This window comes from Pseudomonas sp. PHC1 (genome assembly GCF_046487845.1).
GTDB lineage: Bacteria > Pseudomonadota > Gammaproteobacteria > Pseudomonadales > Pseudomonadaceae > Aquipseudomonas > Aquipseudomonas sputi.
Genome location: NZ_JBJXHJ010000007.1, coordinates 1 through 223,415, shown reverse-complemented (window position 1 = coordinate 223,415; position 223,415 = coordinate 1). Strand labels below are relative to the sequence as shown.

At 59.7% G+C, this 223,415-nt stretch carries 219 protein-coding genes, 2 tRNA genes, 1 pseudogene and 1 riboswitch (1 of these 223 running past the window's edge); of the genes and pseudogenes, 125 read left to right on the top strand and 97 right to left on the bottom strand.

Annotated elements, in window-relative coordinates; all coding sequences use genetic code 11:
- The 10 genes from ACKJSM_RS13040 to pcaC form a co-directional block, all read left to right on the top strand.
- A protein-coding gene (locus tag ACKJSM_RS13040) for an MFS transporter (RefSeq protein ID WP_236181034.1) crosses the window boundary here: on the top strand, window positions 1-773 show its 3' portion. The gene continues 574 nt to the left of window position 1, outside the view; only the last 773 of its 1,347 coding nucleotides appear in the window; its start codon lies off the left edge, out of view; the stop codon is at window positions 771-773.
- Between the two features lie 283 nt (window positions 774-1,056).
- A complete protein-coding gene (locus ACKJSM_RS13035) occupies window positions 1,057-1,914 on the top strand; it encodes a CoA transferase subunit A (protein ID WP_003222404.1) in 858 nt (285 codons plus the stop codon).
- The gene (locus ACKJSM_RS13030) at window positions 1,914-2,693 is read left to right on the top strand and encodes a CoA-transferase subunit beta (RefSeq protein WP_039771422.1); all 780 of its coding nucleotides are present in this window, start codon (window positions 1,914-1,916) and stop codon (window positions 2,691-2,693) included. Before ACKJSM_RS13035 ends, ACKJSM_RS13030 begins: the two co-directional genes overlap by 1 nt.
- On the top strand, window positions 2,690-3,895 hold the full coding sequence (gene pcaF / locus ACKJSM_RS13025; RefSeq protein WP_410237734.1) for a 3-oxoadipyl-CoA thiolase: 1,206 nt from the start codon (window positions 2,690-2,692) through the stop codon (window positions 3,893-3,895). The genes ACKJSM_RS13030 and pcaF overlap by 4 nt, the downstream gene beginning before the upstream one ends.
- 36 nt (window positions 3,896-3,931) lie before the next feature.
- Window positions 3,932-4,636 (top strand): protocatechuate 3,4-dioxygenase subunit beta, encoded by a 705-nt coding sequence (pcaH, locus tag ACKJSM_RS13020; RefSeq protein ID WP_410237732.1) that lies wholly within the window; start codon window positions 3,932-3,934, stop codon window positions 4,634-4,636.
- Window position 4,637: 1 nt separating this feature from the next.
- Window positions 4,638-5,204, top strand: coding sequence for a protocatechuate 3,4-dioxygenase subunit alpha (gene pcaG / locus ACKJSM_RS13015; protein ID WP_410237730.1), 567 nt, complete (start codon window positions 4,638-4,640; stop codon window positions 5,202-5,204).
- 144 nt (window positions 5,205-5,348) lie between these two features.
- The gene (locus ACKJSM_RS13010) at window positions 5,349-6,644 is read left to right on the top strand and encodes an MFS family transporter (RefSeq protein ID WP_410237728.1); all 1,296 of its coding nucleotides are present in this window, start codon (window positions 5,349-5,351) and stop codon (window positions 6,642-6,644) included.
- A 46-nt stretch (window positions 6,645-6,690) separates the two neighbouring features.
- Entirely contained in the window at window positions 6,691-8,055 is a 1,365-nt protein-coding gene (locus tag ACKJSM_RS13005; protein ID WP_410237726.1) for a 3-carboxy-cis,cis-muconate cycloisomerase, read from the top strand.
- Between the two features lie 12 nt (window positions 8,056-8,067).
- Window positions 8,068-8,859 carry a 3-oxoadipate enol-lactonase gene (pcaD, locus tag ACKJSM_RS13000; RefSeq protein WP_410237724.1) on the top strand — a complete coding sequence of 264 codons (792 nt, stop codon included), beginning with the start codon at window positions 8,068-8,070 and terminating at the stop codon, window positions 8,857-8,859.
- Window positions 8,860-8,870: 11 nt separating this feature from the next.
- Window positions 8,871-9,263 (top strand): 4-carboxymuconolactone decarboxylase, encoded by a 393-nt coding sequence (pcaC, locus tag ACKJSM_RS12995; protein ID WP_011332825.1) that lies wholly within the window; start codon window positions 8,871-8,873, stop codon window positions 9,261-9,263.
- 51 nt (window positions 9,264-9,314) lie between these two features.
- On the opposite strand, the gene ACKJSM_RS12990 is transcribed toward pcaC, so the two are convergent.
- From ACKJSM_RS12990 to emhA, 5 genes are all read right to left on the bottom strand, one after another.
- Window positions 9,315-10,121 carry a methyltransferase domain-containing protein gene (locus ACKJSM_RS12990; protein WP_236181022.1) on the bottom strand — a complete coding sequence of 269 codons (807 nt, stop codon included), beginning with the start codon at window positions 10,119-10,121 and terminating at the stop codon, window positions 9,315-9,317.
- A gap of 186 nt (window positions 10,122-10,307) precedes the next feature.
- The gene (locus tag ACKJSM_RS12985; protein WP_339485443.1) at window positions 10,308-11,567 is read right to left on the bottom strand and encodes an OprD family porin; all 1,260 of its coding nucleotides are present in this window, start codon (window positions 11,565-11,567) and stop codon (window positions 10,308-10,310) included.
- Between the two features lie 290 nt (window positions 11,568-11,857).
- Window positions 11,858-13,318 carry an efflux RND transporter outer membrane subunit EmhC gene (gene emhC, locus ACKJSM_RS12980; protein ID WP_410237721.1) on the bottom strand — a complete coding sequence of 487 codons (1,461 nt, stop codon included), beginning with the start codon at window positions 13,316-13,318 and terminating at the stop codon, window positions 11,858-11,860.
- A complete protein-coding gene (gene emhB / locus ACKJSM_RS12975) occupies window positions 13,315-16,479 on the bottom strand; it encodes an efflux RND transporter permease subunit EmhB (protein WP_410237719.1) in 3,165 nt (1,054 codons plus the stop codon). The genes emhC and emhB overlap by 4 nt, the downstream gene beginning before the upstream one ends.
- A 3-nt stretch (window positions 16,480-16,482) precedes the next feature.
- Window positions 16,483-17,640 carry an efflux RND transporter periplasmic adaptor subunit EmhA gene (gene emhA, locus ACKJSM_RS12970; protein WP_236181013.1) on the bottom strand — a complete coding sequence of 386 codons (1,158 nt, stop codon included), beginning with the start codon at window positions 17,638-17,640 and terminating at the stop codon, window positions 16,483-16,485.
- Window positions 17,641-17,907: 267 nt separating this feature from the next.
- Between emhA and ACKJSM_RS12965 the strand changes: the two genes are divergently transcribed.
- Complete coding sequence (locus ACKJSM_RS12965; protein ID WP_236181011.1) at window positions 17,908-18,540, top strand: TetR family transcriptional regulator; 633 nt, start codon at window positions 17,908-17,910, stop codon at window positions 18,538-18,540.
- 249 nt (window positions 18,541-18,789) lie between these two features.
- Here ACKJSM_RS12965 and ACKJSM_RS12960 read toward each other — a convergent pair whose 3' ends face one another.
- The 3 genes from ACKJSM_RS12960 to ACKJSM_RS12950 are packed head-to-tail and all read right to left on the bottom strand — an operon-like array spanning window position 18,790 to window position 21,371.
- Window positions 18,790-19,839 (bottom strand): alkene reductase, encoded by a 1,050-nt coding sequence (locus ACKJSM_RS12960; RefSeq protein ID WP_236181009.1) that lies wholly within the window; start codon window positions 19,837-19,839, stop codon window positions 18,790-18,792.
- A gap of 32 nt (window positions 19,840-19,871) precedes the next feature.
- Window positions 19,872-21,035 carry an MFS transporter gene (locus ACKJSM_RS12955; protein WP_011332833.1) on the bottom strand — a complete coding sequence of 388 codons (1,164 nt, stop codon included), beginning with the start codon at window positions 21,033-21,035 and terminating at the stop codon, window positions 19,872-19,874.
- A 33-nt stretch (window positions 21,036-21,068) separates the two neighbouring features.
- A complete protein-coding gene (locus ACKJSM_RS12950) occupies window positions 21,069-21,371 on the bottom strand; it encodes an ArsR/SmtB family transcription factor (protein WP_007957866.1) in 303 nt (100 codons plus the stop codon).
- A gap of 171 nt (window positions 21,372-21,542) precedes the next feature.
- Here ACKJSM_RS12950 and ACKJSM_RS12945 point away from each other — a divergent pair, with 171 nt between their 5' ends.
- Window positions 21,543-22,115, top strand: a complete 573-nt coding sequence (locus tag ACKJSM_RS12945; RefSeq protein WP_410237716.1) for an ACP phosphodiesterase — start codon at window positions 21,543-21,545, stop codon at window positions 22,113-22,115.
- Window positions 22,116-22,129: 14 nt separating this feature from the next.
- Here the strand turns inward: ACKJSM_RS12945 and ACKJSM_RS12940 are convergent, their stop codons facing one another.
- Window positions 22,130-22,924: a lysophospholipid acyltransferase family protein gene (locus ACKJSM_RS12940; RefSeq protein ID WP_410237714.1), complete on the bottom strand. Its 795-nt coding sequence runs from the start codon at window positions 22,922-22,924 to the stop codon at window positions 22,130-22,132.
- A complete protein-coding gene (olsB, locus tag ACKJSM_RS12935; RefSeq protein ID WP_236181002.1) occupies window positions 22,924-23,679 on the bottom strand; it encodes an L-ornithine N(alpha)-acyltransferase in 756 nt (251 codons plus the stop codon). The genes ACKJSM_RS12940 and olsB overlap by 1 nt, the downstream gene beginning before the upstream one ends.
- Before the next feature lie 153 nt (window positions 23,680-23,832).
- On the opposite strand from olsB, the gene ACKJSM_RS12930 reads away from it, so the two are divergent.
- From ACKJSM_RS12930 to ACKJSM_RS12890, 9 genes are all read left to right on the top strand, one after another.
- The gene (locus ACKJSM_RS12930; protein ID WP_410237712.1) at window positions 23,833-24,738 is read left to right on the top strand and encodes an acyl-CoA dehydrogenase; all 906 of its coding nucleotides are present in this window, start codon (window positions 23,833-23,835) and stop codon (window positions 24,736-24,738) included.
- Window positions 24,739-24,769: 31 nt separating this feature from the next.
- On the top strand, window positions 24,770-25,846 hold the full coding sequence (locus ACKJSM_RS12925; protein WP_410237710.1) for a serine hydrolase domain-containing protein: 1,077 nt from the start codon (window positions 24,770-24,772) through the stop codon (window positions 25,844-25,846).
- The gene (locus tag ACKJSM_RS12920) at window positions 25,843-26,145 is read left to right on the top strand and encodes an amidase (protein ID WP_410237709.1); all 303 of its coding nucleotides are present in this window, start codon (window positions 25,843-25,845) and stop codon (window positions 26,143-26,145) included. Before ACKJSM_RS12925 ends, ACKJSM_RS12920 begins: the two co-directional genes overlap by 4 nt.
- Before the next feature lie 143 nt (window positions 26,146-26,288).
- Window positions 26,289-27,464 (top strand): M20 aminoacylase family protein, encoded by a 1,176-nt coding sequence (locus tag ACKJSM_RS12915; RefSeq protein WP_236180995.1) that lies wholly within the window; start codon window positions 26,289-26,291, stop codon window positions 27,462-27,464.
- A 79-nt stretch (window positions 27,465-27,543) separates the two neighbouring features.
- On the top strand, window positions 27,544-28,854 hold the full coding sequence (locus ACKJSM_RS12910; RefSeq protein WP_236180993.1) for a citrate-proton symporter: 1,311 nt from the start codon (window positions 27,544-27,546) through the stop codon (window positions 28,852-28,854).
- Window positions 28,851-30,308 carry an amidase gene (locus tag ACKJSM_RS12905; RefSeq protein WP_236180991.1) on the top strand — a complete coding sequence of 486 codons (1,458 nt, stop codon included), beginning with the start codon at window positions 28,851-28,853 and terminating at the stop codon, window positions 30,306-30,308. Before ACKJSM_RS12910 ends, ACKJSM_RS12905 begins: the two co-directional genes overlap by 4 nt.
- A gap of 59 nt (window positions 30,309-30,367) precedes the next feature.
- The gene (locus tag ACKJSM_RS12900; RefSeq protein WP_410237707.1) at window positions 30,368-31,138 is read left to right on the top strand and encodes an IclR family transcriptional regulator; all 771 of its coding nucleotides are present in this window, start codon (window positions 30,368-30,370) and stop codon (window positions 31,136-31,138) included.
- 81 nt (window positions 31,139-31,219) lie between these two features.
- Window positions 31,220-31,810, top strand: a complete 591-nt coding sequence (locus tag ACKJSM_RS12895) for a YceI family protein (RefSeq protein WP_410237705.1) — start codon at window positions 31,220-31,222, stop codon at window positions 31,808-31,810.
- A gap of 1 nt (window position 31,811) precedes the next feature.
- Window positions 31,812-32,969: a phospholipase D-like domain-containing protein gene (locus ACKJSM_RS12890; RefSeq protein ID WP_410237704.1), complete on the top strand. Its 1,158-nt coding sequence runs from the start codon at window positions 31,812-31,814 to the stop codon at window positions 32,967-32,969.
- 66 nt (window positions 32,970-33,035) lie between these two features.
- Here ACKJSM_RS12890 and bglX read toward each other — a convergent pair whose 3' ends face one another.
- A complete protein-coding gene (bglX, locus tag ACKJSM_RS12885) occupies window positions 33,036-35,327 on the bottom strand; it encodes a beta-glucosidase BglX (protein ID WP_410237702.1) in 2,292 nt (763 codons plus the stop codon).
- A 260-nt stretch (window positions 35,328-35,587) separates the two neighbouring features.
- On the opposite strand from bglX, the gene ACKJSM_RS12880 reads away from it, so the two are divergent.
- The 4 genes from ACKJSM_RS12880 (at window position 35,588) to ACKJSM_RS12865 (ending at window position 38,931) form a co-directional block, all read left to right on the top strand.
- Window positions 35,588-36,196, top strand: coding sequence for a LemA family protein (locus ACKJSM_RS12880; protein WP_039771481.1), 609 nt, complete (start codon window positions 35,588-35,590; stop codon window positions 36,194-36,196).
- 13 nt (window positions 36,197-36,209) lie between these two features.
- Entirely contained in the window at window positions 36,210-36,962 is a 753-nt protein-coding gene (locus ACKJSM_RS12875; protein ID WP_039771483.1) for a TPM domain-containing protein, read from the top strand.
- A gap of 28 nt (window positions 36,963-36,990) precedes the next feature.
- The gene (locus ACKJSM_RS12870) at window positions 36,991-37,608 is read left to right on the top strand and encodes a TPM domain-containing protein (RefSeq protein ID WP_410237700.1); all 618 of its coding nucleotides are present in this window, start codon (window positions 36,991-36,993) and stop codon (window positions 37,606-37,608) included.
- Window positions 37,609-37,698: 90 nt separating this feature from the next.
- Window positions 37,699-38,931: a class I SAM-dependent methyltransferase gene (locus tag ACKJSM_RS12865; RefSeq protein WP_410237698.1), complete on the top strand. Its 1,233-nt coding sequence runs from the start codon at window positions 37,699-37,701 to the stop codon at window positions 38,929-38,931.
- Here the strand turns inward: ACKJSM_RS12865 and ACKJSM_RS12860 are convergent.
- On the bottom strand, window positions 38,921-39,835 hold the full coding sequence (locus ACKJSM_RS12860) for a DMT family transporter (protein WP_410237696.1): 915 nt from the start codon (window positions 39,833-39,835) through the stop codon (window positions 38,921-38,923). The two genes, ACKJSM_RS12865 and ACKJSM_RS12860, sit on opposite strands and share 11 nt — an antisense overlap.
- A gap of 169 nt (window positions 39,836-40,004) precedes the next feature.
- Here ACKJSM_RS12860 and ACKJSM_RS12855 point away from each other — a divergent pair, with 169 nt between their 5' ends.
- Together ACKJSM_RS12855 and ACKJSM_RS12850 are read left to right on the top strand one after the other, a co-directional pair.
- Window positions 40,005-40,586, top strand: a complete 582-nt coding sequence (locus tag ACKJSM_RS12855) for a DJ-1/PfpI family protein (RefSeq protein ID WP_339485406.1) — start codon at window positions 40,005-40,007, stop codon at window positions 40,584-40,586.
- 22 nt (window positions 40,587-40,608) lie between these two features.
- Entirely contained in the window at window positions 40,609-40,953 is a 345-nt protein-coding gene (locus tag ACKJSM_RS12850) for a YegP family protein (RefSeq protein ID WP_236180973.1), read from the top strand.
- A 72-nt stretch (window positions 40,954-41,025) separates the two neighbouring features.
- Here the strand turns inward: ACKJSM_RS12850 and ACKJSM_RS12845 are convergent, their stop codons facing one another.
- Both ACKJSM_RS12845 and ACKJSM_RS12840 read right to left on the bottom strand, forming a co-directional pair.
- A complete protein-coding gene (locus ACKJSM_RS12845; protein ID WP_236180971.1) occupies window positions 41,026-41,907 on the bottom strand; it encodes a dihydrodipicolinate synthase family protein in 882 nt (293 codons plus the stop codon).
- A gap of 26 nt (window positions 41,908-41,933) precedes the next feature.
- Window positions 41,934-42,716, bottom strand: a complete 783-nt coding sequence (locus tag ACKJSM_RS12840; RefSeq protein WP_410237694.1) for an aldolase — start codon at window positions 42,714-42,716, stop codon at window positions 41,934-41,936.
- A 109-nt stretch (window positions 42,717-42,825) separates the two neighbouring features.
- On the opposite strand from ACKJSM_RS12840, the gene ACKJSM_RS12835 reads away from it, so the two are divergent.
- Entirely contained in the window at window positions 42,826-43,368 is a 543-nt protein-coding gene (locus ACKJSM_RS12835) for an XRE family transcriptional regulator (protein WP_339485400.1), read from the top strand.
- Here the strand turns inward: ACKJSM_RS12835 and ACKJSM_RS12830 are convergent, their stop codons facing one another.
- Complete coding sequence (locus tag ACKJSM_RS12830) at window positions 43,369-44,388, bottom strand: DUF4917 family protein (RefSeq protein ID WP_410237692.1); 1,020 nt, start codon at window positions 44,386-44,388, stop codon at window positions 43,369-43,371.
- A 156-nt stretch (window positions 44,389-44,544) separates the two neighbouring features.
- Here ACKJSM_RS12830 and yiaY point away from each other — a divergent pair, with 156 nt between their 5' ends.
- Complete coding sequence (gene yiaY / locus ACKJSM_RS12825) at window positions 44,545-45,693, top strand: L-threonine dehydrogenase (protein WP_236180962.1); 1,149 nt, start codon at window positions 44,545-44,547, stop codon at window positions 45,691-45,693.
- On the opposite strand, the gene ACKJSM_RS12820 is transcribed toward yiaY, so the two are convergent.
- The 3 genes from ACKJSM_RS12820 to ACKJSM_RS12810 all read right to left on the bottom strand — a co-directional run bounded on the left by ACKJSM_RS12820 (window position 45,690) and on the right by ACKJSM_RS12810 (window position 48,807).
- Window positions 45,690-46,856 (bottom strand): MFS transporter, encoded by a 1,167-nt coding sequence (locus ACKJSM_RS12820; protein ID WP_410237691.1) that lies wholly within the window; start codon window positions 46,854-46,856, stop codon window positions 45,690-45,692. The genes yiaY and ACKJSM_RS12820 overlap by 4 nt on opposite strands.
- A gap of 17 nt (window positions 46,857-46,873) precedes the next feature.
- A complete protein-coding gene (locus ACKJSM_RS12815) occupies window positions 46,874-48,109 on the bottom strand; it encodes an aminotransferase class I/II-fold pyridoxal phosphate-dependent enzyme (RefSeq protein ID WP_410237690.1) in 1,236 nt (411 codons plus the stop codon).
- 209 nt (window positions 48,110-48,318) lie between these two features.
- Entirely contained in the window at window positions 48,319-48,807 is a 489-nt protein-coding gene (locus ACKJSM_RS12810; protein ID WP_236180956.1) for a DMT family transporter, read from the bottom strand.
- Between the two features lie 78 nt (window positions 48,808-48,885).
- On the opposite strand from ACKJSM_RS12810, the gene ACKJSM_RS12805 reads away from it, so the two are divergent.
- From ACKJSM_RS12805 to ACKJSM_RS12770, 8 genes are all read left to right on the top strand, one after another.
- Window positions 48,886-49,797: a LysR family transcriptional regulator gene (locus ACKJSM_RS12805; RefSeq protein ID WP_410237689.1), complete on the top strand. Its 912-nt coding sequence runs from the start codon at window positions 48,886-48,888 to the stop codon at window positions 49,795-49,797.
- A gap of 20 nt (window positions 49,798-49,817) precedes the next feature.
- A complete protein-coding gene (locus ACKJSM_RS12800) occupies window positions 49,818-50,555 on the top strand; it encodes a hypothetical protein (protein ID WP_410237688.1) in 738 nt (245 codons plus the stop codon).
- 35 nt (window positions 50,556-50,590) lie between these two features.
- On the top strand, window positions 50,591-51,307 hold the full coding sequence (locus ACKJSM_RS12795) for a hypothetical protein (RefSeq protein WP_410237687.1): 717 nt from the start codon (window positions 50,591-50,593) through the stop codon (window positions 51,305-51,307).
- A 3-nt stretch (window positions 51,308-51,310) separates the two neighbouring features.
- Window positions 51,311-51,727, top strand: coding sequence for a fosfomycin resistance glutathione transferase (gene fos / locus ACKJSM_RS12790; RefSeq protein WP_410237685.1), 417 nt, complete (start codon window positions 51,311-51,313; stop codon window positions 51,725-51,727).
- 60 nt (window positions 51,728-51,787) lie between these two features.
- Window positions 51,788-52,426, top strand: coding sequence for a LysE family translocator (locus ACKJSM_RS12785; protein WP_236180946.1), 639 nt, complete (start codon window positions 51,788-51,790; stop codon window positions 52,424-52,426).
- 77 nt (window positions 52,427-52,503) lie between these two features.
- The gene (locus ACKJSM_RS12780) at window positions 52,504-53,853 is read left to right on the top strand and encodes a diguanylate cyclase domain-containing protein (RefSeq protein ID WP_410237683.1); all 1,350 of its coding nucleotides are present in this window, start codon (window positions 52,504-52,506) and stop codon (window positions 53,851-53,853) included.
- 118 nt (window positions 53,854-53,971) lie between these two features.
- The gene (locus tag ACKJSM_RS12775; RefSeq protein WP_077045875.1) at window positions 53,972-54,127 is read left to right on the top strand and encodes a KGG domain-containing protein; all 156 of its coding nucleotides are present in this window, start codon (window positions 53,972-53,974) and stop codon (window positions 54,125-54,127) included.
- A gap of 75 nt (window positions 54,128-54,202) precedes the next feature.
- On the top strand, window positions 54,203-54,706 hold the full coding sequence (locus tag ACKJSM_RS12770) for a DUF4142 domain-containing protein (RefSeq protein ID WP_064594055.1): 504 nt from the start codon (window positions 54,203-54,205) through the stop codon (window positions 54,704-54,706).
- Window positions 54,707-54,755: 49 nt separating this feature from the next.
- Here ACKJSM_RS12770 and ACKJSM_RS12765 read toward each other — a convergent pair whose 3' ends face one another.
- A complete protein-coding gene (locus ACKJSM_RS12765; RefSeq protein ID WP_410237681.1) occupies window positions 54,756-55,166 on the bottom strand; it encodes a low affinity iron permease family protein in 411 nt (136 codons plus the stop codon).
- Window positions 55,167-55,378: 212 nt separating this feature from the next.
- Here ACKJSM_RS12765 and tam point away from each other — a divergent pair, with 212 nt between their 5' ends.
- A complete protein-coding gene (tam, locus tag ACKJSM_RS12760; RefSeq protein WP_410237679.1) occupies window positions 55,379-56,149 on the top strand; it encodes a trans-aconitate 2-methyltransferase in 771 nt (256 codons plus the stop codon).
- Between the two features lie 40 nt (window positions 56,150-56,189).
- Here tam and ACKJSM_RS12755 read toward each other — a convergent pair whose 3' ends face one another.
- The gene (locus ACKJSM_RS12755; protein WP_339485380.1) at window positions 56,190-56,918 is read right to left on the bottom strand and encodes a class I SAM-dependent methyltransferase; all 729 of its coding nucleotides are present in this window, start codon (window positions 56,916-56,918) and stop codon (window positions 56,190-56,192) included.
- Window positions 56,919-57,447: 529 nt separating this feature from the next.
- Here ACKJSM_RS12755 and ACKJSM_RS12750 point away from each other — a divergent pair.
- Window positions 57,448-57,816, top strand: coding sequence for a DUF6124 family protein (locus ACKJSM_RS12750; protein WP_410237677.1), 369 nt, complete (start codon window positions 57,448-57,450; stop codon window positions 57,814-57,816).
- Window positions 57,817-57,896: 80 nt separating this feature from the next.
- Here ACKJSM_RS12750 and ACKJSM_RS12745 read toward each other — a convergent pair whose 3' ends face one another.
- From ACKJSM_RS12745 to ACKJSM_RS12655, 19 genes are all read right to left on the bottom strand, one after another.
- A complete protein-coding gene (locus ACKJSM_RS12745) occupies window positions 57,897-58,256 on the bottom strand; it encodes a type II toxin-antitoxin system HigA family antitoxin (protein WP_085683210.1) in 360 nt (119 codons plus the stop codon).
- Window positions 58,256-58,558, bottom strand: a complete 303-nt coding sequence (locus tag ACKJSM_RS12740) for a type II toxin-antitoxin system HigB family toxin (protein WP_085683209.1) — start codon at window positions 58,556-58,558, stop codon at window positions 58,256-58,258. The genes ACKJSM_RS12745 and ACKJSM_RS12740 overlap by 1 nt, the downstream gene beginning before the upstream one ends.
- Before the next feature lie 218 nt (window positions 58,559-58,776).
- A complete protein-coding gene (locus ACKJSM_RS12735) occupies window positions 58,777-59,184 on the bottom strand; it encodes a type II toxin-antitoxin system HicB family antitoxin (RefSeq protein WP_007957951.1) in 408 nt (135 codons plus the stop codon).
- Between the two features lie 36 nt (window positions 59,185-59,220).
- A complete protein-coding gene (locus ACKJSM_RS12730) occupies window positions 59,221-59,400 on the bottom strand; it encodes a type II toxin-antitoxin system HicA family toxin (RefSeq protein WP_007957952.1) in 180 nt (59 codons plus the stop codon).
- A 221-nt stretch (window positions 59,401-59,621) separates the two neighbouring features.
- Window positions 59,622-60,032 carry a PaaI family thioesterase gene (locus tag ACKJSM_RS12725; protein WP_039772722.1) on the bottom strand — a complete coding sequence of 137 codons (411 nt, stop codon included), beginning with the start codon at window positions 60,030-60,032 and terminating at the stop codon, window positions 59,622-59,624.
- A 348-nt stretch (window positions 60,033-60,380) separates the two neighbouring features.
- On the bottom strand, window positions 60,381-60,548 hold the full coding sequence (locus tag ACKJSM_RS12720) for a hypothetical protein (protein WP_236180920.1): 168 nt from the start codon (window positions 60,546-60,548) through the stop codon (window positions 60,381-60,383).
- Complete coding sequence (locus tag ACKJSM_RS12715; RefSeq protein ID WP_236181087.1) at window positions 60,536-61,270, bottom strand: zeta toxin family protein; 735 nt, start codon at window positions 61,268-61,270, stop codon at window positions 60,536-60,538. The genes ACKJSM_RS12720 and ACKJSM_RS12715 overlap by 13 nt, the downstream gene beginning before the upstream one ends.
- A 350-nt stretch (window positions 61,271-61,620) precedes the next feature.
- Window positions 61,621-61,694 (bottom strand) — tRNA-Gly (locus ACKJSM_RS12710).
- Window positions 61,695-61,864: 170 nt separating this feature from the next.
- Window positions 61,865-62,749 carry an alpha/beta fold hydrolase gene (locus ACKJSM_RS12705; protein WP_236180918.1) on the bottom strand — a complete coding sequence of 295 codons (885 nt, stop codon included), beginning with the start codon at window positions 62,747-62,749 and terminating at the stop codon, window positions 61,865-61,867.
- A gap of 316 nt (window positions 62,750-63,065) precedes the next feature.
- On the bottom strand, window positions 63,066-63,758 hold the full coding sequence (locus ACKJSM_RS12700; protein ID WP_410237674.1) for a pseudouridine synthase: 693 nt from the start codon (window positions 63,756-63,758) through the stop codon (window positions 63,066-63,068).
- Window positions 63,759-63,791: 33 nt separating this feature from the next.
- Window positions 63,792-64,022, bottom strand: coding sequence for a cysteine-rich CWC family protein (locus ACKJSM_RS12695; RefSeq protein WP_236180914.1), 231 nt, complete (start codon window positions 64,020-64,022; stop codon window positions 63,792-63,794).
- Complete coding sequence (locus ACKJSM_RS12690) at window positions 64,015-65,502, bottom strand: diguanylate cyclase domain-containing protein (protein ID WP_236180913.1); 1,488 nt, start codon at window positions 65,500-65,502, stop codon at window positions 64,015-64,017. Before ACKJSM_RS12690 ends, ACKJSM_RS12695 begins: the two co-directional genes overlap by 8 nt.
- A 168-nt stretch (window positions 65,503-65,670) precedes the next feature.
- Window positions 65,671-67,443: an allophanate hydrolase gene (gene atzF / locus ACKJSM_RS12685; RefSeq protein ID WP_410237672.1), complete on the bottom strand. Its 1,773-nt coding sequence runs from the start codon at window positions 67,441-67,443 to the stop codon at window positions 65,671-65,673.
- A 24-nt stretch (window positions 67,444-67,467) separates the two neighbouring features.
- On the bottom strand, window positions 67,468-71,082 hold the full coding sequence (gene uca, locus ACKJSM_RS12680; RefSeq protein WP_410237670.1) for an urea carboxylase: 3,615 nt from the start codon (window positions 71,080-71,082) through the stop codon (window positions 67,468-67,470).
- 175 nt (window positions 71,083-71,257) lie between these two features.
- A complete protein-coding gene (locus tag ACKJSM_RS12675) occupies window positions 71,258-71,899 on the bottom strand; it encodes an urea amidolyase associated protein UAAP2 (RefSeq protein WP_236180902.1) in 642 nt (213 codons plus the stop codon).
- Between the two features lie 11 nt (window positions 71,900-71,910).
- Window positions 71,911-72,636 (bottom strand): urea amidolyase associated protein UAAP1, encoded by a 726-nt coding sequence (locus ACKJSM_RS12670; RefSeq protein WP_236180899.1) that lies wholly within the window; start codon window positions 72,634-72,636, stop codon window positions 71,911-71,913.
- Between the two features lie 13 nt (window positions 72,637-72,649).
- Window positions 72,650-73,438 carry an ABC transporter ATP-binding protein gene (locus tag ACKJSM_RS12665; RefSeq protein WP_236180898.1) on the bottom strand — a complete coding sequence of 263 codons (789 nt, stop codon included), beginning with the start codon at window positions 73,436-73,438 and terminating at the stop codon, window positions 72,650-72,652.
- On the bottom strand, window positions 73,435-74,250 hold the full coding sequence (locus ACKJSM_RS12660) for an ABC transporter permease (RefSeq protein ID WP_410237667.1): 816 nt from the start codon (window positions 74,248-74,250) through the stop codon (window positions 73,435-73,437). The genes ACKJSM_RS12665 and ACKJSM_RS12660 overlap by 4 nt, the downstream gene beginning before the upstream one ends.
- A gap of 18 nt (window positions 74,251-74,268) precedes the next feature.
- On the bottom strand, window positions 74,269-75,336 hold the full coding sequence (locus ACKJSM_RS12655; RefSeq protein WP_410237665.1) for a putative urea ABC transporter substrate-binding protein: 1,068 nt from the start codon (window positions 75,334-75,336) through the stop codon (window positions 74,269-74,271).
- 63 nt (window positions 75,337-75,399) lie between these two features.
- A riboswitch (guanidine-I (ykkC/yxkD leader) is annotated at window positions 75,400-75,500 on the bottom strand.
- Between the two features lie 283 nt (window positions 75,501-75,783).
- On the opposite strand from ACKJSM_RS12655, the gene ACKJSM_RS12650 reads away from it, so the two are divergent.
- The 5 genes from ACKJSM_RS12650 (at window position 75,784) to ACKJSM_RS12630 (ending at window position 84,498) form a co-directional block, all read left to right on the top strand.
- Entirely contained in the window at window positions 75,784-76,047 is a 264-nt protein-coding gene (locus ACKJSM_RS12650) for a hypothetical protein (RefSeq protein ID WP_410237807.1), read from the top strand.
- A gap of 178 nt (window positions 76,048-76,225) precedes the next feature.
- Window positions 76,226-76,627, top strand: a complete 402-nt coding sequence (locus ACKJSM_RS12645; protein WP_236180890.1) for a hypothetical protein — start codon at window positions 76,226-76,228, stop codon at window positions 76,625-76,627.
- Between the two features lie 203 nt (window positions 76,628-76,830).
- Window positions 76,831-78,030 carry a glycosyltransferase family 4 protein gene (locus ACKJSM_RS12640; RefSeq protein WP_410237663.1) on the top strand — a complete coding sequence of 400 codons (1,200 nt, stop codon included), beginning with the start codon at window positions 76,831-76,833 and terminating at the stop codon, window positions 78,028-78,030.
- Window positions 78,031-78,076: 46 nt separating this feature from the next.
- Complete coding sequence (locus tag ACKJSM_RS12635) at window positions 78,077-78,937, top strand: hypothetical protein (protein WP_410237661.1); 861 nt, start codon at window positions 78,077-78,079, stop codon at window positions 78,935-78,937.
- Window positions 78,938-78,939: 2 nt separating this feature from the next.
- Complete coding sequence (locus ACKJSM_RS12630) at window positions 78,940-84,498, top strand: calcium-binding protein (RefSeq protein WP_410237660.1); 5,559 nt, start codon at window positions 78,940-78,942, stop codon at window positions 84,496-84,498.
- 77 nt (window positions 84,499-84,575) lie between these two features.
- Here the strand turns inward: ACKJSM_RS12630 and ACKJSM_RS12625 are convergent, their stop codons facing one another.
- Complete coding sequence (locus ACKJSM_RS12625) at window positions 84,576-85,688, bottom strand: enoyl-CoA hydratase/isomerase family protein (protein WP_410237658.1); 1,113 nt, start codon at window positions 85,686-85,688, stop codon at window positions 84,576-84,578.
- Between the two features lie 132 nt (window positions 85,689-85,820).
- On the opposite strand from ACKJSM_RS12625, the gene ung reads away from it, so the two are divergent.
- Window positions 85,821-86,516, top strand: a complete 696-nt coding sequence (ung, locus tag ACKJSM_RS12620; protein WP_064384152.1) for a uracil-DNA glycosylase — start codon at window positions 85,821-85,823, stop codon at window positions 86,514-86,516.
- Between the two features lie 68 nt (window positions 86,517-86,584).
- Here the strand turns inward: ung and ACKJSM_RS12615 are convergent, their stop codons facing one another.
- Genes ACKJSM_RS12615 through ACKJSM_RS12600 form a run of 4 tightly spaced genes read right to left on the bottom strand, consistent with a single transcriptional unit; the run spans window position 86,585 to window position 90,623 of the window.
- Complete coding sequence (locus ACKJSM_RS12615; protein ID WP_410237656.1) at window positions 86,585-87,622, bottom strand: AbrB family transcriptional regulator; 1,038 nt, start codon at window positions 87,620-87,622, stop codon at window positions 86,585-86,587.
- A complete protein-coding gene (locus ACKJSM_RS12610; protein ID WP_236180877.1) occupies window positions 87,615-89,129 on the bottom strand; it encodes a tripartite tricarboxylate transporter permease in 1,515 nt (504 codons plus the stop codon). Before ACKJSM_RS12610 ends, ACKJSM_RS12615 begins: the two co-directional genes overlap by 8 nt.
- Before the next feature lies 1 nt (window position 89,130).
- Window positions 89,131-89,589 (bottom strand): tripartite tricarboxylate transporter TctB family protein, encoded by a 459-nt coding sequence (locus tag ACKJSM_RS12605; RefSeq protein WP_236180875.1) that lies wholly within the window; start codon window positions 89,587-89,589, stop codon window positions 89,131-89,133.
- Window positions 89,590-89,645: 56 nt separating this feature from the next.
- On the bottom strand, window positions 89,646-90,623 hold the full coding sequence (locus tag ACKJSM_RS12600; RefSeq protein WP_236180873.1) for a Bug family tripartite tricarboxylate transporter substrate binding protein: 978 nt from the start codon (window positions 90,621-90,623) through the stop codon (window positions 89,646-89,648).
- On the opposite strand from ACKJSM_RS12600, the gene ACKJSM_RS12595 reads away from it, so the two are divergent.
- The 3 genes from ACKJSM_RS12595 (at window position 90,622) to ACKJSM_RS12585 (ending at window position 93,122) form a co-directional block, all read left to right on the top strand.
- Window positions 90,622-90,879, top strand: a complete 258-nt coding sequence (locus tag ACKJSM_RS12595; protein WP_236180870.1) for a hypothetical protein — start codon at window positions 90,622-90,624, stop codon at window positions 90,877-90,879. The genes ACKJSM_RS12600 and ACKJSM_RS12595 overlap by 2 nt on opposite strands.
- A gap of 193 nt (window positions 90,880-91,072) precedes the next feature.
- Window positions 91,073-91,744, top strand: a complete 672-nt coding sequence (locus ACKJSM_RS12590; protein WP_085683189.1) for a response regulator — start codon at window positions 91,073-91,075, stop codon at window positions 91,742-91,744.
- A complete protein-coding gene (locus ACKJSM_RS12585) occupies window positions 91,737-93,122 on the top strand; it encodes a sensor histidine kinase (protein ID WP_410237653.1) in 1,386 nt (461 codons plus the stop codon). Before ACKJSM_RS12590 ends, ACKJSM_RS12585 begins: the two co-directional genes overlap by 8 nt.
- Here ACKJSM_RS12585 and ACKJSM_RS12580 read toward each other — a convergent pair whose 3' ends face one another.
- Window positions 93,123-93,944 (bottom strand): HDOD domain-containing protein, encoded by an 822-nt coding sequence (locus ACKJSM_RS12580; RefSeq protein WP_236180861.1) that lies wholly within the window; start codon window positions 93,942-93,944, stop codon window positions 93,123-93,125.
- A gap of 35 nt (window positions 93,945-93,979) precedes the next feature.
- Window positions 93,980-94,921 carry a YgfZ/GcvT domain-containing protein gene (locus ACKJSM_RS12575; protein WP_236180859.1) on the bottom strand — a complete coding sequence of 314 codons (942 nt, stop codon included), beginning with the start codon at window positions 94,919-94,921 and terminating at the stop codon, window positions 93,980-93,982.
- Between the two features lie 149 nt (window positions 94,922-95,070).
- On the opposite strand from ACKJSM_RS12575, the gene ACKJSM_RS12570 reads away from it, so the two are divergent.
- The gene (locus ACKJSM_RS12570; RefSeq protein WP_007957989.1) at window positions 95,071-95,325 is read left to right on the top strand and encodes a succinate dehydrogenase assembly factor 2; all 255 of its coding nucleotides are present in this window, start codon (window positions 95,071-95,073) and stop codon (window positions 95,323-95,325) included.
- Window positions 95,309-95,761, top strand: a complete 453-nt coding sequence (locus ACKJSM_RS12565; RefSeq protein ID WP_236180857.1) for a protein YgfX — start codon at window positions 95,309-95,311, stop codon at window positions 95,759-95,761. The genes ACKJSM_RS12570 and ACKJSM_RS12565 overlap by 17 nt, the downstream gene beginning before the upstream one ends.
- Here the strand turns inward: ACKJSM_RS12565 and nadB are convergent.
- Window positions 95,730-97,346: an L-aspartate oxidase gene (nadB, locus tag ACKJSM_RS12560; protein ID WP_236180855.1), complete on the bottom strand. Its 1,617-nt coding sequence runs from the start codon at window positions 97,344-97,346 to the stop codon at window positions 95,730-95,732. The two genes, ACKJSM_RS12565 and nadB, sit on opposite strands and share 32 nt — an antisense overlap.
- Window positions 97,347-97,903: 557 nt before the next feature.
- Between nadB and rpoE the strand changes: the two genes are divergently transcribed.
- The 4 genes from rpoE (at window position 97,904) to ACKJSM_RS12540 (ending at window position 101,730) form a co-directional block, all read left to right on the top strand.
- Window positions 97,904-98,485, top strand: coding sequence for an RNA polymerase sigma factor RpoE (rpoE, locus tag ACKJSM_RS12555; RefSeq protein ID WP_003172477.1), 582 nt, complete (start codon window positions 97,904-97,906; stop codon window positions 98,483-98,485).
- Window positions 98,486-98,516: 31 nt separating this feature from the next.
- Window positions 98,517-99,104, top strand: coding sequence for a sigma-E factor negative regulatory protein (locus ACKJSM_RS12550; protein WP_236180853.1), 588 nt, complete (start codon window positions 98,517-98,519; stop codon window positions 99,102-99,104).
- A gap of 8 nt (window positions 99,105-99,112) precedes the next feature.
- The gene (locus ACKJSM_RS12545; RefSeq protein ID WP_339485350.1) at window positions 99,113-100,075 is read left to right on the top strand and encodes a MucB/RseB C-terminal domain-containing protein; all 963 of its coding nucleotides are present in this window, start codon (window positions 99,113-99,115) and stop codon (window positions 100,073-100,075) included.
- Between the two features lie 284 nt (window positions 100,076-100,359).
- Window positions 100,360-101,730 carry a DegQ family serine endoprotease gene (locus ACKJSM_RS12540; RefSeq protein ID WP_236181085.1) on the top strand — a complete coding sequence of 457 codons (1,371 nt, stop codon included), beginning with the start codon at window positions 100,360-100,362 and terminating at the stop codon, window positions 101,728-101,730.
- Window positions 101,731-101,808: 78 nt separating this feature from the next.
- Here the strand turns inward: ACKJSM_RS12540 and ACKJSM_RS12535 are convergent, their stop codons facing one another.
- Complete coding sequence (locus tag ACKJSM_RS12535; protein ID WP_339485348.1) at window positions 101,809-103,242, bottom strand: M48 family metalloprotease; 1,434 nt, start codon at window positions 103,240-103,242, stop codon at window positions 101,809-101,811.
- 97 nt (window positions 103,243-103,339) lie between these two features.
- Here ACKJSM_RS12535 and ACKJSM_RS12530 point away from each other — a divergent pair, with 97 nt between their 5' ends.
- Window positions 103,340-103,579 (top strand): sulfurtransferase TusA family protein, encoded by a 240-nt coding sequence (locus ACKJSM_RS12530; RefSeq protein ID WP_236180848.1) that lies wholly within the window; start codon window positions 103,340-103,342, stop codon window positions 103,577-103,579.
- Between the two features lie 32 nt (window positions 103,580-103,611).
- The gene (locus ACKJSM_RS12525) at window positions 103,612-104,682 is read left to right on the top strand and encodes an AI-2E family transporter (protein WP_039772670.1); all 1,071 of its coding nucleotides are present in this window, start codon (window positions 103,612-103,614) and stop codon (window positions 104,680-104,682) included.
- 34 nt (window positions 104,683-104,716) lie between these two features.
- Here the strand turns inward: ACKJSM_RS12525 and ACKJSM_RS12520 are convergent, their stop codons facing one another.
- Entirely contained in the window at window positions 104,717-105,190 is a 474-nt protein-coding gene (locus ACKJSM_RS12520) for a peroxiredoxin (RefSeq protein WP_236180846.1), read from the bottom strand.
- 10 nt (window positions 105,191-105,200) lie between these two features.
- A complete protein-coding gene (locus tag ACKJSM_RS12515) occupies window positions 105,201-105,761 on the bottom strand; it encodes a glycine cleavage system protein R (protein ID WP_007958014.1) in 561 nt (186 codons plus the stop codon).
- Window positions 105,762-106,074: 313 nt separating this feature from the next.
- Here ACKJSM_RS12515 and dapA point away from each other — a divergent pair, with 313 nt between their 5' ends.
- The 11 genes from dapA to ACKJSM_RS12460 all read left to right on the top strand — a co-directional run bounded on the left by dapA (window position 106,075) and on the right by ACKJSM_RS12460 (window position 115,820).
- Window positions 106,075-106,953 carry a 4-hydroxy-tetrahydrodipicolinate synthase gene (gene dapA / locus ACKJSM_RS12510; protein ID WP_007958015.1) on the top strand — a complete coding sequence of 293 codons (879 nt, stop codon included), beginning with the start codon at window positions 106,075-106,077 and terminating at the stop codon, window positions 106,951-106,953.
- 17 nt (window positions 106,954-106,970) lie between these two features.
- Entirely contained in the window at window positions 106,971-108,086 is a 1,116-nt protein-coding gene (gene bamC / locus ACKJSM_RS12505) for an outer membrane protein assembly factor BamC (RefSeq protein ID WP_011332910.1), read from the top strand.
- A gap of 4 nt (window positions 108,087-108,090) precedes the next feature.
- A complete protein-coding gene (locus tag ACKJSM_RS12500; RefSeq protein ID WP_410237640.1) occupies window positions 108,091-108,852 on the top strand; it encodes an MBL fold metallo-hydrolase in 762 nt (253 codons plus the stop codon).
- 28 nt (window positions 108,853-108,880) lie between these two features.
- Entirely contained in the window at window positions 108,881-109,594 is a 714-nt protein-coding gene (gene purC / locus ACKJSM_RS12495) for a phosphoribosylaminoimidazolesuccinocarboxamide synthase (RefSeq protein WP_007958019.1), read from the top strand.
- Window positions 109,595-109,678: 84 nt separating this feature from the next.
- A tRNA-Ser gene (locus ACKJSM_RS12490) sits at window positions 109,679-109,768 on the top strand.
- Between the two features lie 1,359 nt (window positions 109,769-111,127).
- Window positions 111,128-111,634, top strand: a complete 507-nt coding sequence (locus ACKJSM_RS12485; protein ID WP_410237639.1) for a hypothetical protein — start codon at window positions 111,128-111,130, stop codon at window positions 111,632-111,634.
- Window positions 111,631-111,894 carry a hypothetical protein gene (locus tag ACKJSM_RS12480; RefSeq protein WP_410237638.1) on the top strand — a complete coding sequence of 88 codons (264 nt, stop codon included), beginning with the start codon at window positions 111,631-111,633 and terminating at the stop codon, window positions 111,892-111,894. The genes ACKJSM_RS12485 and ACKJSM_RS12480 overlap by 4 nt, the downstream gene beginning before the upstream one ends.
- The gene (locus ACKJSM_RS12475; protein WP_410237636.1) at window positions 111,891-112,265 is read left to right on the top strand and encodes a hypothetical protein; all 375 of its coding nucleotides are present in this window, start codon (window positions 111,891-111,893) and stop codon (window positions 112,263-112,265) included. Before ACKJSM_RS12480 ends, ACKJSM_RS12475 begins: the two co-directional genes overlap by 4 nt.
- Window positions 112,262-114,529, top strand: coding sequence for a tape measure protein (locus ACKJSM_RS12470; protein ID WP_410237634.1), 2,268 nt, complete (start codon window positions 112,262-112,264; stop codon window positions 114,527-114,529). The genes ACKJSM_RS12475 and ACKJSM_RS12470 overlap by 4 nt, the downstream gene beginning before the upstream one ends.
- Window positions 114,529-114,771, top strand: a complete 243-nt coding sequence (locus tag ACKJSM_RS12465; protein WP_410237633.1) for a hypothetical protein — start codon at window positions 114,529-114,531, stop codon at window positions 114,769-114,771. The genes ACKJSM_RS12470 and ACKJSM_RS12465 overlap by 1 nt, the downstream gene beginning before the upstream one ends.
- A gap of 383 nt (window positions 114,772-115,154) precedes the next feature.
- Window positions 115,155-115,820, top strand: coding sequence for a hypothetical protein (locus ACKJSM_RS12460; RefSeq protein ID WP_410237631.1), 666 nt, complete (start codon window positions 115,155-115,157; stop codon window positions 115,818-115,820).
- 431 nt (window positions 115,821-116,251) lie between these two features.
- Here the strand turns inward: ACKJSM_RS12460 and ACKJSM_RS12455 are convergent, their stop codons facing one another.
- On the bottom strand, window positions 116,252-117,196 hold the full coding sequence (locus ACKJSM_RS12455; protein WP_410237629.1) for an AbiJ-NTD4 domain-containing protein: 945 nt from the start codon (window positions 117,194-117,196) through the stop codon (window positions 116,252-116,254).
- Between the two features lie 288 nt (window positions 117,197-117,484).
- Between ACKJSM_RS12455 and ACKJSM_RS12450 the strand changes: the two genes are divergently transcribed.
- From ACKJSM_RS12450 to ACKJSM_RS12440, 3 genes are all read left to right on the top strand, one after another.
- The gene (locus ACKJSM_RS12450; RefSeq protein ID WP_410237627.1) at window positions 117,485-117,709 is read left to right on the top strand and encodes a hypothetical protein; all 225 of its coding nucleotides are present in this window, start codon (window positions 117,485-117,487) and stop codon (window positions 117,707-117,709) included.
- Between the two features lie 153 nt (window positions 117,710-117,862).
- On the top strand, window positions 117,863-118,423 hold the full coding sequence (locus ACKJSM_RS12445) for a recombinase family protein (RefSeq protein ID WP_410237625.1): 561 nt from the start codon (window positions 117,863-117,865) through the stop codon (window positions 118,421-118,423).
- 1,114 nt (window positions 118,424-119,537) lie between these two features.
- Window positions 119,538-120,209, top strand: a complete 672-nt coding sequence (locus tag ACKJSM_RS12440) for a hypothetical protein (RefSeq protein WP_320414009.1) — start codon at window positions 119,538-119,540, stop codon at window positions 120,207-120,209.
- Here the strand turns inward: ACKJSM_RS12440 and ACKJSM_RS12435 are convergent.
- The 3 genes from ACKJSM_RS12435 to ACKJSM_RS12425 all read right to left on the bottom strand — a co-directional run bounded on the left by ACKJSM_RS12435 (window position 120,180) and on the right by ACKJSM_RS12425 (window position 123,030).
- Entirely contained in the window at window positions 120,180-121,661 is a 1,482-nt protein-coding gene (locus ACKJSM_RS12435) for a tyrosine-type recombinase/integrase (RefSeq protein WP_410237623.1), read from the bottom strand. The two genes, ACKJSM_RS12440 and ACKJSM_RS12435, sit on opposite strands and share 30 nt — an antisense overlap.
- Window positions 121,662-121,854: 193 nt before the next feature.
- Window positions 121,855-122,448 (bottom strand): hypothetical protein, encoded by a 594-nt coding sequence (locus ACKJSM_RS12430; RefSeq protein ID WP_410237621.1) that lies wholly within the window; start codon window positions 122,446-122,448, stop codon window positions 121,855-121,857.
- 291 nt (window positions 122,449-122,739) lie between these two features.
- Window positions 122,740-123,030, bottom strand: coding sequence for a DUF3077 domain-containing protein (locus tag ACKJSM_RS12425; RefSeq protein WP_410237619.1), 291 nt, complete (start codon window positions 123,028-123,030; stop codon window positions 122,740-122,742).
- Between the two features lie 401 nt (window positions 123,031-123,431).
- On the opposite strand from ACKJSM_RS12425, the pseudogene ACKJSM_RS12420 reads away from it, so the two are divergent.
- Window positions 123,432-123,620 (top strand): annotated as a pseudogene (locus ACKJSM_RS12420) (type II toxin-antitoxin system HicB family antitoxin); the annotation flags it as partial.
- Between the two features lie 73 nt (window positions 123,621-123,693).
- Here the strand turns inward: ACKJSM_RS12420 and ACKJSM_RS12415 are convergent.
- Both ACKJSM_RS12415 and ACKJSM_RS12410 read right to left on the bottom strand, forming a co-directional pair.
- On the bottom strand, window positions 123,694-124,590 hold the full coding sequence (locus ACKJSM_RS12415) for a DUF2950 domain-containing protein (protein ID WP_410237617.1): 897 nt from the start codon (window positions 124,588-124,590) through the stop codon (window positions 123,694-123,696).
- On the bottom strand, window positions 124,587-125,987 hold the full coding sequence (locus ACKJSM_RS12410) for a DUF3300 domain-containing protein (protein WP_410237616.1): 1,401 nt from the start codon (window positions 125,985-125,987) through the stop codon (window positions 124,587-124,589). Before ACKJSM_RS12410 ends, ACKJSM_RS12415 begins: the two co-directional genes overlap by 4 nt.
- 257 nt (window positions 125,988-126,244) lie before the next feature.
- Between ACKJSM_RS12410 and ppk2 the strand changes: the two genes are divergently transcribed.
- Window positions 126,245-127,069 carry a polyphosphate kinase 2 gene (ppk2, locus tag ACKJSM_RS12405; protein ID WP_410237614.1) on the top strand — a complete coding sequence of 275 codons (825 nt, stop codon included), beginning with the start codon at window positions 126,245-126,247 and terminating at the stop codon, window positions 127,067-127,069.
- Between the two features lie 60 nt (window positions 127,070-127,129).
- Here ppk2 and ACKJSM_RS12400 read toward each other — a convergent pair whose 3' ends face one another.
- Window positions 127,130-127,321, bottom strand: a complete 192-nt coding sequence (locus tag ACKJSM_RS12400) for a YegP family protein (RefSeq protein WP_064383113.1) — start codon at window positions 127,319-127,321, stop codon at window positions 127,130-127,132.
- A 276-nt stretch (window positions 127,322-127,597) separates the two neighbouring features.
- Here ACKJSM_RS12400 and ACKJSM_RS12395 point away from each other — a divergent pair, with 276 nt between their 5' ends.
- The 6 genes from ACKJSM_RS12395 to ACKJSM_RS12370 all read left to right on the top strand — a co-directional run bounded on the left by ACKJSM_RS12395 (window position 127,598) and on the right by ACKJSM_RS12370 (window position 133,178).
- The gene (locus ACKJSM_RS12395) at window positions 127,598-128,566 is read left to right on the top strand and encodes a glycosyltransferase family 2 protein (protein WP_236180832.1); all 969 of its coding nucleotides are present in this window, start codon (window positions 127,598-127,600) and stop codon (window positions 128,564-128,566) included.
- 3 nt (window positions 128,567-128,569) lie between these two features.
- Complete coding sequence (locus ACKJSM_RS12390) at window positions 128,570-129,280, top strand: class I SAM-dependent methyltransferase (RefSeq protein ID WP_236180830.1); 711 nt, start codon at window positions 128,570-128,572, stop codon at window positions 129,278-129,280.
- Window positions 129,277-129,663 carry a GtrA family protein gene (locus tag ACKJSM_RS12385; RefSeq protein ID WP_236180829.1) on the top strand — a complete coding sequence of 129 codons (387 nt, stop codon included), beginning with the start codon at window positions 129,277-129,279 and terminating at the stop codon, window positions 129,661-129,663. The genes ACKJSM_RS12390 and ACKJSM_RS12385 overlap by 4 nt, the downstream gene beginning before the upstream one ends.
- Window positions 129,660-131,756, top strand: a complete 2,097-nt coding sequence (locus ACKJSM_RS12380) for a DUF6311 domain-containing protein (protein ID WP_410237612.1) — start codon at window positions 129,660-129,662, stop codon at window positions 131,754-131,756. Before ACKJSM_RS12385 ends, ACKJSM_RS12380 begins: the two co-directional genes overlap by 4 nt.
- Before the next feature lie 72 nt (window positions 131,757-131,828).
- Entirely contained in the window at window positions 131,829-132,755 is a 927-nt protein-coding gene (locus ACKJSM_RS12375) for a LysR substrate-binding domain-containing protein (RefSeq protein ID WP_236180826.1), read from the top strand.
- Between the two features lie 57 nt (window positions 132,756-132,812).
- Window positions 132,813-133,178: a 5-carboxymethyl-2-hydroxymuconate Delta-isomerase gene (locus ACKJSM_RS12370; protein ID WP_236180824.1), complete on the top strand. Its 366-nt coding sequence runs from the start codon at window positions 132,813-132,815 to the stop codon at window positions 133,176-133,178.
- A gap of 3 nt (window positions 133,179-133,181) precedes the next feature.
- Here the strand turns inward: ACKJSM_RS12370 and ACKJSM_RS12365 are convergent, their stop codons facing one another.
- Together ACKJSM_RS12365 and ACKJSM_RS12360 are read right to left on the bottom strand one after the other, a co-directional pair.
- A complete protein-coding gene (locus ACKJSM_RS12365; protein WP_236180822.1) occupies window positions 133,182-134,117 on the bottom strand; it encodes a LysR family transcriptional regulator in 936 nt (311 codons plus the stop codon).
- Between the two features lie 198 nt (window positions 134,118-134,315).
- A complete protein-coding gene (locus ACKJSM_RS12360) occupies window positions 134,316-135,500 on the bottom strand; it encodes a cyanate transporter (protein ID WP_410237610.1) in 1,185 nt (394 codons plus the stop codon).
- A 297-nt stretch (window positions 135,501-135,797) separates the two neighbouring features.
- Here ACKJSM_RS12360 and ACKJSM_RS12355 point away from each other — a divergent pair, with 297 nt between their 5' ends.
- The 4 genes from ACKJSM_RS12355 to ACKJSM_RS12340 all read left to right on the top strand — a co-directional run bounded on the left by ACKJSM_RS12355 (window position 135,798) and on the right by ACKJSM_RS12340 (window position 140,040).
- On the top strand, window positions 135,798-137,447 hold the full coding sequence (locus tag ACKJSM_RS12355; protein WP_410237609.1) for a phosphoethanolamine transferase: 1,650 nt from the start codon (window positions 135,798-135,800) through the stop codon (window positions 137,445-137,447).
- Between the two features lie 130 nt (window positions 137,448-137,577).
- Window positions 137,578-138,711: a ribonuclease D gene (gene rnd / locus ACKJSM_RS12350; RefSeq protein ID WP_007958043.1), complete on the top strand. Its 1,134-nt coding sequence runs from the start codon at window positions 137,578-137,580 to the stop codon at window positions 138,709-138,711.
- Entirely contained in the window at window positions 138,708-139,001 is a 294-nt protein-coding gene (locus ACKJSM_RS12345) for a YcgL domain-containing protein (protein WP_007958052.1), read from the top strand. The genes rnd and ACKJSM_RS12345 overlap by 4 nt, the downstream gene beginning before the upstream one ends.
- A 106-nt stretch (window positions 139,002-139,107) precedes the next feature.
- Entirely contained in the window at window positions 139,108-140,040 is a 933-nt protein-coding gene (locus ACKJSM_RS12340) for a D-2-hydroxyacid dehydrogenase (RefSeq protein ID WP_236180811.1), read from the top strand.
- A 50-nt stretch (window positions 140,041-140,090) separates the two neighbouring features.
- On the opposite strand, the gene ACKJSM_RS12335 is transcribed toward ACKJSM_RS12340, so the two are convergent.
- Window positions 140,091-140,684, bottom strand: coding sequence for a nitroreductase family protein (locus tag ACKJSM_RS12335; RefSeq protein ID WP_410237607.1), 594 nt, complete (start codon window positions 140,682-140,684; stop codon window positions 140,091-140,093).
- Between the two features lie 279 nt (window positions 140,685-140,963).
- On the opposite strand from ACKJSM_RS12335, the gene ACKJSM_RS12330 reads away from it, so the two are divergent.
- Window positions 140,964-141,413, top strand: a complete 450-nt coding sequence (locus ACKJSM_RS12330) for a YcgN family cysteine cluster protein (protein WP_085611599.1) — start codon at window positions 140,964-140,966, stop codon at window positions 141,411-141,413.
- 20 nt (window positions 141,414-141,433) lie between these two features.
- Complete coding sequence (locus ACKJSM_RS12325) at window positions 141,434-142,663, top strand: hypothetical protein (protein WP_410237605.1); 1,230 nt, start codon at window positions 141,434-141,436, stop codon at window positions 142,661-142,663.
- A 3-nt stretch (window positions 142,664-142,666) separates the two neighbouring features.
- On the opposite strand, the gene ACKJSM_RS12320 is transcribed toward ACKJSM_RS12325, so the two are convergent.
- From ACKJSM_RS12320 to ACKJSM_RS12305, 4 genes are all read right to left on the bottom strand, one after another.
- On the bottom strand, window positions 142,667-143,044 hold the full coding sequence (locus ACKJSM_RS12320; RefSeq protein WP_134022975.1) for a DUF2892 domain-containing protein: 378 nt from the start codon (window positions 143,042-143,044) through the stop codon (window positions 142,667-142,669).
- 81 nt (window positions 143,045-143,125) lie between these two features.
- A complete protein-coding gene (locus ACKJSM_RS12315; RefSeq protein ID WP_007958066.1) occupies window positions 143,126-143,596 on the bottom strand; it encodes an RNA methyltransferase in 471 nt (156 codons plus the stop codon).
- A 113-nt stretch (window positions 143,597-143,709) separates the two neighbouring features.
- Window positions 143,710-144,081, bottom strand: a complete 372-nt coding sequence (locus ACKJSM_RS12310) for a YajD family HNH nuclease (RefSeq protein WP_007944009.1) — start codon at window positions 144,079-144,081, stop codon at window positions 143,710-143,712.
- Window positions 144,082-144,130: 49 nt separating this feature from the next.
- On the bottom strand, window positions 144,131-144,817 hold the full coding sequence (locus ACKJSM_RS12305; RefSeq protein WP_085648590.1) for a hypothetical protein: 687 nt from the start codon (window positions 144,815-144,817) through the stop codon (window positions 144,131-144,133).
- Between the two features lie 79 nt (window positions 144,818-144,896).
- Here ACKJSM_RS12305 and ACKJSM_RS12300 point away from each other — a divergent pair, with 79 nt between their 5' ends.
- Window positions 144,897-145,181 carry a hypothetical protein gene (locus ACKJSM_RS12300; RefSeq protein ID WP_085700621.1) on the top strand — a complete coding sequence of 95 codons (285 nt, stop codon included), beginning with the start codon at window positions 144,897-144,899 and terminating at the stop codon, window positions 145,179-145,181.
- Here ACKJSM_RS12300 and ACKJSM_RS12295 read toward each other — a convergent pair.
- Window positions 145,178-145,651, bottom strand: coding sequence for a cyclic nucleotide-binding domain-containing protein (locus ACKJSM_RS12295; protein WP_236182085.1), 474 nt, complete (start codon window positions 145,649-145,651; stop codon window positions 145,178-145,180). The genes ACKJSM_RS12300 and ACKJSM_RS12295 overlap by 4 nt on opposite strands.
- A 107-nt stretch (window positions 145,652-145,758) precedes the next feature.
- Window positions 145,759-147,813, bottom strand: coding sequence for a S9 family peptidase (locus ACKJSM_RS12290; RefSeq protein WP_410237602.1), 2,055 nt, complete (start codon window positions 147,811-147,813; stop codon window positions 145,759-145,761).
- Window positions 147,814-147,912: 99 nt separating this feature from the next.
- On the opposite strand from ACKJSM_RS12290, the gene ACKJSM_RS12285 reads away from it, so the two are divergent.
- Genes ACKJSM_RS12285 through ACKJSM_RS12275 form a run of 3 tightly spaced genes read left to right on the top strand, consistent with a single transcriptional unit; the run spans window position 147,913 to window position 149,761 of the window.
- Complete coding sequence (locus tag ACKJSM_RS12285; protein WP_410237601.1) at window positions 147,913-148,413, top strand: MFS transporter; 501 nt, start codon at window positions 147,913-147,915, stop codon at window positions 148,411-148,413.
- Window positions 148,414-148,429: 16 nt separating this feature from the next.
- Complete coding sequence (locus tag ACKJSM_RS12280) at window positions 148,430-149,206, top strand: class II glutamine amidotransferase (protein WP_236182088.1); 777 nt, start codon at window positions 148,430-148,432, stop codon at window positions 149,204-149,206.
- A 12-nt stretch (window positions 149,207-149,218) separates the two neighbouring features.
- The gene (locus ACKJSM_RS12275; protein WP_007956487.1) at window positions 149,219-149,761 is read left to right on the top strand and encodes a DUF2937 family protein; all 543 of its coding nucleotides are present in this window, start codon (window positions 149,219-149,221) and stop codon (window positions 149,759-149,761) included.
- A 54-nt stretch (window positions 149,762-149,815) separates the two neighbouring features.
- Here the strand turns inward: ACKJSM_RS12275 and ACKJSM_RS12270 are convergent, their stop codons facing one another.
- Entirely contained in the window at window positions 149,816-150,727 is a 912-nt protein-coding gene (locus ACKJSM_RS12270) for a LysR family transcriptional regulator (protein WP_410237600.1), read from the bottom strand.
- Window positions 150,728-150,873: 146 nt separating this feature from the next.
- On the opposite strand from ACKJSM_RS12270, the gene ACKJSM_RS12265 reads away from it, so the two are divergent.
- From ACKJSM_RS12265 to ACKJSM_RS12250, 4 genes are all read left to right on the top strand, one after another.
- A complete protein-coding gene (locus ACKJSM_RS12265; RefSeq protein ID WP_410237599.1) occupies window positions 150,874-152,160 on the top strand; it encodes an MFS transporter in 1,287 nt (428 codons plus the stop codon).
- Window positions 152,161-152,226: 66 nt separating this feature from the next.
- Window positions 152,227-152,979 (top strand): 5-oxoprolinase subunit PxpA, encoded by a 753-nt coding sequence (locus tag ACKJSM_RS12260; RefSeq protein WP_236182091.1) that lies wholly within the window; start codon window positions 152,227-152,229, stop codon window positions 152,977-152,979.
- Window positions 152,976-153,680 carry a 5-oxoprolinase subunit B family protein gene (locus ACKJSM_RS12255; protein WP_410237598.1) on the top strand — a complete coding sequence of 235 codons (705 nt, stop codon included), beginning with the start codon at window positions 152,976-152,978 and terminating at the stop codon, window positions 153,678-153,680. The genes ACKJSM_RS12260 and ACKJSM_RS12255 overlap by 4 nt, the downstream gene beginning before the upstream one ends.
- A complete protein-coding gene (locus ACKJSM_RS12250; protein ID WP_236182093.1) occupies window positions 153,677-154,594 on the top strand; it encodes a biotin-dependent carboxyltransferase family protein in 918 nt (305 codons plus the stop codon). The genes ACKJSM_RS12255 and ACKJSM_RS12250 overlap by 4 nt, the downstream gene beginning before the upstream one ends.
- Window positions 154,595-154,705: 111 nt before the next feature.
- Here ACKJSM_RS12250 and ACKJSM_RS12245 read toward each other — a convergent pair whose 3' ends face one another.
- Together ACKJSM_RS12245 and ACKJSM_RS12240 are read right to left on the bottom strand one after the other, a co-directional pair.
- Entirely contained in the window at window positions 154,706-155,884 is a 1,179-nt protein-coding gene (locus ACKJSM_RS12245; RefSeq protein WP_016771218.1) for a vWA domain-containing protein, read from the bottom strand.
- A gap of 12 nt (window positions 155,885-155,896) precedes the next feature.
- A complete protein-coding gene (locus ACKJSM_RS12240; RefSeq protein ID WP_007911294.1) occupies window positions 155,897-156,742 on the bottom strand; it encodes an AAA family ATPase in 846 nt (281 codons plus the stop codon).
- A 201-nt stretch (window positions 156,743-156,943) separates the two neighbouring features.
- On the opposite strand from ACKJSM_RS12240, the gene ACKJSM_RS12235 reads away from it, so the two are divergent.
- Together ACKJSM_RS12235 and ACKJSM_RS12230 are read left to right on the top strand one after the other, a co-directional pair.
- On the top strand, window positions 156,944-157,174 hold the full coding sequence (locus ACKJSM_RS12235) for a DUF4160 domain-containing protein (protein WP_236182094.1): 231 nt from the start codon (window positions 156,944-156,946) through the stop codon (window positions 157,172-157,174).
- Window positions 157,162-157,662 carry a helix-turn-helix domain-containing protein gene (locus ACKJSM_RS12230; protein WP_410237595.1) on the top strand — a complete coding sequence of 167 codons (501 nt, stop codon included), beginning with the start codon at window positions 157,162-157,164 and terminating at the stop codon, window positions 157,660-157,662. Before ACKJSM_RS12235 ends, ACKJSM_RS12230 begins: the two co-directional genes overlap by 13 nt.
- On the opposite strand, the gene ACKJSM_RS12225 is transcribed toward ACKJSM_RS12230, so the two are convergent.
- Entirely contained in the window at window positions 157,659-158,735 is a 1,077-nt protein-coding gene (locus tag ACKJSM_RS12225; protein WP_410237593.1) for a DUF748 domain-containing protein, read from the bottom strand. The two genes, ACKJSM_RS12230 and ACKJSM_RS12225, sit on opposite strands and share 4 nt — an antisense overlap.
- 128 nt (window positions 158,736-158,863) lie before the next feature.
- Here ACKJSM_RS12225 and cysK point away from each other — a divergent pair, with 128 nt between their 5' ends.
- The 3 genes from cysK to ACKJSM_RS12210 all read left to right on the top strand — a co-directional run bounded on the left by cysK (window position 158,864) and on the right by ACKJSM_RS12210 (window position 162,237).
- Complete coding sequence (gene cysK, locus ACKJSM_RS12220) at window positions 158,864-159,838, top strand: cysteine synthase A (RefSeq protein ID WP_085605613.1); 975 nt, start codon at window positions 158,864-158,866, stop codon at window positions 159,836-159,838.
- 187 nt (window positions 159,839-160,025) lie between these two features.
- Entirely contained in the window at window positions 160,026-160,964 is a 939-nt protein-coding gene (locus ACKJSM_RS12215; RefSeq protein WP_236182097.1) for an aspartyl/asparaginyl beta-hydroxylase domain-containing protein, read from the top strand.
- 409 nt (window positions 160,965-161,373) lie between these two features.
- The gene (locus tag ACKJSM_RS12210; RefSeq protein WP_236182098.1) at window positions 161,374-162,237 is read left to right on the top strand and encodes a DMT family transporter; all 864 of its coding nucleotides are present in this window, start codon (window positions 161,374-161,376) and stop codon (window positions 162,235-162,237) included.
- A gap of 57 nt (window positions 162,238-162,294) precedes the next feature.
- Here ACKJSM_RS12210 and ACKJSM_RS12205 read toward each other — a convergent pair whose 3' ends face one another.
- Entirely contained in the window at window positions 162,295-163,203 is a 909-nt protein-coding gene (locus ACKJSM_RS12205) for a DMT family transporter (protein WP_410237591.1), read from the bottom strand.
- An 84-nt stretch (window positions 163,204-163,287) separates the two neighbouring features.
- A complete protein-coding gene (locus ACKJSM_RS12200; RefSeq protein ID WP_410237589.1) occupies window positions 163,288-164,913 on the bottom strand; it encodes a methyl-accepting chemotaxis protein in 1,626 nt (541 codons plus the stop codon).
- Between the two features lie 420 nt (window positions 164,914-165,333).
- Between ACKJSM_RS12200 and aceK the strand changes: the two genes are divergently transcribed.
- The 5 genes from aceK to ACKJSM_RS12175 all read left to right on the top strand — a co-directional run bounded on the left by aceK (window position 165,334) and on the right by ACKJSM_RS12175 (window position 173,560).
- Window positions 165,334-167,055 (top strand): bifunctional isocitrate dehydrogenase kinase/phosphatase, encoded by a 1,722-nt coding sequence (gene aceK / locus ACKJSM_RS12195; protein ID WP_236182101.1) that lies wholly within the window; start codon window positions 165,334-165,336, stop codon window positions 167,053-167,055.
- Window positions 167,056-167,228: 173 nt separating this feature from the next.
- A complete protein-coding gene (hrpA, locus tag ACKJSM_RS12190) occupies window positions 167,229-171,140 on the top strand; it encodes an ATP-dependent RNA helicase HrpA (RefSeq protein ID WP_410237587.1) in 3,912 nt (1,303 codons plus the stop codon).
- Between the two features lie 319 nt (window positions 171,141-171,459).
- Window positions 171,460-172,581: a beta-ketoacyl-ACP synthase III gene (locus ACKJSM_RS12185; protein ID WP_236182103.1), complete on the top strand. Its 1,122-nt coding sequence runs from the start codon at window positions 171,460-171,462 to the stop codon at window positions 172,579-172,581.
- A gap of 137 nt (window positions 172,582-172,718) precedes the next feature.
- Window positions 172,719-173,330 (top strand): RNA polymerase sigma factor, encoded by a 612-nt coding sequence (locus ACKJSM_RS12180; RefSeq protein ID WP_236182104.1) that lies wholly within the window; start codon window positions 172,719-172,721, stop codon window positions 173,328-173,330.
- A complete protein-coding gene (locus ACKJSM_RS12175) occupies window positions 173,324-173,560 on the top strand; it encodes a zf-HC2 domain-containing protein (protein WP_339485329.1) in 237 nt (78 codons plus the stop codon). The genes ACKJSM_RS12180 and ACKJSM_RS12175 overlap by 7 nt, the downstream gene beginning before the upstream one ends.
- Before the next feature lie 152 nt (window positions 173,561-173,712).
- Here ACKJSM_RS12175 and ACKJSM_RS12170 read toward each other — a convergent pair whose 3' ends face one another.
- The gene (locus tag ACKJSM_RS12170; protein WP_410237586.1) at window positions 173,713-175,035 is read right to left on the bottom strand and encodes a putative porin; all 1,323 of its coding nucleotides are present in this window, start codon (window positions 175,033-175,035) and stop codon (window positions 173,713-173,715) included.
- A gap of 283 nt (window positions 175,036-175,318) precedes the next feature.
- Here ACKJSM_RS12170 and ACKJSM_RS12165 point away from each other — a divergent pair, with 283 nt between their 5' ends.
- The gene (locus ACKJSM_RS12165) at window positions 175,319-176,443 is read left to right on the top strand and encodes a GNAT family N-acetyltransferase (RefSeq protein WP_236182107.1); all 1,125 of its coding nucleotides are present in this window, start codon (window positions 175,319-175,321) and stop codon (window positions 176,441-176,443) included.
- A 15-nt stretch (window positions 176,444-176,458) separates the two neighbouring features.
- On the opposite strand, the gene aqpZ is transcribed toward ACKJSM_RS12165, so the two are convergent.
- From aqpZ to ACKJSM_RS12140, 5 genes are all read right to left on the bottom strand, one after another.
- The gene (gene aqpZ / locus ACKJSM_RS12160; protein WP_236182108.1) at window positions 176,459-177,154 is read right to left on the bottom strand and encodes an aquaporin Z; all 696 of its coding nucleotides are present in this window, start codon (window positions 177,152-177,154) and stop codon (window positions 176,459-176,461) included.
- 226 nt (window positions 177,155-177,380) lie between these two features.
- A complete protein-coding gene (locus ACKJSM_RS12155; protein WP_410237585.1) occupies window positions 177,381-179,213 on the bottom strand; it encodes an ABC transporter ATP-binding protein in 1,833 nt (610 codons plus the stop codon).
- A gap of 88 nt (window positions 179,214-179,301) precedes the next feature.
- On the bottom strand, window positions 179,302-179,865 hold the full coding sequence (locus ACKJSM_RS12150; protein ID WP_102685996.1) for a peptidylprolyl isomerase: 564 nt from the start codon (window positions 179,863-179,865) through the stop codon (window positions 179,302-179,304).
- Between the two features lie 3 nt (window positions 179,866-179,868).
- Window positions 179,869-180,672 carry an alpha/beta fold hydrolase gene (locus tag ACKJSM_RS12145; protein WP_236182110.1) on the bottom strand — a complete coding sequence of 268 codons (804 nt, stop codon included), beginning with the start codon at window positions 180,670-180,672 and terminating at the stop codon, window positions 179,869-179,871.
- A gap of 14 nt (window positions 180,673-180,686) precedes the next feature.
- Window positions 180,687-181,610: a LysR family transcriptional regulator gene (locus tag ACKJSM_RS12140; RefSeq protein WP_236182111.1), complete on the bottom strand. Its 924-nt coding sequence runs from the start codon at window positions 181,608-181,610 to the stop codon at window positions 180,687-180,689.
- A 49-nt stretch (window positions 181,611-181,659) separates the two neighbouring features.
- Here ACKJSM_RS12140 and ACKJSM_RS12135 point away from each other — a divergent pair, with 49 nt between their 5' ends.
- The 3 genes from ACKJSM_RS12135 (at window position 181,660) to ACKJSM_RS12125 (ending at window position 183,827) form a co-directional block, all read left to right on the top strand.
- Window positions 181,660-181,974: a 3-phosphoglycerate kinase gene (locus ACKJSM_RS12135; protein WP_236182112.1), complete on the top strand. Its 315-nt coding sequence runs from the start codon at window positions 181,660-181,662 to the stop codon at window positions 181,972-181,974.
- Between the two features lie 159 nt (window positions 181,975-182,133).
- The gene (locus ACKJSM_RS12130; RefSeq protein ID WP_236182113.1) at window positions 182,134-182,733 is read left to right on the top strand and encodes an FMN-dependent NADH-azoreductase; all 600 of its coding nucleotides are present in this window, start codon (window positions 182,134-182,136) and stop codon (window positions 182,731-182,733) included.
- A gap of 212 nt (window positions 182,734-182,945) precedes the next feature.
- Complete coding sequence (locus tag ACKJSM_RS12125; protein WP_039772587.1) at window positions 182,946-183,827, top strand: carboxylate/amino acid/amine transporter; 882 nt, start codon at window positions 182,946-182,948, stop codon at window positions 183,825-183,827.
- Here the strand turns inward: ACKJSM_RS12125 and ACKJSM_RS12120 are convergent.
- Complete coding sequence (locus ACKJSM_RS12120; protein WP_108560096.1) at window positions 183,772-184,677, bottom strand: LysR family transcriptional regulator; 906 nt, start codon at window positions 184,675-184,677, stop codon at window positions 183,772-183,774. The two genes, ACKJSM_RS12125 and ACKJSM_RS12120, sit on opposite strands and share 56 nt — an antisense overlap.
- Before the next feature lie 169 nt (window positions 184,678-184,846).
- Between ACKJSM_RS12120 and ACKJSM_RS12115 the strand changes: the two genes are divergently transcribed.
- The 9 genes from ACKJSM_RS12115 to ACKJSM_RS12075 all read left to right on the top strand — a co-directional run bounded on the left by ACKJSM_RS12115 (window position 184,847) and on the right by ACKJSM_RS12075 (window position 195,698).
- Window positions 184,847-185,491, top strand: a complete 645-nt coding sequence (locus ACKJSM_RS12115) for a hydrolase (protein ID WP_179692324.1) — start codon at window positions 184,847-184,849, stop codon at window positions 185,489-185,491.
- Window positions 185,492-185,743: 252 nt separating this feature from the next.
- Window positions 185,744-186,490, top strand: a complete 747-nt coding sequence (locus ACKJSM_RS12110) for a GIN domain-containing protein (RefSeq protein ID WP_410237584.1) — start codon at window positions 185,744-185,746, stop codon at window positions 186,488-186,490.
- Between the two features lie 451 nt (window positions 186,491-186,941).
- Window positions 186,942-187,163, top strand: a complete 222-nt coding sequence (locus ACKJSM_RS12105) for a hypothetical protein (protein WP_410237583.1) — start codon at window positions 186,942-186,944, stop codon at window positions 187,161-187,163.
- 68 nt (window positions 187,164-187,231) lie between these two features.
- On the top strand, window positions 187,232-188,227 hold the full coding sequence (locus ACKJSM_RS12100) for a radical SAM protein (RefSeq protein WP_410237581.1): 996 nt from the start codon (window positions 187,232-187,234) through the stop codon (window positions 188,225-188,227).
- A 36-nt stretch (window positions 188,228-188,263) separates the two neighbouring features.
- Complete coding sequence (locus ACKJSM_RS12095; RefSeq protein ID WP_410237579.1) at window positions 188,264-189,412, top strand: JmjC domain-containing protein; 1,149 nt, start codon at window positions 188,264-188,266, stop codon at window positions 189,410-189,412.
- 18 nt (window positions 189,413-189,430) lie between these two features.
- Entirely contained in the window at window positions 189,431-190,681 is a 1,251-nt protein-coding gene (locus tag ACKJSM_RS12090) for an HlyD family secretion protein (RefSeq protein ID WP_410237578.1), read from the top strand.
- Window positions 190,682-190,693: 12 nt separating this feature from the next.
- Window positions 190,694-192,784 carry a peptidase domain-containing ABC transporter gene (locus ACKJSM_RS12085; RefSeq protein ID WP_410237577.1) on the top strand — a complete coding sequence of 697 codons (2,091 nt, stop codon included), beginning with the start codon at window positions 190,694-190,696 and terminating at the stop codon, window positions 192,782-192,784.
- 1 nt (window position 192,785) lies between these two features.
- The gene (locus ACKJSM_RS12080) at window positions 192,786-194,189 is read left to right on the top strand and encodes a TolC family protein (protein ID WP_410237576.1); all 1,404 of its coding nucleotides are present in this window, start codon (window positions 192,786-192,788) and stop codon (window positions 194,187-194,189) included.
- Between the two features lie 30 nt (window positions 194,190-194,219).
- Entirely contained in the window at window positions 194,220-195,698 is a 1,479-nt protein-coding gene (locus ACKJSM_RS12075) for a S41 family peptidase (RefSeq protein ID WP_410237575.1), read from the top strand.
- A gap of 67 nt (window positions 195,699-195,765) precedes the next feature.
- Here the strand turns inward: ACKJSM_RS12075 and ACKJSM_RS12070 are convergent, their stop codons facing one another.
- A complete protein-coding gene (locus tag ACKJSM_RS12070) occupies window positions 195,766-197,064 on the bottom strand; it encodes a mechanosensitive ion channel family protein (RefSeq protein ID WP_410237573.1) in 1,299 nt (432 codons plus the stop codon).
- A gap of 191 nt (window positions 197,065-197,255) precedes the next feature.
- On the opposite strand from ACKJSM_RS12070, the gene ACKJSM_RS12065 reads away from it, so the two are divergent.
- Window positions 197,256-198,596 (top strand): DEAD/DEAH box helicase, encoded by a 1,341-nt coding sequence (locus tag ACKJSM_RS12065; RefSeq protein ID WP_011332966.1) that lies wholly within the window; start codon window positions 197,256-197,258, stop codon window positions 198,594-198,596.
- Window positions 198,597-198,658: 62 nt separating this feature from the next.
- Here the strand turns inward: ACKJSM_RS12065 and ACKJSM_RS12060 are convergent, their stop codons facing one another.
- From ACKJSM_RS12060 to ACKJSM_RS12045, 4 genes are all read right to left on the bottom strand, one after another.
- Window positions 198,659-199,258, bottom strand: coding sequence for a hypothetical protein (locus ACKJSM_RS12060; RefSeq protein WP_410237571.1), 600 nt, complete (start codon window positions 199,256-199,258; stop codon window positions 198,659-198,661).
- Window positions 199,255-199,854, bottom strand: coding sequence for a papain-like cysteine protease family protein (locus ACKJSM_RS12055; protein WP_339485324.1), 600 nt, complete (start codon window positions 199,852-199,854; stop codon window positions 199,255-199,257). The genes ACKJSM_RS12060 and ACKJSM_RS12055 overlap by 4 nt, the downstream gene beginning before the upstream one ends.
- Before the next feature lie 249 nt (window positions 199,855-200,103).
- Window positions 200,104-200,379 carry a hypothetical protein gene (locus ACKJSM_RS12050; protein ID WP_410237569.1) on the bottom strand — a complete coding sequence of 92 codons (276 nt, stop codon included), beginning with the start codon at window positions 200,377-200,379 and terminating at the stop codon, window positions 200,104-200,106.
- A gap of 80 nt (window positions 200,380-200,459) precedes the next feature.
- Window positions 200,460-201,194 (bottom strand): DUF899 domain-containing protein, encoded by a 735-nt coding sequence (locus ACKJSM_RS12045; RefSeq protein ID WP_410237567.1) that lies wholly within the window; start codon window positions 201,192-201,194, stop codon window positions 200,460-200,462.
- A gap of 177 nt (window positions 201,195-201,371) precedes the next feature.
- Between ACKJSM_RS12045 and ACKJSM_RS12040 the strand changes: the two genes are divergently transcribed.
- Window positions 201,372-201,764, top strand: coding sequence for a transcriptional regulator (locus ACKJSM_RS12040; RefSeq protein WP_236182118.1), 393 nt, complete (start codon window positions 201,372-201,374; stop codon window positions 201,762-201,764).
- 60 nt (window positions 201,765-201,824) lie between these two features.
- Here the strand turns inward: ACKJSM_RS12040 and ACKJSM_RS12035 are convergent, their stop codons facing one another.
- The 3 genes from ACKJSM_RS12035 to ACKJSM_RS12025 all read right to left on the bottom strand — a co-directional run bounded on the left by ACKJSM_RS12035 (window position 201,825) and on the right by ACKJSM_RS12025 (window position 203,893).
- Entirely contained in the window at window positions 201,825-202,694 is an 870-nt protein-coding gene (locus tag ACKJSM_RS12035) for a DUF6279 family lipoprotein (protein ID WP_410237565.1), read from the bottom strand.
- 77 nt (window positions 202,695-202,771) lie between these two features.
- On the bottom strand, window positions 202,772-203,488 hold the full coding sequence (locus ACKJSM_RS12030; protein ID WP_236182120.1) for a TorF family putative porin: 717 nt from the start codon (window positions 203,486-203,488) through the stop codon (window positions 202,772-202,774).
- 216 nt (window positions 203,489-203,704) lie between these two features.
- Entirely contained in the window at window positions 203,705-203,893 is a 189-nt protein-coding gene (locus ACKJSM_RS12025; protein ID WP_016985943.1) for a hypothetical protein, read from the bottom strand.
- Window positions 203,894-204,243: 350 nt separating this feature from the next.
- Between ACKJSM_RS12025 and ACKJSM_RS12020 the strand changes: the two genes are divergently transcribed.
- The 3 genes from ACKJSM_RS12020 to ACKJSM_RS12010 all read left to right on the top strand — a co-directional run bounded on the left by ACKJSM_RS12020 (window position 204,244) and on the right by ACKJSM_RS12010 (window position 206,611).
- Window positions 204,244-205,080 carry a S1 RNA-binding domain-containing protein gene (locus ACKJSM_RS12020; RefSeq protein WP_064383204.1) on the top strand — a complete coding sequence of 279 codons (837 nt, stop codon included), beginning with the start codon at window positions 204,244-204,246 and terminating at the stop codon, window positions 205,078-205,080.
- A 45-nt stretch (window positions 205,081-205,125) separates the two neighbouring features.
- Window positions 205,126-205,515, top strand: a complete 390-nt coding sequence (locus ACKJSM_RS12015) for a DUF2177 family protein (RefSeq protein ID WP_236182121.1) — start codon at window positions 205,126-205,128, stop codon at window positions 205,513-205,515.
- Between the two features lie 163 nt (window positions 205,516-205,678).
- Window positions 205,679-206,611, top strand: a complete 933-nt coding sequence (locus tag ACKJSM_RS12010) for a DMT family transporter (RefSeq protein WP_074691142.1) — start codon at window positions 205,679-205,681, stop codon at window positions 206,609-206,611.
- Here ACKJSM_RS12010 and ACKJSM_RS12005 read toward each other — a convergent pair.
- Window positions 206,556-207,737: an MFS transporter gene (locus ACKJSM_RS12005; RefSeq protein ID WP_410237561.1), complete on the bottom strand. Its 1,182-nt coding sequence runs from the start codon at window positions 207,735-207,737 to the stop codon at window positions 206,556-206,558. The two genes, ACKJSM_RS12010 and ACKJSM_RS12005, sit on opposite strands and share 56 nt — an antisense overlap.
- Window positions 207,738-207,842: 105 nt before the next feature.
- Between ACKJSM_RS12005 and ptrR the strand changes: the two genes are divergently transcribed.
- On the top strand, window positions 207,843-208,736 hold the full coding sequence (gene ptrR / locus ACKJSM_RS12000) for a putrescine utilization regulator PtrR (RefSeq protein ID WP_410237559.1): 894 nt from the start codon (window positions 207,843-207,845) through the stop codon (window positions 208,734-208,736).
- Window positions 208,737-208,878: 142 nt separating this feature from the next.
- The gene (locus ACKJSM_RS11995) at window positions 208,879-209,007 is read left to right on the top strand and encodes a PA1414 family protein (RefSeq protein ID WP_003184145.1); all 129 of its coding nucleotides are present in this window, start codon (window positions 208,879-208,881) and stop codon (window positions 209,005-209,007) included.
- Window positions 209,008-209,100: 93 nt separating this feature from the next.
- Here the strand turns inward: ACKJSM_RS11995 and ACKJSM_RS11990 are convergent, their stop codons facing one another.
- The 6 genes from ACKJSM_RS11990 to speB all read right to left on the bottom strand — a co-directional run bounded on the left by ACKJSM_RS11990 (window position 209,101) and on the right by speB (window position 214,611).
- Window positions 209,101-209,349 (bottom strand): acyl carrier protein, encoded by a 249-nt coding sequence (locus ACKJSM_RS11990; RefSeq protein WP_236182125.1) that lies wholly within the window; start codon window positions 209,347-209,349, stop codon window positions 209,101-209,103.
- A gap of 44 nt (window positions 209,350-209,393) precedes the next feature.
- Window positions 209,394-210,119: an MBL fold metallo-hydrolase gene (locus ACKJSM_RS11985; protein WP_410237557.1), complete on the bottom strand. Its 726-nt coding sequence runs from the start codon at window positions 210,117-210,119 to the stop codon at window positions 209,394-209,396.
- An 82-nt stretch (window positions 210,120-210,201) separates the two neighbouring features.
- Window positions 210,202-211,581, bottom strand: a complete 1,380-nt coding sequence (locus tag ACKJSM_RS11980; RefSeq protein ID WP_410237555.1) for a sodium:solute symporter — start codon at window positions 211,579-211,581, stop codon at window positions 210,202-210,204.
- A 79-nt stretch (window positions 211,582-211,660) separates the two neighbouring features.
- On the bottom strand, window positions 211,661-213,172 hold the full coding sequence (locus ACKJSM_RS11975) for a purine-cytosine permease family protein (RefSeq protein ID WP_236182128.1): 1,512 nt from the start codon (window positions 213,170-213,172) through the stop codon (window positions 211,661-211,663).
- Window positions 213,173-213,227: 55 nt separating this feature from the next.
- Window positions 213,228-213,650, bottom strand: a complete 423-nt coding sequence (locus tag ACKJSM_RS11970) for a YybH family protein (protein WP_236182129.1) — start codon at window positions 213,648-213,650, stop codon at window positions 213,228-213,230.
- A gap of 10 nt (window positions 213,651-213,660) precedes the next feature.
- The gene (gene speB, locus ACKJSM_RS11965; RefSeq protein ID WP_236182130.1) at window positions 213,661-214,611 is read right to left on the bottom strand and encodes an agmatinase; all 951 of its coding nucleotides are present in this window, start codon (window positions 214,609-214,611) and stop codon (window positions 213,661-213,663) included.
- Window positions 214,612-214,843: 232 nt separating this feature from the next.
- On the opposite strand from speB, the gene ACKJSM_RS11960 reads away from it, so the two are divergent.
- Window positions 214,844-215,737, top strand: coding sequence for a LysR family transcriptional regulator (locus tag ACKJSM_RS11960; RefSeq protein ID WP_039772530.1), 894 nt, complete (start codon window positions 214,844-214,846; stop codon window positions 215,735-215,737).
- 4 nt (window positions 215,738-215,741) lie between these two features.
- Window positions 215,742-216,335, top strand: coding sequence for a tRNA-uridine aminocarboxypropyltransferase (locus ACKJSM_RS11955; protein ID WP_410237552.1), 594 nt, complete (start codon window positions 215,742-215,744; stop codon window positions 216,333-216,335).
- A gap of 59 nt (window positions 216,336-216,394) precedes the next feature.
- Here the strand turns inward: ACKJSM_RS11955 and ACKJSM_RS11950 are convergent, their stop codons facing one another.
- The 3 genes from ACKJSM_RS11950 to ACKJSM_RS11940 form a co-directional block, all read right to left on the bottom strand.
- Window positions 216,395-217,756 carry an HlyD family type I secretion periplasmic adaptor subunit gene (locus ACKJSM_RS11950; protein ID WP_236182132.1) on the bottom strand — a complete coding sequence of 454 codons (1,362 nt, stop codon included), beginning with the start codon at window positions 217,754-217,756 and terminating at the stop codon, window positions 216,395-216,397.
- Between the two features lie 10 nt (window positions 217,757-217,766).
- A complete protein-coding gene (locus ACKJSM_RS11945) occupies window positions 217,767-219,929 on the bottom strand; it encodes a type I secretion system permease/ATPase (protein ID WP_410237551.1) in 2,163 nt (720 codons plus the stop codon).
- A gap of 171 nt (window positions 219,930-220,100) precedes the next feature.
- Window positions 220,101-221,459, bottom strand: coding sequence for a TolC family outer membrane protein (locus tag ACKJSM_RS11940; RefSeq protein ID WP_236182134.1), 1,359 nt, complete (start codon window positions 221,457-221,459; stop codon window positions 220,101-220,103).
- 532 nt (window positions 221,460-221,991) lie between these two features.
- Between ACKJSM_RS11940 and ACKJSM_RS11935 the strand changes: the two genes are divergently transcribed.
- On the top strand, window positions 221,992-223,415 hold a 1,424-nt coding region (locus tag ACKJSM_RS11935; protein ID WP_410237549.1), incomplete at its 3' end, for a retention module-containing protein.

Below are 223,415 nucleotides of genomic sequence, written 5' to 3'. Positions count from 1 at the left end.
TGCCGCTGATCCTCGCCGTGGTGCTGCTGCGCTGGCTGCCGGAATCGGCGCGTTATCTGGTGGTGCGCAATCGCGGCACCGACAAAGTGCGCAAGACTCTCGCACCCATTGACCCTGCCACCGTTGCTCAGGCCGCGAGTTTCAGCGTGCCGGAGCAGAGCACCGTAAAAGCGCGCAACGTGTTTGCGGTGATTTTCTCCGGCACCTACAGCGTCGGCACGTTGCTGCTGTGGCTGACCTACTTCATGGGCCTGGTGATCGTTTACTTGCTGACCAGCTGGCTGCCGACCCTGATGCGCGACAGCGGCGCGAGTATGGAGCAGGCGGCCTTCATCGGCGCGCTGTTCCAGTTCGGCGGGGTGTTGAGTGCGGTCGGCGTAGGCTGGGCGATGGATCGGTTCAATCCGCACAAGGTGATTGGCATTTTCTACCTGCTGGCCGGGGTGTTTGCCTACGCGGTCGGGCAGAGTCTGGGCAACATCACACTGCTGGCGACACTGGTGCTGGTGGCGGGCATGTGCGTCAACGGCGCGCAATCGGCGATGCCGTCGCTGGCGGCGCGGTTTTATCCGACTCAGGGCCGGGCGACCGGTGTGTCGTGGATGCTCGGGATCGGCCGCTTCGGCGCGATTCTCGGAGCCTGGATGGGCGCGACCCTGCTGGGGCTGGGCTGGAATTTCGAGCAAGTGCTGACGGCGCTGGTGATTCCGGCGGGCCTGGCCACGGCAGCGGTGGTGATCAAGGGCCTGGTCAGTCACGCGGACGCGACCTGAGCTTGACTGCTTGCCTCAACGGATGCTCCGCGTTCTTTTCCCAGAACGGACGCGGAGCGTCCCGGGCTGCATTCCCACGCAGAGCGTGGGAACGATCAGCGCTTCTCCCGCACGCAGTGCGGGAGTAATCATTAGGCAGATAACAATCTGTTCGATAAACGAACACTCAGTCGATTATCGGATTGTTTGGCGAAAATCAGCGGCTTAATCTTCAGTGACTCCGGCGCAGAACCTCGCGCCTTTTTATCACTGGCGATCCACTACAAAAACGGGAGCCCGCTCCATGGCTGAGATCCTTTCGCTGCACGACGCGGTGAAGCAATTCGTCAACGACGGCGACACCGTCGCGCTCGAAGGCTTCACTCACCTGATCCCTACGGCGGCGGGTCATGAAATCATTCGTCAGGGCAAGAAAGATCTGACCCTGGTGCGGATGACACCTGACCTGATCTACGACCAACTGATCGGCGCCGGCTGTGCACGCAAGCTGATCTTCTCCTGGGGTGGCAACCCTGGCGTGGGTTCGCTGCACCGTCTGCGCGACGCGGTCGAGAAACAATGGCCGCATGCATTGGAAATCGAAGAGCACAGCCACGCCGACCTGGCCAACGCCTACGTCGCCGGCGCCTCCGGCCTGCCGTTTGCGGTACTGCGGGCCTACGCCGGTTCCGACCTGCCGAAGGTCAACCCGCTGATCAAATCCGTGACTTGCCCGTTCACCGGCGAAGTGCTGGCGGCGGTGCCGTCGGTGCGTCCGGACGTGACCGTGATCCACGCCCAGAAAGCCGACCGTCAGGGCAACGTGCTGCTGTGGGGTATTCTCGGTGTGCAGAAAGAAGCCGCACTGGCCGCCAAGCGTTGCATCGTCACTGTCGAAGAAATCGTCGATAACCTCAACGCGCCGATGAACGCCTGCGTGCTGCCGACCTGGGCCTTGAGCGCCGTCTGCCATGTGCCCGGTGGCGCGCATCCGTCCTACGCCCACGGTTACACCGAGCGTGACAACCGTTTCTATCAGGCGTGGGATCCGATCGCCCGCGACCGTGAGACGTTTACCGCGTGGATCAACGAATACATCCATGGCTGCGCTGACTTCAGCGAGTTTCAGGCCAAGTTGGCCGCTGCTTCGGAGGCCAAGTAATGACTTACACCACCAATGAAATGATGACCGTTGCCGCGGCCCGTCGCCTGAAGAACGGCTCGGTGTGCTTCGTCGGCATCGGCCTGCCGTCGAAAGCTGCCAACCTGGCGCGCCTGACCTCGTCGCCGGACGTGGTGCTGATCTACGAATCCGGTCCGATTGGGGCCAAACCCAGCGTATTGCCCCTGTCGATCGGTGACGGCGAACTGGCGGAAACCGCTGACACCGTCGTGCCGACCGGTGAGATTTTTCGCTACTGGCTGCAGGGCGGGCGCATCGACGTTGGCTTCCTCGGCGCAGCCCAGGTCGACCGTTTCGGCAACATCAACACCACGGTGGTCGGTGATTATCACCAGCCGAAAGTACGTCTGCCGGGTGCCGGTGGCGCGCCGGAAATTGCCGGTTCCGCCAAAAGCGTCCTGATCATCCTTAAACAGTCGGCGCGTTCGTTTGTCGACAAGCTCGATTTCATTACCTCGGTCGGCCATGGCGAGGGCGGTGATTCGCGCAAACGCCTGGGCCTGCCGGGCGCCGGTCCGGTCGGGATCATCACTGACCTGTGCATCATGGAGCCGGAAGAGGGCACCCACGAATTCGTAGTCACCGCACTGCATCCGGGCGTGACCCGCGAACAAGTGGTCGCCGCCACCGGTTGGCCGATCCGTTTTGCCGACAGCGTGGCTACCACTGCTGAGCCGACCGAGGTCGAGCTGACTGCTCTGCGCGATCTCGAAGCCCGCACCGCAGCGGCCCACGGCCAGGCACCGGGAGAAGCATGATGCGCGACGTTTATATCTGCGATGCGATCCGTACCCCCATCGGCCGTTTCGGTGGCGGTCTGGCGGCAGTTCGCGCCGACGACCTGGCCGCCGTGCCGATCAAGGCCCTGATGGAGCGCAACCCGTCGTTGGACTGGAGCGCCATCGACGAAGTATTTCTCGGCTGCGCCAACCAGGCTGGCGAAGACAACCGCAACGTGGCACGCATGGCGTTGCTGCTGGCCGGTCTGCCGGACAGCGTTCCGGGGGTCACCCTCAATCGCCTTTGCGCGTCGGGCATGGACGCTATCGGCACGGCGTTCCGCGCCATCGCCAGCGGTGAAATGGAGCTGGCGATTGCCGGCGGTGTCGAGTCGATGTCCCGCGCGCCGTTCGTGATGGGCAAGGCCGACGCGGCGTTTTCGCGCAACATGAAACTGGAAGACACCACCATCGGCTGGCGTTTCATCAACCCGTTGATGAAGGCGCAGTACGGCGTCGATGCGATGCCGCAGACCGCCGACAACGTCGCCGACGATTACGAAGTTTCCCGCGAGGATCAGGACGCTTTCGCCCTGCGCAGTCAGCAACGTACGGCTGCCGCCCAGGCTGCCGGCTACTTCGCCGAGGAAATCGTCGAAGTGCGGATTGCCCACAAGAAGGGCGAAACCGTGGTCAGCCAGGACGAGCATCCTCGCGCCGACACCACGCTAGAAGCGCTGAGTAAACTGAAACCGGTCAATGGCCCGGACAAGACCGTCACCGCCGGCAACGCTTCAGGCGTGAATGACGGTGCCGCCGCGCTGATTCTGGCCTCGGCCGAGGCGGTGAAAAAACACGGCCTGACCGCTCGCGCCAAGGTACTCGGCATGGCCAGTGCCGGTGTTGCGCCACGGGTGATGGGCATCGGCCCGGTGCCGGCGGTGCGCAAACTCACCGAACGCCTCGGCGTGGCCGTCAGCGATTTCGATGTGATCGAACTCAACGAAGCGTTTGCCAGCCAGGGTCTGGCGGTGCTGCGCGAGCTGGGACTGGCGGACGACGCGGCTCAGGTCAACCCGAACGGCGGCGCGATTGCCTTGGGTCATCCGTTGGGCATGAGCGGCGCGCGTCTGGTGCTGACGGCGCTGCATCAGCTGGAAAAGACTGGTGGCAAGAAAGGTCTGGCGACCATGTGCGTCGGTGTCGGCCAGGGTCTGGCCCTGGCCATCGAACGCGTCTGACGCAAGCCGTGACGAAAAAGAACAGAGGAAAGCGAAATGACTGACAAGCCTGGTTACCGCCGCCCGCAGGAAGGCACCCAGCCGCCGTACCTGCACCCGACCTATCAATCCACCAATATGCGCTCGCCGTCCAAGCCGTTGGTGTTTTTGCCGCATTCGCTGTCGGAAATCACCGGCCCGACCATCGGTGCCGAGCGTGTGGCCGATAATGACAACGATCTGACCGCCCAGCATCAGGGTGAACCGCTCGGTGAGCGGATCATCATTCATGGGCGTGTGCTCGACGAAGACGGTCTGCCGGTGCCGGGGATTCTGGTGGAGATCTGGCAGGCCAACGCCGCCGGTCGCTACAACCATGCCCGTGACCTGCACGACGCGCCGCTGGACCCGAATTTCACCGGCACCGGCCGCACCGTGACCGACGCCGACGGCTCGTATCAGTTCCAGACCATCAAGCCCGGCGCCTATCCGTGGGGCAATCACCACAACGCCTGGCGTCCGGCGCATGTGCATTTCTCGCTGTTTGGGCCGAGCATCCTGACCCGTCTGGTTACGCAGATGTATTTCCCGGGCGATCCGCTGCTGGCCTACGACCCGATCTACAACTGTGTGCCGGACACCTCGGCCAAGGAACGCCTGATCGCCGCTTTCGATCTGGAAAAAACCATTCCGTCCTACGCCCTCGCTTATCGCTGGGACATCGTGCTGCGCGGCCGCGAAGCCACGCCGATGGAGAAATGAGATGACCCTGACTGCGACCACCTCCCACACCGTCGGGCCGTATTACCACATCGGCCTGACCTGGCTGAACCGTGAAAACCTCGCCAACGAACTGACCCTCGGCCAGCGCGTGGCGATCACCGGGCAAGTGGTGGACGGCAATGGCGATGTCGTCAATGACGCCATGCTCGAAGTCTGGCAGGCCAACGCCGCCGGCAAATACGACCACCCGGAAGACGAGCAGGCCAAACCGCTCGACCCGAACTTCGAAGGTTTCGGCCGGGTGCCGGTGGACGCCGAAGGACGTTTCCGTTTCACCACGATCAAGCCGGGTACGGTCGAAGGCCTGAAGGGCTCGACCCAGGCGCCGCATCTGGTGGTGCTGGTGTTTGCGCGCGGTCTGGTGAAGCACTTGCTGACGCGGATTTACTTCGAAGGCGATCCGGCGAATGCCAATGATCCGCTGCTCGAGTGCGTACCGGCCGAGCGCCGCGATACGTTGCTGGCAAAGCCCGATGCGGCGGGTGTGTATCAGTGGAATGTGATCCTGCAGGGCACTGATGCGGAAACCGTGTTCTTCGATTACTGAGACTGATCGTTCCCACGCAGAGCGTGGGAACGATCAACGTGGAGGCGCCGAATGCGTTTGCGTGGGAACGATCAGTACAGGATGTGGAACGGGACTGTTGCAAAGTGTGTCTAGACTCTCTCTGTCCCTATCGAGTGAAAAACAATGACAACCCTCACCTCCCATTACACCGGTGAAGAGCGCAGCAAGCGCATCTTTGCCATTGTCGGGGCGTCGTCCGGCAACCTCGTTGAATGGTTCGACTTCTACGTCTACGCCTTCTGTGCGATCTATTTCGCCCCGGCGTTTTTCCCCTCCGACAACCCCACGGTGCAGCTGGTCAACACGGCAGGCGTATTCGCCGCCGGGTTCCTGATGCGACCGATCGGCGGCTGGATTTTCGGCCGGGTGGCGGACAAGCACGGGCGCAAGAACTCGATGCTGATCTCGATCCTGATGATGTGCTTTGGCTCGTTGCTGATCGCCTGCCTGCCGACCTACAACGATATCGGCGTCTGGGCGCCGCTGCTGCTGTTGTTCGCGCGTCTGCTGCAAGGCCTGTCGGTGGGCGGCGAGTACGGCACCACCGCGACCTACATGAGCGAAGTTGCGCTCAGGGGCCAGCGCGGGTTTTTCGCCTCGTTCCAGTACGTGACGCTGATCGGCGGGCAACTGCTGGCGGTGCTGCTGGTGGTGATTCTGCAGCAGTTCCTTTCTGAAGAAGAATTGCGTGCCTACGGCTGGCGGATTCCGTTCGTGGTCGGTGCCGGCGCCGCGCTGATTTCGCTGTTCCTGCGCCGCTCGCTGAAAGAAACCACCAGCAAGCAAATGCGCGAGAACAAGGACGCCGGCAGCATCCGCGCCTTGTTCCGCGACCACAAGGCTGCGTTCATCACAGTGCTCGGCTACACCGCCGGCGGCTCGTTGATTTTCTACACCTTCACCACGTACATGCAGAAGTACCTGGTGAACACCGCCGGCATGCACGCCAAGACCGCCAGCTACATCATGACCGGCGCATTGTTCCTGTACATGTGCATGCAGCCGCTGTTCGGCATGCTCGCCGACAAGATCGGCCGGCGTAACTCGATGCTCTGGTTCGGCGGTCTCGGCACGTTGTTCACGGTGCCGATCCTGCTCAGCCTGAAAAGTGTCGGCAGCCCGTTCCTGGCTTTCGTGCTGATCACCGTGGCGCTGGCGATCGTCAGTTTCTACACCTCGATCAGCGGTCTGGTGAAGGCCGAGATGTTTCCACCGGAAGTCCGCGCCCTCGGCGTCGGCCTGGCCTATGCGGTGGCGAATGCGATCTTTGGTGGTTCAGCAGAATACGTTGCTCTGAGCCTCAAGGCCGGCGGGATGGAAAACGCGTTCTACTGGTATGTCACGATCATGATGGCCGTGGCGTTCCTGTTCAGCCTGCGCCTGCCCAAAGAAGCGAAGTATTTGCACCACGACCTTTAAACCGATGCGCGCGGGCCACCACGGCCCGCGCCGGCAAGGACTGTTTATGACTCAGCGACTGGGCAATCAATTGTTCGATGCCTACTTTACTGCCCGCGACATGCGCGAAGTGTTCTGCGATCAGGGCCGGGTGCAGGCGATGCTCGACTTCGAAGCGGCGCTGGCCCGGGCCGAGGCGCGGGTCGGGTTGATTCCGGCGGATGCTGTCGCGGCCATCGAAAACGCCTGCCGCGCCGGGCTGTTTGATTTCGCAGCGCTGGGCGAGGCGATTGCCACGGCCGGCAATTCGGCGATTCCACTGGTCAAGGCATTGGGCAAACAGATTGCCGCGACCGATGCCGAAGCCGAGCGCTATGTGCATCTGGGCGCCACCAGCCAGGACGTGATGGATTCCGGGCTGGTGCTGCAAATGCGTCAGGCGCTGGAGTTGATCGAAGGGGCGTTGGCGCAATTGGCCGACGCCCTCGCCATTCAGGCGCTGCGCCACGCCGCGACGCCGCTGGCCGGACGTACCTGGCTGCAACATGCGACGCCGGTGACACTCGGGATGAAGATCGCCGGTTGGCTCGGCGCAATCACCCGCAGCCGTCAGCGTCTGCGCGAGCTCAAACCTCGGCTGCTGGTGCTGCAATTCGGCGGTGCATCCGGCACCCTCGCGGCGCTCGGCGAACAGGCGTTGCCGATCGCCCAGGCGCTGGCCGAAGAACTGCAACTGAGCTTGCCGGAACAACCGTGGCACACCCAGCGTGATCGCATCGTCGAGTTCGGCGCGGTGCTCGGCCTGATCGCCGGCAGCCTCGGCAAATTCGGCCGCGACATCAGTCTGTTGATGCAGACCGAAGCGGCGGAAGTGTTCGAGCCGTCGGCGCCGGGCAAGGGCGGTTCCTCGACCATGCCGCACAAACGCAATCCGGTGGGCGCCGCGGTCCTGATCGGTGCGGCGACCCGTGTGCCGGGGCTGGTCTCGACGCTGTTCAGCGCCATGCCGCAGGAACACGAACGCAGTCTCGGTTTGTGGCACGCCGAATGGGAAACCCTGCCGGACATCTGCTGCCTGGTGTCGGGCGCGCTGCAACAGGCCCGGCTGCTGGCCGACGGTCTGGAGGTCGATGCCGCGCGCATGGCCCGCAACCTGGAATTGACCCAAGGCCTGGTGCTGGCTGAAGCGGTAAGCATCGTGCTGGCGCAACGGGTCGGTCGCGATACCGCGCATCATCTGCTCGAACAGTGCTGCAAACGGGCGGTGGCCGAACAGCGTCACCTGCGAGCGGTACTCGGTGACGAACCGCAGGTGACCGCCGAGCTGAGCGCAACCGAACTGGATCATCTGCTCGATCCCGCCCGTTACCTCGGTCAGGCGCAGGTCTGGGTCGAGCGGGCAGTGGCCGAACACAACGCATTGTCTGACTGAAAGGAGAGGGCTGTGGCTTTCGTTCAACTCGCCGACGGCGAACTGCATTACTCATTGGAAGGCCCGGTCGATGCGCCGGTACTGGTGCTGTCGAACTCGCTGGGCACCGACCTGCACATGTGGGACGTGCAGATGCCGGCCTTCACCCAGCATTTTCGCGTGCTGCGTTTCGATACGCGCGGGCACGGCCAGTCGCTGGTGACGCCGGGCCCTTACAGCATCGAGCAACTGGGCCGCGACGTGCTGGCGCTGCTGGATGCGCTGCACATCGAACGCGCGCATTTCTGCGGCCTGTCGATGGGCGGCCTGATCGGTCAGTGGCTGGGGATCAATGCCGGCCAGCGGCTGAACAAACTGGTCGTCTGCAACACGGCGGCGAAAATCGGCGACCCGTCGGTGTGGAATCCGCGCATCGAAACCGTGCTGCGCGACGGCCCGGCGGCGATGGTTGCGTTGCGTGATGCGTCGATTGCCCGTTGGTTTACTCCGGACTTTTCTGCCGCTAATCCTGCCGCAGCGAAGCAGATCACCGACATGCTGGCCGCGACCCATCCTGAAGGTTACGCCGCCAACTGCGCGGCGGTGCGTGATGCGGACTTCCGCGAGCAGTTGTCGTCGATCAAGGTGCCGCTGCTGGTAATCGCCGGTATCGAGGATGCGGTGACACCACCGTCCGGCGGCCATTTCATTCAGGAGCATGTGAGCGGCGCCGAGTACGCCGAGTTTTATGCGGCGCATCTTTCCAACGTTCAGGCCGGCGACGCGTTCAGCGACCGTGTGCTGACATTCCTGCTGGCTGACTGAAGGGGATTTCCGTGGACGAGAAACAACGTTACGACGACGGCATGCAAGTGCGCCGCGCAGTGCTCGGCGACGCTCACGTCGATCGCAGCCTGACCACGCTGACCGAGTTCAACTCGGAGTTCCAGGAGATGATTACCCGTCACGCCTGGGGCGACATCTGGACCCGCCCGGGCCTGCCACGCCACACCCGCAGCCTGATCACCATCGCCATGCTGATCGGCATGAACCGCGAAGGTGAACTCAAGTTGCACCTGCGGGCGGCGGCCAACAACGGTGTGAGCCGGGGCGAGATCAAGGAAGTGATCATGCAGAGCGCGATCTACTGCGGGATTCCGGCGGCGAATGCGACGTTTCACCTGGCCGAATCGGTGTGGGATGAGCTGGGTACCGAATCACGCGAGTGATCGTTGAATTCAAGGGATCGCAGCCTTCAACTGGCTGCGATCCTTTGAAACTCACACCTTGGCAACAATGAAAATCCGCTTGAACGCAAACAACGTATGGCCGTTTTCCTCCTGCGGATAATGCGCGTGCACCCGCATCAGGTAGTGATAAATGAAGCGCGCCTGTTCCTCTGACGTCAGTCCCTGCATCACCGGCCGCAGCGCCGAGACTTTCACCCAGTCATAAACCGGCGACTTGCCGTCTACCACCTGCAACTGCTCGGTTTCCCAAATATCCAGCGACTCGGTCAGCGGGGCCAGCAACCGGTAGTAATCCTCCAGCGACAACAACGGCCGCGCGGCCATGCGCTGGCGCAATTGTGCAGTGCCAATGGGGCGACCGCAGGGGCCGGCATCGTCGAGGGTGTCGAGCATCAGCTGATACCACAGTGCATCGCGCCAGTCCGGCATATGCGCGGCCAGGCACCCGCCGGGGTTGAGGTGGCGGAGCAACCCGGGCAACAGCGTTCGATGGTCATCGATGAAATGCAGCACGGCGGCGGCGAACAACAGATCGGCCCGTTTGCGGGGCTTCCAGTGTTGCAGTTCGGCGTGTTGCCAGCGTGCCTTGATCGGCAGGCAACGGGCGACCTGGAGCATGTCTTTCGAACTGTCGATGCCCTTGAGGTCTGCCTGGGGCCAGCGATCTGCCAGAGCCTTCGTGGCGATGCCGGTGCCGCAGCCGAGGTCGTAAATGCGTTTCGGATCGTTCAGTTCGACGCGGCCGAGCAATTCATCGACCGGGCGTTGCCTGAGACGGGAAAACTGCTGGTATGCCCTGGCGTCCCAGTCGGGTGTGGTGTTGAGGCGAGTGAGCATGAGGTGGTCCTCCGGTGATCAGCAGTGTCTTCCGATGACAGCCTGGCTCGAGTCTTGGGACCAACATCAACAGATAACGGAAGCGGGAAGGGTGGGGCGCCTGAGTCCTTCAGGTTTTTCCACTTTAATTGATGCCCGCTGAAGTGCCACACATCCTGACCGGTGGCACCTCAGCGGGATTGATGCCTACAGCAAACTGATCGGATAGCTGACAATCAGGCGGTTCTCGTCGAACTCGTTGTTGCTGAAGTCGCGGCGCATGGTCGAGTTGCGCCATCTGACGTTCAGGTTCTTGAGCGCGCCGCTCTGCACGGTGTAGCCCAGTTCCGATTCGCGCCCCCATTCCTTGCCGTCGGTGATGGTGCCGGTGTGCACGTTGTCGCCGCTGATGTAACGGTTCATCAGGGTCAGGCCGGGGATGCCCAGGGCAACGAAGTTGTAGTCGTGGCGGACCTGCCAGGAGCGTTCCTGCGCGTTGTCGTAGCTGGCGTTGTAGCTGTCGTTGGCCAGGGTGCCGCCGCTGGTGCCGTTGACGCGCATCCAGGCGCTGTCGCCGGTGAGTTTCTGCAGGCCGACGTAGAAGGTGTGGCCACCGTATTTTGCCGAGAACAGGCCTGACCAGGTCTTGTTGTCGAGCTCGCCGGCGCGGGCGCTGCCGTCGTCCTTGCCATAGAAAAAACCGAGGTTGGCGCCGAGGGTCCAGTCGCCGACTGGCTGGCTGTGAATCAGGTTGACGTATTGCTGGCTGTAGATGTCCTTGAGCTCGGCGTTCCACAGGCCGATCTGGGTGCGCTTGTCATTGAATACGTATTCGCCGCCCTGGAAGTTGAAGCGGTCGGAGGTGAACGCGGCTTTGCCGGTCATCGACATGTCGCTCATGCTGCTGTCGTCACGCGGGCTGTTGGCGCGGAACTGACCGCCGTAAAGGGTCAGGCCGTCGATTTCCTTCGAGGTGATCTGGCCGCCGCGAAAGGTTTGCGGCAGCGAGCGCCCGTCGTCGGAGCGCAGGATCGGCAGCACCGGCATCCACTCGCCGACCTTCACTTCGGTCTGCGACAGCTTCGCCTTGAACGCCACGTTGGTGCGGCCGAAGTTGTCCGCCGGGCGACCGTCATGATCCAGCGGCAGCAGTTGCGTGCCGCCGGTGCCTTTACCGCCATCGAGCTTCACCGAGTACAACCCCAGCACATCCATGCCGAACCCGACGGTGCCTTGGGTGAAGCCGGATTTGGCGTCGAGGATGAAGTTCTGCGTCCATTCTTCAGCCTTGCCCTGAGCCTTGGTCGGGTTGGTGAAGTTGCGGTTGATGTAGAAGTTGCGCAGGTTCAGGTTGACCTTGGCCCCGTCGATAAAACCGGTTTCTTCTGCCGCAGCGGGCAGCGCGATGCCGGCCAGGGCGAGGGCGATCAGACCGGGAAGTGCGTAGGGCGCAGGGGAGGTTGTCATGGGCTCGGGTCTCTCTTGTTTTTTTGGGGCAAACGGGGGCGCTGCGGCCGTTTTTTGAGGCGCAGAAATGCGATGGAGTCAGAAGGCGAAACGGCGGCGATCAGCCGGGTGGAGCAGGGCGCGGGAGCATGGTGTCGAACCTGTTGTTATTGGTTTTGTGGCTCGAATGGTGCGGGGCGCGGGTGAGGCGATTCAATCGGTGAAAGTGGAATTGGGGCGATTACCGAACGCAAGATTCGCACGCAACAAAAAGCCCGCCAATCGGCGGGCTCCTTGTGTTCACCGAATGATCAGAACAACTTCATCTTCGGCGCTTCTTCTTTGAGCGGCTCGTTCTGCGCGGTCTGCGCATTCCAGCCGCCGCCCAGGGCCTTGTACAGGTTGACCGCACTGGTCAGCTGCGCGAGGCGGTCGGTGATCAGCGATTGTTGCGCGCTGAACAGCTGACGCTGGGCATCAAGGAAGGTCAGGTTGCTGTCGACGCCAATGCGATAGCGACGCTCGGCCAGGCGGTAGTAGTCCTGGTTGGCCTGAACGAAGTCACGCTGGGCCTGCAACTGCTCGGTGTAGGTCTGGCGGGCGGCCAGGCCGTCGGCGACTTCCTGGAAGGCCGTTTGAATGGACTTCTCGTAGTTCGCCACGCCAATGTCCTTCTGGATCTTGGCGTAGTCGAGGCTGGCGCGCAGGCTGCCGGCGTTGAAGATCGGCAGGTTGATCTGCGGCTGGAACAGCCAGGTGCCCGAGCCGCCCTTGAACAGGCCGGACAGATCCGGGCTCAGGCTGCCCGCGTTGGCGGTCAGGCTGATGCTCGGGAAGAACGCCGCACGGGCCGCGCCGATGTTGGCGTTGGCGGCCTTCAGGTTGTACTCGGCCTGCAGGATGTCCGGACGGCGTTGCAGCAGATCCGACGGCAGACCGGCCGGCACGTCGGCCAGCAGGTCATCCGACAGCGGCTTGGCCGCTTGCAGGTTGGCCGGGATGCCGGTGCCGAGCAGCAGGGTCAGGCTGTTTTCGTCCTGAGCGACCTGGCGGGTGTAACGCGCCAGTTGCGCCCGGGCGTTCTCAACCGAAGTGCGCGACTGCGCCAGGTCCAGCGCCGAAGCCACACCGACTTCGTTGCTGCGGCTGGTCAGCTTGTAGCTTTCCTCGAAGGCACCGAGGGTGTCCTGCGTCAGCTTGAGCAGTTCCTTGTCGGCCTGCCAGGTCAGGTAGGCGTTGGCCACGCTGGCCACCAGGCTGATCTGGGTGCTGCGGCGCGCTTCTTCGGTGGCGAAGTATTGTTGCAACGCTTGTTCGCTCAGGCTGCGAACCCGACCGAACAGGTCGAGTTCGTAGGCGCTGATGCCGACGGTGGCGGAGTAGGAACTGCTGATGGCCGCTTCACCGGTCTGCGACGCACGGGCCGGAACCCGCTGACGACTGCCGCTGGCATTGGCCGACACGGCCGGGAACAGGTCGGCGCGCTGGATGCGGTATTGAGCCGCGTAGGCATCGATGTTCAACGCCGCGACACGCAGGTCGCGGTTGTTTTCCAGGGCGACCTGGATCAGCTGTTGCAGGGCCGGGTCATGGAAAAACTGCTTCCAGCCCTGCTCGGCAGCGGCCTGCGCCGGTGCCTGGGCCGGCGAGTACGCCGGGCCCTGCGGGTATTGGCCTGCCACCGGTGCTTCCGGCTGCTGATAATCCGGTATCAGCGAGCAACCGCTCAGCACGAAGGCGGCGACTGCGAGGGAGAGTAGCGACTTGCTCATTGGCCAGCCTCTTTAGGAGTTTCTATGGCGTCATCCTTGCCGGCGTTTTTGCGCTGACCCATGGACGACACAGTGACGAAGAACAGTGGGACCCAGAAGATCGCCAGGATTGTTGCGGTGAGCATACCGCCAATCACGCCGGTACCGATCGCGTGTTGACTGCCCGAGCCTGCGCCGGTGGAGATAGCCAGCGGTACAACACCGAGGACGAAGGCCAGCGACGTCATGATGATCGGTCGCAGACGCATGCGGCAGGCTTCGATGGCCGCATCGCGCAGGCTGCGTCCCTGCTCGTGCAATTCCTTGGCGAACTCGACGATCAGAATGGCGTTTTTAGCCGCCAGACCGATGGTCGTCAACAGACCCACCTGGAAGTACACGTCGTTCGACAGACCGCGCAGGCTGGTGGCCATCAGCGCACCGATGATCCCCAGCGGTACCACCAGCATGACCGCGATCGGAATCGACCAGCTTTCATACAGCGCCGCCAGACACAGGAACACCATCAGCAGCGACAGCGCGTACAGCGCCGGAGCCTGCGAACCGGACAGTCGTTCTTCGTACGACAGACCGGTCCACGAGATACCCACACCGGCCGGCAGCTTCTTGGCAATCGCTTCGACTTCGGCCATCGCCTCACCAGTGGAGTAACCCGGAGCCGGAGCGCCGAGGATCTCGACCGCTTCAACGCCGTTGTAACGCGCCAGCTTCGGCGAACCGTAGATCCACTCGCCCTTGGCGAATGCGGAGAACGGAACCATGGTGCCGCTGGCGTTGCGTACGTACCACTTCTTCAGGTCTTCCGGGCTCATGCGCGAGTCTGGCCGGCCCTGTACGTACACCTTCTTCACCCGACCGCGGTCGATGAAGTCGTTGACGTAGCTACTGCCCAAGGCAATCGACAGGGTGTTGTTGATGTCGGAGATGGTGATGCCCAGGGCACTGGCCTTCTCGTCGTCGATTTCCAGCTGGAACTGTGGTTCGTCGTTCAGACCGTTCGGACGAACCTGAGTCAGCACTTTGCTTTGTGCGGCCATGCCCAGGAACTGGTTGCGCGCCGCCATCAGTTTTTCGTGACCGATACCGGCGCGGTCCTGCAGGAACACGTCGAAACCGGTGGCGTTACCCAACTCCAGTACGGCCGGCGGGGCGAAGGCGAACACCATCGCATCGCGGAAGCTGAAGAAGTGCTGCTGGGCGCGGGCGGCGAGCTTGAACACGCTGTTGTCGGCGTTACGTTCGTCCCACGGCTTGAGCATGATGAACGCCATCCCCGAACTCTGGCCACGGCCGGCGAAGTTGAAGCCGGTCACGGTGAACACCGAGGCTACGGCGTCGCCTTCACCGCCGTCCTTGGTCGGACGCAGCAGGAATTCACGCATCTCATCCACCACCACCTGAGTGCGCTGGGCACTGGAGCCGGCTGGCGTCTGCACCTGGGCAAACAGAACGCCCTGGTCTTCTTCCGGCAGGAACGCGGTCGGAATGCGGGTGAACAACCAGATCATGCCGACCACGATCAGCAGGTAGGCCAGCAGGTAAGGGGCCTTGCGCTGCAGGATGTTGCCGACACCGCGCTCGTAGCCACGAACGCCACGGTCGAAGTTGCGGTTGAACCAGCCGAAGAAGCCTTTTTTCGGCGCGCCGTGCTCACCGTGCGGGATCGCCTTGAGCATGGTGGCGCACAGCGCCGGTGTGAAGATCAGCGCGACCAGTACCGACAACGCCATGGCCGACACGATGGTGATCGAGAACTGCTTGTAGATCACACCGGTAGAGCCGCTGAAGAACGCCATCGGCAGCAGTACCGCCGACAGTACCAGGGCAATACCGACCAGGGCGCCCTGGATCTGGCCCATGGATTTCTTGGTCGCTTCCTTGGGTGACAAGCCTTCTTCGCTCATCACCCGCTCGACGTTTTCCACCACGACGATGGCGTCGTCCACCAGCAGGCCGATGGCGAGCACCATACCGAACATGGTCAGGGTGTTGATGCTGAAACCGGCCGCCGCGAGGATGCCGAACGTACCGAGCAATACCACCGGCACGGTCATGGTGGTGATGACGGTGGCGCGGAAGTTCTGCAGGAACAGGAACATCACCAGGAATACCAGCACGATCGCTTCGACCAGGGTTTCAACCACACCCTTGATCGACTCGGTCACCACCGGGGTGGTGTCGTACGGGAACACCACTTCCATGCCTTGCGGGAAGAACGGCTTGAGGTCGTCAATCGTCTTGCGCAGAGCCTTGGCGGTGTCGAGGGCGTTGGCGCCGTTGGCCAGTTTCACCGCCAGACCGGACGCCGGGCTGCCGTTGAACTGGGCGCTGATCGCATAGTTCTCGCCACCCAGGCCGACGTCGGCCACGTCTTTGAGGCGAACCTGCGAGCCGTCTTTGTTGACCTTGAGCAGAATCTCCTTGAACTGCTCGGCAGTCTGCAGACGGGTCTTGCCGATGATCGTGGCGTTCAGTTGCTGGCCCTGCACGGCAGGCAAGCCACCGAGCTGACCGGACGAAACCTGGACGTTCTGCGCCGCAATCGCGGTTTTCACATCGACCGGGGTCAGGTTGAAGTTGTTCAGCTTGGCCGGGTCGAGCCAGATGCGCATCGCGTACTGGGCACCGAAGACCTGGAAGTCACCGACACCGGCGGTCCGCGAGATCGGGTCCTGCATGTTCGACACGATGTAGTTGGACAGGTCGTCCTTGGTCATGCTGCCGTCACGCGAGACCACGCCGATCACCAGCAGGAAGTTCTTCACTGCCTTGGTCACGCGGATACCCTGTTGCTGCACTTCCTGCGGCAGCAGCGGGGTGGCTAGGTTCAGCTTGTTCTGGACCTGGACCTGCGCGGTGTCGGAGTTGGTGCCTTGCTCGAAGGTTGCGGTGATGGTCATGCTGCCGTCGGAGTTACTTTCCGAGGACACATAACGCAGGTTGTCGATACCGTTGAGCTGCTGCTCGATCACCTGGACCACGGTGTCCTGAACCGTTTGTGCCGAAGCACCCGGGTAGGTCACGGAGATCGCAATGGCCGGTGGCGCAATGCTCGGGTACTGGTTGATCGGCAACTTCAGGATCGAAAGTGCCCCGACCAGCATGATCACCAGGGCAATTACCCAGGCGAAAATCGGACGGTCGATGAAAAATTTTGACATGGATTACTCCCCTTTGCCGCCGGCGGCTTTGTCAGCTGCCTGAGCGGGGGCCGGGTTTTTGTTGCCGACGTTGGTGGCTTCGGTCGGTTTGACCTCAACACCCGGTTTGACGAATTGCAGCCCTTCGGTGATCAGACGATCGCCGGCCTTCAGGCCGTCTTCGATCAGCCACTGGCTGCCGACAGTGCGGCTGGCCTTGAGCTGACGCAGTTCGACCTTGTTATCCGGGCCGACGACCAGTGCGGTCGGGGTGCCTTTGAGGTCGCGGGTCACGCCTTGCTGCGGTGCGAGGATCGCAGCGCTGTTCACGCCGGCCTGCAACTGGGCGTGGACGAACATGCCCGGCAACAGGGTGTGATCCGGGTTCGGGAACACGGCGCGCAGGGTCACGGAACCGGTGGTCTGATCAACCGACACTTCGGAGAATTCCAGCTTACCGTCGAGCTTGTACTGGCTGCCGTCTTCAAGGGTCAGCTTGACCGCAGCGGCGTTGTCGCCGGCCTTCTGCAGACGACCGCTTTCCAGTTCGCGACGCAGTTCCAGCAACTCGACCGAGGACTGGGTGACGTCGACGTAGATCGGGTCCAGTTGCTGGATCACGGCCATCGCGTCGGTCTGGCCGTTGCTGACCAGTGCGCCTTCGGTCACCGAAGAGCGGCCGATACGGCCGGAAATCGGTGCATAGACCTTGGTGTAGCGCACGTTGATCTGTGCGCTCTGCAACGACGCTTCCGACTGCAGGCGGTTGGCCACGGCAGTGTCGTATTCCTGACGGCTGACGGCCTGCTCGTCGACCAGTTGCTTGTAGCGGTCGGAGATCGACTTGGTCGAACGCAGGTTGGCTTCGGCGCTTTTCAGGGTCGCTTCATAGACCGACGGATCGATCTGATACAGCTGCTGGCCGGCTTTGACATCGCCGCCTTCCTTGAACAGACGCTTGAGAATGATGCCGTTGACCTGCGGACGAACCTCGGCAATGCGGAACGCACTGGTGCGCCCCGGCAGTTCGGAAGTCAGGGTAAAGGCTTGTGGTTGCAGGGTGACGACGCCGACCTGAGGAGGTGGTGCGGCGGGAGCCGCCTCTTCCTTTTTACATCCGCTGAGCAGCGATGCCAGGGCGACGGCAGTGACCAGAGCGGTAACAGCTGGCTTGAATTGCATGAAGATCCTCGGGTCAGGCGCGCGAAAAGCGCACAAGAAGTGTGGAAGGGTAAAAAAGGGTTATCGGGTGGATAAGTAGCTTGCTAAGGAATATACTTACGTTCATGGTTGTTTGTAAACACCTTGGCGTCGTATCCACCCTGTTACAAAAAATCGTCGCAAGGTCTGAAATTGTAGGCCGGGGAGCCGATCCGCGAGAGATCAACCCTTTTTTATTCAGCGGATATTCAGCCATCCCTGAAACATCCTGTTTGAGGTTTTACTGCCATGGTCCGTCGTACCAAAGAGGAAGCTCAGGAAACGCGCAACCAGATTCTCGAAGCGGCCGAGAAAGCCTTCTATGAGCGGGGCGTGGCCCGCACGACGCTGTCGGACATTGCGACCCTGGCCGGAGTGACGCGCGGTGCCATCTACTGGCACTTCAGCAACAAGGCCGATCTGTTGCAAGCCATGCTCGATACCCTGCATGAGCCGCTGGACGAACTGGCCAAGGCCAGCGAAAGCGAGGACGAACCCGATCCGCTGGGTTGCATGCGCCAATTGCTGATTCATTTGTTTCATCAGGTTGCGCTGGACCCGAAGACCCGGCGTATCAACGAAATTCTGTTTCATAAGTGCGAGTTCACCGATGAAATGTGCGATCTGCGCCAGCAGCGCCGGACCGCCAGCCTCGATTGCAATGTGCGGATCGCGCTGACATTGGGTAACGCGGTCAATCGTGGGCAGTTGCCGGCGGACCTCGACACCGCCCGGGCTGCCATCAGCATTCACGCCTATATCGACGGCCTTCTTTATGGATGGCTCCTGGCGCCGGACAGCTTCGATCTGTACGCCGAGGCGGAGCGTTGGGTCGATACCGGGCTGGACATGCTGCGCTGGAGCCCCAGCCTGCGCAAATGAAACAAAATGGGTTATTGGATCAGTTTGTGTCAATGACGGAGGAGGGTGAAGATCCCTGTTCATTCGCCCCCGCTGCAATGGGATGCTTTTATATACCGCTGCGGCGCGGGTTGATATGTAGCGAGCTACGTATTTTGTAGGGATTTTGTGTCGAGCCTGTGAACGAATGTGAACGGTTCAGCCACCGGCGACCAATAAAAAGCCCCCGACTCTCGCGAGTCGGGGGCTTTTGTGTTTCTGCGGTGTGGCTTATAGCGTCGGGTAGTCGAGGTAGCCGACTGCGCCTTTGCCGTAGAAGGTTTCCGGGTGCGGTTCGTTCAGCGGCGCATCGGCCTTCAAACGGGCCGGGAGGTCCGGGTTGGCAATGAACGGGATGCCGAATGCCACCGCGTCAGCCTTGCCTTCGGCCAGCCAGGCGTTGGCGCTGTCCTTGGTGAAGCGCTCGTTGGCGATGTAGGCGCCGCCGAAGGCTTCCTTCAGTTGTGGGCCGAGGCTGTCGGCACCTTCTTTCTCGCGGGAGCAGATGAAGGCGATGCCACGCTTGCCCAGTTCGCGAGCGACGTAGGTGAAGGTTTCGGCCAGGTTGTCGTCGCCCATGTCATGGGAGTCGGCGCGCGGTGCCAAGTGTACGCCGACACGACCGGCGCCCCAGACTTCGATCGCCGCGTCAGTGACTTCCAGCAGCAGGCGGGCACGGTTTTCCAGGGAGCCGCCGTAGTGGTCGGTGCGCTGGTTGGTGCTGCTTTGCAGGAACTGGTCGAGCAGGTAGCCGTTGGCGCCGTGGATTTCCACGCCGTCGAAACCTGCGGCCTTGGCGTTTTCTGCACCGACGCGGTAGGCGTCGACGATGTCGGCGATTTCAGCGGTTTCCAGGGCACGCGGGGTTGGATAATCGGCCAGCGGGCGAACCAGACTGACATGGCCTTTAGGCTGGATGGCGCTCGGTGCAACCGGTGTTTCGCCGTTCAGGTACGACGGGTGGGAGATCCGGCCGACGTGCCACAGTTGCAGGACGATCTTGCCGCCGGCGGCGTGAACGGCCTTGGTCACGTTGGTCCAGCCGCGCACCTGGTCGTTGGACCAGATACCCGGCGTGTCCGGGTAGCCGACGCCCATCGGGGTGACCGACGTGGCTTCGCTGAGGATCAGGCCGGCCGAGGCGCGTTGTACGTAGTACTCGGCCATCAGTGCGTTCGGCACGCGGCCCTCGTCGGCGCGGCAGCGGGTCAGCGGCGCCATGATGATGCGGTTGGACAGCTCGAGGTCGCCCAGTTTGATCGGATCGAAAATTGTTGCCATGAGATACAACCCTCGTGAGGTAAGTGAGTGAATCAGTTAGCGGTGGCCAGCTCGGGATTGCCGTTCTGGCGGAATGTGATCAGGGTCACCAGCAGGGCCAGGACCGCGAGTGCCGCAGCGGCGAGAGGCACGCTGGTCAGGCCGTAGCCGTGGGCGATGACGCTGCCGCCGACCCAGGCGCCCAAGGCGTTGCCGACGTTGAAGGCGCCGATGTTCAGGGTCGACACCAGGTTCGGTGCTGCCTGGCCGTAGGTCACGACGTTCACTTGCAGGGCCGGCACGGCGGCGAAACACGCGGTAGCCCAGAGGAACAGGGTGATTTCGGTGGGGATCAGCGCGATGCTGGTCCAGGTCAGGACAGTGGAGGTCACGGCCATGGCGATGAACACGCCGATCAGCGTCGCGGCCAGGCCTTTGTCGGCCAGTTTGCCGCCAATGATGTTGCCGACGGTCAGCCCCAGGCCGATGAGCATCAGGGTCCAGGTCACGCCACGGGGCGAGACACCGGTGACATCGCCCAGCAGCGGTGCGACGTAGGTGAACAACGTGAACACCGAGGCGGCGAACAGCGCGGTCATGCTCAGCGACAGCCAGATACCGGCGCCCTTGAGCGCGGCCAGTTCGGCGCGCATGTCGAGTTTTTCTTCGTCACGTTTGGCCGGCAGGAAGCGGATCAGGCCGATCAGTGCAATCACACCGATCACGGTCACGGCCCAGAAGGTCGAGCGCCAGCCGGCTTCCTGACCGAGGGCGGTGCCCAGCGGCACGCCGAGCACGTTGGCCAGGGTCAGGCCGGTGAACATCAGGGCCACCGCCGAGGCGCGTTTGTTTGGCGCCACCAGATTCGCCGCGACCACCGAACCGATGCCGAAGAACGCTCCGTGGCAGAGGGCGGTAACCACTCGGGCGAACATCAGCACGTTGTAATCAGTGGCGATGGCGCAGAGCAGGTTGCCGATAATGAAGATGCCCATCAGCGTTACCAGTGCAGCTTTGCGCGGCAGTTTTGCAGTGGCCATTGCCATGAACGGTGCACCAATCGCCACGCCCAGGGCGTAGCCGGTCACCAGCCAGCCAGCGCCCGGGATCGACACACCGAGGTCAGCCGCGACATTGGGCAGCAGGCCCATGATGACGAACTCGGTGGTGCCGATGGCGAAGGCGCTCAAGGCGAGTATGAGAAGCGAGAGGGGCATTGTCTGGTCCTTTTGGCTGGCTGACGTTAAGGGTCAGAGCTCTTTGCTGAGGGTGCTGAGGAACGCCTGGATCACGTCCTCGTTGCGTTTGAAAAAGTGCCACTGGCCGGCCTTCTGGCTGCTGATCAGCCCGGCCCGTTGCAGGGTGGCCAGGTGGGCGGAAACGGTTGATTGCGACAGGCCGCAGCGTTGATCGATCTGCCCGGCGCAGATGCCGTATTCGTGGTTGTGGATCTGTTCCGGAAACTGGGCCTTCGGGTCTTTCAGCCAGTTGAGGATGTCTCGCCGTACTGGATGTGCCAGGGCTTTTATTATTTCGTCGAGGTCAATGTTCATGGCTGGGTGCTCGTGATGTGTGTAGCGCTATATCGCGATGAGGCGAACTTTATATCGGTACTTCGCGATACACCAATATGAATTTGATCTGACGACCGCATAAATCGGTATATCGGGTTATAACGATATGTGAGGTGTAAACAAACGCGGGCGCGGTGCTAAGCTGCGCCCATGAACTATCTCGCACATTTACACCTGGGTGGCCAGCGCCCCGGTCAACTGCTCGGCAGTCTGTATGGCGATTTCGTCAAAGGGCGGCTGCAAGGGCAGTTCGATCCGGAGATCGAAGCGGCGATTGCCCTGCATCGGCAAATCGACGTGTTCACCGATCGCCATCCGCTGGTGGATGCCTCGCTGGCGCGCTTTTCCACGACCCGCCGCCGTTATGCGGGCATCGTCCTCGACGTGTTTTTCGACCATTGCCTGGCCCGGGACTGGACGCAGTACGCCGACCGACCGCTGGGCCAATTCACCACCGACGTTTATCGCGTGCTGTCCAGCGAGCGGCAATTGCCCGAGCGCCTGGCAACGATCGCTCCGCACATGGTCGCCAATGACTGGTTGGGTTCGTATCAGCAATTCGAAGTGCTGGAGCAGGTGTTGCGCGGGATCTCCCGGCGCCTGACCCGGCCCGAAGAACTGGCGGGGGCGATGGAGGAATTGCGCCGGTTGTATGAGCCGTTGAGCGAGGACTTTCGTTTGTTCTACCCACAGCTGCAGGACTTTGCTGGCCGGCAGCTGTAGGCAGACGCCGTCGATCAGGCCGCGATCAGATCGCGGGCGTGTTGCGCTTCGACCGGTTTGAGCACATCGCCGAACAAGGCTTTCTGCACCGCTTGCTGGGCCTCGTATGCCAGTGCCGCGCGCTCCCGACCCTGGCAGGCGATCGGCTTGAGCAGATGGATTTCGACATCGCCGCAGTCGTTGCTGAACAGGCGCATCAGGTGCGACAGCAGATCATCGTCACCAATGAATGGCGCCAGCGAATCGATCTTGCCCTCGCGCAGATAACGGATCGCCACCGGTTGCAGCTTCACCTCGGAATCGATTGCCGCCGACAGCAGGCGACCATGAAAGGTACGCAGCGAACGGCCATCGGTCGTGGTGCCTTCCGGGAACATCAGCAGCGGATGATCGGTTTGCAGGTGACGGGTCATCTGTTTGCGGATCAACTGGCTGTCGCCCGAACCGCGACGGATGAACAGACTGCCGGCCTTCGCCGCCAGCCAGCCGGCCACCGGCCAGGTGCGCACTTCAGCCTTGGACAGAAACGACAACGGCGCCAGCATGCCCAGCAGCGGAATGTCGGTCCACGACACATGGTTGCTGACCCACAGCATCGGCTGTTTCGGCAGCTCACCGTGAACGGTCACGCGAAAGGGCAGGGCATTGCTCAGGCGCGCCATGAAGAACCGCGACCAGCGCTGCCGGCGCACCATCGAATGGGCCAGGCCCAGGCGCTCGAAAACCCCGAAGACACCGGCCATGCTCAGGCCCAGCGTCACCACCAGCAGCACTCGCGCGATTCGCGCGTACACCCGCAGCCGGCTCATCACACGGCCGCCTTGAAGTGCTTGGCGTAGCGCGGGCAGAGTTCTTCGCGCTTGAGCAGGATGAACACGTCGGCGACCTGGAAGTCTTCGTCCCAGCACGGCTCGCCGCAGATCTTCGCGCCCAGGCGCATGTAGGCCTTGAGCAGCGGTGGCATTTCGGCGATCACGTTCGACGGAATGTCGAGGCTCGGCAGCGGATTCTTCGGCTCGGCGCGCAGGTGTTCGGTGCACAGATAGCGTTCGCGCAGGCGCTGCATGATCGCGTGGGCCTGTACGCCGCCGTCCTGCATCGGGATGCTCGCGCAGCCCATCAGGTAGCTGTAGCCGCCCTGGTTCAGGACTTCGGCCAGTTCGCCCCAGAGCACGGCGATGGTGCCGCCATTGCGGTAGGCCGGGTCGACGCAGGTGCGGCCGATTTCCAGGATCGGGCCTTGCAGATGCGCGAGGCCATGCAGGCTGAATTCTTCTTCGCTGTAGAACTTGCCCAGGCTGCTGGCGGCGGTGTGATCGAGCAGACGAGTGGTCGCCACCAGACGACCGGTGTTCAGGTCACGCACGCCGATGTGGCTGCAGTGAACATCATAGTCATCCATGTCCAGGCCCAGCTCCGCGCCGTTCAGCTTGGCGTTGAACTCGCCGCTGAACACGTTGAAGCGCAAGGCCTGGGCTTGCTGCAGGGCCTCGGCGCCGATCAGGCGTTCGGCTTGCAGGCGGCGTTCATTGCCGGTGTCGCTGATGCGGGCGATCTGAGTCATGTGAATCTCCGTACGGGCCTTGAACCCGTCATGGGTTGCAGCCGATCGACTTTCTTTATGCAGCCGTGTTGTGCAAAGTCAGGCTATGTAGCCCCGGTGTCATCGCCATGAATGTTTGGTGATGCTTATATGACAGCCCACGAGGAGCCTCTGATGACCTGGTCGACCCTGCTTGAATGCCGCGAACGCCTGCCCGCCGCTGCCGACCTGGCGGAGGGGTTCGCCACGTTGCTGCATCCACTGGGCAGCGTCACGCCGTTCGAACTGGCGGTGGCCGGCGGGCGGCGGATGGCGACGCCGGGGCTGGCGTTTCTGGTGGGGTATCAGGCGGCGCTGCGCATGCTCTGGCCGAGCGCGCCGCCGAGCCTCGGCGCGCTGTGTGCGACCGAGCAGCGCAGCCTGCGCCCGGCGGACATGCAGACCCGGCTCACGGATCTGCGCCTCACCGGGCAAAAGGATTTCGTCACCGCCGGCGATGCGGCGGACTGGCTGCTGATCGCCGCGCGCAGTGAACAACCCGGCGAATCACCGCGCCTGAGTCTGGCGGTGGTGTATCCCGGCGAACCCGGCGTGCGGGTGGAAAAACTCCCGGCGCTGCCGCTGATGCCGGACATCAGTCATGGCCGGCTGCATCTTGATGATGCGTTGTGTGAGCTGCTCGCCGGGGATGGTTGGGATGCCTACGTCAAACCGTTCCGCACCCTTGAAGACGTTTACGTGTTGAGCGCAATGACTGCATGGCTGTACGGCATCGGTCAGGACAGCGGCTGGCCGCAGCCGCTGCAATTGCGCTTGCTGGCGCTGTTGGCCGGTTGTGCGGAAGTCAGTCGCCAGCCGCCGAACAATCCTGCCGGGCATGTGTTGCTCGGCGGATTGTTTGCGCAGTTCGACGGGCTCAAAGCGGAAGTCGATCAGGCCTTGCGTGATGGCAATCCTGAGTGGGCGACGATGTGGCAGCGCGATCAGTCGGTCATGCAACTGGCGGCGGGTGCGCGGGCCAAACGACTGGCCAAGGCCTTGGCGGCTAGCCAAAACACATCTGTCATGAACCCCGGCTAGTCTTGTCAGGTTCATCCCCAGAGCCCTCACCATGTGCAAAGGCCTGTCCCTGTTTCTGCTGCTCAGCTTCACGGTTCAGGCCGGACAATGGCCGGGCGAGCAATGGCCGACCGGCGTGAAAATCACCGGTCCCGCCGTCGAGGCACTGGCGGCCTATGCCTTCCCGGCCCGCGATGACAGCACCCGCAAAGGCATCCGCACCGACGCCTTGCTGGTGATCCGTGACGGTCAGGTCATCTACGAACGCTACGCCGGCGCGACCACCGCCGACACGCCGCACCTGACCTGGTCGATCAGCAAAAGCCTCATGGCCACGGTGCTCGGCGTGGCGTACGGCGAAGGCCTGTTCAAGCTCGATGACCCGGTCGCGAAATATTACCCGACGCTGGAAAAACACCCGGCCATCACGATCAAGGATCTGCTGCACTGGGCCTCGGGCATCGACTGGCAGGAAGACTACGAATACGCCCCGCTGAAATCCTCAGTGGTGGCGATGCTCTACACCCGTGGTCACCGCGACATGGCTGGATTCACCGCCGATCACGACAGTTACGCGCCAGCGGGCCAGGCGTTCCGCTATTCCAGCGGCGACAGCAACCTGCTGGCGGCGGCGCTGAAAACCATCGTCGGCCCGCAACGTTATCCGGACTATCCGTGGACAGCGCTTTTCGATCCCTTGGGCATCCGCCATGCCACCTGGGAAACCGACGCCACAGGCACTTTCGTCGCGTCTTCTTACGCTTATATGAGCGCCCGGGATCTGGCGCGAATCGGCCTGCTGATGGAACGGGACGGACGCTGGAACGACCGGCAATTGCTGCCCAAGGATTGGGTCGTCTTCAACCGCCAACCCTTCGCCGGCTACAAGGCCCGCCAGGACGAAGCCGTGCCCGGCGGCCACTGGTGGCTCAATCGCCCGGCAGACGGCGCACCCTCGCCATGGCCTGACGCACCGCCCGACACCTTCGCTGCCCTCGGTCACTGGGGCCAGGCGCTGTACGTGATCCCGAGCGAAAAACTGGTGATCGTGCGCTACGCCGATGACCGCGACGGCCGCTATCGCCACAACGAATTGCTCAAGCGCGTACTCGGGGCGGTGCGGCCATGAAACTGTTCAAACGCATCCTGCTGGTGCTGCTGGCCATGCTGCTGGGCTGGGGCTGGCACGAGCGCGAAAACCTATGGGCCTTCCCGGACATCATCAGCGCCTACACCGCCAAGGAATATTGTTCGTGCCGCTACGTGATGAACAACGACGCCGAATATTGCCGGGGCTACGTGAAGCAGTGGCTGCCCAGTGAACTGACCGATGACCGCACACAAAAAATCGTCACCGCCAGCGGCCTGGGACGCAGCAACAGCGCCCAGTGGCAGGGCGAACGGCAGGGCTGTCGCCTGCAACCCTGATCCGGTTCCACCCTGTGGAACCACATTCGATTGTCCTCTCGCGTGTCTCGCGTTTATCTGGCGGTGAGCACGACCTGCCGTTCACGTGTCGTGAAACAACACCGAACAACAAGACCGGGAACACCCGCGCGAGGAGATCCGTCATGCCCCGACATCAGCACATTCTGGCCTGGCTCAACGACGTGGCCGGCGACCTGCACGCCACCCGACAGGACATTCACGCCCACCCTGAACTCGGTTTCGAGGAAAACCGCACCTCGGCGCTGGTCGCCCGTTCGCTCGAAGAGTGGGGCTATGAAGTCCACACCGGCATCGGCAAGACCGGCGTGGTCGGCGTGCTGCGCAATGGCAGCAGCACGCGCAGACTCGGGCTGCGGGCCGACATGGATGCGCTGCCGATCATCGAGAACACCGGCGTCGCTTACAGCAGTCGTCATGAAGGCTGCATGCACGCTTGCGGGCATGACGGGCACACCGCGATGCTGCTCGGCGCGGCGCGTTATCTGGCGGCGACCCGCCAGTTCGACGGCATTCTGACGCTGATTTTCCAGCCCGCTGAAGAGGGCCAGGGCGGCGCCGAGGCGATGCTCGCCGATGGCCTGCTCGAACGCTTCCCGTGTGATGCGCTGTTTGGCATGCACAACATGCCGGGCCTGCCGGCGGGGCATCTGGGCTTTCGCGAAGGGCCGATGATGGCTTCGCAGGACTTGCTCACGGTGACCCTCGAAGGCGTCGGCGGTCACGGCTCGATGCCGCATCTGGCGGTGGATCCGCTGGTCGCCGCAGCCAGTGTGGTGATGGCTTTGCAAACCGTGGTCGCCCGCAACATTGATGCGCAGCAGGCGGCGGTGGTGACAGTCGGTGCGTTGCAGGCCGGCGAGGCGGCGAACGTGATTCCGCAACAGGCGATCCTGCGCCTGAGCCTGCGTGCACTGAACGCCGAGGTCCGCGTTCAGACATTGGACCGCGTGCGCTCGATCATCGAGTCCCAGGCCGAAAGCTTCGGCTGCACCTCGACCATCGAACACCGTCCGGCCTATCCGGTGCTGGTCAACCACGCCGCCGAAACTGAGTTCGCCCGTCAGGTTGGCGTCGAACTGGTCGGCGCCGATGCCGTCGATGGCAACACTGCGAAACTGATGGGCAGCGAAGACTTCGCCTGGATGCTCCAGCGCTGCCCCGGCGCGTACCTGTTCATTGGTAACGGCGTGGCACAGCCGATGGTGCATAACCCGGCCTACGATTTTAACGATGACATTCTGCTGACCGGCGCGGCGTATTGGGGCGCGCTCACCGAGAGCTGGCTCGAGCCGGCCTGATTTCTTCACTTTTTGCTGCCGCTGGAACGCAGGTGCGCATGTGCCTGCGTGGTCAACCCACAGCTTCTGGAGAATCCCCATGCAGACTTCGAACGCAGGCGTTTCGCGCACCCGGCAAGTGGTTGCCGCCGTCATCGGCAACGCCCTGGAATGGTACGACTTCATCGTTTACGGCTTTCTGGCGAGCATCATCGCCCGGCAGTTTTTCCCGTCCGACGACGACTATGCCTCGCTGCTGATGGCGCTGGCGACCTTTGGCGTCGGCTTTTTCATGCGCCCGGTGGGCGGCATCCTGCTCGGTATCTACTCCGACCGCAAAGGGCGCAAGGCGGCGATGCAGATGATCATCCGCCTGATGACCGTGTCCATCGCCCTGATCGCGTTCGCGCCGAACTACGCCGCCATCGGCATGGGCGCGCCGTTGCTGATCGTGGTAGCGCGGATGCTTCAGGGTTTTGCCACGGGCGGTGAATACGCCAGCGCCACGGCGTTTCTGGTGGAGAGCGCGCCGGCCCATCGCAAGGGCCTGTACGGTTCGTGGCAACTGGTCGGTCAGTGCCTGGCGGTGTTCAGCGGCGCGGCGATGGTGGCGCTGGTCACGCACCTGTTTTCCCCCGAGGCGCTGGACAGTTGGGGCTGGCGGATTCCGTTCGTGCTCGGCCTGTTGATCGGCCCGGTGGGCTTGTGGATTCGCAAGCACATGGAAGAACCGGAAGAATTTCTCGAAGCGCGCAAGAAAGCCAAAGGCGCAGCACCGGGCTTGTGGCAGGTGCTGCGCGAACATCGCCGCAGCCTGTTGGTGTCGATGGGCCTGGCGTGCGGGGCGACGGTGTCGTTCTACGTGGTGCTGGTGAACATGCCGACCTTCGCCCACAAGAACCTCGGCCTGCCGCTGGATCAAGTGCTGCTGGTGCAGATGCTTGCGGTGGGGCTGATGACCGTGGTGATTCCATTGTCCGGCGCGCTGTCGGATCGCCTCGGTCGGCGGCCGGTGCTGATGGCCTTCACCCTGGCGTTTTTTGTCATGGTTTATCCGTTGTATGTGTGGGTCGCGGCAGCGCCTTCGATCGAGCGCTTGCTGGTGATGCAACTGCTGCTGTGCGCGGCGATTGGCGGGTTCTTCGGCCCGGCGCCGACGGCGCTGGCCGAGCAGTTCCCGATTGAGGTGCGCTCTACCGGTGTGTCGGTGGCCTACAACGTGGCGGTGATGGTGTTCGGTGGTTTCGCGCCGCTGATCGTCACCTGGCTGAGCAAAGTTCTGAACACCCCGGTGGCACCGTCGTTCTATGTGTTGTTCGCTTGCCTGCTGACCCTGCTCGGTACTTACTGTTTGCAGGAGGCACCGTGTGCGAAGAAATCCGTTGCGCTCAACCTGGGAGTGAAACCGTGAGTCCGTTGGCCATTGATCCGATTGTCGCCCTCGACGCCGATGCGCTGTCCCGGGTGATCCATGCCCGCAAGGTATCGTGCCGTGAGGTGATGCAGGCCTACCTGACGCACATCGATCGCTTCAATCCGGCGGTCAATGCACTGGTTTCGCTGCGCCCGCAAGACGTGCTGCTGCGCGAGGCCGATGAATGCGACCGGCAACTGGATCGCGGTGAGTCCCGGGGCTGGATGCACGGCATGCCCCAGGCGATCAAAGACCTGGCGGCCACTGCCGGGTTGCGCACGACCTTGGGTTCGCCGCTGTTCGCCGAGCAAGTGCCGCAGCACGATGCGATCAGTGTGGCGCGGGTTCGCGACGGCGGCGCGATCATCATCGGCAAGAGCAACGTCCCGGAGTTCGGCCTCGGTTCGCAGACCTACAACAGCGTGTTCGGCACCACCACCAACGCCTACGATCCGAGCCTGATCGCCGGCGGCAGCAGCGGCGGGGCAGCGGTGGCACTGGCCCTGCGCCTGCTGCCGGTGGCCGACGGCAGTGACATGATGGGCTCGCTGCGCAACCCGGCGGCGTTCAACAACGTGTTCGGCTTCCGCCCGTCCCAGGGGCGCGTGCCTCACGGCCCGATGCCGGAAGTGTTCGTCCAGCAACTGGCCACCGAAGGGCCGATGGGGCGCACGGTCACCGACGTCGCGCGGTTGCTCTCGACCCAGGCCGGCTACGATCCGCGGGTGCCGCTATCACTGGCCGATGAACCACGGGACTTCGGCCTGGATCTGCAACAGGACTGCAGTGGCCTGCGCCTCGGCTGGCTTGGCGATTACAACGGCTATCTGCCGATGGACGACGGTGTGTTGAGTCTGTGCGAAGCGGCACTGGCAGATTTCAGTGCGCTGGGCTGTCACGTTGAGGCCTGTCAGCCGGACTTTTCCATGGAACGCCTGTGGCAGACCTGGCTCACGCACCGGCATTTCCTCGTTCAGGGCAGCCTCGGCGCCGCGTATGCCGACCCGCAAAAACGCGCGCTGCTCAAACCCGAAGCGCAATGGGAAGTCGAGGGCGGTTTGCGTCTGACCGCTGCCGAGGTCTATCAGGCGTCGGTCGCGCGCAGCGAGTGGTATCGCGCGTTGAGCGAGTTGTTCGAGCGTTACGATTTCCTGCTGCTGCCCACCGCCCAGGTGTTCCCTTTTGATGCACAGCAAGCGTGGCCGCGAGTCGTCGGCGGGCAAACCATGGACACCTATCACCGCTGGATGGAAGTGGTGATCGGCCCGACCCTGGCGGGGTTGCCGAGCATCAGCGTGCCGGTCGGTTTCAACCCGGCCGGGCTGCCGATGGGCCTGCAAATCATCGGGCCGGCGCAGGCGGATCGGGCGGTGCTGCAACTGGCCTACGCCCATGAACAGCTGACCCGCTGGGTCGAACGGCGACCGCCGGCATGCCTGCAATCAGCCTGAGCGGCCCGCATCTTGCTGCACGAAGTGATCTTTCATCCGTATCCATGGAGGTCGAACACATGGGCAGCAAGGCAGACACCGGTAGCGTGCGCTCGGTCGAACGGGCGCTGGCCATCGTCGAGTTGCTCGGCGAGCATCAGGCGTTGGGGCTGGAAGAGCTGCACTACCTGACGACTCTGCCCAAAGCCACGGTGTCGCGGATGCTCGCGACCTTGCAGGAGCAGGGCTGGATCTATCGCGGCCTCAGCGACCGCCGCTACCGGTTGTGCGCCAAGCGACTGTTCGGTGATCGTCAGCAACGCTTCAAACGCCACCTGGTGGAAAGCGCCGCGCCGATGCTGCTGGAGCTGAGCGAGCGTACCGGGCTGGTGGCGGATCTGTCGTGCTTCGACGGCGAACGGGTTGAAGTGATGGAAAGTGCGATTCCGCAGGTCTTGCGCAAACGCTATCCGAACAACTGTCAGATCGTTGGCCATCACGCCAGCCTGTTTCATTCGGCGATGGGCCGCGCGTGCCTTGGCGAACTCGACAGCCAGGACGTGAAACGTCTGGCCGAGCGCGAACAGCTGGCGGATGACGGTGTATGGCAGGCCACCGAGCAAGCCTTGCATCAGGGTTTCGGCCAGCGCACCGAAGGTTATTGGGAATACCCGGTGCGCCTGCCGTTCCTGATTCGCGCGGTGGCGTTGCCGATTCGTGCGCAAGGGCGACTGGTCGGCAGCATGGCGCTGCACTGGCCGATGGATCAGGCGCCGGTGGAACGGGTGCTGAGCCTGCACCTCAACAGACTCGCATCGACCATCGGCGAGGTGCAGCAGGCATTGGCCTGAGTGTTTGCACAGACTGACAGTTTGCAATAACGCCACGGCCAGTTAAGGTTCGTGCAGGTTTATCGGCCCCACGAGTCTTCAATGTTCAACCGTTCTCTGTGCAACGCCTTCGCCGGCCTGCTGCTGGGCGCCGCTGCGCTGCCGGCCCAGGCCAACTGGTATCTGGACGGCGAGTCGTCGCGGCTGTCGTTCGTCAGTACAAAAAACGCCAATGTTTCTGAAGTGCAGCGCTTTCTGGTGCTGCACGGCAAGGTCGATCCCGATGGCCGCGCCGTGGTCGAAGTCGAGCTGGACTCGATCAACAGCGGCATCCCGCTGCGCGACGAGCGCATGCGCAAGGAGTTGTTCCAGATCGAGCAATTCCCCGAAGCGACCATCACCACGCAAATCGACCTGCGCCCGATCAACGATCTGGCCCCCGGCGCGCAGCTTGAGTTGCGCCTGCCGCTGACCGTCAACCTGCACGGCAAGCAGCACGAATACCCCGCCGAACTGCTCGCCACGCGCCTCGATGACCGACGCTTTCAAGTGGTGACGCTGGAGCCGCTGGTGATCAGTGCCGAGGATTTCGATCTGTTGCCGGGGCTGGAAACCCTGCGCAACCTGGCCGGCCTGTCGGCCATCAGTCTGTCGGTGCCGGTGGGTGCGGTGCTGATCTTCACGGCGCGCTGACATGCGCGGCGCGGTGTTTCCGTGGCGTGATGGCAATCGCTTTGAGCTGTTGATCGACGGCCCGCAATTCTTCCCGCGCATGCTCGACGAGATCGCCCGCGCCCGCGAGCAGATCGAACTGGAGCTGTATCTGGTGGAGGCCGGCGCCTGTGCCGAAACCATCGTGCAGGCGCTGGTGCTGGCGGCGGAGCGGGGCGTGCGGGTGCGTTGCCTGTTCGACGATTACGGCAGCCTCGCGTTCACCCTCACGCTGCGCCGGCGCCTGACCGGTGCCGGGGTCGAGCTGCGTTTTTACAATCGGCTGAACTGGCGACGCTGGGTCGCCAATTTCTATCGCGATCATCGCAAGCTGTTGCTGGTCGATCAGCGTCTGGCGGTGGTCGGCGGCACCGGGGTCACTGATGAATTCTGGACGCCGGGCCACGATACCAGCGAATGGCACGAGGTCATGGTGCAAATCACCGGCCCGCTGGTGCTCGACTGGCAATTGCTGTTCGACCGCCAATGGATCGCCAACCGCCATCGCCGGGCCTGGCGGCCCAACGCGCATTTCGGCCTGCCACGCTTGCCCCGCGTGCCGGACACGGGTGAGGGCATGGGCCGCGTAGCCTACGCCGACGCCCGCCAGCATCGCGACATTCTGCAATCGTTGTTCCGCGCCTTGAACAGTGGCCAGAAGCGTATCTGGCTGGCCACGCCGTACTTCCTGCCGACCTGGAAAATCCGCCGCTCCCTGCGCAAGGCCGCCGCCCGTGGCCTCGACGTGCGCCTGCTGCTGACCGGGCCGCGCACCGATCATCCGTCGGTGCGTTACGCCGGGCACCGTTACTACCCGCGCCTGCTCAAGGCCGGGGTAAAAATTTACGAATACCAGCCGTGTTTCCTGCACCTGAAAATGGTGCTGGTGGACGATTGGGTCAGCATCGGTTCGTGCAATTTCGATCACTGGAACCTGCGCTTCAACCTTGAGGCGAATCTGGAAGCGCTGGACCCGTCATTGACGGCCGCGGTGGCGGCGAGTTTCGAGAAGGACTTCGGCCTGAGTCAGCAGGTGAGCCTGGAGCAATGGCAGCGCCGACCGTTGTGGCGGCGGGTGAAGCAGCGGATCTGGGGCTGGGTGGATCGGGTGGTGGTCAACTTGCTCGACAGACGCGGCTAAGCGCAGTTGATCGTTCCCACGCAGACGGTTCGACGCCTCGACGTGGGAACGATCAGGGTGCAGGGATTACAGCAATTCAAAGCTCTGCTGCGTCACGTCCTGGGAATCCAGGCCGATCTGCACATTGAACTTGCCAGGCTCGGCCGCGTACTTGAGCTGGGCGTTGTAGAACTTCAGGTCATCTTCGGTGATGGTGAAGTGCACGACCTTCTGCTCGCCGGCCTTGAGCATGATTTTCTGGAAGTTCTTCAGTTCCTTGACCGGGCGGATCATTGAGCCGGTGACGTCCTGGATATACAGCTGCACCACGGTTTCGCCGTCACGCTTGCCGGTGTTCTTGACCATGACACTGGCGTCAAGCTTGCCGGTGGCGTTCAGGGTGGTCGAGGACAGCGCCATGTCGCTCAGGCTGAAATCGGTGTAGCTCAGGCCGTAACCGAACGGGAACAGGGGACCGGTGATGTCATCGAAATACTGCGAGGTGTAGTTGCCCGGTTTGCCCGGCGTGAACGGCCGGCCAATGCTCAGGTGGTTGTAGTAGGTCGGGATCTGGCCCACGGAGCGCGGGAAGGTCACCGGCAGTTTGCCCGACGGGTTGTAGTCGCCGAACAGTACGTCGGCGATGGCGTTGCCGCCCTCGGTGCCGCTGAACCAGGTTTCCAGAATCGCGTCGGCCTGTTCTTTCTCTTCGAGGAGCGTCAGCGGACGGCCGTTCATCAGCACCAGCACCAACGGCTTGCCGGTGGCTTTCAGGGCACGGATCAGCTCACGCTGGTTTTCCGGGATGTTCAGGTCGGTGCGGCTCGACGATTCGTGGGACATGCCACGGGATTCGCCCACCGCTGCAACCACGACGTCTGCATCCTTGGCGGCTTTCACCGCTTCGTCGATCAACACGTTGGCCGGGCGTGGGTCATCGACCACTTCCGGCGCGTCGAAGTTGAGGAAGTTCAGGTAATCGAGAACCTTCTTGTCGCTGGTGATGTTGGCGCCACGGGCGTAGATCAGGTTCGCCTTGTCGCCGATCACATGGCTCATGCCGTCGAACAGGGTCACCGATTGCGCCGGACGGCCGGCGGCGGCCCAACTGCCCATCATGTCGATCGGGGCCTTGGCCAGCGGGCCGACCAGCGCGACTTTGGCGGTTTTCTTCAGTGGCAGGGTTTCGTTCTGGTTTTTCAGCAGCACCAGGCTGCGGCGGGCCACTTCACGGGCGTCGGCGCGGTGCAGGCGGCTTTCGGCGTAGGTGTCGGCCGGATCGTCTTCGGCCTTGCCGATGCGCAGGTACGGGTCCTTGAACAGGCCCATGTCGTACTTGGCCGCGAGGACTTCACGCACCGCGTTGTCGATGTCTTTCTGTTCGATCTCGCCGGATTTGAGCAGCCCCGGCAGTTCTTTGCCGTACAAGGTGTCGTTCATGCTCATGTCGATGCCGGCCTTGATCGCCAGCTTCGCCGCTTCACGACCGTCGCGGGCCACGCCGTGCTTGATCAGTTCGAAGATCGCGCCGTGGTCGCTGACCGCCAGGCCCTTGAAGCCCCAGTCCTTGCGCAGCAGGTCGTTCATCAGCCAGGTGTTGGCGGTGGCCGGGATGCCGTTGATCGAGTTCAACGCCACCATCACGCCGCCGGCGCCAGCGTCGATGGCTGCGCGGTACGGTGGCAGGTAGTCCTGGTACATCTTCACCGGGCTCATGTCGACGGTGTTGTAGTCGCGACCGCCCTCGACCGCGCCGTACAGGGCGAAGTGCTTGACGCTGGCCATGATGCTGTCGGCCGCGCTCGGGGTCTCGCCCTGATAGGCCTTGACCATGACTTTGGCGATGCGCGAGGTCAGGTAGGTGTCTTCACCGAACCCTTCGGAGCTGCGGCCCCAGCGCGGGTCGCGGGAGATATCGACCATTGGCGCAAAGGTGATGTCGAGGCTGTCGGCAGCCGCTTCCTTGGCGGCAACGCGACCGGAGCGGCCAATGGCGTCCATGTCCCAGCTCGACGCCAGGGCCAGGGGAATCGGGAAAATCGTACGGTGACCGTGGATCACGTCGTACGCAAAAAACATCGGGATCTTCAGCCGGCTGCGCATGGCCGCGTCCTGCATCGGACGGTTTTCCGGGCGGGTGATCGAGTTGAACGTGCCGCCGATGTGGCCGGCGGCAATCTCCTTGCGGATCAGCTCGCGGGGCATTTCCGGGCCGATGCTGATCAGGCGCAACTGGCCGATCTTCTCGTCGAGGGTCATTTGCTTCATCAGGTGGCTGATGAACGCGTCCTTGTTTTCCAGGGGTACCGGGGTCGTGGCGGCCAGTACTTGATGACTGGCCAGGCTGACGAACAGGCCCAGCAAACACAGCTTCTTCATGAATAGTTTTCTCAAGGGCCTAAACGGCGTTACAACACCGGCCAGCCAAAATGTAGGGAGCGACTATTGTTGTTCGGGTGCTGATTCAGAAAACGACAGCCGAATGTACGTCGAACGTTTCGGCGACGTGATCGCGCAGGGCCTCTTTTTAGCCCATCGGCCCGCCGCAATCCAGTGGCGCGGGCGATTATGCCCCAACCGTCGGCCGAGAATGTTTCGCGATTCATTATTCATGAAATGTGCAAGGGAGCACCCGTCCGATGAATGTCAGTCCTGTCTACCGCTCGCGTTTGCAGGTGGCCACCCTGCTGGTGCTGGCCACGTTGTTGACCGCTTGCGGCATCAACAATATTCCGACCCTCGACGAGCAGGCCAAGGCTGCCTGGGGCCAGGTGCAGAACCAGTACCAGCGCCGCGCCGACCTGATCCCCAATCTGGTGGAAACCGTCAAGGGCTATGCCAAACACGAGGAAGCAACCCTGACGGCGGTTATCGAGGCGCGGGCCAAGGCGACGTCGATCCAGGTCGATGCCAGCACCCTCGACAACCCGGAAAAGCTCAAGCAGTTCCAGCAGGCCCAGGATCAACTGACCGGTGCCTTGAGCCGGTTGATGGTGGTGTCCGAACGCTATCCGGACCTGAAGGCCAACCAGAACTTCCTCGCCCTGCAATCGCAACTCGAGGGCACGGAAAACCGCATCGCCGTGGCCCGTCGCGATTTCATTCTGGCGGTGCAGAAATACAACACCGAGATCCGCACCTTCCCCGGTCGCTTGTGGCACAGCGTGATGTACAGCAATTTGCCGATCCGCGAGACCTTCGAAGCCACCAGCCCCGGCGCGGACAAGGCCCCGGAAGTGAAGTTCTGAGCCGGGGATGCCCATGCGTGTGTTGAAGATGGGTCTGGTGCTGATGCTGTGGCTGTTCGCCGTCAGCGCCCGGGCCGAATTGACCTTCCCGGCGCTGACCGGGCGGGTAGTGGACGAGGCGCAGATGATCGAGCCGTCGGTGCGCACGCAACTGAGCCAGCAATTGCAGGCCCACGAGCAGGCGACCGGCGAACAGTTGGTGGTGGTGACGTTGCCGAATCTGCAAGGCGCGACCATCGAGGACTATGGCGTCGAGCTCGGCCGGCACTGGGGCATCGGCCAGAAGGACAAGAACAACGGCGCCCTGTTGATCGTCGCCCGGGACGAGCGCAAGTTACGCATCGAGGTCGGCTACGGGCTGGAGGATCGCCTGACCGACGCCCAGAGTTCGGTGATCATCCATCAGGTGATCACGCCGTCATTCAAGGCCGGCAATTTCAGCAAGGGCATCAGCGACGGTGTCGCGGCCATGCTGGTGGTGCTGGGCGGCAATCCGCTGGACGAGCCGTCCACGGTGTATGAATCGGCCGGCGATCCTGCGGATGATTTCGTCTCGCGGCACCCGGCGTTGTTCGTATTTCTGGTGATGTTGTTCATCCTGACTGTTTTTGTCTGCCAGATGCTCGGTATCCTTCCCGCCGGCCGGGGCGGCTCCGGAGGAGGGGGCGGCTTTGGCGGTGGTGGATTTGGCGGCGGCGGAGGCGGCGGAGGCTTCAGCGGCGGCGGTGGCAGTTTCGGCGGGGGCGGGTCTTCCGGCGGCTGGTGATAACAATAATGAGCAGGCACTTCACGACATGGCACTACTGACTGAACACGAACAACGCAAGGTCGCCGAGGCCATCGCCCGGGTCGAGCGTGACACCGACGCCGAACTGGTGACGGTGCTCGTGGCACGCGCCGACGACTACGCGTACATCCCGTTGCTGTGGGCCAGCCTGCTGGCGCTGGTGGTGCCGGGGATCGTGCATTACCTGACCGGCTGGCTGACCATGCACAGCCTGTTGCTGGTGCAGTGGGGCATTTTCATCGTGCTGTGTCTGTTGTTTCGCCTGCCGAAGATCACTACCCATCTAGTGCCGCGCCGTGTCCGGCACTGGCGCGCCTCGAACCTGGCGCGGCGGCAGTTTCTCGAGCAGAACCTGCATCACACGGTGGGCAGCACCGGTGTGCTGATTTTTGTCTGTGAGGCCGAGCGGTACGTGGAGATTCTGGTGGACGAAGGGATTTCCAGAAAACTGGATAACAAGAGCTGGGATTCGATTGTCGCGACGTTTACCGAGCAGGTGCGGCGGGGGCAGACGTTGCAGGGCTTTGTCACTTGCATCGAGGCGTGCGGGGAGTTGCTCAAGGTGCATGTGCCGGTGACCCAGGTGCGCAATGAGTTGCCCAATCGTCTGGTGGTTCTGGGATAAGCCGTTCGGGAAATTAGCCGTGCCCTCGAACGCCATCCCCCCTAAACTAGCGGCCATTCCCGATTTGCCCGTCCGAGGCCGCTTTTTCCCATGTCCGTTACCGCTCCCTCCGCATCTGCCAAACCGGCGCCCGATCACCACGCCCGGTTCATCGAGCTGCTGCAAACCAGCCTCGAACAGAACGGCTTCATCAAACTGGTGCTGGCCAAGTACGTCGGCGAAGAAGCGGACCTGCAGCGGATCATCATCAAACCGGTGACGGTCAAGGCGCAGCCGTGCCTGTCCTTTGTATATCGCTACAAGACCCGCGACATCACCAAGAACCTGCCGCTGGACGAAGCGGTGGCGACGATTGCCGGGCTGCTGCCGGCGGCGTTCAAGAATGCGCATTTGCTGGCACTGACGGACGAAGCCCAGCTCGAATACAGCAAAAAGGGCAAGAGCTCACTGTTCATGAGCAAACCCCAGCAATTGCGCGAAGTGCCGTCCGCCGGGCATAACCGCGAGAAAAACCGCTTCCTCGATCTGAACCGGCCGTTCCTCAAGGACTTGGGCGTGACCAACGCCCAGCACGAGCTGATCCCGGCGATGTCGCGCAAATGGAAGCAGATCAACAAGTTCATCGAAGTCTTCAGCCACGCGCTGACCTCGTCGCCGCTGGCCCTGGACAAACCGGTGCGGGTGGCGGATTTCGGATCGGGCAAGGGTTACCTGACGTTCGCCATCCATGACTATTTGCGCAACACCTTGAAGGCCGAGGGCGAAGTCACTGGCGTCGAATTGCGCGAAGAAATGGTCAACCTGTGCAACGCCGCCGCCGCGAAGCTGGAACACCCGGGGCTGGTGTTCAAATGCGGTGATGTGCGCAGCGTTGCGCCGAGCGAACTGGACGTGATGATCGCCCTGCATGCCTGCGACATCGCCACCGACTACGCGATCCACACCGGCATCCGCTCCGGCGCGTCGATCATCATGTGCTCGCCGTGCTGCCACAAACAGATCCGCTTGCAGATCCAGAGCCCGGCGCTGCTCAAGCCGATGCTGCAATACGGTTTGCACCTGGGCCAGCAGGCGGAAATGGTCACCGACAGCCTGCGTGCGCTGTTCCTTGAAGCCTGCGGTTACGAGACCAAGGTGTTCGAGTTCATCTCCCTGGACCACACCAACAAGAACAAGATGATCCTCGCCGTGAAACGCGCCGAGCCCGGGGACCCGACTCAGTTGCTGATGAAAATTCAGGAATTGAAAGCGTTCTACCAGATCAGCGAGCACTGCCTCGAAACCCTGCTGCTCGCTGACGGCCTTCTGAAGCTCAAGGCTTGAGCTGAACGCCCGCCGGTAACGTGCCCGGTTGAGCCGGGCGCACGGTGGTCTTGCGCCCGAGCATCACCGTCGCGATCACCCCGCAGGCGAACAGCCAGGTGATTGGCTCCACGTGTTCGCCGAAGAACAGCGCGGAAAACGCGATGGTGAAGAAAATCTGCAACAACTGAATCTGACTGACCCGGGCAATGCCACCCATGGCCAGCCCGGCGTACCAGGCGAAGAAACCCAGGAACTGCGAAAACAGCGCGACGTAACCGAACGCCCACCAGGTTTTCGCCGATACCGCGCCCTGATGCTGCCACGCCAGGTACAGCACCGGGCCGATCAGCAGCGGCGTCGACAGCACCAGTGCCCAGCAGATCACCTGCCAGCCACCCATCTCCCGGGCCAGCCGCCCGCCCTCGGCGTAACCCAGACCGCCTACCGCAATCGCACCCAACATCAGCAGATCCCCGGCCTGAATGCTGCCGGCGCCGGTGTACAACGCGTATCCCAGCACCAGCGCACTGCCCAATGCGGCGCAGGTCCAGAAAGCTTTCGACGGCCGTTCATGGGACAGCCACGCGGCGTAAAGCGCCACGCACAGCGGCTGCAAACCGTTGACCAGCGCGCCATGGGACGCCGGCAAAGTCTGCATGGCCCACGCCGACAGTACCGGGAAACCGAGGATCACCCCGGCAATCACCAGGCTCAGGCCTTTGACCTGCTTCCAGGTCGGCCACGTTTCCCGACGCCACAACAACAGCGCTGCTGCCGGAATCGCCGCGAACAGCGCACGGCCCAGGCCGTTGAGCAGTGGGTGCAGTTCCTGCACCACGATGCGGGTGAAGGGCAGGGTGAGGCTGAAAATCACCACGCCAAGCAGGCCGAGGGCCATGCCGGTGTTTTCGCGCGAAGACATGAGGGCAACTCGATTCGAAGGTGACAGGAAGGTGCCTTCATCTAGCCACAAACCACGGCAATCGGGCTGTTACAGCTGGGCGCAGAGTTATCCATACAGTTTGCGAACGCGATCGCGGTCCTTGGGCTACTGTGAATATTCCTGCGCATTCACCAGAGGAGCCCTGCCCATGGCCGCGAAAAAGATTCTGATGCTGGTCGGCGATTACGTCGAAGACTACGAAGTGATGGTGCCGTTCCAGGCCCTGCAGATGGTGGGCCACACCGTCCACGCCGTTTGCCCGGACAAGGCCGCCGGCCAGACTGTGCGTACCGCGATCCATGACTTTGAAGGCGATCAGACCTACAGCGAGAAACCCGGTCATCAGTTTGCCCTGAACTTCGATTTCGCCAAGGTCGATGCCAAGGATTACGACGCCTTGCTGGTGCCCGGTGGGCGTGCGCCGGAATACCTGCGGCTGAACGAAAAAGTCCTTGAACTGGTGCGCGCCTTCGACAAGGCCGGCAAGCCGATTGCCGCTGTCTGCCATGGCGCGCAACTGCTGGCAGCGGCGGGGATTCTCGAAGGCCGTGAATGCAGCGCCTATCCGGCCTGTGCCCCGGAAGTGCGGCTGGCCGGCGGCACCTACATCGACATCCCGGTCACGGACGGCCATGTCCAGGGCAACCTGGCCACCGCGCCCGCCTGGCCGGCGCACCCGAACTGGCTGGCCGGTTTCCTGGGGTTGCTTGGAACCAAAATCACCCTGTGACACATCGATAAGGAGACACACCATGTCCGGATGGTATGAGTTGAGCAAAAGCAGCAACGGCCAGTACAAGTTCGTGCTGAAAGCGGCGAATGCCGAAACCATTCTGACCAGCGAGCTGTACACCACCCGCACGGCCGCCGAAAACGGCATCGCCTCGGTGCAGGCGAACAGCCCGCTGGACGAGCGCTACGAGAAGAAGTCGACGAAGGACGGTCACCCCTATTTCAACCTCAAGGCGGCCAATCACCAGATCATCGGCAGCAGCGAATCCTATTCATCCGACGCGGCATGTGCCAAAGGCATCGCCAGCGTCAAGGCCAACGGGCCCTCCAAGGTGATCAAGGACAAAACCCTGCCGGTGCTTTGAATCCACCTTCAGCCCAAAACCCCGTGGGTCCGACAGTGCGTCGATCCCACAGGGTTTTTGCCGTGGCTGAAATCAGCTCAGTGTGTTGAGAATGGCCTGCAACTGGTTACGCCCGGCCTCGCTCAGCGGGGACACCGGCAAACGCGGATCGCCGACTTCCAGATCGGTCAGGCGCAGACCGGCCTTGATCGTCGCCGGCAAGCCGCCCTTGAGAATGAAGTCCAGCAGCGGCAACTGGCGATAGAACAGTGCTCGCGCCTTGTCGAGATCTCCGGCCAGCGTGGCTTCGTACAAATCCAGGTTGAGTTGCGGGATCAGGTTCGGCGCCGCCGTGCACCAGCCCTTGGCTCCGGCGGCGAACGCTTCGAGCGCCAGCGGATTGCAGCCGTTGTAGAACGGCACCCGGCCTTCGCCCAGCAGTTGCAGCTTGTGCATGCGTTGGATGTCGCCGGTGCTCTCCTTGACCATGGTCACGTTTTCCACGCCGTTGACGATGCGCAGGATCAGCTCCACCGACAGGTCGGTGCCGCTGGTGGCCGGGTTGTTGTAGAGCATGATCGGCACGCCGATGCTGTCGCCGATGGCGCGGTAATGGGCGAGGATTTCCGCCTCGGTGAGTTTCCAGTAGGAGGTCGGCAGCACCATCACCACGTCGGCGCCATGGGCTTCGGCAAAGCGTGCGCGGCGCACCGCTTTGGCGGTGGTCAGGTCGGACACGCTGACCACGGTCGGTACACGTTTGGCGACGTGCTTGATGCTGAACTCGGCGACCTGATCCCACTCCGCATCGCTCAGATAGGCGCCTTCGCCGGTGCTGCCCAGTGGCGCGATGGCGTGGACGCCGCCGGCGATCAGGCGGTCGATGGAGCGGCCGAGGGCCGGCAGGTCAACGCCTTCGCCGTTGGCGCCGAACGGGGTGATGGTGTAGCCGATGATGCCGTGAATATTGGACATGAGAGTGCTCCGCAGGGATGAGAGGTTCAGTTCAGGCAATCGGCATGCTGACGCAGGTTCTGCCGGGCGTAGTAGTTAAAGGCCGCGGCGTGGCGTTTGGGTTTCGTGACCCAGTCATGGGCCTCGCGGCCGAGTTCGGGGATGATCGGTTTGATCGTCCCGGCGGCCATTGCCAGCAGTTGCAGCTTGGCCGCGCGTTCGATCAGTTGCGCGATGACACAGGCTTCCTCGATGGTCGCCCCTGTGGACAGCTGTCCGTGGTGGGAAAGCAGGATCGCCCGTTTTTCGCCCAGCGCGCCGGCAATCAGTTCGCCTTCTTCGTTACCCACCGGCACACCCGGCCAGCCTTCAAGGAACGCGCAATCGTCGTACAGCGGGCACAGGTCCATGTGGGAAATCTGCAGCGGCACTTCCAGCATCGACAGCGCGGCAATGTGCGTCGGGTGGGTGTGGATGATGCAGTTCACGTCCGGCCGGGCGCGGTATACCCAACTGTGGAAACGGTTGGCCGGGTTGGCCATGCCGTGGCCTTCGAGCACTTCCAGGTCTTCGTTGACCAGCAGCAGATTGCTCGCGGTGATTTCATCGAAACCCAGGCCCAGTTGCTGAGTGTAGTAAGTGCCCGGCTGCGGGCCGCGGGCGGTGATCTGCCCGGCGAGGCCCGAATCGTGGCCGTTCTCGAACAGAATCCGGCAGGTCAGGGCCAGCTTTTGCCGGTCTGTCCACGTATTATCCGCCAGGGTTTTTTGCATCTGGGTCAGCGCTTGCCTGACCAGTTCGTCTTTGGGTAGTGCTAATGTCTTGGCCATATCCGTGTCCTGTGGTGGTTGCCCATGGATGACACTTTAGAGGCTATATGACACTTTGTGTCATTGGCAAGGACAACTCGTCTTTCCTTTGCTGGATTAATCGCTTCGCATGTCTATCCGTTTGAAATTATTGAGAAAAAAACTTGGCGTAACCCTTGAGGCGCTGGCCGAGAAATCCGGCATGACCAAGAGTTACCTGTCGAAGGTCGAGCGCGGGTTGAACACACCGTCGATTGCTGCCGCGCTGAAACTGGCCAAGGCGCTGAACGTGAAAGTCGAGGAGCTGTTCTCCGAAGACAACGTCAGCCTCGACAGCTACAGCCTGGTGCGCAGCCACGAGCGCCAGTCGCTGGCAGCCAACGATCACAGCCCCGGCTACGCGGTGCTGGCCCATCAGGTCAGCGAGCGCAGCCTGTTGCCGTTCATCATTTACCCGCCGAGCGAATTCACTGACAAGACTTTCAAGGAACACTTGGGCGAGGAGTTTTTGTTCGTCCACGAAGGCCGGGTCGAAGTGGACTTCGGGAACGAACGGGTGCTGCTGGAGCGGGGCGATGCGCTGCACTTCAATGCGCAGAAACCCCACCGCATCCGCTCGGTGGGCGAGGTGCAGGCGCAGTTGCTGGTGGTGGTGCACAGCGCCGAGGAGTGATCAGACCTCGACCGGCACCGACAACTTCGGATGGCCCAGCGCATGGCTCTTGGAATCAAAAAACCGCAACTCGACGCCCGTGCCCTCGAACACCTTGGCGTAGTGGCGCTTCTGGTGCTGGATGAACGCCGCGCTGCGCGGGTAGATCGAGATCGCCACGGTCTTCGGTTTCGCCAGGCGCAGGGCACGCACGAGGTGGCTGTCCTGCTCGCCGAGGGCGTGGCCGAAGATGCACAGGTTGTCGCCGTGACCGAGTAACTGGTCGTAGCAGAACGACAGATAATCCGAACTGCGGATGGTCTTGAGTTTGTCGGCGCTCGGCCCTTCGTTGACGAACAGCGGCACGTCGTCGAGCGTCTTGATCGTGTTGTTGATCGCGAAACTGCCGAGCAGGGTACCCTCGGTGGCGGTCAGTTTGCGCGCGGTGCCGTCCTGGTTGCGCACCAGATGCAGGCCGCCGTGCAGGTACAGCAGACGCGGTTTTTCAGTGTGGCTTTCGCACAGATCGAAACTGGCGTCGGGGCCGTTGAACAGGTCGTCGATGACCTCGCCCTGATGTTGCAGCGCCCAGTAATTGAGCAAATCGTAATTGGTGGTGAACACCGTGCGATAACTTGCCAGTTCGCTGTTCAGGGTCGCCAGGGTCGAGGCTTCGATCAGCCGCCACGGGATGTGCACCGCGTGCACGGTGTTGATCAGCGCTTCCTTGATCGCGTAGTAGCGGTTGCGCGGCGCGGCCGAGCTGACGGCCAGCGCCTTGTTGACCCGACTGGTGGTTTTCAGCGCGCCGAGCACCTGCTCGAAACTGCGCGTGTGCAGGGCGTCGAACACGCTCAGCTCCGACGGGCTCAACGGTTTTTCTTCCACCGTGCGGGCGTTTTCGAACAGCGAGTCGTAGCCGAAATCGTCCCACACCGCACGACTGGCGCCGTTGCCCAGCAGCAGGCCGCTGAAGTCGGTGGTGGCGCGCAACGCGTTCCAGTCTTCGAGGGTGGCGTCGACATCCAGAAAATCGGTCATTGCAGGGCACGTCTCAAAACTAAGGGGCAGATGGACGGCGACTTTATCACGAGCGGGCATTGAGCCAGATCAACATCCGCGGTGACCGATCGGTCGATCCTGTGTGCACCCCGCCGAATCGCAGAACTCGACTCGGTCCCTGTCAGGAGATGCGCCATGAGCAGCACCTTTTTCATTCCAGCAGTCAACATCATGGGCAGCGGCTGCCTGGACGACGCCATGAATGCAATTCGCAACTACGGTTTTCGCAAGGCGTTGATCGTCACCGATGCCGGGCTGGCGAAGGCCGGTGTGGCGACGATGATTGCCGAGAAACTGGCGATGCAGGACATTGATTCGGTGATCTTCGATGGCGCCAGGCCCAACCCGAGCATTGCCAACGTCGAGTCAGGCCTGGCGCTGCTCAAGGAGAGTCGCTGCGACTTCGTCGTGTCCCTCGGCGGCGGCTCGCCCCACGACTGCGCCAAGGGCATCGCGTTGTGCGCCACCAACGGCGGGCAGATCCGCGATTACGAAGGCGTCGATCAATCGACCAAACCCCAATTGCCGCTGATCGCCATCAACACCACCGCCGGCACCGCCAGCGAGATGACCCGGTTCTGCATCATCACCGACGAAACCCGTCATGTGAAAATGGCCATCGTCGATCGCAACGTCACGCCGCTGCTGTCGGTCAACGACCCGGCGCTGATGGTCGCCATGCCGAAAGGCCTGACCGCCGCCACTGGCATGGACGCGCTGACCCACGCCATCGAAGCCTACGTTTCCACAGCCGCCAACCCGATCACCGATGCCTGTGCGCTGAAGGCGATGACCCTGATCAGCAACAACCTGCGCCTGGCCGTGCGCGACGGCAGCGACCTGGCCGCACGGGAAAACATGGCGTATGCGCAGTTCCTCGCCGGCATGGCGTTCAACAATGCCTCCCTTGGGTATGTGCATGCGATGGCGCACCAGTTGGGCGGTTTCTATGATCTGCCTCACGGGGTGTGCAACGCAGTGCTGCTGCCCCATGTGCAGACGTTCAACGCGCAGGTCTGCGCCGATCGTCTGACCGACGTGGCCCATGCCATGGGCGCCGACGTTCGTGGCTTCAGTCCGGAGGAGGGCGCAAAAGCCGCGATTGATGCGATTCGCTGCCTGGCCAGGGACGTCGAGATTCCCGGTGGGCTGCGTGATCTGGGCGCCAAGTGCACCGATATCCCGGTGCTCGCCGCCAACGCCCTGAAAGACGCCTGCGGCTTCACCAATCCGCGCGCAGCGGATCAGCGGCAGATCGAGGAGATTTTCCGCAGCGCGTTTTAAGCGGACAGGCGAGCGGGCGTGTATCTCGTACAGAGCAGCGCGCCCAACGCCAGAACGCAGCACAGCGACGACAGTGGCCACGCTTGCGGGCTGGCGAGCAGGCTGGCCACGGCGCCGATCAGCGCCGCCATCAACTGGTGGATGAACCCGCTCAGGGCCATCGCGTAGGCGCCGGCAATCGGCGCGCCATCGTTGGCCCGTGACAGGCTGATCGGATAGTTCAGCGACTGGCCGAACACGGCAACGCAATAAGGCAGCCAAAGCAGCCAGGCAACCGAGCTGGCCAACAGGCTGCCCGCCAGCATCAGCCCACTGCCGGCCATCACCAACCCAACCCCCATTGCCATCAACCGCTGTTGACCGGTGCGCAGGACAAAGCGATTGACCGCCAGCGCCCCCAGAAAATACGCCGCACTGATCGGCCAGCCCAGCAGCCCGTAGTCGGTCGTCGACCAATTGAACGGGCCTTGCAGAATCAACGGTGCGGCGCTGTTGAACGCGATGATCACGCCATACCCCAGACCACCCGCGAGCGCCGGCAGAAGAAACGCCCGATGGAGCAGAATCGTTCGGTAGACCGCCCAGGGCGAAGCGGTTGCGGGCGCTTCGACGAGCTGCGGAAAATTCAGGCGCGAGACCATCGCGGCCATCGACAGGCTGACCGCACCCAGCAGATAAAAGATCGCCTGCCAGCCCAGCGTCACCTGAATGAGTGAGCCGGCGTATTGCCCGATCCCGAGCGCGACAACGAACGAAATCGAAATCCACGACAGCGCCTTCGCCAGCAGATCGCCCCGGAAGCTGTCACGGATCAACACCCGCGCCATCACCGAAATGCCGCTGGCGCCGATCCCCTGAACCAGTCGCAGCAGCAGGAACGACTCCAGCGTCGAGCCCAGCGGCAGTGCCATATTCGCCAGGCCATAAATCCCCAGCGCCGCCAGCAGCACCGGTTTGCGGCCGATGCGCTGGGCCAGACTGCCCCACAGCAGCATCGGCAGCGCCATGCCGACCAGGTACAGCGACAAGCCCCAGGCCACCTGCGGTGCATCGACCTGCAAATGCCCGGCGATCTGTGGCAGCGCCGGCAAGTAAATGCTCATGCCCAGTTGGGCGAGGAACACGGTGGAGCAGGTGATGAGCAGGATGAGGCTGGGGTTCATGAGGCGTCCGTGAAGGTTCAGCGGTCGCGATGGCCGCTGTGAGTCAGTAACAATCCGGTGATCAAATCACAGAAGTGGTGGATCAGGGTCGATTCCATGTCGGCGCGCAGGGTAACGCGGATCGCGGCTTTGCCTTGGGCGACCACCGGGAAAAACACCGCGCTGGTGAAAAAACCGTGCTCGGCCAGTTCAATCGCGATTCGGGTGGCCAGAGTGGCCTCGCCGCAGTGGATCAAGCGGATGGCCATGGGGCTGCTGTGCTGTTCGGTGCTCAACAGGCTGTCGAACAGGCGAATATTGGCCTGGAGCCGAACCTGCAAGGCCTTCAGTTCTGCACTGCGATGCAGCTGGATCGACGCGAGGCCGGCACCAATGGCCGCGCAATTGAGGCTTTGCGACCAGTTGCTCGGCCCGCCGTAACGCTGGATCAACTTCCTCTGCCGCTCATTCCCGAGCATCACCAGCCCGCCGCTGGCCCCGAACGATTTGGCCAGTGAGGCGACGATCAGGCAGTCCTCTTCCAGCGCCGGCATTCTTGGCCGTACCAGACCGGCGCCGTTGCTGCCGACCGCCGACAACGCATGGGAGTCATCGAGATAAAGAAACAGGCCGTAACGCTCCTTCAGATACAGAAGACCGTCCAGATTGGCCACGCCACCCATGCTGTAGGCACCGTCGGCGACATAGGCGACGGTGGAGTGACGCTGGCACACCGATTCGAGAAAATCCATGTCGTTGTGAGGGCAGGTCAGTACCTGGGTTTCGTCGGCGCAACTGGCTTTCAGGTGATGCATCGAATAGTGGGCCAGGCGATCGAACACCATCACTGGGGGACGGTTGTGTGTAAACACGCCACTGGCCAGCAACGGCAGGATGCCAGCGCTCGCGGCGCTGCAGGACAGACTGCTCAGGCACACCGCGCCAAACAATTGCGACAGCTCGTTTTCGTATTGAGCGAGCAGCGCCAGCTTGCAGCGGTTTTTCGAGTTGGCAACGCGCAGTGTCCCGGTTTCACGCAGCGCCGCGATGGCGCCTTCCAGCAGGGCAGGGTGGTGGTCGAGGCCCAGATAGGACGTGGTGCAAAAATGATGGAGCTGGCGCCCGTGCTGATCGAGCAAGCGATTGCAGCCTTTGACCTCGACGTTGAGGGCGGCAATTTTTCCAGCTTCGGCGGCTTCCCAATCGTGGTCCGCCAGTGCGATGACTTTGCGGTAATTGGAGAAGAAGTGGGCGGATTCCGGCAGATGATTCAAAGGCAGCTCTCCTTGAGCGTGGCAATCCATGGGGTGTTTCAATTTGTGTGTGTTGCCAGACTTTACAGAGAGCTACACAGGCTCAGAATCGGCTGTGTCCGATAGCATTGAGGGCTGTTGGAGATTTGCTTGTAGGGCGAAACCCTGCCGGGCTGTGAGGCGATGAAAAAACCGACAAACCCGGCGCTGGAGTGCCTACGCTTGAACCCTTATCCGACGGCTCTGGCGCTCTTCTCCAGCGCCGGGGAGAACTGGATCAGCACCACCCCCGCCATCAATAGCACCGCGCCGAATACGCGCGGCAATGTCAGATGCTTCTCCACCAGCCCGAACAGGCCGAAGTGATCCAGCACGATTGACGTGAACATTTGCCCGGCCAGGGCCAGCGCCAGAAATCCCGAAGCCCCCAGTTTCGGCAGCAACACCACCGCCAAGGCCACGAAGCACACCCCGAACGCGCCGCCGGTCCACATCCACAGCGGCAATTTGCCGAGAAGGGACGGCGACGGCAGTGGCAAGCGCAAGACGACAATCACCGGCAACAACACCAGCACGCTCACCACCAGCGAGGTGAACGTCGCCCACAGCGGATGCCCCAACCCCCGCGCCAGATTGATATTGATCGCACTCTGAAACGGCACCACCGCCCCGGCAAATACCGCCAACAGCAGCAAACCGACCCACTGCATCGTTCCCATGATCGTTCTCCGGCAAGGTTTTGCTGGACTCTAGGGTATTCGTCGCGCAGATTTAAATTCTGTTTTGGTATTCGGAACATGCATCGAATGAATGATCTGCGCCGCATCGACCTCAACCTGCTGGTGATCCTCGACGCCTTGCTCGGCGAACAACACGTGACCCGCGCCGCTGAGCGCCTGCACCTGAGTCAACCGGCGGTCAGCCACGCGTTGGCGCGACTGCGTGACTTGCTCGGCGATCCGCTGCTGGTGCGGGCCGGTTCGGGATTGGTCCCCACCGCGCGGGCGTTGGAGCTGGCGGCGCCGCTGGCTGAAACCCTGGCTCAGGTGCAATCGCTGCTGGCGCCGAATACCTTCGACCCGTCCAGTGCCCGTCGGGCCTTTCGGCTCGCGATGTCGGATTACGGCGCGGCGATCATTCTGCCTGGCCTGATTCGCACGCTGCGCAAGGAAGCGCCGGGCATCGATCTGCAAATCAGCCACGCCAGCCGCGAAGGCATGGTCGAAGGTTTGCTCAACGGCGACATCGACCTCGCCGCCGGCGTACTCCCGGAATTGCCCGGCGAATTGCGCAGCTCGCCGCTGTTCGAGGAGCGCTACGTCTGCCTCCTGGATCGCCAGAGCCTGCCGGAAGACGGCCAGCTCGACCTGCCCACCTACCTGTCACGCCCGCACGTTCTGCTGGAAATGCGCGGCAGCGGCACCCCGGAAATCGAACGCACCCTGACCGCCCTGCGCGAACGCCGCCGCGTCGCGGTCAGCCTGCCGCACTGGAGCGTCGCGCCACGCTTGATCAGCGGCACGGACCTGATCCTGACCGTTGCTTCGCGGGCGTTGAATGAAGTGGATGACCCATCGCTGATCGTCCTGCCGCCGCCGTTTGAAATTGCGCCGTTCACGTTTGTGTCGGCATGGCACAAGCGGCGGGGCGGGGATCAGGCGTTGAACTGGTTGAATCGGCGGATTGAGCAGGGGATAGTGCGCGGCTGAAAAACATCCAGGAGCGGGGCGTGACATTGAAGTCTGGGGTCGTTGGTTGGGTGGCGCTGTGTGGGGCGATGATGGCGGGGCAGGTGTTGGCTGATTGTGTGCCTGCGCCGGTGACGGGAGAGCTGGACTATTCCGTATGCAAGGAATGGCCGGCGTATCCGGGGTTGACTATTGGCGCCAAGGCTCTGTTCAAGCGTAAACCTACGCCGGGTGATGTCGACTCGAACGGCATCTATGACTTCGACTTGTCAGTTTTTCAGGACGGCAAAACAGATCCACTTGCTACCTATCACCAAGCCGCTGCGTTTGAGCAAAATGGTGTGGCGGTGTATGAGCTGACTCTTGATACTGCCCGTTACAAGCTCACTTCTGACCTTCGAGCGTTTGGTGTCCGAGTGCGGCTTTCAAACGGATCTCGTCTTACTCCGGTGGATGAAACTCAACTCTCGCTCTACGTGAGAGAGGGCGAAAAGTTACGCCCGGTCCTGCGTCAGTTGGTTGTTTATGAGTATGGCGGCGAATGGGATGGCAATTGCGATAGCCAGCGTTTCGAGATTTCGAGGACAGTCGAAATCGCTAAAACCAGCTCTCACGGCTATGCGGATCTGATTGTCAAAACCCAGCAAACAGATACGACTAGTGTGGGAGAGGGGGATGCCTGCGAAGATAAAACCAGTGTCGGCAGCCCGGTGTTGACGACCCTTCGCTACGACGGAAAATCCTACGTCTTGCCTAAAGGTTTCCAGGCGGTCGAGTGATACAGAACCAACGCGACTTTTATCAAGGAAGAACAATGCTCACCCCAACCCGACTTTTCATCGCCCTCAGCTTTTTCGCGATCACCGCCCAGGCGCAACCGGCCTGCGTAACAAAGAAGCATGACGACCAATCGCTCTCGCGCTGCAAACCATGGCCGGCGTTCAAGGAGCAGGTGATTGCCCTCAAGTCCACTTATGTACCGGATGCCGGTAATGACGATGCGGGCGTGTTTGATCTGGATCTGGCGGTGCTGAACAGCACCAACGCCAAACCGATTGCCACTTACTCCAAACCCGGGGCCTACAACTCTGATGCCATCCGGTTCGACGATCTGGTGATCGACACTGCCCGCTACAGGCTGGCTCCGGATGTCCGTGCCTTTGGTTTGCGTTCGAAGTTCGAGCACAGCTCCCGCGCCAATCCATACGAAAAAACCGATCTGGCGCTGTATGTGCGTGAAGGTGGCAAACTGCGCCCGGTACTGGAAGGTCTGGTGGTCTACAAGAACCATGTTGAGTGGATGGATGAATGCGAAGGTGAAGGTCAGCAAATTCGCCGAACCGTGGAAATCGGCCCGACCAGCCACAATGGCTTGGCCGACCTGATCATCACCTCAAGCGGCACGGCGATGAAAACCGTCAAGGCCGGTAAGGAATGCGTTTCCCAGGATTCCCCACTGAAGAAAACCCAAATCACCCTGACCTACGACGGCAAGCAATACACCGTCCCCGAAGACCTCAGAGGTTACTGACCGATGCTCACCGGCCTCAACCACCTGACCCTCGCCGTCACCGACCTGGACCGCAGCCTCGCGTTCTACCGCGACATCCTGAAGCTGCGAGTCGAGGCCACCTGGGACGCCGGTGCCTACCTGTCGCTTTCGGGCCTGTGGTTGTGCCTGTCCCTTGATCCGAAGCGCCATCCCGAACCCGCCGCCGACTACACCCACTACGCCTTCAGCATTGGCGCGGCGGATTTCCCGCTGTTTGTGCAACAGCTTCGCGCCGCCAACGTGCAGGAATGGCGCGACAACCGCAGCGAAGGTGCGTCGTTCTACTTCCTCGACCCGGACGGTCACAAACTCGAGGCCCATGTCGGCGATCTGGCCTCGCGATTGGCCGCGTGTCGGCAAAAACCCTACGCGGGCATGGGTTTTTTCAACGAGCCGTGAACATTCGCCGGACGCTGGGATAGACTGGCGGCCACGTTTTCCGGGACTTGCAGGTTTTCCATGACTCCATCGTTGCTAATGGCCGTGCTGGCTTCGGGGTTCATCTACGGCATCACGCCGGGGCCGGGCGTGCTGGCGGTGTTCGGCATCGGCGCCGCGCGAGGGCGGCGGGCCGGGGCGGGGTTTCTGTGCGGGCACCTGCTGGGGGATGTGATCTGGTGCAGCACCGCGCTGATCGCGATTGTCGGCGCCCGGGAAATCGGCAGCACCGCATTCGATGTGCTCGGCGTACTCAGCGGCCTGTACCTGTTCTGGCTCGGCTGGCGCGCGGTGCGGGCCAAACGCAGCAACGGCGAGCAGCCGCAGGGCGCGGCGCGTCAGCCGTTCTGGCACGGCATTCTGTTCGGCCTGACCAACCCCAAGGCCTACCCGGTGGCGGTGGCCACATTCACCGCATTGCTGTCGAGCCGCGCCGAACTGCTCAACTGGTCGATGCTGCCGATGCTGATCGCCTTGAGTTTCCTCGGCGGATTGCTCGCCTACGCTATCCTCATTGGCATCGTCGGGGCGCGGCAGGTGCGTACGCTGTACCAGCGCCATGAACTGGCGATCACCCGGTTGTGCGGGATCATGTTCATCGGTTTCGCCATCAACGCGCTGGCGCATGCGCTGCCGGGGTTGATGCCGAACAAGGCTTGAAAACATTCGCTGGGATGCGAGTTCGAGGTCACGGATGGTTGAACAGTGCTGCATTGTCCGGACACCTTTTCTGAACCATGGAAAGCCGAAATTCCACGCCATTGGCGAGTTACATCGATCTGTTGCTGGACGCCGTCTGTGCCGTGGACAAGCAGGGCCGTTTCGTTTTTGTCAGCGCGGCCTGCGAGCGGATTCTCGGCTACACGCCTGACGAACTGATCGGCCAGTCGATGATCGACTACGTCTACCCGGCCGACCGGGAGCGCACCCTGGCCGCCGCCAGCGACATCATGGGCGGCGAGCCCAAGCACAATTTCGAAAACCGCTACGTGCGCAAGGATGGCAGCGTCGTGCATATCCTGTGGTCGGCGCGCTGGTCGGAAGTCGACCAACTGCGCATCGCCGTCGCCCGGGACATCACCGAGCGCAAATTGGCCGAGTCGCGTCAGGCGGCGCTGTACGCCATCTCCGAAGCGGCGCACGCGGCGGAGGATCTGCTGGCGCTGTTCAAGCGCATTCACCTGATCATCGGCGAGTGGCTGCCGGCGCTGAATTTCTCCGTGGCGCTGTACGACGAGCATTGCGCGCAGCTGAATTTCCCCTATCACGTCGACGATGACGAGTTGCAACCAGAGCAACCCGGCACTGTCACCGGACGCCTGTGCGCGCAAGTGATTCGCAGCGGCCAGCCAATCCTCCTGACCCCGGATTGCCCCCACGCACCGCCGGAGTTCGCTGCGCTGGTGGCGGGGCAACAATCGCCGTGCTGGCTCGGCGTACCGCTGAGCTCGAAAGACCGCACCATTGGCGCGCTGATCGTCAAAAGCCTGCCCGGCGGCGAGCGCTACACCGAACGCGACAAGGAACTGCTGCAATACGTCTGCGCCCAGGTCGCCACCGCCATCGAGCGCCAACAACTGCACGCCCGCCTGCGACGCATGGCGCAATACGATCAACTGACCCAGTTGCCCAACCGCGAATTGCTGCGTGAACGCCTCAAGGCTGCGCTGACCTGCGCCCGGGAGCGGTCCGGGCACATGGCGCTGCTTTACGTCGATCTGGACCGTTTCAAGCAGGTCAACGACACCTTCGGACACACGGTCGGCGACATGCTGTTGCAGGCGGTGGCCAACCGGCTCAAGGGCTGCGTGCGCGAGACCGACACCGTGGCGCGGATCGGCGGCGACGAGTTCGTGGTGCTGTTGCACAGCGTCCATGCCGCCGAAGATGCCGACAGCGTGGCGGAAAAAATCCGACAGGTACTGGTGCAACCCCTGCGCCTGGACGGGCACAACCTGCACATCGAACCGAGCATCGGCGTGGCCCGCTATCCCGAGCATGGCGATGAGGAACAGCAACTGTTTCGTCACGCCGACCAGGTGATGTACGCCGCCAAACGGCAGAATCATCAGAGGCTGGACCGCTGATCGGCGGGTCACCGTTCGTCGCGGCGACGGCAACTTTTCTAAACCTTTGGCAGTCAGGAAATTCTCAATCTAGGCGGGCACCTGCTCGCTTACGGTCAATGCCAAGAGGTAGAGAATCATGCCTAACTCAAGAAACTCGAACTCGGGAAACTTCGCCAACGATCGAACCAAGGCGTCTGAAGCCGGTCGCAAAGGTGGGAAAACCACCACCACGACGGTCGATAAAGAGCCTAAAACCGACATGGGCCGCAAGCCTGCTCAAAAGTCGAAGTAGTCGGTGAAGGTTGTTTTGATTGAGAGGCGGGGGCGCAAGCTCCCGCTTGAATTTTGAGAGAAGGAGGGCGCGATCATGAGCCGCATGGCCACCCGAGTACGCCACATCAGTTTTGTCAGCCTGCTGGGGTTGTTCGCCAGCAGCGCGTTTGCCCAGTCGCCCGCCGATTTCATCAATGAGGCCTCGGCCAAAGGCATGGCCGACATCGAAGCCAGTCGTCTGGCGCACAGCAAGGCCGAGTCCAAAGAGGTCAAGGACTACACCATCGTCGTCATCAACGACCGCACCACCGCCAACCAGCATCTGGCGAAAATTGCCAAGAAACTGGACCTGCCGGTGGCGCCCCGCGAAGAAGTCGCCGACAAGGCCAAAGCGCTGATGCCCGAAGTCAAAGAGGGCGCCAGCTTCGATCAGGCCTACGCCGCCAGCCAGGTCAAAGCCACGGAAGAGGCCATTCAGCAGATCCAGCAGGAGGCCCAGACCACTGACGTGCCCGAGATCAAGGCGTTTGCCGACGAGACCCTGCCGAAATTGCAGAGTCATCTGGAAATGGCCCGGGCCCTTCAGGCCAGTCGCTGAATCCGCAGCAATGAAAACGGCGCTTTTTTAGCGCCGTTTTTTTTGCCTGTCAGCATTCATTCAGATCCTGCTTCGGCTTGCTCTTGTCCCCCAGACCTTGCAGGTCAAACACCTTATTCTCACCCATCGCCCGGTAATGCCGACGCAACGCTTCCAGCTGCTTGAGCTCCAGCGACTCCAGCCCGAGCATCGCGTTCTGCGCGTCCTTGTTCACCCGCAGCAGTTCATCGAGTTTCAAATGCAGGATGTCGGTGTCGCGGTTCTGGGTGTTCTGGATCAGGAACACCATCAGGAAGGTGATGATCGTGGTCGAGGTGTTGATGATCAGTTGCCAGGTATCGTTGTAATCGAAAATCGGCCCGCTCAACCCCCAGAGCCCGATCAGAATCAGCGCCCCCATGAACGTCTTGGGGCTGCCGGCCCAGAGGGCGAGCGTCTGGGAGATCTTTGCGAATTTCATGGCTGTGTTCCTTGTGGGGGCGCTTGAAATTCAGACATCGGGGGTGGTGTGAAAATTCTACTTACAATTTTCTGTTCCGGTGGGCACGGACGACGCCTGTAATCCTGGCGATATCGGACGTACGTAGGGGAAGGCAGGTCAACATGATCGCTGTATCGTGATGGCAGCCGCTTTTCCCCGCTTCGCCAATACGTCCAAGACAGGAGAACGCAATGACCTGGTCCGCCAAGCAATACGTCACTTTCGAAGATGAACGCACCCGTCCGGCCCGCGACCTGCTGGCGGCGATCCCTACGGCCGAGGCGCGTTCCGTGGTGGATCTCGGGTGTGGTCCGGGCAACTCCACCGAGTTGTTGGTGGAGCGTTTTCCGGGGGCGAAAGTGCAGGGCCTCGACAGTTCGCCGGACATGATCGACGCCGCGCGCAAGCGTCTGCCGCAGTTGCAGTTCGAGGTGGCGGACATTGATAAATGGGCGGATGCGGGGCCGTTCGATGTGATCTTCGCCAACGCCGTTTTGCAGTGGGTGCCGGATCACGCGACGTTGCTGCCGGCGCTGGCGGGCAAGTTGGCGCAGGGCGGCAGTCTGGCGATTCAGATGCCGGACAACCTCAACGAGCCGTCCCATCGGTTGATGCGTGAAGTGGCTGCCAGCGGGCCGTGGGCCAGCAAACTGGCGGGCGCGGCGGGGCAGCGGACCGAGATGGCGGATGCCAGTGCCTATTTCTCGATGTTGCGGCCGCATTGCGCACGGGTCGATGTGTGGCGCACCACGTATCACCATCAGTTGGCAGGCGGGGCTTCAGGCGTTGTCGAGTGGTTCAAGGGCAGCGGTTTGATTCCGTTCCTCAGTCCGTTGACGGAAGCCGAGCGGGCGGACTATCTGGCGCAGTATCTGGCGGAGGTCGCGAAGGCTTATCCGGCGCTGGCGGATGGTTCGGTGTTGTTGCCGTTTCCGCGGTTGTTCATTGTCGCCACACGTTGAAATGAAAAAGGGCCGATTTGATCGGCCCTTTCTTTTGCGGTCAGCGCTGTACGGCGACCAGCATCATCATCGGGCGCTCACGCTCTTCAGCGAGGGCCGGTTGCGCGGCCACTTCCGCGTCACTCGGGCCCCATTCATTGACGTGTTGAATCGTGAACCCGGCGTCGATCAATGCATTAAGCAGCGTCCCGACCGTGCGGTGCTGCTTGATCACACCATCGGCGAGCCAGTTGGTCACCCGTTCGCCTTCCCTCTGATAACTGTCCAGCGGCCAGCGCTTGTTGCCCTCGCTGTCGATCAGCCAGCCCGGATTGCGCGGCGCCATGAAGATCGGGTGCTCGATGGAAAACACAAAGTGCGCGCCGGGTTTAAGCGCCGCATGCAGCTTGTTAAACAGCCCCGAAAGATCCTTGATGTAGTGCAGGGCCAGTGAGCTGTAGGCCAGATCGTAAGTGCACGCAGGCAAGTCGAGGTGTTCCAGGTCGGCGCGTTCGTAGCGGATGTTTGCAGCTGAGGTGGTTTCCTTTGCCCTTTCGAGCATCTTTTCCGAGACATCCAGCCCCAGCACCTCGGCAGCGCCGTGTTCGCTGGCCCAGCGGCAAAACCAGCCATAGCCGCAGCCCAGATCCACCACCTGCAAACCGTGCAGGGAGGGCAACAAGGCTTTCAGCGCAGGCCATTCCGGCGCGGCATCGAGGCCACCGATAGAGCGGTTCATCTGGCTGTAGCCGTGGAAAAATTCGGGGTCGTCGTAGATGTTCTGGGTCATGGGTTTGCTGCTCTTTTGAATTGGATGTGGGTGGCTCGCAGGCCACGGTTTTGAATCCCTCGAAACGTGATGGCGCGTATTCGTCGATGGCCGCGCAGGGGGAGGGTGGTGGGCGATGGGGAAATGCTAGCGGGTCGTGGCGAATGTGAGAACTGGCGGAGTGTTGGGGATCTGTAAACGTGGTTTTTCGCTACGGGATGTTTAAAGCGTTGGCTCTGTTTACTGAACCTTCCCACACGGTTTTCAGGTTGTCCGTCGGAAGTGCGGGCTCTAGCCTGTGAGGGTCGCTGATGAATCGGCGATCGGGATTGGAACCCCGGCGACTTCCCAAAAAAGCAAAAGCAGCTTTCATGACGTATGCTTGCCCGCCTTCATGGTGTGCACTCTGTTATGGCGGCTGTGCGCGAGAGACTTCGAGTCTGTCGGGCTTTTGGCTTTTTTCGCCCGGGTTCCAACTCGTGTACAGCTGCCACCTCTTCGATTGGAACCGAGTAGGTCAGCTCCACCTATCGACTAGAAAGAAGCCATTATGAAGAAGCCAACCCCGAATCCCCCCGAAGTCGAAACCGACCCAACGTCCCCGTACGTCTCGATCGACTGCAGAAAACTCAACGACGCCGCCAACCGCGCCCTCGATCATTACCTCCGCCCCGGCGCCCATGTCATGGGCACGAACAACCAGCCCGACCCGATGTACTTCGCCAACCCGGCCTACGACACCGAATCCCTGCTGGCCAACGCCAGCGAATCACTGGGCTCGGCCTCCGAGATGCTCAACAATTTCGCCGCCACCCTAGACCCCGCCCACCGCAGAACCGCGATAGGCATTGCGCAGTTGGTGATGCTGGGGGAATTGGCGGTGAATCAGGCGCTGGATCATGTTGAGGTGAAGGACTGAATTGCAGCTGCTCTGGCAGACATAAAAAAACCGGTCATCGCGACCGGTTTTTTCATTCCCGTATCCCTGGATGTTTTCTGTCAAGAAACGCCCGAAAGCAAACTTTCATAAGGAATTCGCAATCCATCGTGCAGACGTTTAATCATCGACAGGCTTAATTTTCGTTTGCGGTTTAGTACTTCTGACACGCGTCCGCTGGTGCCAATGAAAGGCTCCAGGTCACGAGGAGTCAGGCCTTGCTGTTCCATGCGAAATTTAATCGCCTCAATCGGATCAGACGGCGGTATTGGGTAATGTTCTTCTTCGTACTTCTCGATGAGTAGCACGAGGATTTCCAGTTCATCACCTTCAGTCGAGCCGACTTCGGCTCCCCAGAGCTGTTCCACTCGTGTCAACGCCGCAGTCAGGTCTTCCGGGCTGCGAATTGGCTTGATGTTCATTACACGGTCTCCGCGTTGATCTGGTCATATTGGGCATGGGTGCCGACGAACCGGATGAAGCCAAGCTGCCGCTGGTAATCAATTGCCAGAATCACTCGATATTTGTTGCCACCGATATTGAAGACAACCCTTGCACCCTTGAGGATGCTGGCTGTTCTGAGCTCGGCCTTGATCTCTTGTGGCGTGCGGTAGAGTGCCTTTTCCATATGGCGATACCATTCAACCAGCGGGGTCTGGGAATCAAGATGAGCCGGGTTGCTCTCCCAAAATTCCCGTAAGGTTGCTCTTGCAATTATCCGCATCCATGCCTCCTCCCGTTTTGGGAGATATTAGTCTTCGCCTAACAGAGATGCAATCTCTGATATCCATTGAGCAAAGCGGGTGAGTCGCTTTGTCGTAAGCGTAGGGGCACACGTTGAAGCATGTGATCTGAATTATTTATCAAGGAGTGACGGCCTGAGGTTCCATCAAAGACAGACATTAAAAAACCGGTCATCAGGACCGGTTTCTCAATTCACTTTCAACGTTGCTGCAACACCTTGAGCGCCGCCGAGGCCAGAAATCCGGAGCGGCTTTTCTCTTCCGGATGGTGCAATACGTATTCATCAATGCGGTTGAGCAAATAGCCGGGCAATGTGATGTTGAGTTTTTGAGCTTTGCCCAGGTATTTGGTCACATCGATGTCCACCACCGCCCACGTGCAGCCAGCGTATTTTGGATTGGCGGCATGCAGCGTGACCTTGTTGGCTGGCGGGATGGGCGAGCCGTCTTCGGCCAGAATCTCGAAATGGCCTTCAATGGCTTCGCGGGCCATCGCCATCGCGTCGTCCAGATCATCTCCAGCGGAGAAGCAGCCCGGAATATCCGGCACCTCCACTCCCCAGGCATGTCCTTCATCACCCACTGAAATCGCGATCGGGTAAAGCATGTGTGTCGTCCTCCACGGCGCAATTGACCTGATAAGTCAAAGCAGCGCCTGCTGCAAAATACTGATGGCCGTTTTCTTGAGCAGATCCTTCTTCGGGTGAGGCACTGTGACCAGACCAGGTTTGGTCGGATGCTTGAAGTGATGATGACTGCCCCTGACCCGCACCAGATACCAACCGTCTGCGACGAGCTGGCCAATTAGAAAACGGCTATTCACAACACCTCCCTGTGGTGTGCTTGGTGGGTACTATACCCACGATTATTTATCGATCAACACTATAACCACCGAGCGGTCATCGTCCTTTGATGGGGCGGCGGTCACGAAGAAGTCTAGGCGGGGATACTTCAGCGGGATGGGGAGTGTATTGCGGGCCGTTGCTGCGAAATGAAACGGGCACAAAAAACCGGTCATCAAGACCGGTTGGGTTCGGGTGGGTACTACTGCGGCACAGCGAACACCGCGCTGGCACGGGCAACCATTCGATCACCGACATGCAACCCGACGGTGGCAAACGCCAGCTGCCGTCCTTTTTTGGAGTGCTCAACGCGTACCTCAAGCCACTCATTGATCTGCACCGCGCTGAGATAGTCCAGGGTCATACTCGCCGTGATCAATGGCAGGGGAGGGTCGCTGGAGAATGCCATGGCGTACCCCATGCCGACATCCGCCAACGTCGCCAATACACCGCCATGCAACGTGCCCCGTCCATTGGCATGTCGTGAGTCTGTCCGCAGACCGATTTCAAGTTGCAAGCCACTGCCTCTGGTATAGATCGGGCCAAGCAAGTCGAGCAGCGGACTGCTGCGGGTCAGCGGAGTGAAGCCCTCGGGAATAGCTGTGTCGTTCATGGTCGATCCCTGTGCCGGTTGGTTATCAGGTTCTTTGGCCTGAATACGGAGCGTTGCTTATGAGGGTTTAATCCTGATTTCGCCGTCGGAGAAGGATCATACGTATGGGGAATTTGCAGCGATAAGCTGATCACGAATGAGCAGTAGGGGCAGCAGCCCCCATGGTTCGTGCTGAACCACAAAGCCTCACTGCAAGATTGCCTTTGGCACCACCTTTGACATGAGGCGTAATCGCTCGAAGGCCGGTTGGAACAGTGTCAGATGTACACCAGAGCACGTAAAGAACATCAACGGCAGAATGAAAAAGCCCGGCACTTGGCCGGGCAATTTTGGAATCCACTAACGTAATCAGGCTTGCTTTTCACGTACAGCCAGCATCACTTCATTCTGTTTTTTGGTGGCTTCGGTCAGCACTTCACTGTAAACGCGCTTTTTTTCTTCCGATTTCGCATTACGAATGAAGTCTGCGAATGGACTCGTGGACTCCTTTGTGGATCCGAGTTTCATGGAAAACATGGGGTTGCTCCGTCATTTATCCCAAGCATGGCCATCAGGTCGTGTCTCGTATGCTTCTCTGGGATATGGTAGTCGATCTTGTCAACGCCAGCCTTGTAGAGACGGCCAGAATTATCAATGTGCTTCACAAGCAGATCGACATGAAGATCCTTGCCAAACTCTAGCTTAAGCGTATTTACCACGTCACGTGCTGCAAAATATTGGTCGACGAAATGCTCCGGTCGAATCCTACGTCCTTCGGCTTCCTCACGAGCCTTGACAAAGGACCAGGCAAGCCTGGGGTCTTGATAGACATAGAGAATTTGTACAAATCTTCCCTTGTCCAGGCAACGCCGCACATTGTTCCTTGCGATTTCTATATTCGAAAGCGTCCCGTCGAGCAGGAAAGATTGTTTTCGATCCAGGGCAAGATCAATCAGCTTCCCTACCAGAATTGAAACGGCGCCTTGGAAAAGCCAGGCATTGCCACCTTGATAGGCTTCAAATTCGTTTCTGAGGTCGTCTGGATCGATTCGCAGGATCGGCGTATCAGAGAAAAGGTTCAGCAGGGCTAATGATGCCTCTGTCTTGCCAGCGCCCGGCGATCCAGCCATGAAAACTGAAACAGGCTCTTTTTCGGGCGGATACCGGGTCTGATCCGTGAGTCGCTTGCCAATAGCCTTCTTGTTTGATCGTGCGAACCTGATCGCATCGTCCCAGATGGCCTGTTCTTCATCCGTCATTCCAAGCCTTTTGTCTTCCTGCACTGGATGTGAACCCTCTTCGATTGAAAGGCCATTTATGGTTTGCGCTCTGGATTTACCGCAGTGTAGTGGTTTCCAATCGGTCAAAATCTTGATGGGAAATCGTACTTATGGACCATTCCTTTGAGCAAACTGTGTTTCTTGTTGCTGGAGAGAATGAAGAGTAGAGAGGGATACCGTATCTGCAATCAACGGTGTGTTTCTGAATTGTTCTTTGCCGAACAAGCAGTTGACCTCAAAACGCAGACACAAAAAAAACCGGCCATCAAGGCCGGTTTTTTCTGTTTCCGCATCCCCCGTCAAACCACGACGCAGGACATAAATTCGATTGGAGCGGGTGAAGGGAATCGAACCCTCGTTATCAGCTTGGGAAGCTGGAGTAATGCCATTATACGACACCCGCTCAGAGCGGCTGACTTTGTACCAGACTCGGCCACGGATTTGAAGTTTTCTTTGCACGCGAACTACGCAAAGTCCTGAAACAGAGCCGAAATCGATCAATCGCGGGCAAGCGCTGCGGGCTGGAGGACGGCTTAATCTCAGCCTCGCAGGCTTGCTCGCGACGACACTGTTTCAAATGGCCAATGCATGGTGATCCTGGACAAACTGGTAACGCGTTCGGCTGGCCTGTTGCGCAGGTTTCAGGAAACCGAGCAGGGCGTTCTGGCTGTCACGGCAGGCGGATTTGTGTTCCATGTCGAGGAAGTGCCCGGTGGCCTGCAGGGTGGTGAAGGTGCTCTGCGCGACATGGTTGCCGAACAGTCGGGCGTCTTCGGCGGCGGTGTATTCGTCCCATTCGCCGTTCAGGAACAGCACCGGTACGTTGATTTTCTTCGCCGCGTTCAGATAGCACTGGCGGTCGCTGTGCAGCACGTCGTTGATGTGAAAATGCATCTGCCCGTATTCGTGCTCGGCCAGGCTGCTGACGTGGCGATAGTTGAAGCGCTTGAACAGCGACGGCAAGTGTTTGCCGATGGTGTCGTTGACGAGGTGCCCGACCCGATCGCCGTCGCGTTTGCCGAGGCATTCGACGCCGCGTTCGAGGTAATCAAGCATGTGCGCGTTGATTACTGGCGAGAACGAGCTGATCACGGCTTTTTCGATCCGCCGAGGCTGACGGGCGAGGGCAACCAGGGTCGCGGCGCCACCCCAGGAGAACGACAGAACGTGCTCGGCGGCGAAGTGGTCGATCAGCTCCAGCAGGATCAGACCTTCAACTTCTTTCGTCAGATGTTTCTCGTGGCGGTTGTGGACTTTCGACTTGCCCGCGTAGGGCTGGTCGTAGCAGACCACGTTGAATTGCGGGTGCAGATTTTTCACGGTTTGTGCAAACGACGCAGTCGTGGCCATCGAGCCGTTGACCAGGATGATGGTCTTTTCTGCGGCGTCTGCGCGATAGAACTCCGTGTAAACCCGATACTGACCCTGTATATCCAGCACAGCGATTTCTGGCCTCATGTCATAAGACTCCTGGCAAGCAAGCGGGTATGCGCGCAAATGAGATTGCACGAGCTTTGTGACAGGTAGGCATATGCCTGGAATTTTGTGGCCCATGTCGATCCGGTACGGCAGGTCGACGGGTATTGTTATTGGCGGGCAGTCTGTCGGCTGAGGCGCAGCCCTGATGGGCTGTCTACCGACAAAAAGTTTCTTGGATGTTATGTGTGACTCATCGGTCACAATTTGGCCGACGACCTGATTCAAGCAGGGGGATCCGGATCGCGCAAGTGCCGTTGGTAAATTGTTCGACAACTTCTGCTGAGCGGTCGGCTGCTCAGAACAAATGAATCTCTTCGGTGCGCAAAGCACGGTACTCGCCCGGTTTTAGGGCGTGATCCAGCGGCAGTGGGCCCATGGATTCGCGGTGCAGGCGCAGTACTTTGTTGTTGAAGTGGCCGAACATGCGCTTCACCTGATGGTAACGACCTTCGACGATGCTCAGCCGCGCGATTCGCGGGCCAAGCACTTGCAGTTGCGCCGGTTGGGTGGTCAGGTCTTCGAAGGCGAAGTAGATCCCTTCAGCGAACTTGACCGCATATTCCGGGCCGATGTCCTGTTCGGTCTCGACGTAATAGACCTTCGGCAGTTTGGTCTGCGGCTGGGTCAGGCGCCGCGACCAGCTGCCGTCGTTGGTGATCAGCATCAGCCCGGTGGTGTTGAAATCCAGACGCCCGGCGATGTGCAGGTCATCCTTGTCCGGCTCATGGATCAGGTCGAGCACGGTCGAGTGCTCGGGATCGTGGGTGGCGCTGACGCAGCCCTGCGGTTTGTACAGCATGAAGTAGCGCGCCTCTTTGCCGGGTTGCAGCACTTCGTCGTCAACTTCGACGCGGCTGAATGCCAGGACGTCGCTGTGGGGGTCGCTGACGACTTTTCCGTCAATGCGCACGCGCTTTTCCACCAGCAGCAGGCGAACCTGCTTGCGGTTGTAGCGGGGCAGGTTACTGAGGAAACGGTCGACGCGCATGATCAGGAATCGGCAGGAAGCGGGGCGCGCATCTTACGGGATCGACGGCCTGGCCGCTTGCAGTTGCGCTTCGACCTGGGCGCAGCGCGGGCACAGGCAGGACTTGTCGCGCAGTTCCGTCGGCAGGGCTTCGAGCACTGCGGGGTCAATCGATACGCCGTAGCACCAGCAGGCGCGGTCGGCGGTGCGCGGGTCGGCCAGGGTGCAGTCGTTGCGGGCGCCGCAGGCCGGGCAGAGGTCAGGTGTGTTCTTGGCGTCAGGCATAGGTCGAGTGAGGCATTTCCATGCAGGTGCGGTTACGGCCGGTCTGTTTGGCCCGGTACATCGCATGATCGGCCCGGGACAGCAGACTGTGCAAGGTGTCATCCGGTTGCAGGGTGGTGGCGCCGATGCTGACGGTCAGATTCAAGGTGTGACCGTTGTAGGCATATTCATGCTGTTCGACGTGCTGGCGGATCTTCTCGGCAATCTTCTGACCGGTCTCGCCGTCGGTGTCCTTCAGCAGCACGATAAATTCCTCACCGCCCCAACGGCAGACGATGTCGGAATGCCGCAGGCAACTCTGCAGGTCCCGGGCGAAACCGATCAGCACTTGATCGCCGGCCATGTGCCCGTACGTGTCGTTCAAGGCCTTGAAGTGGTCCAGATCCAGCAACAGCGCCGTCAGCGGTTTCGGCTCGCGATGGGCCTCAGTTAAAGCTTGCGCGGCCAGCAGGTCGAAGCCACGGCGGTTGGGCAGTTCGGTGAGGCTGTCGAGGGTGGCCTGGGCGTGGATCTTTTCCTGATAGCGGCGGATCAAGCGGTTGACCAGCGCCAGCACGATCAGCGTCACCAGCAGACAGATGAACAGGTTGAGGTACAGCGACTGGCGGATTTCACTCAGCGCGCCGTCTTCGCGTTTGTCGACGAACAGGTACCAGTTCAATTCCGGAATAAACCGCACGTTGAGGAAATGTCCCTGGCCGTGGGTGGAATATTCGTAGCTGCCGCTATGGGGTTTGGGCAATTGGCTGACCAGGCTTTTCATGCTGTCGAGGTCGTTCAGGCTTTTCCCGACCTGGGCACCTTCCGGTCCACCCTCGGCGCCGGTCAGTACCAGTCGGCCGAAGGTGTCGACGAAGTACACACTGCGTTGATAGCGCTGTTGATACTTGTCGATCAGCTTGATCACCGCGTCTACCGTGAGCCCCACGCCAGCGGCGCCGATGAAGCGATTGTCGTAGTCGTAGACCTTGTAGTTGATGAAGAAGGTCATGTTGTCTTTGTTGGCCAGGTCCGGGTCGACGTTGATTTCGTACGGATCCTTCATGTCGCGCACGCGGAAGTACCAGGCGTCGCGCGGTTCGTCGATTTTCACCTGCTTGAGCACGCCCTTGGCGTGGTAATAGGTGTGGGTGCTGTTGGAGACGAAAAACGCGGTGTAGGCGCCGTAGTGGGTCATGACCTCGTCGAGGTAGCGGGTCATCTGGTCGCTGTCTTTTTCGCCGTTCACCACCCAGTCGCGCATGAAGGTATCGCGCGACATCATCGAGGAAATCAGGATCGGTCTGACCAGGTCTTTCTGGATTTCCGAGTACACCGTGTCGGAGGTCAGCGGCAGTTCGGTGTTGACGATGTTGTCGCGGATCGACGCCCGCGAGGCGTAGTAGCTGAGCAGCGAGGTGGCGAGAAAACCTGCGCCGAGCAGGGCGACCAGGGTCAGGACCAGCGAACGTTGGGAGTGAAACGCAGATCTGAGCGGCATTGGCAATTCCGTTGACAGTGACCCGATGGGCAGCATTCTAGTGGCACGGCGGGGAAAAGACTGCGGGATTTGTGCCTGAAATGCGGGGGGATCAGCCGGGCAGGGGTGTCTGGAGAATGGCTTGCTCATCCAGCCCCCTCCCGGAAGGAGAGGGGGCCGGTGTTTGGATCAGCCTCTGGTTTGCAGATACGCTCGCCACCCACCCAAATGGCTGATATCGATTGCACCTTCCAGGCCGTAAGGTTCGCAGATGAATCCGCTTTCCCATCGGCCATCCGCCAACTGCACCTTGCCCAGGCCCAGCGGCGCCGGGATGCCGGTCAGGAACGAGCCCAGTTCGCTGCTCGGCAACTCCCAGACTTCCACCGCAATCGCCACGCCACCCTCCGCCACGCGCAGCATCCCCGGGCGCAACGGCGGGCCGCCGGCCAGCGCATAGAGTTTGTAGTCCTTCGAGCTGTGGGTGGCTTCGATCAGGCGTGCGCCGCGCTGGCGCAGTTGCCAGTTCAGTGCCAGACCGTCCAGGTGCGCACCGCAGACCACCAGCCGTGCACGGTCATGGCGCGCCGGGTTGTCCGGCGTCGGCAGCGCGGGATCCTGCTGGCGCTGCAAGGCATCGGCTACACCCAGCAAGTACTGGTCGGTGAACGCCCGACCGAACAGCGTCACACCCCACGGCAGCCCGTTGGCCATGAAGCCGGCGGGCACGGCGACGGCGGCGTAATCGAGCAGGTTCATGAAGTTGGTGTAGTAGCCCAGTTCGGAATTGCGCAGCACCGGTTCCGCGTCGAGTTCCGCCAGCGTCACCGGACGACCGATGGTGGGTGTGAGCACGCAGTCGAGTCCTTCCAGTGCTTTATCGCAAACGGCTTTCAGCGCTTGCAGGCGATATTGCGCGCGGAACGTCTGCACGCCGCTGACGGCCGGTGCTTTGGCCAGCACCGCGCGGATCACCGGCAGCACCGCTGCGGGATTTTTTTCCATCAACTCGCCGGCCACGCTGTAGCGCTCGGCCACCCACGGCCCTTCATAGAGCAGCCGCGCCGCTTCGAGGAACGGCGACAGGTCCAGTTCGACCGCTTCACCGCCCAGAGCTTTCAGACGGTCGATGGCATCGCCGAACAGCCGCGGGCCTTCCTCACAGCCGAAAAACGCCAGGTCTTGCGCACGCGGTACACCGAAGCGGAACGGCCGTGGCACGCCGAACGCGGAACCGTCATTCCAAGACGGATTGCAGCGGCTGTACTCGTCCCGTGGATCGAGACGTGCGGTCAGTGCCAGCAGTTGGCTGGCTTCCCGGGCCGTTGCGGTGAACGTGGTGACGCAGTCCAGCGTGCGACAGGCCGGCAGCACGCCGGCGGTGGAAATCAGGCCTTTGCTGGCCTTCAGTCCCACCAGATTGTTCAACGCCGCCGGCACCCGGCCGGAGCCGGCGGTGTCGGTGCCCAACGCGAAACTGGCGACACCGAGCGCCACGGCCAGCGACGAACCGGCACTCGAACCGCCCGATGGATATTCCGGCAATACGCTGTTCGGGCAGGCGCCGTAAGGCGAACGACTGCCGTTGAGGCCGGTGGCGAACTGGTCGAGGTTGGTCTTGCCCAGTGGAACCGCCCCCAGCGCCAGCAGTTGCTCGACGATGGTCGCCGAACGCTCAGGCACATAGGCGAACGCCGGGCACGCGGCGGTGGTGGGAATGCCGGCGAGGTCAATGTTGTCCTTGATCGCGAATGGCACGCCATACAACGGCAGGCTGTCGAGATCGCGACCGTCGAGGGCGGCCAGATACGGTTCCAGTTCTTCGACGCTGAGCAGGTGAATGAACAGGTGATAGTCCGGGTTCAGCGCCGCCGCTTTGTCCCGTAGCGCCAGCAGCAGTTGCCGGGGTGTAGTGTCACCATTGCGGTAGGCCTGGCGCAGGGCATCGAGTTGCAGATTCATGGGTTGATCCTTTGGCAAATGGTTTCAGTCGAGTTCCAGCACCACGACCCGTTGTCCGGCACGCACCGCCGATCCCGGCTGTACGCGAATGTCCTGCACCACCCCGGCCATGGGCGCAAGCACCGGGATTTCCATCTTCATCGACTCCAGAATCACCAGCACATCGCCGGCCGCCACGCGGCTGCCGACCTCGACCTGCACCTGCCAGAGGTTGCCGGCGATGTGGCTGTCGATGCTTTGTTGGCCGCTGGTCAGCGGTGTGTCTTCGCTGCTGTCCGGCACGGCTTCTTCGCTGTCGAAGTGCGCCTGGCCGCTGGCAATCCAGCGTTCGCGCTCAGCCTGGAAGGCACCCTGTTGCTGCGCCCGGAACGCGCTGATGCTTTCGGCTTCGCGTTGCAGAAAGGCCTGGTAGTCGGCGAGGTTGAGCTGGCTATGTTCGATGTCGAGATCGAAACGCCCGAGGGGAAAGTCGCGGCGGATGCGCAGCAGTTCGTCGGCGCTGACCGGGTAGAAACGGATCTGATCGAAAAACCGCAGCAGCCAGGGTTTGCCGTCAAACGCGGCGACCTCGCGATAGCGGTTCCACATCTGCAAGGTGCGCCCGACAAACTGGTAACCGCCGGGGCCTTCCATGCCGTAGACGCACAGGTAAGCGCCACCGATGCCCACCGAGTTCTCGGCGGTCCAGGTGCGCGCCGGGTTGTACTTGGTGGTCACTAGCCGATGGCGCGGATCGAGCGGGGTGGCGACCGGTGCGCCGAGATACACATCACCGAGGCCCATCACCAGATAACTCGCGTCGAACACCGTGCGCTGCACCTCGTCGAGGTTCGGCAGGTCGTTGATGCGGCGGATGAACTCCAGGTTGCTCGGGCACCACGGCGCGTCCTTGCGCACGGTGGTCATGTATTTCTCGATGGCCAACCGGCAGGCTGGATCGTCCCAGGACAGCGGCAGATGAACAATGCGCGACGGCACTTGCAAGTCCTGGGCGGCGCACACCGCATCCCATTCTCCGGCGACGATCCCGAGCAGATCGGCCAGCGGCAGTTGTTCGGGCTGGTAGTGGATCTGCAGCGAACGAATGCCCGGTGTCAGGTCGATCACGCCGTGCAGGTTTTTGCTTTCCAGCGACTGCATCAGGGCATGGGCGCGAAAGCGCAGGACGAGGTCCAGTTCCGGCGCGCCGATTTCCAGCAGCAGATGGGTATCGCCGGACAGCCGCCCGACCAGCCGCTTGTCGCCCTGACCCAACTCCAGAACCACAGGTGAAACCAGACCCGGTGGGAGCTGGCTTGCCAGCGATGAAGTCGATGCGCTGTCTGCTCGGGTCCCATCGCCGGTCTCCCATTTCCGGGCGAGATCGCGGGCAGTCTTGAGATCGATCGGCTCAAACTGCACCTTGTCCCCGGCCTTCAGTTGCCCGAGCTGCCAGAGATCCGCCTCGATCACCGTCACCGGGCACACGAAACCGCCAAGGCTCGGGCCGTCCGGGCCGAGGATCACCGGCATGTCGCCGGTGAAGTCCACCGCACCGATGGCGTAGGGGTTGTCGTGAATGTTCGATGGATGCAGCCCGGCCTCGCCGCCGTCGGCGCGCACCCATTCGGGCTTTGGTCCGATCAGGCGCACGCCGGTACGGCTGGAGTTGAAATGCACTTCCCACTTCGTGGCGAAGAACGTGTCGATGTAGTGTTCAGTGAAATATTCCGGCGCACCGTGGGGACCGTAGATCACCCGGATCCGGCGCACGGCGGGCAGTTCGCTGACGTGATGCGACGCCAGAGTCTGACCGGCGCTGCGGTCGCTCAGTGGGGCCAGGTGCAACACGTCCCCGGCGCGTAGAGCCCGCCCGCCATGACCGCCGAACTGACCGAGGGTGAAGGTGCTTTTGCTGCCCAGATAGTCCGGCACCTGCAAGCCGCCCCGCAGGCACAGGTAGCTGCGGGCGCCAGCGTCGAGCAAACCGCCGAGATGTAACTGGCTGCCTGCTTCAATCAACAGCGCGGTGTTCATCGGCACGGCTTCGCCGTCGAGTGTCAGCGTCAACGGTGCCCCGGTCACCGCCACCACCGCGTCGCAATTGAAGCGCAGCAGCGGCCCGTTCATGGTGATTTCCAGTGCCGCCGCGCCTTCGTCATTGCCCAGCAAGCGATTGCCCAGACGCAACGCGCGGCTGTCCATCGGCCCCGAGGGTGGCACGCCGACCGCCCAGTAGCCGAGACGACCGGGGTAGTCCTGGACGCTGGTCTGGGTGCCGGCGCTCAGCACTTCAAACGTGTTGGCGCGATACACCAGGCCTTCCAGGCAACGGGTCCACGGCTGGCCACTGGCGAACGGCGTATCGAGCAGAATCTGCCGCAAGTAGTCGCGGTTGGTTTCCACGCCATACAGCAGGCTGTTGCCGAGGACCTGGTGCAGATCGGCGCGGGCCTGTTCACGGCTTGACGCCCAACTGATGACTTTGGCGATCATCGGATCGAAGTAGGGCGGGATCTCGCAACCGGCCTCGACCCAGGTGTCGATGCGCAGCTGCTGGCCATCGGCGACGGGGAAATCGACCGCCGTCAGCAAGCCGGGGCTGGGTTGGAAATCGCGCCCCGGATCCTCGGCATACAGCCGCGCCTGAATTGCGTGCCCCTGCGGTTGCAGGCCTGCGAACAGCTCGGCCAGCGGCGGCAGGTCACCGGCTGCCAACTCGACCATCCAGCGCACCAGATCGACGCCCCACACCTGTTCGGTGACGCCGTGTTCGACCTGCAGCCGGGTGTTCACTTCCAGAAAATAGAAGCGCTGCGCATCGCTGTCGAAGACGAATTCGACGGTGCCGGCGCTTTGGTAATTCACCGCTTTGGCCAGTTTGATCGCCGCCGCGCACAGCGCATCGGCCATGCCATCGGGCAGGTTCGGCGCCGGGGTTTCCTCGAGGACTTTCTGATTGCGCCGCTGCACCGAGCAGTCGCGCACGCCGAGGGCGATCACTGCGCCGTGGCCGTCGCCGAATACTTGCACTTCCAGATGCCGTGCACGTTCGATGTATTTCTCGATGAACACCCCGGCGTCGCTGAAATTGTTCTGGCCCAGGCGTTTTACCGCTTCGAACGATTCGCTCAATTCGCTGGCGTTGCGGCACACGCGCATGCCAATGCCGCCACCACCGGCGGTGCTTTTGAGCATCACCGGATAACCGACCTGTGCCCCGGCAATCAGTGCGGCGTCGAGGCTGTCGAGCAGTTCGGTGCCTTCGAGCATCGGCACGCCATGCTGTTTGGCCAGGGCCCGTGCGGTGTGCTTGAGGCCGAATACCCGCAGTTGTTCCGGGGTCGGGCCGATGAAGGTAATGCCTTGGTTTGCGCAGGCTTCGGCGAACGCCGCGTTTTCCGAGAGAAAGCCGTAGCCCGGATGGATCGCGGTGGCGCCAGTGGCTTTGGCGATGGCGAGAATCTTGTCCACGGCCAGATAGGTGCCGGCCGCTGCGCCGTCGCCGAGGCTGTGGGCTTCGTCCGCTTGCAGGATGTGCAGGCTGGCGGCGTCGGCTTCGGAGTACACCGCGACGCCTTCGACGTGCAGTTCGCGCAAGGTGCGCAGAATGCGGCAGGCAATCGCGCCACGGTTGGCAATCAGGACTTTTTCGAACATGGAGAAACCCCCGGAGTCCGCGCAGGGTGCGGGCTCGACTGGGAGGCGGGCCGTCCCGCCGTTTTTGTTCAGGCGCCAGGGTCGTCCCCGACGGCAAAATCACTTCACTTTTTCAGGCACTGGCCTGAGCGCGCCTGGCACAGGGCAAACAACCAACGACGCAGACGGACGAATGTCAGTTCCATACCAATAGCTCCGCCGGTGTCGGGTTGTAGGCGTTGCACGGGTTGTTCAGTTGCGGGCAGTTGGAGATCAGCACGATCACGTCCATCTCGGCGCGCAGGTCGACGTACTTGCCCGGTGCGGAAATGCCGTCCTCGAAGGTCAGGCCGCCGTCGGCGGTCACGGGCACGTTCATGAAGAAATTGATGTTCGGCCCGATGTCACCTTTGCCCAGCCGACCGTCATGGGCGCAGGCACGCAGGTAGTTGTCGCGGCAGCTGTGCATGTAGCGTTTTTCCAGGGCGTAGCGCACGGTGTTGCTCTCTTGCGCGCAGGCGCCGCCGAGGGTGTCGTGGCGGCCACAGGTGTCGGCGATGATGGTCAACATCGGTTTGCCGAGATTGGAATACAGCACGCTGCCGGTGCTCAGGTAGACGTTGTTTTGTCGGCGCAATGTGCGTTGCACGTCGTAGCGCTCACGGGGATTGGCGAGGCTGTAGAACAGCGTATCGACCGCCTGGTTGCCCTCAAGGTCGAGAATGCGCAGGGTCTGGCCGGCCTTGACCTCCATCAGCCAGGGTTCGCCGGCGGGAATGGTGGCGCGGTACACCGCCGCGTCGGGTTGTTTTTGCGAAGTGGCGACAGCAACTGACATGGCGATGATCCTCAGGCGAACAAACGGTCGGTGTTGATAAAGCCGCGCTCATTCTCCGGGCGCGAGGTACGGCAGTGTTCGGCGACGCTGGCGTCGGCGTTCATCCAGCTCAGCTTCAGCGGTTTGGGCGCGTATTGCGGCGACGGATCCAGCGGATGTTGCAGGGCGGTGAGCACGACCAGGGTGTCCATCGGTGCATACAGTTCGATGTAGTCACCGGCCTGCGAATGGCCCTCGACGAAGTGCAAGCGTCCGTCGTCGTCGACGTTGACCCGGCTGAACAGGTTGAGGGTCATCAGCAGGTCGGACAGGCCCAGCCCCCACTTGCCCAGTTCCACCAGCAGGTTGTCGGTGCCATTTCGAAAGAAGCCGTTGCGCAGTTCCTGATAGCGGCCCCGGCCGTATTTTTCTGCGACCTCCTCGGCGCACAGCACGCCGCCCAGGCTGTCGCTCCAGCCGCAGGTGTCGGCAGTGATCGCCGCCAGCACGCGGCCCATGTCCGAGTACAGGCAGTGACCAACGGTCAGCTTGGCGGTGTGTTGGCATTTGAGGCTGTCGGGCAGGTTCAGGCGCTCGGTTTTCTCGTTGGCGTTGAGCAGGGTCAGGCTGACGTTGGCGCCGCCACGCAGGTCGGTCAGGCGCAGCAACTGGCCGCGTTTCAGGACGAAGGAGCGGTGGCCGCCGCCGGGCAGGGTTTCTTCGGCGAAGGGGGGAAACAGTTGGGTCGAATCAGTCATGGGAGCAGTCCTCTCAGGCAATGCGAAGCGTGCCGGCCAGCGCGGCGGGCAGGGCGTCGACGGCGGCGCGTTGGGCGCGACGGTCGCTGTTCAAAGGGATGTCGTAGGTGATGCGGGCGCCATAGGCGCCGGGGGCGTGCGGATCGAGGCGCACCTTGTCGAACACCAGCAAACGGGTGCCGAGGCTGAAACCTTCGGACAGGTCGTGGGTGACCATGAACACGGTCAGTTGCGTCTCGCGCCACAGCTCCAGCAGCAGGGCGTGCATGTCCTTGCGGATGCCCGGATCGAGCGCGCCGAACGGTTCGTCCAGCAGCAACACCCGCGGCTTCATGATCAACGCCTGGGCGATCGCCAGCCGCTGTTGCATGCCGCCGGACAGTTGCGCGGGGTACTTGTCCAGCGCATGGCCGAGGCCGACTTTGTGCAGCAGCGCCGAGGCCTGTTCGCGGGCGTCCCGTTTGGCGCTGCCGAACAGACGCCCGAGCAGTGGCGCACGCGGCAGCTCCAGGCCGATCGCAACGTTGTCCAGCACGCTCAGGTGCGGGAATACCGAGTAGCGCTGGAACACCACGCCACGGCTGGCATCCGGTTCGCGGGCCAGTGGCTGGCCGTCGAGCAGAATCTCGCCGCGACTGGCGGTTTCCTGACCGAGCAGCAGGCGCAGGAAGGTCGATTTACCGCAGCCCGAAGCACCGACCAGCGTGCAGAACTCGCCCTCGTTGACGTTGAGGTTCAAGCCTTCGAGCACCACTTGGTCGGCGTATTGCTGCCAGACGTTTTTCACCGTGATGAAGCTCATTTGGCGGCCCCCTCATACCAGGGGAATGCCCGACGGGTCAGGTATTTGAGGCCCCAATCCATCAGCCAGGCGAGCAGGGTGATCCACACCACGTACGGCAGGATCACGTCCATCGCCAGGTAGCGGCGCACGAGGAAAATCCGGTAGCCCAGACCGTCGGTGGACGCGATGGCTTCGGCGGCAATCAGGAACAGCCACGCCGAGCCGAGCATCAGCCGCAGTGAAATCAGCAGGCGCGGCAACAGTTGTGGCAGCACCACACGCAGCATCAGGGTCCAGGTCGAGGCGCCGAGGGTCTGCGCCTTGATCAGCAGTTCGACCGGAATGTCCCGCGCGCGCTGTTCCAGATCTCGGGCGAGGGCCGGGGTGATGCCGATCACGATCAGCATCACCTTCGACAACTCGCCGAGGCCGAAAACAATGAACAGGATCGGCAGGATCGCCAGCGGCGGCACCATCGACAGCACCGTCAGCAGTGGCGACAACGGTGCGCCGAACAGCGGCAGGGTGCCGGCGGCCATGCCCAGGCACAACCCGGCCAGTGCGGCGATACCGAGACCGACAGCCAGGCGTTGCAGGCTCGACGCGGTGTCCTGCCATAACAGGTATTCACCGGTGCGGCGGTCGGCGTTGAAGGCCAGGCGTTTCACCGCGTCGGTCATCTGCACCGCGCTGGGCAGCAGTTTGTCGTTGGGATTGTCCGCCAGACGCTCGGCCGAGCCCATGAAATAGGCGAACAGCACCAGAGCGAACGGCAGGATCACCAGCAACAGGCGACTCGGACGATCCGGGTGGCGATTGATCAGGCGCATGGCCAAATCCTCCGTGGCTTACAGCTTGGCGTCGGCAGCCATCTGCACGTAGGTCGGATCGAAACGCAGCTTGAGATTGCCGGTGTCGCCGCTGGTCACGCCGTTGGCGAACGCCATGCCGACCGCGCTGGTGTCTTTCGCGCCTTCGCCGAGCAAACCGTGCTGGAACGAAAACTCGGCGACCCGGCGCATGGTTTCCGGCAGTTGTTTACTGGTGGCGAACGCCAGGGCTTCTTTTGGCGTGGCGAACAGTCTGGTGGTGTCCAGTTGCGCCTGGAATCCGGCCAGATCGGTGCCCGAGGCTTTGGCCATGTGCTCCAGCGCGGCTTTGCTCGCCGCGTTTTTCGCGTTCATCAACTCGACCACTTCGAACCACGCGCCGGTCAGCGCCTTGCCCAGGGCCGGGTTGTCTTTGAGGGTGGCGCTGTTGACCACCATCATGTCCATGATTTCGCCGGGGATCTGGCTGGAATTGAAGACTTCGGTCACACCGGGTTTGGCCTTGATGTCCGAAAGCATCGGGTTCCAGGTGGTGACGGCGTTGACCTGCTCGGTGTTGAAGGCGGCGGAGATGTCGGCATCAGAGGTGTTGACCACTTTCAGGTCTTTCTCGGTGAGATCCACCGAGTCCAGTGCGCGGGCCAACAGGTAATGGGAAACCGACAGCTCGACCAGATTGACGTCCATGCCCTTGAGGTCGGCGACTTTCTTGCCTTCGCCCTTGAGGACGATGCCGTCGTTGCCGTTGGAGAAATCGCTGACGATCAGCGCGGTGCTGTCGACGCCACCGGCGGCCGGAATGGTGAGGGCATCCATGTTGGTCATGGTGCAGCCGTCGAACTGGCCGGCGGTGTATTGGTTGATCGACTCGACGTAATCGTTGAGTTGCACGACATCAATCTTGATCCCGTACTTTTTCGCCCATTTATCGACGATGCCCTGGCTGCCGGCGTATTCCCATGGCATCCAGCCAGCGTAAATCGTCCAGCAGACGCTGAAGTGGTCTTTCTGCGCGGCGGGGGATTGAGTGCTGATGAGCGCGGTGAACGCGGCGGCGAGCAGGGCAGGCAAACGTAGTCGTGACATAGCGGCTTCTCCAGTTGATCGAGGGCGGACAGGAAGGCAACGCGGCACCGCGAACGGTGGCTTGTCTCCCGGGCTTTTGTCCCGCCGTGTAACCTCAACTGGAGGTCGCCAACTCTCGGACCAGCCACTCGCAGATGCGAGCCGGAACCCTAGTCAGCCATTGCAAATTGTGGTGCCGCGAACCTGTGATGACTCCTGCACGGGTTTGTTAAAGCGAGAGGCGTGCCAAGTCGGGTCGGGCGCTCTGCTACGGGCTTTCGTGACGTTGCGGCGGACGGCGAACGCCTGTGGGCGCTTTGTGTTGGTGCGCGGTTGCACCGTCATGCAGCGTCCGCTGCCGCTGATCCGATGCCCGTAAGGGTTGGGCACTCGTTGCCGGTCCGCCAGTCAAATCTGGTGTCAGCCGGTCTGTGCCGACTGCTGTCACAGGTCTTTCAGGAGGCCGCCATGCTGCTCAAGAAAATACTGCGTCGAGCACTGTTCGCTGCGGTGTTCGGTCTGGGGCTGTCCGGTTGTTACTACTACGCCGGCGGCTACGATGTTTACTCCACGCCCTATTACTATCCCGGCTATTACTCGCCCTATTACTACGGTGGTTATTACGGTCCGCGTTACTACGGTGCCGCCCGCTATTACTACGGCGGCCATGGCTATCGCGGTGGTTACGGACGGGGTTATCACGGCGGCGGATACCATGGCCGGCACCATTAATCAGCGGCTGAATGACGGCGTTTTCGCATGAACAAGGTTTCATGAATCACTTATTTCAAGTTGTTGCAGAAACGCACCGGATGCCGAAAACGCTGTCAGATATCTCGTCAGTCGCCGAATGAAAGACTGACGCCTGCCAGCGTCGCTGGTGTGGCTACCCGCGGTCCAGGAGGCCGCCATGTATCGCCGAATTCTTCTGTTTACCGTGATGCTTTTTTCCCTTGGCGGATGCGTCCCTTATTCCTACGGAGATGGCTACTACAGCTCAGAGGTCTACACATCGCAGGCACCTTCGTATTACAGCGGTGGCACTTATTACACCGGCGGCAGCACGTATTATTCGGCGCCGCGCTACTACCAGCCAGCACCGCGCTATTACCAACCGGCTCCACGCTACTACTCGGCGCCTCGTTACTACCAACCGGCCCCGCGCTATCACGAGAACCGTCGCTGGCACGGTCATGATCGCGGACGCTGGGATGACCATCGTCGCGGTGGCTGGGATGACCGCCGGGGTCGTGGCCACTACGACCGTCACAGTGGACGTGGCGACTACAACCGACACGGCAACCGCTGGTAACCCCCCGCAAAAAAGCGGCGCATTGAGCGCCGCTTTTTTTGTGCCTGTTTTTTATGTTGGTGTGAATTGCACCATCTCCTAGGAGGTTCTCGGAACCCTCCTACAGTTTTATTTCTGACCATTTGTTAGCGTTTGTATGCACATGTTGACGTTGAAAAACTTCAATTTCATGGAGGTGTATAAGCGCGGGTTATTGCTCAGATATGAATCTTCTTATCATTCATCAGAATTTTCCCGGTCAGTTTCGTCATGTGGCGTTGGAAGCATTGCGCAGGCGTCTTGGCGTCATTGCAATTGGACGCGATACAGCGCCAGGTATTGCCGGGGTAAAGTTATTTCGATATCGACCCTCAAGGAAGATGATTAATGGCGTTCATAACTATTTGTACAGATACGAAGAGGCTGTTTCGGACGGGCAACAAGTTCAACGAATATTGAAGAGGATCAGTCAGGCAGGCTTTCGGCCTGACGTAGTTCTCGCTCATCCTGGGTGGGGTGAATCGCTATTCGTCATAGATGTGTATCCCGATGTACCTCTGGTTCATTTCTGTGAGTACTATTACCGAGCGCACGGGGCCGACTCTGGTTTTGATCCTGAATTTTCCAGTGCGATGGACGCGACTTCAAGGCTTAGAGTCTTGAACTCGATGCATCTCCTGAATGTTGAACAGTGTGATGCCGGGATTGCACCTACACAATGGCAGCGCGGTCTTTTTCCTAAAACATATCAGTCTAAAATTCGTGTCATTCACGAAGGCATTGTTCAATTTGCCGAATCAGAAAAGGTCGAGTCTGTAACGCTGCCGAGTGGGCGCGTGATAAGAGCAGGTCAGCCTATTGTGACTTATGTCGCCAGAAACCTCGAACCTTACCGAGGCTTTCATAGTTTTATGAGATCCATTCCCTATGTTCAGGAAAAGTGCCCGAGCGCGCAGGTCATTGTAGTGGGTGGGGATAATGTCAGTTATGGGCGGATGCCCATTGGATACCCGAACTGGCGAAGCAAGATGGTCGCGGAGGTGGATGTTGATATTTCCAATGTTCACTTCGTTGGGAAGTTACCTTATCAAACATACAGGTCGGTTCTGAGTCTTTCAAAGGCTCACGTGTATTTGACATATCCCTTTGTTTTGTCTTGGTCTCTGTTGGAAGCCATGGCATCTGGCTGTGTTGTCATAGGTTCAAATACCGCTCCCGTGCAGGAAGTTATCGAAGATGGAATCAGCGGGATACTTGTTGATTTTTTTGACGCTGAAGAAATCGCCACGGCAGTGTGCAGGGTTTTAACGTCTTTCGCTGGTTTTGAGTCTGTGAAGGATGCGGCGAGGTTGAAGGCAAGCGAATTCGATGTGGTTAAAGGAGTAAGCGGTTACTTTGGAGTGTTTAAGGAGTTGATGAGGTGAGTTGTTTCAAGTGATGTGATTGGTCATTTTAAAATGGAGATTTGAAATGCTTAAGATGTCTCGCAAGGAAGTTTTTCGCCAGTGCAGAAGGGGAATTAAATATGGAGTGTTACTAGCGATCTGTTATTGGGTCGTTGATTTCTGTATCCGATGGGAGGAGGCCGCAGAAGCGCGGGAGATTTATCAGAAGAAACAAGGGGCGTGCAGCAGGAAGCTGGCGGGTATGGAGCAGGTCCCGATACTTGGCGGCAGCCTGCTGGACCGGACAAAGATTCCCGGATTCCATTTTGGATCGACATTAAGGAGCGACGGTTCCTGTATTGCCGATCTTCTTTCAGGGTCATTCTGGTGGACGGGAAAAGAACTGTTTCCGGAATATGAAGCTCACGGGGTAGAACCACCCATTAGTTGGACGTATTACAATGTTTCCGCCAGACTTTACACCAGAAGGGATACCACGGAGCCGCATAATATGGGCGGACGGCATGTGGATTGGCCGGATGATCTGGTTGTAAAACTGAAGAACTATCCAGGCCTTGAACTTTGGCTTACCGCGCCACCACCCAGTATCAAAAATGAATTCTCTGTTGTAACTTTTGTTATGCAGGACTGGCGCCGGCGTGATGGAACGCCACGGAGGATAAATTGTAATGGTTTGAATTCGCCAGAATCTAAAGCTTCGGCCAGTGGTTTGAGTAAAGCATATCTTTTGAAAATGAATAAGGAGCAGTTGGAGAATTTGGAGTTTGGGAGTTTACGTACGTATTGTACGGTCGAGTTGCACCATTTCGACTTTGCAGGTGGGGATGCTCGCATACATTTGGGTACCGAGGGCTTGCGGGGTGCTCCAGAAGCGCTTAAGGCTGTCAGCGACTATCTTTCACATTCAATTATTACAGGGAAGTGAATATGAGCTATATATTCAGTGATTTGGAAAAGTCGGAAATTTTGCAGGCTGCAAATATTTGTGAGGGAATGAAATTCAATGTCGAGGAGGAAAAGTATATTGCGATGGCAGTGGAGGGGCGAAGCTGTGCTGTACTTTACCGCACATTGTCAAATATCCTGGATGAAAAAATTTTAGACGGTTCTGCGTTCGACGAGAACGTAATGGGCATTTTTAAAGATGCCAAACTCTGGCTCGATGTAGCAATTGATGCAAATGGCGGGGTGGGCGCTTACTCTGCGTTGATCCGAGCCTACACCATCCGGCAGGGGGAGTTGAGGCTAAATAAAAAGTTTAGCGATTTCAAGATGCAAGAGTCATCTAATCAGGTGGCTGTCAATTTCATGAATACGCTGATAAAAGGCTCCGTTGAACATGATTTGGCTCCATGGACTGTGCCCTCCATAAGCCAAATTGCAGAAATCGATGCGAGCGCGATTGGTGAAGTACTATTTCGTGATGATATTGGCAACGTTGATACAGCGACCCGTCATAACGCCGGATGGTCTGGAACAATCGGCTTCAGCCTGTTGGGTGGAGAAAAACCATATGAAACTTGGAGGTTGATCTCCGCCGGTGATCCGGACTCCCACATCAAAGGTAATCATGATCTTGCTAAGTTCAATAGGCTGGACGATCTAAAGAATATTCTGTTTGCCGTGGACTCATACAGTGTTGCATTGCAGGCAGTGATTAAAAACTTCGGGTCGAATCTGGTTGAAAGCCTGTTTTCAGTCCTGCCCGAACAGATAAACATCGCTCTTGCCAGTGGCAGCATCAATCCGCTGATTCAGCATGTGGTGAAAGGTACGCCCATCTCACCTATTGTCAGCCTGATATTGCGATATAACCTGAATGATTTCTTTGACATGCTCAGGCGAACCTACGACGGAAGCTCGGCCGCCACGCCTACCACCGATGAAACCTTCGCCTCCAACGCCTACACCTTTTTCTCCGCACTTTCTCCGTCTCAATCGCAAAGCATCGTTACCAGTACCATTGGCGAGTATGGCAGTGCCAAGGACTGGGCAACGTTGGCCAGTCAGGCAACGCCCATCGGCGCCGCGTTACGCAATTCCCTCAAGCAACTAAGCGAAATCGTGATTGAGCGGGCCGACGGTTTTTCCGGACGCGAACTGGAGCTTTACGATCCCGAAACGGGCGAGGGCTTCATTACTGAGCAGTGGCTTGCCGATCGCTCTGAAATGCTGGCCCGGCTGATTTCCCGAACCAATGGATCGTTCGGTCGAAATACTGTCCAGACCTTTTCCTATTTGGATTTGGCTTCGGGCAAACAGGCCCCGATGACCACAGGCGTCTCAAACCCTCTGGTCATGTTTGGTGATGATGGCGGACGATCATTTGGTGGCGGAACGAATACCGATCATCTTTACGGCGGTGGCGGCAACGATTCAATCAGCGGACTGTCCGGTAATGATTTTATCCAGGGGGCTCGCGGTAACGACCTTTTGAGTGGAGGCGATGGGAATGACGCGTTGCACGGGATGGTTGGTGATGATGTTTTGGTGGGTGGAAAGGGCAACGACTCTCTGATTGGAGGGGCGGGTAACGATCGGTATGAGTTCTCCAGCGGAGATGGAATAGACGAGATTATCGAGGCGGACATTGATGGCGCGTTGCTGATAAATGGAGTTGCTATCCCGCCTCTCGAACGCAGTGCTCCGCTCAGCAATATCTGGTTTACGAAGGATCGAGCCATTACCTTGACGCTCATTGAAGATCTGGCTGAAACCACGCTGAACATTAAATACGGACTGAGTGATCTCATCGTCATAAAGAACTTTAAGCCGGGGATGCTCGGCATTGATCTTCCTGATTACCAGGACCAGGCGTTCCCCGCTCCCGATCTGGTCCTTCAAGGCGACTGGAAAGTCAAAGATTCCGACCCGGATGTTCGTGGGGATCAGCCTTCCTATGATGAGTTGGGCAACGCCTTGCTTTTGCCTAATGTTAAACAGAGGAACAAAGCCGACCTGCTCTACGGATCACCGAAAGATGACCTCATCGTTGGTCTTGGCGGGTCTGATCGATTGTTCGGCAAAGAAGGCAACGATCGTTTATTCGGCGACAAGCAGTCGTCTCTTGAAAAAGCCTTTGCCGATGCAACAAAAGGAAAGGCCAGCCGTGGCGACTGGCTGGATGGTGGGCAGGGTGATGACCTGCTTGTCGGCACTGCCTCGCGAGACGTGCTGCTCGGCGGCAACGGTCGAGACACGCTGATTGGAGGAGCAGGTGATGACAATTTGTCCGGTGATCAAACAACCGGAGCACATGAGCAAAATTGGACAATCAAGCGCATCGACGTTCCACTCAGTGATGGCGTCATCAGCATGCGTAGCGTCTTTGACAAATTTTCATTAAATAGTCCCACCGAGGGCAGTGACGACATCCTCTATGGGCAGGGTGGCCGAGATTTTATTATCGGTGGCTGGGGAGATGACCTGCTCGATGGCGGAAGTGACGACGACACGCTGTGCGGCGAAGAGGGTAATGACACGCTGGCTGGCGGGAGTGGCAATGACACATTGCTGGGAGACAACCTGGATTGGGGTGGCGGTCTCGACAGTCGCCATCATGGCAACGATTTGTTGGCGGGTGGCAGTGGCGATGACTCCCTTGCCGGAAACGGTGGTAGCGACGTGTTGTACGGCGGCAGCGGCAATGATGTGCTGAAAGGTGATGACGAGGTGCTGCGAGGCGTTTCGGGTGATGCCGTAGACTTTTTAGGAAGTGATTTTCTGGATGGCGGTGAGGGAAATGACACCCTTTGGGGCGGCGGTGCCGGTGATTCGCTTTTCGGTGGCAGCGGTAACGACGAATTGGTCGGTGATTACCATGAACACCCGATTCGTTATCACGGTGATGATTATCTCGATGGCGGTGCGGGTGACGACACACTCCGTGGGTTGGGTGGTTCCGACACACTGATAGGCGGATCAGGCGCCGACGCTCTGGATGGCGATGAGCCCAACTTGAAAGCGGGCGGAGCCAACGATGATCACATTCAAGGTAATTCAGGAAACGATACGCTCTGGGGAGGTTTGGGCGCCGATACGCTTTTGGGCGGTGCCGATGATGACTTTTTGGTGGGGGACTACGGGCAAACATCCGAAGCAGAACATGGCGCCGATTATCTTGACGGCGGCTCAGGCAACGACACTTTGCTGGGCGGTGGCGGAAACGACACACTGGTTGGCGGGGAGGGAGTCGATTATTTGCGTGGCGGCCCTGGCGATAACGTGTTTGAGGGTGGCGCCGGCAACGATTATCTGGAAGGGATGCAGGGCAACGATGTTTTCTACTTCGGTGTGGGCGATGGACTGGATGTTGTTACCGATACAGGTGGCAACAATGTCGTAAGTTTTGATGATGGATTTTCTGCGGAGAACTTGCAGGCCGAGATCGTCAATCTTGATGCGGGCATAGCGTTGCGGCTGTCGAATGGTACTGGTGACGCGCTTCTGATTCGTCACCATGAGAAGTGGGCAGGTTCGACGTTCAGGTTCAACGATGGCGTGATCCTGAATTTCCAGGATGTAATCAAATTAACGGTGCAACCGGTAGATGTAACGGATCCGTCCGCGACAATTGCTAGGGTGCCCAATGCCGGAAAAATGCAGGACATTGAGAGTGAGAGCGTAGCAGTCGTCCAGACACTGCCCGATGACTTAGCCGCTTCTACTGAGAGGCAAGGCAGTGAAACCAGTCGTCACATCGACTGGGATAGCCTTTTTCTTTTGGAACTGAAAGCAAAGCGCTCAGCGGACAGGCAGGCATCAGGATTTGCACTGAACGATCAGGGTGTTTGGGTTAGAAGTCATATTGCTACCGACGAAAGTGGCTATGCCATCAGCGCCGAACTGATCCATGAGGACGTTGAAGCCGGAGTCTTTTCCAATACACCTGAGTGGATGGGGGCGATTGCCGCAGACGCCGTGGTGAGTGAAAGGCAGTCAATTTCTGAATCGAAAACCACGTTCAAGTTTGTAAAAGCTGAAACTGCGCAATTACCGAAACAAAAGCCAAAATATTACCCGTCTGGCTCCAGTTATTCGGGGTTCTCGTTCAACGTGGGTGATGCTGTAGTCGAAGATATAGACCACTCGGGCGCCATTAAGGGGTGGTACGTGTACCCCGCTGGCAGTTTTGAAAATCATGAAACTGTTCGTAAAGCGTTTCGCTGGAGCTCTACTACCCAAACGATCAAGCATAAAGTTGTTCATGGTAATGACGCTGGCGGCAGGGTAAATCTCGAAGTGGGAAATCTCTTTCATGGCGGTGCAGGAGATGACTTGGTGGTTACCTATGCTGGTTCAGTGCTTGAGTACGGCGGGGTGAACGACAGGATCCCAGGCGCATTTTTATCGGCTGGCGCAGGCAACGACACACTGCTTGGCTCCGCGGGGGCCGATTATTTGATCAGTGGACCGGGAGAAGATTGGCTTTACGGTGAAAACGGCCCCGACACTTACATAGTTCAAGCGCAGGATGGTGCAACCACCATTATTGCGGACGTGCTTAACCCTGTTTTTTCGAGTCCTGAGGTTGGCGCTTCCGGGTGGAGTGAAGAGTTTGGGGCGCTTGATATTGATACAGTCGTTCTTCCGGAAGAGGCGAAACCAGATAAGTTGAAGCTAACCTGGGGCGCTGTGTTGGTTGAGACGGTAAATATCGAACTCTCACCCGCCCCACCACGTAGCGCTCATCGTCAACCGCCTCGGGCCCAGATGTTGTACACCACACTCGATATCGAATGGGGCGGAACTCAAAAAGTACGAATCGTTTTGCCCAATCCGGATGACATCGGTGGTTCCGGTATTGAACGGGTGAGGTTTTCTGACGGGTCGAGCATCAGTTTTAAAGATCTCGTTAGCCGATTAGGCATCGCCCCCGATACCTATCATCACGGCATCAACGTTCAGGACGCTACTCAGGTTAAGTCCTTTCGAGACAACCGTTTTCTCCCCCTCGTGGGCGGTCGTGGTAATGACACCCTCAGAGGCGCTGGTGAAATAAGAGGGATGCAAGGCGATGATCTGCTTTGCGGTGGCTCTGGCGATGATGTGCTTTACGGTGGGCAGGGCAATGACACTTTGTCCGGTGGCGGGGGTAATGATGTGTATAAATATGATGGTCTCGGACGAGATCTGGTAGTCAATGCCGGTGGCGGAACTGACGGTATAGACTTTTCAGAAGTCGGGCTGTCCATTGACCATCTAAAGTTCCACCGTGAACAGGATGATCTCGTCATCGTAGTCAGTTATGGCATGTCTCCAAAGATTCGTGTCTCCGAACACTTTTCAGGAGGCGATGCCGCTATCAGCTTCATCAGCGTTCAAGGAGAAGAGGGAGCTGTTGAAAATTACACGGCGAATCAACTCGCTGAGCTTTTGCACCCTCTACCTCCGTTGCGGGACGTAGAGGATATCTTGCCGAGAAATGATGAAGAGGCGTTGCGGGCAATGAAGGAAATAATCGCGTTTTACGAGTTGAATGTTTGATCGCAGATAGTTTTGCAACTGGCTCAAACTTCCCGCGACAGAGCTCAAGAGACTGCCATCGCGGGCAATTATCGGTTTTAGTATTGCGACAGATCCGCCAGCGGATGCCGCCCCTCCCAGACCTTGTGAAAATGCGCCTCGACCACCGCGTCCGGCACCCGGGCGATGTCCGGCCAGTGCCAGTGCGGTTTGTGATCCTTGTCGATCAGCCGCGCCCGGACCCCTTCGCTGAATTCCGGATGCCGGCAGCAATTGAGGCTCAGGGTGTATTCCATCTGAAAGACTTCGGCCAGCGACAAGTGGCGGGCGCGGATGATCTGTTCCCAGACCAGATGCGCAGTAAGCGGCGAACCTTCACTCATGGTTTTCGCGGCTCGGGCCATCAACAGGTCGCTGCTGTCGCGATGCAGGCTGATGGCTTTCCAGGCGCAGATCACGTCGCTGACATCCAGCCATTCATCGATCTGCTGCCGACGCGGCAGCCATTGCGCCTCAGGCATTTGCGCCACGGCTTCCTGCTGCAGCGCCTTGAGCAGGCTGTTGAGCTGCATGGCGGTCTGTTCCTGCCAGTTCAGCTGCAACAAACCGTCGATCAGTTCCTGCTGCTGTTCGTCGAGCAGGAAACGGTCGGCCAAGTCCAGATCGATCGCATCGCGACCGTTCATGTGTGCGCCGGTCAAGCCAAGGAACAAACCGAGCTTGCCCGGCAGCCGCGACAGAAACCAACTGGCGCCGACATCCGGGTACAGGCCAATGCTGATTTCCGGCATCGCCAGACGACTGCTCGGCGTGACGATCCGGATGCTCGCGCCTTGCAAGAGGCCCATGCCGCCGCCGAGTACATAACCATGGCCCCAGCAGATCAACGGTTTCGGGTAGGTGTGCAGGCTGTAATCCAGGCGATATTCCGCGTCGAAAAACTGCGCGGCCAGCGGCGGTACCTCACCGGGATGGGCCCGGCAGGCTTCCACCAGGCTGCGCACTTCGCCGCCAGCGCAGAAGGCTTTGGCGCCGTTGCCGCGCAGCAGCACGCAGACGATTTGCGGATCCTTGGCCCAGGCGTTCAGTTTGTCGCTCAGGGCGTGGATCATCGGCAGGGACAGCGCATTGAGCGACTTTTCGGCATCCAGCGTGGCTATGCCGATGCGCGCGCCGTCGGTGCCGGTGAGTTCTTCGAAGTGCAGATTCATCGTGACCTCGATCGGGAATTTGAACGATCAGTATGATCGCTGTGTGGGAAAGTGCCGGATCTGCGTCAGATCAATTGACAAGCGTGGTCGGCTTTCCTAGGGTTCGCCCCATTGTTTTTGCCGGGTATGACCATGACTGCTGACGACCGTATCAAACTCGAACCGAGCTGGAAGGAGGCACTGCGTGCCGAATTCGACCAGCCCTACATGGCAGAGTTGCGCACTTTTCTGCAGCAGGAGCGGGCGGCCGGCAAGGAAATCTATCCGCCGGGCCCGATGATCTTCAACGCGCTGAACTCGACGCCGCTGGACAAGGTGAAAGTGGTCATCCTCGGCCAGGATCCGTACCACGGCCCGGGCCAGGCCCACGGCTTGTGCTTCTCGGTGCAACCGGGCGTACCGGCGCCGCCCTCGCTGGTCAACATCTATAAAGAGTTGAAGCGCGACCTGAACATCGACATCCCCAACCACGGCTATCTGCAGAGCTGGGCCGACCAGGGCGTGCTGATGCTCAACACCACCATGACCGTCGAACGCGCCAACGCCAATGCGCACAAGGACAAGGGCTGGCAGTTCTTCACGGATCGGATCATTGAGGTGGTCAGCCAGAAACAACCGCATCTGGTGTTCATGCTCTGGGGCGCCCATGCGCAGAGCAAGCAGAAGCTGATCGATGCCACCAAGCATCTGGTGCTGACCTCGGTGCACCCGTCGCCGCTGTCGGCCTATCGCGGCTTCCTCGGTTGCGGGCACTTCAGCCGCACCAACAAATTCCTGGAGCAGAATGGCGAAGCGCCGATCGAGTGGCGCCTTCCGTCGGTGGTCTGACGTTCAGGGCTGGCGGTTAATCTGGTTCCCACGTCGAACCGTCTGCGTGGGAACGATCAATAACCGGCTCAGGCTTCGGGATTACGGTTCCAGTATTTGAACAACGGTTCCGCCAGAAACAACACGAACAGCAACCGCATCACCTGCATCGCGGTCACCAGCGGTACCGACAGTTGCAGGGTTTCTGCCGTCAGGCTCATCTCGGCAATCCCGCCGGGCATCATGCCCAGGGTCAGCGAGCGCAGGTCCAGATGGGTCAGCGCACTCAATCCCAACGCCGCCAGTGTCGCGATCAACATGGTCAGCGCCGTGCCGATCAACGTGCGCCCCATGAACGACGGGGCGCGGCGGAAGAACTGTCGGTTGAAGTGACAACCCAGCCCACTGCCGATCAACCACTGGCCGATCTGACTGCCGCCATTGGGCAAACTGATGTGCAGATCCCAGCCGATGCTCACCGCTGCGCTGACCAGCAGCGGGCCGAACAGCCAAGGGTTGGGTTGACGCAGGCGTTGCCAGAGCCAGGCGAGCAGGCCGCCCGCCGGAAAAAGAATCGCCAGCCAGCGCCAGTCGACGCTGCCGGCGTGTGAAATCGGGGTGCCGTCACCCAGCAGATACTTGAACGCCGCCGGTACACACAACACCACCACCAACACCCGCAGACTCTGCCCGGCCGCGACATGGCTGAGCAGCGCGCCGTTGCGGGCGCCGAGGTTGACCATCTCGCCGGAGCCGCCCGGCATGCTGGAGAAGAAAGCGGTGGCGCGATCTTCGCCGGTACGGCGCATCAGCCACACGCCGACTACCGCCGACAGGCTGGTGACCAGTGCGCCGAAGAAGATCAGGCCGAAATGACTCAGTACCTGCTCCATCACCAGTGGGGTGAAGTGCAGGCCGATACCGATGCCGACGATCCACTGGCCGCACTTGCGGCCGCCAGGGATTTCGGTCAATTGCCACGGGGTCAGGCAGCGCACCAGGATGATCGCCAGCAACGAGCCGACCATCCACGGCAGCGGCCAGCCGATCTGGCTGGCGATGTAACCGCCAAGCAGACCGACCAGCGGGGTTCCCCACCAGGTTTTGAGGGAGAACCGATCAGGCATCGGCAATGGCGCGTTGCGCGGCCGAGCGTTTGCGCCAGATGCGGATGATCGGCATCAGCAGCATGATCGCCGTCAGAATCCAGCAACCGAACGTGATCGGGCTCGACCAGAGGATTTCCAGGGCTCCGTTGGAGATCGACAGCGCCCGGCGCAGGTTCTGTTCCATCAGACCGCCGAGGATGAAGCCCAGCAGCAGTGGCGACAGCGGGAAGTCCAGCTTGCGCAGGATGTAACCGAAGATGCCGATGCCAATCATCAGGAACAGATCGAAGGTCGTCGCATGCACGGCATAAACGCCGATCCCGGTAATGATCGCAATGATCGGCACCAGCGCCCAGTTAGGCACGGCGAGGATGCGGGTGAAGAGGCGGATCATCGGGATGTTGAGGATCACCAGCATGACGTTGGCGATGAACAGCGAAGCGATCAGGCCCCAGACGATGTCGGGTTGTTGCTGGAACAGCAACGGCCCCGGCGTGATGTTGTACAGCGACAGGGCACCGATCATCACCGCTGTGGTACCCGAACCCGGAACGCCGAGGGTCAGCATCGGCACCAGTGCGCCGCACGCCGCTCCGCCGATAGCGGTTTCCGGTGCCGCCAGTCCACGGGCATCGCCCTGACCGAATTTACCGCTGGCACCGGCAATGCGCTTCTCGGTCATGTACGCCACGGCACTGGCGAGTGTCGCGCCGGCACCCGGCAACACGCCCATGATGAAACCGAGCACGCCACAACGGACGTTCACCACGAACACCGAAGCCGCTTCCTTGAAGTTGAACATCATCCGGCCGGTGGCTTTAACCACTTCCTGGCCGTGGTGGGTTTTCTCGAGCAGCAGGAGGATTTCGCTGATCGAGAACAGGCCCAGCACCAGCACCACAAACTGTATGCCGTCGGTCAGGTGAATGTTGTCACCGGTGAAGCGGTACACGCCGCTGTTGGCGTCGATGCCAACGGTCGACAGAAACAGGCCGATCAATGCCGCGATAAAGGTTTTCAGCGGTCGGTCACCGGCCATGCCGCCGAGACAGACAATCGCGAACACCATCAGTACGAAATATTCCGCGGGGCCGAAGGCAATCGCCCATTTCGCCAGCAGCGGAGCGAACAGCACCATGCCGCAGGTGGCGATGAACGCGCCGATGAACGAGCTCCAGGCCGACAACGACAGCGCCACACCGGCCAGGCCTTTGCGGGCCATCGGGTAACCGTCGAGGGTGGTCATCACGGTGGAGGCTTCGCCAGGGATGTTCAGCAGAATCGAGCTGATCCGGCCACCGTATTCGCAGCCCAGATACACCGCTGCCAACAGGATCAATGCCGACTCCGGCGGCAGGCCGAGAGCAAACGCGATCGGGATCAGCAGCGCTACGCCGTTGATCGGACCGAGCCCCGGCAGCAGGCCGACGACCGTGCCGATCAGCGTGCCGCACAGTGCGGTCACCAGGTTGTAAGGGCTCAGTGCAACGCCGAAGCCCTGTCCCAAATAGCCAAGAGTATCCATATCAGTTCTCCAGAACGTCGAGCAGGCCGAGGGGCAGCGGAACGTCCATCAAACGGTCGAACAGCAGGTAAAGACCAACGGCCATCAGGCTGATGATCACCACGCTCGGCAACCAGCGGCCGCCGTACAGTCGGGCCATCGGTACGCCGGTGATGATGCTGGCGACGATGAAGCCAAGGGGTTCGAAAGTGCCGGCGAACACGAGCAACAGGGCCACGCAGATGCCGATCTTGGTCAGGGTTTCGCGGTCCAGTGGCGGCTCGTCTTCGCTGTGCTTGATGGGCGCTGGACGAAAAACCATGTACAGCAGCGCCAGGCCCATCAGGCCGAGCATCAGCAACGGAAATGCCCGTGGCCCCACCGGTTCGTAGGAAAACGCCGCCTGATATGGCCACGCCATCAGTGCCAGGCCGGCACAGGCCAGCAACAGCACCGAGGCAAAAATGCGTTGAATAAGCATGAGGGAACTCCTGCCATGGCCCCGGTGAGAGGGCCATGGACGCTAGACAGAGACGATCACTGAATCAGGCCGAACTCTTTGGCCAGCACCTTGTAGTCCGCCACTTGCTTCTTGACGTAGGTGTCCAGCTCGGGACCGGTCATGGCAAAGGGGAACAGCTCACGCTGATCGCGCAGCTTGGCGAAGTCTTCCGAGGCCAGCAGTTTGTCGAAGGAGTCTTTCCACCAGGCGTAGTCTTCATCGCTGACTTTCGGCCCGAGGTAGAAACCGCGCACCACGGGCCAGATGATGTCGTAGCCTTGCTCGCGAGCGGTCGGGATGTCCTTCATTTCCGGCTCGTCCAGGCGTTTTTCGGCAAACACCGCCAGCAGGCGCATGTCACCGCTCTGGATATGCGGCATGGAGTCGGAGATGTCGGTACTGCCGACCTGGATGTGGCCGCCGAGCAGGGCGGTGGCGATCTCACCGCCCCCTTCGAGGGCGACGTAACGCAGGTCGCGCGGGTTGATCCCGGCGGCTTTTGCGATCAGTGCGGTCTGCATCCAGTCCTGGCTGCCGACGGTACCGCCGGAGCCGATGACCACGGAGCTCGGATCTTTCTTCAGCGCCTGCACGAGATCATCGAGGGTTTTGTAGGGCGAATCGCTTTTCACCGCGATGGCGCCATAGCTGGTGCCAACCGCTGCCAGCCAGCGCACGTTGGTTTCATCGAACCGGCCGAACTTGCCCTGGGCCAGGTTCAACAGCGAACCGCTGGACCACGCCACCAGTGTGCCGGCGTCGGCCGGACGCTGGGCCACGACGGCGTTGTACGCCACCGCGCCGACGCCGCCGGGCATGTAAGTCACGCGCATCGGCTTGGTCAGCAGCTTTTCATTGACCAGCGCGCTTTGCGCCAGTTTGCAGGTCAGGTCGAAGCCGCCACCGGGGGAGGCCGGGGCGATGCATTCGGGGCGTTTCGGTTCGGCCATCAGTTGGCCGGCGAACAGCACGCAACCGGCGGCGAGGGCGAAACGGCGCAGGGATCGGTTCATGAGTGTCTCCACGGGAGTTGTTGTTTTTGGGGATGTTCAGGTGCGGCAGTTTCGCGCGCGCAGGCTAACAGGCTCAGACCCGGACGGGTTGAGCGCCGCGCAGCCGACGATGGCGCTGACAAGCGAAAACGGGGAAATACGAGAAAAAGAATGGAACGGGTCAACCTGGAGCTGTGTGGACAGCATGGTGCAGTACCTCGTTATTGTTCTTATTGGCGAAAACGCATCGTGGCGTTTTTCGAGAGCTACGTTTTGAAGCTACGGTGTATGGACAGACCAAACGGCGAAGGTCGGCAGTCGGGACCTTCGGTGAAGCGACTCTAACGCCCTAAGCTTTCGCTAACCTTTCAGTATTCTTTCGCGTGTTTTCGGGCTTCACAGTGGCGGTTGCGGCTGTAAACTCCGCCGCAAAGAATGGCGTCGGCCATCCCTGAATGAGGTAGAGATCCATGCGTGTCCTGCTCGTCGAAGACCATTTGCCGCTGGCCGAAAGCGTCGCCCAGGCGCTCAAGAGCACCGGTCTGACCGTGGATGTGTTGCACGATGGCGTGGCTGCCGACCTGGCCCTGGGCAGCGAGGAATACGCGGTGGCGATCCTCGATGTCGGCCTGCCGCGCATGGACGGCTTTGAAGTGCTGGCGCGCCTGCGGGCCCGGGGCAAGAACCTGCCGGTGCTGATGCTGACCGCCCGCAGCGACGTCAAGGATCGGGTCCATGGGCTCAATCTCGGCGCCGATGATTACCTGGCCAAGCCGTTTGAGCTCACCGAGCTGGAGGCGCGGGTCAAGGCGCTGCTGCGCCGTAGCGTGCTCGGTGGCGAACGTCAGCAGCGTTGCGGTGTGCTGGCCTATGACCTCGACACTCGACGCTTTACCCTCGGCGAAGAATTGCTGACGTTGACCTCTCGCGAACAGGCAGTGCTCGAAGCGCTGATTGCCCGTCCGGGGCGGGTGATGAGCAAGGAACAACTGGCTGCGCAGGTGTTCGGTCTCGACGAAGAGGCAAGCCCCGACGCTATCGAAATCTACGTGCATCGCCTGCGCAAGAAGCTCGACGGTCATTCGGTGGCCATCGTGACCTTTCGGGGCCTGGGCTATCTGCTGGAAAGCCGCGATGCATAAGCCCAGCAGCCTGCGCTGGCGGTTGCTGTGGAACCTCGCGCTGTTGCTGGTGGTGTTGATGCTCGCCAGTGGATTGAGCGCCTACTGGAACGGTCGCGAAGCCGCCGACACCGCCTACGACCGCACGCTGCTGGCCTCGGCGCGGACCATCGCCGCCGGTCTGTCGCAGCGCGATGGCAGTCTCAGTGCCGACGTGCCTTATGTGGCGCTCGATACGTTTGCTTACGACAGTGCGGGTCGCATCTATTACCAGGTCAATGACATCAACCAGAAGTTGATTTCCGGCTATGAAAACCTGCCGGGCCCGCCGCCCGGCACGCCGAGAACCGACAGTTATCCCGCCCTGGCGCGCTTTTACGACGCGAAGTATCAGGGGCAGAACGTGCGTGTGGTGAGTCTGCTCAAAGCGGTCAGCGAGCCGAACATGAACGGTATGGCGGAAATCCGCGTTGCTGAAACCGATGAGGCGCGCGTCAGCATGGCCCGCAGTCTGGCCGCCGATACCTTGCTGCGGCTGGGCATGTTGGCGATTGGCGCGTTGTTGCTGGTGTGGTTTGCGGTGAGTGCCGCGCTGCGGCCGATCGAACGTCTGCGCACGGCAGTGGAAGAGCGTCAGCCCGATGACCTGCGTCCGTTGCCGTTGGTCGAAGTGCAACACGAGTTGTGGCCACTGGTACAGGCGCTCAATCACTTTACCGAGCGTTTGCGCGGCCAGTTCGAGCGCCAGGCGCAATTCATCGCCGATGCGGCCCACGAACTGCGCACGCCACTGGCGGCGCTCAAGGCGCGTCTTGAGTTGGGCCTGCGTTCAAACGAGCCGCAGACCTGGCGTGACACGCTGGAGTCCTCGGCACATAGCACGGATCGCCTGACCCATTTGGCCAACCAGTTGCTGTCGCTGGCCCGGGTAGAAAACGGCGCCCGGGCGATCGCCGAGGGCGGTGCGCAGTTGCTCGATCTGAGTCAGTTGGCCCGCGAACTGGGCATGGCCATGGCGCCGTTGGCCCACGCTCGCGGGGTCGCCTTGGCGCTGGAGGCGGACGAGCCGGTTTGGCTGCGCGGCGAGCCGACATTGCTCAACGAATTGCTGAGCAATCTGGTGGACAACGCGCTGGCCCACACGCCACCGGGTGGCAACGTGATTCTGCGGGTCACGGCGCCGGCGGTGCTGGAGGTTGAAGACGATGGGCCGGGCATTCCACTGGAAGAGCGGGATCGGGTGTTCGAACGCTTTTACCGGCGTAACCAGCAGGTCGCCGGTTCGGGGCTGGGGTTGGCCATTGTCGGGGAAATCTGCCGCGCGCATCTGGCGCAGATCAGTCTGCATGATGGTGAGCAGGCAGGTTTGAAGGTGCGGGTGAGTTTTATCGCCGGTTGATCAATAGAACATCGACCGCGATTCTTCCAGATCGGCGCACAACGCCTTGTTGTCCGGGTCGATGCCGAGTTTGCGGAACGCCGGCACGCTGAACGGATCGATGCGCGCCAGCGGATGGTCGGTGTCCTTGTGGCAATACAGGCTGGCCACTTGCACGATGTCGACGTAATCGATCTGCTGCGATTCGCGCTTGAGGTCCTGATACAACCCCGGCAACTCCACCAGACGCTCGGGAAATTCCCAGACCCGCAGCAATTTGTCGCCAAGCAACGGGTGAATGTGGTCGATCACATGGTTGAGGCTGACTGGATCGGACAGCAATTCGTAGTGGTCTTCGGCATAGGTCAGGATCGGCAGTACGCCGATCTGATGAACCAGTCCGCCGAGCGCGGCCTGATCGGGCTTGAGCTGAGTGTGGCGGCGGCACAGGGCGTAGCTGACGCCGGCGATTTCCAGGCTCTTGCGCCAGACTTCGCGCATCTTCTGTTCGACCACGTCGGAGCGGGCGTGGAAGATCTGCTCCATCACCAGACCGATCGCCAGGTTGCTGCTGTAGTTGACGCCCAGCCGGGTGATGGCGGTGTGCAGGTCGGTGACTTCCTGAGTCGCGCGCAACAGCGGGCTGTTGACCACTTTGATCAGGCGCGCCGACAGCGCCGTGTCGCGGCCGATCACTTTGCTCAGGTCGCTGACGCTGATGTCCGGATCTTCGGCGGCCTTGCGAATCTGCAGGGCCACTTCCGGTAACGTTGGCAGAACCAGGTCATCGTTATCGATGGCCTCAACCAAATCCTGTTGGACCTTATCCGCCAGCTCACTCATGTCGTTTCTCTAGGGTGTTGCAACAAATGCTGCGATCAGCGCTGGATTTCGCGGTCGCGATCCAGTTCGTATGGCAGGTCGAGCAAGTGCAGCGCCGGACCTTCGGCCGAGCCCAGATGCAAGTCGCCCGCTTCGGCAGCTTCGGCCTGCAACACCGCCAGCAGTTCAATATTCTTTTCGCTGTGGGCGGCCAGCACCACTTCGCCGATGGAACTGCCGTGGCTCGGGGCGAACAGCGGGGTGCCGGGCTCCGGCAATTCACTGGCGTCCAGTTGCACGCGGTACAGACGGCGCTTGAGTTTGCCCAGGTACTGCATGCGCGCGACGATTTCCTGGCCGGTGTAACAGCCTTTCTTGAAGCTCACGCCGCCGACGGCCTGGAGATTGAGCATCTGCGGGATGAACAGCTCACGGGTGGACGGCATGACCTGACCGATACCGGCGCGGATCTGGCCCAGCAGCCATTGATTGAGTTCGCCTTCGCTCAACTGCGCGGACAGTTTGCCTTTGACGGGCTCGGCCTGATCGGCGGGCACCCAGAGTTCGGCACGGTCAGGGGAGACGCGAATCGCGATCAGCCCTTCGTGGCGGGCCACGCTGTCGGCTTCTGCCGGTAGTTCCAGACCCAGGTTGCTCAGCGCCGTATCGCCATGATCGAGGCCGAAACGCACCCATGAGGCGCTTTCGTCGGTCAGTTTCGATTTGGAGAACACCGCGTACTTTTTCAGGTCCGCCAGTTGTGGCTCCAGCAGCTCGACGGCCATCGCCAGCAGCACACCGTCGCCTTCAAGCACGATGCGGAAACTCGACTGCATTCGGCCTTTCTGCGTGCAGCGGGCGCCGAGGCTGGCCTGGGTTTCGCTCAGGTAATTGATGTTGCAGGTCAGCTGGCCTTGCAGGAATTTGCCGGCATCCGCGCCGCGGACCGCGAGAACGCCTTCATGAGACAGGGTGCAGAAAAAAGCAGAATCGGCCATGGGTCATCGCAGGGTAAATAGACTGGGGCACATCATAAGGGGGTGGTGTTGAAATGGGTAGTTCATAAAGGATCGATGGTGCCCGACCAAAGCCGACTGTTCGGGCCGCTTCGGGCCTGTATACTTGCGGCCTATTTGAGGAGGGCTCCATGGTCGAACAAGTTGAACTGAATCGCCTCTTTTGGCACAGCCGTCGCGGCATGCTGGAACTCGACGTGTTGCTGGTGCCGTTCGTGAAAGAGGTCTACGCCAATCTGAACGAGGTGGATCGCGCGCTCTATGTCCGCCTGCTCGAGTGCGAGGATCAGGACATGTTCGGCTGGTTCATGGAGCGCAGCGAATCGGAAGATCCCGAGCTGCAACGCATGGTTCGCATGATTCTGGATCGTGTCCAGCCCAAGTAACACGTTCGAATGCCGCTGGCATGCCTCACGGCAGTTGCTGGCGGCGTATCTGCTGGCCCAGGCATTCGCGCTGGGTACTCTGCTTATATTGTCGATTCCGTTCTGGGCTTCTCTGCTCGGGGCATTCGCGTGTCTCGGCCATGCGGCGTGGGTGTTGCCGCGGCAGATCCTGTTGAGTCATTCCAAGGCATTTTGCCGATTGCGCCGGGACGCCGATGGCTGGCAATTGTGGAACCGGGCCGATGGCTGGCAAGCGGTGCAATTGCGTCCGGACAGCCTGGCGCTGCCACTGATCGTGGTGCTGCGCTTTCGATTGCGCGGTGAGCGGCGGGTCAGGTCGATCTGTGTGCCGCGGGATGCGCAGGCGGCGGATCTGCACCGACGCCTGCGGGTTCGCCTGAAGTTCAGCCGACGTAGGTGGGCGGCACCAGAATAGTGTCGAGCGCTTCGGGCAGCAGGTCCGGGTAGTCGAGGGTGTAATGCAGACCTCGGCTCTCCTTGCGCTCCATGGCCGAGCGGATCATCAGCTCCGCTACCTGCGCCAGGTTGCGCAACTCGATCAGGTCACGGCTGACTTTATAGTTGCTGTAGAACTCGTCGATTTCGTCCAGCAGCAGACGCACCCGATGCTGTGCCCGTTGCAGGCGCTTGTTGGTGCGCACGATGCCCACATAGTCCCACATGAAACGCCGTAATTCGTCCCAGTTGTGGGCGATGATCACGTCTTCATCGGAGTCAGTCACCTGGCTGGCGTCCCAGGCGGGCAGCGCGCGCGGGATCGCAACGTCGGGCAGTTGCTCGAGAATATCCGCCGCTGCCGAGCGGGCGTAGACGAAGCATTCGAGCAGCGAGTTGCTGGCCATGCGGTTGGCCCCGTGCAGGCCGGTGAAGCTGGTTTCGCCGATGGCGTACAGACCGGGTACGTCGGTGCGGCCCTGCTGGTCGACCATCACGCCGCCGCAGGTATAGTGCGCGGCCGGTACGACCGGGATCGGTTGTTTGGTGATGTCGATGCCGAATCCGAGGCAGCGCTCGTAGACGGTCGGGAAGTGCGTCTTGATGAACGCTTCGGGTTTGTGGCTGATGTCGAGATAGACGCAATCGACGCCCAGACGCTTCATTTCGTGGTCGATGGCGCGGGCGACGATGTCCCGTGGCGCCAGTTCGGCGCGCGGGTCGAAGCGTTGCATGAAGCGCTCGCCGTTCGGCAGCTTCAAATGGGCGCCTTCGCCGCGCAGGGCTTCGGTTACCAAAAAACTCTTGGCTTGCGGGTGATAGAGGCAAGTGGGGTGGAACTGGTTGAACTCCAGGTTCGCCACCCGGCAGCCCGAACGCCAGGCCATGGCGATGCCATCACCACAGGCCCCGTCGGGGTTGCTCGTATAGAGATAGACTTTGGCTGCACCGCCGGACGCCAGAATTACGAAGCGTGCTCCGAAGGTGTCGACTTCCCCGCTTGTACGGTTGAGCACATAGGCACCTAGGCAGCGTTCGCCTTCCAGCCCCAGTCGACGCTCGGTGATCAGGTCGACCGCCACTCGCTGTTCCAGCAGTTCGATGTTCGGCCGCTCTTTGGCTTGAGCCAGCAGGGTCGTGAAGATCGCGGCGCCGGTGGCGTCGGCGGCGTGGATGATTCGTCGGTGGCTGTGGCCGCCTTCGCGGGTCAGGTGGAATTCGAAGCCGCCGTCTTCAGTACCGGACTGTTCGTCTCGCGTGAACGGCACGCCTTGGTCGATCAGCCACTGGATCGCTTCTTTACTGTGCTCTACGGTGAAACGCACCGCGTCTTCGTGGCACAGTCCGCCGCCGGCATTCAAGGTGTCATCGACATGGGATTCGACGGTGTCGGTGTCATCCAGCACGGCCGCGACGCCACCTTGCGCCCAATAGGTCGAGCCGTTGGCGAGATCGCCTTTGCTCAGGACGGCGATGCGCAAGTGACCGGGCAGGGTCAGCGCGAGACTCAAACCGGCAGCGCCGCTGCCGATCACCAGAACATCGTGTTGAAACTGTTGGCTCATTTCAGGATTCCGCTCAAAGCGACCCGGGTCGGGGTTGGCGCAGGACAGGCGGATGGGCGAGTCCAGACAGCCACACAGCCCACTAGTATATAGAGGGGTGGGGCGGCACAATAGCCGGGCCGATATGGCATTGTGAGACTACCGTGATGGAAAAATACGAACGCTTTGTCGGAAGTTTTTTCGGTGGTGTTGGGAAAAAGCGACTGTATCGCAGATGAAACAGGCTTTTTCCTCTCACGGTTGCACAGTGTCGGCGCGACGCGTCTATAAATATTTGGAACTTTTGCCAGAGGCCCAAGATCAATAGACCGTTGCCCGAAACAAGGGACAGTGTCGGCTTCAATGCGGAACCTGCGATTGGGTTCTTGCCGGCGAGCCGATGACAAGATTATTCGCGCAGCCGGTTCATCCCGCGCTGCGTTTTTCGTGCGTGCCAAATCAGAGCCCGCAGGAAACTTGCTTGGAGGGGGAGAACTTTTGCGAAAAGCCCGAGTCTATGTTTGCAAGTCCGGTCGTTTGGTCATGCAAGCCTCCTTCGAGTTTATCGAGGAGTGTTCATGCTAACCCAGGAAGAGGATCAGCAGCTGGTCGAACGCGTTCAGCGTGGCGACAAGCGAGCTTTCGATCTGCTGGTGCTGAAGTATCAGCACAAAATTCTCGGGTTGATCGTGCGTTTTGTGCACGACACCCATGAAGCCCAGGACGTCGCACAAGAAGCCTTTATCAAGGCGTATCGAGCGCTTGGAAATTTCCGCGGTGACAGTGCGTTTTATACGTGGCTGTACCGTATCGCCATTAACACGGCGAAGAACTATCTGGTTTCACGCGGCCGTCGGCCGCCGGATAGTGATGTAAGTTCCGAGGATGCAGAGTTCTATGACGGCGATCACGGCCTGAAAGATCTCGAGTCTCCTGAACGGGCATTACTGCGGGATGAGATCGAAGGCACCGTCCATCGAACCATTCAGCAACTGCCAGAGGATTTGCGCACAGCATTAACTTTGCGCGAATTCGATGGTCTGAGTTACGAGGACATCGCGAGCGTCATGCAATGTCCGGTTGGTACCGTGCGCTCCCGGATTTTCCGCGCCCGGGAGGCCATCGACAAAGCCCTGCAGCCGTTGTTGCAGGAAAACTAAAGACAGCGGCGACAGCCAAGAGAGGAACGCCATGAGTCGTGAAGCCCTGCAGGAATCGCTGTCCGCAGTGATGGATAACGAAGCGGACGAACTGGAATTGCGTCGAGTGCTCAATGCACTGGACGATGTTGAAACCCGTGAAACCTGGGCTCGTTACCAGATCGCTCGGGCAGCCATGCACAAGGATCTGTTGCTTCCACGTCTGGATCTCGCTTCGGCGGTTTCTGCTGCGCTGGAAGATGAAGCCACCCCTGCCAAAGTGTCTCGTGGCCCATGGCGCAGCCTCGGTCGTCTGGCCGTAGCCGCTTCGGTGACCGTTGCCGTACTGGCGGGTGTTCGTCTGTACAACCAGGACGAAATCGCCGGCGTCGAGCTTGCTCAGCAATCCAATCAACCAGTCCTGGCCACACCTCAGGTCAAAGGCCCGGCGGTATTGGCAGGCTATAGTGAGAGTTCGGAAGCTACTGGCCCAATGGCCAATGGCGTATTGCAAGGTCAGCCAGGCTGGCACGATCAGCGTCTGCCAGGTTACCTGCGTCAACACGCTCAACAGGCTGCCTTGAAAGGCACCGAGAGCGCGCTGCCTTATGCACGTGCAGCAAGCCTGGAAAACCGTTAAGGGGGATCATGCGCGCCATACCTCTACTTTCGCTTCTGCTCAGCGGCTGGTTCATTGTTCCAGCCCACGCCGACGAGGCTCAGGACTGGTTGACCCGTCTGGGCCAGGCCGAGCAGCAGCAAAGCTTTCACGGCACATTCGTTTACGAGCGTAACGGTAGTTTTTCTACCCATAACATCTGGCATCGCGTCCAGAATGGCCAGGTTCGCGAACGTTTGCTTCAGCTCGACGGATCGGCTCAGGAAGTCGTGCGCATTGATGGACATACTCAATGTATCAGCGGCACCCTGATTGCGGGCCTGGGGGATTCACCCAATTCCGCCGCTCGCCCTCTCGATCCTCAAAAGCTCAAGAACTGGTATGAGCTTGCCGTCATTGGCAAGTCACGTGTTGCCGGGCGTGAAGCGGTGATAGTAGCGCTGACACCGCGCGATCAGCACCGCTACGGTTTCGAACTGCATCTGGATAAGGAAACGGGCTTGCCGCTCAAGTCGCTGCTGTTGAACGACAAGGGGCAGTTGCTCGAGAGATTCCAGTTCACGCGGCTGGATACCTCTGGAGTTCCATCCGATAAAGATCTGCAAGCCGACTCCGATTGCAAGGCGGTCACGCTCGACAGCGACAAGGCTTCTGCGGTCAAGGCTGCACAGGTCTGGCGTTCTGACTGGTTACCTCCCGGCTTCGAACTCACCAGCAGTTCCTCGCACAAGGATCCGGAGACCAAGACTCAGGTCAACAGCCTGATGTATGACGATGGACTTGCCCGATTCTCTGTATTCCTGGAGCCGCTAAACGGTGCAACCGTCACCGATACCCGGACTCAGCTAGGTCCGACCGTTGCCGTATCCCGCCGCCTGACAACGCCTCAAGGCGAAATGATGGTGACGGTGGTTGGTGAGATCCCAATCGGGACCGCCGAACGGATTGCCCTGTCGATGCGCAACGATGGCGCTGCAACCAGCAAGCAGTGAGCGGATTTCAGCGATCTCCACTTCGTCTTCGAGACATGAAATGTTTGCTGAGCATTTTCATTTGCAAAATACCCGAAAATTTTTTATAGGTCAGAGCCTCTCGGCTCTGGCCTTGTTTGTTGTTCCCGGAACAAAAATGCCGGCCTGTGGTTTCCGGTGTTCCTTGCTCCATATCGCTTAACCCTGCTCGTCGTAACGGGAGCTGTATGTCGATACCAAGCTTGAAGTCTTATCTCTCCATTTTCGCCACGGTGCTGGTGCTCGGTCAGGCTGTTCCTGCAGCCATGGCGGCTGAAGCGGTCAGCCCGGCCAGCCTGCCTGATTTCACCCAACTGGTCGAACAGGCCTCGCCTGCGGTGGTGAATATCAGTACCACGCAAAAGCTGCCGGATCGCAAAGTGAACCAGCAGATGCCTGACCTTGAAGGCTTGCCACCGATGCTGCGCGAGTTCTTCGAACGCGGCATGCCGCCACAACAGCGTTCTCCGCGTGGTGATCGCCAGCGTGAAGCGCAATCCCTGGGTTCGGGCTTCATCATTTCGCCGGATGGCTACATTCTGACCAATAACCACGTGATCGCCGATGCCGACGAAATCCTCGTCCGTCTGGCAGATCGCAGTGAAATGAAGGCCAAGCTGATCGGCACCGACCCGCGCTCCGATGTGGCGCTGCTGAAAATCGAAGGCAAGGATCTGCCAGTGCTGAAGCTTGGCAAATCCCAGGATCTGAAAGCCGGTCAGTGGGTGGTCGCAATCGGTTCGCCATTCGGCTTTGACCACACCGTGACCCAAGGCATCGTCAGTGCCGTCGGCCGTAGCCTGCCGAACGAAAACTACGTGCCGTTCATCCAGACCGACGTACCGATTAACCCGGGCAACTCCGGTGGCCCGTTGTTCAACCTGAACGGTGAAGTGGTCGGGATCAACTCGCAGATCTACACCCGTTCCGGTGGCTTCATGGGCGTATCGTTCGCCATTCCGATCGACGTGGCCATGGACGTTTCCAATCAGTTGAAAAACGGTGGCAAGGTCAGTCGTGGCTGGTTGGGCGTCGTGATCCAGGAAGTGAACAAGGATCTGGCCGAGTCGTTCGGTCTGGACAAACCGGCCGGTGCGCTGGTTGCACAGATTCAGGATGATGGCCCGGCTGCCAAGGGCGGTCTGCAAGTGGGTGATGTGATTCTGAGCATGAACGGTCAGCCGATCGTCATGTCCGCTGACCTGCCACATCTGGTGGGTGCGTTGAAGGCTGGTGCCAAAGCCAATCTTGAAGTGATTCGCGACGGCAAACGCAAGAATGTCGAGCTGACAGTCGGCGCCATCCCGGACGAAGACAAGGAGCTGGATGCGCTGCCCAAATCCGGTGCCGAGACCAACAGCAATCGCCTGGGGGTATCGGTCGCCGAACTGACCGCCGAGCAGAAGAAAACCTACGACCTCAAAGGTGGTGTGGTGATCAAGGAAGTGCAGGACGGTCCTGCGGCCCTGATCGGTCTGCAACCGGGCGACATCATCACGCACCTGAACAATCAGGCCATTGGTTCTTCCAAGGAGTTTGCCGAGATCGCCAAGGCGCTGCCGAAGAACCGTTCGGTGTCGATGCGCGTTCTGCGTCAGGGCCGAGCCAGCTTCATCACCTTCAAACTGGCTGAATGATCCAGTTGTCTAAGAAGTAAAAAGAACCGCCTCGAAAGAGGCGGTTTTTTTGCGTCCGGAATTTGTCTCGGCGTGGGCTTAACCCATCATGTCCTTGACCATGCGCTCTTGCTCCATCAGTTCGCGCTGACGGGCGTCGATACGTGACGACAGCGGGAAGTTGCTGCCCGCCTTACGCTTGGCAAAATCCAGTTGCTGAATCGCCTGGCGGTAATCGCCGACCAATGCGAAATACTCGGCACGGGCCTGATGCAGGCCAATGATGTTGCCGGACAGTCCGCGAGTCTCTGCGACCTGATACCACACGTCCGGATCGTCCGGACGCGATTTCAACAAACCCTCCAGCGCCTTCTCCGCATCGGCGGTGCGGTTCTGTTTCAGCAACAGATCGACGCGCACCTGATTCAGCGGGTAATTGCCAGGATACTGACTGAGCATCCGGTCAACCCGGGACTGGGCATCAGCCAGCTTGTTGTTGGTGATGTCCAGATCAATCTGCGCCAGGTTGTAGATGATCTCGTTCGGCGATTTGGCCAGCAGTTGCGTGAGATTCTCCCGCGCCTCGTTCAGCTGGCCGCCCTTGATCTGGGCAATTGCCAGGCCGTAGCGAGCCACGTCGTTTTTCGGGTTTTCATCCAGCTGAGCGCGGAAGCGTTTGGCGCCAAGGCCGGGCGTTTCTTCGTAGGTCAACTGCACCCGTGCACGGATCAACTGATAGCGCTTGCTGTCTTCGATGCCGCCGGGTTTAGCCTGCTCGGCGCGGTTGCGGGTGTCGGCAATACGCGATTCGGTGACCGGGTGAGTCAGCAGGAATTCCGGCGGTTTGGCGTCAAAACGGTATTGGCGCATCAAGCGCTCGAACATGGTCGGCATCGAGCGCGGATCGTAGCCGGCCTTCTCCAGATTTAGGATGCCGATGCGGTCGGCTTCCTGTTCGTTCTGACGCGAGAAACGCCGTTGCTCCTGGATCGCCGCGGCCTGGGTGCCGGCAATCGCTGCAATCCCGGCATCGCCTGCGCCTGCCGCAGCGATCACGATGCCGGCCAGCAGCGCCGCCATCATCGGCACCTGCATCCGCTGAGAAGCCTCGACACCGCGGGCGAAGTGGCGCTGGGACAAGTGAGCCAGTTCGTGGGCCAGTACCGAAGCATATTCGCCCTCGGTCTGGGCGTTGAGGAACAGACCGCCGTTGACCCCGACAATCCCGCCCGGTGCCGCAAAGGCGTTGAGCTGCGGGCTGTTGATCAGAATGAACTCCAGGCGTCGGTCGTTGACCTGACTGGTTTCCACCAGCTTGTAGACGCTGGACTCGACGTAGTCCTTGAGCTGTGGATCGTTGAGCTGCGAAACCTGGCTGCGCAGCAATGCCAGCCAGGCGCGACCCAGTTGATATTCCTGTTGTGGCGAGACGATGGCAGAGCTGGCGTCACCGAGTGACGGCAGGTCGTCGGCGAAGCCCGGTGAGGCGAGCAGGCAAGCGAGCGTCAGCAGGGTAGGGCGCAGAAATGTCATGCACAAAGCCTTAGTCGACAAAGACCTTACTGTAGCCGGACACCGGGCTTGCGACCAGATATTCTAGGCAGCCTGACCACCTGATCCGGAGTGACGCATGACCGACGCTGTAGCCCATGACTGTGAACTGGACGCCAGTGGCCTGAATTGTCCATTGCCGTTGCTCAAGGCCAAGATGGAACTGAACAAGCTGCCCAGCGGCGCAGTTCTCAAGGTGATCGCCACTGATGCGGGCTCGCAACGTGACTTTCGCACCTTTGCCAAATTGGCCGGTCATACGCTGCTGTGCGAAGAAGACGAGGCGGGTGTCTACCGTTACTGGCTGAAAAAAGCCTGAAACCGACCGCGTAAATGTCCTAAGGAAAATTGATGTTCAAAGTGTTGCGCGACTGGATTCAGCGCTACTTCTCCGATGAGGAGGCGGTGGTGTTGGCGGTGCTGCTGTTTCTCGCCTTCACCGCGGTACTGACGCTGGGCGGAATGCTCGCGCCGGTGCTGGCCGGGATGGTGCTGGCGTACCTGATGCAGGGGCTGGTGCTCACGCTCGAACGTCTGCGCGTGCCCGGTGGCGCGGCGGTCGGTCTGGTGTTTGCGCTGTTCATGGGCGTGCTGATGGTGTTTATCGTCGTGGTGCTGCCGCTGCTCTGGCATCAGTTGATCACCCTATTCAACGAGCTGCCGGGGATGCTCGCCAAATGGCAATCGCTGCTGTTGTTGCTGCCGGAGCGCTATCCGCATCTGGTTTCCGACGAGCAGGTGCTGCAAGCCATCGAAGCGGCGCGAGGCGAGATCGGCAAGTTCGGCCAGTGGGCGTTGACGTTCTCGTTGTCGAGCCTGCCGCTGCTGGTGAACATCATGATCTACCTGGTGCTGGTGCCGATCCTGGTGTTCTTCTTCCTCAAGGATCGGGCGATGATCGGCGAGTGGGTGCGCGGCTATTTGCCACGAGAGCGGGCGCTGATCACTCGGGTCGCCGAGGAAATGAACCGGCAGATCGCTAACTACATTCGCGGCAAGGTCATCGAGATCGTGATTTGTGGGGGCGTGACCTACATCGCGTTCGTCGCCCTCGGATTGAACTACGCAGCGCTGTTGGCGTTACTGGTGGGCGTGTCGGTGGTGGTGCCGTATGTCGGCGCCGTGGTGGTAACCGTGCCGGTGCTGCTGATTGCGCTGTTTCAGTGGGGCTGGAGCGATCAGTTCATCTATTTGATGGCGGTCTACGGCATTATTCAGACGCTGGATGGCAACGTGCTGGTGCCGTTGCTGTTCTCCGAGGCGGTCAACCTGCACCCGGTGGCAATCATCTGCGCGGTGCTGTTGTTCGGCGGGTTGTGGGGATTCTGGGGCGTGTTCTTCGCGATTCCGCTGGCGACGCTGTTCAAGGCTGTGCTTGATGCCTGGCCGCGCAAGGAGCCGGTGGTAGCGCCGCTGCTTTGAGAATGAATCGGCGCCCGCAAGGGCGCCGACAGCATCAGGCCTTGTTCAGCGCTTGAGCGGCAGCCAGCACGGCATCGACATGTCCTGGCACTTTCACGCCGCGCCATTCCTGGCGCAGTACGCCGTTCTTGTCGATCAGGAAGGTGCTGCGATCAACGCCCAGGTATTCCTTGCCATAGAGCTTTTTCAGCTTGATCACGTCGAACAGCTGGCAGACGGCTTCGTCCTTGTCGCTGATCAGCTCGAACGGAAACGCCTGCTTGCACTTGAAGTTCTCGTGGGACTTCAGGCTGTCGCGGGAGATACCAAAGATTTCCGTGTTGGCAGCCTTGAACGCTGCGTACTGATCGCGAAAGCCCTGGCCTTCGGTCGTGCAGCCCGGGGTGCTGTCCTTCGGATAGAAGTAGATCACCACTTGCTTGCCCTTGAGGGCCGACAGGCTGACAGTCTGCCCGCTGGTGGCAGGTGCTTCGAAATCCGTAACCGGTTGGTCGATGACAACGGCCATGAAAGCTTCCTTACATTGGGTTCTGTGGGCGCCACGGTTCGATCAGTGCATCCAGGTTCATGGCGTCGGCGAAATCCAGGAACTGGTCGCGCAGCCAACTGATCTGGGTGCCGGCGGGCAGGGTCACGGTGAATGTAGCGTTGAGCATGGTGCCGCCGGTCTGCGGTGCCTGATAGGTATCGCAGGTCAGGTTTTCCAGCTCGACGTTGTGATCCATGAAGAACTGGCACAGCTCGTTGATGATGTCCGGACGGTATGCCGAAGACACGTAAGCCACGTACGGCAGGGCTTGCGGACGATTTTCCAGGGCGGCGCTGCGCACCACGTTGACGGTGAACGCATGACGCTTGGCCAGCACCGGCAGGCTGCCCTCAAGGCGGGCCAGGGCATCCCAGCTGCCGGAGACTTCGAGCACCAGCGCGCTGCACTCGCCGTGGCGGGTCAGGCGCGAGGTGACGACCGCGCAGCGGTTTTCATGGCTGGCGCGGCACAGGACGTTGGTCAGCTCCATGGGATTGGCGCCGAGGGCACTGATGACAAGGAATTGTTCGCGAACTGTGGGGGTGGACATGCAGCATTCCTAAAGCGATGAGCGGTCGGTAGGGAGAGGGCGTTGATGGCCGGGGCAATGCCTGTCCGGAAGACCCGATTCGTGTGGCGCTACGGCTCCATGAACAAGCAAGCGTACGGCAACGACACTGGAACGGGGCCTGGGAGGCCGAAACGGGAGACTGGAACCCGGCGTACAAGCTGATCAGTACCGATCAAAGTCTGAAGGGTAGCGAAAAGCGGCGCCAAGGGGAATGGCGGCACAGTACTTCGCTTGTGCAAGCATCTTGGCGCCAGTACCATTACCGCTCTCTTTTTCCGGCAGGAGCGGTTTCATGATTGCGGGCAGTATGGTGGCACTGGTCACACCCATGGATGCACAAGGGCGTCTTGACTGGGACAGCCTCAGCAAACTCGTGGACTTCCATCTCAAGAACGGCACCCATGCCATTGTCGCGGTCGGCACCACCGGCGAGTCGGCAACCCTTGATGTAGAAGAACACATCGCCGTCATCAAAGCCGTGGTCAAACAGGTTGCCGGTCGCATTCCGGTGATCGCCGGTACCGGCGCCAACTCGACCCGCGAAGCCGTCGAGCTGACCCGCAACGCTAAGGAAGCCGGCGCCGATGCCTGCCTGCTGGTCGTTCCGTACTACAACAAGCCGACCCAGGAAGGCCTGTACCAGCACTTCAAGCACATCGCCGAAGCGGTCGACATCCCACAGATTCTTTACAACGTTCCTGGCCGCACCTCCTGCGACATGCAGGCCGAGACCGTGATCCGCCTGTCCACCGTGCCGAACATCATCGGCATCAAGGAAGCGACCGGCGACCTGAAACGCGCCAAGGCGATCATCGACGGCGTGAGCAAGGACTTCATCGTGCTGTCCGGCGATGATCCGACCGCCGTCGAGCTGATCCTGCTGGGCGGCAAGGGCAACATCTCCGTCACCGCCAACGTCGCCCCGCGCGAAATGGCCGACCTGTGCGAGGCTGCGCTCAAGGGCGACGCCGAGACCGCACGGGCCATCAACGAAAAACTGATGCCGCTGCACAAGGACCTGTTCATCGAAGCCAACCCGATTCCGGTGAAGTGGGCTTTGGTCGAAATGGGCCTGATGCACCAAGGCATCCGCCTGCCGCTGACCTGGCTGAGCGCTCCTTGTCATGAAACGCTGCGCTCGGCCCTGCGCCAGTGCAACGTCCTGGTTTAATTGAGGAAGTACAACGCATGAAGCGAATGGCCGGACTTTCCGCACTTGCCTTGATTATCTCCAGCACCAGCGGCTGCGGATGGATCTGGGGCCCGGAAGGTTATTTCCGTGACCGTGGTAGCGACTACCTGGAAGCGCAACAGACTGCACCGATGCAACTGCCACCGGACGTCAGCACCTCCAAGCGTCTGGATCCGCTGCTGCCGATCCCGCGCAACGTGGCCGACGACACCGCCAAGGGTGAGTACATCGTTCCGCGTCCTCAACCACTGTCGACCGTGGCCGATGCCAGCGACTACTCGCTGCAGAAGAGCGGTGATTCGCGTTGGGTCATGGCCCAGCACCCGCCGGCCGAAGTCTGGCCAGTGGCGGTGCAATACTTCCAGGACAACGGTTTCCGTCTGGATGAACAGCGCCCGCAAACCGGCGAATTCACCACCACCTGGCAGCATTCCGACGAACTGTCCGCCGCCATGGCCAAGCGCCTGAGCGCCGCCGGCGTCAGCACCGACAGCGAAACCCGCGTGCGGGTACGCATCGAGCCGGGCGTGCAGCGCAACACCAGTGAAGTCTATGTGGTCAGCGCCGAGCGTCCTGCCGGCAGCACCGCCAATGTCGATTTCACCAACCGTTCGGTCAACACCGGCCTCGACGCTGCGCTGGTCGACGACATGCTCGCGAGCATGAGCCGTACCTCCGAGAAGGGTGGTTCGGTGTCGATGCTGGCTTCGCGTGATTTCGATACCCCAAGCCGTGTCAGCCTGAGCGAAGACGGCAGCGGCAACCCGGTACTGAACGTCGGTACGGACCTGGATCGTGCCTGGTCGAGCGTCGGCCGTGCGCTGGAACAAGGCGAATGGCGCGTTGAAGACATCAACCGCAGCCTGGGTCTCTACTACATCAACTTGTCCGAGAAGGCCGAGAAGAAAGACGAGAAGCCTGGTTTCTTCAGCAGCCTGTTCGGCAGCGCACCGACCAAGGAAGAAGTTGAGGCCCGTGCCGAGCGTTATCAGGTTCGCCTGAGCAAGGTTGGCGAGAACGTTCAGGTGACCGTCGAGAAAAACATCAACACCGTCGCGCCGGCCGATGTGGCGCGCAAAGTGTTGAGCGTGATTCAGGACAACCTGGGCTGATCCAATGCGTTTTGCCGTTCTCGGCAGCGGTAGCCAAGGGAACGGCACGCTGATCGCCAGTGCTGATACGTATGTACTGGTGGATTGTGGTTTTTCCCTGCGGGAAACCGAAAAACGCCTGTTGCGCCTGGGTGTGAACCCGGCGCAACTGAGCGCGATACTCGTAACCCACGAACATGCCGACCACGTGCATGGCGTGGGTTTGCTGTCTCGGCGCTACAATCTGCCTGTGTACCTCAGTCGCGGCACACTGCGCGGGATGCGCAAACCGATTGAACCTGCCGGTTTCGTGACCGGTGGCGAGCAGTTGCAGATCGGTGCTCTGAACATCGGGGTCATTGCCGTGGCCCATGATGCGCAGGAACCGACCCAGTACGTATTCAGCGATCAAGAGCAGCGGCGCTTCGGCCTGCTGACCGACCTGGGTTCCTACTGCGAGCGGGTGCTGGACGGCTATCGGGACCTCGATGCGTTGATGATCGAGTCCAACCATTGTCGCGACATGCTGGCCCGTGGTCATTACCCGTACTTTCTCAAGCAGCGGGTCGGCGGCGTGCTGGGACATTTGAACAACCATCAGGCGGCATTCCTGGTGGCCGAGTTGGGCTGGCAAGGCCTGCAACACCTGGTCCTGGCCCATCTGAGCAGCAAGAACAACCTGCCGCAGCTGGCCCGGCAATGTTTTGTCGACACCCTTGGGTGCGACCCGGACTGGCTGCAACTGGCCGATCAAGATTCAGGGCTCGACTGGCGCCACATCGCCTAGCCCATCTACTTAGCAAGCGGAGCCCATCATGGAAAAACGTGAAGAACTCTACCGCGGCAAAGCCAAATCGGTTTACAAGACCGACGACGCTGACCGCTTGATCCTGCTGTTTCGCAACGACACTTCGGCGTTCGACGGCAAGCGCATCGAGCAGCTCGACCGCAAAGGCATGGTGAACAACAAGTTCAACGCCTTCATCATGCAGAAACTCGAAGCGGCCGGTATTCCGACCCAGTTCGACAAACTGCTGGCCGACAACGAAGTGCTGGTGAAAAAACTCGACATGATCCCGGTCGAGTGCGTCGTGCGTAACTACGCCGCCGGCAGCCTGGTCAAGCGTCTGGGCGTCGAGGAGGGCATGAAGCTCAACCCGTACACCTTCGAACTGTTCCTGAAGGACGACGCCAAGGGCGACCCGTTCATCAATGAATCCCACGTCGTCGCCTTCGGCTGGGGCACCGCCGAGCAACTGGCGCGCATGAAAGAACTGTCGCTCAAGGTCAACGAAGTCCTGAGCAAACTGTTCGACGACGCAGGCCTGCTGCTGGTGGACTTCAAGCTTGAATTCGGTGTGTTCAGCGACGGCTCCATCGTCCTGGGCGACGAATTCAGCCCGGACGGCTGCCGTCTGTGGGACAAGGACACCAAGAAGAAGATGGACAAGGACCGCTTCCGCCAGGGCCTCGGTGACGTCATCGAAGCCTACGAAGAAGTCGCCAACCGTCTGGGCGTACCGCTTTAATCGACGCAAGCATCTGATAGCACGGAAAAAATTTCGTCTGGGGGTTTCCCATTCAGCGAAAGTGTTGTTATGATGCGCGCCGTTGGAGAGATGCCAGAGTGGCCGAATGGGACGGATTCGAAATCCGTTGTACCTTCACCGGTACCTAGGGTTCGAATCCCTATCTCTCCGCCATACATAGAAAAAGCCCCGTAGATTAACGTCTCGGGGCTTTTTGCATTCTGGGATTCTACGTAACCTTTCTACGTAAAATACCCGCCGCTACAGACCCTCCTGAGCGCTCCTACAGAGTCTATTCTGTCATTCGCACTCATCGCCTGCGTCGAACCGTCTCAGCGCCTATGCGGGGTCGTGGGGCGTCAAGCGGGAGCGGGGGGGGGGGGGGGGTAAGCAGAGGGTGGTCGGGGGGAGTATTTAAAAAGCCTCATACGCTGAGGCTTTCCTGTTGCAACGCGTTTTAAGCGTAGGAGATCAGCTTCCACGTGACAGCTTTGCCGTTATGTGGTGGAAACACGTTGCCTTCCGCGAATGGCCCTGTGGTAGAAGGCGAGTCTTGCGTTTGCCATACACCGCTTTCAGGTGACTTCTCGCCGGTTTTGCGGGTAGTTCCGATTGGTGACTTGCTCATTTTTATATCCCCATGGCAGGTATTGCTCAGGCTGCAACACGCAACCTGAAAGCAACAAGAGCGTAGCTTGGATCCAAGTAATAGCAATGTGACTTCTCTTTTCGAAACAAACCAATGGTTGGTGACGATTCAGGTCGGGAGGCAGGGCGCTCAGCAAGTCGCCGGTAGAAATTAATTTCATTGATGGCACAAATTTTGCTTGACAACTAACTGTTTGTAGTGTAAACTAGGAAGTAAGAGATACAGGTTTTTTTCCATTCTTTTCGTCCCTCACAGCACCAAACCAAATTCCAGACCACATACCGGGCCAGCCGAACGTTGAGCGCGGTATTCGTGCGTCCAGATTTCAACGAACATCAAACTGAACCCGCTACTGGCGGTGTTCCGTTCGCTGTAGGCCGAAGGTTTCCACAGACCTCTCTAATCGCACAAGCAAGGCGATGGCCGTTTCTTGCTAGACCGGGCTTAGTTCACCCAGTGCGTCGTCTGATAGGGGCGATAGGTCGAGATACTCTGTCAAACTGGCTTCCTCCCCTTGGGAGTGTCAACGCCGAAACAACTCCGGCTGGCCACGAGAGTTGAGAGGGGTTCCTAGCTTTCCCCTCGCTCCAAATTAAATGCTGCCTCCTTCAAGGCAACTCTTGTTGGCCGAGACTTAAACACTCTCGGCCAAAATTTTGTGCTGCAAAGTCCGCGTTACAAGAAAACCAAATACCAAAGGAGCCAATATGGCAAAAGTCACATACCAGCCTTGTGCTGTGTGTAGTACCAAGTTTCCAGTAAGACCCCAAGCCCCCCACGCTAAATTTTGCTCTACCAAGTGCCGAGTGCAAAGTCATAGGCAAGACAAGAAAATCGGAACACCCATAACACCACAACAAACCCAAAATGAAGGAAGCAAAACCATGAGTCAATTGTTCCAACCAGATGCAGCGCATCTTAAACGTCTACAAGACTTCGAAGTAGGTCAGTACAACACCCGCACCCAATGTAGTATCCAAGGCCGAGAACAGCTCGGCATTATGGAAGAGTTTGAGGTGCAAGGCTTGCAACAAGCCCTCGATAAATACGTCGAGCTTGTCGCTCAAGGCTTCGCGCCGACTGGCGAGATTACCCATCTGCCCAAACTGATTGCAGGGCCAACAGTGGATTGGGTAATCCTCTCGCTGCGTAAGCCAGAATCACAAATCGAAAAAGATATCGCTCAAATCAAGTCTCAAGTTGAGCAGGATTATTTGCAGCGCTTGGAAGCTGACAAAGCAGCGTGCGTGGCTAAGGAAGTTGAATCGCTCTTGGCTGGCGAGAAGCGCAGAAAGCAACAGGCCGAACTTGACGCCAAGGCAGCACAAGAAGCCGAGGAATACGCCCGTGTTGAAGCTGAAGTGTTGGCAGCTCTTGGAGGTAAACAATGACCGATAAAATCGATCCGAGCACTCTATCGGGTACGGAGCTTTTGCTCAGACTTAAATATGCGAAAGATACCCTCGCTACAAGCTCGCCAGAGGCTCTGCAAGACGCTGTATTAGATGGGGCGCTACCAGCGTATAAAGATGTGATTAAGGCCTCTCAAAACGAAGCAGAGAGCGATGCAGAGATGCTGTTACTACAAGAGCGTGCTCGTAAGTTAGTGGAATCCGTTAAACAAGCCCATAAGAACAAAGGAAAGCAATGACAGAAACTGCTACACCGAAACAAGAGCTGAAAAAATCTCCGCAACATCACAGCATCACCCGCATGACTGGCCACCCCAAGATTCGCATGTTCGCCTGTGCAATGGGTCAATGGCTCCGCAAGTGCCACGGATTCGCTGTCGATTACTCTTACCGCTGGGTTAAAACTCAGGATGGATCTATCTACTTCGCCTTATCAGGTTCCCGCAGCGTGCAAACCGTCTTTGCCGAGTACCTAGAAAACAATCGAGGCGATTACTACGACAGTGCGACCGTAACGCAATACGGGAATAACTCAGTAGCATTCAACCGTGCATTCGCCAGACTCATGGAATTGAAACATGGCCTTGGCGCTTACGGTGAAACGAAATGAGCATTCAAGAAGAAATTGCACGTCTGACCGGTAAGCTGGTATTCGAAGTCTCAAGCGCGCCGCTGACTAAGTTTCTCGGAATGCTCAAGACCGCTGAAACTGCTATGGCACGTGTTGGGAAAGAAGCCCAGCAACTACAGGCTCAGTTGAATAAGACTTTCGGAGTGTCAGGCAAGGGCCTGGGATCAGAGCGAATCAAGCTCAATGCCGACATCCGTAGATCATTGGACAAAGAACTCGTCACTGAAACCAAACTATCCAAACTACGCCGTCAACAGTTTACAACACAGCTTGCCGAGCAGCGCCTTATCAGTGCAGGAACCCGTCAAGAGGGGCTGTTGCAAAGTAATGCGCTCAAAGAGCAAGTGGCGCGTGCGGTGCTTCAAGCTAAGCAACACAAGGCACAGCAAGAGGCTCTGAAAGTTGAATTAGGCCGTGCGAAGGTTCAAGCCAGTGCCGAACAGTCTCAGCTTCGCCAAGCGAGATTGGCTGACGTTCTGCAAAAACGTCAGGCTCGAACAGTAGAGCTTCAACGAAAAGCAGCAGCACATCAAACAGCTTTGCAGCGTGCCGAAGCGGCTCTACAGAACGCCCGTGCTAGTGGCATTCGCCAAGCCGAACGATACGAAGCTTCTAAGGCTGCGGCTGCTGTACGTGAAGCCCGAGCGGCGGTTAAACACGACCAATCAAACCAGCGTTTTGCCTTTCAGGCTGAGCGTTTCGCCGCATGGAAGGCCCGTCAGGATGCGCCAAAGGAAATGGGCTTTGGTGGTCTGGCCGTGGGTTTCTCAGCTGCGTCAGCAGCGGTGTACAGCCTTGTGAAAGGCATTGGATACCTGAACGAAAGGATTCAACAGCGTCAGGAGAGTGCGAGTACGGCAGAGCAATTCAATACAGCTCTTCAAAGTGCTGGCGGCAAGAATCCAGCAAACCAGAAGTTTGCTCGCGATCAATTCATCGACATTAGCAACCGCTATGGGCAAGAAGTGTCGGTCGAGACAGGGAAGAGCTTCGCGCTGTTTATCCAAGGGCAGCTGGCACTCGGCAAGACGCTCACCCAAGCCACCAAGATGTTCGAGGATCAGTCTGCAACGCTATTAGCCGCCGGGGCAGATAAGGAACAGGCTAAGCGCGCTGCATACCAGCTCAACCAGATCAGGGCAAAGGGGAAGCCTGAGGGAAGCGACGTAAACGATTTGTTTGACGCCGTGGGCGGTGTCGTTGCCGCTTCAATTCGTCAGGCAGCGGCCACGCGTTTGAACTTCAAAGGCAAGGTGGAAGAGCAGGCCGGTTGGTTCAAGCAGTCTGTAACCGATGGGAAGATTAAGGCTGCTGATTTTGATCAGGGTATGACCAACTTCCTGAACGGTAACAGGGATCTTCTCGCCAGACAGATGAACTCCATTGCAGCGAATCAACAGCGGGCAGAAAACCAAGCCTATCTGAATGACAACGCAGCGAATACTAACTCTGAGTTGAAGGCGGTCATTCTGGATCGAATCAAGGCAGAGAATGAGTTGAATACGGCAATGCAGCCTTTGAAGAACACGCTGATGGAGTTCGACCAAGGACTTACCAAGTTCAACACATCGTTGATCCGTATGTTAATCGGACACGATGCAAATGGTAACTCCACGCCAAATGCCATGCAGAAAGATCCGAATGCTCTACCGGGTACGGTTGGTGCAGCACTTGGCCCAAGATTGAAACCAGCGTCGCCGAATGCTCAAGCAGATTTGGATGAGCGTGCAAAGCCCGGATTGTTGAATGGCCTACGTCGTCTATTTACAGGTGAATCCGTTGCAAGCGATCAGGCGAAAGCCGATGAAAACCGAGAGCGCTGGGCAGGAAGTATCAATCCTGTTGAGCTGATGAATTTTGATGTGTTTCGTATCGGATCTCCTGATCTTGGCAAAGACCCTGAGAATCAGGCAGATGGAAGCTTGAGGCAGTTCCGTTATCAGCCGATTACATCAAGCGATGTTATGCAAGCAGCTAATGAGAAAGTGCGCTCGGGACAGTTTGTTCAACCGGCCTACATTGCTCCCGGTGATTACACTAATACCGCTTCAGGCAAAAGCCATAACGGGAACATCGATCAATCAACGCACACGGATATCAAAGTCGATGTAACGGTTAACGCTCTTGATCCGAATGGAAATGCATTAGGCGAGGCTGTAGGGGAGGCTGTTGGGAAGAAGGTTGACGACAGGATGAGACAGATCCTCCAAGAAGCTAGAGCACAACAGAAGGAGATTGAATGATGAAATCGATTATTAAAAGCATAATCTTCTCCTGTGCCTTACAGATCGTGGTAGGCGGCGTGTTCACCACTTACATGTTGGATCGTGCAAGTGCTCTATCCCATGATTACACCGATAATGCATTGCGATTGCAATACAATCAGTTGCAAGTCCAGTTCTCGGATGAGCGCAGTTCAATGAAGGAATACGTGGAGAAAATCGTTGCTCTCCGTATCAACCAATCACAAGGCGCCAAACAATGAAGCAACTCTACACAAGTGCAACGGGGGCGGCGAAAGCCGCTCACTATTTCTCCCGCCTCCTACGACGCCCTGTAATGCGCTATATGGCGCTTAATAAATATGGGGCGCCACTCTGGGTTGTCTCGTTAGATAGCAATCCCCATAACGCACCACAGGAGGCCTGAGCTGTGGTTTGAGTTGCCCCAACTACCAGTACTAAATACAACTTGACAAAACAGGGGCAAGAGGCGTATAAAAGCGCTCTTTCCAGCAGTCCGCACCGAACGTTCTCGACACACTACAGAGTGATGTCAGGCGTCGGTTTCGTGCTGCCTGAAATTTGACCCTACCCAACACCAAGAGGCATCTGCCTATGACATGAACTGAATACAGGAGACACAGAATTGGATAACCAATCATCGCTGCCGCGACAATGTCACACCAGTAACATCGATGGTTTCAGAGTCGATCAGGAAACTGGGGAAATTTACGGTGAGTACGTCATTACTGCGTACACACCTACACAACAAGATTACGAACTACCTCAACCCGCTATCGATGGCATACAGGAACGCTACCTGATTGATCCAGATTCTCATGTGGTCGTCGGAGACTTCGAACCGAGCGTAATCCCTGTCGGCGTTATTGACTTGGATGCGGTGAGGGCCAGGCGAGGGCCTAAGCCGAAGGTCTTCGTAAATACACTCGCACCTTACGTTCAAGTGGCTCATTCCGAGGGTATGCAGTGGCTGGATGACTTTGTCTACGGTGCTTGTTACACATCAGGCGGAACGAGTAATGGAGCGCTTAATGTCTCGCCTACCGATGTTCTGAGGGTGTGTATGTTGCCCATCATCAGCACGGAGACCGTTAGGTCTGTGATTCGAGTACGTAGCTTTGAACCAGTCTCTGAGAGTCAGGCAAGACGTATTGCCAATGCGGCAAAGTTCGCTATTGGCGGTATTGACCTCTACCTTTCACGCAATCCCGAGGTTATGGACGCTCTACGTTATGAGGTTGATTTCATCGCGTCGTACAGGGCTTCACTGGTGGAAGATATGACCGCTTGAAATACACGCGGATAAGAGAGAGAAGCGAACGACCCTAGACCGTAGGTCTGAATTAATTACACGCGGATATAGAAAACGTCAGTGCGTGAGCACTAATGTAATCTCACCGTTGAGAGAGCGTTAGTCGCATCGTCCCGATTCAGGATCAGCTTACAGTCCAATACACCAATATCAACACACATCAAAGCTCTTTGCTTTTGATCTGCTACACCGAAGGTGACGTGCAATCACTATCAGCGTCCGCTGATGGGTTACTACTGAATGCATCCGCATTCGTTTATGCACCGAAGCAAAAGGCAAGATCAAAGGCAAGAGCTGGATTTTTGTTTATTTGTATTTGTGTCGAGGTATACGCGGAGGGTAGTCGGCGGTCACGCCATAGCTGAATCTACGTGAAAGCTAAACGCTTTCGGTGTGACCACCAACACACATCAGTCTTCGACGCTGTCGATTGCGAAGTTGATGAAGGCTGAACAACAGATGAGCATGAAACGAGCGTCAGCTTTAGTTGGTGCAGTGGCATTGTCTAACAGTGCATGCCTAATACCACTCGCATCACTGGTGTAGCCATAGAGGGTGAGGAATGCCGACTTCAAGCTCCCGTGCAGATTGTGCTTGGTCTCAAGAATCTTGAGTGCCTGCCCTAGCGTAGCCTTGTCATCACCAACGAGCCTTTTCGCAAGGGACTCAACAGCACTGATGCTTTCTTTGATTGAGTTGCGATAATCAGGGCTCTGACGATCATTCAGCAAGCCAAGTGCCCTTTTTAGATGAGTAGTCACACCGGCATACTTAGTCTCTGAAATGGCTTTCTCGACCTCAGCAATCTCTTCTTTGGAGGTGATTGCAGTTATTTTCCCATCTACAAAGCGATAGGCTGAGTTCTCAGATTCCAGCAGGATATTGCAAGAATCCATAAAGTCTACGACTCGATTACCGTTGTGGCTTCTTTCTCCGGGCCCATGCTCAACAATAAACTCCAGAAAACTATAAATACGATGCCACTCATCAGAGAAATGCCTTTTTCTGACCGCAGCTAAGAAGAAATTCCAGTTTTCCGGTATCGCGTCGATCGGAGCTTTATAGTGAAGACTGTACAAAAGTTTTGCAAAAAGAGAGAAATTAGAACCTCGCACGGGCTGCTCATAGGCGTAGGGAGACTCATACTCCAGCCAAAACCAGTTAGTCAGTTCATTCCAGAGACCAACCCTTAAGTCATCATCCATGGAGTCAATCTGTGCCAATTTTTCAGGCATCAATCCCATTCGCTGTGAGAAATCCATTGCCACCTCAATCATGTTGTCGCTTTTATCGGTCAAAGCTGGCCGCGTGCTGATAGCTCCATTGTACATGCTGGCGGGTAGCCAGTTGGTCACAGGGAATAACTTCTAGAAACCACCCTAAAACCCACGGTAAACCATGCTGCTATCGCTGGTTATAACCATGCAGCTGGTTAGACCACCGACCTATAGGCCAGTGTTTCCGTGGGGTCTAGTGAATCTGGGTCAAGCTCGATCCGGTGAGACCGCTTCAATCCGAAGTTTCTTCGCCAAAACGGCAGTTTTGAGCCGGAATCACCGATTTCTGCAAATTCACGACATTGACAGGCGCTGAACGGGGGACTTCACTTGATGGCGCCCCTATCGGGCTCAAGGAGAGTTCAAATGACCGTATATGGCACAGAAGCACTTCGGGCTTTGCTAGGCAAGATTCAAGAGGGGCAGATCGACGTGTCAGGGGATGAGGTCGGTGTCTTTGAAAGACTGTTGCAATTGGGCTTGGTATTTTACAACGGCGATGGCAGTCCTGATGGGTACAAGGGTGTTTGTACCACCCGCGAGGGTGACCTTTACATGCTGAATGAAACTCCGTACCCGCCGATTCCCTAGTGTCATCAAACGACCGTTAAACGATACCGTCTATCCGATGCCTACATAGGTATCATCAAGTGCGGGTTTACAGGTTATTGATACTCATGCATTATGATCCCTCCATTGTTGATACCTCGCCAGCGGCGTGAGGAATATTAGGAGGGTGAGTAAATGAGTCGTCTATTCGGATACGGTCGCGTCAGTACGACGGAGCAGAACACCGACAACCAACTGGTGGCGCTCACCTCTAAGGGTTTCGATATCAAGCCCACCCGCTGGTTCTCTGAACAAATCAGTGGCGGCGTACCAGCCCTCCAGCGTCCCCAGTTCAGCAAGATGGCCGAACGCATGGAGACGGGTGACACGTTGGTGGTGCTGAAACTGGATCGGCTAGGCCGTGACGTGCAAGACGTTCTCGCCACCGTTTCCAAACTGGCAACGGATGGTATTCATGTCCGTAGCCTTGATCTTGATGGTGTAGACCTCACCAGTGCAGCCGGGAAGCTACAGCTAACAGTTCTCGCAGCAGTTGCAGCCTTTGAGCGTGATCGAATCAAGGAGCGCACCAAAGAGGGCCTTGCAAGGTCGAGCAAGAAGGGTGGTCGTCCAGTGGCTACAGACACCACGGAAGCGGTGCAAAAGCTCAAGGCTAAAGGCATGACACAGGCTCAGGCAGCAGCCGAACTCAAGGTGAGCTTGCCCACCATCAAGAGACATTGGAACAAGGTTTGAATTAGACCCTGTACACCCACATCAGCCCGCCTAGAGCGGGCTTTGTTGTGTCTATCAGCTCGCTTCGTCTCCAGGATTGCGTGCCTCTGAGAGCGTCTGAGAACGCTGCGCGGCGTTAGGTTATTTCTACTTTTTCAGCGTTTGGATAAGCCCCTGTCGAACGCCGTTAAGCAGCGTAAGCAAGACTGAGCCGATCTTATTTTTCAGACGCAAACGCAGAAGCTGAGGAACAGTGCTCAGTGGATTTTGGCGGGGGCCAGGTTCTGAAAATGTTGTGCGGGTAGGGCCACCAAATCAGCACAAGCTTGGTGGCTTGTCGCTAACCGTTAGCGTGGTGGGCTACGGTGGTGGTGACACACATCCTCCCACTCGCCGAAACGAAAACGGCGATACTGACGGACAGGGACAGTCTTCTTGCCAACGGTGTTGCATTCAAAGCTAGGCATATGGTCATTCCTTATGCGATTGGGTTGATCGCACACATCAAGATCCGGAACGACCGCCGATCAAACACCGATTGACGTAGTGGCATCAATTCGGTTAAATGGCGTCCTTCTCTTGACCGTGCTAACGCATGCGGAAGAGGGCGAGCAGTTACGTCTTTGTCCTCAGAAAACGTGACATGACTGCTCGTGAACATCTTCAGCCGAGACCGCCTTAATTGGCGGTCTCTGCGTTCCTGTGGAATATATAGACTTCGATTTCCCTCTGCAAGCCCCTCTAGCGCATTTAGAGCAATTTTCTGTGCCTGACCACCTCGTCACTCGGCTTTGACGCCAAAAACGCTCCTATAGCCCTTCAAGAGGCCCTAATGAGGCCCTCAAAAGGGTCTTTCGAGGCGAATTTCTCCCCTCCGATAAAAGAGTTTTCTCACAAAATGAGAGTCAGAGGAGGCGTAAACCCCAGCATGTAGGGTTTCGTAGGGAGGCGACCACAAGATAGTGTGTTTTTGGTGGGTGTTGCAACGTACTGCCTGTGGATAACCCTGTGTAACGAAAGTGAGAAAGCAGTCAATCCGCTGGCGTTGACCCTTTGTCACTGATTTCTGGGCATACGTCTTTTTTGCGCAAGCGAACCCTTTCACAAAAATCCTTCTATATAGAGGGCGCGATGAGTGCTCGTTTCGATGGGCGGAAATGATCACTTCTTTTCGGTCATTGGGCACCGTGCCATCATCTCGTCATACCTGATAATATTTCGGGATCAAACGGATGATGGTGAAGAGATGGGTCGGGGCGTCGCAAAGAAGTCTAGGTATGCATGGCTGAAGGCTGTATGTGCAGCGGTGCTGCTGCCCGGCTTCGGGGTGCCAATCACAAAGTGGGTAGAAGGCTACTACGATGTGTCGTTTTTTAGTCCATCGATCACGGCATTTTGGAATGTAATACAGTCTTTCGGGTACTGGTTAGTTCGAGACGTCACCGTATCCTTCTGGGTGTTAAGTCTACTCTGTGTCGGCTCGTTTCTTTTGCTGCTGCTTTTCCTGATCTTCCTATACAGCAATTTTTTCGAGAAGAGCACGGCGTCTTGGAAAACACTAACCGAAGACCAGAAGCTCGCGTTTGCAGTCGTCGGGGAGGCAATCCAGAACAGTCGCCAAATTGGGCACGAGAATGTACGTCAACTCTCTGGGTTGTCTGTAATCGCTACTCGAACCGCCCTAGATGTGCTGTTTCATTATGAGCTTATTCGCGTTGCCCGAGATCCGTGGGGTAACTCCTACCTTGATCTCACCTTTCGCGGGCAGCAACAATACCTAGAGCTGAGTTCTGTTCGCATTCAGTAGGGTGGGAAGCTTCTTGATTGCCGCGAGCTTCTGCTTTGGCGATGATCCCTGACTGTATGTGTCGAAAGTAACGGTGCCGGTTTCATGGCCTGCAAGCTCTCGAATCAATCTATCTGGAACGTCTGCCCGCACCAGTGACGTTACGAACGTTGCCCTGATGCTGTGGAACACTCGGGTGCGATCAAACCCCATGGCGGTCTTCAACCGACCGAACGCTTTACTAAGTGCATCCGACCGAATCCCATATTTGTTGTTGCTATCGGTAGGCACCAAATAACCGTCTTTGGACGCTTTGGCGAGACGATCCACCAGCGCTGTTAGCTTGGGATGCACTGGTACCGATCTGATCCCCGCGACGGTTTTTGAATCGACGATATCGAACATCGTCACCCCATCGACGGTAATCAGATGTTCCTTGCGAAGCTGGCACAGTTCCTCAATGCGAGCGCCGGTATACCCACCCAGCAAGATCAAGTCTGGTAGCGCGCCGAGATTCTGTTCCTTCGCTGCTTTGTACAGGGTGCCGACTTCCTCGATGGTGAAAGCCTTCCGTTTTGCGTCAAGCTTGGCCTTGCCTTTGAGTGAGGGTAGGGTGTGTTTCTCGAACGGGTTCACGTGCCCTTTGAAGGTCTGTCGCCACTGTGGTTCATGCTGCATCGACCATTGCCAGAACTGATTACCGGCAAGTAAATACTGTTGTTTAGTCTTGCTGCTGAGCTTCATGCCCTGTAGCCATGCACTCACCGAATCAAAGTCGAGCTTACTGCCAGTCGTTTGCAGATGCTCCGACAGATTCAACAGCTTCGACTCCTGCTGATTTATCGTCTTGAGGGCGACATGGTGCTCAAGCCTGTAGGTGCGGAATGAGGCTAACCGTGCCTTCGTAATCGGCGAGCGAGCTTTGTAGCTGGCCGGATCTTTCACCAGTGTTTCCAGTTCTTGGCCCTGCTGAACGGTGAGCTTGTATTCGGTGCCAAGACGCTTTTGCAGCATGTCCTTGAGTCCTCGATTCAGTTCATCCTGAATCTGTACTTTCCCTCCGATTCCATCCTTGAGGTGGTCGCCCACAAGCATGCGTACTGCTTCCATGAACCGAGGGCTGCTCATCAGCTTCGCTTTGAGGGTTGGATCAACATCAGGCAGTGGCGGGGCAGTCTCGCCGACAAGTGCTCGCTTCTGTCCTTGGGTGATTGCGTCCAAACCCTCGAGGGTTTGCACTATGTCTTCTTGCCAGCCATCCCCCAGTAACTTGCCCTCACGTATAACTTTTATCTGGCTCTTCCAAGCGTGCAGGATGGGCAGGCGGCGGAACATTGCCTCTTCTCGCGACCCAGTTTTCAGCGACAGCGACAGAATACGACGACCGCCGAAAGCCTCTCGCACGTCCTTGGGTATATCCATTCTGACGTGGTAGGTGCCACCCTGAAGTTCGAGATTGTTGGCCTTCGGCATGGTCACTTGCTCCGATTATTCTACGTAAATAGTCTACGTAATATCGCCATGAAAGCTAGTAAATACGGTACTTGTTGGGCTTTTCGGATACGTATGGTGAGTCCCTATCTCTCCGCCATACATAGAAAAAGCCCCGTAGCTGAGAAGCTACGGGGCTTTTTTGTTTTCAGGCTAAAAATCATCATTTGCCTAATCACCCTCGGATGATGATTTCAATTTGCTCAACACTCACGCCAAACCTCAATGCCAGCCCTCTCTTGGCATCATCAATCGATAATGAATCTTGAGTTGTTAATTCCGGGCTCGACGTGTCATCGAGCTTCGCTGCTTCATAATCATCACCAAGAATTAAGGTGGGGGTTTCTTCCCAGAGATTGAAGTGTGAACCGAGTCGGGTCCAGTTTAGGTTTTCAAGATCATCGCTGGAGTTTATGCCAAATTCGGACAGAGTTCGGTAAGCGACAGGGTTTCTATTCCCATCCCATGAGTTCGGAACAGCCAAATCCGCGAACTCGGAAAATCTAATGATCGCTCTGTCGGCATCTTTCTCCACAGGAGATTTTTCGACCGTTGAGATCTTGGCAATGAGAAATGCTGTTTGATGATCTGCTGTGGCTTGGCCCCATGTCTGGTTTCTGTTTTGAACACAGATCAAGTACCTGTGTTTTGATGCTTTTGACATATCAATCCGCCAAGCCTGACTCCCCCCCTCAGCAATGATCCTGTTCTTTCCACGACATGTGTAAACCGTCACGCATTCCTCATTTCCAACATTTTCGTTGTTCATCGAAGCTCCTAGGATACTGGATGGTTACTCATTTAAAGCTAGACGATAACTCGGAGACTTCAAGTAGTAATCATCGAGTATTTTCGAGAGCTCGAATTGAGCTGCCCATATGTGCTTATGCGTCAGGAAAGGACCGTAGGAAAAAACTGATCCTGGAAATGGGGGCCTTTTTATTTTGTTCGAGGAGCTTGGATTCCATTCTGTTTTCCTCTCTATGCGTCGAAAAAGCCTCGTGTCCAAACAACAGCGGGGCTTTTCGTTTTTGCTGGAACGCGGTGCGTGACGTAATCGTTATTTTTCTGTGCTCAGCGTTTTGCCAGACCTCGGTGAAACCGCATTCACCACATCATCAACAACCGCCTTACCCATCTCCGTCAGGAAATGCGCAGCCCATGCATATCGGTCCGTTTCTCTAATGAACGCCGCATCTTCTGCAAGTGCCTTGGCTAAAGCCAACAGGTCAGAAGCTTGAGCCAGCGCCTGGCTAACAGGCACTCCCGCGCTGACATGAAACAACGGAATATCGGAGCAATAGAGGAAGGGCGTAACCCCGGCGGTTTTTTCTTCAGGTGCATCATGCATGTGTAACTCCTTGACTGTGAGGAGCCGCCACTTTCGTTTCCAAGCGAGTGGGTGGCAGCTGTGCGCAGGTTGGAAACCGGGAGTCAAGGAGACCGGCACGCCCGAGGGCGTCCCACGCACAGCCGCCATAAAGCAAATTTACGGGCGAAAGAAGTCGCCAGCATTTGTCAGGGGCGCTGTTGCGTGACTCGTCGGGTTTCCAAGCCCGGCCGCTGAATAGGCAGCGACGTCTTGAGAATATCCCGCCGAAAGAAAGGCCAACAAGGCAGCAACCGGCCGTTGTGCACCGCTACAGCCCATTCACACGCAACTCGCGGATTCTGCCTACAAGCTCGTTTTGAGTCACCTGATTGTTCTTGTCGGCATGATGCTCAAACCCGATAACGACAAGGAAATACCCGATGACCGTGATGAGCTACAACGGCTACCACGCCCGAATTGAGTACAGCGACGAGGACGGTTTTTTTGTCGGTCATATCGCAGGAATACAGGATGTCGTGGGGTTTCATGGCGAGTCGATCAACGAACTCCGCAAGGCATCCGAAGAAGCCGTCACAGACTATCTGGAAACCTGCGCCCGACTCGGGCGAATAAAGGAAAGCCCCGTAGATGAAAATCTACGGGGCTTTTTCGTTTCCGATCCAGCGCAATTCGCTACCCCAACTACTTCTGCCCCAAATCCACCACCTCCCAACTATCATCCGGATCAAACCGCGTCATCGCCTTCGCCACCTTCTCCCCATCCGGCCCGAGATCCTTCTGAAACACCTGGCCCTCATGGCTGATCATGAAGCTCATCACTCCGGTGTCGGCATATTTCGCTGGCCACGCGATCAAGGCGAACCCGCGACTCATCTTGTCTCCAATCAGATAGCTGTAAGCGCCGCCCGGGGCTGACGGGCCTTGGGCGTCGAGGATGCGGAAGTGGTAGCCGTGCCAGTCTTCGTCGTTGATGGCCTGGCCGAAGGCGGGGCCGAGGGGGCTGATCTGGCCGCTGTCGTCTTCTGGCCAATAGAGTCCGTCGTGTTTGCCGGGGGAACTGAAGATTTTCTGTGCGTATTCGAGGGCGCCGTCGCCGTCGCGGTCTTGCGAGGCGTAATCCATTTGCGCGTCGTGGTAGGCCAGCGCCGATTGCGCGGCCGCCAGTTCGTTACGGCCGATGCGGCGGGCGCGGATTTCGACCTTTGCGGCGTTCATGTCGAAGCGCCAACCGGTTTTGTCTTTGATGAGGGGGATGGGCAGCGTCCAGTGATCGGGCCCGACGGAGAGCACGGCCTTGCTGTCGCCGGTCTTTTCCAGAGTGTGTTGTTCGCGGTATTGCTGCAGGAAGGCATCGACATCGCTGCGCTGTACGCCTTCACGGGGGATGAAACTGTGCCATTCCTCGCCCAGCAGTTCGGTCAGGCGTTTTTGGTCGGCGTGTTGCGTGCCGAGGGCTTCGACGAAGGCGTCCGCGGCTTTTTCCGGGGTTGGAAATACCTGCTGGGCCGAGGCGAAGGTCGACAATGCGAGGCCGGCCGCGAGGGTCAGGCAGCTTTTGACCAGAGAATGAATGTTCATCGACGGCCACCTCCTCTCTGACGCATGCCCCCGCCGGATGGCCGGCTGATCTGATGTCCGGCGGCGCGTGAGACGTTGGGACGTTGCGCGGAGATCTGGCTGGCCCGGCCACGGTCAGCCTGTAGTCGGGTCTGTGACGGGGAGCGCGCGCCGGCGAAGGCGTTGTTCCGTGCGCTGCCTGCTGCGGGTCGGGCTTGAGATGCACGGGGATCACGTTGATTCGCGCCCGGTTGCCGCGCTTCCCGCGTGTTGCCCTGAGCACGGTCGGCGGCTCTGGGCCTGTCAGCACTACCTTGCATGCGGTTGCCGGCATGGGCGGATTGCGCTTCGCGGACTTGATTGCGGGCTTCCCGATTGCTGGTGGCGGGACGTTCGATACCGGCCCTGTCCATCGAACTGCGGGCCCTTTCCCGAGCCTGCGCCCGCTGCGCGTTGTCCCCGCGATAGGCATCACGCTGAGCCGCGCCGTCCAGTTGCCGGCCAAACTGCGCGCGGCTGCGGTTGTCACGATAAGGCACGCCATCGCGATGCACGGTGTTGTGCTGCCACTTGTTCTGGTTGTTGGTGATCCGGTTATTGACGTTGATGTTGTTGTAACGGTTCACATCGATGTCGATGTCGTTATGGCCCCAGTCGCAGTTACCCCACAACGAAGCAACGACTGCCACGCCCGTACCGAAGGCCAGTCCGGCCACGAGTGCCTGACCCGGGTAGTAAGCGGGCGGCGGCGGGTAATACACCGGCGGCGAGGCCGGATAAGGCCAAGTGCCGTAAGTGGTCGTCGGGTTGTAGGTCGGAACGTAGACCACCTGCGGATCGGCGGGCTGAATGATGATGGTCGTGTTGTCGGCCGGCTTGGTTGTCCCGGCAGAGATGGGCGGCGTTACGTTCTGCACTGTCACATTCTGATATTGATTGCTCTGCAGATTGCCCGCCGCCTGGGCCTGACGCCGCAAACGCTGAACGCCGGCCATGAGTTCGTCAGGCTGGGCCAGAAAGGCATCCCCCAGCCGTTGTACCCAGACCGGATCCTGTCCCAGTGTCGCCAAGACCTGCGGGAACGCCACCAAGGCCTGCACGCTCGGATCCCACGTCTGGCTGGCCACTTGCTTGACCGCATCATCGCCCTTGGCGTCCGGATGAGCCTTGGACCAGGTCGCGGCTTCGGCGACTTCTCCCGGATAAGTGGCGGCCATCAGCACTTGTGCGAGGAGGGGGTCGGGATACAGGGCAATCGACGCGAGCATCTGGTCGAGCTGCTCCGTGGTAAACACGGCATCTTTGGCCGGAGCGGTGGTAGCCGCCGGGGCCGCAGGCGCATCGGCGGCCTGCAACAAGAGCGGTGCAGCGCTCAAGGCGAGCATGAGCGACGCGGCACGCAAGAGCGAACTGTGCATGACCTCTTCCCCACATCCAGATGGCAGGTTTGCAACTCGCGAGGCATCAACGGCCGACATCGGACGCTGCGCCGTGATGGAGAATGATTGGCGATTGGCGTTCCGTCAAAAACTGCAAGGTTTTTTTCGCAATAAGCACGTTGCCTGAGCGTTACCGCCCGTTTGCTTGCGTTTTGCGATAAATGACTAAACTTTCCGGTTCCAGGCCATGCAATCCCAAAGAGCCTGGCTGTCGCTCCAACCCGAGAGGTCTGGTCATGGCAAAGGGAAAGAAGAAAGACTCGCCCCGAGAAAAACCTGACGAACATACAAAACTGTCAAACAAGGACTACCTTGCCGAACTGCGCCGCCTGCATGTCGAACTGGTGAAAATGCAGGAATGGGTCAAGGCCGAAGGCATCAAGATCTGCATCATCTTCGAAGGCCGTGACGGTGCGGGCAAGGGCGGCACCATCAAGGCGCTGACCGAGCGGGTCAGCCCGCGGGTGTTTCGCGTCATCGCGTTGCCGGCGCCGACCGATCGCGAGAAGAGCCAGATGTACCTGCAGCGTTATCTGCCGCATTTGCCGGCGGCTGGCGAAGTGGTGATCTTCGATCGCAGTTGGTACAACCGCGCTGGCGTCGAGCGGGTGATGGGCTTTTGCACGGACAAACAGGTCGACAAGTTTCTCAAGTCCGTGCCGCTGGTGGAGCGAGCGGTCGTCGGTTCGGGGGTGATCCTGCTCAAGTACTGGCTGAATGTCAGCCAGGAAGAACAGACCCGGCGGCTGGAGGCGCGAATTGTCGACGGGCGCAAGATTTGGAAACTGTCGCCGATGGACCTCAAGTCCTACAGTCGCTGGTATGACTACTCCCGGGCGCGGGACGAAATGATCGAGGCGACCGACACCGATTACGCACCGTGGCTGGTGGCCAACTCGAACGACAAGCGCCGGGCGCGGCTCAATATCATCTCCGACCTGCTCAGTCGCATCCCCTACAAAGAAGTGCCGCGTGAGAAGGTGACATTACCCAAACGGCAGAAACCGGGCGGTTATAAAGAGTCGGATTATCCGTTCAGGCACATTCCCGAAAGGTTCTAAAGCCAGATCAGAAGTCGCCGGAGCTGCCAGCACAGGCAGTCCGGCGTTTTGATCGAATCTTCAGATTTCCTTGACCGGCGTATCTCCCTGCACGCCCTTGATCAACTCGATCACATGCAGGCAGTCCGCCTTGTTCACATACGACTCGCCACTGGCGACGGTCTCGTGATTCCCCGCCCTCAATCTCCAGCGCCATTGGCCCTTGCCGGTGCTCGGGGTGCCTTTGGATTGCCTGTAAATCTCGAAATACATTCAGTTCGCTCCATGCGATTTATGTGCGACAGCCTGTGTGACGCCTCGACGCAAGCCTAGCGGAGCGCGGCTTTTTGGCTATCGCGGATTTGTTTCCAATCGTTCGTGAATGTTTCTGGAAGGCCCGGGCCAGAGCGCAGGGATCGTCCTCCGGATTGGCCGGAACGCCGTTGTTTCACCCTTGCATGACGTTCCGGGCTGCTGCTTAATACGGGACGGCTCATGGCGTCGAACAGCGTTCGGCGACCGACAATCACTATAAGAAAGAGCAGTCCATTGACCCATCCGCACGGAACGCAACACGCGGGCCCGGTGACGTTGTCGCTGGTAGTGCCCGTATTCAATGAAGAGGACAGCCTCGACGGCTTTCTCCTGCGCATTCGACAGGTGTTCGCGCAAGAGACGCTGATCGAACTGGAACTGGTGTTCGTCAATGACGGCAGTTCCGATACGACGCTGGAGCGCTTGCTGCATTGCCAGCAGAGCGATTCGCGCATCCGCATCGTCGATCTGAGCCGCAATTTCGGCAAGGAGGCGGCGCTGTCCGCTGGTTTGCAGACGGCCACCGGGCAAGTCGTGGTGCCAATCGATGTCGATCTGCAGGATCCGCCCGAGGTCATCCTGCAAATGATCGAGCGCTGGCGCGAAGGTTTTGAAGTGGTGCTTGGCCACCGCATCAGCCGGCGCAACGACTCCTGGGCCAAGCAGACTTCCGCCAGTTGGTTCTATCGCCTGCACAACAAAATTGCCGAACAGTCATTGCCGGAAAACGTCGGTGATTTTCGGCTGATGGATCGCTGCGTGGTCGACGCGCTGCTGACGCTGCCCGAATCCCGACGCTTCATGAAAGGTTTGTTCGCCTGGGTCGGCTTTCGCACCACCCAGGTCGAATACGAGCGCCCGGAACGGGCGGCGGGGCAGAGCAAGTTCAATGGCTGGCGGCTGTGGAATTTCGCGCTGGAGGGCATCACCAGTTTCAGCACCGAACCGTTGCGGATCTGGACGTATCTGGGGGCGCTGGTCTCTCTGGTGTCGTTCGCCTTTGCGATGTTCATTGTGGTGCGCACGCTGATTCACGGCGTTGACTTGCCCGGTTACGCCTCGCTGATGGTTGCCGTGACGTTTCTCGGCGGTTTGCAGTTGATCGGCATCGGCGTGCTCGGCGAGTATCTGGGCCGCACTTATATCGAAGCGAAGCGCCGGCCGGTTTTCCTGGTGCGCCGCATCTACGAATCCAAGGACTGACAGATGGACCTCAAGGAAACCGACATTCTCGGCGACAGCATCGGCGAACATTGGTACTACTGCTCCAAAGCGGCCGCCACCCGCCGCTTGCTGGGTGAAGCACCGATCAAACGAATTCTCGATGTCGGCGCCGGTTCAGGGTTCTTCTCCCATCATTTGTTGACCCACACGACAGCGCGCGAAGCATGGTGCGTGGACATCAGCTACCCGGCTGACTCCAGCGCCACCACCGCCGGAAAACCGGTGCATTACCGCCGTTCCATCGACAGCGTGGACGCAGATCTGGTGCTGCTGATGGATGTGCTGGAGCACGTCGATGACGACCTCGGCCTGCTCAAGTCCTACGTCGATAAAGTGCCGTCCGGCAGTCGCTTCCTGATGACCGTGCCGGCGTTCCAGTTCATGTGGAGCGGTCACGATGACTTCCTCGAACACAAGCGTCGCTACACCCTGACGCAGTTCGAAAACCTGGCCGCCGATGCCGGGTTGCAGGTTGAACGGGGCGCCTACTATTTCGGCGCGGTGTTCCCCATTGCGCTTGCCTCCCGTCTGTTGCCTGGCACTGCCCATGGCTCGGCCCCTCGTTCGCAGCTCAAGCGCCATCATCCGCTGGTCAATTCCGTTCTGAAGACGCTGTGCCGACTTGAGCTGCCTTTGATGGGCACGAACCGTCTGGCGGGTTTGAGTGTGTTCGTGCTGGCGCGCAAACCGTGACGGCCACCGACAGATCCGCCTTGATTCAGCGCGGCTTGCGCTTTGCCGTGACCGGTCTGTTGGTCACCGCATTGCATGCGTTGGTGGCGGTGCTGTTCATCAACGTTGTCAGCCCGCTGCCTCCGTTGGCCAACGGTGTGGCTTTTATTGTGGCGACAGTGGTGTCCTATGTGATCAACACCACCTGGAGTTTTTCTGCCCGACTGCACGGCAAAACCTTGCTGCGTTTCATGCTGGTGTCGGCGGGTGGCTTTCTGTTGGCGATGTTCGTGGCCTGGGCGGCCCAGATAGCCGGGCTGCACTATCTCGCCGGCATCGGTGCCGTGGCGCTGACGATTCCGGCATTCACCTTCGTACTGCATAACTTCTGGACATATCGATGAAGGATTCACGGGAGCACCCGGCGCTTGCCCTGTTGCCGCTGCTGTTGGGTGTTCTGGTGTTTTTTCTGGTGGTCGGGCCGCAGGCGCTCAACCCACAGAACATCGCCTGGCTGCAGCAGGGCGATCCTGCAACGCATTATCTGGGCTGGGTGTTTTTCCGGCATTCGCCGTGGACTTTCCCGCTCGGGCTCAATCCGTCTTACGGGTTGGAATTGGGCAGTGCGATCATTTTTTCCGACTCCAATCCTTTGCTGGCGCTGCTGTTCAAACCTTTCAGTGCCTGGCTGCCGGACACCTTTCAGTATTTCGGATTGTGGCTGCTGGTCTGTTGTGTCCTGCAAGCCTGGTTCGGCTGGAAACTGATCGGGCTGATGACGCCCCATTCCTTGATCCGACTGCTGGGCGCCGGGCTGCTGCTGTTCTCGCCAGCGATGTTCTTGCGCATGGGCGGGCATCTTTCTCTGGCGGGGCATTTCCTGATCCTGGCGGCGCTGTATCTCGCGCTGCTGTCGAACCTGAGGCGACGGCGCCTCGCCTGGGGAGCCTTGCTGGCGGCGACGGCATGGGTGCACGCCTACCTGCTGGCCATGGTCGCGCTGATTTGGGTGGCGGATCTGCTGGGCAAGACATTCAATCAGTCTTTGACCCGGCGTCAGGCTGTGATCGAAGGGGGCATGCTTTTCGCCCTGGTGAGCGTGTGTTGCTGGCAGGCCGGGTACTTCAGCATTGCCGATGGCGCGGCCTCCGGTGGGTTTGGTTTGTACCGGATGAATCTGCTGTCGCCCCTCGACCCGGCCGGCTGGTCATTGATCCTGCCCGATCTGCCGAAGGCTGACGGGGATTACGAAGGTTTCAACTACCTTGGCCTGGGCGTTCTCTTATTGGTGCCGCTGGCGCTGTTTGCCTGGTTTCGGAACCGCCAACCTTTTAACGATCAGGTGCGCGCACGTCCATGGCTGTTGATGGCCCTGTTCGGATTATGGCTGTTCGCGCTGTCGAATCAGATTGGCATCGGGGCGTTGAACCTCGATTATCCGCTGCCGAAAAGCCTCGTCGCGCTGGCCAATATCTTTCGTGCCTCGGGCCGGATGTTCTGGCCGGTTCTGTATATCTGCATTCTGGCTGCGATTTTTCTGGTGGTACGCGGTTATCGGCCGCCTGTCGCCATCGGTTTGCTCGCGGTGGCGCTGCTGATCCAGATCGTCGATACACGCAGCGGGTGGATGGGGCTGCGGCAGGGAAAAATGCTGGCATCTTCGGCGGTCTGGGACAGTCCGATGGCTGATCCATTCTGGACGAGTGCCGCTGCGCGTTATGCCAAGGTCCGCAGCCTGATGCCACAGAACCAGGGTGAGCGCTGGCAGATGATTGCCGGTTTCGCAGCGACCCACGGGTTGAAAACCGATGCGGTCTATCTGGGACGCATGAGCACTTCGGCGCTGGCGCGGGCACAGCACAAAGCACGCGCGATGCTCGACTCGGGGCAGTACGACGTGGATGCTCTGTACCTCTTGGACGACGATGCGCTGGTCGATGCCGCCAGAACCATCAACAGTGAAACCGATCTGCTGACGCGCGTGGACGGCGTCGTGGTGCTGGCGCCGGGCTGGAAACGCTGTGCGCAGTGCCTGTCCGTGCAGGATGAGGGGCGGCGGATGTCAATGATCCCCCTCAGTCGCCCGGGACAGGTGCTGGCCTTCAGTTATCGAAACCGGCAACTGACCAGCGGCTGGTCGAAGCCGGAAAGCTGGGGGACGTGGACGGAAGGGCAACAGGCGAAAATCGAATTGCGGGTGTTGCCCCCGGTGCGTTCAATCGTGATCGACGCATTGGCATTCATCCAGCCCGGGCACCCCGGCCAGCGGGTGATCGTCAGTCTGAATGGTCAACAGGTACTGGAAACCCGTTTGACGCAGTTTCAAGGCAATCGCCTGGAAATCCCCATCAGCGCCCAGCTCGGTCAGCGCCTCGGGAGCGATGACCGGCTCGATATCGAATTGCGGTTGCCGGATGCCGTCAGTCCCCGACAACTGGGTATCAACGACGATTCGCGGATCATGGGGCTGGGGCTGAAGACGTTGACGGTGCAATGACACAGCGTTTCGATGGACGCCGCCCCCACGGCCTTTCTACACTGCCGCCATCTGGGGATCGGGGGGCAATGGATGAACCGCAATGAACTACGCAAGGCCGACATCAACCTGATGGTAGTGTTCGAGACTTTGATGCTCGAACGCAACGTGACCCGGGCCGCCGAGAAACTGTTTCTCGGCCAGCCGACCATCAGCTCGGCGCTCAATCGCCTGCGCACCATGCTTAATGACCCGTTGTTCATCCGCGTCGGCCATCGCATGGAGCCGACTGCCCGCGCCGAAGACATTTATCGTCATCTCAAGCCCGCGCTCGATTCGCTGTCGGTGGCCCTGAGCCTGACCCGCGATTTCGACCCCGCCGTCAGCACCATGACCTTTCGCATCGGCCTGTCGGACGACGTTGAATTCGGCCTGCTGCCGCCGCTGTTGCGCGCCTTGCGCCAGGAGGCGCCGAGCGTGGTGTTCGTGGTGCAGCACGCCGATTACTGGCGGATTCCCGACTTGCTGGCGGCGGGCGACATCACCGTCGGCATCAGCCAGACCCGCGGCCTGCCGGCCAATGCCAAGCGCAAACTGCTACGGCACATCCAGCCGAGCATCCTGCGCGCCGACAAGTCCGACACGCCGCTGACCCTCGATGAATATTGCGCACGCCCCCATGTGCTGGTTTCCCACACCGCCAATGTCAGTGGCTATGCCGATGAGTGGCTGGCGGACATCGGTCGCACCCGCCAAGTGGTGTTGTCGGTGCCGCAGTACAGTTCGTTGCCGGCGCTGCTGGCCGGCACCAATCTGATCGCCAGCCTGCCGGACTACACCGCGGAGGCCATGGCCGCTTCCGGGCTGCTGTTCAAAGAGCCGTTCCCGTTCAAGACCCCGACCCTCGACCTGTCGATGGTCTGGCTCAGTCACGTCGACAGTGACCCGGCCGAGCGTTGGTTGCGTTCGCGGCTGGAGCAATTCATGAGTGAGCGACCGGTGATGGCGCCGCTGGCGTGAGTCAGGCGTTGCTGTGTTATATGTACGGCCTTTGTGCCAAACCACCGGAGCACCGATATGCCACACCTGCACCTCGAATACACCGCCAACCTGCCGCAACTGAACGCCGACGTGGCGTTGATCCGGCTCAACAACACCCTGGTGGGGTCAGGTCAGTTCGTCCAGGAGTTCGATATCAAAAGTCGTGCGACCAAGGTTGAGACCTTCAAGGTCGGCACCGCCATGAACGAGCGTGCCTTTGTGGCGGTAAGGCTGGCGCTGCTCAGCGGTCGTTCCCCGGAGATCAAGACGCAACTGTCGCAGAGCCTGCTGGCGGTGTTGCAGGAACTGTGCGAATGGCCGGCCGGGGTCGAGGTGCAGTTGAGCGTGGAACTGCTCGACATCGACCGTGGGTCCTACAACAAGACCGCCATTGGCGTGTAGGACTCAGGCGGCTTCCAGCTCCGCGCAGGTCTTGATGATCTGCTCGCGCAGCCAGAGGTTGGCGCTGTCCTGATCGACGTTGTGGCTCCACTGCATGTCGAGGGTGAATCCCGGCAGGCCATTCGGCGCCTCGCAGTGATTGAACACGGCGTCGTTGGTCAGCAAACGCTGGATCCGCCGGGGCAGGGTGAGGATGAAATCGGTGCCGGTGATCATCTTCAACGCCGCGCTGTAACTGTTGGAGCGGGCGACGATCTGGCGTTTCTGCGCCTGCCGCGCCAGCCAGCCATCGACCATGTTGGTGGTCGACGTCCAGGGTGTCGGGAACACATGCCGGCGTTCGGTGAAGGCTTGCAGGCTCAGGCGCGGCTCCAGCGGCGTGGCGCGTTTGTCAAACACGCAGACCAGGTCGTCTTCCAGCAGCATGCGTGATTTCAGGTCGGCGTGGCTGCGATGGAAGTGCGGGCCGAAGCAGATCACCAGATCGAGACTGCCATCACGCAATTCTTCGACTGGCACGTCGGTTTCGAACTTGTGCATGTTGACCATCACCGGCAAGTCATTGAAGTCGAAGCGCTTCAACATTCGCGGCAGAATCAATTGCTCGAAGTATTCCGGTGCGCAGATGTTGAAGGTCACCGGTTGCGCCATCGGGTCGAAGGTCGGGGCGCCGGCGTGGCAGAGGTTGATGCTTTCGAGGATTTTCTGCACATGGCCATACATGCTGCAGGCTTTGTAGGTCGGGCGCATGCCTGTGCGGGTGTTGACGAACAATTCGTCTTCGAAGCTGTTGCGCAGTTTTTTCAGGCAGTAACTGACGGTGGACTGGCTGACGAACAGCGCCTCCGAAACGTCGGTGACGCTGCTTTGCTCATACACGGCGACAAACACCATGAGATCCTGCATGTCGAGCTTTCTAAGCAAGTTACTGTTCAGCATCCGTTCTGTCTCGCTGTGCTCCTTGCGCCGAATCTGCGCAAACGTGTGCGCATGATCGTAACGGAACGATGGTGCCAGGAGAAAGCCCTGTAGGACTTTTCACGGTCACTTGTGGGACAGAAAGTTTTAGTAACACGACGTGCCCAATCAAACCCGGCAAAGATGGCCAGAAGCCTTTATCCAGACGGGTCGAATTGATCAGTCCATGTGCCGGGCGTAATGCCGCGGGTTGAAACGCAGCACCATCAGCAGCATCAGCGCCATCACTGCCGTCAGTGACCACCACGCCCACTCGAAGCTGCCCAGTCGATCGCGAACCAGTCCGGCCATCAAGGGCGACAGCCCGGCAATCAGGTAGCCGATACCTTGTACGAACGCGGTCAGCCCGCCGGCACGTTGCGGTTCGTCGAGGTGATCGAGGGACACGATGAGACTCATCGGGAACAGTCCGCCGATGCCCAGCCCGAGCAGGCAGGGCCACAGCAGGCTCAGGTGCTGCGGGCTGAGGATCAGACCCAGGAATCCGGCGATGATCAGACTGAGCAGGGCGCCAAGCACCTGGCGTCGGTCACGGCTGCGATTGGCGATGGCGGGCACCACCAGCCCGGAAATCACCTCCATGGCCGTCAGAAAACCCAGCACCAGGCCGGCATTTTGTTCGCTCCAGCCCTTTTCCACGTAGTACGGCGCCAGCCAGGCGAGCACGCAGGTGTAGGACGCGGTGCCGAGACCGAAGAAGATCGCCAGCAGCCAGGCGCGGGAATTCGTGAAGAAGGATTCTTTTCTGACAGCGGCCTGGTTGGTGTCCGGCGCCGTGGCGCGGGTTGTCCACCACACAGGAATGGCGAGCAGTGCCAAAACCGCCCAGACCGCCAGACCCGCCCGCCAGTTGCCGGTCTGCATCAGCACCCACGGTGCGAACGAAGCGGCCAGCGCCGCGCCGCCCATGATCGAGGTGACGTAAAGGCCCATGCACAGCGCCACGTTGTCGGGAAACCGCGATTTGATCAGCACGGGCATCAAGGCCTGGATCAGTGCAATGCCGATCCCGGCCAGCACGGCGCTGGCGATCAATCCGCCGGCCGAGTCGAGAAACAAGCGCGACAGCGTTGCTACGCCAATGATCAACAACGACAGCAGCACCGTGCGCTGCTCACCGAGGCGCTGGCTGACCGCCATGCCGAAAAACATCGCCAGCCCCATCGCCATCACCGGTAGCAGGGTCAGCAACGCTGCGAGGCTGAAACTCAGCGCTATATCGCCGCGAATGGCCGAGAGCAAGGGCCCGACCGCCGCCATCGACGGGCGCAGGTTGAGGGCGACCAGGATGATGCCGAGCATCAGCCAGATGGCGGGGCGGGCAGTGGCGCGAACGTTTTCCATCTTCAGACCTTTGAACCAGAGGCTGTCGATTAGGCGGGCAGGCGAGCGGGGCGGCAAATCAGAAAGTCGGATGCGCTATCGAGAAATTCGATACGCGACCTCGTCGCCCACAACTGAACCACAGCTGAACCATTCTCAAATACGCCGAAAGTTTCACGGTTATTTCTTGAGCCAACTAATCGTTGGCTTCTTTTTCACAAAAAATTGATGGTTGCCTGCTTAAAGTTTGTGTGGTCTGAGTCAATGAAATTTTCACAATTGACGACGGCACTTACTTCAAGGAAATCGCCCCTCGCCATGTTCAAGTTAAAAGCCGTGCGCCCGGAATGGGTGACGTTGTTTGCCAGCGCCTTTCTTTTGACCGGATTCAATTTCGTGCTCTGGCAACACCTGTTCGACATCACCACTGCGGACGGCAAGGGCATTGCCATGCGCATTGCGTTCGGGGTGATGATCTTCGCGGCCTATAACATTGTGCTGACGTTGCTGGCGTTTCGACCCGTATTGAAACCGGTGCTGACGTTGTTGTTCATGGTCAGTGCCGGCGTGGCTTATTTCATGAGCCAATACGGGGTCATGATCGATGCCGGCATGTTTCGCAACTTTGCCGAAACCAATGCCACGGAAGTTCGCGATCTGCTGTCTTTGAAGTTATTCGCTTATATCGTGTTTCTGGGTGTCTTGCCGTCGTGGTTGTTATGGAAAGTTCCAGTCAACTATCGTCGCTGGCATCGCGAGTTGTTAAGTAAAGTTGTAGTAAGTGTCGCGTCGGTCGCGGTTATTGGCGGCGTGGCGTTAGCCAACTATCAGGGTTTGTCCTCGCTGTTTCGCAATCACCACGAAATTCGCCTGATGCTGGTGCCGAGCAACTACATTGGCGCCTCGGCCGGTTATCTGCGTGAGCAAGTAGCTTCGGCGCAGCAACCGTTCGTCACGATCGGTGAAGACGCCCAGCGCAACGCCGCCGTGCAGAACCATCCGCGCAAATCCCTGACGGTGCTGGTGGTGGGGGAGAGTGCCCGGGCGGAAAACTTCGGCATCCTTGGTTATGGCCGCGACACCACACCGAAACTGGACAAGGAAGCCGGCCTGATCGCTTTCACCGACGTGCATTCCTGCGGCACGGAAACCGCCGTGTCGGTGCCGTGCATGTTCTCCAACATGGGCCGCAAGGATTACGACGCCAGCAAGGCGAAGAATGAAGAAGGGTTGCTGGACGTGCTTAAACGGGCCGGGATCGACGTGATCTGGCGCGACAACCAGTCGGGCTGCAAAGGCACCTGCGATCGCGTCACCCTGCAGGATGTCAGCAATCTGAAAGACCCGGCACTGTGCGCCAACAGCGAATGCCGCGACGAAATCCTCTTGAAAGGCCTTCAAAGCTTTATCGATCACCTGGACAAGGACACCGTGTTGGTCCTGCACCAGATGGGTAGCCACGGGCCGGAGTATTTCAAGCGTTATCCAAAGGAATACGAACACTTCACCCCGGTGTGTGAAAGCAACGCACTGAACAATTGCAGCCGCGAGAGCATCGTCAACGGCTACGACAATACGCTGGTGTACACCGACCATGTGCTGTCGAGCCTGATCGATGTGTTGCGCAGCAATCAGGACAAGGTCGATACCGCCATGCTTTACCTGTCCGACCACGGCGAATCCCTGGGCGAGTACAACCTGTTCCTCCACGGCACGCCGTACATGCTGGCGCCGGAGCAGCAAAAACACGTAGCGATGCTGGCCTGGTTCTCCGACAGCTATCAGAAGTCCTACTCGGTCGACACCCATTGCCTGCAAATGAGCCGCGACAAGCCGCTGAGCCAGGACAACCTGTTCCACTCGATGCTCGGTTTGCTGGAAGTGCAGACCAAGGTCTACCAGCAGGATCTCGACCTGTTTGCCGGTTGCCGTGGCGCGGTGATCGACGGGGTGTTGGCCAAGGAGTGAGCCGGCAGACTCACTCTGTAAGACTATTCTTTCCTTCAGGCAGGAGATTTCATCAAGCTCTTGCCCTGTAGAGGCGCGGAAAGCGCCGGTGGCGATATATACTGCGCGCCATTCTTGAAGGGAGAGCCGTGTGGCCATCGATATTCACTGGATTCGCGACAACGATAGCCTCGCGCAGTTTTGCGCCGAGTGGCAGCAGCTGCCGTTCGTTGCCCTCGACACCGAATTCATGCGGGTCGACACCTTCTACCCGATTGCCGGCCTCTTGCAGGTCGGCGACGGCAAACGCGCCTACCTGATCGACCCGCTGACCATCAACGCCTGGCAACCCTTGGCTGCGTTGCTGGAAAACCCGGCGGTGCTCAAAGTCCTGCACGCCTGCAGCGAAGACCTTGAAGTCCTGCTGCGCCTGACCGGCAGCCTGCCGGCGCCGCTGTTCGACACCCAACTGGCCGCTGCCTACCTGAACCTCGGTTTTTCGATGGGCTATTCGCGTCTGGTGCAGGAAGTGCTTGGCATCGAACTGCCCAAGGGCGAAACCCGTTCCGACTGGTTGCAGCGTCCGTTGTCCGACACGCAAATCAGCTATGCCGCCGAAGACGCCGTGCATCTGGCGGAGGTTTTCGTACAACTGCGTCCGAAACTGTCCGACGACAAATTCGCCTGGGTGCTGGAGGACGGCGCCGAACTGGTCGCCAACCTGCGCCGCGAAACCGATCCGTACGAGGTCTATCGCGAGGCCAAACTGGCGTGGAAACTGTCCCGCGCCCAACTGGCCGTGCTGCGCGAACTGTGCGCCTGGCGTGAGCGCGAAGCCCGCGCCCGCGATCTGCCGCGCAATCGCATCGTCCGTGAACACTCGCTGTGGCCGCTGGCCCGGACCCAACCGGACAACCTCAGCGCGCTGGGCAAGATCGAAGACATGCACCCGCGTACCGTGCGTCAGGACGGCGAGTTTCTGCTTGATCTGATCAAGCGCTCTGGCAGTGTGGGGCCTGATCAATGGCCGCCAGCTGTGCCGGAGCCATTGCCGATCGAAGCCGCCGCGCTGATCAAACAGCTGCGCGCGCTCGGTCAGGCTGAAGCTGAACGTCTGGGCATCGCGCCGGAACTGATGCTGCGCAAGAAAACGCTCGAAGCCCTGGTCAAAAGCGGCTTCCCCGAGGGCCCTTACCAATTGCCTGATTCACTGCGTGGCTGGCGCCGCGAATTGATGGGCCAGAAGCTGCTCGACAGCCTGGCCACCGCCGGAGAACAGCCTTGAAACGTATTTGTTCCATTTATCAAAGTTCGAAGAAAAGCGGCATGTACCTGTACGTGCTCAAGAGCGATGCGCTGGAGCGCGTGCCGGAAGGTCTGATGGCGGCGTTCGGCAAGGCGAAGCATTCCTTCGATCTGGTGCTGACGCCCGAGCGCAAGCTGGCCAGTGAAGACATCGCCGTGGTCCTGGAAAACCTCGAGAAGCAGGGCTATCACCTGCAAATGCCACCGGCCGAGGAAGAGTACATCGAGCACTTGCCCGAAGAGTTGCTGCGACGCAACGACCCGGTCTGACCTGCGAGGCCCTGTCCTGGGCCTCTTGTTACCCCTGGAACGGTTTTTACGGCGACGGCTGCCACGAAGTGGGCGGCCGCCTGCACGGTTTGCGAAAGGTTTGAAAATGCGCGTTCTGATTGCTGAACACGACCACGCGAAATACGCCCGACTGCTGAGTCAGGCGGCCCCGGAGCTTGAAGTGCTGACCAGCGGCGACTCCGCCGAGCTGGCCCGCCAGGCCGTCGATTGCCCGGTGTGGCTGGGCCAGCCGGATCTGCTGGCGACCCTGTTGCGTCAGGGCCACCAGCCACAATGGCTGCAATCGACCTGGGCCGGCATCACACCGCTGCTGGCCGACGGTTTGCGCCGCGATTACCGCCTGACCCGGGCGGTCGGGATTTTCGGCCAGGTGATGGCTGAATACGTGTTGACCTACATGCTCGGCCACGAGCGCGAAGTGCTGGCGCGGCTGGTCAGCCAGGTCGAGCGCAAATGGGACAACCGCACCGGCCAGAGCCTGGTCGGACGCAAAGTGCTGATCGTCGGCACCGGCGACATCGGCCAGAGCGTGGCGCAGTTCCTGCTGCCGTTCGGCGTCGAGTTGTACGGCATCGCCAGCAGCGCCCGCGAACAGGCGCCGTTTGTCGAAGTCGGTTCGATGGCGGACTTGCCACGGCTGGTGGGCGAAGCGGATTACGTGGTCAACCTGCTGCCCAACACCGAGCACACCCACGACATCTACGACGCTGCGCTGTTCAAGCAATTCAAGCCGACCGGGCTGTTCATCAACGCCGGACGCGGTGTGGCGGTGGTCGATGCGGATCTGGTCGAGGCGTTGAAAGAAGGCCATCTGGCCGGCGCGGTGATCGACGTCTGCCGTCAGGAACCGCTGCCGCAACGGCATCCGTTCTGGACCGCGTGGGGCTTGCTGCTGACCGGGCACAGCTCGGCGCCGACCTCGCCGCCGATGATGGTGCAGTTGTTTCTGGATAACTTGCGCGCATATCAGGCGGGTGAAGCGTTGCGTGGGGAAGTGGATTTCGCACGCGGTTACTGACTATAGAGATCGTTCCCACGCTCTGCGTGGGAACGATCATCAAAAGGGGCTTAGAGGGTGAAGTCGCCTTCAGCCGCCAGTTCGCTCAGCGGACGACGCGGGCTCGGTACTTCTCGTGCTTGCAGGTAATCCGCCAGGGTGGCCTTGTCACCCAGCTTGCCCACCGCAACGGCGGCGTGCAACGCATAGCCTTCTGGAATGTTCAGCTCCTTGCGGGTCAGCTCCTGATCGAAGCCGGCCATGCCGTGGGTGTGCCAGCCGCTCAGGCTCGCTTGCAGCGACAGATGGCCCCAGGCCGAACCGGTGTCGAAGGTGTGCCACAGCGCCGGGGTTTCTTCGGTGGCGCCCGGTGCGGTGAAGGTGGTTTTTGAAATCACGATCACCAGCGCCGATGCGTGCTGTGCCCAACTGCGGTTGAATTCATTGAGCAGGCCCAGGAAACGCTCCCAGTTCGGCGTGTCGCGCCGGGCGTAGAGAAAGCGCCATGGCTGCGAGTTGTACGCCGACGGCGCCCAGCGTGCGGCTTCGAAGAAGCTCAGCAGGGTTTCTTCCGGGATCGCTTCGCCGGTGAAGGCGCGGGGCGACCAGCGATCGGTGAACTGCGGGTGAATGGCGTATTCGGCAACGCGAGGGTTGGCACTCATCGAAAGATTCCTTGCTACGTTTGAGGACAGGTTGGAAGCGAAACCCGGCGGGATCAGTTGGGCTGAACGATGGGGTTGTGGCGCAAGCCTGCCGTTCACCGGGTGCGACGCGGTCGAGCGTTAATGGCATCCGGCAAAGGCCTGGTGTGACCGGCAAAGCTACTTGGCCGCGCAAAAACTGACAAGCCCTGCACAACCGGCAGTCGCCGGCGCTTGGAACACAGAGCCTCGGGCACTAGACTGGCGGCCTTTTCACCACCTGATGTTGATGCTTGAGCCATGGCCGCCAAAGTCGAACCGTTCTGGATACGCAAAACCCTCGATCAACTCGATCACGAGGAATGGGAATCGCTGTGCGACGGCTGCGGCCTGTGCTGCCTGCAAAAGCTCGAGGATGAAGAAGACAACAGCGTCTATTACACGCGCATCGCCTGCAAACTGCTGGACCTCAAGACCTGTCAGTGCAGCGATTACCCGAACCGCATGCAGTTTGTCCCGGACTGCATCCAGCTCACCCCGGGCCAGGCCGAAGCGTTCAAATGGCTGCCGCCGACCTGCGGTTATCGGCTGGTCAGCGAAGGCAAGGACCTGCCGCTGTGGCATCACCTGGTCTGCGGTGATCGCGACGCGGTGCACCACGAACGGATCTCCCAGTCAGGGCGCATGCTCGCCGAAGGCAGCGTGCCGGAAGACGACTGGGAAGATCACCTGATTTTCCGCGCAGGTTGACGACTCACCAAGGAGCAGGCATGGCGACGGGATTGCGCCGGACGCTGATCGTCACGCTGCTGGCGCTCAGTGCGCCGGTGTGGGCGGCAAAGAAAGTCGATCTGGATTATCAGGTACGCCTGCTGCCGCAGAGCGATCAGGCCGAAGTGCGCCTGACCCTTGCCAAGGGCGAAGCGGTGCGCAGTCTGGATTTCGATCTTGGCGATGGCAGCCACTACAGCGAGTTCAAGGCCGACGGCCAGTGGCAACTGACACCGGGCAAACCGGCGCGCGGGATCTGGCGACCAGCGGCGGACAAAGCCAGCCTGACCTACCGCGTACGCATCAGCCACGGCCGCAAGAACGGCAGCTTCGACACGCGCATGACGCCGACCTGGGCGTTGATGCGCGGCGATGAACTGGTGCCGCCGGCCAAGCTCGATCAACAGGACGGCATTGAGTTGATCGCGCGCCTGCACGTCCAATTGCCCGACGGCTGGAAAAGCGTCGAAACCGCCTGGCCGCGCATCGGCAAGAACACATTCCGCATCGACAATCCGTCACGCCTGTTCGACCGCCCGACTGGCTGGATGCTCGCCGGCCACCTCGGCAGTCGCCGCACCCGGCTGGGCGAAACCGAGGTCACCGTGGCCTCGCCGCAGGGGCAGGGTATGCGCCGGATGGACGTGCTGACGCTGCTGACGTTCGTCTGGCCGCAGGTGCAGGCGGTGTTTCCCCGCCATCCGAGCAAACTGTTGATCGTCGGCGCCAACGACCCGATGTGGCGTGGCAGCCTGGCGGCGCGGGAGTCGATCTACCTCAACACGCGGTTGCCGCTGGTCAGCGAAAGCGGCAGCAGTGCTCTGGTGCGCGAGCTGGCACAGGTGTTCGGGCGGATCAACGACGAACAGCGCAGCGACTGGATCAGCGAAGGGTTCGCCGAGTATTACGCCATTGAACTGGTGCGCCGTGCGGGCGGCATGAGCGACGAGCGTTATCAGAGTTTGCAGGCGAAACTGGCGAAGGACAGCCAGACAGTCACGACCCTGCGCGGCGAACAGATCAGTCCGGCGCAGGTGTCGAAAGCGGTGCTGCTGTTACAGGAACTGGATGGCGAGATTCGCCTGAAGACCCGCAACAAGCGCTCGCTGGATGATGTGCTGCGCGGGGCGATGCATCTGGGGACGGTGGACACCAAAGAGTTCGTGCAACTCGCCGAAAGCATTCTCGGCGAGTCGTCTCTGGCCCTCGATACCGCCTTGCTTCGGTAGCGATCAAACCCCGGCTTTCGGCGATTTCACCGAATCATTGCCGGTCACCGTGGCGGTGTTGGTCGCCGCCTCGGCATTGGCCTTGAGCTTGCTCAGCTCTTCACCGGCCCGCTCGATCTTTGCTCGCACGTTGTTCATGTCCTGACGGCTTTTCTCCAGCAGGCTTTTCACCGAACTGTGCCCGGTGATGCCGCGAGCCATGGCCACGCCGCCAATCGCCACCTGAATCAGCCCGAACACCCCACCACGACGCAGGCCCTTGCCGACCATGATCACGCCGCCGGCCAGCGAGCCGATGCGCTCCCAGCCTTCGACGTTCTGTTCGGAACGGCTCTGGAACGGGGTGGATTCGATACGTTCGACGCGTTTGAGCTCGGTCATGATCTTTCTCCAGGCAATGAGTGATGGATAAACAAGCTGACTGCGCAGGCCGTCAGCTCGTTCCATCGGATGTGCGGCGTTTCAGCGGAATTTCGGCCCGGAGCGGGTGTTCAGGCCTTTGGCCATGCGGTCGTAGAGCACAACGTTGACCGTGGCGGCGAGGTTCATGCAACCGGTGGTCGGGATGTACACGACGTCTTCGCACCAGTCGCGGATCTCCTGATCCAGCGAGCCGTCTTCGGGGCCGAAGATGTACAGGGCACGATCCGGGTGGGTGTATTCGGGCAGCGGGCGGGCGCCGTCGACCAGTTCCACGGCAACCGGGACGCAATTGAGCGGCAGGATCTTTTTCAGGTCGTCGATGCCGATCAGCGGGATGTCGTAGTGCACGCGCTTGGTGTCGGTGACGAAGTCGGCGGCGCGTTCATAGCGCTTGCCGGTGTAGAACACGGTCGATACGCCATAACAGCCTGCGGCGCGCATCACCGAACCGACGTTTTCCGGTGATTTGGGGTTATACAAACCAATGCAGCTGTACCGTTTGTCTGCCACGAGCGGGGTGCCTTCGGGAAAAAGAGGGCGATTATACGGGGATTGGGGGAGGGCGGGCAGATTCAGGACAGATCGTTCCCACGCAGGGCGTGGGAACGATCAGGGTAGGGGGATCAGTCTTCTTTTTTCATCAGGCCGGCCAGCGCCGCAAACGGGTTGTGCGTGGCCTTGGCGATTTTCGGCGTGCTCAGCGAGCCTTCGCCGAAGTACTGCTGGTCGGTGTAGCGCGAGTGTTCGTTGTCGTGGCAGTACAGGCACAGCAGTTCCCAGTTGGAACCGTCCTGCGGGTTGTTGTCGTGGTTGTGGTCACGGTGGTGCACGGTCAGCTCGCTCAGGCGCTTGCCGGAAAACTCACGGGCGCAGCGGCCGCAGACGTGCGGGTACATTTTCAGGGCCTTGTCGCGGTAGCCCATTTCCTTGTCGCGCTGGTTGTCGGCGAGGATGCGATCCAGCTTCGAAGTGTTGGTCGGGGTGGACGAACTCATGGGTTCACCTTTGCAGAAAGACGAATGACGGTTATGGGGCCAGTTTAGCTCAGCCCTTGAGCTTCTCGGCAATCCAGATCGTATGACGGGTGCCCTTGTTGCCGTGGGCGAAGACCTGGACTTCCTCGGCCTTGAAACCGGCCTTCTTCAATTTGTCGGAAAACTGCCGGTCGGCGCTGGCCGACCACACCGCCAGCACGCCTTTGGGCCGCATCGCCCTGGCGCACGCGGCCAGGCCAGCGGCGGAATACAGCCAGCTATTGGCCTTCTGGGTCAGGCCTTCGGGGCCGTTGTCGACGTCGAGCATGATCGCGTCGAAGCCGTTCGGCTCGCTTTGCAGCACTTTGGCCACGTCTTCCTGGCGGATCACCGTGCGCGGATCGAGCAGCGGACGTCCGGACTTTTCACCGAGCGGGCCGCGATTCCACTCGACCACGCCGGGCACCAGTTCGGCGACCACCACTTCGGCGCTCTTGCCCAGATGCTTGAGCGCGGAGGCGAGAGTGAAGCCCATGCCCAGCCCGCCGATCAGCACCCGCGAGTTCGGTCGGCCGGCGACCTTGCGGCACGGAATCTCGGCCAGCGCGTCTTCGGAACCGTGCATGCGGGTGTTCATCAATTGGCCGCCGTCGCCGCCCTGAATCTTGATGACGAAGTCCTCGCCATACTCAAACAGGCACAGGGCGCCGCCGTTGTCAGGGATCGGCGTGGTGTCGAGCAGAACGAAACGTTTCATGGAAATCTCTACAGGGGGGAAGGCAAGCCGGCGCGTTGGGAGTAGCCTGAAGGCAGACTTCAGGCCAACGGAGCCCTTGATGAAGCGCACCATTCTAACGGCCATTACCCTGGCCGCGCTCTCGATAACTGCCGTACAGGCGCAACAGACGATTCCCGTCAGCCCGACACCGCAACCGGGCTCGCCCGGCACGGCGACGCCCACCCCGTATCCGCAGATCAGTCCGGTGCCGATTCCCAAGGCCGGCCCCGGCAGTGGCGGACCGCCGCTGGTGCCAATCGAAATGCCCAGCCCGCCGACCAAGGATCAGCCATTGCCGGGCCTGGAACAGACCGACAGCAAACCCAAATCCCCGGGAGGCTAGATCTGCTGGGCGGCGAGCTGGCCGTCGGCCATGCGCAGGCGTTTGGAGAGGGAGACGGCGAGGGCGCGGATGATCTTGGCAGCGATCTTCGGCGCGTCGTTGAGCATTTTTTCCAGCGAATCCTTGCCGAGGTTGAGCAACTGGCAGTTGCTCGCCGCCACGCAAGTCGCCGAACGGCGTTCGCCGTCGAGCACGGCCATTTCACCGAACGCTCGGCCGCTGCGCAGGGTGGCCATGGTCACGACCTGGCCGTCGACGCCGGTTTTCTGCACGGCCACCTGGCCGGTGTGGATGATGCACATGAAACTGCCGGCATCGCCTTCGCGAAAGATCGCTTCGCCTTCAGCCACGGTGCTGATGCTGAAGTAGCCCGAGGCGGCGGCAAAATCCGCCAGCTGCAATTGATCGAACAGGCCGCAGTCCATCAGCCAGTCGCGGATTTCGTTGTTCAGTAGAGTCGGTTCTGACATGTCGTGCGGTCTTTTTGTTGTGTCGGGTGGCAGGCTCGCCACCGGGGCCGATCTGCTTATCGGCTCCCGGTGCCCGGAATTAAGACCTGACTGACCGGCGGAGTTCCTCAGACGATGCCCAGAACCTTGAAAACAAATGCATATTCGAGGGCTACGTCACGTAATCCCTGATAGCGCCCGCTCATCCCGCCGTGGCCGGCGCCCAGTTCGGTCTTGAGCAGTAAGGGATTGTCATCGGTCTTGGTCGCGCGCAGCTTCGCCACCCACTTGGCCGCTTCCCAATACTGCACGCGGCTGTCGTTGTAGCCGGCGATTACCAGCGTCGCAGGATAGCCCTGCGCGGTGACGTTTTCGTACGGCGCGTAGGCCTTGATCCGCTCGTAAACCGCGGGCTCCTCGGGATTGCCCCACTCGTCGTATTCGGTGACGGTCAGCGGCAGATCCGGGTCGAGCATGGTGTTGAGCACATCGACGAACGGCACTTCGGCAATGGCCATACCGAACAGATCCGGGCGCTGGTTGAGTACCGCGCCGATCAGCAGGCCACCGGCGCTGCCACCGCTGATCGTCAGTTGTGGCGCGGTGGTAATGCCGTTGAGGATCAGAAATTCGGCGCAGGCAATGAAGTCACTGAAGGTGTTGTGCTTGTGCTCCTGCTTGCCGGCACGATACCAGGCTTCGCCCAGCTCGCCGCCGCCACGCACGTGGGCGATGGCGAACGCCATGCCGCGATCCAGCAGGCTCAGGCGGGCATGGGAGAACCACGGATCGAGGCTCGAACCGTAGGCGCCATAACCGTACAGGTACAGCGGCACGGCTTTGCCGACCATTTCCCGTTTCATCACCAGACTGATCGGCACCTGGGTGCCGTCCGGCGCGGTCGCCCACAGGCGCTGGCTGACGTAGGCGTCGGCGTCGAACGGGCCGAGCACCGGGGTTTCCTTGAGGACGGTCTGCTCGCCAGTGGCGAGGATCAGTTGCCGAACCTGAGCCGGACGATTCAGCGCTTCATAGCGCAGGCGAATGCGGTCACTTTCGAACTCCAGGCTGTTTTGCACGTAGAGGCTGTAGGCCGCGTCCGGCAGTTGCACGCGGTAAGGCGCCAGACTGTGTGGACGGACTTCGATGATCGGCAATCCGCCTTCGCGCAGGCTCAGGGTCAGGGCCTCGGCGTTGAGGGTCACGCCATCGAGCATCACCGAATCGCTGTGCGGGATCAGGTTCTGCCAGTCGGCTTCGCTCGGTGCGCTGCCGGTGTCCGGCGCCTGATACAGGGCGAAGTTGATGCCGTCGCGGTTGGTGCGGATGAACCACGTCCATTCGCCGTCGAGCTTGCCGTGATCGACGTCGTACTCGTGATCCTCGACCCGGGGCGCCAGGCATGTGAACGGCAGGTGCGGCTGATGGGCGTCCAGCGCCCAGACTTCGCTGGTGGTCTTGCTGCCCAGGGACAGCAGCAACTGCTGCTCGGAGCTGGCGCGGTAGCAATGCAGGAAGAAACGCCCGTCCGGTTCGTGGAACACCTCTTCGGCAGCCGTGCCGTCGAGGCGATAGCGAAACAGTTTGTGCGGGCGATGGGTGTCGTCGAGCACGCCGAAGAACAGCGTGAGGCTGTCGTTGGCCCAGGTCATGCTGCCGTCGCAGTCCTGGAATTCCAGTTCGCTGACGCGCTCGCTGGATAATTCCTTCACGAACAGCGTGTAAATCTCGTCGCCCGAGGCATCGACGCTGTAGGCCAGACGCTGATGATCCGGGCTGATGCTGAACGCGCCGAGGGAGAAAAAGCCGCCGTTGGCCAGGGCGTTCGGGTCGAGCAGCAGCTGTTCGCGGCTTTCGTCGAGGGTCAGGCTGTCGTCGGCCGGACGCGGGCAGCGGTAGTGGCGGGCGTACTCGTCACCTGCTGTGGTGCGGGTGTAATACAGATACGGGCCCCATGGCGACGGCAGGGACAGGTCGGTTTCGAGGATCCGGCCCTTGATCTCCTCGAACAGGGTTTCACGCAGCTCTGCCTGATCGGCAGTCTGCGCTTGCTGATAGTCGTTTTCAGCCTTGAGGTAGTCGAGCACCGCGTCGGTGTCGCGTTCCTGCAGCCAGGCGTACGGGTCGTGACCGGCGGCCTTGTGGGCAATCGGGGCGCTGATGACGTTGGCGGATACGGGCATGGAAAGCTCTCGGACATGACAAATAAGGGCCGCACGGACGGCGGGGAAGCCTGACGTGCGAAAAGTCGTTACTATAAGCGCCTCTTTGCCTGCCTTGCCATGGACACCATGACCGAGAACGACTATCTGATCGCCTGGGGCCTTTACGCCTTTGCCGCCGTGGGCTGCCTGCTGGTGTGGATGCGCATGACCCGCTGGATGTGGCGCTGGCTGCGCGAGCCGCTGCGTGTATTGATGGCGGTGTTGCTGTTCAGCCCGACCATCATTGACCCGGTGAAAGAAAAATTCGCCCCGGCCATCGCCATCACCGTGCTGGATCTGGCGTTCAAGGTCGGCAACAACGCCTGGCGCGCGATTTCCGAACTGCTCATGTACGCCATGATCGCGTTCGGTCTGTATCTGATTTTTGTGCTGATCCGCCTGCCGATCGAACGCGCCTCCAAGGCCCGCCGGGAGAAGGCCGAAGCTGTCCGCGCAGCCGCCCGGGCCGAAGACGAGCGGGACGCCGAGCAACCGTTCGGCGGCGCCGGGGATGACCGCTACGGTCGCCCGCCGGTGCCGAGCAATCCGCAGCGCATGCGGGTCGAGCCGCGTCTGTAATCACGAGAGTCCGCACATGTGTGAATTACTGGGCATGAGTGCCAACGTGCCGACCGACATCGTGTTCAGCTTCACCGGGCTGATGCAGCGCGGTGGTCGCACCGGGCCACACCGCGACGGCTGGGGCATTGCCTTCTACGAAGGGCGCGGGTTGCGCCTGTTCCAGGATCCGGCGGCCAGCAGCGAATCGGAAGTGGCCAATCTGGTGCAGCGCTATCCGATCAAGAGCGAAGTGGTCATCGGTCATATCCGTCAGGCCAACGTCGGCAAGGTCTGCCTGTCCAACACCCATCCGTTCGTCCGCGAACTGTGGGGGCGCAACTGGTGCTTCGCGCACAACGGCCAGCTCGCCGATTTCACCCCGATCAAGAGTTTCTACCGTCCGGTCGGCGATACCGACAGCGAAGCGGCGTTCTGCGATTTGCTCAATCGCATACGTGCAGCGTTTCCGGAACCGGTCGATATAGAAGTGCTGTTGCCGGATCTGGTCGCGGCCTGCGCCGAATATCGCAGCCAAGGCGTGTTCAACTGCCTGCTCAGCGATGGCGACTGGCTGTTCTGCTATTGCTCGACCAAACTGGCGCAGATCACCCGACGCGCACCGTTTGGCCCGGCGCGGCTCAAGGATGTCGATGTGATCGTCGATTTCCAGGCCGAAACCACGCCCAACGACGTGGTCACGGTGATTGCCACCGAACCCTTGACCGAAAACGAAACCTGGACCCGCTACGAACCGGGCCAATGGAGCCTGTGGCGACGCGGCGAATGCGTCAGCCAGGGCACGACCGAATAAGGATTTCCCCGAATGTTGCTCAGTTATCTACGGCTGGTGTTGTTTGCGGCGGGCCTGTTGATCGGTGTCCAGGTGCCGGGCTTCATCAACGATTACGCCAAGCGGGTCGAAGCGCACCTGATCGAGGCACAGACCGGCCTGCGCGGCTTCCAGGGCACCGCCGAGCAGTTCTTCAAGGGTGATATCCAGGCGCTGGTTGCCCATTACCGCGCCAGCGAAGACCCGGTGTTTCGCAGCGATGCCGACAGCCTGAGCACCTTGCTCAACCGTCAGCTGGCGCTGGACAAGCAATTCCAGGCGATGCAGGGCCCGTGGTACATCCGCTTCCTGCAAGTGGTGCTGGCCGCCGACCCGGACATCCGCAAGGAAACCTGGAACGGTTACAGCTACCAGATCCTGCTGACGCCTGAGGCGATGATCTGGGGCATGAGCGGCGCGCTGTTGCTGTCGTTCGGCCTGGAATGCCTGTTCCGTCTGATCGACTGGGTGGTGCTGGGCGGCAAGCGCCTGCGCCAGAGCCGGCCGATCGAAGATCGGGATGTGCGCGGGCTCTGAGCCTTATGAAGATCGTTCCCACGCAGACGGTTCGACGCCTCGACGTGGGAACGATCAAGACAGGACGATGTAGTTCTCGCCCACTTTCTGCGCATACCCCTCCAGCACCTGCTGACACAGCGTCACAATCTCTTCGACCCATGCCACCCCGACCCGCCACGACACCACCACCTGCAGGTTCGGCGGGCGCTGTTCGATGTCGAGCAGAGTCAATTCCCCTCGCGCCAGTTCCTCGGCCACCAGCACCGGCGGCAACGCGCCAATGCCGAATCCGTCACGCAACAGTCGAGTGATCGCCGACACCGAATTCACACAGTTCAACCGGGGCGCCAGCACGCCCTGAGCCTGCATCAGCGCCAGAATGTCCTGATGCGGGCGGGAGTTTTTCGAGTAGGTGATGATCCGTTCCTGCGCCAGGTCGGCGAGGCTTTGGTAGTCGCGGTTGTAGATCGAATGACTGGCGACGATCCAGCCAATGGGGTGGCTGGCCAGCTCCAGGCTGCGCACGCTTTCCTGGCGCACCAGATCGGTTTGCAGGATCAGGTCGAGAAAGCCTTTTTGCAGCTGATCGCAGAGGTTCAGCGAGGTATCCGCCACCAGCTCGATTTCCACCCGTGGGTACAGATCGGTCATCTGCGCCACCAACGGGCTGAGCCAGGTGTGAATCACCGTGTCCATCACCCCGATGCGCACACGGCCGACCTTGCTCGATCGGGTCTCGATCGACTGTTTCAGCGCCTGCATCGTGTCGAGCATCTGCTCGGCATAGTCCAGCACTTTCAGACCTTCAGGGGTCAGGCTGACGCCGCGTGAATCACGCAGGAACAGCTTCACCCCCAGCTCGCCTTCAAGCACTGCGATCCGGCTCGAGATCGAAGCCTGGGTGGTGAACAGCTTGTCGGCGGTCAGGCGAAAACTTTTCAGCCGGGCGACCCAGACGAAGGTTTCGAGAAACTTCAGGTTCATGGCAACAAATTTTTCTTATGTCTTGGGCGGGTTTTTATTCGTTGGACGCGACCGGGTGACGCACCCAAGAATCGACGCATCCGGTTCCCACGATAGGCGTCGTCGGAACTTCGAACAAGACCAATAAAAGCCTGCGGAGACATGCCATGAGTGCGCCCGACACCCTCGACCTCCCCCAGACTGCGGCCCGTCCCGGCCCGTTCGACTGGTATCGCAACATCAATCAGCAGGAGCGCCGGACCTTCTGGAGCTGCAAGATCGGCTACGGTCTGGACGGCATGGACACCCAGATGCTCAGCTTCGTGGTGCCGACCCTGATCGCGATGTGGGGCATCACCACCGGCGAAGCCGGCCTGATCCACACCAGCACCCTGATCGCGTCGGCCATCGGCGGTTGGGTGGCGGGGATCCTCTCCGACCGCATCGGCCGCGTGCGCACCCTGCAACTGACGGTGCTGTGGTTTGCCTTCTTCACGTTCCTCTGCGGTTTCGCCCAGAACTACGAGCAACTGCTGATCGCCCGCACCTTGATGGGCTTCGGTTTCGGCGGTGAATGGACCGCCGGCGCCGTGCTGATCGGTGAAGTGATCCGCGCCAAGGATCGCGGCAAAGCCGTGGGCATGGTGCAATCGGGCTGGGCGTTGGGGTGGGGGCTGACGGCGATTCTGTACGCGCTGCTGTTCTCGGTGCTGCCGCCGGAGGATGCCTGGCGCGCATTGTTCATCCTCGGCATCGTGCCGGCCGTGTTCGTGATTTTCGTCCGACGCCTGGTGAAAGACCCGGAGATCTACCGCGAAGCCAAAGCCAAACAAACCCCGGACAGCCCGTCGAAGTTCTACGAGATCTTCGCCCCCGGCATGCTCTTCACCACGATCCGCGCCTCGTTGCTGACCACTGGCGCACTCGGCGGCTATTACGCGATCACCTCCTGGCTGCCGACTTTTCTGAAGAACGAGCGCGGCTTGAGCGTACTCGGCACCGGCGGTTATCTGGCGATGGTGATCATCGGTTCCTACGCCGGTTATGTGATCAGCGCCTATTTGACCGACCTGTTGGGCCGCAAGAAAAACTTCATCCTGTTCGCCGTCGGCTCGTTCACCATCGTCCTGCTCTACACCCAATTGCCGGTCAGCAACGGCGTGATGTTGTGGCTGGGCTTCCCGCTGGGCTTCTTTGCGTCGGGGATTTTCAGTGGCATGGGCGCGTTTCTCACCGAGTTGTTCCCGACCCGGATTCGCGGCTCGGGGCAGGGCTTCTGCTACAACATCGGCCGGGCGCTGGCGGCGTTGTTCCCGCTGCTGATCGGGCTGCTCAGCCAGAAAGTGCCGCTGAGTGTAGGCATCGGGGCCTTTGCGGCAGTGTCCTACGGCGTGGTGATCCTCGCGGCATTGAGCCTGCCGGAAACCCGTGGCAAGCAACTGGACGCGCAGTAACTGATAACCTGCGGGGCACTGTCTGTCCCACGGCAAAAAAAGAAAAGAACTACAGGAGTGTTCACCGTGAGCCGCCTGCTATTGAACTGTGACATCGGCGAGAGCTTCGGCAGTTGGACCATGGGTCTGGATGCGGAAGTCATGCCCTTCATCGATTGCGCCAACATTGCCTGCGGTTTCCACGCCGGCGACCCTGGCATCATGCGCAAGACCGTCAGCCTGGCCCTGACCCACGGCGTGCAGATCGGTGCGCATCCGGCCTATCAGGATCTGGTGGGATTCGGCCGACGTTCCATGGCCTACACCGCCCAGGAACTGCAAGACATCCTGCATTACCAGATCGGCGCCCTCGACGGCATTTGCCGTGCCCAAGGCGGGCGAGTCAGTTACGTCAAACCCCACGGCGCGATGTACAACGACATGATGGCCAACCCGGCGCAGTTGCGGGCGGTGATTCAGGCCGTCGCGGCTTACGACCGAAGCTTGCCGCTGATGCTGATGGCCACCCGCGATAACACGGCCGCGCAACAGCTCGGCGATGAATACGGCGTGACCCTGTGGTTCGAAGCCTTCGCCGACCGCGCCTATGACAGCGCCGGCCGACTGGTTTCGCGACAACGGCCGGGTGCGGTGCATCACGACGCCGAAACCATCATCGGGCAAGCGCTGACCATCGCCCGTGGCGACAACCTCATCGCCAGCGACGGCAGCGCGCTGCATCTGCAAGCCAACACACTGTGCGTGCACGGTGACAACGCCAGTTCGGTGGCAGCCGTGCAGCGCATTCGTCAGGCCCTGAACGAGCAGAGCGCGCCATGAATCCGCGGGTGGAAGTGGTGGCGCTGGATTGCCTGATGCTGCGCCTGTTCGATGAGATCGCCGAAGCCAACATGCCGTGGATGCTCGCCGCCAGCGAGCGACTGCGCACGGCGTTCGGCGAGCATCTGATCGACCTGGTGCCGTCCTACACCACGTTGATGGTGCATTACGACCTGACGGCATTGAGCCCGAGTCAGGCTCGGGAATTGATCGCCGACGCGCTGATCGACCTGTCGCCGAATGTGCGAACCGGTGGCCAGTGCCATGTGCTGCCGGTGTGGTACGACCTGAGTGTCGGCCCGGAACTGAGCCTGCTGTCGCAGCGCAGCGGTTTGTCGCTAGACGTAGTGATCCGCCGTCACTGCGCTCGGGAATATCAGGTGTTTGCGCTCGGATTTGCGCCAGGTTTTGCCTTTATGGGGCTGGTGGAAGACGTCCTCGCGGCACCGCGTCTGAATACCCCGCGCAAGAAAGTCGCCGCCGGCAGCGTCGGCATCGCCGAGCGGCAGACGGCGGCGTATCCGGTGGTGTCTCCCGGCGGCTGGAACCTGATCGGTCGCACGCCGGCAAAACTGTTCGACCGTGAACGCGATGGCTACAGCCTCATGCAGCCCGGCGATAGTGTGCGTTTCGAAGCGGTGAGCCATGCCGAATTCATCCGTCTGGGCGGTGACGACACACCTCTGGAGGCCCTGGCATGAGCCGACTGACGATTGAAGCGAGTACGCCGCTGTGCCTGTTGCAGGACGCCGGGCGGTTTGGCGTGCGCCATCTGGGCGTGACCCAGGGCGGCGCGGCGGACTGGCGATCGATGGCCTGGGCCAACTGGTTGCTGGGCAATGGCCTGGATCTGCCGGTGATCGAAATCACCCTCGGCGGATTTGCCGTGGCGGCTGATGAAGATTGCTTGCTGGCATTGGCTGGCGCCGATCTTGGCGCACAGATCGACGGCGAGGCGTTGGCGCCGTGGCGCAGTTTCAAGCTGCGCAAAGGTCAGACCTTGAAGTTCACCCAGCCGTTGCTGGGCGCGCGCGCCTATCTGGCGGCGCCCGGCGGTTTCAGTGCGCCGAAAGTGCTGGGCAGCAGTGCCACGGTGGTGCGTGAGGAACTCGGTGGGCTCGATGGTTTTGGTTTGCCGTTGGCCAAGGGCGCTTCGCTGAGTTATGAGGGCGAAACCCTGTTGGTGCGTGAGGTCCCGGCGGAGCACCGACCGGACCTGCGCCTCGACGCACCGCTCGATCTGGTGCTCGGTGCGCAAATCGGTCAGTTCAGCGGGCAGAGCCTTTTCGATGCCTTCAACCGTGCCTGGACGCTGGACAGTCGCGCCGATCGCATGGGTATTCGTCTGTTGGGCACGGCGTTGCAGTATCAGGGCAAACCGATGATTTCCGAGGGCATTCCGCTGGGTGCGGTGCAGGTGCCGCCGGACGGGCAGCCGATCGTGTTGCTCAATGATCGGCAGACCATTGGCGGTTATCCGCGACTGGGCGCGTTGACGCCGTTGGCGCTTGCCCGATTGGCGCAGTGTCTGCCGGGAGCGCAGGTCAGATTGCGTCCGGTAGTGCAGGAAGTGGCACACCGGGAACACCTCGAATATCTACAGCGCTTTACTTGATCGCTCCCACGCTCTGCGTGGGAACGCCGCCCGGGACGCTCCGCGTCCCAGTGACGCAGAGCGTCACTAGATACGTTCCCAGGCATACCGTTCGACGTGGGAAAGATCCGGTTACTTGGACAGAAACCGCATCCCTTCTTCCAGCCCGCGCAACGTCAGCGGATACATCTGGTCCTCGATCAGATCCCGCACGATGTTGGTCGACGAGGTGTAGCCCCACGTATCTTTCGGGTACGGATTGATCCAGATGAGCTTCTTGTACTTCTCCATGAAGCGCTGCATCCACACGTAACCCGGCTCTTCGTTCCAGTGCTCGACGCTGCCACCGGCCTGGGTGATTTCGTAGGGCGCCATCGCGGCGTCACCGATGAAGATCACTTTGTAGTCGGCGCCGTACTTGTGCAGCAGGTCCTGGGTCGACGTGCGCTCGGAGGTGCGGCGCATGTTGTTCTTCCACACCGATTCATAAATGAAGTTGTGGAAGTAGAAGTACTCCAGATGTTTGAACTCGGTCTTGCAGGCCGAGAACAGTTCCTCGCAGATTTTCACGTGGGCGTCCATCGAACCGCCGATGTCGAACAGCAGCAACAGCTTCACCGTGTTGCGCCGTTCCGGGCGCATCTGGATGTTCAGCAGGCCGGCATCCTTGGCGGTGTGGTCAATGGTGCCGTCGATGTCCAGCTCTTCCGCCGCACCCTGGCGAGCGAATTTGCGCAGGCGACGCAGGGCGACCTTGATGTTGCGGGTGCCCAGTTCCACGGAATCGTCGAGGTTCTTGTACTCGCGCTGATCCCAGACTTTCACCGCTTTGCCCTGGCGCTTGCCGGCATCGCCGACCCGGATGCCTTCCGGGTTGAAACCGCCGGAGCCGAACGGGCTGGTGCCGCCGGTGCCGATCCACTTGTTGCCGCCGGCGTGGCGTTCCTTCTGTTCTTCCAGACGTTTCTTGAATTCTTCGATCAGCTTGTCCAGGCCGCCGAGGGACTGGATCTGCGCGCGCTCCTCGTCGCTCAGCGAACGCTCGAACTCCTTGCGCAGCCAGTCTTCGGGAATCAGCGCCTGCAAGTGATCGTCGAGCTTTTCCAGGCCGTTGAAGTAGGCACCGAACGCGCGGTCGAACTTGTCGAAATGCCGTTCGTCCTTCACCAGAATCGCCCGGGACAAGTAGTAGAACTCGTCCATGTCGGCGAAGGTCACGCGCTGTTTCAGCGCGTTGATCAGGTCGAGCAGTTCGCGCACCGAGACCGGCACCTTGGCTGCACGCATTTCATTGAACAGGTTGAGCAACATGGCATCAGCCTCTTAGCGGGTGCCGCGACGGCTCATGAACGCCAGACGTTCCAGCAGTTGCACGTCCTGTTCGTTCTTCACCAGCGCACCGGCCAGCGGCGGGATGGCCTTGGTCGGATCACGTTCGCGCAGCACGGCTTCGCCGATGTTGTCGGCCATCAGCAGTTTCAGCCAATCCACCAGCTCCGAGGTCGAGGGCTTCTTCTTCAGGCCCGGTACCTTGCGCACGTCGAAAAACACGTCCAGCGCTTCGCTGACCAGGTCCTTCTTGATGTCCGGGTAGTGCACGTCAACGATCTTCTGCAGGGTGGTGCGGTCGGGGAAGGCGATGTAGTGGAAGAAGCAGCGGCGCAGGAAGGCGTCCGGCAGCTCTTTCTCGTTGTTGGAGGTAATGATGATGATCGGACGCTTCTTGGCCTTGATGGTCTCGTCGATCTCGTAAACGTAGAACTCCATCTTGTCGAGTTCTTGCAGCAGGTCGTTGGGGAACTCGATGTCGGCCTTGTCGATTTCGTCGATCAGCAGGATGACCCGTTCTTCGGACTCGAACGCTTCCCAGAGCTTGCCCTTCTTCAGGTAGTTGCGCACATCGTGGACTTTTTCATTGCCCAGCTGCGAGTCGCGCAGGCGGCTGACCGCGTCGTACTCGTACAGGCCCTGATGGGCCTTGGTGGTGGACTTGATGTGCCAGGTGATCAGTTTGGCGCCGAACGACTCGGCCAGTTGCTCGGCGAGCATGGTCTTGCCGGTGCCCGGTTCGCCCTTGACCAGCAGCGGCCGCTCCAGGGTGATGGCGGCGTTGACCGCCAGCTTCAGGTCATCGGTGGCGACGTAGGCCTGGGTGCCTTCGAACTTCATCTGCTAATCCTCGAACGGTAACGCCGACCTGAACGGGCAGGGCGGGGGCGAAATAATCGGATGCCCGACTATAACGCGCCCCCCGGTCGACTGTGAACGCAGACGGCTTATTCAGTCTCTGAATGGGGCGTCACATGTTGACTCAGTTTCGGCACGAGGCCAGTATTCCAGGTATCGCCGATTTGGCGATAGCCTTCGGGCATGACTACCAAATACCGATTTCGCGAAAAATACCGCATTCAGTTGCGCGAGACGGATCACCCGCCACCCCATGTTCACCTGACCGGTGGTGGAGTGGATGTGATGCTGAGCCTGGAAACCGTCGAGGTCATGATGGGCAAGGCACCGCCGCTGATTGTAAAGGAAGCGTTGGCGTGGGTTTCGGCCCATCAGACGCAATGGCTGGAGGACTGGAAACGATGTTACCCATGAAGCGGCCTAGATTGGCGGCGGTGCAGGCTATTGGCGATGCTTGTCTGTCGCTGACCTTTATTGACGGCCAACGGCTGAACCTGGATTTGAGCCGCGATCTGCAAACCTATCCGGGGCTCGCTCCGCTACTGGACGCTGAAGTGTTCGCAAGCGCTGAGTTGGGTGACGACGGCTGGAGCGTGGAGTGGCTGGAACCAGATATCCAGATTGGTGCCGATACCTTGTACCGGGACGCGCTCGCGCAAAATGCGCCCGACGAAAACACACGGATTTTCATGGATTGGCGCGCTCGCACCGGTCTACCGTTGAATGAGGCGGCCGAAGCGTTGGGTGTTAGCGCCCGCAGCATCAGTCGCTACAGTAATGGTCGGGAAGCGGTGCCGCGATCATTGGCCCTGGCCTGTCTGGGTTGGGATTCGTTGCAGGAGAAGCCTGCACTGATCGCGGCAGAGGATACCGGGCGCTACATCGTCAACCGTAAAACTTAGCCCGCATCCGGCTTCGGCCGTTCATACCGGGCATTGAAAGCCTGAATGAATCCGTTGCGCAAAATCTGCAAAAACGCTTCGAACGCGTTGATATCTTGCTGGTGCACGCTGCCGCTGAGTTCGACTCGGGTGGCGAACTGGTTCTTGCCCTGGTTTTTCAGCACGGTTTCCGTGCCGCCGACCAGTGCTTCCCAGATCGAGCGGAAGATCCCCTTGTTCTTGTTCTCGACATCCTGCTGCCAGTTGAACACGTCGACGTCGCGCAGCAGCGGTTTGATGTAACCCTTGAGCTGGCCCTTGTCGGCAGCGGCTTCGATGACCACGTCGCCGTGGCCGGCGTTGAAGTCGAATTTGCCGTAGGCCGAGGCGAAGTCGTTCATGCGCTTGAGTTCGATATCGCGGGCCCGCAGGCGAAATTCGAAGTCTTCGAAATTGCTCAGCGGGTCGAAGGTGGCTGTGGTTTCCAGCGGGGCATGGCCCAGCAACAGGGCCTTGCCTTCGAAGCGAGCGTCGCGTTTGCCTTCCTTGTCGACCACGTTGGTCAAGTTGTAGATGCTGGCGTCGACGTTGGTTGCATTCATGTTTACCGGTGGTTTGGAGTTGAAGTTGCGAAAGTTCATGCGCCCATCGCTGATCTGCACTTCGTCGAGTGTGATGGGCAACAGTTTGCCCAGTTGCTCACGCCAGTCAGTGCCCTGACCGGTCTGGGAGTTCTGCTTGTTGGCGCCGCCGTCGACGAAGTTCACCTGAGGTTTAAAGAATTTCACCTGCGCCACGACAGCATGGTCATACCAAAGCGAGTGCCAACTGACAGACAGGTCGATAACCGGCGCATCGACGAATGGCACCGGCACCTTGCCGTCGGCCTTGACGATTTTCAGGCCATTGATCTTGTAGGCGCCGCGCCAGAGCGCCAGGTCGACGTCGGTGATCTGGCCGCGGTAGTCGCCCATGGTGGCCAGCTTGTCATTCAAGTAGTCACGCACGAGGTAGGGCAGGGCGATGTGCAGGGTGACCAGCAGCACAACGACGGCGGCGAAAGTCCACAACGGCCAACGGTAGCGACGCTTCATGGCAGCAAATTCCAAACGGTATAAAGCGATTGACTGCCGCCTGCCGCAGACGTTCGGCCCGACTGGACTGACAAGGGCAACAGGCTTACCTTGGAGCGCTGAATTCAACGCTGCACAAGGACCCAGCCATGAGCCGTATTTTTGCTGACAACGCCCACTCCATCGGCAACACGCCGCTGGTGCAGATCAACCGCATTGCGCCCCGTGGCGTGACCATTCTGGCCAAGATCGAAGGTCGCAACCCGGGCTACTCGGTCAAGTGCCGGATCGGCGCCAACATGATCTGGGACGCCGAAAGCAGCGGCAAACTCAAGCCGGGCATGACCATCGTCGAGCCGACCTCCGGCAATACCGGCATCGGTCTGGCCTTCGTGGCGGCCGCACGCGGCTACAAGTTGCTGCTGACCATGCCGGCCTCGATGAGTATCGAGCGGCGCAAGGTGCTCAAGGCGCTGGGCGCCGAGCTGGTACTGACCGAGCCAGCCAAAGGCATGAAAGGCGCTATCGAAAAGGCCAACGAAATCGTGGCCAGTGACGCGGGCAAATATTTCATGCCGGCTCAGTTCGATAATCCCGCCAACCCGGCCATTCATGAAAAGACCACCGGTCCGGAGATCTGGAATGACACCGATGGCGCCATCGATGTGCTGGTGGCGGGCGTCGGCACCGGCGGAACCATCACCGGCGTGTCGCGGTATATCAAGAATACGGCAGGCAAACCGATTCTGTCGGTGGCAGTGGAGCCTGTGTCTTCGCCGGTGATCACCCAGGCGCTGGCGGGCGAAGAGATCAAGCCGAGCCCGCACAAGATTCAGGGCATCGGTGCCGGTTTCGTGCCGAAAAACCTTGATCTGTCGATGGTTGACCGGGTCGAGTTGGTGACGGATGACGAGTCCAAGGCCATGGCCCTGCGCCTGATGCAGGAGGAAGGGATCCTGTGCGGTATTTCCTGCGGCGCGGCCATGTCGGTCGCGGTGCGTCTGGCGGAGACCCCGGAAATGCAGGGCAAGACCATCGTGGTGGTGCTGCCGGATTCCGGTGAGCGTTATCTGTCGAGCATGTTGTTCAGCGATTTGTTCACCGATCAGGAAAACCAGCAGTAAATGGCGCGTTGATTCAGGTCAGCCAGGGTTCAGGATCGTTATGTTAATAAGTGCTTTGTTGCGCAATTCTTAACACTGAATCTTGGGTCGGGCGGGTTTTTCCCGGAGCCGGTAGTGTTTATCATGGCCGGCCGCCATCTCGGGCAAATGACATGGCGTGGCGTTGTCTTATTTCAAGGAGTTGTTGATGACCTTTTCGTTAGCCGCCAAGGTGTCGGTGTTGCTGCTGTTCGTGGGCAGCATCCTCTACGTGCATTTGCGCGGCAAGGCGCGTTTGCCGGTGTTGCGGCAGTTCGTCAACCACTCGGCGCTGTTCGCCCCGTATAACGCCTTGATGTACCTGTTCTCGGGCGTGCCGTCCAAACCGTATCTGGATCGCAGCAAGTTTCCGGAGCTGGACGTGCTGCGCGATAACTGGGAAACCATTCGCGACGAAGCCATGCATCTGTTCGACGAGGGTTATATTCGCGCCGCCGAGAAGAACAACGACGCCGGTTTCGGCTCGTTCTTCAAGAAAGGCTGGAAGCGTTTCTACCTCAAGTGGTACGACAAACCGCTGCCATCGGCCGAAACCCTGTGCCCGAAAACCGTGGCGCTGGTCAGTGCCATCCCCAACGTCAAAGGCGCGATGTTCGCGCTGTTGCCGGGCGGCAGCCATTTGAATCCGCATCGCGATCCGTTCGCCGGCTCCCTGCGCTATCACCTGGGCCTGTCGACGCCCAACTCCGACGAGTGCCGGATCTTCGTCGACGGCCAGGTCTACGCCTGGCGCGACGGTGAAGACGTGATGTTCGACGAGACCTACGTGCACTGGGTCAAGAACGAAACCGAACAGACCCGCGTCATCCTGTTCTGCGACATCGAGCGGCCGCTGAGCAACCGTCTCATGACCCGCATCAACCGCTTCATCAGCGCCTGGCTGGGCCGTGCCACTGCGCCGCAGAACCTGGACGACGAGCGTGTCGGCGGAATCAACCAGGCTTACGCCTGGAGCAAGACCTTCAGCGACAAATTCAGCGGGGCGGTCAAACAGTGGAAGCGCCGCCATCCAAAGGCCTACCGTGTGATGCGGCCGGTGCTGGCGGTGGCGGTGTTGACGCTGCTGGGGTATTGGCTGTTTGGTTGAGGCCGCGAAGTACACAAGAACCGCTCGTTTGAGCGGTTTTTTTGGGGTCTCTTTCCAATTCATTGCAATCCATGTCCCGCGCTGGTTATAGTCGGCGCTCCCGAGTCGCACGACTCACTGTCCACCCCTTCAGAAAAGATCAGCCCAGATGCCTGCATCCCTCATCAACGCGGTAGTCGATTCAGCGGTCAACGCTGGCGTCGTGCCGTGTGGGAATCAGCAGCCTGTGCAGATCAGTCATTACCCTCCACCTGTCAGTAGCACGCCGGTGTGCGCAGTCGTATCACCGCCGGGCGTTGGTGTTTCGGGCTGATCAGCGTTTTCTGCTGACCCCTGTGCCCGCCTGAAAAAACCTACTGAATTTCAGCTTCGGCTGAGTTGGCTATTTGCCTGACGACAGGTGGTATTCATGTTTGTCCTTTCGAAAAAATCCGCGCTCGCGGCGGCGTCCACGAGCCTGTTCGTCCTGCTGTGGAGCAGCGGGGCGATCTTCTCCAAGTGGGGGCTGGCCCACGCTTCACCCTTTGCCTTTCTGCTGATCCGTTTTGGCATTGCTCTGTGTGGGCTGGTGCTGCTGGTGCCGTTGCTCAAGTTGAGGTTGCCCAAGGGCGGCAAGCCGATGTTGTACGCGATGGCCACCGGCGTGGTGCTGTTGGGGGCTTATCAGATCTTCTATCTGCTGGCGTTGGACCTGAAGGTCACCCCTGGCGTGATGGCCACCATCATGGGCGTGCAGCCGATACTCACGGTGGTGATCATGGAACGGCAGCGCTCGGCGAGCCGGATCTTCGGTCTGGCGCTGGGGCTGGCGGGCCTGATCATGGTGGTTTACCAGGGTATCGGCCTGGCCGGGATGTCGCTCGCGGGGATGCTGTTCGGTCTGCTGGCGCTGGCGAGCATGACCTTCGGCTCGATCATGCAAAAGCGCATCACCGACAATCCCCTCGGCACACTGCCGGTGCAATACCTGGCCGGTCTGCTGCTGTGCGGGATCTTCGTGCCGTTCCAGCCGTTTCACTTCGAGCACAGCGCCGGTTTCATCGTGCCGGTGTTGTGGATGGGACTGGTGGTTTCCGTGCTGGCGACGTTGCTGCTGTATCGACTGATCGCCCGGGGCAATCTGGTGAATGTCACCAGCCTGTTCTATCTGGTGCCAGCCGTGACGGCGGTGATGGACTATCTGATCTTCGGCAATCGCCTGGCCGCATTGAGCGTACTGGGGATGCTGTTGATCATCGTCGGTCTGGTGTTCGTGTTCCGTAAATCGGCTTAACCGCCGCGCATGAAAAAGGCCCGGGAGGAAACTCCCGGGCCTTTGTGCATCGGCGAATCAGCGGGTGGCGATTTGTGCGGGTTTGACTGCCGCCGGTTTCAACACCAGCCACAGCGCAATGGCAATCAACACCCCGCCATACACATGGGCCATCGACAGCGGCTCATCGAGAAACAGCGCCCCCCACAACACGCCGAACGGCGGAATCATGAAGGTCACGGTCATCGATTTCACCGGCCCGATGGAACTCAGCAGGCGGAAGTAAATAATGTAGGCAAACGCGGTGCAACCCAGACCCAGGCCCAGCAACGACAGCCAGACATTCCAGCCGCCCCAGCTCACCGGCGGCGCAGTGATGACGCTGTAACCGAACAGCGGCACCAGAAACACGGTCGCACCGAGCATGCTGCCCAGCGCCGACAGACGGCTGTCGAGCCCGCCGGCCTGATCCAGCCAGCGTCGGGCGAGAAACCCGGCGAAGCCGTAGCAGGTGGTTGCGAGCAGGCAGGCAACGGCGCCCATCAGCAGGTGCAGATCGAACGCGACCGGGCCGGCGCGGGTCAGCACGCCCACCCCGAGCAGGCCGAGGAACACCCCGGCGAGTTTGGCCAGCGTGAGTTTTTCACTGAAGAACAAGCCACCGATCAACACACCCATCAGCGGAGTGGTGGCATTGAAGATCGCCGAATAACCGGCGGGCAGCACCTGAGCGGCGACCGAATACAACGTCGCCGGCACGCCGGAGTTGATCACGCCGAGCAGCATCACGGTCTTGAGCTTGCCTTTGAAATCCCAGCTGATGCGCATCAGCCCGAGAATCACCAACAGGCCGACGGCGGCAATCGAAACCCGGAAGAATCCGGTCGGAATCGTACCGATCGCGGGAGCGATGATGCGCATGAACAAGAAGCTCGCGCCCCAGATGGCAGCCAGCGACAACATGCGGAAAATATCGACAGGGCTCACGGGCCACTCCTTCCTTGATCGGGACGAGAGTGTTGCCGAGGGCCCCGGCGATGGCAACCGCTAATCGGGCCTTTAATTGTCTGATCAGATCACGAAACGCGTGACCAGAGCGTTCAGGTCGACGGCCAGGCGCGACAGTTCCTGGCTGGCGGCAGACGTCTGGGTGGCGCCGGCAGCGGTCTGGGTCGACAGATCGCGGATGGTCACCAGATTCTGATCGACTTCCCGCGCCACCAGTGCCTGCTGCTCGGCGGCACTGGCGATCACCAGGTTACGCTGGTTGATCTGCGAGATTGACGCGGTGATTTTCTCCAACGCCTGACCCGCGCTGTTCGCCCGACGCAGTGTATGGCTCGCTTGTTCGGCGCTGCTTTGCAAAGCCCCGACAGTGGCGCCGGTGCCTTGTTGGATGCTGCTGATCATCAGCTCGATTTCTTCGGTGGAGTTCTGCGTGCGCTGGGCCAGCGAGCGGACCTCGTCGGCAACCACTGCAAAGCCACGCCCGGCCTCGCCGGCCCGCGCGGCTTCAATCGCGGCGTTCAGGGCCAGCAGGTTGGTCTGCCCGGCGATGCCGCGAATCACTTCCAGCACTTTGCTGATGTCCTGGGCCTGAGTCGCAAGGCCCTCGGCCTGTTCGGAGGCGCCGAGCACCGCGCTGACCAGTTCCTGAATCGAACGGATGGTCTCGCTGACCTGTACATGCCCGTGCTTGCTGTCCTCGTTCGACGCTTCGGAGGCCTGGGCACTGGACACGGCATTGGCGGCCACTTCATCCACCGCCGTGCTCATCTCGGTGACCGCCGTGGCGGCCTGTTCGATCTGATCGTTCTGCTGCTGCAGGCCGCGGGTGCTCTGTTCCATCACCGAACTCATTTCCTCGGCGGCGGAGGCCAGTTGCTGGGCCGATTCGCTGATGCCGCGAATGGTCGAGCGCAGATTGCCCTGCATCTGCGCCAGCGCCGTGAGCAACTGCGCCGCTTCATCACGACCCTCGCTGTCGATGTGGCCGCTGAGGTCTCCCGAAGCAATCCGCCGTGCCACGTTCAGCGCCTGGTCGATCGGCGCGGTGATGCTGCGGGTCAGCAGCCAGGCCAGCAACAGCGTGGCAATCAGGGCGATGACGATGATTGTGGCGACGATCCACAGCGCCTGCTGGTACATCGCCGCCGCGGACTTGGCGGCGGCATCGGCGCCTTGCTGGCTGAGGCTGACCATTTGCTCCAGCGTCTTGTCGAGCACTGTGCCCTGTGGCGCCAGTTCATTGCTCAGGCGGGTGTAGGCCAGTTCGCTTTGTCCGGCGTCGATCTGTTTGATGATCTGGTCGAGGATGCTCAGGTACTTGGCGGTGTCGGCGCTCAGACCTTCCAGCATCGCCCGCTCCTGATCATTGGCGATCAGGGCCTTGTGATCGTCGAGGTGCTTGAGCAATTCCTGGCGTTGCGCGGTGAGAATGCCTTTGCTGCGTTCGCGGACGGCCGCCTGGGTGCTGGTGATCAGGCGCAGGGATTCGAGGCGGATGCTGGCGATGTTCGCCGCTGCGTCATGGATGCTTTCGATGCTGGGCATCCACGATTCCTCGATCACTGCCGCGCTCTCGCGCAGGGTTTTCATCTGGCCCAGACCGAACAGGCCGACCACCACCAGCAGACTGGCCAGAACGGCAAAACACAAACTGGCGCGCAAACCGATGCGCAGATTCCGGATAGACATCAATGTGCTCCTTGGGCTTTGGGGGGGAGAGGTCGTCCTCGTGGGCCGAGGATCTTGTTGTGAGGCGGGAGATGGGTGGGCTGTATATCAAAGTGCCACTATCTTGGTAAGGCTAATTTTTGACAGTTCTTGCACGCGATGGACAGGAATGAACAAGCCGTGCAAAAGCGCGGATTAGAGATGTCGCTGCTGAATTGGATCCGAAGCCCAGAGAAATCGCGGGCTGGCGCCCAGTGCTGGGGAGAACTCGAAGGGACGTTTGCTGACCGAACGGTCGATTAAAAAAACTTTGATAAAAACGGTGTAGTTGTACAACCCGCAAGAGGATTTGGCAGAAATTGCGCTTCTCCTGCGCCCGCTTCCGTGGCTAAGCTCAGGCCTTCGAGCACAGATTCGTCAATTCCCGCAGAGGTCTCATCTATGCCGCAGCAATGGCCAGCCACCGACATCGCCCGTCTGATCCTCGATGGCTTTGACGATTACCGCGAGCATTTCCGGCGGATCACCGACGGCGCCCGCGAGCGTTTCGAGCAGGCCCGCTGGCAGGACACGCAAACGGCGTCGGCGGCGCGGATCAACCTCTACGAAGAGAAGGTCGGTGAAACCGTCGCCCGCCTGCGAGAGTATTTCGAGCCGGACACCTTGATGGACGTCACTTGCTGGCCGCTGGTGAAAAGCGCCTACATCAGCATCATCGATCTGCGCTTTGACGATGAGCTGTCCGAGACCTGGTACAACTCGATTTTCTGCGGCCTGTTCAGCCACGACCTGATCAGCGACGGCTGCATGTTCATCCACACCACGCGCCCGAGCCTGCGCCGAGCGCGGGCCGCACAGACCCGCACCTACAAGCCCCATGGGCAGATTTCGGGCATGCTCGCGAGCATCTTTGCCGATTACCGCTTCAGCGAGGCCTACGCCGATTTGCCCGGCGACTTGCTGCGTCTGGAAGCGCAGCTGCGCGAGAACCTCCCGGACTGGGTGTGCAAGGACCCGGAGCTGAGCGTCGAGCTGTTTTCCTCGGTACTGTACCGCAACAAGGGCGCGTACCTGGTCGGGCGCATCTACACCAACGACGATCAGTGGCCGCTGGTGATTCCGCTGCTGCACCGCGAAGGGCGCGGGATTCAGATCGACGCGCTGATCACCGACGAAGCGGAAGTGTCGATCATCTTTTCTTTCACCCGTTCGTATTTCATGGTGGATGTGCCGGTGCCGGCGGAGTTCATCGGTTTCCTCAAGCGCATCCTGCCGGGCAAGCACATCGCCGAGCTGTACACCTCGATCGGTTTTTACAAACACGGTAAATCCGAGTTCTACCGCGCCCTGATCAATCATCTGGCCAATACCGATGACCAGTTCATCATGGCGCCGGGTGTGCGTGGCATGGTCATGAGCGTGTTCACGCTGCCAGGCTTCAACACCGTGTTCAAGATCATCAAGGACCGCTTCTCGCCGTCGAAAAACGTCGACCGCGCCACGGTGATCGAGAAGTACCGACTGGTGAAAAGCGTCGACCGCGTCGGGCGCATGGCTGACACCCAGGAATTCGCCGACTTCCGCTTTCCCTTGAGCAAGTTCGAGCCGGCGTGCCTGGCGGAACTGCTGGAAGTCGCGCCGTCCACGGTGTCGCTGGAAGGCGAAACCGTGCTGATCCGCCACTGCTGGACCGAGCGCCGGATGACCCCGCTCAACCTTTACCTGGACAACGCCAACGAAGCCCAGGTGCGCGAAGCATTGGAAGACTATGGCCTGGCGATCAAGCAACTGGCGGCAGCCAATATCTTCCCCGGCGACATGCTGCTGAAGAACTTCGGCGTCACCCGCCATGGCCGGGTGGTGTTCTACGACTACGACGAGATTTGCTTTCTCACCGAAGCCAACTTCCGCCACATTCCGGCACCGCGCACGCCAGAGGACGAAATGGCCTCCGAACCGTGGTACTCGATCGGACCGCTGGATGTGTTTCCCGAGGAGTTTCCGCCGTTCCTGTTTGCCGATGCGGCGCAGCGCAAGCTGTTCGATCAGTTGCATGGCGAGCTGTACAACGCTGATTACTGGAAGGGGCTACAGGAGGCGATTCGGGCCGGGAAAGTGATTGATGTTTTCCCGTATCGCCGTAAAGGCCTCGATAACGAGTAGCCCTGACTGATCGTTCCCATGTCGAGGCGTCGAACCGTTCGCGTGGGAATGCCTCACCGGACGCTCCGCGTCCCCGGTTGCATTCCCACGCAGAGCGTGGGGACGATCACAGGGTGGTGCAAATCTGCGACAATCGGCCCCCTGCACAAATAGACGACCGAATTGCGTACCCGATGACCGACGAATCGCCCTCCATCGACAAACTGCTGAAAAACCTCGATCACGCCATGCTTGCCGACCGCCACCGGCTGCGGCGGCAGTTGCTTGAGCTGCGCAAGAAACCCGACGAGGCCAAACTGGCCCAGTGGGTGGCGCGCATGCAGGCGTCCTGCGATCAGGTGCTGGCGCGCAAGGCCAGCCTGCCGGTGATCCGTTACGACGACAGCCTGCCGATCGCGGCCAAGCGTGACGAAATCAAAAAGGCCCTGGAAAAGCACCAGGTGCTGATCATCGCCGGCGAAACCGGCTCGGGCAAAACCACCCAGTTGCCGAAAATCTGTCTGGAAATCGGTCGCGGCCAGCATGGCCTGATCGGCCACACCCAACCGCGGCGGATCGCGGCGCGCAGTGTGGCCAGTCGGGTGGCCGAAGAACTCGGTACGCCGCTGGGCGCACTGGTCGGCTATCAGGTGCGCTTTGAAGATCAGAGCGATTCCAACACCCTGATCAAACTGATGACCGACGGCATCCTGCTGGCGGAAACCCAGAACGATCGCTACCTCGAACGCTACGACACGATCATCGTCGACGAAGCCCACGAACGCAGCCTCAATATCGATTTCCTGCTTGGTTACCTGAAAACCCTGCTGCCGCGTCGCCCGGACCTGAAAGTCATCATCACCTCGGCGACCATTGATCTGGAGCGCTTCTCCAAGCACTTCGACGATGCGCCGATTGTCGAAGTGTCCGGCCGCACCTTCCCGGTGGAAACCTGGTATCGCCCGCTGACGCTTGAGCAGGACGAAGAGGGCAACCGCGTCGAAGATGACCTGACCGTGGATCAGGCGATTCTCGCCACCCTCGACGAAATCGCCGCGTATGAACGCAGCGAACGCCGCAGTCCCGGCGATGTGCTGGTGTTCCTGCCCGGCGAGCGCGAGATTCGTGACGCCGCCGACATGCTGCGCAAGGCCCAGCTCAAACACACTGAAATCCTGCCGTTGTACGCGCGCCTGTCGCCGGCCGAGCAGCAGCGGATCTTCCAGTCCCATCCGGGGCGTCGCGTGGTGCTGGCGACCAACGTCGCCGAAACCTCGCTGACCGTGCCGGGTATCCGTTACGTGATCGACAGCGGCACCGCACGCATCAGCCGTTACAGCTATCGCGCCAAGGTTCAGCGGCTGCCGATCGAAGCGATTTCCCAGGCCAGTGCCAACCAGCGTAAAGGTCGTTGCGGCCGGGTCGAGCCGGGTATCTGCGTGCGCTTGTACAGCGAAGAGGATTTCCTCGGTCGCCCGGAATTCACCGATCCGGAAATCCTGCGCACCAACCTCGCGGCGGTGATTTTGCAGATGCTGCATTTGCGCCTCGGCGAGATCACCGATTTCCCGTTCATTGAGCCGCCGGACGGCAAGGCGATCAGCGACGGTTTCAACCTGCTGCAGGAATTGTCGGCGGTGGATCGCAACGGTCAGTTGACCCCGCTGGGCCGCCAACTGGCGCGTCTGCCGGTGGACCCGCGCATGGGCCGCATGCTGCTGGAAGCGGCGAAACTCGGCAGCTTGCAGGAAGTGCTGATCGTCGCCAGTGCCATGTCGATTCAGGACCCGCGCGAGCGTCCGCCGGAGCGTCAGCAAGCGGCTGACCAGGCCCATGCCCAGTGGAAGGACGTCGATTCGGACTTCGCCGGGCTGGTCAATCTGTGGCGCGGTTTTGAAGAGCAACGCCAGGCGCTGACGGCGAGCCCGCTGCGCAACTGGTGCCGCAAGAATTTCCTCAACTACCTGCGCCTACGCGAGTGGCGCGATTCCCATCGCCAGTTGAGCCTGATCTGCCGCGACTTGCAGCTGAGCCTGAATAAAGAACCGGCGGATTATCCGAAGCTGCACAAAGCGGTTTTGGTCGGCCTGCTCAGCCAGATCGGCCAGAAAACCGAGGACGGCGACTATCTTGGCGCCCGTCAGCGGCGGTTCTGGATTCACCCGTCGTCGGGCATCGGCAAGAAGCGTCCGCAGTGGGTGATGACCGCCGAACTGGTGGAAACCACCAAGCTTTACGCGCGGATGGTGGCCAAGATCGACGCCGACTGGATCGAGCCGCTGGCCGGGCACCTGATCAAGAAAAACCACTTCGAACCGCACTGGGAGAAGAAGCGCGGCCAGGTCGTCGCGTTCGAACAGATCACCCTGTTTGGCCTGATCGTGGTCGGTCGTCGACCGGTGCATTACGGCCCGGTGGATCCGCTGGTCTCGCGGGAGCTGTTCATCCGCGAAGGTCTGGTGCGCGGCGAGATACAGTCCCGGGCCAAATGCCTGGCCGCCAACAAGCAATTGCTTGAGCAACTCGACGAACTGGAAGCCAAGGCCCGCCGCCGGGACATTCTGGCCGATGAGGAAACCCTGTTCGCCTTCTACGACGCGCGACTGCCGGCGGAGATTCACCAGACCGCGACGTTTGACAGCTGGTATCGGGTCAACAGCCAGAAAAATCCGCAACTGCTGATCATGCGCGAGGAAGACGTGCTGGCCCGCGAAGCCAGCGAAGTCACCGCCCAGCATTACCCGGACACGCTGCACATCGGCGATCTGGAACTGGCCCTGAGTTACCACTTCGAACCGAATCACCCGCGCGACGGCGTAACCCTGCGTGTGCCGGCGCCGCTGCTGCCGATGCTGCCGCCGGAGCGCCTGGAATGGCTGGTGCCGGGGCTGATCGAGGCCAAGTGCATCGCGCTGGTGCGCAACCTGCCCAAGGCGTTGCGCAAGAACTTCGTGCCGGTGCCGGACTTCATCAAGGCCGCGCTGCAGCGCATGATCTTTGCCGAAGGTTCGTTACCACAAGCCCTTGGCCGTGAACTGCTGCGCATGACCGGTGCGCGGGTCAGCGATGAAGCCTGGGCGGAAGCGGCGCAGCAGGTTGAAAGCCATCTGCGAATGAACCTGGAAATCGTCGACGGCCAGGGCAAGTTCCTCGGCGAGGGCCGCGATCTGGCGGAGCTGACCGCACGTTTCGCCGAAGCCAGCCAAGCTGCATTGGCAGTGCCGCAGAGCGCGAAAAGCCAGCAACCGGTGGAGGCCAAGGTCTTTGCGCCGGTTGCGCAAAAGACTCAGCAGAAAATCGCCGGGCTGTCGATGACGGTCTACCCGGCGCTGGTGGAGGAAGGCGGCACGGTCAAGGAAGGTCGCTTCTCGACCCCGGCCGAAGCCGAGTTCCAGCACCGCCGTGCCTTGCAACGCCTGTTGATGCAGCAGTTGGCCGAACCGGCCAAGTTCCTGCGCGGCAAATTGCCGGGCCTGACCGAGCTGGGCCTGCTGTACCGCGAGCTGGGTCGGGTCGATGCATTGGTGGAAGACATTCTGCTGGCCAGTCTCGACAGCTGCATTCTTGATGGTGAAGACCCGCTGCCCCGCGACGGCGCTGGTCTGGCCGCGTTGGCCGAGCGCAAGCGTGGCAGCTGGACCGAACACGCCGAGCGAGTGGCGCGCCTGACCCTGGAAATCCTCAAGCTCTGGCACGGTCTGCAAAAGCGCTTCAAGGGCAAGATCGACCTGGCTCAGGCGGTGGCGCTGAACGACATCAAGCAGCAACTCAGCCATCTGGTGTATCCGGGCTTCGTCCGGGAAACGCCGATGCTCTGGCTCAAGGAGTTGCCGCGTTACCTGAAAGCAGTCGAGCAACGTTTCGAGAAGCTGGGCGCGCAGGTGCAGAAGGATCGGGTCTGGAGCGGCGAACTCGCCGGGCTCTGGACGCAATACCAGACCCGCGCGGCCAAGCATGCGCAGGAAGGCAAGCGCGATCCGCAGCTCGAGCTGTATCGCTGGTGGCTGGAGGAATATCGGGTTTCGTTGTTCGCCCAGCAGTTGGGAACGAAAGTGCCGATCTCCGACAAACGGCTCAACAAGCAGTGGACGCAGGTGGAACCCTAGCGAGTGCCTGATCGCTCCCACGCTCTGCGTGGTAGCGCTTCCCCGGACGCTCTGCGTCCGCTTTTGGGACGCGGAGCGTCCCTGGCTGCATTCCCACGCGGAGCGTGGGAACGATCAGCAAAAGGCGCCAAAAGCCAAGGTTTATGGCAAACTTCGCGCCTATAAACGCCGGCCCCGCGGTTTTGAGCCTTCTCGAGCGCGGGCGAGGTCGGAATAAAGCGATGCCCGGTTTTTGCGTCCCTTGATACGGGAATGGACCCTTTGCGTGTTGGCACGTCGGTGCCAGCACTTTCTGCCTGAACAGATTAGAGAAACGACCATGCATAACGTCGTCATCAGCGGCACCGGCCTGTACACCCCGGCCAACAGCATCTCCAACGAAGAGCTGGTGCAGTCTTTCAATACCTACGTCGCCCAGTTCAACGCGGACAACGCCGAAGCGATCGCCAGCGGCGAAGTCCAGGCCCTGACCGAGTCCAGCGCCGCGTTCATCGAAAAGGCTTCGGGCATCAAGAGCCGCTTTGTCATGGACAAGGACGGCATCCTCGACCCTGCGCGCATGGCGCCACGCTTGCCGGAGCGTTCCAACGACGAATGGTCGGTGCTTTGCCAGATGGCCATCGGCGCTGCCGAACAGGCCCTGCAGCGTGCGGGCAAGACCGCCGCCGACATCGACGGCGTGATCGTCGCCTGCTCCAACCTGCAACGCGCCTATCCGGCCATCGCCATCGAAGTCCAGGAAGCGTTGGGCATCCAGGGTTTCGGTTTCGACATGAACGTTGCCTGCTCGTCGGCCACCTTCGGCATCCAGCAAGCGGCCAACACGGTGCAACTGGGCCAGGCCCGGGCGATCCTGATGGTCAACCCGGAAGTCTGCACCGGCCACCTGAACTTCCGTGACCGCGACAGCCACTTCATCTTCGGTGACGCCGCTACCGCCGTGATCATCGAGCGCGCCGATCTGGCCACCTCCAGGCACCAGTTCGACGTGGTCAGCACCAAACTGCTGACCAAGTTCTCCAACAACATCCGCAACAACTTCGGCTTCCTCAACCGCGCAGCGGAAGAGGGCATCGGCGCCCGCGACAAGCTGTTCGTGCAGGAAGGCCGCAAGGTGTTCAAGGATGTCTGCCCAATGGTGGCCGAACTGATCGGTGAACATCTGGAAGAGAACAAACTCAACGTCGGTGACGTGAAACGCTTCTGGCTGCACCAGGCCAACCTGAGCATGAACCACCTGATCGTGCGCAAGCTGCTGGGCCGCGAAGCCACCGAAGAAGAGGCCCCGGTGATTCTCGACACCTACGCCAACACCAGTTCCGCCGGTTCCGTGATCGCGTTCCACAAATACCAGGACGATCTGGCGGCCGGTTCGCTGGCGGTATTGAGTTCGTTCGGTGCCGGTTATTCGATTGGTAGCGTGATTCTGCGCAAGCGCTAAGAGCGAGTTCATTTCCTCTTAATCGCGCTGACGTTTCCTACAGCCGAATCGGCGCGAACGCTGTAATTTTCGAACGTGGCGGCAGGCGAATAGTTCTGCCGCTATCATTTTCGAAGTCAGGAACAGGGGATTGATGGATGGCCGTTGACGACACCCGATTGCTTGAACGTCTGCTCGCCGGTGAGCAAAAGGCTTTCAAGGAACTGGTCAGTACCTATCAAAGCCCCATGCGTGCGGTGGCCTACGCGATTGTCGGTCAGCGCCATGTCGAAGAAGTGGTACAGGATGCCTGGCTATCCGTGGTGCGCAATATCGGCCGTTTCGAGGGGCGCTCCAGCCTCAAGACCTGGCTGCTGACCATCACCGCCAACTCGGCCAAGAGCCGCTACAAACGAAATCGTCGCGAAGTGCTGCTGGATGATCTGCCGTCCCCCCACGGCACCATCGGCGACGATCGATTCTCTCCCGGCGACGGTCACTGGCTTGTCGCCCCGTTCGCCTGGCACCAGGACACGCCCGAAGCGCTGCTGACCGAAGGCGAACTGCGTGAATGCCTGGAGCATACGTTGCTCAGTCTCTCCGAACTTCAGAGCAGTGTGCTCACGCTGCGCGAGCGTCAGGGCCTGGAACTTGAGGAGATCTGTAATCTTCTGGAGATCTCGCTCTCCAATGTCCGCGTGCTGCTGCATCGGGCACGTTTGAAGGTCTTCGCGACCGTGGAGCATTTTGAGGAGACCGGCGAATGTTGACCTGCAAGGAGCAAGTGGCGCGATCCAGCGATTATCTCGATGGCCAGTTGAGCTTTCGCGAGAAGCTGATGGTGCGTCATCACCTGATGTTCTGCCGCAATTGCCGGCGTTTCATTCGCCAGATGCGTTTGATGCAGGCGACGTTGCGGGCGATGCCGCAAAAGCCTGAAGAGGGCGTGGAGGCGTTGGCCGAGCAACTGGCAGCGCTGCGGCGCAAGGATCGATCCTGAAAACACAGACTGGCGCGGCCGCAGCGAACGGATGATGGGGATCGCTGCGGTCGCGCCAGTCTGTTGAACGAAAGCAGCTTCAAGTTTCGAGCCTCAAGCTGCAAGTGAGGCATTCACTTGCAGCTTGAAACTTGCCGCTTGCCACTGTTCTTTTAGAACTTCGCTTCCGCATCCAGCTGCAGGGTGTTGGTGTCTGCGTCACGCTGGGTACGGCTGGAGAAGTCGGCCTTGGTCAGGAAGTAAGTCGCACCGATCGCGAAGTTCTTGTCGATGTCGTAGCCGACCTTGAACTTGTGGCCGCGGGAACCGGTGGTGCCGTTGGCGAAGTCCGAATCGGTGAAGGCGCCGACCACCGCGTTGCGCTGCACGTCACGATAGTTGTAGTCGAGGTTCAGGCCGAAGACTTTCGACTTGGCACCCACCAGCCAGGCGGTGTCCTGGTCGGTCACGGCATCGTTGTTCTTCACGTACTGACCGTAGAACGACAGCGGCATCGGCAGGCCGCCGATGTCGACCTGGCTGAAGCCTTCGTACAGACGGAATTCGTTGTTCGCCGAGTTGCCGTTGACGGCCAGGGCGCACGGCGTGGAGGTGCCGGTGCAACGGCTGTCTTCGTCGTTCTGGTAGGCGTAGACGCTGCCGCCCAGGGTCAGTTTCAGGTTGTCGGTGATGGCGAAGCGGCTGCCCAGCTGGCCGGCGGTCAGGCGCAGGTCGTGACGGAATTGCACGCCGTCGCCGTCGACGTTGTCCTTGAGGTTGTAGTTACCCAGGCTGCCGAACAGCTCGACGCTGCTGCCCAATGGATACTTGTAGGTCACGGCCAGACCTTCCGGGTTGATGTCGCTGTCCCAGATCACGTCGCCCATGCTCACCCACGGTTGCAGCATCTTGCCGCCGATGATGTGCAGGTTCTTGATCTGATCCGGGTGGTAGTCGATATAGCCCAGGTCGAGCCAGATCTGCTTCTTGTCGAAGTAGTTGTCCTGGTCCTGGTTGGTCGAACGCGCGTCGTCGCCGCCGCCGGTGGCGATACGGATGCCGGTGTCCACTTGCGGGTTGATCTCGGTGTACGCACCCAGACGGGCACGGATACGCTGGCGATCCTTGTCGCGGCCGCCGTTGTTCGGTTCGCCGTCGATCTTGATGGTTTCCTGACGGATACGCACATCGCCCTTGAACTGGGTCTTGGCGGCCCAGGCCAGTTTCTGGTCGAAACTGCTGAGCTCGTTGGTTTTCTTCGCGGTCGCCGCGATTTGCTCGTTGGTCTCTTGCTGCGCCTGCTGCGCGATTTGCTGGGCCTTCTGATCCTTGGCCAGTTCAGTTTGCAGTTCAACGTACTGCGCCTGGGATATCGAACCGTTAGCCTTGAGCATGTCGAGCAGTTTGGCGTCAACTGCGGCACTGGCCGGTACACTCATGGCCAGCAACAGGCCCCCGCACAGGGCCGCCGCAGTGTTCGTGGAAGCAAGACGCATAGCAATCTCCGAAGATGAAAAGGGGATGGCTGAACCATCCTGGGCACAACCGACGGTTTGACGGTCGGAAAACAGTGTCCGGGGTAGAACCCGGCGCTCTAAAAACAGGCGCCAGTATCGCGATGGTTTATGACAGAGCAGTGGCACGATGATGGCAGGTTGATGACGATACAAAACTGCCGTGAACTATTGATCTAGAGCGCTGTCGCGCACTCGGGCGTGGGCAACGCCCGGCCGATCAGCGATACTCGCCGGGCGTTCACGCCCGAAAGTGGAGAGGAAAATGCCGCTGCAACGTCTGCACAAACTGTCGGAAATTCCAGCCTCCGACTGGGATGTTCTGGTCCCGCAAAACCAGCCGTTTCTGCGCCACGCCTTTCTGGCTTCGCTGGAAGACAGCGGCAGCGTCGGCCCGCACACGGGCTGGCAAGCGGAGCATTTGCTGCACGTCGACGCGGGGCGCGTGATCGCGGCGCTGCCCGGTTATCGCAAATGGCATTCCTACGGTGAATATGTGTTCGATCACGGCTGGGCCGATGCCTGCGCCCGGGCCGGCATCGATTACTACCCCAAGTTTTTGAGCGCCGTGCCGTTCAGTCCGGTCAGCGGCCCTCGGTTGTTGGCAGCGAATGTCGAAGATGGGTTCGAACTGCTCAAGAGCCTGCCGGGCTATCTGGAAATCGAAGAACTCTCCAGCGCCCACATCAATTTCACCGACGCGTTCACCGATGCCGCCATGGCCGAGCAGCCGGGCTGGCTGCAACGCATCGGCTGTCAGTATCACTGGCAGAATCGCGGCTACCGCGACTTTCAGGACTTCCTCGACGTGCTCGCCTCACGCAAGCGCAAGCAGATGCGCAAGGAGCGCGAGCAAGTGGCGGGGCAGGGCTTCGAGTTCGAATGGCTGGAAGGCCGCGAGCTGGACGAGGCGCAGTGGGATTTCGTCTACGCCTGTTACGCCAACACCTACGCGGTGCGTCGGCAGGCGCCGTACCTGACCCGGGAATTCTTCAGCCTGCTGGCCGAGCGCATGCCGGAATCGATCCGCGTGGTCCTGGCCCGCCAGGGCTCACGGCCGGTGGCGATGGCGTTCAGTCTGGTGGGCGGCGACAGCTTCTACGGGCGCTACTGGGGATGCCTGGCCGAGTTCGACCGGCTGCACTTCGAGACCTGTTTCTATCAGGGCATGGACTATGCGATTGCCCAGGGTTTTCAGCGTTTCGATGCCGGCGCCCAGGGCGAGCACAAGCTGATTCGTGGTTTCGAACCGGTGATCACCCATTCCTGGCATTACCTGCGCCACCCCGGGCTGAAAGCCGCAGTCAAAGACTTCCTGCACCAGGAGCGCACCGGTGTGCTCGCCTATGCCGAAGAGGCGAGGAGCGCCTTGCCGTATCGACAGGCCTGATCCTCGCCGGCTCCTTCAGCTGTCTTCCTTGCCCAGCCAGCGATAGAGCACGCCGCCGACCACCGCACCGAGCAGCGGCGCGACCCAGAACATCCACAACTGGGCGATGGCCCAGCCGCCGACCATCAGCGCCGGGCCCGTGCTGCGGGCCGGGTTGACTGAGGTGTTGGTCACCGGGATCGAGATCAGGTGGATCAACGTCAGGGCCAGGCCGATGGCAATCGGTGCCAGGCCGGGCGGGGCGCGTTTGTCGGTGGCGCCGAGGATGATCACCACGAACATGGCGGTCATCACCAGCTCGGTGACGAAGCCGGCGGCCATCGAATAGTTGCCCGGCGAGTGCTCGCCATAACCGTTGGAGGCCAGGCCGTTGGCGACGTCGAAGCCTTCCTTGCCGCTGCCGATGTAGACGATCAGCGCCGCCGCGAGGATCGCCCCGATCACTTGGGCAATGATGTAGGCAGGCAGCTCTTTGGCCGGGAATCGGCCGCCGACGGACAGACCGACCGACACCGCCGGGTTGAGGTGACAGCCGCTGATGTGGCCGATGGCAAACGCCATGGTCAGCACCGTCAGACCAAACGCCAGGGCCACCCCCAGCACGCCGATTCCCAAGGGTGAAGACGCGGCAATGACCGCGCTGCCGCATCCGCCCAACACCAACCAGAACGTACCCAACAACTCAGTGACTGAACGTTTGAACAGAGACATGAGAGAGTCCTTGATAGACGTGCTATCGAGACTGCATCGAGTGGTGCTTCCTTGCAGACTTACGACAGGTTCCATTCCGGAGCCTTCGCTGATTACAGCAGGGTTTATGCAAATTTCCAGCAAGCGATAAAAAAACCGCCAGAGCCCGTCGTTAAGGGGCTCTGGCGGTTTTTTTCTTCCTGTTGATCGTTCCCACGCGGAGCGTGGGAACGATCAGTAGCGCGGTTCAATCGATGCCGACAAACCCTCCGGTCTGATGCGCCCACAGCCGCGCATACAATCCGCCGTGGGCCAGCAGTTCGGCATGGTTGCCGCTTTCGGCGATTTTGCCGTTTTCCAGCACCACCAGCCGGTCCATGCGGGCAATGGTCGAGAGGCGGTGGGCGATGGCAATCACGGTCTTGCCCTGCATCAGGGTTTCGAGACTTTCCTGGATTGCCGCTTCGACTTCCGAGTCCAGTGCCGAGGTCGCTTCGTCCATGATCAGGATCGGCGCGTCCTTGAGCAGCACCCGCGCGATGGCGATCCGCTGACGCTGACCGCCGGACAGTTTCACCCCGCGTTCGCCGACATGGGCGTCGAATCCGGTGCGTCCTTCGGCGTCCGACAGCAACGGAATGAACTCATCGGCGCGGGCCTTGCGCACCGCTTCCCAGAGTTCGGCGTCAGTGGCGTCGGGCTTGCCGTACAGCAAGTTGTCGCGGATCGAGCGGTGCAGCAGCGAGGTGTCCTGAGTGATCATGCCGATCCGCGCGCGCAGGCTTTCCTGGCCGACTTCGGCGATGTTCTGGCCGTCGATCAGGATCCGCCCGCCCTCGACGTCGTAGAGGCGCAGCAGCAGGTTGACCAGGGTCGATTTGCCGGCGCCGGACGGGCCGATCAGACCGATTTTCTCGCCCGGTTTGATGGTCAGATTAAGGTCGCCGATGATGCCTTTCTTCTTGCCGTAGTGAAAATCCACGTGCTCGAAACGCACTTCGCCACGGGCCACGGCCAGCGGTTGGGCCTGCTCCCGGTCGGTGACGCTGACCGGTTGCGAGATGGTCTGCAGACCGTCCTGGACCATGCCGATGTTTTCGAAAATGCCGGTGACCACCCACATGATCCAGCCGGACATGTTGACGATGCGGATCACCAGACCGGTGGCCAGGGCTATCGCGCCGACGCTGATCAGCGATTGCGTCCACAGCCACAGGGCCAGCGCGGTGGTGCCGACGATCAGCAGGCCGTTCATGGTGGTGATGGCCACGTCCATGCTGGTGACCACGCGGCCGGCCAACCGGGCTTTTTCGGTCTGTTCCTGAATCGCCTCGCGGGCGTAGTGCTGTTCGAAATTGGTGTGGGCGAACAGCTTCAGGGTGGCGATGTTGGTGTAGCCGTCGACGATCCGGCCCATCAGTTTCGAGCGCGCATCGGAGGCCTCCACCGAGCGGTCCTTGACCCGTGGCACGAAGTAATAAAGTGCGCCGATGTAGGCGGCGATCCACGTCAGCAGCGGAATCATCAGGCGCCAGTCGGCCTCGGCGAACAGCACCAGTGAACTGATCGCGTAGATCAGCACGTGCCACAGCGCATCCACCGCTTGCACGGCGGAATCGCGCAGCGAGTTGCCGGTCTGCATGATGCGCTGGGCAATGCGCCCGGCGAAGTCGTTCTGGAAGAAATTCAGGCTCTGCTTGAGCACGTAACTGTGGTTCTGCCAGCGAATCAGGCTGGTCATGCTCGGGCTCAGGGTCTGGTGCACCAGCATGTCGTGCAGCGCCAGGAACAGCGGGCGCAGCAGTAACGCTACCACCGCCATCCACGCCAGTTCGACGCCGTGCACCTTGAAGAAATCGACGTTCGGCGTGCCTTGTGCAAGGTCGATGATGCGGCTCAGATAACTGAACAGTGCCACTTCGATCAAGGCACCGAACAGGCCGACGATCAGCAGGGCGACGAAGCTCGGCCAGACCTGCTTCAGGTAATAGGTATAGAAGGGCAGAACGCGGTCCGGCGGGGATGCCGTCGGGGCATCGCGGAATATGTCGATCAGTTGTTCGAAACGGCGATAGAGCATCAGATAACCGCCCGGAGCACGGGCTCTCCTTTTATCAGTGTGAGCGGCGCGATGGGTAATCGACGCCGCTCGATATGCCCTGTAAAGCTTAGTCGATGCGCTTGGCCGACTTGATGATCACAGGGTCGACCGGCACGTTTTGCATGCCCTGTTTGGTGGTGGTCTGCGAGTTGACGATGATGTCGACCACGTCCATGCCCTTGACCACTTTGGCGAACACCGCGTAACCGGCGTCACGGCCCGGATCGAGGAAGGCGTTGTCGGCAACGTTGATGAAGAACTGGCTGGTGGCCGAATCCGGGTTGGAAGTACGGGCCATCGACAGGGTGCCACGAACGTTATGCAGACCGTTGCTGGCCTCGTTCTTGATCGGGGCCTTGGTTTCTTTCTGCTGCATCTGCTGAGTGAAGCCGCCGCCCTGGGCCATGAAGCCAGGGATCACGCGGTGAAAAATCGTGTTGTTGTAGAAGCCGCTGTCGACGTACTCAAGGAAGTTCTTGGTACTGATCGGCGCCTTGACCGGGTCCAGTTCGATTTCGATCTGGCCGTTGGTGGTGTCCAGCAGCACGTGCGGCGCTTTTGCCGGTGTGGCAGCCATCAGGTTGGCAGCGAACAGCACGGTGCCGGCGGCGAGGGCAAGTTTTTTCAGCATGGGTCAGTGATCCTGAGGGTGATTATCGGCTGTGGCGAGAAACTCCAGCAGCGTTTGATTGAAGCGTTCGGGCTGATCGAGCGGGGTGGCGTGGCGCGAATCGGCGATCACCACCAGCCGCGCATCGGGCAGCAGTCTGACATAGGTTTCTTTCAGCGAAACGGGGGTGTAGTCCCGGTCGGCGCTGACGACGAGCGTTGGACAGGTGACCCGGGAAAGGTGTTCCTGAACCCCCCAGCCAACAATCGCATCGAAGCTGGCGAGATAAGCACGTTTGTCGTTTTTTGCCCAGCGTTCGGCCATCTTCTGGCGCAAATCGGCCTGCTCCGGTTTGGGAAACAGCCTGGCGCCAAGGGCCTTGCCGATGGTGGCGAGGCTGAGCACACGCATCAGGCTCCAGCGCTTGAACCACTGCCAGTAATCGTCGCGGGTACGCAGTTTGACCTCCGGCGCGCTGTTGACGATGGTCAGGCTCTTGAGCATCCGCGGCTGATCGACGGCGAACTGGAAGCCGATCATGCCGCCCATGGACAGCCCGGCGTAGTGCACCGGGCCGAGCTTCAGGTGCTCGATCAGGGCGACGATGTCGGCGCTGAACCCGGCGATGCTGTAGCGCTCGCGGGGTTTGTCGGAGCGGCCGTGACCGCGCACGTCCGGGACGATCACCCGGTAATGCGCGGCCAGCGCCGGAATCTGCATTTCCCAGTCCAGGGTGCTGGAGCCCAGACCGTGAACCAGCAGCAACGGATCGCCGTGGCCATATTCCTCGTAGTGCAGGTTGCAACCTTCATGCTCGAAATACGCCATCGGTGAACTCCGTGTCAGGCTTGTTCGGGGGCGGCGAACGGTGCGTCCAGCGGCAGGGTGTCGAAGGTGCGCAGCAGTTCGATCAGGATTTGCGTCGCCGGGCCCAAGGGTTTTTCCTTGTTCGAATACAGATAGAAACTGGAGTTGCGATTGCCGCCTCTGTCCAACGGTAGCAGCTTGAGTGCGCCGTCTTTCAGTTCCCGCTCGATCATGTGCCGTGGCAGCCAGGCGAATCCCAGGCCACTGCTGACGAACGTCGCAGCCGTGGCGAGGCTGCCGACGGTCCAGCGCTGTTCGGCGCCGAGCCAGCCGACGTCTCGGGGTTGCTGGCGGCCGGAGTCGCGGATCACCACTTGCATCTGGGTTTCCAGGTCCTGAAAGCTCAGCTCGCGGTTGAGCCGATGCAGCGCATGATCAGGATGAGCGACGGCGACAAATTCGACATCGCTCAATTCCGCGCCGAGGTAACCGGGAATGCTCAGGCCGGTGATGGCCAGGTCGGCCACACCTTCTAGCAGCACTTCTTCGACGCCCGACAGCACTTCCTCACGCAGACGCACGCGGCAGCCACGGCTCTGCGGCATGAAAGCGGTCAGCGCGCGCACGATACGGGCGCTCGGGTAGGCGGCATCGACCACCAGCCGCACTTCGGCTTCCCAGCCCTGCTCCATGTGATGGGCGAGGTCTTCCAGTTGGCTGGCCTGTTTCACCAGTTGCCGCGAGCGCCGCAACAGCACGCCGCCGGCTTCGGTCAGCACAGCCTTGCGGCCATCGATGCGCAACAGCGGCACGCCGAGCTGGTCCTGCATGCGGGCGACGGTGTAACTCACCGACGACTGCGAGCGATGCAGGGCCTCGGCGGCCTGGGCGAATCCGCCGTGGTCGACCACGGCCTGCAACGTTCGCCATTGATCAAGGGTCACGCGGGGCGCTTTCATCAATAGCTCCTCTTGTCCTAAGCTGGCGGTCCCTCATGGAGACTGCCGAATGAAAAAATTCTGTTGTGTGTTGCTGGCGCTGCTTCCGCTGACTGCGTTCGCGTACCCGATCGATGTGGAAAAGGACCTCAACGGCCTGAAGATCGACTACAACGCGTTCGATACCGACAGCGACATCGGCTCGATCCAGGTCAACAACTACGGCGACGTCGACGCGACCTGCAAGGTGGTGTTCACCAACGGCCCGGAAGCGCCGCGCACGCGCAACATCGAGGTGGCGGCGGGCAAGCATAAAAACGCCACGGCCAAGTTCACCCGAACCATCATCAAGCTGCGCATCAAGCTGAGCTGCACCCCGAAATAGCGTCACGGGCCTGTGGGGGCGGGCTCCCACAGGCTGAGGCTTGCATCTAAACGAATTTTTCGATGCTTTGCAGCAATTATTTGCGCTTTTTCATCGATACGACACTGTTTAACCTTCACTCCATCGACTTACAACATTCTCGGATGGAGGCTACACAACATGTCCCGCGTTCTGATCATCGAAAGCAGCGCCCGCCAGCAAGACTCGGTTTCCCGCCAACTGACCCAGACCTTCATCAGTCAGTGGAAAGCGGCGCACCCGGCCGATCAGATCACCGTACGTGACCTCGCTGTGAACCCGGTGCCGCACCTGGACATCAACCTGCTGGGCGGCTGGATGAAACCCGCCGAGCAGCGCAACGACAGCGAGCAGGCCTCGCTGGACCGTTCCAACGAATTGACCGATGAATTGCTGGCCGCTGACGTGCTGGTGTTGGCGGCGCCGATGTACAACTTCGCCATTCCAAGCACCCTGAAAGCCTGGCTCGACCATGTGCTGCGTGCCGGCGTGACCTTCAAATACACCGAAACCGGCCCGCAAGGTCTGCTCAGCGGCAAGCGTGCCTACGTGCTGACCGCTCGCGGCGGCATCTATGCCGGTGGCCCGGCGGATCATCAGGAACCGTACCTGCGTCAGGTGATGGGCTTCATCGGCATTAACGACGTGACCTTCATCCACGCTGAAGGCATGAACCTGGGCGGCGACTTCCAGGAGAAAGGCCTCAACCAGGCCAACGCCAAACTGTCCCAGGTCGCCTGATATGTTAATCGCCAGATAATCGCCGATTGTTCTAGTGACCTGGCGCAACCCCTTCAAGGCTCTACGCGCATCGAACCTCCCTTTGCACTTGTTGCTCCTGAGTGCTGTAGCCCGATTGAACGCTTTAGCGAGATCGGGCTTTTTTTTGCCCGGGATTTAGCGATGGCCGGCAAAAAACGCTATCGTCGCCGCCATTCGAAATCGAGGCGAGCATGGGCTATCTACTTTTTGTCACGCTGATCCAGGCGTTTTCCTTCAGTCTGATCGGCGAATACCTGGCCGGTCATGTCGACAGTTATTTCGCGGTGCTGGTGCGCGTGGTGCTGGCCGGACTGGTGTTCATTCCGCTGACCCGCTGGCGCTCGGTGGAACCGGCGTTCATGCGCGGCATGCTGCTGATCGGGGCGTTGCAGTTCGGCGTGACCTACGTCTGCCTGTATTTGAGCTTCCGCGTGCTGACGGTACCGGAAGTGCTGCTGTTCACCATCCTCACGCCGCTGCACGTGACGCTGATCGAAGATGCGCTCAACCGACGCTTCAACCCGTGGGCGCTGATCGCTGCACTGGTGGCGGTCGCAGGCGCGGCGGTGATTCGCTACGACCGGATCAACCCGGACTTCTTCATGGGCTTTTTGCTGCTGCAACTGGCCAACTTCACCTACGCCGCCGGGCAGGTGCTGTACAAACATCTGGTGGCGAAACACCCGAGCGATCTGCCGCACTACCGGCGCTTCGGGTTCTTCTACCTCGGCGCACTCGCGGTGGCGCTGCCGGCGTTCCTGCTGTTCGGCAAATCCAACTTCCTGCCCGAAGCGCCGTTGCAATGGGGTGTGCTGGTGTTCCTTGGCCTGGTCTCCACGGCACTCGGTTTGTACTGGTGGAACAAGGGCGCGTGCCTGGTCAACGGCGGCACCCTGGCGGTGATGAATAACCTGCACGTGCCGGTGGGGCTGCTGCTGAACCTGCTGATCTGGAATCAGCATGAAGAGCTCGGGCGGTTATTCCTCGGTGGCAGCGTGATTCTGGCAGCGGTGTGGATCAGCCGGTTGGGGATTCGCCAGTCGGCGCCAGTTGCTCCACCAGAAACGCGATAAACGCCCGGGTCTTCTGCGGCACCCGCCGCGCCGACGAGTACACCGCGTTGATGGTGATCGCCGGCGCCTGCCATTCGCACAGCACCGGCACCAGTCGCCCGGCCGCCAGTGCTTCTTCGACGATGAAATCCGGCAGCAGCGCAATGCCCATGCCGGCCTCGGCCGCTTGCGCCAGCAAGTCGCCGTTGTTGGCGTGCAGCGGCCCGGTCACGTTGACGCGCTGCGTCTCCTTGCCATTGCACAGTTGCAGGCTGACCCCGCTCTGCAGATAGCCGTAGTTCAAACACTGATGTGAGCGCAGATCCTGCGGCGACTGCGGCGTGCCCGCGCGTTCGAGGTAAGCGGGGGAGGCGACCATGATGCGCGGCGCCGGTGCCAGTTGCCGGGCGATCATGGTCGAGTCGGGCAGGCTGGCGATGCGGATCGTCACATCGAACCCGCCGCGCACCGGATCGACCTGCTGGTCGCTGAGCACCAGTTGCAGCTCGATGTTCGGGTGCTGCTCGTGGAACAGCGGAATCAGCTTGCCCAGGCGCCGCAGGCCGAACGACATCGGTGCGTTGACCCGCAACACTCCGCGCAGTTCGCCCACCCCGTCTCGCGCTCGCTGCTCGGCCTCGTCCAGCGCCGCAATCACTTCCCGCGCCGCTTCGAAATACTCGGCGCCGGCTTCGGTCAGGTGCAGGCTGCGGGTGGTGCGTTGCAGCAGTTGCACGCCGATGGCTTCTTCCAGCGCCTGAATCTGTTTGCTGACTTTCGAGCGGGGCACGTCCATCGCCCGGGCGGCGGCTGCGAAGCCGTTCTCGCCGACCGTCACCACGAAGGCGCGCATGCATTCGATGCGATCCATGATTGTCCCTTTTTTGGAATCAATGATTCTCGATTTTAGGGAATTGTCCCTTTATAGGCTAGCCCCTAAAGTGACATCCAAGCCGAGACAACAACGCCGAAGACGGTCAGCCACTCGACTCACCCTTTACCCAATCGAAACTCTGAATCGACATCAAAAGGAACGCGCCATGTCTATCCGTGAACTGCTGAACCCAACCAACTCCGCCCTGATCCTGATCGACCACCAGCCACAAATGGCTTTCGGCGTGCAGTCGATCGACCGTCAGACCCTGAAGAACAACACCGTTGGCCTGGCCAAGGCCGCGAAGATCTTCAACGTGCCGACCATCTACACCTCGGTCGAAACCGAAAGCTTCAGCGGCTACATCTGGCCGGAATTGCTGGCAGTACACCCGGAGCAGAAACCGATCGAGCGCACCTCGATGAACTCCTGGGAAGACAAGGCGCTGGTTGACGCGGTGAAGGCCACCGGGCGCAAGAAGCTGATCATCGCCGCGCTGTGGACCGAGGTCTGCTTGACCTTCCCGGCCCTGGAAGCCCTGGCCGAAGGCTACGAGGTGTACATCGTCACCGACGCTTCCGGCGGCACTACCAAAGAAGCCCACGACATGTCGGTACAGCGGATGATTCAGGCCGGCGCGGTGCCGGTGACCTGGCAACAGGTGCTGCTCGAGTACCAGCGTGACTGGGCGCACAAAGACACGTATCAGGCGGTGATGGACCTGGTGCTGGAACACAGCGGCGCGTACGGCATGGGCGTCGACTACGCCTACACCATGGTGCACAAGGCACCGCAACGGCAGGTCAAGTAACCCGACATTTCGAAACTGAAGACAGTAGACCCTGTGGTAGCCACTCCCACAGGGTCTACTGTCGTCTGAGGATTCGTAGTCTGAATTAAAAGCCGCTATCGTCGCCGCCATTCGAAATCGAGGCGACTATGGCTACCCTGCGGCTATAGATGAGCACGAAACCAAAGGATGACTTGTGTGAGATCTGCGCATTGCAAAGTGGTTTTGGCTGTTTTCCTGTTGGGCTGCCTGGTGGAACTAGGCCATGTGGGAATGAAACATCAAGACAAAAGCGATTCAGCCAAGGCAAATTCGACGGCTTCATTCGAAACGGAGCAGTCGGTTGCTGAAAATGGAGCGTCGGCGTCGGCAATTGCAAAAAAACGGCCTGTAGCGAGCCGTTCCAGAATCCTGGATGCCCGCCTATTGCAGGGCGCAACGTTCTTAACCGTAGCAACCATTGTGGATGTCGAAGTCTTCAAATCAGAACATCCTGTTTTCGAGATCGTAGGCGAAAGTCAGGCGTTCATCGACTCGATAAAAGCGGACTTTGCAGAGGGCGACCTGATACTCAGCCATGAACTGAGTTCGCCGCTCAAACTCAAGTGTGGGAGCACTCCGGTATCGACGGATTCCACCGGGAGCTCTTTGGTGATCAATGCACGAACAGAAAGCAAGGCTCTGCCTTGTGCGTTGGTCAGGATCGGAGTCAGTAAAGTCCCTGACATCACGGTCAAGAGCAGTGGTGATGTAAAAGTGATGGGTGTGGCTCAGGAGCGGCTTGCTTTGAACATCTATGGTGCTGGAGATATTTCGGCTGATGGCAAGGTCAGGGAGTTGTCGATCCAGATCCATGGCTCGGGTGATGTAAACACGACAAAAATGTCGGCGGACAAGGTATCGATCCTTTCACAGGGATCGGGCGACGTCACGGTGATGGCCAGCGGCCGACTGCAATCGAAGCTGCAAGGTTCGGGTGACATAACAGCCATGAGACGCCCGAATAGCCCGCAAGGTTAAAAGAACGGGTCCGTTAGTTATCGATTAGTAGGTGAAAGTGTAAGGTAAAGTGTAAGTTTTTTGGATTTGCAAAGAATGTACTTGCTAAAGGTTAGAAGCCTTTGCTATGTCTTTTTTTAGATGCAAGAGATGGAAGGGCTGGCTCTCGAAAAAAAATAGTAATAATTACTATCGGCTGGTATTGCCTTCGGTTTGTAACGCAATTATGATCCCGCGCCTCGGACCAGCCGTCTTTGAACGGTACTTCTATTAGCTAGGGATTGGCTATGACTTCCTCTCCAAACATTTAACTAACGCACGCACATCGATTCCAGTGACACGCTGTGAGTCGGCATGTCTGTGCGCGAAATTTACCTCTATCTAAGTTTTCGTGAAACTGTTTTCACGAATAAATGGGCATGTTTAGTCAAACTTAAGCGTGCCTGCAACATTAAGACAGCAAGGAATAGCCGTGGAAAATAAAGCCAGTGGTACTGAACTCGTTGAGTTTGACGAGTATGGGTCGTATGAAATTACAGACTTGGAAGTACTGGATGCCGTTGCCGGTGGCTGGGAAGTCAACATCGGCTGTAACGGTGGTTCGGTCAATGCCAAGTGCGGAGATACTCCCGTGAACGGTGGTTGCGGTTCGCCACCTGTTAACTCGAGTTGCGGTGATGACCAGGATGGTTGATTGATGTGATAAGCGTGGAGTACCAGTCTGGTACTCCACTCACATAAATAGAATGATGAGTAAGTTAGATGGATCTAGATAAAAATATTCTGGCAACACTCAATCCGAAAAGCCTGGAGCTCATTCTTTATCCTACCGAGCAGTGTAACTTTAGGTGCACCTACTGTTATGAGGATTTTCTGATAGGGCGAATGGATGAAAAGACTCAGGAAGGAATAAGGAATCTCATCGGCAGGCGGTTGCCAAAACTGGATAATCTCCATCTCCAGTGGTTTGGTGGCGAGCCGCTTGCAGCGAAAGATCTGGTTCTCGGATTAAGTGAATTCGCAAAAAAAGCCTGTGATCAGGCCGGTGTGAATTTCAGTGGGGCTCTGACCACCAACGGATATCTCCTGACACTCGATCTGGCAGAAAAACTTTGTGGCTTGAATCAGCGGAACTATCAGATTTCGCTGGACGGATTTGAGGCTGGCCACGACAAGACCAGAAAGCTTGCCTCAGGCGCTGGCACGTTCAACAGGATATGGTCAAACCTCCTGGCATTGAAAGATTCAACCCTGGATTTCAACGTTACTCTCAGGGTTCATCTCACCAAAGAAAACGTCTCGTCTGTAAAAAGACTGGCTGAAGAAATAAAGCAGACATTCTTGTCTGATTCGAGATTCAAGGTATTTCTGAAGACCATTGAAAACCTAGGCGGTCCGAACGATACGTCAGGAGTTTTGCTGTCAAAAAGCGAAAGGCTCACAACGATTGCAGAGCTGAATGAGCTGTTGAATGAAAAAACCGTCAGCAAGTCTGATAACGGTACTTACGTTTGTTATGCGTCGCGTCCCAACTCTCTCGCGATACGCGCAGATGGAACGATACAGAAATGTACTGTGATGCTTTCAGATGACAGAAACTCTGTCGGGAAAATAAATGAGAACGGAACTGTCGAGCTGGATTCGGAACGGATGAATCTATGGATGAGGGGGTACTCGGATGACAAAAAAATACTAAGTTGTCCAGCGGTCGGTTTGCCCAAGTTACCGAATCTGATTCCTATTGTAAGTGCCAGCTAATCCGTAATTCCATCCTGCCGCAGTCGAGAGATTTGAATGCTTATTGATCTTGGAGTGTCGAATGAGTATTTCTTGAATAATATTCAGGAAAAAAACTTTTTTCTTCGTCGGGGCGCGGTTAAAGCCGATGTCTTCACGCTCGCCGATATAGATAATATTCTTGGTACGATCGAGCCGGAAGCTCCCGGTGTCAATCTCCATAATGGCACGTTTATACCGGAGAATGATTACGTTTTTACTTATAACGAAGTAGGAAAGCCACGCAAGACGATCATCAAGCCAAAGTTCTACAAACTGATGCAGGAAGGGGCAACGCTGATTCTAAATAGAGTGCACAAAAGCTCTCATTACATAGATAGCCTCTGTAAGGAAATTTCCGGCGTGGTGAATCAGGAAACACTGGGTAACGGCTACTTGGCGTTCAACCCGCAGGCAGCCTTTGGAAACCACTGGGACTGCCATGATGTGTTTGCCATTCAGTTGGTAGGGCGGAAAAGGTGGAGGATCTACCCACCTACGTTCGAACTTCCGATGCCGGGACAAACCAGTAAGGAATTCAAGAGCGAGTGCTCTGAAATACCTGTCCTGGATACGGTGCTGGAGGCGGGTGACCTTCTATATGTCCCTCGTGGCTGGTGGCATAGTGCAATAGCCCTGGGAGAGCCGACTTTTCATGTGGCGGTAGGGGTGCACACTACGCATATCAGCACCTATGTCGAATGGGTATGTAACAAGTTTCTCGAAAAGCATCTTGAATGCAGAAAAAGAATTGGCTTTTCGGAAAGCGATTCTAATGATCTCGAGCTGGCGTTTGAAAAAGTCAGGTTGGAAGTCATGAGTGAAGAGAATCTCAGTCTGTTCAAACAGACAATTATTTCCTCAAGCAGAACGAACACGAGATTTGACATAAATGCGAATGTGTTTGGGCAGGATGATAATCTGTCTACGAGTTCGAAATTAAACTTGAGCAGTCATTACGCTGCTGTCAGTGATGAAAGCTGCGTGGTCAATGGAATAAAAATACCGATCAATAGTATTGAGTGGAAAGTGATCAAGCTGCTTTCAACGCAGAATGGCTTGTCCATTGACGAGTTGTCGGTGCAACTTCGTGTGCCACAAGCGCCCCTGACAAAAATCGTAAGCTCATTGATTTTTCATGATGTTCTGTATCTTGCCAGTGCGTAAAATTTCATGAGTAATATTATGTTCAGGAAAGAGGCGCTGGTTGCCAAGGCGAGCAAAAATGAAATCTACGGAGAAATTATACTTGCGAGCCCGATCAATCATACGCTGATATCCATTTTCGCTATTGTATTTACCCTGATAACAGTTGCATTTCTGTTTGGTGGGCAATACACGAAGCGTGTTACAGCGCATGGAGAGCTTATTCCAGAGAGTGGTGTTACCCAGATATATGCGGTCCAAAGCGGGTTGATCAAGACCAGATCTGTCAGTGAAGGGCAGACAGTCAAGGCCGGTGACACACTTTTTGTTTTGTCCAGTGACAGGAAGAGCCAAAAAAAACTGGCCATACAAGAAACCATCAATGCTGCTCTTCAAGACAAACGAAGTAGCTTGGCGTCTGCAATAAGGACGACAGAGCATATTCATGAGCTAGAGATGGAAGCGTTGCGTAATAATGCCTCTACGCTGACGCGTGAAAGAGATAATCTTGATCAGCAGATATCGCTCGCTGTCCGAAAGATGGCGTTGTCGGAAGGCTCGGTGAAACGCTACAAAGGGTTGATGGAGCAAGGGTATATTGCTCCAGAACAACTTGATCAGAAACAGGAAGAGTTACTTGAACAGAAAATTCGCCTGAAAGATCTGGAGCGGAGTCGTGCAGATGTTGATTATAAATATGCGACCGTTTTACGTAATATATCAAGCACGCCGCTGACGCAATCGAATGTCAGAGAGGAACTCGTACGGAGCTTGCAGGTTATCGATCAGGAAGTAGTAGAGAATGAAGCGAAATATGAAACCGTTGTTTCCGCTCCAAGTGATGGCATCGTTACAGCGATAAGAGGAAACGTTGGTCAGACGGCAAAGGTTGACGAGGCACTGGCAGCCATTGTTCCAAGCGGATCAAAGTTTCAGGCTCATTTGTTTGTTCCCAGTCGTGCAATCGGATTTATCCGCAAAGGTGCGGTGGTAGGCGTGAGATACCAATCCTTTCCTTATCAGAAGTTCGGACAGGCCAAAGGATCGGTTCTGGAGATATCCGAGGCTCCTCTTCTTCCCACTGAGTTGCCGCCAATAGCGAATCCTGAATCCAGCAACGAACCAATGTACAGAGTGACGGTTGAACTTGAACGTCAATATGTAAAAGCCTACGGCGACGTCACGCCTTTACGAGCGGGAATGCTGCTGGACGCGGATGTCATGCTGGAGAAGCGAAAGTTATACGAGTGGATTATTGAACCGATCTATTCGATAACGGGCAAGATATAACTGGAAGTGACAATGAAAGAGTTGCTTGGAAAAATCAATTTTCATTCCGAAAACAGTACACCTGTCATTCATCAGTCCGAGCGTTCGGAGTGCGGGTTGGTGTGCGTCGCGATGATTGCGAGTCATTTTGGATATCACACGGATTTAAGAGAGATCCGTCAGCGATTTTCGGTTTCCCAGCAAGGATTGACTCTGCGTGGGCTCGTAAAGATCTCAAATGCAATGAATTTGAATAGCCGTCCGGTAAAGCTGGAAATGGCCGGTTTGAGCAGTCTCAAGTTACCCTGTGTACTCCATTGGAATTTTGACCACTTCGTGGTGTTGGTAGAGGTCAACAAGACGGGATTTGTCATACATGATCCTGCGCTTGGAAAGAGGACGGTTGCATACGAAGAAGTTTCAAAATTTTTCACTGGTATCGCCCTTGAGCTATGGCCGAATCCAGGCTTCGAATTAAAGGAAAAACCGCCGCGTGTTGGGATAACATCGGTCATCGGGAATGTTCGTGGAGCCTATCGATCAGCGGCAAAGGTTCTGGCGGTGGCATCAGCATTAGAATTAATGTCGCTCATGTCCCCTTTGTTTCTGCAACTGACGCTGGATAATGTCTTGCCGGCGTTTGATGTCGATCTGCTAGTCATGCTTGCGCTGGCTTTTGGGGGGCTTATGTTGGCCCAGGAATTCATGAAGCTTATAAGGGCTCGAATGCTGTTGTATTTTGGTACGCATTTGAATATACAGCTCAAGGCCAATATATTTAAGCACCTTATAAGTTTGCCGATCGAGTACTTCGAGAAACGGAGTCTCGGCGATATAACGTCGAGATTCTCTTCTATTGATCAGGTTCAGAGAACGCTCACTACATCGCTGTTGGAAGCGCTGCTCGACGGTGTCATGTCGGTCGCGATTGTCTGCATGATGTTTTACTACAGTGCATTCCTTGCTTCGATTTCGGTTATGGCTCTTGCGTTGTATCTGGCAATACGTTTTTTATGGTTTGTGCCTTTGAAGAAGGCGACAGAAGAGCAAATCATACATTCCGCCCGACAGGAAACCCATTTTCTGGAAACAGCGAGGGGGATTCGTGCGATAAAGTTATTCCAACGTCAGGAAGATAGAAGGGCGTCCTGGCTATCGATGCTTGTAAGCCAAGTTAATCTGGACTTGAAAACGCAGCAGATTCATATTTTATATCATGGCGCAATAGGTGTAATTACTGGTATAGAAAACATATTGATCATCTACTATGGTGTCAGTATGGTAATCGATGGGAAGTTTTCTATCGGTTTTTTGATGGCATTCATAGCCTATAAGTCGATTTTCAATTTGAGGCTCACTGCGCTGATCAATAAAGGTTTTGAAGTGAAGATGCTTCAGGTTCAAGGTGAGCGGCTTGCAGATATAGTGCTGACGAAGCCAGAACTCATGGTCGAAGATGCCGGGTCTTATAATAAAGGTGTCGAGCCAAGTATCGAAGTGATAGGGCTGAGCTACAAGTATGGTGATCATGAAAAGGAAGTTTTGTCGGATGTAAATTTCAAAGTGCTTCCAGGTGAATTTGTAGCCATTACCGGGCCTTCTGGTTGTGGAAAGACGACCTTGCTGAATTTGTTGCTTGGTATTTTCAAGGCGACTTCTGGAGAAGTTCTGGTCGGCGGTCTGGATATTAGCAAGGTGGGGATCGAGAATTTACGAAGCATGATCGGTACTGTTCTTCAGGATGATGATCTGTTCTCTGGATCGATTGCCGATAACATTTGCTTTTTTGATCATCAACCTGATCAGGAGTGGATGGAGACGTGTGCGAAGATGGCCGCTATCGATGAGGACATACGGTCAATGTCGATGGGCTACAACACATCTATTGGCGACATGGGAAGTGTTCTTTCCGGCGGTCAGAAACAAAGAATTCTTCTGGCCCGTGCATTGTATAAACGTCCCCGGATTCTTTTACTCGATGAGGCGACGAGTCACCTCGATCTGGAGAAGGAAAAAGAAGTTAACAGTGCTGTGGCCAGCTTGAAAATGACACGGATTATTGTTGCTCATCGACCTGATACCATTGCAGCGGCCGACCGCGTGATTCAGATGAGGCGGTCTTGAAATGCACAAGTATTTTTCGCCTGTGTTATTGGCAGCACTGGGTCTGGTGCCTTTACTTTCTTGCGCGGCGCCGATGTCTGACGTTTCCCGGCGCGGAGAGGTGGCTTATCTCGATACATCAATAAATCCAGGCTCGAGTCCTGAGAAAACGAGGGAAAACTTCTCCTCTGGATGTGCATGGGATGAGTCTCTGAGTATTGATGAAGCATTGGAACTTGCGCTTTGTGCGAATCCAAACTTGTTCAGAGCGAGAGCTAATATAGAAATTCAGAAACATAAGGTGGCTGCGGCCAGGTCTGCTTATTTGCCAAGCCTGTACTTGAATAGCGATGTACTCAAGGACGTGGCGGCTGCAAATGAACAGTCTTCATGGGGCTCTTCGTTGAATCTGTCGTGGCTGCTGCTGGATTTCGGTGGAAGGCGCGGCAGTGTTGAGGAAAACAATAGTCTATTACTGTCGGCAGTCCTGGCTCAGGATTCAGAATCGTTGTCTCTGGTGTCCGATGTTTCCAGAGACTATTTTGCCGTTGCCGCGGCGAAAGGTGTGATTGCCTCGAGCCTTGATAATGAATCGGCGGCCAAAGAAAGCTTTCTGGCTGCGCAGGCCAAATACATTGCGGGAGTGGGCGCGCGAGCAGATTTGCTGCAGGCTCAAACAGCTCATTCAGAGGCGATCCTTGATCGCGTCAGAGCACAAGGAAACTACCAAAAGGCAGTGGCGCAATTAACCTATACATTAGGTGTGGATCCGGGAGCGAAAATAGCGATCGACAAGCTTGATGAGTCTGTCTTTTCCGATGACTTGAACAAATCGCTAGAATTATTGATTCAGAAGGCGGCAGCGCAGCATCCATCCGTTCTTTCTGCCAGAGCCCAGCTTGAAGCCAGTAGGTTTCATCTGCAAACGGTTATCTCCGAAGGGAAGCCCAGTCTGTCTTTTGTAAGTTCTTATTCCGAGAAACGTTACACTCAGGAAAATTCCAAGGACTACAACGCGATGGAGGTTGGGCTAAAACTGACATTTCCGTTATTTGAAGGGTTTCGAAACAGCTCCAGAGTTTCCGAAGCCTACGAAAACATACAGCTTCAAGAGGCTCTGTTAAGGCAGGCTGAGCTGAGCGTTACCAATGCCATATGGGTGAATTACTCGGACCTAAAAACCGAGAACGAGAGTATCAACATAGCAAAAAGTCTGGTGCGTTCGGCCGAGGAGTCTTCGGGAGTGGCCAAGGGGCGATACAGGGCCGGGGTTGGTTCAATCATCGAACTTTTGAACGCTCAGACTGCACTCGCCAATGCAAACCAGCAGTATGTACAGTCGCTGGCACGATGGAGAGCCGCCAGAATTCGATTGGCTGCGAGCGTTGGTGTACTTGTACGCAATGACCAGAATATATCCATGTGATCATGATTTCCCTTGGTTTGGTGCTTTTGCATGATTAATAATTTCGATTTGAATTTTTATAATAAAGTTTTGGCCATTGTTCTGATGAGTGTCGCTGCTACCGGTTCTGTATTGGCTAAGGATACTCACAAGGCCGGGTTTGTAGACCTGGCTGTCAAAGATCTTGCCGCGGTTCATCAACTGATAGTTAGCTCCCATCCGGGGGCCATAGATAAAGAGAATAAAGACTTCACTGACTGGGTCGAACGGGGCTATCTGGAGGCAAGGCAATTGTCCCTCCTTGTCGGTTCCAGAAGAGATACCCAAGCTGTTCTGGGTTTCTATATTTCAGGGTTCAAGGATGGCCATGTAGGCATTTATCAATCCGAAAAGGACAAGTCTTCGTGGGCCGGTTTCATTCTGGACAAGAGAGGGGAGGATTTTGTTGTCAGTCGTGTTGCGAAGGGCTGGCCGGTACCGTTGCCGCCAATCGGTTCCAGAGTCATTTCATGTGACGGTAAAACAGTTCGCGAGATAGTGAGCAATGAGATATCACCCTACATAGATCGCCGACTGGATTTGCAATCCACCTGGAATCACCTTGCGAAGCATTTGACTGTTGATGATGGGGACTATCCAGTGTTGGCCAGAAAACGGGCGGGCAAATGCCAGGTTGTTCTGTCGAGTGGAGTAAAGCAAAACTACGATCTGTTATGGCAGGAGGATGGCGGGCAATTAGCGGATTTCCTGTATCAACCTCAACCACCTCAGACGGTCCTGAACCTCGGCGACGGACGTTATTGGGTTCATGCGTCGAATTTCGCACCTTCGGCATCCGAAAACGCATCCCTCGAGAAGATGCTTGATGTTCTCGAAAGTATTGATGATGCCAGACTGGTTGTACTCGATACACGCGGCAATCGTGGCGGTAACAGTCTGGTCGGAGCGAGGATTCTGTCTGCGTTGTTGGGTGAAAGGTTTGTAGAAAGTCTGGACCGATCCTCTCGTTCGTATGCAATGTGGCGAGTGTCTCCTCTTGCACTTTCAACGCTCGATAGCGCTTTGGCCAGTACCGAACGTGATTACGGGAAAGGCAGCGATGCCTATACCTTTGTTTCAGGCTTGCGTAAGTCCATGAACGCTGCACTGCAGGAGAAGGCCGACTGGTTGCGACAGCCCGATACATCTTCGCTCGATCAAGATCGCTCGAAAGACCTGAAGCAGAAAACTTTCAAGGGTCAACTCGTGCTGGTGACTGATTCGTTCTGTGCGAGTGCCTGTCTGGATTTTGCAGACGCCGTACTGGCCGTTCCAGGAGCGATCCAGTTCGGGTTACCAACGAGTGCTGACACCGTATATATCGATATTGGCGCTCAGGTTTTGCCGAGCGGGGCCCAGTTTTGGTTGCCATTGAAAGTCTGGAGAGGCCGGGTGCGGGGAAACAATCAGAGTTATGAACCGCGGTATGTTTTCGATGGCGACATAAATGACACTCCCGCTGTTCAAAAGTGGGTGCTAGGTCACTTTTGAACGGGCCTGCTCCAAACCTCCGGTCACTCGACGCATTTTGCCGAGCGTTTCCGGAGGTGTTGTGTCATTACATGATCTGTTTCCCGGCCTCGGGAATATGGCTCGCGCCAAGGACTGCCGGCAATAACCCCGACCGCAAATCCCCACCACTGGGCTGCTGATACAGGCTCAGCCCAAACTCCGGCAGCACCGCCAGCAGATAATCGAAAATATCCCCCTGGATCCGCTCGTAATCGGCCCACACCGTGGTGGTGGTAAAGCAGTAGATTTCCAGCGGAATGCCCTGGGCCGTGGTCTGCATCTGGCGGACCATGCAGGTCATGTTCGGCTGGATCTCCGGGTGGCTCTTCAAATAGGCCAGCGCATAGGCACGAAAGGTGCCGATGTTGGTCATGCGCCGGCGGTTGGCCGACATCGCCGCGACGTTGCCCTGCGCCTCGTTCCAGGCCTTGAGCTCGGCTTTCTTGCGGCCCATGTACGCGGTCAGCAGGTGCACCTGGGAGAGTTTTTCTTCTTCATCGTCGCGGATGAACCGCACACCGCTGGCGTCGATGAACAGGCTGCGCTTGATCCGCCGGCCGCCGGACTGCTGCATGCCGCGCCAGTTTCTGAACGATTCGGACATCAGGCGCCAGGTCGGGATCGAGACGATGGTCTTGTCGAAATTCTGCACCTTGACCGTGTGCAGGGTGATGTCGACCACGTCGCCATCGGCGCCGACCTGCGGCATTTCGATCCAGTCGCCGACCCGCAGCATGTCGTTGCTGGTCAGTTGCACGCTGGCGACGAACGACAGCAGGGTGTCCTTGTAGACCAACAGGATCACCGCCGACATCGCACCCAGACCGGACAGCAGCAACAGCGGCGAACGGTCGATCAGGGTGGCGACGATGATGATCGCGCCGAACACGTACAGGACCATTTTTGCCAGTTGCACATATCCCTTGATAGAGCGGGTGCGGGCGTGTTCGGTGCGGGCGTAGATGTCCAGCAGCGCATTGAGCAGGGCGCTGACCGACAGCAGCAGGAACAGAATGGTGAACGCCAGTGCCACGTTGCCGAGGAACACCATGGCGGTCTTGCTCAGCTCCGGCACCAGGTGCAGGCCGAACTGGATCACCAGCGACGGCGTCATCTGCGCCAGGCGCTGGAACACCTTGTTATGGCGAAAGTCGTTGATCCAGTGCAGCGAGGGCTGGCGACCCAGCATGCGGCTGGCATGCAGGATCAGGTAGCGCGCCACTCGTCCGAGGACCAGCGCGATCACCAACAACAGGAGCAGCGCCAGGCCGGCGTGCAGGAGCGGGTGCTGATCGAGGGCACCCCAGAGGTCTTGGGCGTTGAGCCAGAGCTGTTTGAAATCCATGAGCGAAACGATTCTTCTGTAAGACGCGACGGGCGATTAGAGCATTTAAGACGCTGTGTATTACCGTTGGAGACAAATCGAGCAACAAAAAAGCCACTGATTACCGCGGATTTCACAAAGAAACTCGGCCTGAGCGCTCGAAACCGGTAACCTATGCAGCTGATTTTTTGCATATCTTCGAGGTAGCACCCGTGTTTTCCCAATTCGCCCTGCACGAACGCCTGCTCAAAGCCGTGGCCGAGCTGAAATTTGTCGAGCCAACGCCTGTGCAAGCCGCGGCCATTCCGCTGGCGCTTCAGGGGCGTGACCTGCGGGTGACGGCGCAAACCGGTAGCGGCAAGACCGCCGCGTTTGTCCTGCCGATCCTCAACCGCCTGATCGGCCCGGCCAAGGTTCGCGTCAGCATCAAGACCCTGATCCTGCTGCCGACCCGCGAGCTGGCCCAGCAGACCCTGAAGGAAGTCGAGCGCTTTTCGCAGTTCACTTTCATCAAGTCCGGTCTGATCACCGGCGGTGAAGACTTCAAGGTCCAGGCCGCCATGCTGCGCAAGGTGCCGGACATCCTGATCGGCACCCCGGGCCGGATGATCGAGCAATTGAACGCCGGCAACCTCGACCTGAAAGAAGTCGAAGTGCTGGTGCTCGACGAAGCCGACCGCATGCTCGACATGGGTTTTGCCGAAGACGTGCAGCGTCTGGTCGACGAATGCCCGAACCGTCAGCAGACCATGCTGTTCTCCGCCACCACCGGCGGTTCCGGCCTGCGCGAGATGATTGCCAAGGTGCTGAACAACCCTGAGCACTTGCAGCTCAACGCGGTCAGCCAACTGAACGACACCACTCGTCAGCAGATCATCACCGCCGACCACAACCAGCACAAAGAACAGATCGTCAACTGGCTGCTGGCCAACGAGACCTATCAGAAGGCCATCGTCTTCACCAACACCCGGGCCATGGCTGACCGCATCTACGGTCGCCTCGTCGCCCAGGAATACAAGGCGTTCGTGCTGCACGGTGAAAAAGACCAGAAGGATCGCAAACTGGCGATCGACCGTTTGAAGCAGGGCGGCGTGAAGATCCTGGTGGCCACCGATGTGGCGGCCCGTGGTCTGGACGTTGATGGCCTGGATCTGGTGATCAACTTCGACATGCCACGCAGCGGCGACGAATACGTGCACCGTATCGGTCGTACCGGCCGTGCCGGCAACGACGGTCTGGCAATCTCGCTGATCTGCCACGGCGACTGGAACCTGATGTCGAGCATTGAGCGCTACCTGAAGCAGAGCTTCGAGCGCCGTACCATCAAGGAAGTCAAAGGCACCTACGGCGGACCGAAAAAGGTCAAGGCCTCGGGCAAGGCCGTCGGCGTGAAGAAGAAAAAGACCGACGCCAAGGGCGACAAGAAGAAAACCGCCGCCAAGACCCCGACCAAGCGCAAGAGCGCCAACCGTCCGAAACCGGACGCTCTGGTGAGCAGCGACGGCATGGCCCCGCTGAAACGCCGCAAGCCGGCAGCGCCAGCGGCTGAATAAGCCGTTTCAGGCAGGCAAAGAAAAACCCGGACATGGTCCGGGTTTTTTATTGCCAGCGTTTATCAACTGCCCAGCAGGCCCGTGGTGTCGGCATCAAAGCGCCGCTTGGCCTGATCGGCTGCCGGTTTGAGCTGTGCGAGCAGGGCGGCCTCGCTGTACAGCCCTGCCAGCGCCAGTTCTTTCGGCGTTGGCTCGATCGGGATCAAAACGTCTTCACCCGCCGCATGCAGCCAGATCGCCACGAAGTGCAGCGCCGACACAAACAGCGTCCGCAGCTCAACGGTTTTGCCCTTCAATTGCGGTGATTGTTCCGCCAGTTTCAGCGCATCGACCGTGGCGGCCGCCAGGTGGCCGTGGTTCAACGAGGCAAACTCGACGTGACCGCGTACTTCGGCCAATTGCGCATCGGCAATCGATACTCCGCCGGAAAACACCAGGTAATGCCAGTCGCCCACTCGGGCGTCTTTCAGGCCTTTGCCCTGGCTCAGGTCTTCCAGACTGAGCGAGTAGCCGCGATAGGCCTCGCTGAGGCTGATCCCGGCGGGCGCAGCACTGGCGAACTGGCGATTGACGCCGAATCCCTGGGTCTGCAACGCGGCCTGCAGGGCCGGACGCAAGGTTTGTACGCCGTTGGAAGGGGCCTTTGGATAAGTCAGTTTCATGATGCCGCCCCCTGGTTTTTTGCCGTGAAGTAAGTGTGGGTCCAGTTGCCGCCGCCGTTGTAGGAACCGGGGAAGGCACTCAGCGCGCGGGTCGAATAGCCGTAGATCGAATCCGCGACCAGCACGTAATTGCCGTTGGTGCCGTAGATCGCCAGAAAGTGCGCACCGCCGCCGTACCAGGCACAGCGCAGGCCGATCGGGCGGCCCATGTTGATCTGGTTCTGGATGGCCGACATTTGCAGCGAACCCGAATTCATGCCGTTGAAGCTGCGGGTGATCTTCAGCGCAACGTCGAGATAGCCGTACACGTTGCATGGCCCCGGTTGATTGCAGCAGTTGCGATCCAGGGCGGCACTGGCAACGGCGCATTGGGTCCAGGACCCGGTGCCGTAGTAGTTGCCGACCGAGGCGGAAGCGGCGGCCCAGCACCAGTTGGTCTGGGTCTGTTGCTGCATGGTGAAGTTCAGGCTGGCGGCCGCCAGGGCACGTTGTTGAACAGCGGCCTCGACCTCGACCAGTTGCGGGTCGAGCAGATGGCCGGTCAGGCACGCGGGCAGGGTATTGCCGGGCAGTGCCGTTGTTTCAGTGGTTAACATTTTTCAATCCTCCATGAATGAAAACAGGCGTTCCGCGTTTGCGGGATAACGTTAATGCCGAGCGATCGGTGCTCAAGGGTTGCCATCTCCGATGGCCGGTTCCGATCAGGCTCGGGGTAACCCTAGGTGTGAGTATGCATTTGTGCAAATAATTGAATGCGTTAATGCAAATTTCCGGACAAAAGGAGGCAGGCGTTGGCATCGATCCAGCCTGATCGATACCAAAGCCTGTCGTTGTTCGAGCGGGTGTTATCCCTCGGTTTTCTTCTCGGCCGACCCCAGTTCCTTCAAGCGCTGATCGATCAACTGGCATTTGTCCGGCAGATCGGCGGAGGCAGTGCCCAGATCCACTTTCTGCAACTCGGCGTTCATCTCCTTGGCCTTGGTCGGGTTTTGCTCGGTGAGCTTCGCGACTTCCTGTGCCAGTTGCTCGCGTTTGGCGGTGGCTTCTTCCGGGGTGCAGGCCCAGACGGGCAGGGCACAGGCCAGCGTGGCGGCGAGGGTGAGCTTGAGCAGCGTCTTCATGGGGGCAGGCCTCGGTTCCGGTTAAGGCGGGTTAACCGGTTGAGGCCTGTGGCCGGTGAAAAGTTCAGTGTTGTTGGCGCTCAGTCTCCATGGCAGCAACTGGATTTTGATGCCCCGTTGTACCGGTCATGATGCCGCACCCATTCCATGATCTCGTCTTCGTTCCGGCCCTTGGGCGTGAGGTCGAGGTAGTTGTAGGCGCCGACCAGCAGGTCGAGGCCGCGGGCATAGGTTGAGTAGGTGTGGAATATGTCACCGTTGTCGGCGCGATAAAACACGCTCAGACCGGGCATTTCTTCCTCGGCGCTGTCGGTCTTTTCGTAGTTGTACGTAGCCTTGCCTGCTACGACATCTTCAGCGCGGGCGCACACGCCAAAGTCGTAGTTGAAATCGCAACCGTTTGAAGACACCCAGTCGAATCTCCAGCCCATCCGCCGCTTGAAGGCCTGGAATTCGGCGAACGGTGCGTGAGACACCGCCACCAGCGCAATGTCGTGATGGGCCAGGTGCAAATTGGCGCCATCGATGTGGTCGCTGAGGAATGAGCAGCCCGGGCAGCCTTCTTCCCAGCCCTTGGCGAACATAAAGTGGTAAACGACGAGTTGGCTGTGCTGACCGAACAGGTCGGCGAGTTTCAATTCGCCGTTCGGCCCCATGAAGCGGTAATCCTTGTCGACCTTCACCCAGGGCAGGGCGCGGTGTTGGGCGCTGAGGCGGTCGCGTTCCCTGGTGAAGGCTTTTTCATCGGCCAGATGCTGCCTGCGGGCGACGAGCCATTCTTCGCGCGACACCACTGGATGATTCTCAACGTTCATGATGATTTCTCCTGCGGGGGTTGAAACCGTCTGTTTCAGACTAGTCGTTTAACACCCTGGGAAATCGACAGACCGCCGGTCGGTCGGCGCGCCGAATAATCCTGAACGGTGACGCAACGGTCCGGTCACAACCTGTGAACGCGCCAAAAAATCACGCGCACCGGAGGTTGAATCAGGATGACGACTTATAACTGGGATTTGATTGAACGCCTGCTGCATGAAGTGCAGAACGGCGCGGGCCACAGCTTCGCGCCACGGTCTTTCGCCGAAGACTATGCGGCAGAGAAAGCGGCGGCGGGCGAGGCGATCGAGAATCTGGATCACCTGAAAACGCTGGCCTGCGACTACGAAAAGCTGCTGCTGGAGCGAGGCTATATCGAGCCCCGTGGCGAGGACGAAGGCAGTACCGGCAACAATTTCGGCCTGACCCCGCGCGGCTCCAGCCTGTTGAGCCTGATCGACAGCAGCATTCCCGGCAATGATCATCCGCGTCAGGTACTCGATGAGCAGGAAGACGCGCTGGATGCGCTGACGTTTGATGAGGTGGCCTCCAAGGCGCAGATTGCCTGAGGCGTTGCACAAAAAACCGTGGGAGCGAACCTGCTCGCTCCCACGGTTTTCTCAATGGTCTCAGCTTTTTTGTGCGGCCTTCAGGCACTTCAAGTCGTTGAAGTCCTTGCGCACGCCCTCGATCTTTTTCAACAGGCGCTGGCGCTGCTGAGGCGTGCTGTCGGCCATCAGATCAACGAACAGCGAACGGGCCTGCGCCTCGGTATTGGCGTAGGCCTTTTGGTAATCCGCTGTCCATAAACGCTCGCGATTGACCAGAAGCGTCTCGATCCGCTGTGGGAATTCAGGACTTTTGCGTTGCGCCACCGCCGCGCTGAATTGCTTCTGCCAGTGGGCGCGGTTGGCGATCCACTGGGTGTTCTGATCGCCCAGAGCGGTCGACCAGGCCATCACCCGCTGCTCCTGAGTGACGCTCAACGGGCCGAGCCAGTCGTTGAGGCGTTTGTCCATGCGTGCGCCACGCTCGGCAATCTGCTGTGAAAGGGGTGGCTTGAGGTATTCCCGTTGGCGCTTTTGCAGGTCTTCGGCAAAGGCGTCGTTCATTTCAGCAACCTGCCGATCATCCAGCCCTTGTAGCAATTCAATCGCCGACGGGGTGATTTCCCGGGCGGTTTCGGCGATCGCCTGCTTGGCTTCTGCGGTGCGGGCCTGGAGGGCGGCGTCGGTAACCTGATTGGTTTCGACCATGGTTTGCAGGCGATCGAGCCAGTCCAGGTAACCCGGTAACTGCGTGGTGCAGTGCCAGCTCAGGTGTTCCCTGAGGCGTTCGTTGAACCAGCCTTTCTGCTCGCCGTTCATGTCCAGGTAGTCGCTGAGCGTCCACGGAATGATCACGTCGAGATTGCGGTAGGCCAGGCCGACACGGCTGCAGGCGCCGAGAGCAAGGGTCAGGATCATTAGAACAGCGATGCGTTGGAACCAGCTAGACATGGGCAAGTCCTTGCGAAAGCCAGCCTTGAGGGTCTGATTCTTATGTGAACACAGGATGGACCCGGCAGTTCAGCCTATCAAAAGAACGGGCGTTCGGCCTTGAGCGTGACCAGTCCGTCGCATTGACTGTTATGTCCGGAATAGGCCGAGCAATCGCTGCCGCTGAGGCTGGAGTTGCTGTAGATCAGATCAAGGTCGATGCCCATGAACGGCCGGGAAAGTTTCACCGACCAATCGGTGAAACTGCTGACGTAACCGCCGTCCACCGAGACCGGCGTGTTGAACTGATGGGTGGTGTATTTCATGCTGATCCCGATGCCGAACGGCTGATTGCCGCCCAGGTCGGCAAACAGGGTGTTGTTCTGTTTATCCGGATCGTTGCTCAGGGCGATGCCGATCCGGCTGCCGAGCAGGGTCAGGCCACCGAACAGTTCCTGACTGTCGAGGGTGTCGACCTCGGGATAGCTGTAATGGATCATCCCGACTTCGTAGCCGAGGGTCTGATCGAAAGGTTGTTTAAAGCCGATGTAGGAATCGATTTCGAGGTTCTTCCCCGGCGTCAGGCCCATGCTCGGTGCGTACTGGCCGACATAGAGGCCGCTGTCATGGCTCAGGTCCAGACCTCCGTGGAACGAGCCGATCGCCGACGGCTTGACCAGGCCCTGGGCCATGCTGCGACTGGGCGAGGTGCCGAGCTTGAGGTCGAAGTCACCGAGTTCACGCTGGAAAATCTGCGCGTGCGCCGCCGGGCTCGCCAGCAGGCCTACAAACAATAAACAGGAAGATTTGAGCATGCGTCACTCCTTGAACAGCGAGCGCAGGGCGATAAGGCCTGCTGAAACGCTTGATCCAGACGCGTGCAAGGATACCGGCGAATGATCGGCATCGAGGGCCGTTCGTCGATTTCTGCTGTTTTTGAATGTTTGATTAAACGCGAGGGAGGTCTGCGAGTGATCCGGTCCAGGCGCTTCGAAGCTCAAAGCGCCTTTGGACTGGTGTGCTGCGGGGGGTTATTTCTTGCCCAGGCTGATCTGCTTGGACGGGCCGAACGTCTGGCCGCTGACGCCTTTGGCAATTTGCTGGATCTCGCCGCCGGACTTGAGGAATGCCGCGATCTGATCGTTGATCGATTCGCTGGTTTCAACGGCTGGAGCTGGCTTTGCTTTGCTGGTGGATGCTTTTACACGCATGGCGGCCATTAACCTGTAGAAAAGTAACTCGGCCAGGCATCGTACAGGAATAACTTGACAATTGCTTGGTAAATATCCTCCGGAATAACTCGGCGCGCCGGTGGATTAGGCTTGATTAAATATTCGAAATATCCCGCTAACCTGCTGTTTTAACTCACAACATTTATTCGATTCCATGATGTCGGGGGGCGTCGGGATCACGTGAAGGCCGTCATGCTGGCCTGACGAGCGGCGCGCATCCGGCGTGAAATCCAGGAAAATCAAAGCCTCCCGCAGATTTTCGGTCGGCCGGTCGATGGGCGACCGACGAACCTGGCAAAACCGGGTAGAATGCCGCCCACGCAATGAGGGTATTGGAAATGGCTTTAGTCGGGCGCTACAACAGTTTGCAAGTGGTTAAACACACTAACTTCGGTTTATATCTGGACGGCGGTGCCGACGGCGAAATTCTTTTGCCCAACCGTTATATCCCCAAAGATATTCCCAGCGAAGATGAAGACTGGCTCAATGTTTTCATTTATCTGGACAGCGATGACAAACTTATTGCCACCACTGAAAAACCCAAAGTTCAGGTCGGTGAATTTGCCAGTTTGAAAGTTGTTGAAGTCAACAGCATCGGCGTGTTCCTCGATTGGGGCCTGCCGAAGGATCTGCTGCTGCCTTACTCCGAAGAAAAACGCCAGATGACCGCCGGCGAGTACTGCGTGGTGCATGTCTACCTCGACAAGCACACCCGCCGCATCACCGCCACCGCGCGCCTGGATCGTTATCTGGACAAGACCCCGGCCAACTACAGCGCGGGGCAGGAAGTCGATCTGCTGGTCGCCGAAGCCACTGACATGGGCTTCAAGGCGATCATCAACAACAAGCACTGGGGTTTGATTCACAAGAATGAAATCTTCAAGTTCATGCGTGCCGGCATGCGCGAGAAAGGCTTCATCAAGGAAGTGCGCGCCGACGGCAAGATCAGCCTGAGCCTGCAACCGGTGGGGCAGGAAGCGGCCAGCAGCCTGAACTCGAAGATCCTCGCCAAGTTGCGCGAAAACGATGGCACCCTGGCCGTCAGCGACAAGAGCGATCCGGCGTTGATCAGCAGCCTGTTCGGCGTCAGCAAGGGCAACTTCAAGAAGGCCATCGGTTCGTTGTACAAAAACGGCCAGATTGTCATTCATGCCGATCGCATTGAACTAACCTGAGTCTCCCGTGGCCCATGTTGCATGGGCTTACTTGAGATCGGGTAGATGAAAAAAGCACTGATTGCCTACGTTGCCACACTGCTGGCGTTTCTTCTGCTCGACGGGCTCTGGCTCGGCGTGTTGATGGCGCCGACCTATCGCGAACTGCTCGGTTCGCTGATGCTCGAAAAACCGTTGCTGGTGCCAGCAGCGGTTTTTTATTGCCTGTACGTTTTCGGCTGTGTGGTGTTTGTGGTGCTGCCGTCGCTGACCTGGCAACGCGCCGCTCGCCTGGGGGCGCTGCTCGGGCTGGTGGCTTATGGGACCTATGACTTGACCAACTGGGCGACGTTGCGCGGATGGTCGGCACAGGTGTCGCTGATGGATTGGGCCTGGGGGACGTTTGCCACGGCGCTGGCCTGTACGGTCGGGTTCCGGGCCGCTCGCCGAAGCTGACGGCGGGCATGACGCAACAGGGCAATTGCGGGTCTTTGCCGGGCGGCAATTTCTGTCCGACTGGTTGATAATCCCTGCCATCCTTTTTCGCCCCGGACAAAGCGCCGGGGCTTTGTTTGACCTTTGGAAAAACTGCCATGTTGTGTGTGTTCGAGGTGTCGAGGTGAGCGTCAGTCGGCGCAGTGCCGACGGATTTGCCCTGCAAGTGATGATCGGCCTGTGCCTGATCTGGGGCGTACAGCAGGTGATGATCAAGTGGGCGGCGACCGACATTGCCCCGGTGATGCAGGCGGCGGGGCGGTCGGGGATTTCCGCGCTGCTGGTAGGACTGCTCATCTGCTGGAAGGGCGGTTGGGATCAGGTCGGTGCTACCTGGCGCGGCGGCTTGCTGGCAGGTGCCTTGTTCGGCCTCGAATTCCTGTTCATCTCCGAAGGCTTGCAATTGACCACGGCGGCGCACATGTCGGTGTTCCTCTACACCGCGCCGATCTTCACCGCGCTGGGTGTGCACTTCCTGTTGCCGAGCGAGCGTCTGCGGCCGGTGCAATGGTTGGGGATTTTCATGGCGTTCGTCGGGATCGCCGTGGCGTTTGCCGGCGGCGTGTCGTGGGACAACCTCGATCGCCGCATGCTGATGGGCGATGCCCTCGGCGTGCTGGCCGGCGCCAGTTGGGGCGCGACCACTGTGGTGGTGCGCGCCTCGCGCCTGTCGGAGGCGCCAGTGACCCTGACCCTGTTCTATCAACTGATCGTCGGCTTCATCGGCCTGTTGCTGATCGCGCTGCTCAGCGGCCAGATCACCCACGTCAGCCTGACCGTCGTCGCGGTGGGCAGCGTGCTGTTCCAGGGGCTGGTGGTGTCGTTCTTCAGTTACCTGACCTGGTTCTGGCTGCTGCGTCGTTACCTGGCGGCCAATCTGGCAGTGTTTTCCTTCATGACGCCGTTGTTCGGCGTCACGTTCGGCGTGGTGCTGCTCGGCGAAGAACTGAGCCTGAACTTCATCGTCGGCGCCGTCCTGGTGTTGCTCGGCATCACCTTCGTCAGCGCGGAACAGTGGGTGCGTCGGCGTTTGCGCAAAGCCCTCGGTCAGCCGTAGCCGATTTGCACGCCAGGCCGCCGGCAATCAGCAGGCCGCTGCCGGCGATCACCAGCGCCGGTTGCAGGCCACCGCTGAAGTGGCTGCTGAGCGCCGCCAGCAACGGCCCGCTGAGCTGACCGACGGCGAAGCACGCGGTGAGCAGGCCGGCGTTGCGCTGGGTCGCGTGGGGCGCCAGTTCTCGGGAGCGCTGCATCACCAGTTGCATGCAGGCCAGGAACGGCGTGCCGCACAGGATCATACCGAGTGCCAGGCCGAGGCCGCTGCCCAGCAGGCAAGCGAACACACCGGCGGCTTGCAGCCATAACGTCGCCATCAGCCAGTGCCGGGTGGTATCCGGATCGTGCCGACGCAAACTCACCAGAAACACGCCAATGGCGGCGCCGAGGCCGAAGCACGGCCAGAACAGATCGGCCTGCCATTGCCCGCGAAACTGCGCGTTGGCCATCTGCGACAGAAACGTGGCCGGGATGATGTAGCCCACGCCGTACAACGCATAAACAATCGCCAAACGCCCTATGCCACGATTTGACGAACCGATCGCAGTCGGCGCGGCCGGCACGCCGACACCCGGTTGCGGCAGGATCCGCACGATCCCCAGCAACATCACCAGCGCCACGGCGGCATAGATCAGCCACAGGGTGGCGGACGTCTGTTGCGCCAGATGTGAGAACAGCGCCAGTAACCCCGTGAGAAAAATCCCCAGCCCCGGCCCGGCAAACACCAGCGCCCCCAACCGTGGACGACCCGCCGCCGCAGCCAGTGGCTGACTCAGCGCAGTAATCATCACCAGCACCCAGGCGCTGGCCACGCCGGTGCCGAAACGCAGCAACAAATGCGACCAGAAACCGTTGGCCCAGAATGACGCCAGCGTCAGCAGCACACACAACCACAGACCGCCATGCAGGCGCCGCTGCACCTGATCCGGCCGGCGGGAAAACATCGCGTCCAGCGCACCGAGCAGATAGCCGAGGTAGTTGGCCGCCGCAATCAGACCGGCGGCAGTCAGGTCGATCTGGCCTTCACTGAGCAGGTGCGGCAGTTGCGGGGTGAGGGCGAAACGCCCGATGCCCATGGCCATCATCAGGGCAACGAAACAGGCGGATAAGCGGATCAGCGGTGACATGGTCTGAATTCCGTTGGAGGTTCGATGACCGTCAGGCTAGGACTGATTGACTTTCTTTAAAATTGAATAATAGTGAGCAACTTGTTCTGTTCAGGAGAAAAGGTTGTGGAGTTCAGCCAATTGCGGATCTTCCAGGCCGTGGCGGAGGAGGGCTCGATCACCCGCGCCGCCGAACGTTTGCATCGGGTGCCGTCGAACCTGTCGACCCGGCTTAAACAGCTGGAGGAGCAACTGGGTGTCGAACTGTTCGTTCGTGAGCGTCAGCGTTTGCAGTTGTCGCCTGCGGGAAAAGTCCTGCTGGACTACACCGGCAAACTGTTCGCCCTGCGCGATCAGGCCAGTGCAGCGGTGATGGGCGGGCAACCGGCGGGGGATTTCGTGCTCGGCACCCTGTACAGCACGGCGGCGATCCATTTGCCGGCGCTTTTGGCGCGCTATCACAAGCAGTACCCGGCGGTGAATCTGCAGGTGCAGTCCGGGCCCAGTGGCGAATTGCTCGAAGGGTTGCTCACCGGGCGCCTCGACGCCGCGCTGGTGGACGGCCCGCCACAACTGGCCGGGATCGACGGTGTGCCGCTGTGCAACGAGCGGCTGGTGCTGATCAGCGAGGCCGATCACCCGCCGGTGCGCAGCGCCAGGGATGTTGAAGGGCGGGCGGTGTTCACCTTTCGCCATGGCTGCGCCTATCGCGCGCGGCTGGAAGCGTGGTTCGCCCACTATCAGGCGGCGATGGGCCGGGCGATGGAGATCGAGTCCTATCAGGGCATGCTCGCCTGCGTGATCGCCGGCAGCGGAGTGGCGCTGATGTCGGAGTCGATGCTCGCCAGCCTGCCGGGGCGCGAAAGCGTGGCGGTGCATCCGCTGGCTGAGCCTTTTGCCAGTGCGACAACATGGCTCATGTGGCGGCGGGGCATGGCCGGTGCCAACCTCAATGCCTGGATCGAACAGCAGCAGGCGCTCTATCCCGTGGCTGGCGAGGACGTGCGGGAAACGGCTTGAACGAACGGTCAGGGATTTGGATCAATTCAGTAACAGATCATTGCGGATTTGGCCGAGCATTGCGTAGGACTTCGGACTATTATCAGTGCGAAGCGGCCTCAGAATTCCGGACGCTCAGCACCACCCTGAAGGGGGCATGACGATGAAAGAGAAAATTCAAAACTGGCTGCACGATTTGGGTGTTGCCCTCGGCTTGATCGAACCGCCTCTGCAACCGGTCCCGATTCGCACCGATGACGAACAGCGTCGGCGTCAGCCACGTCGGCGGTAATGCCCCGCTTTGAAGGATCAAAGGATTTAAACGACAAGAGATCGCCTCCGGCTGTCGCTCCACGGAGTGGCGGCCGGAGGCGATTTTTTGTTTTCAGTGACGCTCGATTTCCATCAGAAACCGGCTCAGGTCATTCACGGTTTTCGCGGTCTTGAGCATCCGGTCCTCTTCGGCGGTGAAGGCCGTCAGTCCGAATTCGTCTTCCAGATGGAAGATCAGATCTTCGATATCCGCTTTTTCCAGCCCCAGTTGCGCAAGGCTGGTGTGGTCGTCGAATTCACGGTTTTCCAGCAGGCGCAGGATGAACCGGTGCACGGCAGCACGCACGGCAGCTCTTCTCATGGCAGATCTTTACTGTGGTTGACCTGATTGAAGTACAGCAGGCCTCAGGCGTGCCGACGCAACCATTCGTCAATCATCCCGCGCAGATGCGCGCCGGAAAAACTGCCGAAGTGCCCGCCATGCACCGTGCGGATCTTCAGCCCTTGCAAGCGCCGCAGGCTGGCGGCGTAGTCGTCGAGGTTGGAATGGTAGGCGTCCTCGATCAACGGCCCGTCGTAAATGATGTCGCCGCTGAACAGGGTTTCGCTGGCCGCTTCGTAGAGGCTGATCCCGCCCGGTGAATGTCCCGGCGTGTGCAGCACCTGCAGCGTGCGATTGCCCAGGTCCAGCACATCGCCGTCCTCGACAAACCCGCTGGCCGGTGCCGCCTTGACCCGGTATTCGGCGTAACACAACGGGCAGTCCGGGTGCGCCTCGAACATGTCGTCGCCGACGAATGCCCGGCTCAGATCGTTCTCGCCATCCGGCGCTGCAAGGATGTCCGCCTCGGCGGGATGCACCAGCCGTTCGGCAAACTCGTGATGCCCGGCGATGTGGTCGAAATGGCAATGACTGGCCACCGCCACCAGCGGCCGCTCGGTCAGCCACGGCAGTTGCTCGCGCAGGCTGACCAGCCCGGAACCGCTGTCGAGCAACAGATCCTTGTCCCGCCCCTGAACATGCCAGAGGTTGCAGCGGTAGAAGGGACGGATGTACGGCTCGTGAATCAGGCGAATGCCGCCGCTCAGGGTTTGCACTTCGAACCACTGATCGCGAGAAACAATCTTCATAGGCACTTTCCTTGAGACGAAAAAAACGGGTGTGGCAACCGACGCCACACCCGCCGAAGAAAGTTGTTGCTACCGCTTCAGCTTAGATCGTGCTCGCCACGGTCGCCGGGCGACGGGAAAACAGGCTGACCAGCACAAAACTCACCAGACCCACCGCCAGGCTGTAGTAGATCGGGGTATTGGCATCCAGACCGTCCTTGAACATGAACAGCAGGGCAGTGGCGAAACCCAGGCCCATGCTGGCGATGGCGCCGGCGGTGGTCGCGCGTTTCCAGAAGATCGCGCCGATCAGCGGGATCAGCATGCCGCCCACCAACAGGTTGTAAGCCAGGGTCAGGGCGCTGATCACGTCGTTGACCACCAGCGCGATGCCCAGCACCACGACACCGGTCAGCAGGGTGAACAGACGGTTCACACCCAGGCTCGACTGTTTGCCGCCACGCAGTTTCGGCAGCAGGTCTTCGGTCAGGGTAGTGGCGGCGGCGAGCAGGCCGGCGCTGGCGGTGGACATCATGGCGGCCAATGCAGCAGCGATCACCAGGCCACGGATGCCGTCCGGCAGCGACAGTTTGACGATCGCGGCGAAGGCGTTGTTGACGTTGTCCAGATCCGGGATCAGCACGTGCGCCGCCATGCCGATCAGGGCACAGGCCAGACCGTAGAGGATGCAGTAGATGCCCGCGAAGCTACCGGCGTACTGAGCCACTTTTTCGTTCTTGACGGTGAACACCCGTTGCCAGATGTCCTGACCGATCAGGATGCCGAAGAAGTAGATCATGAAGTAGGTGATGATCGTGTCCCAGCCGATGGTGGTGAAGTTGAAGGCGGTGGCCGGCAGTTTCAGCACCAGTTCATCCCAGCCGCCGACTTTGTACAGGCAGATTGGCAACAGGATGAACATCAGGCCGACGGTCTTGATGATGAACTGGACGATGTCGGTCAGGGTCAGCGACCACATGCCGCCGATGGCCGAGTACACCACGACCACGCCACCGCCGAGCAGTACCGAAATCCAGAATGGCAGGCCAAACAGCACTTGCAGCACGGTGCCGATGGCGAGGATCGAGGTCACGCCGATCATCAGCGCGTAGGCCAGCATGATCGCCGCGCTCGCCGAGCGGGCCATCGGGTTGTAGCGTTTTTCCAGGACCTGGGTGACGGTGTAGATCTTCAGTTTCAGCAGCGGCTTGGCCAGGAACAGGTTCAGCGCCACGATGCCGCAACCCAGTGCCGCGCACAGCCAGAAACCGGAAATGCCGTGCACATAGCCCAGGCGCACGGTGCCGACGGTGGACGCGCCACCCAGAACGGTCGCGGCCATGGTGCCCATGTACAGGCTCGGACCGAGGTTGCGCCCGGCGACCAGGAAGTCCTCGTTGGTCTTGGCCTTGCGCATGCCGAAGTAGCCGAGCAAGAGCATGCCGGCGGCGTAGATGAGGACGACGAATAAATCCAAAGCCATGATGGCGTGTCTCCGATTGTCTTTTTTATGGGGTGGAACACTGTGGGAGAAGGCTGACCCCCACAGGCAATTCGTTTATTCAGGCGGCCTGACGCAGCGCCGCTTCAGCCGGCGCGTGCGCGCCTTTGCTCCTTGGATCCTTCGGGCCGTAAACCAGCGCCGGTTCCGGGAACAGGCTCAGCAGCATCAGGTACATCACCGAGGCCAGACCGAGGGTCACCAGCAGGCTGATGTCGATGCCGCCGGCCAGTTCACCGAGCGGGCCGACGAACTGCCCCGGCAGGTTGACGAAGCACAGGCCGACCGCCGCGCTCGGGATCCACGCGCCCAGACCGCGCCAGTTCCAGCCGTGGCTGAACCAATAGCGTCCGCCTTGCTCACCGCGAGTGAACACTTGCAGGTCGTCCGGGCAGTAGAAGCCGCGACGCACCACCAGGCCGATGATCATGATCACCATCCATGGGGTGGTGCAGGTGATGATCAGCACCGCGAAAGTCGACACGCTCTGCACCAGGTTCGCCGCGAAGCGCCCGATGAAGATGAAGGCAATCGACAGCACGCCGATCAGCAACGTCGCCTTGACTCGCGACAGCAGGCGCGGGAACACGCTCGACATGTCCAGCCCGGTGCCGTACAGCGAGGTGGTGCCGGTGGACATGCCGCCGATCACTGCAATCAGGCACACCGGCAGGAAGAACCAGCTCGGCGACACCGCCAGCAGACCGCCCACGTAGTTGTTGGCCGCGATGTAGTCCGGCGCCTGGATCGCCACGATGGTCGCGGTGGTCAGGCCGAACAGGAACGGGATGAAGGTGGCGATCTGCGACAGAATCACCGCCGCCATGATCCGCTGCCGCGAGGTTGCACGCGGGATGTAGCGGGCCCAGTCGCCGAGGAACGCACCGAAGGAAATCGGGTTGCTCATGGCCACCAGCGCGGCGCCGATGAACGCGGCCCAGAAGCCCGGTTGGCCGAGGCTGACGGTGCCGGCGTAGTGCGAATCGAAGGGACCGGCGAAGGCAAAGATGCCCAGCAGGAACAGCAGGCTCGCGCTCCACACCGCGACCTTGTTCACCCACAGCAGGAAGCGGAAGCCGTAGATGCACACGGTCAGCACCAGAATCGCGAACAGACCGTAGGCCAGGCCCAGGGTCAGGTCGGTTTCCGGCAGACCGATCAGGCGTTTTGCACCACCGATCAGCGCATCCCCCGAACTCCACACCGAGAGCGAGAAGAAGGCGATGGCGGTCAGCAGCGACAGGAACGAACCGACGATCCGCCCGTGCACGCCGAAGTGCGCACCGGACGACACGGCATTGTTGGTGCCGTTGAGCGGGCCGAACAGGCCCATCGGTGCGAGGATCAGCGAGCCAAGCAGCACGCCCGAGACAATCGCCCAGACGCCGGCCTGAAAGGACAGGCCGAACAACACCGGGAAACTGCCGAGCACGGCGGTGGCAAAGGTATTCGCGCCGCCGAAGATCATGCGGAACAAGTCCACGGGACCGGCGGTGCGTTCGTTGTCCGGGATCTGTTCGACCCCGTGGGTTTCAATCTGCGTAAGGCTTTGGTCGTTGTTGTTGTTATTCATGATCTGCTCCGATCATAAAGGCGCGCTCATCGTGCGTGAGGCGTCACCTGTTTGGCTAAGGGGGTGGCAGCCCTTCCGGCATTGCGGACAAATGTTCGTGGCAGGCCAGCCAATGGCCTTGTTGTTCTAGGCTCGACGCTTGTTTCCTGAAAACAATCGTCTCGCGCTCCTGGCTGAAGTGTTGCTCCCCTTGCATGCGCAGCTCGGTGGCCACGTCATGAATGAAAATCGCCACGTCACCCTGCAGGCTGACAAAGGCGTTGCTCGAGGTGCAGGACAGCACCTCAAAGCCATCCTCGGCGCGCCAGCTGTCCCACAACGCCTGATAGGCATCGCGCGACAGCAGGGGCTGTTCGAGGGTGTAGAACACGAAGCTGGCATCGGCGCTGAACGCGCCGAAGTACGCTTCGCGATCGTTGCGGGCGAAGGCGGACACCAGATCGGCGGCCGCTTTCAGAACCTGATCACGTTCGTGCATGACCCGACCCTCAGCGGTGGACCACGCCCGGCAGTACGCAGAGCATTTCGTACAGCAGGTTGGCGGCCAGCAGCGAGGTGTTGCCGGTGGTGTCATAAGCGGGCGAGACTTCTACCAGATCGCAGCCGATCAGGTCGAGGCCCTGGCAGCCGCGAACGATTTCAATCGCCTGAATGGTCGTCAGACCGCCGATTTCCGGGGTGCCGGTGCCCGGCGCCCAGGCCGGGTCAATGCCGTCGATGTCGAAGCTCAGGTACACCGGGCCGCCACCGACTTTCTCGCGCACTTCGGCCATCAGCGGTGCCAGCGACTGGTGCCAGCACTCTTCGGCCTGCACCACGCGGAAGCCCTGATCGCGGCTCCAGTTGAAGTCGTCAGCGGTATAGCCCTGTGCCCGCAGACCGATCTGCACCACGCGGTCGCAGTCCAGAAGACCTTCCTCGACCGCACGACGGAAGGTCGTACCGTGGGCGATTTTCTCGCCGAACATGTGATCGTTGACGTCAGCATGAGCATCGATGTGCACCAGACCGACCTTGCCGTGCTTTTTGTGGATGGCGCGCAGGATCGGCAGGGTGATGGTGTGGTCGCCACCCAGGGTCATCGGAATCACGTTGTGCTCGAGGATGTTGTCGTAGGCTTCTTCGATGATGCGCACGGCATCGAGCAAGTTGAAGGTGTTGATCGCCACGTCACCGATGTCGGCGACCGACAGCGAATCGAACGGTGCAGCGCCGGTGGCCATGTTGTACGGGCGGATCATCACCGATTCGGTGCGGATGTCGCGCGGCCCGAAGCGGGTGCCGGGGCGCAGCGAAGTACCGATGTCCAGTGGCACGCCGACGAAGGCGGCGTCCAGGCCGGCAGCGGTCGGTACATGGGGGAGTCGGAGCATGGTGGCGATGCCGCCGAAGCGCGGCATTTCGTTGCCGCCCAGTGGTTGGTGAAGAATCTTGTCCACGGGTAGGGCCTCATCGTCTTTGTTTTATTTATGTCGGCGCACCGCATTCGCAAGGTCACGGCCACCGCTGTGGGCCGATTCTGCGAAATGTAGTGGGGCGGAAGAATCGCTACGGGCAAATACTTAGTTCAGAAATTTCTAAACTAATGAGAGGTAGATGGATAGACTTCTCGCTGATCGTTCCCACGTGGAGCGTGGGAACGATCTATGGAGAACGATCCTTGGAGTAGACATGGCCAACGCTTTACCCGACCTGAAACTGTTGCGCATCTTTGTCAGCGTCGTGCGCCATCAGGGGTTTGCCAACGCGCAGCAGGAACTCAACCTGTCGACTTCGGCGATCAGCACCTACATGAGCCAGCTCGAAGCCGCGCTGGGTCTGGTGCTGTGCCATCGCGGGCGCGGCGGTTTCAGCCTGACCAGCAAGGGCGAGCTGTTCCATCAGGAAACCCTGCGCCTGCTGGCCGAGCTCGAAGGTTTCGAGCAATACGCCGCCGCGCTCAAGGGTGAATTGCGCGGCACCCTCAATCTGGGGGTGATCGACTCCACGGTCAGCGACAAGGCCTTGCCGTTCGCCGAAGCCATCGGTGCCTACAGCCAGGAACACCCGGCGGTGCATTTGCATCTGTCGGTGATGAGCCCCTACGAACTGCAACTCGGCGTGCAGGACAATCGCCTCGACCTGGCCATCGGGGCGTTTTCCACGCGCATGAGCGGTCTGGTGTACATGCCGCTGTATCGCGAACAGCATTGGCTGTATTGCAGCAACCGGCACCCGCTTTTCAACGAACGGCGGATTCCCGAACAGGTCATCACCCAGCAACGCATGGTCGGACGCGGTTACTGGAGCCAGGCCGAACTGGCCCGTCACGGTTTCAAACACAGCGCCGCGACCGTGGAAAGTATGGAAGCGCAGCTGATTCTGGTGCTGTCCGGCGCCTACATCGGTTACCTGCCGGAGCACTACGCCCAGGCCTGGGCCGACAAGGGCGACCTGCGGGTGCTGCTGCCGGCCACCTTCGGCTATCAGGCGCCGTTTTCCATGATCATGCGCCGTGGCCGCAGCCGCGAGCCGCTGATCCAGACCTTCCGCGACTTGCTCAAAGCGCAGCTCAATCAGGCATAAGACAATGTCCAGACCCCAATGCCCGCGCTGCCTGCGCCCACAAAACCACTGCCTGTGCCCGCTGATCCCGAGCCTCGACAGTCGCACCCGGGTGTTGCTGTTGCAGCATCCGAGCGAGGTCAGTCACGCGCTCAACACCGCTCGGCTGGCGGCGCTCGGTTTGAACAATGCCGAACTGATCGTCGGCGAGGTGTTCGAGGATCTGCCCGCGCTGTTGAATCGCCCGGGGTATCGGGCGCGGTTGCTGTTTCCGGCGGACGATGCGCAGCCGATGCAGGCTTACGCCGCGTCCGATGAGCCGCTGTTGCTGGTGGTGCCGGACGGCACCTGGCGCAAGGCGCGCAAGATGCTGCACCTCAATCCCTTGCTGGCGGCGTTGCCACGGGTGACGCTGGCGGAAGGCGGGGTTTCGCGGTATCGGCTGCGCAAGGCACCGGGGCCGGGGGCGTTGTCGACGATCGAGGCGATTGTGCAAGCGTTGCAGACGCTGGAAGCGCCAGCGTCGTTCGAGCCGCTGCTCAAACCGTTCGAGGCGCTGATCGAGGGGCAGATTGCGGCGATGGGGGAGGCGACTTTCCAGAAGAATCACGGAGGCTGATCGGACGGGTACTGATCGTTCCCACGCGAAGCGTGGGAACGATCACAAGCTCCGGATAATTAGCGTTCGCGCATCGCCTCGGTCCGGGCCTTGAGCACCGGTTTGAGCAGGTAATCCAGCACGCTTTTCTCCCCGGTGATGATGTCCACCGTCGCCACCATCCCCGGAATGATCAGCAGCGGTTTCACATCCCCGCCCAGGTGGTTTTTGTCGGTGCGCACCTGGATCAGGTAGAAGCTGTTGCCCTTGTCATCGGTAATCGTGTCGGCACCGATCAGCTCAAGTCTGGCGCTGAGCCCGCCATAGATCGTGTAGTCGTAGGCGCTGAACTTGACCATGGCTTTCTGGCCCGGATGCAGGAACGCCACGTCCTGCGGTCGGACCTTGGCTTCGATCAGCAGGTTGTCTTCCAGCGGCACGATTTCTACCATGTCGCTGCCCGGCTGCACCACGCCGCCGATGGTGTTGACCTTCATTTGCTTGATCACCCCATGCACCGGCGAGGTCACGGTGGTGCGGCTGACGCGGTCGTCGATGGCGATGCTCGACGCGGTGATTTTCGACAGGTCGGTGCGTTTCTCGTTGAGCTCCTTGGCCGCTTCGGAGCGGAAGGTCTGTTCCGATTCGTCGATCTTGCTGCGGATCTCGGCGATGGCCGATTCGGCACGGGGAATCGCCAGTGTCGTGGCGTTCAATGAACCGCGAATTTCCACGGCGCTGCGCTTGAGCCGCAGGATCTCCACCGGCGACACGGCACCGGTCTTGACCAGTGGTTCGGACATGTTCATTTCCTGGTTGACCAGCGCCAGGCTCGAACTGTATTGCCCCTGTTTCGAGCGAAACTCCGCCAGCTCCTGAGTCTTCTGCCGCAGTTGTTCACTCAGAGTGCGCTGTTCGCTGGCCAGCCGCCGTTGCCGTTGTTCGTACAGCGACCGCTCGTCCTCAGCCACTTGCGGGGCCTTGGCGATCACCTCGTCCGACAGCTTGAACGGCCGGCCTTCGGCTTCGGCGGACAAGCGTTCGACCTGTGCGGTCAGGGCATAGCGATCGGCCTCGCTCTCACCCTTGTTCGACAGAAACCGCGTGTCGTCCAGGCGCAGCAGTTTGTCGCCCTTGTCGACCATCTGCCCTTCGCGCACGAAGATCTCGGTGACGATCCCGCCCTCGAGGTTCTGGATCACCTGGACTTTGCTCGACGGAATCGCCTTGCCTTCGCCCATGGTCACTTCCTGCAACACCGCGAACTTGGCCCAGACCAGCGCACTGATGAGCAGCGCCGCTGCCAGCCACACGGTAATCCGCGACCAGCGCGGCGAGTCCTGCAACGAAGCGCTGGCCGTTTCCGGCATGAATTCGGCTTCGGCGCTTTTACCGAAACTGTCGAAGTACCCGCGGGGTTTTGAAGAGGAGGAAGCAGACATGGGGCAACTCCTAGACCGCTGCCGAGCCGACCCGGCCCTTGCGCAGTGCATCGATGACCGCTTCTTTCGGACCGTCGGCGACGATCCGGCCGTTGTCCAGCACCAGCAACCGGTCCACCAGGCTCAGCATCGAGGTGCGGTGGGTGACCAGCAGCAAGGTTTTGCCCTGCACCCAGCCGTGCAGTTTCTGGCGCAGGACGTCTTCGCTGCTGTTGTCCATGGCGCTGGTGGGTTCGTCGAGCAGCATGATCGGCGGGTCGAGCAACAGCGCCCGCGCCAGCAACACCGCCTGACGCTGGCCACCGGAGAGCAATTGCCCGCGCTCGCCCACCGGCCGGTCGAAGCCTTGCGGATGCTGCCGGGCCAGCTCGGTGACGCCGGTCAGTTCGGCCACTTCGAGCATCCGTGAGTCGCTGATATAGCGGGCGCCGAGGGTCAGGTTGTCGCGCAGGCTGCCGGCCAGCAGCGGCAGGTCATGGGCGACGTAACCGATCTGCTGGCGCAGGTCGGCGACATCCAGTTGCCGCAGGTCGAGACCGTCGAGCAGCAATTGGCCTTCTTCCGGTTCATAGAAACCCATTACCAGCCGCGCCAGGGTGCTTTTGCCCGAGCCGCTGCGGCCGATGATGCCGATCCGTTCACCGGGTTTGACGCTGAAGCTGACGTTGCTCAGAGCCGGGGCGTTCTGGCCGTTGTAGTGGAAGGTCACCGCGTTGGCCTCCAGCGCGCCTTGCAGTTGCGTGCGCTCCAGTGGCCGTTGTTTGCCATCGCGCTCCTGGGGCAGGGACATCAGCGCGTCGGTGCTTTTCATGGTCAGTTGCGCTTGCTGGTAACGGGTAATCAGCCCGGCGATCTGGCCGAGCGGCGCGAGCACGCGGCTGCCGAGCATGTAAGTCGCCACCAGTGCGCCGACGCTGAGATTGCCGGCGATGATGCTGTAGACCCCGGCCACAATCGTCGCCATCCCCGAAAACTGCTGGATGAACAACGTGCCGTTGGTGGCCAGCGCCGAGAGGTTGCGCGCATGGCTGTCGAGGCGGGTGAGGGCGCCGTGGGTGCTTTCCCATTTGTGCTGGCGCTCGCTTTCGGCGCTGCACGCCTTGAGGGTTTCCAGGCCACCGAGGGTTTCGATCAGCAACGCCTGACGCTCGGCGCCGAGGCTCAGGCTTTTCTGCACGGTGTCGCGCAGACGGGCCTGAATGATCATTGCGAAAACAATGGTGATCGGAAACGCCAGCAACGGAATCACCACCAGCCAGCCACCGAGCAGGCCGATGACCACCAGCATCAACACCACGAAGGGCAGGTCGATCAGGCTGGTCAGGGTCACGGCAGTGAGAAACTCCCGCAGGCCCTGGAAGTCGTGAATGCTCTGGGCGAAACCGCCGATGGTCGCCGGCCGGGCCTTCATCGCCATGCCGGTGATGCGCTCGAATAAGGTCGCGGAAAGGATCACATCGGTTTTTTTGCCGGCAGTGTCCAGCAGGTGCGCGCGCACCACGCGCAGCACCAGTTCGAACCCGGTGCCGATCAGCAGACCGATCGCCAATACCCACAGGGTCGACGTGGCCTGGTTCGGCACCACGCGGTCGTAGGTCTGCATGACGAACAGCGGCACCATCAGGCCCAGCAGGTTGATCAGGAAGCTGGCGAGGATCGCGTCGCTGTACAGCCATTTCGACAGCTTCAGGGTGTCGCGAAACCACGCCTGCACCCGTGGCACCAACGGTGAACGCAGGTCTTCCAGTTCATGCCGTGGGCGGGCGAACAAGGCCTGGCCGCTGTAGTGTTCGGTGAGCTCTTCGCGGCTGACCCATTGCTCGCCGCCGTCGGCTTCACTGGGCAGGATCAGCGCCTTGCCGTCTTCGCTAAAGCGCCGCAGCACCGCCGTGCGCCCGTTATCCAGCAGCAACAGTACCGGCAGGTTCAGCGGTGAAATGTCCTTGAGTTCCCGGCGCAGCAAGCGCGCCTGCAACCCGGCCCGGGCTGCGGCGCGGGGCAGCAGGTCCAGGCTCAGGCGTTGTTTGTCCAGGGGCAGCCCGGCGCTCAGGCTGGCGCGGCTGACCGTCGCGCCGTGGAGTTTGCAGAGGATCAACAGACCGTCGAGCAACGGGTCATCGAAGCTCAGCCGCGGATCGATCCCGGTGTTCCCGCCTCCGGCCATGCTGGTCATATTGATCGCTCCCCTGTTACCGCTTCATTGGGATTACTTGATCGTTCCCACGTTCTGCGTGGGAATGCCTCTAGGGACGCGGAGCGTCCAGTGACGCGGAGCATCACGGGCTGCATTCCCACGCGGACGGTTCGACGTGGGAACGATCAGACACAGCCTTCGACAGAGTGGTTATTTCAGCTCGGGCAGGCGTGCTTCGTTCTTCACCTCGGTCGCGGCAATCGCATCGGCGGGCAGCACGACCCGTTGCTTGCTCAACAACTGGCCCATGTTCGCCAGCACGCGGTACATCGAATATTCCTCGGTGTAGCGGATTTCGGTGTAGCGACGGTTGGCGTTGTACAGCTCGTTTTCACTGTCGAGCACGTCCAGCAGGGTGCGCTGACCGAGGCCGAACTGATCCTGATAGGCGGCGCGTACGCGCTTGGTGGTCTCGGCGTATTCGCGGGCGGTCGGGGTCTGTTTCCTGGCGTTGAGCATGGCGTTCCAGGCCAGATGAATGTTCTCGTTGAGCTGGCGCAGGGCGTTGTTGCGGATGTCCATCGCCTGGTTGATCTGGTGCGCGTCGGAGGCCAGTCGCGCCTTATCGCTGCCGCCACGGAACAGGTTGTAGTTCATCACCACGCCGACCCGCCATTCGTTGTCGTGGCCCTCGTCGCCCTGCACGTTGTTGTTGGCACCGACGGCCGCTTCTGCGTCGAAGCGTGGGTAGAACGGCGACTTGGCAACTTCATATTGGCTCTCGGCCGATTGCACGTCGGCCTGGGCGGATTTCAGGTACGGGTTGTTCTCGACCATGCTCTGCTGGGCTTCAGGCAGGGTGGCGGGCAATTCGCCGCGGGTCGAGGCCGGGGTCTCCAGCTCATCGGGCATGCGTCCGACCACGCTGTAGAAGTTCGACTCGGCGTCGGCCAGATCGACTTCGGCGGTGTCGAGGTTGTTCTGCGCCAGCGCCTTACGGGCCACCGATTGATCGGAGTCGGCGGTGCTGCCCACCCCGCGCTCGGTGCGCAGGCCGATCTGGTCGTTGACCCGCAAGTGCGCCTGCAGGTTGTTCTTGGCCAGGGTCACCAGTTCGCGACGCTTGAGCACTTCGAGGTAGACCTCGATGGTGCGCAGGGCCAGGTCCTGGGCGGTGCCTTGTGCGTAATAGGCACGCGAGTTGGAAACGCCCTTGGTGCGCTCGACCTCGTTGGCGGTGTTGAAGCCGTCGAACAGCATCTGCCGCAGACGCAGCTCGGACTGGGTGTAGTTGAGGATTTCGGTGTGATGGTTACCGAAGGCCCGGGTATTGGTGTTGTCGCTGTAACCACGCCCGTAAGAAGCGTTCAGATCCACCGACGGATAGAAGCCGCCCTTGGCAACCTTCACCTGTTCATCAGCCGACAGGCGCGCATCCACGCGCGAAGCCAGTTCGGGGTGAGTGGCGATGGTGCTCTGGATCGCTTCGGTGAGGTTCATGGCCTGGGCTTGGGAAGTGCAAGCCATGGCCAGCAAAACCGCGCTGCAGAGGGGGGTTAGTACGCGCATGGGGTGCATCTCCCTGAGTCCTGATGGTGTTCCGCTGTCGCCAATTTATTGACGATATTTTTAGTAGAAAGCGTTTCATGCTTGTAACAACAGAGCTAAGAACATCCTGAAGCGTAGCTAAGAAAAAATTTTCATATGGGTTATGCCAAAAAAAACTTATGCGGTTGGCCAAATCCAGCACATTGTTCCACTCGAAAGCCTTTGTTTTATGCGCGTCAGGGAGCACAGAAAGGCTTGAGGAAAGTTCCACTCACTTTGCGACATACGGCGAAGTACTGCTAAAGGGGAGGGACGCGTAGCGGCTGATGAGCGACATTTTTTTGTCACTCGGGTGATTCACCACCGTTACGTAGCGTTAGTGGGCCTGCTGCAATGAACAGAGATTCCAAGTGCCTGACGGCGCTGGCGTTTCCGGATTTGCGCAACCTGCGAAACGAACTGTCGAGGTGCGAGCGTCGCCCCGACAACCCGCTTGAGCCATGGGCTGCTTCGCGAACCAGCGCCGACGGTGGTCGGCAGCGGAGGAATGCACATGGCAACGCTCATCGGGATCGTCACTAAAGTCATTGGTCAGGTTTTCGCTCAGTCGGCGGACGGCACGCGTCGCGCACTGGTCGAAGGCGATCGTCTGTTTGCAGGGGATCAATTGATCACCGGGGCGCAGGGCGCGGTTGCCGTCCATCTGCAAAACGGCCAGGAACTGACCCTCGGCCGCGACAGCAGCCTGACCATGACCGGCCAGTTGCTCGCCGATCAGGCGGCCCACGTCAATGCCCCGGAAGCGGTGACCCCGAGCGAGTCGCAACTGACCGACGTCGAACAGATCCAGAAAGCCATTGCCGCCGGCGATGACCCGACCCAGACCGCCGAAGCGACGGCGGCCGGGCCCGGCGCCACCGGTGGTGCGCCGGGCGCGCTGGGTGGCGGCCACAGTTTTGTGTTGCTGACCGAAGTGGCGGGCCGGGTCGATCCGGTCATCGGTTTCCCCACGGCCGGTTTCAACGGTATTCCCGAGTTTCCCGAAGAACGCCATAACGCTGTGATCGACAACGGTGACGGCCAGGCCGCCCCGATTGTTCCGCCACCACCGCCAGTCAACAACCCCGTCACACTCACCGGGCTGTCTGTTGCCGGTGGCGAATTGAATCTCAACGAAGCCAATCTGCCCGACGGTTCTGCCGCCAACCCTGGCGCGCTGACCCAGACCGGCAGCTTCACGGTGTCGGCGCCGGACGGCCTGAGCAGCCTGAGCATCGGTGGCATCAATGTGATTGTCGGCGGCGTGCCGATCGGTTTCCCGCAATCGATCACCACCCCACTGGGCAACACCCTGACCATCACCGGCTACAACCCGGCCACCGGCACGGTCAGCTACAGCTACACCCTCAACGGCAACGAAACCCACGCGGCGGGCGACGGTGCCAATAATCTCAGCGAACAGTTCACTGTGATTGCCGGCGACAGCAATGGCGACAAGGCGACTGGCACGCTCGACGTCAACATTACCGACGATGTCCCGAAAGCGTTCGATGACAACAATGGCACGGCGTCAGAGACCCAACTGACCCTGACCGGCAACGTGCTGACCAATGATGTGCAAGGCGCCGACCGTGTGCCCGTCGGCGAAAACGCCGGCCCGATCACCGCCGGCACGTTCACCGGGACTTACGGCACGTTGGTGCTCAACGCCAACGGCACGTACACCTACACCCTCAACACCAACGATGCAGACTTCAAGAACCTGCACGGCGGTGGCAACGGCACCGAGACTTTCACTTACACCCTGACCGATGCCGACGGCGACACCAGCACCGCCAACCTTGTGTTGCAAATCCACAACAACGACGACCCGGTGATCATCAACGGCCTCGACGTGAACGGCGGCGAACTCACCGTCTACGAAAAAAACCTCGGCGACGGCAGCAGCCCCGATGCTCCAGCCCTGACCCAAAGCGG

What these genes read in the sequence shown, in the direction of transcription:
- ACKJSM_RS13035 (WP_003222404.1), top strand. Translation starts at nt 1,057, where the DNA reads ATGGCTGAGATCCTTTCGCTGCACGACGCGGTGAAGCAATTCGTCAAC.
- ACKJSM_RS13030 (WP_039771422.1), top strand. Translation starts at nt 1,914, where the DNA reads ATGACTTACACCACCAATGAAATGATGACCGTTGCCGCGGCCCGTCGC.
- pcaF (WP_410237734.1), top strand. Translation starts at nt 2,690, where the DNA reads ATGATGCGCGACGTTTATATCTGCGATGCGATCCGTACCCCCATCGGC.
- pcaH (WP_410237732.1), top strand. Translation starts at nt 3,932, where the DNA reads ATGACTGACAAGCCTGGTTACCGCCGCCCGCAGGAAGGCACCCAGCCG.
- pcaG (WP_410237730.1), top strand. Translation starts at nt 4,638, where the DNA reads ATGACCCTGACTGCGACCACCTCCCACACCGTCGGGCCGTATTACCAC.
- ACKJSM_RS13010 (WP_410237728.1), top strand. Translation starts at nt 5,349, where the DNA reads ATGACAACCCTCACCTCCCATTACACCGGTGAAGAGCGCAGCAAGCGC.
- ACKJSM_RS13005 (WP_410237726.1), top strand. Translation starts at nt 6,691, where the DNA reads ATGACTCAGCGACTGGGCAATCAATTGTTCGATGCCTACTTTACTGCC.
- ACKJSM_RS12990 (WP_236181022.1), bottom strand. Translation starts at nt 10,121, where the DNA reads ATGCTCACTCGCCTCAACACCACACCCGACTGGGACGCCAGGGCATAC.
- ACKJSM_RS12985 (WP_339485443.1), bottom strand. Translation starts at nt 11,567, where the DNA reads ATGACAACCTCCCCTGCGCCCTACGCACTTCCCGGTCTGATCGCCCTC.
- emhC (WP_410237721.1), bottom strand. Translation starts at nt 13,318, where the DNA reads ATGAGCAAGTCGCTACTCTCCCTCGCAGTCGCCGCCTTCGTGCTGAGC.
- emhB (WP_410237719.1), bottom strand. Translation starts at nt 16,479, where the DNA reads ATGTCAAAATTTTTCATCGACCGTCCGATTTTCGCCTGGGTAATTGCC.
- emhA (WP_236181013.1), bottom strand. Translation starts at nt 17,640, where the DNA reads ATGCAATTCAAGCCAGCTGTTACCGCTCTGGTCACTGCCGTCGCCCTG.
- ACKJSM_RS12965 (WP_236181011.1), top strand. Translation starts at nt 17,908, where the DNA reads ATGGTCCGTCGTACCAAAGAGGAAGCTCAGGAAACGCGCAACCAGATT.
- ACKJSM_RS12960 (WP_236181009.1), bottom strand. Translation starts at nt 19,839, where the DNA reads ATGGCAACAATTTTCGATCCGATCAAACTGGGCGACCTCGAGCTGTCC.
- ACKJSM_RS12955 (WP_011332833.1), bottom strand. Translation starts at nt 21,035, where the DNA reads ATGCCCCTCTCGCTTCTCATACTCGCCTTGAGCGCCTTCGCCATCGGC.
- ACKJSM_RS12950 (WP_007957866.1), bottom strand. Translation starts at nt 21,371, where the DNA reads ATGAACATTGACCTCGACGAAATAATAAAAGCCCTGGCACATCCAGTA.
- ACKJSM_RS12945 (WP_410237716.1), top strand. Translation starts at nt 21,543, where the DNA reads ATGAACTATCTCGCACATTTACACCTGGGTGGCCAGCGCCCCGGTCAA.
- ACKJSM_RS12940 (WP_410237714.1), bottom strand. Translation starts at nt 22,924, where the DNA reads ATGAGCCGGCTGCGGGTGTACGCGCGAATCGCGCGAGTGCTGCTGGTG.
- olsB (WP_236181002.1), bottom strand. Translation starts at nt 23,679, where the DNA reads ATGACTCAGATCGCCCGCATCAGCGACACCGGCAATGAACGCCGCCTG.
- ACKJSM_RS12930 (WP_410237712.1), top strand. Translation starts at nt 23,833, where the DNA reads ATGACCTGGTCGACCCTGCTTGAATGCCGCGAACGCCTGCCCGCCGCT.
- ACKJSM_RS12925 (WP_410237710.1), top strand. Translation starts at nt 24,770, where the DNA reads ATGTGCAAAGGCCTGTCCCTGTTTCTGCTGCTCAGCTTCACGGTTCAG.
- ACKJSM_RS12920 (WP_410237709.1), top strand. Translation starts at nt 25,843, where the DNA reads ATGAAACTGTTCAAACGCATCCTGCTGGTGCTGCTGGCCATGCTGCTG.
- ACKJSM_RS12915 (WP_236180995.1), top strand. Translation starts at nt 26,289, where the DNA reads ATGCCCCGACATCAGCACATTCTGGCCTGGCTCAACGACGTGGCCGGC.
- ACKJSM_RS12910 (WP_236180993.1), top strand. Translation starts at nt 27,544, where the DNA reads ATGCAGACTTCGAACGCAGGCGTTTCGCGCACCCGGCAAGTGGTTGCC.
- ACKJSM_RS12900 (WP_410237707.1), top strand. Translation starts at nt 30,368, where the DNA reads ATGGGCAGCAAGGCAGACACCGGTAGCGTGCGCTCGGTCGAACGGGCG.
- ACKJSM_RS12895 (WP_410237705.1), top strand. Translation starts at nt 31,220, where the DNA reads ATGTTCAACCGTTCTCTGTGCAACGCCTTCGCCGGCCTGCTGCTGGGC.
- ACKJSM_RS12890 (WP_410237704.1), top strand. Translation starts at nt 31,812, where the DNA reads ATGCGCGGCGCGGTGTTTCCGTGGCGTGATGGCAATCGCTTTGAGCTG.
- bglX (WP_410237702.1), bottom strand. Translation starts at nt 35,327, where the DNA reads ATGAAGAAGCTGTGTTTGCTGGGCCTGTTCGTCAGCCTGGCCAGTCAT.
- ACKJSM_RS12880 (WP_039771481.1), top strand. Translation starts at nt 35,588, where the DNA reads ATGAATGTCAGTCCTGTCTACCGCTCGCGTTTGCAGGTGGCCACCCTG.
- ACKJSM_RS12875 (WP_039771483.1), top strand. Translation starts at nt 36,210, where the DNA reads ATGCGTGTGTTGAAGATGGGTCTGGTGCTGATGCTGTGGCTGTTCGCC.
- ACKJSM_RS12870 (WP_410237700.1), top strand. Translation starts at nt 36,991, where the DNA reads ATGGCACTACTGACTGAACACGAACAACGCAAGGTCGCCGAGGCCATC.
- ACKJSM_RS12865 (WP_410237698.1), top strand. Translation starts at nt 37,699, where the DNA reads ATGTCCGTTACCGCTCCCTCCGCATCTGCCAAACCGGCGCCCGATCAC.
- ACKJSM_RS12860 (WP_410237696.1), bottom strand. Translation starts at nt 39,835, where the DNA reads ATGTCTTCGCGCGAAAACACCGGCATGGCCCTCGGCCTGCTTGGCGTG.
- ACKJSM_RS12855 (WP_339485406.1), top strand. Translation starts at nt 40,005, where the DNA reads ATGGCCGCGAAAAAGATTCTGATGCTGGTCGGCGATTACGTCGAAGAC.
- ACKJSM_RS12850 (WP_236180973.1), top strand. Translation starts at nt 40,609, where the DNA reads ATGTCCGGATGGTATGAGTTGAGCAAAAGCAGCAACGGCCAGTACAAG.
- ACKJSM_RS12845 (WP_236180971.1), bottom strand. Translation starts at nt 41,907, where the DNA reads ATGTCCAATATTCACGGCATCATCGGCTACACCATCACCCCGTTCGGC.
- ACKJSM_RS12840 (WP_410237694.1), bottom strand. Translation starts at nt 42,716, where the DNA reads ATGGCCAAGACATTAGCACTACCCAAAGACGAACTGGTCAGGCAAGCG.
- ACKJSM_RS12835 (WP_339485400.1), top strand. Translation starts at nt 42,826, where the DNA reads ATGTCTATCCGTTTGAAATTATTGAGAAAAAAACTTGGCGTAACCCTT.
- ACKJSM_RS12830 (WP_410237692.1), bottom strand. Translation starts at nt 44,388, where the DNA reads ATGACCGATTTTCTGGATGTCGACGCCACCCTCGAAGACTGGAACGCG.
- yiaY (WP_236180962.1), top strand. Translation starts at nt 44,545, where the DNA reads ATGAGCAGCACCTTTTTCATTCCAGCAGTCAACATCATGGGCAGCGGC.
- ACKJSM_RS12820 (WP_410237691.1), bottom strand. Translation starts at nt 46,856, where the DNA reads ATGAACCCCAGCCTCATCCTGCTCATCACCTGCTCCACCGTGTTCCTC.
- ACKJSM_RS12810 (WP_236180956.1), bottom strand. Translation starts at nt 48,807, where the DNA reads ATGGGAACGATGCAGTGGGTCGGTTTGCTGCTGTTGGCGGTATTTGCC.
- ACKJSM_RS12805 (WP_410237689.1), top strand. Translation starts at nt 48,886, where the DNA reads ATGCATCGAATGAATGATCTGCGCCGCATCGACCTCAACCTGCTGGTG.
- ACKJSM_RS12795 (WP_410237687.1), top strand. Translation starts at nt 50,591, where the DNA reads ATGCTCACCCCAACCCGACTTTTCATCGCCCTCAGCTTTTTCGCGATC.
- fos (WP_410237685.1), top strand. Translation starts at nt 51,311, where the DNA reads ATGCTCACCGGCCTCAACCACCTGACCCTCGCCGTCACCGACCTGGAC.
- ACKJSM_RS12785 (WP_236180946.1), top strand. Translation starts at nt 51,788, where the DNA reads ATGACTCCATCGTTGCTAATGGCCGTGCTGGCTTCGGGGTTCATCTAC.
- ACKJSM_RS12780 (WP_410237683.1), top strand. Translation starts at nt 52,504, where the DNA reads ATGGAAAGCCGAAATTCCACGCCATTGGCGAGTTACATCGATCTGTTG.
- ACKJSM_RS12775 (WP_077045875.1), top strand. Translation starts at nt 53,972, where the DNA reads ATGCCTAACTCAAGAAACTCGAACTCGGGAAACTTCGCCAACGATCGA.
- ACKJSM_RS12770 (WP_064594055.1), top strand. Translation starts at nt 54,203, where the DNA reads ATGAGCCGCATGGCCACCCGAGTACGCCACATCAGTTTTGTCAGCCTG.
- ACKJSM_RS12765 (WP_410237681.1), bottom strand. Translation starts at nt 55,166, where the DNA reads ATGAAATTCGCAAAGATCTCCCAGACGCTCGCCCTCTGGGCCGGCAGC.
- tam (WP_410237679.1), top strand. Translation starts at nt 55,379, where the DNA reads ATGACCTGGTCCGCCAAGCAATACGTCACTTTCGAAGATGAACGCACC.
- ACKJSM_RS12755 (WP_339485380.1), bottom strand. Translation starts at nt 56,918, where the DNA reads ATGACCCAGAACATCTACGACGACCCCGAATTTTTCCACGGCTACAGC.
- ACKJSM_RS12750 (WP_410237677.1), top strand. Translation starts at nt 57,448, where the DNA reads ATGAAGAAGCCAACCCCGAATCCCCCCGAAGTCGAAACCGACCCAACG.
- ACKJSM_RS12745 (WP_085683210.1), bottom strand. Translation starts at nt 58,256, where the DNA reads ATGAACATCAAGCCAATTCGCAGCCCGGAAGACCTGACTGCGGCGTTG.
- ACKJSM_RS12740 (WP_085683209.1), bottom strand. Translation starts at nt 58,558, where the DNA reads ATGCGGATAATTGCAAGAGCAACCTTACGGGAATTTTGGGAGAGCAAC.
- ACKJSM_RS12735 (WP_007957951.1), bottom strand. Translation starts at nt 59,184, where the DNA reads ATGCTTTACCCGATCGCGATTTCAGTGGGTGATGAAGGACATGCCTGG.
- ACKJSM_RS12725 (WP_039772722.1), bottom strand. Translation starts at nt 60,032, where the DNA reads ATGAACGACACAGCTATTCCCGAGGGCTTCACTCCGCTGACCCGCAGC.
- ACKJSM_RS12720 (WP_236180920.1), bottom strand. Translation starts at nt 60,548, where the DNA reads ATGTTTTCCATGAAACTCGGATCCACAAAGGAGTCCACGAGTCCATTC.
- ACKJSM_RS12715 (WP_236181087.1), bottom strand. Translation starts at nt 61,270, where the DNA reads ATGACGGATGAAGAACAGGCCATCTGGGACGATGCGATCAGGTTCGCA.
- ACKJSM_RS12705 (WP_236180918.1), bottom strand. Translation starts at nt 62,749, where the DNA reads ATGAGGCCAGAAATCGCTGTGCTGGATATACAGGGTCAGTATCGGGTT.
- ACKJSM_RS12700 (WP_410237674.1), bottom strand. Translation starts at nt 63,758, where the DNA reads ATGCGCGTCGACCGTTTCCTCAGTAACCTGCCCCGCTACAACCGCAAG.
- ACKJSM_RS12695 (WP_236180914.1), bottom strand. Translation starts at nt 64,022, where the DNA reads ATGCCTGACGCCAAGAACACACCTGACCTCTGCCCGGCCTGCGGCGCC.
- ACKJSM_RS12690 (WP_236180913.1), bottom strand. Translation starts at nt 65,502, where the DNA reads ATGCCGCTCAGATCTGCGTTTCACTCCCAACGTTCGCTGGTCCTGACC.
- atzF (WP_410237672.1), bottom strand. Translation starts at nt 67,443, where the DNA reads ATGAATCTGCAACTCGATGCCCTGCGCCAGGCCTACCGCAATGGTGAC.
- uca (WP_410237670.1), bottom strand. Translation starts at nt 71,082, where the DNA reads ATGTTCGAAAAAGTCCTGATTGCCAACCGTGGCGCGATTGCCTGCCGC.
- ACKJSM_RS12675 (WP_236180902.1), bottom strand. Translation starts at nt 71,899, where the DNA reads ATGTCAGTTGCTGTCGCCACTTCGCAAAAACAACCCGACGCGGCGGTG.
- ACKJSM_RS12670 (WP_236180899.1), bottom strand. Translation starts at nt 72,636, where the DNA reads ATGACTGATTCGACCCAACTGTTTCCCCCCTTCGCCGAAGAAACCCTG.
- ACKJSM_RS12665 (WP_236180898.1), bottom strand. Translation starts at nt 73,438, where the DNA reads ATGAGCTTCATCACGGTGAAAAACGTCTGGCAGCAATACGCCGACCAA.
- ACKJSM_RS12660 (WP_410237667.1), bottom strand. Translation starts at nt 74,250, where the DNA reads ATGCGCCTGATCAATCGCCACCCGGATCGTCCGAGTCGCCTGTTGCTG.
- ACKJSM_RS12655 (WP_410237665.1), bottom strand. Translation starts at nt 75,336, where the DNA reads ATGTCACGACTACGTTTGCCTGCCCTGCTCGCCGCCGCGTTCACCGCG.
- ACKJSM_RS12650 (WP_410237807.1), top strand. Translation starts at nt 75,784, where the DNA reads ATGCTGCTCAAGAAAATACTGCGTCGAGCACTGTTCGCTGCGGTGTTC.
- ACKJSM_RS12645 (WP_236180890.1), top strand. Translation starts at nt 76,226, where the DNA reads ATGTATCGCCGAATTCTTCTGTTTACCGTGATGCTTTTTTCCCTTGGC.
- ACKJSM_RS12640 (WP_410237663.1), top strand. Translation starts at nt 76,831, where the DNA reads ATGAATCTTCTTATCATTCATCAGAATTTTCCCGGTCAGTTTCGTCAT.
- ACKJSM_RS12635 (WP_410237661.1), top strand. Translation starts at nt 78,077, where the DNA reads ATGCTTAAGATGTCTCGCAAGGAAGTTTTTCGCCAGTGCAGAAGGGGA.
- ACKJSM_RS12630 (WP_410237660.1), top strand. Translation starts at nt 78,940, where the DNA reads ATGAGCTATATATTCAGTGATTTGGAAAAGTCGGAAATTTTGCAGGCT.
- ACKJSM_RS12625 (WP_410237658.1), bottom strand. Translation starts at nt 85,688, where the DNA reads ATGAATCTGCACTTCGAAGAACTCACCGGCACCGACGGCGCGCGCATC.
- ung (WP_064384152.1), top strand. Translation starts at nt 85,821, where the DNA reads ATGACTGCTGACGACCGTATCAAACTCGAACCGAGCTGGAAGGAGGCA.
- ACKJSM_RS12615 (WP_410237656.1), bottom strand. Translation starts at nt 87,622, where the DNA reads ATGCCTGATCGGTTCTCCCTCAAAACCTGGTGGGGAACCCCGCTGGTC.
- ACKJSM_RS12610 (WP_236180877.1), bottom strand. Translation starts at nt 89,129, where the DNA reads ATGGATACTCTTGGCTATTTGGGACAGGGCTTCGGCGTTGCACTGAGC.
- ACKJSM_RS12605 (WP_236180875.1), bottom strand. Translation starts at nt 89,589, where the DNA reads ATGCTTATTCAACGCATTTTTGCCTCGGTGCTGTTGCTGGCCTGTGCC.
- ACKJSM_RS12595 (WP_236180870.1), top strand. Translation starts at nt 90,622, where the DNA reads ATGAGTGTCTCCACGGGAGTTGTTGTTTTTGGGGATGTTCAGGTGCGG.
- ACKJSM_RS12600 (WP_236180873.1), bottom strand. Translation starts at nt 90,623, where the DNA reads ATGAACCGATCCCTGCGCCGTTTCGCCCTCGCCGCCGGTTGCGTGCTG.
- ACKJSM_RS12590 (WP_085683189.1), top strand. Translation starts at nt 91,073, where the DNA reads ATGCGTGTCCTGCTCGTCGAAGACCATTTGCCGCTGGCCGAAAGCGTC.
- ACKJSM_RS12585 (WP_410237653.1), top strand. Translation starts at nt 91,737, where the DNA reads ATGCATAAGCCCAGCAGCCTGCGCTGGCGGTTGCTGTGGAACCTCGCG.
- ACKJSM_RS12580 (WP_236180861.1), bottom strand. Translation starts at nt 93,944, where the DNA reads ATGAGTGAGCTGGCGGATAAGGTCCAACAGGATTTGGTTGAGGCCATC.
- ACKJSM_RS12575 (WP_236180859.1), bottom strand. Translation starts at nt 94,921, where the DNA reads ATGGCCGATTCTGCTTTTTTCTGCACCCTGTCTCATGAAGGCGTTCTC.
- ACKJSM_RS12570 (WP_007957989.1), top strand. Translation starts at nt 95,071, where the DNA reads ATGGTCGAACAAGTTGAACTGAATCGCCTCTTTTGGCACAGCCGTCGC.
- nadB (WP_236180855.1), bottom strand. Translation starts at nt 97,346, where the DNA reads ATGAGCCAACAGTTTCAACACGATGTTCTGGTGATCGGCAGCGGCGCT.
- rpoE (WP_003172477.1), top strand. Translation starts at nt 97,904, where the DNA reads ATGCTAACCCAGGAAGAGGATCAGCAGCTGGTCGAACGCGTTCAGCGT.
- ACKJSM_RS12550 (WP_236180853.1), top strand. Translation starts at nt 98,517, where the DNA reads ATGAGTCGTGAAGCCCTGCAGGAATCGCTGTCCGCAGTGATGGATAAC.
- ACKJSM_RS12545 (WP_339485350.1), top strand. Translation starts at nt 99,113, where the DNA reads ATGCGCGCCATACCTCTACTTTCGCTTCTGCTCAGCGGCTGGTTCATT.
- ACKJSM_RS12540 (WP_236181085.1), top strand. Translation starts at nt 100,360, where the DNA reads ATGGCGGCTGAAGCGGTCAGCCCGGCCAGCCTGCCTGATTTCACCCAA.
- ACKJSM_RS12535 (WP_339485348.1), bottom strand. Translation starts at nt 103,242, where the DNA reads ATGACATTTCTGCGCCCTACCCTGCTGACGCTCGCTTGCCTGCTCGCC.
- ACKJSM_RS12530 (WP_236180848.1), top strand. Translation starts at nt 103,340, where the DNA reads ATGACCGACGCTGTAGCCCATGACTGTGAACTGGACGCCAGTGGCCTG.
- ACKJSM_RS12525 (WP_039772670.1), top strand. Translation starts at nt 103,612, where the DNA reads ATGTTCAAAGTGTTGCGCGACTGGATTCAGCGCTACTTCTCCGATGAG.
- ACKJSM_RS12520 (WP_236180846.1), bottom strand. Translation starts at nt 105,190, where the DNA reads ATGGCCGTTGTCATCGACCAACCGGTTACGGATTTCGAAGCACCTGCC.
- ACKJSM_RS12515 (WP_007958014.1), bottom strand. Translation starts at nt 105,761, where the DNA reads ATGTCCACCCCCACAGTTCGCGAACAATTCCTTGTCATCAGTGCCCTC.
- dapA (WP_007958015.1), top strand. Translation starts at nt 106,075, where the DNA reads ATGATTGCGGGCAGTATGGTGGCACTGGTCACACCCATGGATGCACAA.
- bamC (WP_011332910.1), top strand. Translation starts at nt 106,971, where the DNA reads ATGAAGCGAATGGCCGGACTTTCCGCACTTGCCTTGATTATCTCCAGC.
- ACKJSM_RS12500 (WP_410237640.1), top strand. Translation starts at nt 108,091, where the DNA reads ATGCGTTTTGCCGTTCTCGGCAGCGGTAGCCAAGGGAACGGCACGCTG.
- purC (WP_007958019.1), top strand. Translation starts at nt 108,881, where the DNA reads ATGGAAAAACGTGAAGAACTCTACCGCGGCAAAGCCAAATCGGTTTAC.
- ACKJSM_RS12485 (WP_410237639.1), top strand. Translation starts at nt 111,128, where the DNA reads ATGAGTCAATTGTTCCAACCAGATGCAGCGCATCTTAAACGTCTACAA.
- ACKJSM_RS12480 (WP_410237638.1), top strand. Translation starts at nt 111,631, where the DNA reads ATGACCGATAAAATCGATCCGAGCACTCTATCGGGTACGGAGCTTTTG.
- ACKJSM_RS12475 (WP_410237636.1), top strand. Translation starts at nt 111,891, where the DNA reads ATGACAGAAACTGCTACACCGAAACAAGAGCTGAAAAAATCTCCGCAA.
- ACKJSM_RS12470 (WP_410237634.1), top strand. Translation starts at nt 112,262, where the DNA reads ATGAGCATTCAAGAAGAAATTGCACGTCTGACCGGTAAGCTGGTATTC.
- ACKJSM_RS12465 (WP_410237633.1), top strand. Translation starts at nt 114,529, where the DNA reads ATGAAATCGATTATTAAAAGCATAATCTTCTCCTGTGCCTTACAGATC.
- ACKJSM_RS12450 (WP_410237627.1), top strand. Translation starts at nt 117,485, where the DNA reads ATGACCGTATATGGCACAGAAGCACTTCGGGCTTTGCTAGGCAAGATT.
- ACKJSM_RS12445 (WP_410237625.1), top strand. Translation starts at nt 117,863, where the DNA reads ATGAGTCGTCTATTCGGATACGGTCGCGTCAGTACGACGGAGCAGAAC.
- ACKJSM_RS12435 (WP_410237623.1), bottom strand. Translation starts at nt 121,661, where the DNA reads ATGCCGAAGGCCAACAATCTCGAACTTCAGGGTGGCACCTACCACGTC.
- ACKJSM_RS12430 (WP_410237621.1), bottom strand. Translation starts at nt 122,448, where the DNA reads ATGAACAACGAAAATGTTGGAAATGAGGAATGCGTGACGGTTTACACA.
- ACKJSM_RS12425 (WP_410237619.1), bottom strand. Translation starts at nt 123,030, where the DNA reads ATGCATGATGCACCTGAAGAAAAAACCGCCGGGGTTACGCCCTTCCTC.
- ACKJSM_RS12415 (WP_410237617.1), bottom strand. Translation starts at nt 124,590, where the DNA reads ATGAACATTCATTCTCTGGTCAAAAGCTGCCTGACCCTCGCGGCCGGC.
- ACKJSM_RS12410 (WP_410237616.1), bottom strand. Translation starts at nt 125,987, where the DNA reads ATGCACAGTTCGCTCTTGCGTGCCGCGTCGCTCATGCTCGCCTTGAGC.
- ppk2 (WP_410237614.1), top strand. Translation starts at nt 126,245, where the DNA reads ATGGCAAAGGGAAAGAAGAAAGACTCGCCCCGAGAAAAACCTGACGAA.
- ACKJSM_RS12400 (WP_064383113.1), bottom strand. Translation starts at nt 127,321, where the DNA reads ATGTATTTCGAGATTTACAGGCAATCCAAAGGCACCCCGAGCACCGGC.
- ACKJSM_RS12390 (WP_236180830.1), top strand. Translation starts at nt 128,570, where the DNA reads ATGGACCTCAAGGAAACCGACATTCTCGGCGACAGCATCGGCGAACAT.
- ACKJSM_RS12380 (WP_410237612.1), top strand. Translation starts at nt 129,660, where the DNA reads ATGAAGGATTCACGGGAGCACCCGGCGCTTGCCCTGTTGCCGCTGCTG.
- ACKJSM_RS12375 (WP_236180826.1), top strand. Translation starts at nt 131,829, where the DNA reads ATGAACCGCAATGAACTACGCAAGGCCGACATCAACCTGATGGTAGTG.
- ACKJSM_RS12370 (WP_236180824.1), top strand. Translation starts at nt 132,813, where the DNA reads ATGCCACACCTGCACCTCGAATACACCGCCAACCTGCCGCAACTGAAC.
- ACKJSM_RS12365 (WP_236180822.1), bottom strand. Translation starts at nt 134,117, where the DNA reads ATGCTGAACAGTAACTTGCTTAGAAAGCTCGACATGCAGGATCTCATG.
- ACKJSM_RS12360 (WP_410237610.1), bottom strand. Translation starts at nt 135,500, where the DNA reads ATGGAAAACGTTCGCGCCACTGCCCGCCCCGCCATCTGGCTGATGCTC.
- ACKJSM_RS12355 (WP_410237609.1), top strand. Translation starts at nt 135,798, where the DNA reads ATGTTCAAGTTAAAAGCCGTGCGCCCGGAATGGGTGACGTTGTTTGCC.
- ACKJSM_RS12340 (WP_236180811.1), top strand. Translation starts at nt 139,108, where the DNA reads ATGCGCGTTCTGATTGCTGAACACGACCACGCGAAATACGCCCGACTG.
- ACKJSM_RS12335 (WP_410237607.1), bottom strand. Translation starts at nt 140,684, where the DNA reads ATGAGTGCCAACCCTCGCGTTGCCGAATACGCCATTCACCCGCAGTTC.
- ACKJSM_RS12330 (WP_085611599.1), top strand. Translation starts at nt 140,964, where the DNA reads ATGGCCGCCAAAGTCGAACCGTTCTGGATACGCAAAACCCTCGATCAA.
- ACKJSM_RS12325 (WP_410237605.1), top strand. Translation starts at nt 141,434, where the DNA reads ATGGCGACGGGATTGCGCCGGACGCTGATCGTCACGCTGCTGGCGCTC.
- ACKJSM_RS12320 (WP_134022975.1), bottom strand. Translation starts at nt 143,044, where the DNA reads ATGACCGAGCTCAAACGCGTCGAACGTATCGAATCCACCCCGTTCCAG.
- ACKJSM_RS12310 (WP_007944009.1), bottom strand. Translation starts at nt 144,081, where the DNA reads ATGAGTTCGTCCACCCCGACCAACACTTCGAAGCTGGATCGCATCCTC.
- ACKJSM_RS12305 (WP_085648590.1), bottom strand. Translation starts at nt 144,817, where the DNA reads ATGAAACGTTTCGTTCTGCTCGACACCACGCCGATCCCTGACAACGGC.
- ACKJSM_RS12300 (WP_085700621.1), top strand. Translation starts at nt 144,897, where the DNA reads ATGAAGCGCACCATTCTAACGGCCATTACCCTGGCCGCGCTCTCGATA.
- ACKJSM_RS12295 (WP_236182085.1), bottom strand. Translation starts at nt 145,651, where the DNA reads ATGTCAGAACCGACTCTACTGAACAACGAAATCCGCGACTGGCTGATG.
- ACKJSM_RS12290 (WP_410237602.1), bottom strand. Translation starts at nt 147,813, where the DNA reads ATGCCCGTATCCGCCAACGTCATCAGCGCCCCGATTGCCCACAAGGCC.
- ACKJSM_RS12285 (WP_410237601.1), top strand. Translation starts at nt 147,913, where the DNA reads ATGGACACCATGACCGAGAACGACTATCTGATCGCCTGGGGCCTTTAC.
- ACKJSM_RS12280 (WP_236182088.1), top strand. Translation starts at nt 148,430, where the DNA reads ATGTGTGAATTACTGGGCATGAGTGCCAACGTGCCGACCGACATCGTG.
- ACKJSM_RS12275 (WP_007956487.1), top strand. Translation starts at nt 149,219, where the DNA reads ATGTTGCTCAGTTATCTACGGCTGGTGTTGTTTGCGGCGGGCCTGTTG.
- ACKJSM_RS12270 (WP_410237600.1), bottom strand. Translation starts at nt 150,727, where the DNA reads ATGAACCTGAAGTTTCTCGAAACCTTCGTCTGGGTCGCCCGGCTGAAA.
- ACKJSM_RS12265 (WP_410237599.1), top strand. Translation starts at nt 150,874, where the DNA reads ATGAGTGCGCCCGACACCCTCGACCTCCCCCAGACTGCGGCCCGTCCC.
- ACKJSM_RS12255 (WP_410237598.1), top strand. Translation starts at nt 152,976, where the DNA reads ATGAATCCGCGGGTGGAAGTGGTGGCGCTGGATTGCCTGATGCTGCGC.
- ACKJSM_RS12250 (WP_236182093.1), top strand. Translation starts at nt 153,677, where the DNA reads ATGAGCCGACTGACGATTGAAGCGAGTACGCCGCTGTGCCTGTTGCAG.
- ACKJSM_RS12245 (WP_016771218.1), bottom strand. Translation starts at nt 155,884, where the DNA reads ATGTTGCTCAACCTGTTCAATGAAATGCGTGCAGCCAAGGTGCCGGTC.
- ACKJSM_RS12240 (WP_007911294.1), bottom strand. Translation starts at nt 156,742, where the DNA reads ATGAAGTTCGAAGGCACCCAGGCCTACGTCGCCACCGATGACCTGAAG.
- ACKJSM_RS12235 (WP_236182094.1), top strand. Translation starts at nt 156,944, where the DNA reads ATGACTACCAAATACCGATTTCGCGAAAAATACCGCATTCAGTTGCGC.
- ACKJSM_RS12230 (WP_410237595.1), top strand. Translation starts at nt 157,162, where the DNA reads ATGTTACCCATGAAGCGGCCTAGATTGGCGGCGGTGCAGGCTATTGGC.
- ACKJSM_RS12225 (WP_410237593.1), bottom strand. Translation starts at nt 158,735, where the DNA reads ATGAAGCGTCGCTACCGTTGGCCGTTGTGGACTTTCGCCGCCGTCGTT.
- cysK (WP_085605613.1), top strand. Translation starts at nt 158,864, where the DNA reads ATGAGCCGTATTTTTGCTGACAACGCCCACTCCATCGGCAACACGCCG.
- ACKJSM_RS12215 (WP_236182097.1), top strand. Translation starts at nt 160,026, where the DNA reads ATGACCTTTTCGTTAGCCGCCAAGGTGTCGGTGTTGCTGCTGTTCGTG.
- ACKJSM_RS12210 (WP_236182098.1), top strand. Translation starts at nt 161,374, where the DNA reads ATGTTTGTCCTTTCGAAAAAATCCGCGCTCGCGGCGGCGTCCACGAGC.
- ACKJSM_RS12200 (WP_410237589.1), bottom strand. Translation starts at nt 164,913, where the DNA reads ATGTCTATCCGGAATCTGCGCATCGGTTTGCGCGCCAGTTTGTGTTTT.
- aceK (WP_236182101.1), top strand. Translation starts at nt 165,334, where the DNA reads ATGCCGCAGCAATGGCCAGCCACCGACATCGCCCGTCTGATCCTCGAT.
- hrpA (WP_410237587.1), top strand. Translation starts at nt 167,229, where the DNA reads ATGACCGACGAATCGCCCTCCATCGACAAACTGCTGAAAAACCTCGAT.
- ACKJSM_RS12185 (WP_236182103.1), top strand. Translation starts at nt 171,460, where the DNA reads ATGCATAACGTCGTCATCAGCGGCACCGGCCTGTACACCCCGGCCAAC.
- ACKJSM_RS12180 (WP_236182104.1), top strand. Translation starts at nt 172,719, where the DNA reads ATGGCCGTTGACGACACCCGATTGCTTGAACGTCTGCTCGCCGGTGAG.
- ACKJSM_RS12175 (WP_339485329.1), top strand. Translation starts at nt 173,324, where the DNA reads ATGTTGACCTGCAAGGAGCAAGTGGCGCGATCCAGCGATTATCTCGAT.
- ACKJSM_RS12170 (WP_410237586.1), bottom strand. Translation starts at nt 175,035, where the DNA reads ATGCGTCTTGCTTCCACGAACACTGCGGCGGCCCTGTGCGGGGGCCTG.
- ACKJSM_RS12165 (WP_236182107.1), top strand. Translation starts at nt 175,319, where the DNA reads ATGCCGCTGCAACGTCTGCACAAACTGTCGGAAATTCCAGCCTCCGAC.
- aqpZ (WP_236182108.1), bottom strand. Translation starts at nt 177,154, where the DNA reads ATGTCTCTGTTCAAACGTTCAGTCACTGAGTTGTTGGGTACGTTCTGG.
- ACKJSM_RS12155 (WP_410237585.1), bottom strand. Translation starts at nt 179,213, where the DNA reads ATGCTCTATCGCCGTTTCGAACAACTGATCGACATATTCCGCGATGCC.
- ACKJSM_RS12150 (WP_102685996.1), bottom strand. Translation starts at nt 179,865, where the DNA reads ATGCTGAAAAAACTTGCCCTCGCCGCCGGCACCGTGCTGTTCGCTGCC.
- ACKJSM_RS12145 (WP_236182110.1), bottom strand. Translation starts at nt 180,672, where the DNA reads ATGGCGTATTTCGAGCATGAAGGTTGCAACCTGCACTACGAGGAATAT.
- ACKJSM_RS12140 (WP_236182111.1), bottom strand. Translation starts at nt 181,610, where the DNA reads ATGAAAGCGCCCCGCGTGACCCTTGATCAATGGCGAACGTTGCAGGCC.
- ACKJSM_RS12135 (WP_236182112.1), top strand. Translation starts at nt 181,660, where the DNA reads ATGAAAAAATTCTGTTGTGTGTTGCTGGCGCTGCTTCCGCTGACTGCG.
- ACKJSM_RS12130 (WP_236182113.1), top strand. Translation starts at nt 182,134, where the DNA reads ATGTCCCGCGTTCTGATCATCGAAAGCAGCGCCCGCCAGCAAGACTCG.
- ACKJSM_RS12125 (WP_039772587.1), top strand. Translation starts at nt 182,946, where the DNA reads ATGGGCTATCTACTTTTTGTCACGCTGATCCAGGCGTTTTCCTTCAGT.
- ACKJSM_RS12120 (WP_108560096.1), bottom strand. Translation starts at nt 184,677, where the DNA reads ATGGATCGCATCGAATGCATGCGCGCCTTCGTGGTGACGGTCGGCGAG.
- ACKJSM_RS12115 (WP_179692324.1), top strand. Translation starts at nt 184,847, where the DNA reads ATGTCTATCCGTGAACTGCTGAACCCAACCAACTCCGCCCTGATCCTG.
- ACKJSM_RS12110 (WP_410237584.1), top strand. Translation starts at nt 185,744, where the DNA reads ATGAAACATCAAGACAAAAGCGATTCAGCCAAGGCAAATTCGACGGCT.
- ACKJSM_RS12100 (WP_410237581.1), top strand. Translation starts at nt 187,232, where the DNA reads ATGGATCTAGATAAAAATATTCTGGCAACACTCAATCCGAAAAGCCTG.
- ACKJSM_RS12095 (WP_410237579.1), top strand. Translation starts at nt 188,264, where the DNA reads ATGCTTATTGATCTTGGAGTGTCGAATGAGTATTTCTTGAATAATATT.
- ACKJSM_RS12090 (WP_410237578.1), top strand. Translation starts at nt 189,431, where the DNA reads ATGTTCAGGAAAGAGGCGCTGGTTGCCAAGGCGAGCAAAAATGAAATC.
- ACKJSM_RS12085 (WP_410237577.1), top strand. Translation starts at nt 190,694, where the DNA reads ATGAAAGAGTTGCTTGGAAAAATCAATTTTCATTCCGAAAACAGTACA.
- ACKJSM_RS12080 (WP_410237576.1), top strand. Translation starts at nt 192,786, where the DNA reads ATGCACAAGTATTTTTCGCCTGTGTTATTGGCAGCACTGGGTCTGGTG.
- ACKJSM_RS12075 (WP_410237575.1), top strand. Translation starts at nt 194,220, where the DNA reads ATGATTAATAATTTCGATTTGAATTTTTATAATAAAGTTTTGGCCATT.
- ACKJSM_RS12070 (WP_410237573.1), bottom strand. Translation starts at nt 197,064, where the DNA reads ATGGATTTCAAACAGCTCTGGCTCAACGCCCAAGACCTCTGGGGTGCC.
- ACKJSM_RS12060 (WP_410237571.1), bottom strand. Translation starts at nt 199,258, where the DNA reads ATGAAACTGACTTATCCAAAGGCCCCTTCCAACGGCGTACAAACCTTG.
- ACKJSM_RS12055 (WP_339485324.1), bottom strand. Translation starts at nt 199,854, where the DNA reads ATGTTAACCACTGAAACAACGGCACTGCCCGGCAATACCCTGCCCGCG.
- ACKJSM_RS12050 (WP_410237569.1), bottom strand. Translation starts at nt 200,379, where the DNA reads ATGAAGACGCTGCTCAAGCTCACCCTCGCCGCCACGCTGGCCTGTGCC.
- ACKJSM_RS12045 (WP_410237567.1), bottom strand. Translation starts at nt 201,194, where the DNA reads ATGAACGTTGAGAATCATCCAGTGGTGTCGCGCGAAGAATGGCTCGTC.
- ACKJSM_RS12040 (WP_236182118.1), top strand. Translation starts at nt 201,372, where the DNA reads ATGACGACTTATAACTGGGATTTGATTGAACGCCTGCTGCATGAAGTG.
- ACKJSM_RS12035 (WP_410237565.1), bottom strand. Translation starts at nt 202,694, where the DNA reads ATGTCTAGCTGGTTCCAACGCATCGCTGTTCTAATGATCCTGACCCTT.
- ACKJSM_RS12030 (WP_236182120.1), bottom strand. Translation starts at nt 203,488, where the DNA reads ATGCTCAAATCTTCCTGTTTATTGTTTGTAGGCCTGCTGGCGAGCCCG.
- ACKJSM_RS12025 (WP_016985943.1), bottom strand. Translation starts at nt 203,893, where the DNA reads ATGGCCGCCATGCGTGTAAAAGCATCCACCAGCAAAGCAAAGCCAGCT.
- ACKJSM_RS12020 (WP_064383204.1), top strand. Translation starts at nt 204,244, where the DNA reads ATGGCTTTAGTCGGGCGCTACAACAGTTTGCAAGTGGTTAAACACACT.
- ACKJSM_RS12015 (WP_236182121.1), top strand. Translation starts at nt 205,126, where the DNA reads ATGAAAAAAGCACTGATTGCCTACGTTGCCACACTGCTGGCGTTTCTT.
- ACKJSM_RS12005 (WP_410237561.1), bottom strand. Translation starts at nt 207,737, where the DNA reads ATGTCACCGCTGATCCGCTTATCCGCCTGTTTCGTTGCCCTGATGATG.
- ACKJSM_RS11995 (WP_003184145.1), top strand. Translation starts at nt 208,879, where the DNA reads ATGAAAGAGAAAATTCAAAACTGGCTGCACGATTTGGGTGTTGCCCTC.
- ACKJSM_RS11990 (WP_236182125.1), bottom strand. Translation starts at nt 209,349, where the DNA reads ATGAGAAGAGCTGCCGTGCGTGCTGCCGTGCACCGGTTCATCCTGCGC.
- ACKJSM_RS11985 (WP_410237557.1), bottom strand. Translation starts at nt 210,119, where the DNA reads ATGAAGATTGTTTCTCGCGATCAGTGGTTCGAAGTGCAAACCCTGAGC.
- ACKJSM_RS11980 (WP_410237555.1), bottom strand. Translation starts at nt 211,581, where the DNA reads ATGGCTTTGGATTTATTCGTCGTCCTCATCTACGCCGCCGGCATGCTC.
- ACKJSM_RS11975 (WP_236182128.1), bottom strand. Translation starts at nt 213,172, where the DNA reads ATGAATAACAACAACAACGACCAAAGCCTTACGCAGATTGAAACCCAC.
- ACKJSM_RS11970 (WP_236182129.1), bottom strand. Translation starts at nt 213,650, where the DNA reads ATGCACGAACGTGATCAGGTTCTGAAAGCGGCCGCCGATCTGGTGTCC.
- ACKJSM_RS11960 (WP_039772530.1), top strand. Translation starts at nt 214,844, where the DNA reads ATGGCCAACGCTTTACCCGACCTGAAACTGTTGCGCATCTTTGTCAGC.
- ACKJSM_RS11955 (WP_410237552.1), top strand. Translation starts at nt 215,742, where the DNA reads ATGTCCAGACCCCAATGCCCGCGCTGCCTGCGCCCACAAAACCACTGC.
- ACKJSM_RS11950 (WP_236182132.1), bottom strand. Translation starts at nt 217,756, where the DNA reads ATGTCTGCTTCCTCCTCTTCAAAACCCCGCGGGTACTTCGACAGTTTC.
- ACKJSM_RS11945 (WP_410237551.1), bottom strand. Translation starts at nt 219,929, where the DNA reads ATGACCAGCATGGCCGGAGGCGGGAACACCGGGATCGATCCGCGGCTG.
- ACKJSM_RS11940 (WP_236182134.1), bottom strand. Translation starts at nt 221,459, where the DNA reads ATGCGCGTACTAACCCCCCTCTGCAGCGCGGTTTTGCTGGCCATGGCT.